166 protein-coding genes and 2 tRNA genes (1 of these 168 cut by a window edge) are annotated in these 178763 nt (G+C 68.0%); 66 read left to right on the plus strand and 102 right to left on the minus strand.

Annotation, left to right across the window (positions count from 1 at the left end):
- The 3 genes in view from AC1Q9M_RS01135 to scpA are tightly spaced (at most 26 nt apart) and all read right to left on the minus strand, a layout consistent with a single transcriptional unit that may run on beyond the window.
- Window positions 1-324, minus strand: the 5' end (the start) of a protein-coding gene (locus tag AC1Q9M_RS01135) for an acyl-CoA carboxylase subunit beta (protein WP_291116648.1). 1209 nt of this gene lie to the left of the window's left edge; 324 of the gene's 1533 nt are visible here — the first part of the coding sequence; it begins with the start codon at window positions 322-324; the stop codon falls past the left edge of the window.
- 26 nt (window positions 325-350) lie between these two features.
- Window positions 351-1355: a methylmalonyl Co-A mutase-associated GTPase MeaB gene (meaB, locus tag AC1Q9M_RS01140; protein ID WP_492432026.1), complete on the minus strand. Its 1005-nt coding sequence runs from the start codon at window positions 1353-1355 to the stop codon at window positions 351-353.
- On the minus strand, window positions 1352-3508 hold the full coding sequence (gene scpA / locus AC1Q9M_RS01145) for a methylmalonyl-CoA mutase (protein ID WP_492432028.1): 2157 nt from the start codon (window positions 3506-3508) through the stop codon (window positions 1352-1354). The genes meaB and scpA overlap by 4 nt, the downstream gene beginning before the upstream one ends.
- A gap of 131 nt (window positions 3509-3639) precedes the next feature.
- Here scpA and AC1Q9M_RS01150 point away from each other — a divergent pair, with 131 nt between their 5' ends.
- Together AC1Q9M_RS01150 and AC1Q9M_RS01155 are read left to right on the plus strand one after the other, a co-directional pair.
- Entirely contained in the window at window positions 3640-4275 is a 636-nt protein-coding gene (locus AC1Q9M_RS01150) for a GntR family transcriptional regulator (RefSeq protein WP_382324537.1), read from the plus strand.
- A gap of 103 nt (window positions 4276-4378) precedes the next feature.
- The gene (locus tag AC1Q9M_RS01155; protein WP_492432030.1) at window positions 4379-5263 is read left to right on the plus strand and encodes a Dyp-type peroxidase; all 885 of its coding nucleotides are present in this window, start codon (window positions 4379-4381) and stop codon (window positions 5261-5263) included.
- Between the two features lie 3 nt (window positions 5264-5266).
- On the opposite strand, the gene dusA is transcribed toward AC1Q9M_RS01155, so the two are convergent.
- Entirely contained in the window at window positions 5267-6274 is a 1008-nt protein-coding gene (dusA, locus tag AC1Q9M_RS01160; protein WP_492432680.1) for a tRNA dihydrouridine(20/20a) synthase DusA, read from the minus strand.
- A gap of 288 nt (window positions 6275-6562) precedes the next feature.
- Here dusA and AC1Q9M_RS01165 point away from each other — a divergent pair, with 288 nt between their 5' ends.
- Window positions 6563-7036: a hypothetical protein gene (locus AC1Q9M_RS01165; protein ID WP_382324531.1), complete on the plus strand. Its 474-nt coding sequence runs from the start codon at window positions 6563-6565 to the stop codon at window positions 7034-7036.
- A 140-nt stretch (window positions 7037-7176) separates the two neighbouring features.
- Here AC1Q9M_RS01165 and AC1Q9M_RS01170 read toward each other — a convergent pair whose 3' ends face one another.
- The 5 genes from AC1Q9M_RS01170 to AC1Q9M_RS01190 all read right to left on the minus strand — a co-directional run bounded on the left by AC1Q9M_RS01170 (window position 7177) and on the right by AC1Q9M_RS01190 (window position 13937).
- Window positions 7177-8106, minus strand: a complete 930-nt coding sequence (locus tag AC1Q9M_RS01170; RefSeq protein ID WP_444686454.1) for a hypothetical protein — start codon at window positions 8104-8106, stop codon at window positions 7177-7179.
- 108 nt (window positions 8107-8214) lie between these two features.
- Window positions 8215-9933, minus strand: a complete 1719-nt coding sequence (locus AC1Q9M_RS01175) for a cation:proton antiporter domain-containing protein (RefSeq protein WP_492432033.1) — start codon at window positions 9931-9933, stop codon at window positions 8215-8217.
- Window positions 9934-10059: 126 nt separating this feature from the next.
- Window positions 10060-10797, minus strand: coding sequence for an acetoacetyl-CoA reductase (phbB, locus tag AC1Q9M_RS01180; RefSeq protein WP_382158300.1), 738 nt, complete (start codon window positions 10795-10797; stop codon window positions 10060-10062).
- Between the two features lie 80 nt (window positions 10798-10877).
- The gene (locus AC1Q9M_RS01185; protein WP_382158302.1) at window positions 10878-12056 is read right to left on the minus strand and encodes an acetyl-CoA C-acetyltransferase; all 1179 of its coding nucleotides are present in this window, start codon (window positions 12054-12056) and stop codon (window positions 10878-10880) included.
- Between the two features lie 36 nt (window positions 12057-12092).
- The gene (locus tag AC1Q9M_RS01190; RefSeq protein ID WP_444686452.1) at window positions 12093-13937 is read right to left on the minus strand and encodes a PHA/PHB synthase family protein; all 1845 of its coding nucleotides are present in this window, start codon (window positions 13935-13937) and stop codon (window positions 12093-12095) included.
- A gap of 131 nt (window positions 13938-14068) precedes the next feature.
- On the opposite strand from AC1Q9M_RS01190, the gene AC1Q9M_RS01195 reads away from it, so the two are divergent.
- A complete protein-coding gene (locus AC1Q9M_RS01195) occupies window positions 14069-14383 on the plus strand; it encodes a hypothetical protein (RefSeq protein ID WP_382158306.1) in 315 nt (104 codons plus the stop codon).
- Here the strand turns inward: AC1Q9M_RS01195 and pgeF are convergent.
- The 4 genes from pgeF to AC1Q9M_RS01215 form a co-directional block, all read right to left on the minus strand.
- The gene (gene pgeF, locus AC1Q9M_RS01200) at window positions 14303-15076 is read right to left on the minus strand and encodes a peptidoglycan editing factor PgeF (protein ID WP_492432036.1); all 774 of its coding nucleotides are present in this window, start codon (window positions 15074-15076) and stop codon (window positions 14303-14305) included. The two genes, AC1Q9M_RS01195 and pgeF, sit on opposite strands and share 81 nt — an antisense overlap.
- Entirely contained in the window at window positions 15076-15717 is a 642-nt protein-coding gene (gene maiA / locus AC1Q9M_RS01205) for a maleylacetoacetate isomerase (protein WP_492432037.1), read from the minus strand. Before maiA ends, pgeF begins: the two co-directional genes overlap by 1 nt.
- Window positions 15718-15752: 35 nt before the next feature.
- A complete protein-coding gene (locus AC1Q9M_RS01210) occupies window positions 15753-16856 on the minus strand; it encodes an alkene reductase (protein ID WP_492432039.1) in 1104 nt (367 codons plus the stop codon).
- A gap of 140 nt (window positions 16857-16996) precedes the next feature.
- Complete coding sequence (locus tag AC1Q9M_RS01215; protein WP_291116596.1) at window positions 16997-17716, minus strand: GntR family transcriptional regulator; 720 nt, start codon at window positions 17714-17716, stop codon at window positions 16997-16999.
- Window positions 17717-17796: 80 nt separating this feature from the next.
- On the opposite strand from AC1Q9M_RS01215, the gene AC1Q9M_RS01220 reads away from it, so the two are divergent.
- The 7 genes from AC1Q9M_RS01220 to AC1Q9M_RS01250 all read left to right on the plus strand — a co-directional run bounded on the left by AC1Q9M_RS01220 (window position 17797) and on the right by AC1Q9M_RS01250 (window position 24724).
- Window positions 17797-19176: a Rieske 2Fe-2S domain-containing protein gene (locus AC1Q9M_RS01220; RefSeq protein WP_382324519.1), complete on the plus strand. Its 1380-nt coding sequence runs from the start codon at window positions 17797-17799 to the stop codon at window positions 19174-19176.
- Window positions 19173-20651 carry a glutamine synthetase family protein gene (locus AC1Q9M_RS01225; protein WP_444686448.1) on the plus strand — a complete coding sequence of 493 codons (1479 nt, stop codon included), beginning with the start codon at window positions 19173-19175 and terminating at the stop codon, window positions 20649-20651. The genes AC1Q9M_RS01220 and AC1Q9M_RS01225 overlap by 4 nt, the downstream gene beginning before the upstream one ends.
- A gap of 8 nt (window positions 20652-20659) precedes the next feature.
- A complete protein-coding gene (locus AC1Q9M_RS01230; protein ID WP_492432042.1) occupies window positions 20660-20983 on the plus strand; it encodes a 2Fe-2S iron-sulfur cluster-binding protein in 324 nt (107 codons plus the stop codon).
- A 69-nt stretch (window positions 20984-21052) separates the two neighbouring features.
- On the plus strand, window positions 21053-21757 hold the full coding sequence (locus AC1Q9M_RS01235) for a fumarylacetoacetate hydrolase family protein (RefSeq protein WP_444686447.1): 705 nt from the start codon (window positions 21053-21055) through the stop codon (window positions 21755-21757).
- Window positions 21758-21863: 106 nt separating this feature from the next.
- Complete coding sequence (locus tag AC1Q9M_RS01240) at window positions 21864-22910, plus strand: TRAP transporter substrate-binding protein (RefSeq protein ID WP_382324511.1); 1047 nt, start codon at window positions 21864-21866, stop codon at window positions 22908-22910.
- 72 nt (window positions 22911-22982) lie between these two features.
- Window positions 22983-23537: an NUDIX hydrolase gene (locus AC1Q9M_RS01245; RefSeq protein WP_291116575.1), complete on the plus strand. Its 555-nt coding sequence runs from the start codon at window positions 22983-22985 to the stop codon at window positions 23535-23537.
- Window positions 23538-23545: 8 nt separating this feature from the next.
- Entirely contained in the window at window positions 23546-24724 is a 1179-nt protein-coding gene (locus AC1Q9M_RS01250) for an MFS transporter (protein WP_492432045.1), read from the plus strand.
- A gap of 10 nt (window positions 24725-24734) precedes the next feature.
- Here the strand turns inward: AC1Q9M_RS01250 and AC1Q9M_RS01255 are convergent, their stop codons facing one another.
- The 3 genes from AC1Q9M_RS01255 to AC1Q9M_RS01265 are packed head-to-tail and all read right to left on the minus strand — an operon-like array spanning window position 24735 to window position 26056.
- Window positions 24735-25058, minus strand: a complete 324-nt coding sequence (locus AC1Q9M_RS01255) for an ATPase with chaperone activity (protein ID WP_100054371.1) — start codon at window positions 25056-25058, stop codon at window positions 24735-24737.
- Between the two features lie 12 nt (window positions 25059-25070).
- A complete protein-coding gene (locus tag AC1Q9M_RS01260) occupies window positions 25071-25709 on the minus strand; it encodes an ATPase (protein ID WP_382324509.1) in 639 nt (212 codons plus the stop codon).
- Window positions 25706-26056: a TA system antitoxin ParD family protein gene (locus AC1Q9M_RS01265; RefSeq protein WP_382158332.1), complete on the minus strand. Its 351-nt coding sequence runs from the start codon at window positions 26054-26056 to the stop codon at window positions 25706-25708. The genes AC1Q9M_RS01260 and AC1Q9M_RS01265 overlap by 4 nt, the downstream gene beginning before the upstream one ends.
- An 88-nt stretch (window positions 26057-26144) precedes the next feature.
- On the opposite strand from AC1Q9M_RS01265, the gene AC1Q9M_RS01270 reads away from it, so the two are divergent.
- Complete coding sequence (locus tag AC1Q9M_RS01270) at window positions 26145-26834, plus strand: DUF1294 domain-containing protein (RefSeq protein WP_382324507.1); 690 nt, start codon at window positions 26145-26147, stop codon at window positions 26832-26834.
- 3 nt (window positions 26835-26837) lie between these two features.
- On the opposite strand, the gene AC1Q9M_RS01275 is transcribed toward AC1Q9M_RS01270, so the two are convergent.
- The 5 genes from AC1Q9M_RS01275 to AC1Q9M_RS01295 form a co-directional block, all read right to left on the minus strand.
- Entirely contained in the window at window positions 26838-29180 is a 2343-nt protein-coding gene (locus AC1Q9M_RS01275; RefSeq protein ID WP_444686444.1) for a YgiQ family radical SAM protein, read from the minus strand.
- Between the two features lie 92 nt (window positions 29181-29272).
- Window positions 29273-29851 (minus strand): GAF domain-containing protein, encoded by a 579-nt coding sequence (locus AC1Q9M_RS01280; protein WP_382158338.1) that lies wholly within the window; start codon window positions 29849-29851, stop codon window positions 29273-29275.
- A gap of 24 nt (window positions 29852-29875) precedes the next feature.
- Window positions 29876-30328: a MarR family winged helix-turn-helix transcriptional regulator gene (locus tag AC1Q9M_RS01285; RefSeq protein ID WP_382158340.1), complete on the minus strand. Its 453-nt coding sequence runs from the start codon at window positions 30326-30328 to the stop codon at window positions 29876-29878.
- Complete coding sequence (locus tag AC1Q9M_RS01290) at window positions 30318-30515, minus strand: hypothetical protein (RefSeq protein WP_492432049.1); 198 nt, start codon at window positions 30513-30515, stop codon at window positions 30318-30320. Before AC1Q9M_RS01290 ends, AC1Q9M_RS01285 begins: the two co-directional genes overlap by 11 nt.
- Window positions 30512-32092: an FAD-dependent monooxygenase gene (locus AC1Q9M_RS01295; RefSeq protein WP_492432051.1), complete on the minus strand. Its 1581-nt coding sequence runs from the start codon at window positions 32090-32092 to the stop codon at window positions 30512-30514. Before AC1Q9M_RS01295 ends, AC1Q9M_RS01290 begins: the two co-directional genes overlap by 4 nt.
- 135 nt (window positions 32093-32227) lie before the next feature.
- Here AC1Q9M_RS01295 and AC1Q9M_RS01300 point away from each other — a divergent pair, with 135 nt between their 5' ends.
- The 5 genes from AC1Q9M_RS01300 (at window position 32228) to AC1Q9M_RS01320 (ending at window position 37052) form a co-directional block, all read left to right on the plus strand.
- The gene (locus tag AC1Q9M_RS01300) at window positions 32228-33142 is read left to right on the plus strand and encodes a crotonase/enoyl-CoA hydratase family protein (RefSeq protein ID WP_492432053.1); all 915 of its coding nucleotides are present in this window, start codon (window positions 32228-32230) and stop codon (window positions 33140-33142) included.
- A gap of 102 nt (window positions 33143-33244) precedes the next feature.
- Window positions 33245-33823, plus strand: a complete 579-nt coding sequence (locus tag AC1Q9M_RS01305) for a bactofilin family protein (RefSeq protein WP_382158344.1) — start codon at window positions 33245-33247, stop codon at window positions 33821-33823.
- An 86-nt stretch (window positions 33824-33909) separates the two neighbouring features.
- The gene (locus AC1Q9M_RS01310) at window positions 33910-35622 is read left to right on the plus strand and encodes an ExeA family protein (protein ID WP_492432056.1); all 1713 of its coding nucleotides are present in this window, start codon (window positions 33910-33912) and stop codon (window positions 35620-35622) included.
- Window positions 35623-35635: 13 nt separating this feature from the next.
- Window positions 35636-36418, plus strand: a complete 783-nt coding sequence (locus AC1Q9M_RS01315) for a general secretion pathway protein GspB (protein WP_382324491.1) — start codon at window positions 35636-35638, stop codon at window positions 36416-36418.
- 4 nt (window positions 36419-36422) lie between these two features.
- Complete coding sequence (locus tag AC1Q9M_RS01320; RefSeq protein ID WP_382324489.1) at window positions 36423-37052, plus strand: ABC transporter ATP-binding protein; 630 nt, start codon at window positions 36423-36425, stop codon at window positions 37050-37052.
- On the opposite strand, the gene AC1Q9M_RS01325 is transcribed toward AC1Q9M_RS01320, so the two are convergent.
- A complete protein-coding gene (locus tag AC1Q9M_RS01325) occupies window positions 37049-38212 on the minus strand; it encodes an acyl-CoA dehydrogenase family protein (RefSeq protein ID WP_492432059.1) in 1164 nt (387 codons plus the stop codon). The two genes, AC1Q9M_RS01320 and AC1Q9M_RS01325, sit on opposite strands and share 4 nt — an antisense overlap.
- Window positions 38213-38310: 98 nt before the next feature.
- On the opposite strand from AC1Q9M_RS01325, the gene AC1Q9M_RS01330 reads away from it, so the two are divergent.
- The 10 genes from AC1Q9M_RS01330 (at window position 38311) to AC1Q9M_RS01375 (ending at window position 48341) form a co-directional block, all read left to right on the plus strand.
- A complete protein-coding gene (locus AC1Q9M_RS01330; RefSeq protein ID WP_382324485.1) occupies window positions 38311-39516 on the plus strand; it encodes an acetyl-CoA C-acetyltransferase in 1206 nt (401 codons plus the stop codon).
- A 3-nt stretch (window positions 39517-39519) separates the two neighbouring features.
- Window positions 39520-41673: a 3-hydroxyacyl-CoA dehydrogenase NAD-binding domain-containing protein gene (locus tag AC1Q9M_RS01335; protein ID WP_492432061.1), complete on the plus strand. Its 2154-nt coding sequence runs from the start codon at window positions 39520-39522 to the stop codon at window positions 41671-41673.
- Window positions 41674-41743: 70 nt separating this feature from the next.
- On the plus strand, window positions 41744-42487 hold the full coding sequence (gene fabG / locus AC1Q9M_RS01340) for a 3-oxoacyl-ACP reductase FabG (RefSeq protein WP_382324481.1): 744 nt from the start codon (window positions 41744-41746) through the stop codon (window positions 42485-42487).
- A gap of 206 nt (window positions 42488-42693) precedes the next feature.
- On the plus strand, window positions 42694-44328 hold the full coding sequence (locus tag AC1Q9M_RS01345) for a GAF domain-containing sensor histidine kinase (protein WP_492432064.1): 1635 nt from the start codon (window positions 42694-42696) through the stop codon (window positions 44326-44328).
- Window positions 44325-44711, plus strand: a complete 387-nt coding sequence (locus AC1Q9M_RS01350; RefSeq protein ID WP_382324477.1) for a response regulator — start codon at window positions 44325-44327, stop codon at window positions 44709-44711. Before AC1Q9M_RS01345 ends, AC1Q9M_RS01350 begins: the two co-directional genes overlap by 4 nt.
- Window positions 44712-44770: 59 nt before the next feature.
- Window positions 44771-45700, plus strand: coding sequence for a bifunctional helix-turn-helix transcriptional regulator/GNAT family N-acetyltransferase (locus tag AC1Q9M_RS01355; RefSeq protein ID WP_492432066.1), 930 nt, complete (start codon window positions 44771-44773; stop codon window positions 45698-45700).
- 86 nt (window positions 45701-45786) lie between these two features.
- A complete protein-coding gene (locus AC1Q9M_RS01360) occupies window positions 45787-46248 on the plus strand; it encodes a GyrI-like domain-containing protein (RefSeq protein ID WP_492432068.1) in 462 nt (153 codons plus the stop codon).
- Entirely contained in the window at window positions 46245-47117 is an 873-nt protein-coding gene (locus AC1Q9M_RS01365; RefSeq protein WP_492432070.1) for an AraC family transcriptional regulator, read from the plus strand. The genes AC1Q9M_RS01360 and AC1Q9M_RS01365 overlap by 4 nt, the downstream gene beginning before the upstream one ends.
- Before the next feature lie 7 nt (window positions 47118-47124).
- Entirely contained in the window at window positions 47125-47745 is a 621-nt protein-coding gene (locus tag AC1Q9M_RS01370) for a chromate transporter (RefSeq protein ID WP_382324469.1), read from the plus strand.
- Between the two features lie 2 nt (window positions 47746-47747).
- On the plus strand, window positions 47748-48341 hold the full coding sequence (locus AC1Q9M_RS01375) for a chromate transporter (protein WP_382158369.1): 594 nt from the start codon (window positions 47748-47750) through the stop codon (window positions 48339-48341).
- Here AC1Q9M_RS01375 and AC1Q9M_RS01380 read toward each other — a convergent pair.
- Together AC1Q9M_RS01380 and AC1Q9M_RS01385 are read right to left on the minus strand one after the other, a co-directional pair.
- Window positions 48327-49175, minus strand: coding sequence for an alpha/beta fold hydrolase (locus tag AC1Q9M_RS01380; protein WP_492432681.1), 849 nt, complete (start codon window positions 49173-49175; stop codon window positions 48327-48329). The genes AC1Q9M_RS01375 and AC1Q9M_RS01380 overlap by 15 nt on opposite strands.
- Window positions 49175-50731: an acyl-CoA synthetase gene (locus tag AC1Q9M_RS01385; protein WP_382324467.1), complete on the minus strand. Its 1557-nt coding sequence runs from the start codon at window positions 50729-50731 to the stop codon at window positions 49175-49177. Before AC1Q9M_RS01385 ends, AC1Q9M_RS01380 begins: the two co-directional genes overlap by 1 nt.
- A 204-nt stretch (window positions 50732-50935) precedes the next feature.
- On the opposite strand from AC1Q9M_RS01385, the gene AC1Q9M_RS01390 reads away from it, so the two are divergent.
- Window positions 50936-51913 (plus strand): Bug family tripartite tricarboxylate transporter substrate binding protein, encoded by a 978-nt coding sequence (locus tag AC1Q9M_RS01390; RefSeq protein ID WP_382324465.1) that lies wholly within the window; start codon window positions 50936-50938, stop codon window positions 51911-51913.
- Window positions 51914-51921: 8 nt separating this feature from the next.
- On the opposite strand, the gene AC1Q9M_RS01395 is transcribed toward AC1Q9M_RS01390, so the two are convergent.
- Window positions 51922-52815, minus strand: a complete 894-nt coding sequence (locus tag AC1Q9M_RS01395) for a LysR family transcriptional regulator (RefSeq protein ID WP_382324463.1) — start codon at window positions 52813-52815, stop codon at window positions 51922-51924.
- A gap of 100 nt (window positions 52816-52915) precedes the next feature.
- On the opposite strand from AC1Q9M_RS01395, the gene AC1Q9M_RS01400 reads away from it, so the two are divergent.
- Window positions 52916-54076, plus strand: coding sequence for an acyl-CoA dehydrogenase family protein (locus AC1Q9M_RS01400; RefSeq protein ID WP_382324461.1), 1161 nt, complete (start codon window positions 52916-52918; stop codon window positions 54074-54076).
- Window positions 54073-55227: a CaiB/BaiF CoA transferase family protein gene (locus tag AC1Q9M_RS01405; RefSeq protein ID WP_382324459.1), complete on the plus strand. Its 1155-nt coding sequence runs from the start codon at window positions 54073-54075 to the stop codon at window positions 55225-55227. Before AC1Q9M_RS01400 ends, AC1Q9M_RS01405 begins: the two co-directional genes overlap by 4 nt.
- 8 nt (window positions 55228-55235) lie before the next feature.
- Here the strand turns inward: AC1Q9M_RS01405 and AC1Q9M_RS01410 are convergent, their stop codons facing one another.
- From AC1Q9M_RS01410 to AC1Q9M_RS01435, 6 genes are read right to left on the minus strand one after another with little or no spacing between them, the layout of a single operon-like run.
- Window positions 55236-55625 (minus strand): nuclear transport factor 2 family protein, encoded by a 390-nt coding sequence (locus AC1Q9M_RS01410; protein WP_382324457.1) that lies wholly within the window; start codon window positions 55623-55625, stop codon window positions 55236-55238.
- A gap of 54 nt (window positions 55626-55679) precedes the next feature.
- A complete protein-coding gene (locus tag AC1Q9M_RS01415; RefSeq protein ID WP_492432075.1) occupies window positions 55680-56402 on the minus strand; it encodes an SIR2 family NAD-dependent protein deacylase in 723 nt (240 codons plus the stop codon).
- A gap of 5 nt (window positions 56403-56407) precedes the next feature.
- On the minus strand, window positions 56408-57151 hold the full coding sequence (gene rlmB, locus AC1Q9M_RS01420) for a 23S rRNA (guanosine(2251)-2'-O)-methyltransferase RlmB (RefSeq protein WP_291113339.1): 744 nt from the start codon (window positions 57149-57151) through the stop codon (window positions 56408-56410).
- A 26-nt stretch (window positions 57152-57177) separates the two neighbouring features.
- The gene (locus AC1Q9M_RS01425) at window positions 57178-58602 is read right to left on the minus strand and encodes an aminotransferase-like domain-containing protein (protein WP_492432077.1); all 1425 of its coding nucleotides are present in this window, start codon (window positions 58600-58602) and stop codon (window positions 57178-57180) included.
- A 56-nt stretch (window positions 58603-58658) separates the two neighbouring features.
- Entirely contained in the window at window positions 58659-59339 is a 681-nt protein-coding gene (locus AC1Q9M_RS01430) for an LrgB family protein (RefSeq protein WP_444686428.1), read from the minus strand.
- Window positions 59336-59677, minus strand: a complete 342-nt coding sequence (locus tag AC1Q9M_RS01435) for a CidA/LrgA family protein (RefSeq protein ID WP_382324455.1) — start codon at window positions 59675-59677, stop codon at window positions 59336-59338. Before AC1Q9M_RS01435 ends, AC1Q9M_RS01430 begins: the two co-directional genes overlap by 4 nt.
- A gap of 210 nt (window positions 59678-59887) precedes the next feature.
- Between AC1Q9M_RS01435 and AC1Q9M_RS01440 the strand changes: the two genes are divergently transcribed.
- Genes AC1Q9M_RS01440 through AC1Q9M_RS01455 form a run of 4 tightly spaced genes read left to right on the plus strand, consistent with a single transcriptional unit; the run spans window position 59888 to window position 62952 of the window.
- Window positions 59888-60580, plus strand: coding sequence for an acyl-CoA dehydrogenase family protein (locus AC1Q9M_RS01440; RefSeq protein ID WP_492432080.1), 693 nt, complete (start codon window positions 59888-59890; stop codon window positions 60578-60580).
- Complete coding sequence (locus AC1Q9M_RS01445; protein WP_382324451.1) at window positions 60577-61320, plus strand: c-type cytochrome; 744 nt, start codon at window positions 60577-60579, stop codon at window positions 61318-61320. The genes AC1Q9M_RS01440 and AC1Q9M_RS01445 overlap by 4 nt, the downstream gene beginning before the upstream one ends.
- Entirely contained in the window at window positions 61317-62615 is a 1299-nt protein-coding gene (locus AC1Q9M_RS01450; protein WP_291113330.1) for a c-type cytochrome, read from the plus strand. The genes AC1Q9M_RS01445 and AC1Q9M_RS01450 overlap by 4 nt, the downstream gene beginning before the upstream one ends.
- Window positions 62605-62952: a thioredoxin family protein gene (locus AC1Q9M_RS01455; protein ID WP_291113328.1), complete on the plus strand. Its 348-nt coding sequence runs from the start codon at window positions 62605-62607 to the stop codon at window positions 62950-62952. Before AC1Q9M_RS01450 ends, AC1Q9M_RS01455 begins: the two co-directional genes overlap by 11 nt.
- A gap of 7 nt (window positions 62953-62959) precedes the next feature.
- On the opposite strand, the gene AC1Q9M_RS01460 is transcribed toward AC1Q9M_RS01455, so the two are convergent.
- Entirely contained in the window at window positions 62960-63646 is a 687-nt protein-coding gene (locus AC1Q9M_RS01460) for an ABC transporter ATP-binding protein (protein WP_291113326.1), read from the minus strand.
- On the opposite strand from AC1Q9M_RS01460, the gene AC1Q9M_RS01465 reads away from it, so the two are divergent.
- Both AC1Q9M_RS01465 and mnmH read left to right on the plus strand, forming a co-directional pair.
- Window positions 63645-64325, plus strand: coding sequence for an arylesterase (locus AC1Q9M_RS01465; RefSeq protein ID WP_382324445.1), 681 nt, complete (start codon window positions 63645-63647; stop codon window positions 64323-64325). The two genes, AC1Q9M_RS01460 and AC1Q9M_RS01465, sit on opposite strands and share 2 nt — an antisense overlap.
- A 6-nt stretch (window positions 64326-64331) precedes the next feature.
- A complete protein-coding gene (gene mnmH, locus AC1Q9M_RS01470) occupies window positions 64332-65411 on the plus strand; it encodes a tRNA 2-selenouridine(34) synthase MnmH (RefSeq protein WP_382324444.1) in 1080 nt (359 codons plus the stop codon).
- A 36-nt stretch (window positions 65412-65447) separates the two neighbouring features.
- Here mnmH and AC1Q9M_RS01475 read toward each other — a convergent pair whose 3' ends face one another.
- The 22 genes from AC1Q9M_RS01475 to AC1Q9M_RS01580 all read right to left on the minus strand — a co-directional run bounded on the left by AC1Q9M_RS01475 (window position 65448) and on the right by AC1Q9M_RS01580 (window position 87024).
- On the minus strand, window positions 65448-65639 hold the full coding sequence (locus AC1Q9M_RS01475) for a hypothetical protein (RefSeq protein WP_382158405.1): 192 nt from the start codon (window positions 65637-65639) through the stop codon (window positions 65448-65450).
- 34 nt (window positions 65640-65673) lie between these two features.
- On the minus strand, window positions 65674-66870 hold the full coding sequence (locus tag AC1Q9M_RS01480) for a PLP-dependent transferase (protein WP_492432084.1): 1197 nt from the start codon (window positions 66868-66870) through the stop codon (window positions 65674-65676).
- Between the two features lie 5 nt (window positions 66871-66875).
- Window positions 66876-67400, minus strand: coding sequence for a phosphoribosyltransferase (locus AC1Q9M_RS01485; protein ID WP_291113316.1), 525 nt, complete (start codon window positions 67398-67400; stop codon window positions 66876-66878).
- 66 nt (window positions 67401-67466) lie between these two features.
- Window positions 67467-68855, minus strand: coding sequence for an adenylosuccinate synthase (locus AC1Q9M_RS01490; protein WP_382158409.1), 1389 nt, complete (start codon window positions 68853-68855; stop codon window positions 67467-67469).
- Window positions 68852-70045, minus strand: coding sequence for an ATP phosphoribosyltransferase regulatory subunit (locus AC1Q9M_RS01495; protein WP_382324441.1), 1194 nt, complete (start codon window positions 70043-70045; stop codon window positions 68852-68854). The genes AC1Q9M_RS01490 and AC1Q9M_RS01495 overlap by 4 nt, the downstream gene beginning before the upstream one ends.
- Before the next feature lie 104 nt (window positions 70046-70149).
- Window positions 70150-70335: a DUF2065 domain-containing protein gene (locus AC1Q9M_RS01500; protein WP_382158413.1), complete on the minus strand. Its 186-nt coding sequence runs from the start codon at window positions 70333-70335 to the stop codon at window positions 70150-70152.
- A gap of 30 nt (window positions 70336-70365) precedes the next feature.
- Entirely contained in the window at window positions 70366-71259 is an 894-nt protein-coding gene (hflC, locus tag AC1Q9M_RS01505) for a protease modulator HflC (RefSeq protein WP_291113308.1), read from the minus strand.
- A 26-nt stretch (window positions 71260-71285) separates the two neighbouring features.
- Entirely contained in the window at window positions 71286-72599 is a 1314-nt protein-coding gene (gene hflK, locus AC1Q9M_RS01510; protein WP_492432088.1) for an FtsH protease activity modulator HflK, read from the minus strand.
- A gap of 134 nt (window positions 72600-72733) precedes the next feature.
- A complete protein-coding gene (gene hflX, locus AC1Q9M_RS01515; protein ID WP_492432090.1) occupies window positions 72734-73918 on the minus strand; it encodes a GTPase HflX in 1185 nt (394 codons plus the stop codon).
- 79 nt (window positions 73919-73997) lie between these two features.
- Window positions 73998-74267 (minus strand): RNA chaperone Hfq, encoded by a 270-nt coding sequence (gene hfq, locus AC1Q9M_RS01520; protein ID WP_084360358.1) that lies wholly within the window; start codon window positions 74265-74267, stop codon window positions 73998-74000.
- A 65-nt stretch (window positions 74268-74332) separates the two neighbouring features.
- Complete coding sequence (der, locus tag AC1Q9M_RS01525; protein ID WP_291113300.1) at window positions 74333-75667, minus strand: ribosome biogenesis GTPase Der; 1335 nt, start codon at window positions 75665-75667, stop codon at window positions 74333-74335.
- Window positions 75668-75717: 50 nt separating this feature from the next.
- Window positions 75718-76872 (minus strand): outer membrane protein assembly factor BamB, encoded by a 1155-nt coding sequence (gene bamB, locus AC1Q9M_RS01530; protein WP_444686425.1) that lies wholly within the window; start codon window positions 76870-76872, stop codon window positions 75718-75720.
- A 5-nt stretch (window positions 76873-76877) separates the two neighbouring features.
- Window positions 76878-77543, minus strand: a complete 666-nt coding sequence (locus AC1Q9M_RS01535; protein WP_291113297.1) for a YfgM family protein — start codon at window positions 77541-77543, stop codon at window positions 76878-76880.
- A gap of 91 nt (window positions 77544-77634) precedes the next feature.
- Window positions 77635-78939: a histidine--tRNA ligase gene (hisS, locus tag AC1Q9M_RS01540; protein WP_492432094.1), complete on the minus strand. Its 1305-nt coding sequence runs from the start codon at window positions 78937-78939 to the stop codon at window positions 77635-77637.
- A gap of 49 nt (window positions 78940-78988) precedes the next feature.
- Window positions 78989-80269 carry a flavodoxin-dependent (E)-4-hydroxy-3-methylbut-2-enyl-diphosphate synthase gene (ispG, locus tag AC1Q9M_RS01545; protein WP_492432683.1) on the minus strand — a complete coding sequence of 427 codons (1281 nt, stop codon included), beginning with the start codon at window positions 80267-80269 and terminating at the stop codon, window positions 78989-78991.
- Window positions 80270-80271: 2 nt separating this feature from the next.
- Complete coding sequence (locus AC1Q9M_RS01550; protein WP_382324433.1) at window positions 80272-81216, minus strand: helix-turn-helix domain-containing protein; 945 nt, start codon at window positions 81214-81216, stop codon at window positions 80272-80274.
- The gene (pilW, locus tag AC1Q9M_RS01555; protein WP_382324431.1) at window positions 81209-82069 is read right to left on the minus strand and encodes a type IV pilus biogenesis/stability protein PilW; all 861 of its coding nucleotides are present in this window, start codon (window positions 82067-82069) and stop codon (window positions 81209-81211) included. The genes AC1Q9M_RS01550 and pilW overlap by 8 nt, the downstream gene beginning before the upstream one ends.
- Window positions 82066-83214, minus strand: coding sequence for a dual-specificity RNA methyltransferase RlmN (gene rlmN / locus AC1Q9M_RS01560; RefSeq protein WP_382158427.1), 1149 nt, complete (start codon window positions 83212-83214; stop codon window positions 82066-82068). The genes pilW and rlmN overlap by 4 nt, the downstream gene beginning before the upstream one ends.
- A 7-nt stretch (window positions 83215-83221) precedes the next feature.
- Entirely contained in the window at window positions 83222-83647 is a 426-nt protein-coding gene (gene ndk, locus AC1Q9M_RS01565; RefSeq protein WP_086123506.1) for a nucleoside-diphosphate kinase, read from the minus strand.
- A gap of 114 nt (window positions 83648-83761) precedes the next feature.
- Entirely contained in the window at window positions 83762-85102 is a 1341-nt protein-coding gene (locus AC1Q9M_RS01570) for a pseudouridine synthase (RefSeq protein ID WP_444686423.1), read from the minus strand.
- Window positions 85068-85814: an SMC-Scp complex subunit ScpB gene (gene scpB, locus AC1Q9M_RS01575; RefSeq protein ID WP_492432098.1), complete on the minus strand. Its 747-nt coding sequence runs from the start codon at window positions 85812-85814 to the stop codon at window positions 85068-85070. The genes AC1Q9M_RS01570 and scpB overlap by 35 nt, the downstream gene beginning before the upstream one ends.
- 199 nt (window positions 85815-86013) lie before the next feature.
- Window positions 86014-87024, minus strand: a complete 1011-nt coding sequence (locus AC1Q9M_RS01580) for an RluA family pseudouridine synthase (protein WP_382324425.1) — start codon at window positions 87022-87024, stop codon at window positions 86014-86016.
- A gap of 116 nt (window positions 87025-87140) precedes the next feature.
- On the opposite strand from AC1Q9M_RS01580, the gene AC1Q9M_RS01585 reads away from it, so the two are divergent.
- Window positions 87141-87905, plus strand: a complete 765-nt coding sequence (locus tag AC1Q9M_RS01585; RefSeq protein WP_444687471.1) for an outer membrane protein assembly factor BamD — start codon at window positions 87141-87143, stop codon at window positions 87903-87905.
- On the opposite strand, the gene yoaA is transcribed toward AC1Q9M_RS01585, so the two are convergent.
- Entirely contained in the window at window positions 87868-89901 is a 2034-nt protein-coding gene (gene yoaA, locus AC1Q9M_RS01590) for a DNA repair helicase YoaA (RefSeq protein ID WP_492432100.1), read from the minus strand. The two genes, AC1Q9M_RS01585 and yoaA, sit on opposite strands and share 38 nt — an antisense overlap.
- A 164-nt stretch (window positions 89902-90065) precedes the next feature.
- On the opposite strand from yoaA, the gene AC1Q9M_RS01595 reads away from it, so the two are divergent.
- Entirely contained in the window at window positions 90066-90824 is a 759-nt protein-coding gene (locus AC1Q9M_RS01595) for a PP2C family protein-serine/threonine phosphatase (protein ID WP_291119577.1), read from the plus strand.
- A gap of 8 nt (window positions 90825-90832) precedes the next feature.
- On the opposite strand, the gene zapE is transcribed toward AC1Q9M_RS01595, so the two are convergent.
- The 8 genes from zapE to AC1Q9M_RS01635 form a co-directional block, all read right to left on the minus strand.
- Window positions 90833-91930 (minus strand): cell division protein ZapE, encoded by a 1098-nt coding sequence (zapE, locus tag AC1Q9M_RS01600; protein ID WP_291119574.1) that lies wholly within the window; start codon window positions 91928-91930, stop codon window positions 90833-90835.
- Window positions 91931-91939: 9 nt separating this feature from the next.
- A complete protein-coding gene (gene lpdA, locus AC1Q9M_RS01605; RefSeq protein ID WP_382326799.1) occupies window positions 91940-93367 on the minus strand; it encodes a dihydrolipoyl dehydrogenase in 1428 nt (475 codons plus the stop codon).
- 62 nt (window positions 93368-93429) lie between these two features.
- The gene (gene odhB, locus AC1Q9M_RS01610) at window positions 93430-94704 is read right to left on the minus strand and encodes a 2-oxoglutarate dehydrogenase complex dihydrolipoyllysine-residue succinyltransferase (RefSeq protein WP_492432103.1); all 1275 of its coding nucleotides are present in this window, start codon (window positions 94702-94704) and stop codon (window positions 93430-93432) included.
- Between the two features lie 89 nt (window positions 94705-94793).
- Window positions 94794-97685, minus strand: a complete 2892-nt coding sequence (locus AC1Q9M_RS01615; RefSeq protein ID WP_382158437.1) for a 2-oxoglutarate dehydrogenase E1 component — start codon at window positions 97683-97685, stop codon at window positions 94794-94796.
- A 178-nt stretch (window positions 97686-97863) separates the two neighbouring features.
- Complete coding sequence (locus AC1Q9M_RS01620; RefSeq protein WP_204731485.1) at window positions 97864-98238, minus strand: ArsR/SmtB family transcription factor; 375 nt, start codon at window positions 98236-98238, stop codon at window positions 97864-97866.
- A 107-nt stretch (window positions 98239-98345) separates the two neighbouring features.
- Window positions 98346-100241: a propionate--CoA ligase gene (locus AC1Q9M_RS01625; RefSeq protein ID WP_492432106.1), complete on the minus strand. Its 1896-nt coding sequence runs from the start codon at window positions 100239-100241 to the stop codon at window positions 98346-98348.
- Between the two features lie 126 nt (window positions 100242-100367).
- Window positions 100368-100976, minus strand: coding sequence for an isochorismatase family protein (locus tag AC1Q9M_RS01630; protein WP_382325588.1), 609 nt, complete (start codon window positions 100974-100976; stop codon window positions 100368-100370).
- A 78-nt stretch (window positions 100977-101054) separates the two neighbouring features.
- Complete coding sequence (locus AC1Q9M_RS01635) at window positions 101055-101789, minus strand: TetR/AcrR family transcriptional regulator (protein WP_382326805.1); 735 nt, start codon at window positions 101787-101789, stop codon at window positions 101055-101057.
- A 136-nt stretch (window positions 101790-101925) separates the two neighbouring features.
- Here AC1Q9M_RS01635 and AC1Q9M_RS01640 point away from each other — a divergent pair, with 136 nt between their 5' ends.
- Window positions 101926-103584 carry a 4-hydroxyphenylacetate 3-hydroxylase family protein gene (locus AC1Q9M_RS01640; protein WP_492432108.1) on the plus strand — a complete coding sequence of 553 codons (1659 nt, stop codon included), beginning with the start codon at window positions 101926-101928 and terminating at the stop codon, window positions 103582-103584.
- An 82-nt stretch (window positions 103585-103666) separates the two neighbouring features.
- Window positions 103667-104221 (plus strand): C40 family peptidase, encoded by a 555-nt coding sequence (locus AC1Q9M_RS01645; RefSeq protein ID WP_382158445.1) that lies wholly within the window; start codon window positions 103667-103669, stop codon window positions 104219-104221.
- A 33-nt stretch (window positions 104222-104254) separates the two neighbouring features.
- On the opposite strand, the gene AC1Q9M_RS01650 is transcribed toward AC1Q9M_RS01645, so the two are convergent.
- Together AC1Q9M_RS01650 and AC1Q9M_RS01655 are read right to left on the minus strand one after the other, a co-directional pair.
- Window positions 104255-105241: a Bug family tripartite tricarboxylate transporter substrate binding protein gene (locus tag AC1Q9M_RS01650; RefSeq protein WP_492432110.1), complete on the minus strand. Its 987-nt coding sequence runs from the start codon at window positions 105239-105241 to the stop codon at window positions 104255-104257.
- On the minus strand, window positions 105238-106173 hold the full coding sequence (locus tag AC1Q9M_RS01655) for a LysR family transcriptional regulator (RefSeq protein WP_382324411.1): 936 nt from the start codon (window positions 106171-106173) through the stop codon (window positions 105238-105240). The genes AC1Q9M_RS01650 and AC1Q9M_RS01655 overlap by 4 nt, the downstream gene beginning before the upstream one ends.
- Window positions 106174-106271: 98 nt before the next feature.
- Here AC1Q9M_RS01655 and AC1Q9M_RS01660 point away from each other — a divergent pair, with 98 nt between their 5' ends.
- Window positions 106272-107624 (plus strand): alpha/beta hydrolase, encoded by a 1353-nt coding sequence (locus AC1Q9M_RS01660; RefSeq protein WP_492432112.1) that lies wholly within the window; start codon window positions 106272-106274, stop codon window positions 107622-107624.
- A 70-nt stretch (window positions 107625-107694) separates the two neighbouring features.
- On the opposite strand, the gene lpdA (AC1Q9M_RS01665) is transcribed toward AC1Q9M_RS01660, so the two are convergent.
- Genes lpdA (AC1Q9M_RS01665) through aceE form a run of 3 tightly spaced genes read right to left on the minus strand, consistent with a single transcriptional unit; the run spans window position 107695 to window position 113946 of the window.
- Entirely contained in the window at window positions 107695-109536 is a 1842-nt protein-coding gene (gene lpdA / locus AC1Q9M_RS01665) for a dihydrolipoyl dehydrogenase (RefSeq protein ID WP_492432114.1), read from the minus strand.
- Between the two features lie 12 nt (window positions 109537-109548).
- Window positions 109549-111219: a dihydrolipoyllysine-residue acetyltransferase gene (gene aceF, locus AC1Q9M_RS01670; RefSeq protein ID WP_492432116.1), complete on the minus strand. Its 1671-nt coding sequence runs from the start codon at window positions 111217-111219 to the stop codon at window positions 109549-109551.
- A gap of 15 nt (window positions 111220-111234) precedes the next feature.
- Complete coding sequence (gene aceE / locus AC1Q9M_RS01675; protein ID WP_382324405.1) at window positions 111235-113946, minus strand: pyruvate dehydrogenase (acetyl-transferring), homodimeric type; 2712 nt, start codon at window positions 113944-113946, stop codon at window positions 111235-111237.
- 216 nt (window positions 113947-114162) lie between these two features.
- Here aceE and AC1Q9M_RS01680 point away from each other — a divergent pair, with 216 nt between their 5' ends.
- The 3 genes from AC1Q9M_RS01680 (at window position 114163) to folD (ending at window position 118280) form a co-directional block, all read left to right on the plus strand.
- Window positions 114163-116718 carry a PAS domain-containing sensor histidine kinase gene (locus tag AC1Q9M_RS01680; protein ID WP_444686414.1) on the plus strand — a complete coding sequence of 852 codons (2556 nt, stop codon included), beginning with the start codon at window positions 114163-114165 and terminating at the stop codon, window positions 116716-116718.
- Window positions 116715-117341, plus strand: coding sequence for a response regulator transcription factor (locus AC1Q9M_RS01685; protein ID WP_291119523.1), 627 nt, complete (start codon window positions 116715-116717; stop codon window positions 117339-117341). The genes AC1Q9M_RS01680 and AC1Q9M_RS01685 overlap by 4 nt, the downstream gene beginning before the upstream one ends.
- 87 nt (window positions 117342-117428) lie before the next feature.
- Entirely contained in the window at window positions 117429-118280 is an 852-nt protein-coding gene (gene folD, locus AC1Q9M_RS01690) for a bifunctional methylenetetrahydrofolate dehydrogenase/methenyltetrahydrofolate cyclohydrolase FolD (RefSeq protein WP_444686413.1), read from the plus strand.
- Between the two features lie 4 nt (window positions 118281-118284).
- On the opposite strand, the gene AC1Q9M_RS01695 is transcribed toward folD, so the two are convergent.
- From AC1Q9M_RS01695 to rpsB, 20 genes are all read right to left on the minus strand, one after another.
- On the minus strand, window positions 118285-118722 hold the full coding sequence (locus tag AC1Q9M_RS01695; RefSeq protein ID WP_382324403.1) for a DUF4149 domain-containing protein: 438 nt from the start codon (window positions 118720-118722) through the stop codon (window positions 118285-118287).
- Window positions 118723-118728: 6 nt separating this feature from the next.
- On the minus strand, window positions 118729-119205 hold the full coding sequence (gene greA, locus AC1Q9M_RS01700) for a transcription elongation factor GreA (RefSeq protein WP_382158465.1): 477 nt from the start codon (window positions 119203-119205) through the stop codon (window positions 118729-118731).
- Window positions 119206-119353: 148 nt separating this feature from the next.
- Entirely contained in the window at window positions 119354-122611 is a 3258-nt protein-coding gene (gene carB, locus AC1Q9M_RS01705; RefSeq protein ID WP_492432120.1) for a carbamoyl-phosphate synthase large subunit, read from the minus strand.
- Between the two features lie 24 nt (window positions 122612-122635).
- Window positions 122636-123802, minus strand: coding sequence for a glutamine-hydrolyzing carbamoyl-phosphate synthase small subunit (gene carA, locus AC1Q9M_RS01710; RefSeq protein ID WP_382324401.1), 1167 nt, complete (start codon window positions 123800-123802; stop codon window positions 122636-122638).
- A 197-nt stretch (window positions 123803-123999) separates the two neighbouring features.
- Entirely contained in the window at window positions 124000-124776 is a 777-nt protein-coding gene (locus tag AC1Q9M_RS01715; RefSeq protein ID WP_382324399.1) for a TrmH family RNA methyltransferase, read from the minus strand.
- Complete coding sequence (gene rnhB, locus AC1Q9M_RS01720) at window positions 124773-125420, minus strand: ribonuclease HII (protein ID WP_382158471.1); 648 nt, start codon at window positions 125418-125420, stop codon at window positions 124773-124775. Before rnhB ends, AC1Q9M_RS01715 begins: the two co-directional genes overlap by 4 nt.
- Window positions 125392-126537, minus strand: coding sequence for a lipid-A-disaccharide synthase (gene lpxB / locus AC1Q9M_RS01725; protein WP_382324397.1), 1146 nt, complete (start codon window positions 126535-126537; stop codon window positions 125392-125394). The genes rnhB and lpxB overlap by 29 nt, the downstream gene beginning before the upstream one ends.
- A 7-nt stretch (window positions 126538-126544) precedes the next feature.
- Entirely contained in the window at window positions 126545-127339 is a 795-nt protein-coding gene (gene lpxA / locus AC1Q9M_RS01730; RefSeq protein ID WP_382324395.1) for an acyl-ACP--UDP-N-acetylglucosamine O-acyltransferase, read from the minus strand.
- A gap of 19 nt (window positions 127340-127358) precedes the next feature.
- Window positions 127359-127799: a 3-hydroxyacyl-ACP dehydratase FabZ gene (gene fabZ, locus AC1Q9M_RS01735; RefSeq protein ID WP_291121647.1), complete on the minus strand. Its 441-nt coding sequence runs from the start codon at window positions 127797-127799 to the stop codon at window positions 127359-127361.
- On the minus strand, window positions 127796-128848 hold the full coding sequence (lpxD, locus tag AC1Q9M_RS01740; protein WP_382326811.1) for a UDP-3-O-(3-hydroxymyristoyl)glucosamine N-acyltransferase: 1053 nt from the start codon (window positions 128846-128848) through the stop codon (window positions 127796-127798). The genes fabZ and lpxD overlap by 4 nt, the downstream gene beginning before the upstream one ends.
- A 19-nt stretch (window positions 128849-128867) precedes the next feature.
- On the minus strand, window positions 128868-129386 hold the full coding sequence (locus tag AC1Q9M_RS01745; RefSeq protein WP_382158478.1) for an OmpH/Skp family outer membrane protein: 519 nt from the start codon (window positions 129384-129386) through the stop codon (window positions 128868-128870).
- Window positions 129386-131710, minus strand: coding sequence for an outer membrane protein assembly factor BamA (gene bamA / locus AC1Q9M_RS01750; protein WP_382158480.1), 2325 nt, complete (start codon window positions 131708-131710; stop codon window positions 129386-129388). Before bamA ends, AC1Q9M_RS01745 begins: the two co-directional genes overlap by 1 nt.
- A gap of 13 nt (window positions 131711-131723) precedes the next feature.
- Window positions 131724-133088 (minus strand): RIP metalloprotease RseP, encoded by a 1365-nt coding sequence (rseP, locus tag AC1Q9M_RS01755; RefSeq protein ID WP_444686411.1) that lies wholly within the window; start codon window positions 133086-133088, stop codon window positions 131724-131726.
- Between the two features lie 49 nt (window positions 133089-133137).
- Window positions 133138-134322 (minus strand): 1-deoxy-D-xylulose-5-phosphate reductoisomerase, encoded by a 1185-nt coding sequence (ispC, locus tag AC1Q9M_RS01760; RefSeq protein ID WP_492432125.1) that lies wholly within the window; start codon window positions 134320-134322, stop codon window positions 133138-133140.
- 5 nt (window positions 134323-134327) lie between these two features.
- On the minus strand, window positions 134328-135149 hold the full coding sequence (locus AC1Q9M_RS01765) for a phosphatidate cytidylyltransferase (RefSeq protein WP_382324389.1): 822 nt from the start codon (window positions 135147-135149) through the stop codon (window positions 134328-134330).
- Window positions 135142-135909, minus strand: coding sequence for a polyprenyl diphosphate synthase (gene uppS / locus AC1Q9M_RS01770; RefSeq protein WP_444686410.1), 768 nt, complete (start codon window positions 135907-135909; stop codon window positions 135142-135144). Before uppS ends, AC1Q9M_RS01765 begins: the two co-directional genes overlap by 8 nt.
- Window positions 135910-135934: 25 nt before the next feature.
- Window positions 135935-136495 carry a ribosome recycling factor gene (gene frr, locus AC1Q9M_RS01775; protein WP_382158489.1) on the minus strand — a complete coding sequence of 187 codons (561 nt, stop codon included), beginning with the start codon at window positions 136493-136495 and terminating at the stop codon, window positions 135935-135937.
- Between the two features lie 43 nt (window positions 136496-136538).
- Entirely contained in the window at window positions 136539-137249 is a 711-nt protein-coding gene (pyrH, locus tag AC1Q9M_RS01780; RefSeq protein WP_291121862.1) for a UMP kinase, read from the minus strand.
- A 147-nt stretch (window positions 137250-137396) separates the two neighbouring features.
- Window positions 137397-138290 (minus strand): translation elongation factor Ts, encoded by an 894-nt coding sequence (tsf, locus tag AC1Q9M_RS01785; protein ID WP_492432128.1) that lies wholly within the window; start codon window positions 138288-138290, stop codon window positions 137397-137399.
- Window positions 138291-138404: 114 nt separating this feature from the next.
- Window positions 138405-139160, minus strand: a complete 756-nt coding sequence (gene rpsB / locus AC1Q9M_RS01790; protein ID WP_291121864.1) for a 30S ribosomal protein S2 — start codon at window positions 139158-139160, stop codon at window positions 138405-138407.
- 226 nt (window positions 139161-139386) lie between these two features.
- Between rpsB and AC1Q9M_RS01795 the strand changes: the two genes are divergently transcribed.
- The gene (locus AC1Q9M_RS01795; RefSeq protein WP_492432130.1) at window positions 139387-140784 is read left to right on the plus strand and encodes an FAD-dependent oxidoreductase; all 1398 of its coding nucleotides are present in this window, start codon (window positions 139387-139389) and stop codon (window positions 140782-140784) included.
- Between the two features lie 106 nt (window positions 140785-140890).
- Window positions 140891-142441, plus strand: a complete 1551-nt coding sequence (locus tag AC1Q9M_RS01800; RefSeq protein ID WP_492432686.1) for an NAD(P)H-hydrate dehydratase — start codon at window positions 140891-140893, stop codon at window positions 142439-142441.
- Window positions 142442-142449: 8 nt separating this feature from the next.
- On the opposite strand, the gene AC1Q9M_RS01805 is transcribed toward AC1Q9M_RS01800, so the two are convergent.
- The 3 genes from AC1Q9M_RS01805 to rnr are packed head-to-tail and all read right to left on the minus strand — an operon-like array spanning window position 142450 to window position 146284.
- Window positions 142450-143001, minus strand: coding sequence for a YggT family protein (locus AC1Q9M_RS01805; RefSeq protein ID WP_382324381.1), 552 nt, complete (start codon window positions 142999-143001; stop codon window positions 142450-142452).
- 41 nt (window positions 143002-143042) lie between these two features.
- On the minus strand, window positions 143043-143978 hold the full coding sequence (locus tag AC1Q9M_RS01810; RefSeq protein WP_492432132.1) for a gamma-glutamyl-gamma-aminobutyrate hydrolase family protein: 936 nt from the start codon (window positions 143976-143978) through the stop codon (window positions 143043-143045).
- Between the two features lie 23 nt (window positions 143979-144001).
- Entirely contained in the window at window positions 144002-146284 is a 2283-nt protein-coding gene (gene rnr, locus AC1Q9M_RS01815) for a ribonuclease R (protein WP_444686408.1), read from the minus strand.
- Window positions 146285-146331: 47 nt separating this feature from the next.
- On the opposite strand from rnr, the gene AC1Q9M_RS01820 reads away from it, so the two are divergent.
- Window positions 146332-146416, plus strand: a tRNA-Leu gene (locus AC1Q9M_RS01820).
- 161 nt (window positions 146417-146577) lie between these two features.
- Here AC1Q9M_RS01820 and rimO read toward each other — a convergent pair.
- Window positions 146578-147969: a 30S ribosomal protein S12 methylthiotransferase RimO gene (gene rimO / locus AC1Q9M_RS01825; protein ID WP_492432134.1), complete on the minus strand. Its 1392-nt coding sequence runs from the start codon at window positions 147967-147969 to the stop codon at window positions 146578-146580.
- Between the two features lie 154 nt (window positions 147970-148123).
- Between rimO and AC1Q9M_RS01830 the strand changes: the two genes are divergently transcribed.
- Window positions 148124-148894: a DUF72 domain-containing protein gene (locus tag AC1Q9M_RS01830; protein ID WP_382324374.1), complete on the plus strand. Its 771-nt coding sequence runs from the start codon at window positions 148124-148126 to the stop codon at window positions 148892-148894.
- On the opposite strand, the gene phaR is transcribed toward AC1Q9M_RS01830, so the two are convergent.
- From phaR to AC1Q9M_RS01850, 4 genes are all read right to left on the minus strand, one after another.
- Window positions 148884-149426, minus strand: a complete 543-nt coding sequence (phaR, locus tag AC1Q9M_RS01835) for a polyhydroxyalkanoate synthesis repressor PhaR (protein WP_297401674.1) — start codon at window positions 149424-149426, stop codon at window positions 148884-148886. The genes AC1Q9M_RS01830 and phaR overlap by 11 nt on opposite strands.
- A gap of 222 nt (window positions 149427-149648) precedes the next feature.
- Window positions 149649-149725, minus strand: a tRNA-Val gene (locus AC1Q9M_RS01840).
- Window positions 149726-149788: 63 nt separating this feature from the next.
- Window positions 149789-152113, minus strand: coding sequence for a RelA/SpoT family protein (locus AC1Q9M_RS01845; RefSeq protein ID WP_492432137.1), 2325 nt, complete (start codon window positions 152111-152113; stop codon window positions 149789-149791).
- A 22-nt stretch (window positions 152114-152135) separates the two neighbouring features.
- Complete coding sequence (locus AC1Q9M_RS01850; RefSeq protein WP_492432139.1) at window positions 152136-153056, minus strand: alpha/beta fold hydrolase; 921 nt, start codon at window positions 153054-153056, stop codon at window positions 152136-152138.
- A gap of 91 nt (window positions 153057-153147) precedes the next feature.
- Between AC1Q9M_RS01850 and AC1Q9M_RS01855 the strand changes: the two genes are divergently transcribed.
- Window positions 153148-153918, plus strand: a complete 771-nt coding sequence (locus AC1Q9M_RS01855; protein ID WP_382324370.1) for a 3-hydroxybutyrate dehydrogenase — start codon at window positions 153148-153150, stop codon at window positions 153916-153918.
- Between the two features lie 113 nt (window positions 153919-154031).
- Here the strand turns inward: AC1Q9M_RS01855 and AC1Q9M_RS01860 are convergent, their stop codons facing one another.
- Window positions 154032-154787 (minus strand): SIMPL domain-containing protein, encoded by a 756-nt coding sequence (locus tag AC1Q9M_RS01860; protein ID WP_444686402.1) that lies wholly within the window; start codon window positions 154785-154787, stop codon window positions 154032-154034.
- Entirely contained in the window at window positions 154784-155077 is a 294-nt protein-coding gene (locus tag AC1Q9M_RS01865; protein WP_291121875.1) for a hypothetical protein, read from the minus strand. The genes AC1Q9M_RS01860 and AC1Q9M_RS01865 overlap by 4 nt, the downstream gene beginning before the upstream one ends.
- A gap of 169 nt (window positions 155078-155246) precedes the next feature.
- Between AC1Q9M_RS01865 and ompR the strand changes: the two genes are divergently transcribed.
- Together ompR and AC1Q9M_RS01875 are read left to right on the plus strand one after the other, a co-directional pair.
- Window positions 155247-155978 (plus strand): osmolarity response regulator transcription factor OmpR, encoded by a 732-nt coding sequence (gene ompR / locus AC1Q9M_RS01870; protein ID WP_291121876.1) that lies wholly within the window; start codon window positions 155247-155249, stop codon window positions 155976-155978.
- A complete protein-coding gene (locus AC1Q9M_RS01875) occupies window positions 155978-157381 on the plus strand; it encodes a sensor histidine kinase (protein WP_297401685.1) in 1404 nt (467 codons plus the stop codon). Before ompR ends, AC1Q9M_RS01875 begins: the two co-directional genes overlap by 1 nt.
- Here the strand turns inward: AC1Q9M_RS01875 and ispF are convergent.
- Window positions 157365-157868, minus strand: a complete 504-nt coding sequence (gene ispF / locus AC1Q9M_RS01880) for a 2-C-methyl-D-erythritol 2,4-cyclodiphosphate synthase (RefSeq protein ID WP_444686401.1) — start codon at window positions 157866-157868, stop codon at window positions 157365-157367. The genes AC1Q9M_RS01875 and ispF overlap by 17 nt on opposite strands.
- Window positions 157865-158587, minus strand: coding sequence for a 2-C-methyl-D-erythritol 4-phosphate cytidylyltransferase (gene ispD, locus AC1Q9M_RS01885; protein ID WP_444686400.1), 723 nt, complete (start codon window positions 158585-158587; stop codon window positions 157865-157867). The genes ispF and ispD overlap by 4 nt, the downstream gene beginning before the upstream one ends.
- Before the next feature lie 119 nt (window positions 158588-158706).
- Here ispD and mfd point away from each other — a divergent pair, with 119 nt between their 5' ends.
- The 4 genes from mfd (at window position 158707) to AC1Q9M_RS01905 (ending at window position 164635) form a co-directional block, all read left to right on the plus strand.
- A complete protein-coding gene (gene mfd / locus AC1Q9M_RS01890; RefSeq protein WP_492432143.1) occupies window positions 158707-162198 on the plus strand; it encodes a transcription-repair coupling factor in 3492 nt (1163 codons plus the stop codon).
- Window positions 162199-162322: 124 nt separating this feature from the next.
- Window positions 162323-163300: a Bug family tripartite tricarboxylate transporter substrate binding protein gene (locus tag AC1Q9M_RS01895; protein ID WP_492432145.1), complete on the plus strand. Its 978-nt coding sequence runs from the start codon at window positions 162323-162325 to the stop codon at window positions 163298-163300.
- Between the two features lie 31 nt (window positions 163301-163331).
- Window positions 163332-164069, plus strand: coding sequence for a phosphoserine phosphatase SerB (gene serB / locus AC1Q9M_RS01900; protein ID WP_382158516.1), 738 nt, complete (start codon window positions 163332-163334; stop codon window positions 164067-164069).
- Between the two features lie 14 nt (window positions 164070-164083).
- Window positions 164084-164635 carry a redoxin domain-containing protein gene (locus tag AC1Q9M_RS01905; protein WP_382158518.1) on the plus strand — a complete coding sequence of 184 codons (552 nt, stop codon included), beginning with the start codon at window positions 164084-164086 and terminating at the stop codon, window positions 164633-164635.
- A 9-nt stretch (window positions 164636-164644) separates the two neighbouring features.
- On the opposite strand, the gene AC1Q9M_RS01910 is transcribed toward AC1Q9M_RS01905, so the two are convergent.
- Window positions 164645-165010: a translation initiation factor Sui1 gene (locus AC1Q9M_RS01910; RefSeq protein WP_382324361.1), complete on the minus strand. Its 366-nt coding sequence runs from the start codon at window positions 165008-165010 to the stop codon at window positions 164645-164647.
- Between the two features lie 40 nt (window positions 165011-165050).
- Between AC1Q9M_RS01910 and AC1Q9M_RS01915 the strand changes: the two genes are divergently transcribed.
- On the plus strand, window positions 165051-166298 hold the full coding sequence (locus AC1Q9M_RS01915; RefSeq protein WP_492432148.1) for a DEAD/DEAH box helicase: 1248 nt from the start codon (window positions 165051-165053) through the stop codon (window positions 166296-166298).
- A 1-nt stretch (window position 166299) separates the two neighbouring features.
- On the opposite strand, the gene AC1Q9M_RS01920 is transcribed toward AC1Q9M_RS01915, so the two are convergent.
- The gene (locus AC1Q9M_RS01920; protein WP_382324357.1) at window positions 166300-167220 is read right to left on the minus strand and encodes a LysR family transcriptional regulator; all 921 of its coding nucleotides are present in this window, start codon (window positions 167218-167220) and stop codon (window positions 166300-166302) included.
- Window positions 167221-167386: 166 nt separating this feature from the next.
- On the opposite strand from AC1Q9M_RS01920, the gene AC1Q9M_RS01925 reads away from it, so the two are divergent.
- The 10 genes from AC1Q9M_RS01925 to AC1Q9M_RS01970 all read left to right on the plus strand — a co-directional run bounded on the left by AC1Q9M_RS01925 (window position 167387) and on the right by AC1Q9M_RS01970 (window position 178725).
- A complete protein-coding gene (locus AC1Q9M_RS01925) occupies window positions 167387-168625 on the plus strand; it encodes an NAD(P)/FAD-dependent oxidoreductase (RefSeq protein WP_382324355.1) in 1239 nt (412 codons plus the stop codon).
- A 9-nt stretch (window positions 168626-168634) separates the two neighbouring features.
- Window positions 168635-170590: a hydantoinase/oxoprolinase family protein gene (locus AC1Q9M_RS01930; protein ID WP_492432151.1), complete on the plus strand. Its 1956-nt coding sequence runs from the start codon at window positions 168635-168637 to the stop codon at window positions 170588-170590.
- On the plus strand, window positions 170587-172188 hold the full coding sequence (locus AC1Q9M_RS01935; protein ID WP_492432153.1) for a hydantoinase B/oxoprolinase family protein: 1602 nt from the start codon (window positions 170587-170589) through the stop codon (window positions 172186-172188). Before AC1Q9M_RS01930 ends, AC1Q9M_RS01935 begins: the two co-directional genes overlap by 4 nt.
- Before the next feature lie 13 nt (window positions 172189-172201).
- A complete protein-coding gene (locus AC1Q9M_RS01940) occupies window positions 172202-173182 on the plus strand; it encodes a Bug family tripartite tricarboxylate transporter substrate binding protein (protein WP_382158532.1) in 981 nt (326 codons plus the stop codon).
- A 7-nt stretch (window positions 173183-173189) separates the two neighbouring features.
- Window positions 173190-173591 (plus strand): RidA family protein, encoded by a 402-nt coding sequence (locus AC1Q9M_RS01945; protein ID WP_382324351.1) that lies wholly within the window; start codon window positions 173190-173192, stop codon window positions 173589-173591.
- A 107-nt stretch (window positions 173592-173698) separates the two neighbouring features.
- Window positions 173699-174364, plus strand: a complete 666-nt coding sequence (locus tag AC1Q9M_RS01950; RefSeq protein WP_291120293.1) for a TetR family transcriptional regulator C-terminal domain-containing protein — start codon at window positions 173699-173701, stop codon at window positions 174362-174364.
- A 122-nt stretch (window positions 174365-174486) separates the two neighbouring features.
- Window positions 174487-175506, plus strand: a complete 1020-nt coding sequence (locus AC1Q9M_RS01955; protein WP_382325580.1) for a PDR/VanB family oxidoreductase — start codon at window positions 174487-174489, stop codon at window positions 175504-175506.
- 11 nt (window positions 175507-175517) lie between these two features.
- Window positions 175518-176777: an amidohydrolase family protein gene (locus tag AC1Q9M_RS01960; RefSeq protein WP_382324349.1), complete on the plus strand. Its 1260-nt coding sequence runs from the start codon at window positions 175518-175520 to the stop codon at window positions 176775-176777.
- A 21-nt stretch (window positions 176778-176798) separates the two neighbouring features.
- The gene (locus tag AC1Q9M_RS01965) at window positions 176799-177656 is read left to right on the plus strand and encodes a creatininase family protein (protein WP_291120300.1); all 858 of its coding nucleotides are present in this window, start codon (window positions 176799-176801) and stop codon (window positions 177654-177656) included.
- A 70-nt stretch (window positions 177657-177726) separates the two neighbouring features.
- Window positions 177727-178725, plus strand: coding sequence for an ABC transporter substrate-binding protein (locus AC1Q9M_RS01970; RefSeq protein ID WP_382158540.1), 999 nt, complete (start codon window positions 177727-177729; stop codon window positions 178723-178725).
- Window positions 178726-178763: the final 38 nt, after the last annotated feature.

The raw sequence follows: 178763 nt of genomic DNA on the forward strand, positions 1-178763 counted from the left end.
GATCTTCTCCGCGTGCGCTTCGGACAGCGCGCCGCCGAAGACGGTGAAGTCCTGGCTGAACACGAACACCAGGCGGCCGTTGATCATGCCGTAGCCCGTCACCACGCCGTCGCCGGGGATCTTGTTGTCCTGCATGCCGAAGTCAGTGCAGCGGTGCTCGACGAACATGTCCCACTCTTCGAAAGTGCCCTCGTCGAGCAGCACCTCCAGCCGCTCGCGCGCGCTCAGCTTGCCCTTGGCGTGCTGCGCGGCGATGCGCTTCTCGCCACCGCCCAGCCGCGCCGCGGCGCGCTTGCGTTCGAGTTGTTCAAGGATGTCCTGCATGGTGGTTCTCCGGAGGAAACGGTCGGTCAGTCAAAGAGGTCGAGCAGCTGGCGCGCCGCGGTGGACGGCGGCAGTTCGCCCGCCAGCACCCGGCGGGTGGTCTCGTCGAGGTCGGCGCGCACCTGGGGGTGCGCGCGGAAGCGTTGTTTGAGGCCGGCGTCGATGCGTTCCCACATCCAGGCGCGGGCCTGTTGCTGGCGGCGCTGGGCGAGCTGGCCGTTGCCGGTCTGCAGCGCGCGAAAACGCGAGACTTCGGCCCAGAAGGCGTCCACGCCCCGGCCTTGCAGCGCGCTGAGCTGGATCACCTGCGGGTGCCAGAGGCCGTCGTTGTGGTGCGCGTGCTCGGGGTGGCCATGCAGGCCGAGCAGGCGCAGCGAGGAGGTGATCTGCGCGCGCGCGCGCGTGGCGGCGTCGGGGTCCAGGTCGGCCTTGTTGATGACCACCAGGTCGGCCAGCTCCATCACGCCCTTCTTGATCGCCTGCAGGTCGTCGCCCGCGTTGGGCAGCTGCATCAGCACGAACATGTCCGTCATGCCGCTCACCGCGGTCTCGCTCTGGCCCACGCCCACGGTCTCGACGATCACGATGTCGTGGCCGGCCGCTTCGCAGACCATCATGGCCTCGCGCGTCTTTTCGGCCACGCCGCCCAGCGTGCCGCTGCTCGGGCTGGGCCGGATGTAGGCCTGGTCGTGCACCGAGAGTTTTTCCATGCGCGTCTTGTCGCCCAGGATCGAGCCGCCCGAGACGGAAGAGGACGGGTCGATGGTCAGCACCGCCACGCGGTGCCCCTTCCCGATCAGGTACAGGCCCAGCGCCTCGATGAAGGTGCTCTTGCCCACGCCCGGCACGCCGCTGATGCCCAGGCGCAATGCGTTCCCGGTGTGCGGCAGCAAGGCGGTGAGCAGCTCGTCGCCCTGGGCACGGTGGTCCGCGCGGGTGGACTCCAGCAGCGTGATGGCCTTGGCCATGGCGCGGCGCTGCGTGGCAGGCGCGCCACGCACGATGCCTTCCAGCAATGCCTGAGGGGTCACCCCAAAGCCTTCCGGATCTGCTCCAGCACGTCTTTCGCGCTCGCCGGGATCGGCGTGCCCGGGCCGTAGATGCCCTTGACGCCCGACTCGTACAGGAAGTCGTAGTCCTGGCGCGGGATCACGCCGCCCACGAACACGATGATGTCGTCCGCGCCCTGCTTCTTCAGCTCGGCGATGATGGCCGGCACCAGGGTCTTGTGGCCGGCGGCCAGGGTGGACACGCCCACCGCGTGCACGTCGTTCTCGATCGCCTGGCGCGCGCATTCTTCGGGCGTCTGGAACAGCGGACCCATGTCGACGTCGAAGCCGAGGTCGGCGAACGCCGTGGCCACCACCTTGGCGCCCCGGTCGTGGCCGTCCTGCCCGAGCTTGCTGATCATCACGCGCGGCCGGCGGCCCTGCTCCTCGGCGAAGGTGTTGATCTCGGTCTTGAGGGCTTCCCAGCCCTCGGCGGAATCGTAGGCAGCTGCGTACACACCGGTCACCTTTTGCGTATCGGCGCGGTGGCGCCCGTAAATCTTCTCCAGCGCATCGCTCACCTCGCCCACCGTGGCGCGCAGGCGGATGGCCTGGATCGACAGGTCCAGCAGGTTGCCCTCGCCGCTGTCGGCCGCAGCGGTCAGCGCCTCCAGCGCGGCCTGCACCTTCGCCGCGTCGCGCGTGGCCTTGATCTGTTTCAGGCGGGCGATCTGCCCGTCGCGCACCGCCACGTTGTCGATGTCGCGCGCCTCGATCGGGTCTTCCTGCTTGAGCTTGTACTTGTTGACGCCGACGATCACGTCCTTGCCGGAGTCGATGCGCGCCTGCTTCTCGGCGGCGGCGGCTTCGATCTTGAGCTTGGCCCAGCCGCTGTCCACCGCCTTGGTCATGCCGCCCATGGCCTCGACCTCCTCGATGATGGCCCAGGCCTTGTCGGCCATCTCCTGCGTGAGGCTCTCCATCATGTAGCTGCCGGCCCAGGGATCCACCACGTTGGTGATGTGCGTCTCTTCCTGGATGATGAGCTGCGTGTTGCGCGCGATGCGCGCGCTGAACTCGGTGGGCAGCGCGATGGCTTCGTCGAACGAGTTGGTGTGCAGCGACTGCGTGCCGCCGAACACCGCGGCCATGGCCTCGATGGCGGTGCGCACCACGTTGTTGTAAGGGTCCTGTTCGGTGAGCGACCAGCCCGAGGTCTGGCAGTGCGTGCGCAGCATCAGGCTCTTGGGGTTCCTGGCGTTGAAGCCCTTCATGATGCGCGTCCACAGCAGGCGGGCGGCGCGCATCTTGGCGATCTCCAGGTAGAAGTTCATGCCGATCGCCCAGAAGAAAGACAGGCGCCCGGCGAAGTCGTCCACGTCCATGCCCTTGGCGATCGCGGTCTTCACATACTCCTTGCCATCGGCCAGCGTGAAGGCCAGCTCCAGCGCCTGGTTGGCGCCGGCTTCCTGCATGTGGTAGCCCGAGATCGAGATCGAGTTGAACTTCGGCATGTGCTGCGCCGTGTACTCGATGATGTCGCCGATGATCTTCATCGACGGCTCGGGCGGGAAGATGTAGGTGTTGCGGACCATGAACTCCTTGAGGATGTCGTTCTGGATGGTGCCGCTGAGCTGGTCCTGCCCAACCCCCTGCTCCTCCGCCGCCACCACATAACCCGCCAGCACGGGCAGCACCGCGCCGTTCATGGTCATGGACACGCTCACCTTGTCCAGCGGGATCTGGTCGAACAGAATCTTCATGTCCTCCACGCTGTCGATCGCCACGCCGGCCTTGCCCACGTCGCCGGTGACGCGCGGGTGGTCGCTGTCGTAGCCCCGGTGCGTGGCCAGGTCGAACGCGACCGAGACGCCCTGCCCGCCCGCGGCCAGGGCCTTGCGGTAGAAGGCGTTGCTCTCTTCGGCGGTGGAGAAGCCCGCGTATTGGCGGATCGTCCACGGCCGCACCGCGTACATGGTGGCCTGCGGGCCACGGATGAAGGGCTCGAAGCCCGGCAGGGTGTTGGTGTGCGGCAGCCCGGCCGTGTCTTCGGCGGTGTACAGCGGCTTGACGCGAATGCCGTCGGGCGTGACCCAGTCCAACGCCGAGACATCGCCACCGGGCGCGGATTTGCGGGCCGCCTGAGCCCAGGCTTCCAGGGTGGCTGCGTTGAATTCGGGCTGTTTCTGGCTCATGGCAAAACTCGGTTTGGACGGGATCAGGACCGCCGGGATTCTACATGATTCATAATTATTGATGCAAAATATTCCTATTGGCTTACAATGCCGGCCTGTGTCCCACACCCCCGATTGACCCCTCCCTGACCATGTCCGCTTTGTCGCTTTCGCCCCGCGCCCTGTACGAAGAAGTCGCCGAGCTGCTGCGCCAGCGCATCTTCCGCCGCGAGCTCGAGCCCGGCAGCTGGATCGACGAGCTCAAGCTCGCCGAGGAATACGGCATCAGCCGCACCCCGCTGCGCGAGGCGCTCAAGGTGCTGGCCGCCGAAGGCCTGGTCACGATGAAGGTGCGGCGCGGCGCCTACGTCACCGAAGTGTCCGAGAAAGACCTTGCGGATGTCTACCACCTGCTGGCCCTGCTGGAGTCGGACGCGGCCGGCGTGGTGGCCGCGCGCGCCAGCGACGAGGAGCTGGCCAGCCTGCAGGCCTTGCACCAGGAACTGGAAGCCGCCGTGGGCGAGCGCGACCGCTTCTTCGCGCTCAACGAGCAGTTCCACATGCGCGTGCTCGAACTCGCGCGCAACCGCTGGCGCGAGCAGATGGTGGCCGACCTGCGCAAGGTGATGAAGCTCAACCGCCACAACTCGCTGCTCAAGAGCGGGCGCATCGAGGAGTCGCTGGCCGAGCACCGCGCCATCGTGGCCGCGCTCACGCAGCGCGACGCCGCGTTGACGGTGCAGCGCATGCGCGAGCACTTCGAGAACGGCCTGGAAGCCGCGGCCTGACCGGTGCCGGCCCACGGGCCGCTGGTAAAGTCCCGCCTGCCTTTCTGCCGCGCGGCTTGCGCCCGCGCGGCGCGCCGCCATCGCCCCATTCCCAGAACAACCCATGTCCGTTCCACTCCCTGCCCAACCCGGCATCCTCCAGCCCATTCCCACCCAGGCCCGCTACCTCAGTTGCCAATTGCGCATCGGCGCCACCCCCCAGGCCGTGCTGCGCGAACTCGCTGCTTTCGCCGATGGCGAAGCGACCGTCGTTGGCCTGGGCGAGTCGCTGGTGCGTGCGCTCGGCACGCAGGTCCCTGGGCTCAAAAGCTTCCCTCAGATCGAGGGCGCGCTCGTCAAACTGCCGGCCACGCCCATCGACCTCCTAATCTGGTTGCGTGGCAGCGACCGCGGGGAACTGTTGCTGCGCAGCCGCCAGCTGGAGGCCTTGCTGGCGTCGGCCTTCGAGCTGCGCGCCATCACCGACGCCTTCAGCCACCGCACCAACCACGACCTCAGCGGCTACGAAGACGGCACGGAAAACCCGCAGGGCGAGGACGCGCTCGCCGCGGCCCTGGTGGCCCAGGGCCCGCTCGCGGGCAGCAGCTTCCTGGCGGTGCAGCGCTGGCGCCACCAGTTGAGCCATTTCGCCGCCATGCCCGAGCTGCAACGCGACCACGTCTTCGGCCGCGCCCACCACAACAACGAAGAACTCGACGACGCACCGGCCTCGGCGCACGTGAAGCGCACGGCCCAGGAAGACTTCGAGCCGCCGGCGTTCGTGCTGCGCCGTGCCATGCCCTGGGCGGAGGGCAACGAAGGCGGCTCCATGTTCACCGCCTTCGGCCACTCGTTCGATGCCTACGAAGCCCTGCTGCGCCGCATGTCGGGCGCGGAGGACGGCGTGGTCGACGCCCTCTTCTCCTTCACGGAACCGGAAACCGGGGCCTACTTCTGGTGCCCGCCCCTGCACCAGGGCCGCATCGACCTGCGCGCCGTGGGGCTCTGAGCCTCAGGCGCCCACCAGGCCGTCGGTTTCGGCTTCCTGGCCCACGTGGGCCTGGGCCATGGCCCACACCTCGCGCGGAGGCAGTGGTTTCAGGCGGTGGTCGCTCCAGACCTGGCGCCAGCGCCGCGCGCCGCGCAACCCGTGGCGCAGGCCCAGCATGTGGCGCGCGATCGCGTACCAGGGACAACCGTCTTCCAGGAAGGCGCGCTCCATGTAGGCCACCATCTGCTCTTCCACCGCTTCGCGCGTCACGGTGGACGGCGCGGCGCCGAAGAAGGCCTCGTCCCAGCCGGTGAGCACCCAGGGGTTGTGGTACGCCTCGCGGCCGACCATCACGCCATCGACCGCACTCAGGTGCTCGGCGATCTGCGCGTTGGTGGTGAAGCCGCCATTGATGGCAAAGGTGAGTTGCGGAAAGTCCTGCTTGAGGCGGTGCGCGAGTTCGTAGCGCAGCGGCGGAATCTCGCGGTTCTCTTTCGGCGAGAGGCCGTCCAGCCAGGCGTTGCGCGCGTGCACCAGGAACACGCCGCAGCCGGCCTCGCTCACGGTCCCGACGAAATCGCGCACGAAGTCGTAGCTCTCGACCCGGTCGATACCGATGCGGTGTTTGACGGTGACGGGAATCGAGACAGCGTCCACCATGGCCTTGACCCCGTCGGCCACGGTCTGCGGCTCGGCCATCAGGCAGGCGCCGAAGGCGCCGCGCTGCACGCGGTCGCTCGGGCAGCCGCAGTTGAGGTTGATCTCGTCGTAGCCCCATTGCTCGCCCAGGCGCGCGGCGCTCGCGAGCTCGGCGGCGTCGCTGCCCCCGAGCTGCAAGGCCACCGGGTGTTCCTCGGCGTTGAAACGCAGGTGGCGTTGCACGCTGCCGTGGGTGAGCGCGCCCGTGGTCACCATCTCGGTGTACAGCAGGGTGTGCTTCGAGAGCAGGCGATGCAGGTAGCGGCAGTGGCGGTCGGTCCAGTCCATCATGGGCGCGACGGACAGGCGCCAGGGACTCGGAACTTGCAGGGTGGGATGTGGTTGCACCCCGGTATTTTCTCACCCCGGCGAGCAGGCAAAAGAAAACCCGCCGAAGCGGGTTGAACCTCCTGGCGGAGGGAAGCTCGGGGGGAGGGAGCTTCGGAGACTTGGTGTGACAGTCACGCCAGTATTCCGGCGCTGCCGCAGGCCCCTTGTCGGAGAGTTGCCGACGCGCTTGTAGGACGGGAGGAGATTCGCCGCGCCAGGGGTGGAAGCGGCCGGGTTGCACCACCACAATGGGCCATGCATACACCCACACGACCCCATCTGAACCTCTTGGCTTGCGCCCTCGCCGCGCTGGCGCTGGCCGGCTGTGCCGCCGCAGAACAAAGGGTGGATCTGCAACCGCCTGTGGCCAGCGGTGCCGGTGTGCAGGTGCAGGACTCGCGGCATGACACCGATCTGAAACTCAAGACGGACACCGGCACCCTGCCCGTCGAGATCCGGCCCCCGGTCGCCGAGGCCCTGCGGAACTGGGTGGCCGCCAGCTACACCGGGCCTCAACCCTTTTACGTGGGCTTGCAGCGCCTGGAGCTGCAGCACCAGGGCGGCCTGGCCTCGGGAGACGAACTGTCCTGCACCGTGGAATCGCAGGTGCGCGTGGGTGGTGAGGTGGGGCGGCCCGTGCGCACCCGGGTGCACAACAACGCCCGGCTAACACCCGATGCCACCAGCGCGGTCCAGCTCATCGTCTCGCAATGCCTGGAAGCCCACGCCAGGGACATCAACGCGCCGACGGGCAGCCGCTAGGCTGCCCGCCTTCGTGATCGTCCGATCAGAACATCAGGGCGATCAGGATGATGATGGGGATGGGGACACCGAGGAAAAACAGCAGCAGGGATTGCATGGAAGGCTCCTTGGAAAGGTGAAGGGGTGTGCAGGGCGGGAACTCAGGCCCGATCGCGCTGGCGGCCACCGAAGGTTGCGGCCAGGCTGGCGAAGAAGGCGCCGATCAGCAAGGAGACGAACAGCCACAGCGCGCCATAGGCCGACGCCTTGCGCGCCTTGTCGGCCGCCTCGCGCGCGGCGGTTTCGGCTTCGCGGGCCTTGATCTGCATCCGCCCGAAGGTGTCGGTCACGCGCTTCTGTGCGTCCTGCGCGCTGACGCCGGTGCGCAAGGCCACCTGCTGGCCGAGGTAGCTGGCGTCCTCGGGCGGCAAGGCGCCGTTCTTCAGGGCCGTGAGGAAGATGCCCGAAGCATCGGCAGCGATCGCGGCAGGCGACGGGTTCACCATCAGCACGCCCGGGGCGCCGGCCGTCGACGCCGCCGCCGCGTCGGTCCGGAACAGCGTGCCGACAAAGTAGTCCAGGTCGGCCTCGCCGTCCTTTTCACCATCGGCCTTGTCCGCCACCTGGGCCACCGCCGCACCCGCGCCACCGGCCGCCACCGTGGCGCCGGCGTTCACACCGGTGCCCACGATCGCACCGATCACCGAGGTGAGCAGCGTTGCCGTGGCCAGGGTCGCCACCGCCCAGGCCAGGAAGCCGTGCGCGGTGTCGCGGAAGTAGACCTCGTCGGCCTGCGTGCCGGCCCAGCGCGTGCGCAGCCGACCGGCCAGATAGCCGCCCATGCCAGAGGCCACCAGTTGGGTGAAGGAAATCCAGAGGATGGTCGAGACGCCGAAGGTGGCGGCACCGATGCCCTGCTGCACCCAGGGCGAGACCGATGCCAGCCCCAGCCCTGTGCCCAGGATGAGCAGGATCAGCGAGAGCGCGGCCGCGCCGGCCGCGCCGGCGAACACCGCGGGCCAGGACACCGCGTGCTCGGATGCCGGCGCCACGGCGATGTCGTCGAATGTGGGCGAATGGGTCAATGCCATGATGGGCCTCCTGTTGGAATGTCAGGCCATCATGGGTGGCGCCCTCATGGGCGCCTGTCGGACGGGTGCGCGAAGGCGTGTAGGACCGGCCCTGGTGCCGATCCGAGGTCAGGCCGCGGCGCGCGCGCCCGGGTTCGCGAGCTGGGAATGCTCGATCACGTAGCGCGTCATCGACTGCGCCAGCTCTTCCTCACCCAGGAAGACCTTGCCGGCGACTTCTTTCTCGAGCAGGCCGGCCTCTTCCTCGCTGTGCGTGCGCACCACGGTCTGAATCTCGGGATTGAGGGCGCGGGCGGTGGCGATCATCTGCCGCACGTTGAGCGTGTCGGGCGTGGCGATCACCAGCATGCCGGCGCGCGCGATGTGGGCCTGGATCAGCACCGCCGGGTCCGCCGCGTCGCCGAACACGGCAGCAATGCCGCGCTCGCGCAGCCGCTCGACGATGTCGCGATTCTCTTCGGCCACCACATAGGGCAAATGCTGTTCATCCAGCGCGGCGGCGATGCGCCGCCCCACCCGGCCGTAACCCACCAGCACCACCTGGCGCGAAAGAAATTTCTCGTGCGTGGTCATGGGCAGTTCGGCCAACGGGTCGTCGCGCTGTTCCAGTTTGCGTGCGAACTCGGAGTTCTTGCGCAGCCATTCCTGCAGCGGGTTGATGGCCTTGAACCACAGCGGGTTGGTGGCGATGGAGATGAGCGCACCCGCCAGCACCAGGCTCTGCCCCTCGGGCGGCAGCAGGCCCAGCGATGCCCCCAGGCCGACCAGGATGAAGGAGAACTCGCCGATCTGCGCCAGGCTGGCGGAGACGGTGAGCGCGGTGTTGAGTGGGTAGCGCATGGCCACCACCAGGGCGGCGGCGGCCACCGACTTGCCCACGATGATGATCAGCACCACGCCGAGCACCTGCAGCGGGCGCTCGATCAGCACGGCGGGGTTGAACAGCATGCCCACCGAGACGAAGAACAGCACCGCGAAGGCATCGCGCAGCGGCAGCGACTCTTCGGCCGCGCGGTGGCTGAACTCCGATTCGCGCAGCACCATGCCGGCGAAGAAGGCACCCAGCGCGAACGACACGCCGAACAGCGCCGCCGAGGCGAACGCGATGCTCACCGCCGCCGCCACCACGCACAGCGTGAACAGCTCGCGCGAACCGGTGCGCGTGACCTGCCACAGCAGCCAGGGGAACACCCGGCGCCCCACCACCAGCATCAGCGCCACGAAGCCACCCACCTGCAGCAGGGTGAAGCCCAGCGTGCGCCAGATCGAATCGAGATCGCCGTCCGAGCCCTTGCCGCCCAGGAAGCCCGCCAGCGGCGGCAGCAGCACCAGCACCAGCACCATGGCCAGGTCTTCCACCACCAGCCAGCCCACCGCGATGCGGCCCGTGAAGGAATCGAGAATGCCCAGGCTCTCCAGCGCCCGCAGCAGCACCACAGTGCTGGCTACCGAGAGCGACACGCCGAACACCAGCGCCGAGCCGAAGCTCCAGTCCCACCACCACATGGCCATGCCGATGCCCATCAGCGTGGCGACCGCCATCTGCACCACCGCGCCGGGCAAGGCGATCTTGCGCACCGAGAGCAGGTCTTCCAGGGAAAAATGCAGGCCCACGCCGAACATCAGCAGCATCACACCGATCTCGGCGAGCTGGGCGGCGATGCCGGCGTCGGCCACGAAGCCCGGCGTGAACGGTCCGATGATCACACCCGCCAGCAGGTAGCCCACCAGCGCGGGCAGGCGCACCTTGGCCGCCAGGAAGCCGAGGATCAGTGCCAGACCCAGGCCCGCAGCAATGGTGTTGATCAGTGAAACGCTGTGCGGCATGGGCCGGAAACTCCTTGGCGGAAAGGGGGTGGGGGTGCGGTCGAATTTACACCACGCTTTCGCAGGAACCATGCCCGCAACAAAAAACCCGCCGAAGCGGGTTTCTCTTGGAGCGCGTGAGAGTGTTCAGCCCATGTGCAGGCCGCCGTTGACAGAGAAGTCCGCACCGGTGGCGTAGCCGCCCTCCTCGCTGGCCAGCCAGGCGATGATGGACGCGATCTCGCTCGGCTCACCCAGGCGCTTGACGGGCACGGTGGCCACGATCTTCTCCAGCACGTCGGGCCGGATGGCCTTGACCATGTCAGTGCCGATGTAGCCCGGGCTCACGGTGTTGACCGTGACACCCTTGGTCGCCAGCTCCTGCGCCAGCGCCATCGAGAAGCCGTGCATGCCGGCCTTGGCGGCCGAGTAGTTGGTCTGCCCAGCCTGGCCCTTCTCGCCGTTGACCGACGAGATGTTGATGATGCGGCCCCAGCCCTTTTCCACCATGTCGGCCACGACCTGCTTGGTCACGTTGAACATGGAGTTCAGGTTGGTCTCGATCACCGCATCCCAGTCGTCGCGCGACATTTTCAGGAACATGCGATCGCGCGTGATGCCGGCGTTGTTCACCAGCACGTCGATCGTGCCGTGCTCCGCCTTGGTCTTGGTGAAGGCTTCCACGGTGGAATCCCAGTCGCCGACATTGCCGACCGAGGCGTGGAAGGTGTAGCCCTGAGCCTTCTGCTCGTCGAGCCACTTCTTGAAGTCGCGCGTGGGGCCGCAGCCCGCAATGACCGTGAAACCTTCCTTGTGCAGGCGCTGGCAGATGGCCGTTCCGATGCCACCCATGCCGCCTGTGACGTACGCGACTTTCTTGCTCATTTCTTGTGCTCCTTGTGCCTTTGGCGATGGTGACCGGAAGGCCCTCCCTCCGGTCATCCGTTGTTGATTTAACCGTGAATTCAGCGTTCGACCGCGAGGGAAACCCCCATGCCGCCACCGATGCACAGGGCCGCGAGACCTTTCTTTGCATCGCGGCGCTGCATTTCATGCAGCAGCGTCACGAGGATGCGGCAGCCGGACGCACCGATGGGGTGGCCGATGGCGATCGCACCGCCGTTGACGTTCACGCGCGCCGGATCGATGTCCAGCGCCTTGTTGACGGCGCAAGCCTGGGCCGCGAAGGCTTCGTTGAGCTCGAACAGGTCCACGTCGCTGGCCTTCCAGCCAGCGCGCGCCAGGGCCTTCTTCGATGCCGGCACCGGGCCCATGCCCATGGTGGCCGGGTCCAGGCCACTGGTGCCGAAGGCGGCGATGCGCGCCAGCGGCTTGAGGCCCAGCGCCGCGGCCTTCTTGGCGGTCATCACCACCACCGCGGCGGCGCCGTCGTTGATGCCCGAGGCGTTGCCCGCCGTCACCGAGCCGGCCTTGTCGAACGCGGGGCGCAGGCCGGCCAGGGCTTCGGCGCTGGTCTTCTTGTTGATGAACTCGTCGGCATTGAAGAGGATGGGGTCACCCTTGCGCTGCGCAATGCTCACGCCCACGATCTCGTCCTTGAACTTGCCGGCGTCCTGCGCGGCGCTGGCCTTCTGCTGGCTGCCCAGCGCGAGCGCGTCCTGCGCGTCGCGGCTGATGCCGTGTTCCTTGGCCACGTTCTCGGCGGTGATGCCCATGTGGTATTGGTTGTATACGTCCCACAGGCCGTCGACGATCATGGTGTCGGTCATCTTCCAGTCGCCCATGCGCTGGCCGTCGCGGCTGCCGTTGAGCACATGCGGCGAGGCGCTCATGTTCTCCTGGCCACCAGCGATCACGATCTCGCTGTCGCCCCAGGCCACGGCCTGCGCGGCCAGCATCACGGCCTTGAGGCCGGAGCCGCACACGGCGTTGATGGTGAGCGCCGGCGTTTCCTTGGCCACGCCGGCCTTCATCATGGCCTGACGGGCCGGGTTCTGACCCACGCCAGCGGCCAGCACCTGGCCCATGATCACTTCACCGATGGCGTCGGCCGGCAGGCCGGTGCGCTCCAGCAGCGCCTTGATGACGATGCTGCCCAGCTCCGTGGCCGGTGTCTTGGCGAGCGTGCCGCCGAACTTGCCCACGGCGGTGCGGGCGGCTGAAACGATGACGATGTCTTCCATGCAATGTCTCCTGGGGGTGCGGATGAAAAAAAATGTTCAGGCTTTGGCTTTGACGTAACGGCCGGGTGCGGGCTCGATGGCGGTGTAGCGCTTGGCCTTGCCATACGCCTTGGGCGCAGCAATTTGCTTGCCAGCCAGCGGCTTGAGCCAGGCGGACCAGTCGGTCCACCAGCTGCCGGGGTGTTCGGTGGCGCTGGCGATCCAGTCCTTCACGTCGGCCGGGAACTTGCCCGCCGGGCCGATCCAGTGGCTGCGCTTGTTCTTCGACGCGGGGTTGATCACGCCCGCGATGTGACCCGAGGCGCCCATCACGAAGCGCTTCTTGCCCGGGAAGATCTGCGTGCTGCCGTAGGACCCGCCGATGGGCACGATGTGGTCTTCGCGCGAGCCGTAGATGTAGACGGGGAGCTTGACCTGGCGGAAGTCGATCTTCTCGCCGCACACCGTGGTCTTGCCCGGCTTGACCAGGTTGTTCTCCAGGTACATCTGGCGCAGGTACCAGGCGTAGTACGGGCCCGGCAGGTTGGTGCTGTCGGAGTTCCAGTACAGCAGATCGAATGGCGGCGGCGTCTCGCCCTTGAGGTAGTTGCCCACCACGTAGTTCCACACCAGGTCGTTCGGGCGCAGGAAGCTGAAGGTGGTGGCGAGGTCGCGCCCGGGCATGAGGCCGCCATCGGCGAACTGCATCTCGCGGAACTTCACGAAGTTCTCGTCGATGAACACGTCGAGGATGCCTGTGTCGGTGAAGTCGAGCAGCGTGGTGAGGAAGGTCGCGCTGTTCACCGGCGTCTCGCCCCGCGCGGCCAGCACGGCCAGCGCCGTGCCCAGCATGGTGCCGCCCACGCAGAAGCCCAAGGCGTTGATGGTCTCGGCGCCGGTGATGTCCTGCGTGACCGCGATGGCCTTGACGACCGCGTCTTCGATGTACTCGTCCCAGGTCTTCTTCGACAGCGATTCGTCGGGATTGCGCCAGCTCACCACGAAGGTGCGGTGGCCCTGCTCCACGCAGTAGCGGATCAGCGAGTTCTCGGGCTGCAGGTCGAGGATGTAGAACTTGTTGATGCAAGGCGGCACCAGCAGGAAAGGCCGCTCGTACACCTTGGCGGTCAAGGGCTTGTACTCGATGAGTTGGAACAGCTCGTTCTCGAACACCACGGCGCCTTCGGTGGTGGCGACGTTCTTGCCGACTTCGAACACGCTCTCGTCGGTCATGGACACGTGGCCCTGCTTCATGTCGTGCAGCAGGTTGGCCACGCCCTTGGCAATGCTCTCGCCCTGCGTCTCGATCGCCTTCTTCTGCGCTTCCGCATTGAACGCCAGGAAGTTGCTGGGCGCGCTGGCGTCGATCCACTGCTGCACGGCGAAACGGACGCGCGTTCGCGCCTTGGCGTCGCCCTGCACCGCCTCGGCCATGGCCATGAGGGTGCGGGCGTTGAGCAGGTAGGTCGCGGCCGCGAAGGCCGCCATGGGGTTGCTGGCCCAGGCGTCGGACGCGAAGCGCCGATCACCCGCAGGCTTCACGTTCGGCCCTTGGTTCCACAGCCCGGCCAATTCCTTGAGGTAGGTGTTCTGGATCTCCAGCAGCTGGGCCGGGTCGAAGCTGACCGCCTGGCCCTGGCTGGCCTGGCTGAAGATGTCGCCCACGGCCGGCATGCCGGGGAAGCCGGCGGCGCCCGTGGGCATGGCCATCCCGAAGGGGCTGGCCGCGCCCGCTTTCGGCATGAACGCCTTGAACGCGGCAAAGGGGTCGCTGGCGGCGGATGGGGGGGCAGAGGCGCCGGGGAAAGCCTGGGCCATCTGCGTCCACTGTTGAACGAGGTTCTGCTGGAACTGTTGCGCGGTTTCCAGCCAGTCTGAAGAAGGGTTTTTGCCCGATGTCATGCTGGTCTCCTAGGGTGTTGCCTGCGACTTATCATGGGCAGCCCTCGGGGGAGAGATTCCGGATCTTCCCCAGGTTTTTCGTATCAGCATCCAGCAGGCTGACACGGGTGGTCCGGGCTGCAAGGAATGTTGTGTATCTGGTGGTGATCGGTTGGATGTACGTGGTGCTCATGATGTCGGTGGCCGAAGCGACCAACACCACAGGCTCTGTGCTGGGAGCCATTGTGACCTTTTTTCTTTACGGTTTGCTGCCGGTCGCACTGGTGGTTTACCTGATGCTCACGCCACAAAGGCGCAAAGCGATCAAGGCACGCGAGGCCGCGGAGCTCGAAGCACAGCGGGCCGCGACGACCTCGACCACAGCCTCAGTCGATCCAGACGCAGGCGGCCATGCGCCCGGTGCTGCCGAGGCGGACGGCATCGCGCCGGTGCGAAAAGAACCGTGAGGCCTGCGTGACGGTGCACCACGCGGCGCTGCCGTCGTTGCCGTGCACCTGTGCCACGCCCGCGGCCTGAAGCCGGCGCCGCGCGAGCGCGGGCAGGTCCGCCAAAGATTTGCCGTCTCGCCCATGAGACCGAAAACAGGAAGCGGCTTCGACATCGGCCGACACGAAGGCGTCCTTCACTTCCGCGCCGACTTCGAATGCCGACGGACCGATGCAGGGGCCGAGCCAGGCCACCACCACACCCTCGCCCGCCGCTTCGCGCAAGGCGCGCAGCGTGGCCTCGAGCACACCGTTCGCCAGCCCGCGCCAGCCCGCGTGCGCGGCGGCCACCACCTGGCCCGAGGCATGGGCGAACAGCACCGGCAGGCAATCGGCCACCATGATGGTGGCGGCCAGGCCGGGCCCTTGCACCACACAGCCATCGGCCTCGGCGCCGTCCGGCGTCGCGCGGTCCAGCCGCACCACCCCGGTGCCATGCACCTGCTGAAGAAACACGGGACGTGCGGGCGCGGTCAGCGAGGCCAGGCGGGCGCGGTTGGCGGCCACCGCAAGCGGGTCGTCGCGCACGTGGTCGCCCAGGTTGAAGCGGTCGAACGGCGGGGCCGACACACCACCATCGCGCGTGGTAAACAGCGCCCGCACGCCCGGTGGTGCGGGCCAGTCGGGAACCAGGCTGTCCGGGGACTGGGGCATCAGGCCTCGGCGTCCGGGCAGGCCGATGGCTGGGCCTGCTGGAACGCGGGCAAGGCCATGCAGGCCTCGAACGCGGCCATGGTGCGCGGCAGGCCGCTGAAGTCGGTGTTGAAGCGCTGGCCGTTGAAGATCTGCGGCACCAGGCAGCAATCGGCCATGGTGGGCGTGTCGCCCGCGCAGTAGGTGGACGGGGGCTGCAGCGCGAGCTGGCGCTCGAAGGACTCCAGACCGCTGCGCACCCAGTGGCGGTACCAGACGTTCTTGGGCTCCTCTTCCACCTTCAGTTCCTTGGTCAGGTACTTGAGCACGCGCAGGTTGTTGATGGGGTGGATCTCGCAGGCCACGATCTGCGAGAGCGCGCGCACGCGCGCGCGGCCCAGTGCATCGGCCGGCAGCAGCGCGGGCGCGGGCTGCACCTCGTCCAGGTACTCGATGATCGCCATCGACTGCGTCAGGCGCGTGCCATCGTCGAGCTCGAGCAGGGGCACCAGGCCTTCGACCGCCTTGTCGGTGAAGGCCGGCAGCTTGTGGTCGCCGCGCGCGATGTGCACGGGCACGTAGTCGTAGGCAATGCCCTTGAGCGCGAGCGCGATGCGCACGCGGAACGAGGCCGAGGAGCGGAAGTAGTTGTAGAGCTTCATGGGCTCCAAGGATAAACCCGCAGCGGCCTGGCCCCTCAGGCCGTCAACGCCGGGTAGTCGGTGTAGCCCTTTTCGCCGCCGCCGTAGAAGGTGGTCTTGTCGGGCTGGTTGAACGGGCCACCCTGCTGGAGCCGGGCCACGAGGTCGGGGTTGGCGATGTAGCTCTTGCCAAAGGCCACGAGGTCGGCGCCGTCGTCCAGGGCGTTTTGCGCCAGCGAGAGGTCGTAGCCGTTGTTGACCATCCAGGCCGCACGGCCGCCGGCCTCGCGGTAGGCGGCGCGCAGCGCGGCGTAGTCGAACGGGCGATCGGGAATCTCGCGCGGGCCACCCGTGGCGCCTTCGATGACATGCACATAAGCCAGATCGAAACGCGCCAGCTCGCGCACCACGCAGGTGAAGAGCGGCTGCGGGTCGGCGTCGACCACGTCGTTGGCCGGCGTCACGGGCGAGAGGCGGATGCCAGTGCGCGCCGCGCCGATCGCATCGGTCACGGCCTGGACCACTTCCAGCAGCAGGCGCGCCCGGTTCTCGATACTGCCTCCGTAGGCGTCGGTGCGCTGGTTGCTGCCGGTCTTGAGGAACTGGTCGATCAGGTAGCCATTGGCCGCGTGGATTTCCACCCCGTCGAAGCCAGCCTCGATGGCGGCCAGCGCGGCCTTGCGGTAGTCCTCGACGATGCCAGGCAATTCGGCCGCGTCGAGCGCGCGCGGCACGGAGGTTTCCACGAAGGTGGGCACACCGTCCTTGATCAGCACCGTCTTGGTCTTGGCGGCAATGGCCGAGGGCGCCACGGGAGCACCACCGTTGGGTTGCAGCTCGGTGTGCGAAACGCGGCCCACGTGCCAGAGCTGGGTGACGATCTTGCCGCCGGCGGCGTGCACGGCCGCGGTCACGCGTTTCCAGCCTTCGATCTGTTCGGCCGCGTACAGGCCCGGCACATCGGCATAACCCTGGCCCTGGTGGCTGATGGCGGTTGCTTCGGTGATCAACAGGCCGGCGCTGGCGCGCTGCTGGTAATAGGTGGCCATGAGCGGCGTGGGCACGGCGTTGGGCGCGCGGTTGCGCGTGAGCGGTGCCATGACGATGCGGTTGGCCAGCGACAGCTGGCCGGCGGTGGCGGGTTCGAAAAGGCGGGTCATGCGGATGGGTCAGCGGGGTTGAACGATGGCCCATTGTGCGCAGCCACCCCCGTCGACTCCTCGGGATGGCGCAAATCCCCACGGCCGCAAGGTCGTTGCGGCCGTCCCTGCAAACCCGCCGCGCTTGTGCTGCTGAACGCTCAGCCCACCACCAGGCGGATGCCGGGCAGCACCTGCTCGGACTCGGCGCGCCGCTCCAGCGCCAGGCGCATGTTCATCTGCGCCACTTCGGTGTGTTCCACCGCGAGCGCCTGGGCGCGCGCGCTTTCGCCGCGCCGCAGGGCATCGAACAGCATGTGGTGCTGGCGGTGCGCGTACAGCATCCAGTCGCGGTCCATGGTCACCGTGCCCTGCATGGGCAGCATGGCCGAGGCCGGCGCGAACGGCAGCTTGTCGTTGAGTTCCACCGAGCGTTGCAGGGCCCGGTTGCCGCAGGCATCGAGGATCAGCGCGTGGAAGCGGTCGTTCATCAGGGCGTAGGCCGCGTAGCTTTCGATGGTCAGCGGGTTGTCCGCGAGCAGGCGGTCTCCCTCATCGAGCACGGTCTGCAACTGGCCCTGCAACTGGCGCGACACGCCGTGTTCGGCCACCAGCCGTGCGGCCATGCCTTCGAGGTGGCCGCGCACCGCGATGGCGTCGATCACTTCCTGCGCGGTGAACTGGCGCACCAGGTATTTGCCGGTCTCGTTGGCCTGCACGAGCCCCTCCTGCTCCAGCGTGACCAGCGCGGCGCGCACCGGCGTGCGCGAGGCGCCCAGGCGTTCGGCCAGCTGTTGCTCGGCCAGGCGCTGGCCGGGTTCGAACTGACCGCTCAGGATCAGGTCGCGCAATTGCATCAAAACGGTTTCTTGCAGGCTCATGGCACAAAATGTACACCGAAATCAAAAAACGGTATACCATTTCGACACCCCACCCCGTTTTATTGCCGGAGATTCCCCACATGAAAGCCGAACTCAATCAACGCATGACCCAGGTCGGACCGGGCACGCCCGGTGGCGAGCTGCTGCGCCGCTACTGGCAGCCGGTGGCGCTGATGGACGAATTCAACCCCGCGCTGGACCCCCAGATGGCCGTGCGCCCCGTGAAGGCGGTGCGCGTGCTGGGCCAGAACTTCGTGCTGTTCCGCGACGCCCTGGGCGAGTTCGGCCTGCTCGATCGCGACTGCCCGCACCGCGGCGCCGACCTCGCCTTCGGCCGCAACGAAGGCGATGGCATCCGCTGCCCCTTCCACGGCTGGAAGTTCGACACCACGGGCCAGTGCATCGACACCCCGGCCGAGCCCGCCGGCAGCAAGATGTGCACGCGCATCAAGCAGCGCAGCTACCCGCTGGTGCAGCGCAGCGGCGTGCTGTTCGGCTGGTTCGGTCCCGAGGACCAGACGCCCCCGCCCTTCCCCGAGCTGGACTGCTTCACCGCGCCCGAAAGCCACACCTTCGCCTTCAAGGGCCTGTGGCACTGCAACTGGCTGCAGTCGCTGGAAGTGGGCATCGATCCGGCGCACGCCTCCTACCTGCACCGCTTCTTCAACGACGGCTCGCTGGAAGACAGCTACGGCAAGCAGTTCCGCGGCGCCAGCGCCGGTGACGTGGGCGGCGAACGCTGGCCCATGACGCGCGTGATGCGCGAATTCGGCCAGCCGCTCATCAGCTTCGAGCCCAAGCCCTATGGCCTGCAGCTCACCGCGCTGCGCCCCATGACCGACGAGCTGACCCACGTGCGCGTGACCAATGCCGTGTTCCCGCAGACCTTCGTGATCCCGCTGTCGGAGACCATGACGATCACGCAGATGCACGTGCCGGTGGACGACACCCACAACTACTGGTACGCCTTCTTCACCAGCTTCACCGGCCCGGTGGACAAGGACGCCATGCGCACGCCTCGCCTGCAGGCGGTGACCCTGCCCGACTACATCCCGAAGTCGGGCCGCCACAACAACTGGGGCTTCAACGCCGAAGAGCAGCAGACCCGCACCTACCTCGGCATGGGCGAGGACGACATCAACGTGCACGACCAGTGGGCCTGCGAGAGCATGGGCCCGATCCAGGACCGCACGCGCGAACACCTGGGCACCACCGACAAGGTGGTGATGGCGAACCGCCGCATGCTGCTGCAGGCCATCGACGCCGTGGAGCAAGGCGGCACGGCCCCCGGCGTGGCCGACCCGGCCTTGCACGGCGCCATTGCAGGCCCCGACACGGTGGACGGCATCGCCCCCGCGCAGGGCTGGGAAACCTGGTGGCAGGACGCGGTGCGCGACAAGCGCGAAGGTGCGCCCTGGCACGCGAAAGCCTCCGCCGAGGAAACGGCGGGCGCCAAATGACATCGTTCGCCCAACGCTGCGGCCTCGAATCCCCCGAACGCGACGCCGAATGCCGGCGCGTGGCCCAACTCATCGAAGCCAGCGGCATCGAGCTGGTGCGCTTCGGCTGGTGCGACGCCCACGGCATGCTGCGCGGCAAAACGCTCACCGCCAAAGCAGCGCTGCGCGCGCTGAACGACGGCGTGGGCATGGTGGGCACGCTGATGCTCAAGGACACGGCCGACCGCACGGCCTGGAAGGTGTTCGAGCCCGGTGGCGCCGACGGCCTGCCCGGCTTCGCCGGCGCGGCCAACCTCATGCTCATGCCCGATCCGCAGAGCTTCACCGTGCTGCCCTGGCTGGAGCGCACCGGCTGGCTGCGCTGCCAGCCCTGGTTCGCCGACGGCACGCCCGTGCCGCTGGACGCGCGCGGCATGCTGCAGACCGCGCTGGCGAAACTGGGCCAGGCCGGCTACGGCCTCAAGACCGGGCTGGAGGTGGAGTTCCACATCTACCGCATCACCGACACGCGCCCTCAGCTCGACCCCGAACTCGCGGCCTGGCCCGGCCTGCCGCCCACGGTGGAGATGATCCACCCCGGCTACAACCTGCAGGCCGAGGCCATGGGCGACATGAGCGACGAGCCGCTGCGCATCGTGCAGCGCACCGCGCAGGCGTTGGGCCTGCCGCTGCAGTCGCTGGAAATCGAACTCGGCCCGAGCCAGGTGGAAGCGGTGTTCGACGCCACCGACGCCCTGACCGCTGCCGACCAGATGGTGCTGTTCCGCAACGGCGTGCGCCAGGCGCTGCGTCGCGCGGGCTACCACGCCACCTTCATGTGCCGCCCGCCGTTCCCCAACATCATGTCCAGCGGCTGGCACCTGCACCAGTCGCTGGTGGACCTGAAGACCGGCCGCAACGCCTGCGTGCGCGACACGCCCGCACCCGGCACCACCCGCACCGACGCCACGCACACGCTGTCCGAGGCGGGCGCGCACTGGCTCGCCGGCCTGCTGTCGCACGCGCGCGGCATGACGGTGCTGTGCACGCCCACCATCAACGGCTTTGCCCGCTTCCGGCCCAACGCGCTGGCACCGCAGGCCGCGCTGTGGGGGCAGGACAACCGGGGCGCCATGCTGCGCGTGGTGGGGGCGGCCGGCGACAACGCCACCCGCATCGAGAACCGCGTGGGTGAGCCCGCCGCCAACCCCTACCTCTACATGGCCGCGCAGATCCACGCCGGGCTCGACGGCCTGGCGCGCGCCACGCTGCCGCCGCCCGCGAGCGAATCGCCCTACGCGGCCGACAACCAGAAGCTGCCCTCTTCGCTGGGTGAAGGCCTGGATGCGCTGCGCGCCGACCGCGCGCTGTGCGCAGCGCTGGGTGAGGACTTCGTGCGCTACTTCTGCCGCATCAAGCAAAGCGAGATCGACCGCCACGCGCAAGCCGAGGACAAGACCGACTTCGAGCGCCGCGAGTACTTCGCCAGGACTTGAGCCCGCCCATGATCTCGATCCGATTCCTCAACGCCGATGGCACGGTGCAGGCCATCCAGACCGAGCCGGGCCAGAGCCTGATGAAGGCCGCGGTGGACGCGAACATCCAGGGCATCGAGGCCGACTGCGGCGGCAGCCTCACATGCGCCACCTGCCACGTGATGATCGGGGCGCCCTGGGCCGCGATGCTGAGCGCCCCGGTGCCCGACGAGATCGACATGCTGGACTTCGCGTCCAGCCCGGTGGAGGCCGACAGCCGCCTGAGTTGCCAGGTCAAGCTCACGCCGGAGATGGATGGCATGGAGGTCCGGCTGCCCGCGTCCCAGCAATGAGGACGCACCGAAAAGCGGTCTGCGCCCATGGCACACTGGTGATCTTCGATTCCAACGAAACCACCTGCCATGCCAGACACCACCTACCTCTTCGCCCCCCCGGCCACCGTGAGCGTGCCCGTGGTGGGGCGCGCCGAGCGCTTCCCCGTGCACCGCATCTACTGCGTGGGCCGCAACTACGAAGAGCACGCCAAGGAGATGGGCTTCACCGGCCGCGAGCCGCCCTTCTTCTTCCTCAAGCCGGCCGATGCCATCGTGGTCGCCGAGGCAGGCCAGACCGCTTCCATGCCCTACCCCAGCCTCACCGGCAACCTGCACCACGAGATCGAACTCGTGGTCGCCATCGGCGTGGGCGGCAAGAACATCCAGGCCGCCGACGCCGCGAAGCACATCTGGGGTTATGCCGTGGGCCTGGACATGACGCGCCGCGACCTGCAGAACGACATGAAGAAGCAGGGCCGCCCCTGGTGCATCGGCAAGGCCTACGACCAGTCCGCGCCCATCGGCCCCATCACCCCGGCCGCGCAGGCCGGCCACGTGAACGAGGCGCCGATCTGGCTGCAGGTCAATGGCGCGGACCGCCAGCGCAGCACCGTGGCCAAGCTGATCTGGAACGTGGCCGAGACCATCGAACACCTGTCGGCCGCCTGGGAACTGCAACCCGGCGACCTGATCTACACCGGCACGCCCGAAGGCGTGGCGGCCGTGGTGAAGGGCGACACCCTGCACGGCGGCGTGGACGGCCTCACACCCATTTCGGTGCGCGTGGCCTGAACGAGAACGTGACGCAGGTCGCATCCGAGGGTTAGACCTCTCACGAAAACGACCTGGCCTGACATATGCTTTTCCCGTTTTTCTTTGACCCCAGGAGACTTTCAACATGATTCAACGCAGAACCCTGCTCCAGTCCGGTGCGGCCGTGGCCCTCGGCGCACCCGCGCTCACAGGCTTCGCCCAACAAAGCGTCACGCTCAAGTTCCACACGTTCATGGCACCTCAGTCCAACGTGTACATCAACATGCACAAGGCATGGATGGACAAGGTCGAGAAGGACTCCGGCGGCCGGATCAAGTTCGAAGGTTATCCCGCCATGCAGCTGGGCGGCACGCCCGTGCAGCTGTTCGACCAGGCGCGCGACGGCGTGGTCGACATCGTCTGGACGCTGCCGGGCAACACCCCGGGCCGCTTCCCGCGCACCGAAGTGTTCGAGCTGCCGTTCATGATGAACAACGCCGAAGCCACCTCCAAGGCGTTCTGGGAGTACATCACCACGATGGCCCCCGACGAGTACAAGGAAGTGCAGCCCATCGCCCTGCAGGTGCACGGCCCGGGCATGTTCCACATGCGCAGCAAGCAGATCAAGACCGCGGAAGACCTGCGCGGCTCCAAGGTGCGCGGCCCGACCCGCCAGATCACCAAGATGCTGGGCTACCTCGGCGCCATCCCCGTGGGCATGCCGCTGCCGCAGATCCCCGATGCGCTCTCCAAGGGCGTGATCGACGGCTGCGTGATCCCCTGGGAAGTGGTGCCCTCGGTCAAGGTGCACGAGCTCACCAAGTTCCACAGCGAGTTCGACCCCGCTGGCGGCGCGCTCTACACCACCACCTTCGTGATGGGCATGAACCGCAACAAGTACGCCTCGCTGCCGCCCGACCTCAAGGCCGTCATCGACAAGAACTCGGGCATCGAGACCTCCGGCTGGCTGGGCAAGGTGCAGCAGGCCGGCGATGCGCCCGGCCGTGAAGCCGCCGTCAAGCAGGGCAACACCATCTACACCATCCCCTCGGCCGAAGCGCAGGAATTCAAGCGCAAGGCGCGCCTGGTGGAAGTGGAGTGGGTGCAGGACATGGACAAGCGCGGCTTCAAGGGCCAGGAGCTGTTGAACGCAGCCAAGGCCCTGATCGCCAAGCACGGCAAGAAGGCCTGAGTCTCCCCTCCTCGAAAAGCCGGGCCCAGCCCGGCTTTTTTTCGCCCTGTGACGGCCCGCTAAACTGCGCTGATGCTGCGCACACCCCCCAAACACTGCCGCAACTGCGGCACCGCCGTCGACATGCGCCTGCCCGACGACGGCGACACCAAGATCCGCGCCGTCTGCCCCACCTGCCACACGGTGCATTACGAGAACCCGCTCAACGTCGTCGGCACCGTGCCGGTGTGGGGCGAGACGGGCGAGTACGTGCTGCTCTGCAAGCGCAACATCGAACCGCGCTGGGGCAAATGGACGCTGCCGGCCGGCTTCATGGAGCTCGGTGAAACCACCGCCGAAGGCGCGGCCCGCGAGACCGATGAAGAAGCCGGCGCGCAGTTCGAACTCGGCGACATCTTCACGCTGATGAACGTGGCGCGCGTGGGCCAGGTGCACATCTACTACCGCGCCCGGCTGCTCAGCGACCGCTTCGACCCCGGCCACGAAACCATCGAGGCACGGCTGTTCACCGAAGACCAGATTCCCTGGGACGAGATCGCCTTTCGCACCGTCAAGGAAACCCTGGAACACTACTTCGCCGATCGCCGGCAAGGCCGCTTCGGCTTCCACGCCTTCGACATCGCCTGAGCAGCGGCATGGGCTCGGCACGCGACTGGCCCCTGGTGCTGCGCCTGGGCACGGCGCAGACGCTGGCCTGGGCCTCCACCTACTACCTGCCGGCCCTGCTGGCCGCGCCGATGGCCCGGGGCCTGGGCGTGCCGGCGTCCCACGTCTGGGGCGCGGTTACGGCCGCGATGCTGCTGGCGGCGGCACTGGGCCCCTGGGCCGGCCACGCCATCGACCGCTGGGGCGGTCGCCCGGTGCTCACGGGCACCAGCCTGCTCGCCGCCGCGGGCCTGGCGGTGCTGTCGCAAGCGCAGGGCACGGCGGGGCTGGTGCTGGGCTGGCTGCTGCTGGGCATCGTCATGGGCAGCGGCCTGTACGAAGCCGCCTTTGCCGCGCTGGTGCGGCTCAAGGGACATGACGCCCGCGCGTCCATCACCGGCATCACCCTGCTGGCCGGCTTCGCCAGCACCGTGGGTTGGCCACTCAGCGGCTGGATGGAAACGGCCTGGGGCTGGCGCGGTGCCTGCCTGGGCTGGGCCGGCCTGCACCTGTTGCTCGGCCTGCCGCTGAACGCCAGCCTGCCCCGCGCCTCCCCCTTGCCCGAGCCAGCCCGCAACGCGGCGCCACCCTCCCCCGATGCGCCCGCACCGCAGGCACCGCCGCACCGCTGGACGGCCGGTGTGCTGGCCTATGTGTTCGCCGCCACCTGGTTCGTGAGCACGGCCATGGCGGCGCACCTGCCGGCCCTGCTGATGGCCGGGGGTGCCACCCTGGCCGGCGCGGTTGCCATCGGCGCCCTGGTCGGGCCCGCGCAGGTGGCGGGCCGGCTGCTGGAGTTCGGCCTGCTGCGGCGGCTGCACCCGGTGTTCGCCGCGCGCGCCGCGGCCCTGGGCCATCCCCTGGGGGTCGCCTGCTGGATGCTGCTGGGCCCGGTGGCCGGGCCGCTGTTCGCCATCCTGCACGGCGCGGGCAACGGCATCATGACCATCGCCAAGGGCACGCTGCCACTGGTGTACTTCGGCCCCGCGGGCTATGGCCGGCGGCAAGGCCTCATCATGCTGCCCTCGCGCCTGGCGCAGGCTTTTGCGCCGCTGGTGTTCGGCGCCTGCCTCGAGCGCTGGGGCGAAGGCGCGCTGTGGATCTCCAGCGCACTGGGCCTGAGCGCCTTCGCCTGCCTGGTGTGGCTGCGCGCCACCAAGTCGCGCTGAGTCGCGGCCGTCAGGCCACGGGCGCACCGCCCTCGGGCGCTCGCCAATCCAGCAGTTCGGCCAGGCGGTGCACCACCCACACCGACTCGGCCTCGCTCACCACCGTGGGCTCCACCCGCAAACCCTGCAGGCAGCGCGCGAGCACGTCGGCCTCGGTGATGCCCAGGCCGAATTCCATGTTGCGCGCGGTCTCGGTGAGCATCTGCGCCATGTCCTCGCACAGCTCATAGCGCGCGGCCAGCTCGTCGCGCGGCAGGCTGGGTTTCTGGCGCCCGGGCGCCACATACAGCGCCAGGAAGGACGGGGGAATTTCGATCTGCGATTCGTCGGACATGCCGCACTGTAATCAATGGGCGGCGGCCGGCGGGCCTTCGGGCACCTCGGCCAGCAGTTGCTCGGCCCAGGCCGGCCAGCGCACCGGGTTCTTCCACAGCGCGCGCCCGGCACGGCAACGCGCCACCAGGCGCGGTGGCTGCACCACGCGGTTGCGCGGGCCGGAGGTGTCGTACAGCAAGGCCAGGTCGGCGAGCGCGACCGCCTTCGCCAGGTTCGCCAGCGTGCGCGGGTAACGCGCCAGGATGCGCTCGGGCGGCACGCTGTGGCCGCCTTCGCTTTCGCGCTGCTGCACACGCGCGAGCAGTTGCCGCGGTTCGTCTACGCAGACCACCAGCAGCACGACCGCGAAACCGGCCGCCTTCGCCGCCGCCAGCAGATCGAGCTTGGAGGGGTGCGAGAAGACGGTTTCGCTCACGAAGGACTCACCCGCCGCCAGGCAGGCCGCGCGCTGCTGGTCGGCCCATTGCCGCGCCATCTGCGAACGCTTCAACGGGTGGCTGATGTGCTGCAGGTGCGCGGCCTCGTGCAGGTCGGCGTTGACGAACTCGGCCTCGGGCGGGATCAGCCCGGTGGCCAGCGCGGCCCGGTACAGCGTGGACTTGCCGGCACCGTTGGGGCCGGCGAGCAGGTAGAAAACCGGCTGGGTCACGCGGCGCGGCGAGCGGCCGGTGCCTTGCTGCGGTTGTCGAGCACGGTCTGGCGCACGGCCTGGGCCAGGCGGCCGCTGGATTCGGCGGCCAGGAAGCGGGCCTCGATCGCATCGACCGGATCGGCCGCCGCCTCGGCGTGGCGGGCGGCGGCGTCGTACCGGGCGATGGCTTCGCGGGCTTCCTGCACCGTCAGGCCCGTTTCTTCGGCGATGCGGCCCAGCGTGGCCCAGTACTCGATCTGGCCCGCCACCGAGCGGCGCTGGGGCTGCGCGGCCTCACGCGCCTGCCGGACCAGGCCGGCGGGCAACTTGACCGAGGAAAATGCGCTGCTGCTGGAAGACGACATGGAAATCTCCTGGATGGCGCATTTTGCGCCATTTCGGATACCATGGCAACCGAGCGGATTTTCCACCCGACACCTTTCACACGCGATCATGAAAAAACAGGGAACCGTGGTGCGCTGGGACAGCGAGAAGGCCTTCGGCTTCATCCGCTGCCCACAGATCCCCGCCGACGTCTTCTTTCACCTGCGCGATTACAGCGGCCCGTCCAAGCCGCGCGAAGGCATGCAGGTGATGTTCGACGACATCCACGTGGGCGGCAAAGGCCCGCGCGCGCTGTCGGTGGAGCCGGCCCGCAACGCCATCGTCACCGAGGCGCCCGCGCCGCCTCCGCCGCCGGCCGGCGCCGAGCTGCTGCCACCCCGCCAGCCGGCGGCCCGCTCGCGCTCGCAATGGCAGAAGCGGCGCGAGGAACGCCCCTTGTGGATCGGCCTGGGCCTGATCGCCTTCTGGCTGCTGCTGTGGCTGGTCGGCATCGGCATGGGGCGCTTCCCCTGGGTGATCCTGACCGCCGTGGTGCTGATCAACCTGGTCACGTTCTACATGTACTGGCGCGACAAGCACGCGGCCATCAACGAAGTCCAGCGCACGCCCGAAGACTGGCTGCACGGCCTGGCCGTGGCCGGCGGCTGGCCGGGCGCGTGGTTCGCCCAGCAGATCCTGCGCCACAAGACGAGCAAGCGGCCGTTCCGCCTGATCTACTGGGGCACGGTGGCGGTCAACATGCTGGCCCTGCTGGCCTGGATCCTGTGGCCGGCGTTCCTCGGCGCGCCGGCCGCCTGAGTTTCAGCGCGGCTTGCGCTTGCCCGCACCGGCCGGCGCGGAACCGGTGACACGCGGCGGCAGGCCGGTGTGCTGCGTGAGCAGGCGGCCCTTGCCCGGCTGGGCGCCCGGCACCTTGTTGCCCACTGGCGTGCTGTTCTTGCGGCGCGCGCTCTGGTAGCTGCCGTCCGTCATCGGCTGGAAGGTGGGGATGAGGTGGTGCTTGCCGTTGCCGATGAGGTCGGCGCGGCCCATGGTCTTGAGCGCTTCGCGCAGCAGCGGCCAGTTGTTCGGGTCGTGGTAGCGCAGGAAGGCCTTGTGCAACCGGCGGCGCTTGTCGCCGCGCACGATGTCCACGCGCTCGGCGCGGTCGTCGCGGTGGATGCCCTTGAGCGGGTTCAGGTTGGTGTGGTACATGGCCGTCGCGGTGGCCATGGGGCTGGGGTAGAAGGTCTGCACCTGGTCGGCGCGGAACCCGTTCTTCTTGAGCCAGATCGCGAGGTTCATCATGTCCTCGTCGCTGGTGCCCGGGTGGGCCGCGATGAAATACGGGATGAGGAACTGCTTCTTGCCCGCCTCTTCGCTGAACTTCTCGAACAGCTGCTTGAAGCGGTCGTAGCTGCCGATGCCGGGCTTCATCATCTTCGACAGCGGCCCGCCCTCGGTGTGCTCGGGCGCGATCTTGAGGTAACCCCCCACGTGGTGCTGCACCAGCTCCTTCACGTACTCGGGGCTCTTGACCGCGAGGTCGTAGCGCAGGCCCGAGCCGATCAGGATCTTCTTGATGCCGCGCAACTCGCGCGCGCGGCGGTAGATCTTGATCAGCGGGCCGTGGTCGGTGTGCAGGTTGGAGCAGATGCCGGGGTAGACGCAGCTGGGCTTGCGGCAGGCGGCCTCGATCTCGGGCGACTTGCAGCCCAGGCGGTACATGTTGGCCGTGGGGCCGCCGAGATCGGACACCACGCCGGTGAAGCCTTCCACCTTGTCGCGGATGTCCTCCACCTCCTTGATGATGGACTCCTCGGAACGGCTCTGGATGATCCGGCCCTCGTGCTCGGTGATCGAGCAGAAGGTGCAGCCGCCGAAACAGCCGCGCATGATGTTCACGCTGAAGCGGATCATTTCCCAGGCCGGGATCTTGGTCGCGCCGTCGTGCCTGCCGTGTTCGTCGGCGTAGGCCGGGTGCGGGCTGCGTCCGTACGGCAGATCGAACACGTGATCCATCTCGGCCGTGGTCAGCGGGATCGGCGGCGGGTTGATCCACACGTCGCGCGCTGTCGTGCCTTCGCCGTGCGCCTGCACGAGCGCGCGCGCGTTGCCGGGGTTGGTCTCGAGGTGCAGCACGCGGTTGGCGTGGGCGTAGAGCACGGCGTCGCTCTTGACCTGCTCGTAGCTGGGCAGGCGGATCACCGAGCGCTCGCGCGGCGGCACCTTGAGCCGACCCTTGCCTTGCAGCGCGGGGTTGGGCACGAACTTCAGCGTCTGGATGGCCGGGTTGACCTCGGCCGGCGCGGCGGCGGCCTCGCCCTCTTCCTTGGCGCAGCTCTGCCCCTGGGCCTGGGCCTGTTCGCTGGTGGTCTGGTAGGGGTTGATGTGGCTTTCCACGCGCCCGGGCGTGTCGACCTCGCTCGAATCGATCTCGATCCAGCCGGCGGCCGTCGGGTCGCCGGGCCGGCGCACGAAGGCGGTGCCGCGCACGTCGGTGATCTGCTCGATCGGTTCGCGCGCCGCGATGCGGTGCGCCACCTCGACCAGCGCGCGCTCGGCGTTGCCGTATAGCAGCAGGTCGCACTTGCTGTCGACCACCACGCTGCGGCGCACCTTGTCGCTCCAGTAGTCGTAGTGGGCGATGCGGCGCAGGCTGCCTTCGATGCCGCCGAGCACGATGGGCACGTCCTTGAAGGCCTCGCGGCAGCGCTGGCTGTAGACGATGGCGGCACGATCGGGCCGCTTGCCGCCCACGTCGCCCGGCGTGTAGGCGTCGTCGCTGCGGATCTTGCGGTCCGCCGTGTAGCGGTTGATCATGGAATCCATGTTCCCGGCGGTCACGCCCCAGAACAGGTTGGGCTTGCCCAGGGCCTTGAAGGCCTCGGCGCTGGTCCAGTCGGGCTGGGCGATGATGCCCACGCGAAAGCCCTGCGCCTCCAGCACACGCCCCACCACGGCCATGCCGAAGCTGGGGTGGTCCACATAGGCGTCGCCCGTCACCAGGATGATGTCGCAGCTGTCCCAGCCCAGCTGCTCCATTTCGGCGCGGCTCATCGGCAGGAACGGCGCCACGCCGAACCGCTTGGCCCAGTAGGGGCGGTAGCTGGTGATCGGCTTGGCGGCGCGCGCGAAGAAGGAGACGTCGATGGGGGCGTTCATGGGGCTGGCACAGACCCGGAGCGCGGGCGGCTGGAAAACCCCTGATTTTACGGGCCCACCCCCTTTTCAGGGGCCTTCAACCCCATTCCCCTTCATTTGGGCCTGAGCTGCCATTCCGGCACCGACTCGGGCGCCTTGCGCACCACGCGCCGCTGATCGAGCTTCTGGGCCGCCAGCCGGGCCGTGAACTCCAGTTTCTTCAGGTCTTCCGTGTTGGGCTTGTCCTGGGGATGGAAGCTGAAGCAGCACAGCGTGCCGTAGATGTCGCCGTTCTCCAGCACGATGGGCGTGCTGATGTGCGTGCCGATGGGAAAAGGCACGCTCCTGAGCAATTCCGAGGCGAGCGGATGGGCCGAGGCGTCGGCGATGAACCTGGGCAGGCGGCCATCGACCACACGCTGGCACCAGGAGCGCTCCAGCGGCTCCGAGCCGCCTTCGCCGATCACGGGCGAGTCGGGCGCCTGGGACACATGGCGGAACACGCGCTGGCCATCGGTGAATTCGGAGACGAACACCACGTCCATCTTCATGCGTTCGCGCAGCAGGCGCAGCACGTCGGAGACGGCGTTGTCGATGAGTTCGTCGGAGCCGTCGGAGGTGGCCACCAGCAGTTCGGTGACCTGGACCAGAAGGTCGTCGGCCTTGTAGCCGAGATCGTTGAGCGGATTCATGCCGCTTTTATAAACCGCGTCAGGTCACTCGCTGGCGCAGTCCTTCCGGGAATGGGCAATCAGTCGGTCAAAAAATGTTTCCAACTGTCGCTGCTCGTGCGCGGACAAGCAACCAAAGATGTCGGCATTGCGTTGCGCGATCAGGCGCATCACCTTCTTCCACAGGGCCCGCCCGCTGCGCGTGGGCACCAGCACCACACCGCGCGCGTCCGCGTCGCTGGTGGACTTGAGCACCAGCTCGCGGTCCACCAGCATCTGCGCCGCCCGGCTGGCCTGGGCCTTGTTCAGGTTGGCGCGCGCCGCGAGGTCGTTCACCGACAACGGCGCGAATTCACCGATGGCGGCCAGGCAGCGCGCCTCGCTCACACCCAGGCCCATTGCGGCGTAGGCCTCGCTGCTGTGGCGGTCGGTGATCTTGTTGAGCTTGTGCAGGCGGTAGGTGAGGAAGTCCTGCAGCGAGGTGGTTTCAGCGCCCATGGTCCGTCCCCTCCCCGCTTTGCGCCAACACGTTCGCGATCAGCGGCAACACCTGCTCGGCGCGCTCGAAGCGGCTCATGAGCGAGAGGCTGAGCATGGCGAGGAACATCGGCGCGCGCGCCTCGCCGACTTGCGAGAGCGCCTCGCAGACGGCGCTGTAACTCTGGTCGAGATCGGTATCGGTCATGCGAACACTCCGGTGTCTTTCAGGGCGGCGCGCAGGGGCGCGGGGTCCAGGCCGTGCCAGCGGCCCATCACGTAGCCGTCGGGCCGCACGAGCACCAGCGCGGGTTCATCCGGACGGCGCAGGCCGTAGCGCCGCCAGGCCTGGCCGAGGGTGTCGATGTCGGGTGGTATCTCCAGCACCGTGACACCGGCGTCGCTCAGGCCAGGGCCAGCGCCCCCGAAAGCCAGGCACACGAAACCCTGGCCGAACCGGCCACTCAGATGCCAGGGTGCGGCCCCCTGGCCCTGCAGCAGGGCTTCGGGGGCGGGCGCGCCGGGCCGCGCGCGGTCGTCCGCCCATCCGCCGGCCTGCGCCGCGTTCAGCGGCGAGCCCACGTAGGTGATGGGAGAGGACTGGCGCGGGTTGATCAGCGAGCGCACCTGCTCGTCGCTCACCGCCAGGCGCAGCGTGGCCTCGCGCATGAGCTGGTAGGCGAAGTTCGGCGGTGCCATGAACTCGGTGCTCTTGGCGCCGTAGGCGATGTTCTCGCGCGTGGCGTGCACGCGCTCGGTGGAGTAGGAGTCGAGCAAGGCGTCGGGCGATTCGCCGCGCAGCACGCGGGCCAGCTTCCAGGCCAGGTTGGCCGCATCATCCAGGCCCGAATTGAGTCCTCGCACACCGAAGATGGGCACCAGGTGCGCGGCGTCACCGGCGAAGAACACGCGGCCCTGGCGGTAACTCGGCAGCGTCAGGCACTTGGCGTTGTAGATCGAGATCCACAACGGTTCCCAGGGCTCGTTCTCGCCGATCATGGCCAGGTGGCTGCGCACACGCGGCAACACGTTCTCGGGCTTGACCGCCTCCACCGGGTCTTCGTCGTCGCGGATCTGGTAGTCGATGCGCCAGACGTCGTCGGGCTGGCGGTGCATGAGGATGGTGGAGCCGGGGTTGGACGGCGGATCGAACCAGGCCAGGCGCTCCACCGGGCGCTGCGTCTTCTGCACCACGTCGACGATCACGTACTTGCCGTCGTACTGCGTGCCTTCGAGCTGCAGGCCGAGCTGCTCGCGCACCGTGCTGCGGCCGCCGTCGCAGGCGACGACATAGCCGGCCTGCACCGTCTGCCGCCCCTGCGGCGTGTCCACCTCCACCTGCACGCCATCGGTCTGCGGGCGCACCGCCACCACGCGGCTGGCCCAGAGCACGCGCGATGCCTCGCCTTGCGCCTGGGCGGCCTGGTGGGCGAACGCTTCCACATGGAACTGCTGGATGTTGACCATGGGCGCGAAGCGCTGGCTGGGTTCGGCGGGCATCTCGAAGTGCAGCACCTCGGTGTCGCGCCAGTGGCTGCGGCCGCCTGTCCAGCTCAGGCCCTTGGCCACCAGCGGCGCATCGGCACCCACCCAGCCCAGGATTTCCTGCGACCGCCGCGAGATGCAGATGGCGCGGCTGCCGGTGCAGTAGCCCTCGTCGGCTTCGATCACGAGGTGGGCGATGCCCTCTCGCGCGAGCAGGGCCGAAAGGGTCAGGCCCACGGGACCGCCGCCAGCGATCAGCACGGGAATGGAAGAAGGCAATTCTGGGTTCATGGCGTTCATATGGTTGCGTGCGCAACTTTATCCATTTTCGGTTGCGTGTGCAACCATATGGAATCGATACCACTGTCTCCGAGGCAACTGCGGCAGGCCCGGGTGCTGCCTATCATGGGAAAAACAACCCCAGGAGACATGACCATGCCCAGCTTCAACACCCTGCGCATCGAGAAGGATGCGAACCAGCCGCGCGTCGCGCGCCTGCTGCTCAACCGCCCCGAGCGCCTCAACGCCATCAACGACGAAACGCCGCGCGAGATCCGCGCGGCGGTGGAATGGGCCAATGCCGACGACGAGGTGCACGTGATCGTGGTCGAAGGCGCTGGCAAGGGTTTCTGCGGCGGCTACGACCTCTCGATGTTCGGCGAGGGCGAGATCGACCACCCCTGCCAGCAGGAACGCCACCCCTGGGACCCGATGGACGACTACGCCTTCATGAAGCGCAACACCGAAGACTTCATGGCGCTGTGGCGCAGCCCCAAGCCCACCATCGCCAAGGTGCACGGCGCGGCGGTGGCCGGCGGCAGCGACATCGCGCTGTGCTGCGACCTGCTGGTGATGGCCGATGACGCGCGCATCGGCTACATGCCCACGCGCGTCTGGGGTTGCCCCACCACCGCGATGTGGACCTACCGCCTCGGCGCCGCGCGCGCCAAGCAGATGATGTTCACCGGCAACGTGATCGACGGCCGCACCGCCGCGGCCTGGGGCCTGGCCAACGAGGCCGTGCCGGCCGACCAGCTGGAGGCCACCACCATGCAACTGGCCGAGCGCATCGCGGGCGTGCCGCGCTCGCACCTGGCCATGCACAAGATGGTGGTGAACCAGGTCATGCTCACCATGGGCCTGGAACAGACGCAGCAGATGGCCACGCTGTTCGACGGCATCACGCGCCACAACCCCGAGGGCCTGTGGTTCCGCCGTCATGCGCAGGAAGCGGGCTTCAAGGACGCGGTGCAATGGCGCGACAGCGGCCGGCCGATTCCCGAAGGCGATGAAGCGCGCGCCTTGATCCGCGAGATGGAAAACCGCAAGAGGTCATCCCCGAAAAAATGAAACCGCATGTACGGTTCATCTCGTTACCCCTCTTACGGAACGGCCGAGAATGTAATCGGCCTGCCGCTTAGCATGACCGCTTCATTTACAGAAGGAGCTGGCATGGCACTGCATTTTGGCAAACGAGACGATCAACCCAAGACCCTGAACACCGGCATGGCCACGCAACGTTACGGCCAGCCCGCGAGCAGCAGCACCAGCGCCTCGCAGGCCCAGCCGCAGACCCCGGCCCCCTCCACCCCCGACCTGGACCTGGCCACCCCCGCCGCCACGAGCAGCGCCAGCGCCTCGTCGTCCACCCCCGAAGGCGGCAGCAAGCTCACCGTCGGCCCGAACATCAAGCTCAAGGGCGTGGAGATCACCGACTGCGACACGCTCGTGGTGGAAGGCCTGGTCGAGGCGACCATGGATTCGCGCGTGATCCAGATCGCGGAACAGGGCGAATTCAAGGGCTCGGCCGAGATCGACATCGCCGAAATCCGCGGCGTGTTCGATGGCAACCTCACGGTGCGCCAGAAGCTGGTGATCTACGCCACGGGCAAGGTCACCGGCAAGATCCGTTACGGCAAGGTCGTGATCGAGGAAGGCGGCCAGCTCTCCGGCGACATCGAATGCTCGTCCTCGGCCAGCGCGAAGTACCCGGCCTCGTCGTCGCAGCGCTCCATGGCCCTGGCGGCCTGACCGTCCGCTAGCACCGCGGCACATGCCCGGCCCGGCTTGGCCGGGCGTCGTTGCCCGCCCTCGGCGGCCCCGTTATGCTCGGGGCCATGTACGCCGAATTCTTCGGGTTGAAGCAGGACCCCTTCTCCATCGCGCCCGACCCGCGCTACCTCTTCATGAGCGAGCGCCATCGGGAGGCCCTGGCGCACCTGCTCTATGGCATCCGCGGCGGCGGCGGCTTCGTGCTGCTCAGCGGCGAGATCGGTGCCGGCAAGACCACCATCTGCCGCTGCTTCCTGGAGCAGATCCCCGAGCAGTGCCGGGTGGCGTACATCTTCAACCCCAAGCTCACGGTCGGCGACCTGCTCAAGACGATCTGCCGCGAGTTCCACATCGAGGTCCAGCACGAAGGCATCGGCCCGGCCACGATCAAGGACTACCTGGACCCGCTCAACGAGTACCTGTTGCAGAGCCACGCCAAGGGCGAGCGCAACGTGCTCATCATCGACGAGGCGCAGAACCTCACGCCCCACGTGCTGGAGCAGCTTCGCCTGCTGACCAACCTGGAAACCAGCGAGCGCAAGCTGCTGCAGGTCATCCTGATCGGCCAGCCCGAGCTGCGCGAGGTGCTCGCGCGGCCCGAGCTGGAACAGCTGGCGCAGCGCGTGATCGCGCGCTTTCACCTGGGCACGCTCAACGAAGCCGAAACCCGCCAATACATCCAGCACCGCATGCAGGTGGCCGGTCTGCGCGGGCCACTGCCCTTCTCCAACCAGGCGATCCAGCGCATCCACGAGATCACGCGGGGCGTGCCCCGGCGCGTGAACCTGCTGTGCGACCGTGCCCTGCTCGGCGCCTACGCCACCCACCAGGCCCGTGTGGAGCGCGCCGTGGTCGAAAAGGCGGCGGGCGAGGTGTTCGAGACCGATGCGCCCATGCCCAAGCTCCGCCGTGGGCAGGCCGCCGCGCCGCTGGCCGCCTGGGCTTCGCCGCTGGGCACTCTGGGCATCGGCCTGGTGGTGGGCGCGCTGGTGACCGGCGCGCTGTTCTGGTTCTGGAGCCACAGTGCGCCCAGAACGGCCGCGGCGACACCGGCCCCCGCCGCCCCTCTGCCCGCCCCCGCCGCGGTGGCCGCCCCACCCGCGCCAACGCCCGGCGCAGCAGCCCCGGCCGACACGCCCGCACCGGCGCCTGTCGCGGCGCCCCGCCCCGACCCCTTGCCCGGCCCACCCGAGGCGTCGGCCCTGCTCAAGAACGAAACCGAGGCCTGGCGCGAACTGGGCCCGCTCTGGGGACAGCCACTGGCCTCGGGCGAGCCCTGCACCGCCGCACAACAAGCCCAGTTGCAGTGCTACCGCACCGACCGCATGACCCTCAACGGCCTGCGCCAGCTCGACCGGCCCGGCATCATCACCCTGCGCCAGGCAGGCCAAGGGTCGGGCCTGGCGCTGGTGACCGCGCTCACCAACGACACCGCCACGCTGCAGGCGGGCGACCAGCGCTGGCGCATGCCGCTCAGCGCCCTGGCCGAGAGCTGGCGCGGCGACTTCGCCACCCTGTGGCGCACGCCGCCGGGCCAGACCACCCGCCTGGTGGACGGCCGCACCGGCCCGGCCGCTGACTGGCTGGGTGAGCGCATCGCCGGCCTGCAGACGGCGGGCAAGGTGCCGCCTTCGGCCCACCAGCTCTCCGCCCGCATCCAGGCCTTCCAGCGCGCCAACGGCATCGACGCCGCCGGGCTGGCCGGCCCCATCACCTTCATGCAGGTCAACCTGGCCAGCGGCGTGGACGAGCCCCGGCTCTCGCGCCCCGGCTCCTGAGGGCCATTCCACGATGTCCTACATCCTCGATGCCCTTCAACGCGCCGAAGCGGAGCGCGAGCGCGGCCACGTGCCCGGCCTCAACAGCCAGATCGTGCCGCCCCCCAGCCGCAAGGCCAGACCCGTGCGCCGTCGCGGCGTCTCCCGCGCCGCCGTGGCGGGGGCGGTGCTGGCCGCGCTGCTGATCGCCGCCGGCCTGTGGTGGTGGCTGGGTCAGGCCGACGAAACGCCGGTCGCCGCACCAGCGCCGGCATCCGCCGTGCCACCGCCACCCGCCACGCCCCCGGTGGCCGCCGTGACCCCAGTCCCTGCGGCCCCCAGCCCCGCCATGCCCGCGCCCGAACCGGTGCAGCCCATCCTGGCGCCGCCCCGCGTGGAACCCGCACCCAAGCGGCCCCAGGCCAGCAACCCGCCGGCGCCCGCGCCGGCCGCCACCCCTGCCGCGTCATCACCGGCCAACGCGCCGCCTGTGGCGGCCACGCCAGCCCCCGCCGCGACGGCCAAGGCGCCCGCCGTGGCACCGCCTGCGGCCCCGGCCGCCGCCAGCCCCCCGGAGGCCAACGCCGCACCCGTGCGCAGCTTTGCCGAGCTCTCGCCCGAAGCCCGCGCGCAGTTGCCGGCCGTCAACGTGAGCGGCTCGACCTACTCCAAGAACCCGGCCCTGCGCATGCTGATCGTCAACGGCAAGGTGCTGCAGGAGGGCCAGGAAATCTCGCCCGGCTTCAAGCTGGAGACCATCGGCCAGCGCAGCGCGGTGCTCAACCACAACGGCTTGCGTTACTCCATCGGCTACTGACGACATGAACGCCGACCCGGAAGAACCCGTCCTGCAGGTCAAGGGCCTGCGCTTCGGCTGGGCCGAGCCGCCCCTGTTCGATCGGCTGTCGTTCGACATCCCGCCCGGCGTCAGCCTGGTGCGTGGCGACGACGGCAGCGGCAAGAGCACCCTGCTGCGGCTGCTGGCAGGTGCCCAGAACGCCGATGCCGGCTCGCTGGTGATCCACGGCATCCACCTCGATGAGCACCACGATGCCTACCGCCACCAGGTGTTCTGGATCGACCCGCAGACCGAGGCGCACGACGCACTGGCGGCCAAGGGCTACCTGGACAGCCTGAGCCACCACTACCCGAACTTCGACGCCGATTCCATGGCCGAACTGGTGCAGGGCTTCGGGCTGGGGCCGCACCTGGCCAAGCCGATGTACATGCTCTCCACCGGCAGCCGGCGCAAGGTCTGGCTCACCGCGGCGTTCGCGTCGGGCACACCGCTCACGCTGATCGACCAGCCCTTCGCCGCGCTCGACGCGCCCTCGATCCGCTTCCTGCGCGAGTTGCTGCAGGACGCCGCCGACCACCCCAGCCGGGCCTGGCTGCTGGCGGACCACGAGGCGCCCGAAGGCATCGCTCTGAAGAAGACGGTCTCGCTCTAGCGCCCGCCCAGCCCCATCCCGCGCGAGATCACCTCTTTCATGATCTCGTTCGTGCCGCCGTAGATGCGCTGCACGCGCGCGTCGGCATACGCGCGGGTGATGGGGTACTCCCACATGTAGCCGTAGCCGCCGTGCAGCTGCAGGCACTCGTCCATCACCTTGCACTGCAGGTCGGAGCACCAGTACTTGGCCATGCTCGCGGTGGCGGTGTCGAGCTTGCCGTCCACGATGAGCTCGCAGCACTTGTCGACGAACACGCGCGCCACCTGCACCTCGGTCTGCAGCTCGGCCAGGGTGTAGCGCGTGTTCTGGTACTGGGCCACGGCCTGGCCGAAGACCTTGCGGTCCTTGGTGTACTGCACCGTCCAGTCGATCGCGGCCTGCGCCGACGCCACCGCGCCGATGGCGATCTGCAGCCGCTCCCAGGGCAGTTGCTCCATGAGGCAGATGAAGCCCCGGCCTTCCATGGCCGGGCCACCCAGCAGGTTCTCGGCCGGCACCTTCACGTTGTCGAAGAACAGCTCGGAGGTGTCCTGCGCCTTCATGCCCAGCTTCTTCAGGCGCTTGCCTTTTTCGAAACCCGGCATGCCGCGCTCGACCAGCAGCAGGCTGGTGCCCTTGGCGCCCGCGCTCGGGTCGGTCTTGGCGACCACGATCACGAGGTCGGCGTGCCAGCCGTTGGTGATGAAGGTCTTGCTGCCGTTGAGCAGGTAGCTGCCGTCAGGCTGCTTGATGGCGGTGCTCTTGACCCCCTGCAGGTCGCTGCCGGCGGCGGGCTCGCTCATCGCGATCGCGCCGACCATCTCGCCCGTGGCGAGCCGGGGCAGGTATTTTTTCTTCTGTTCCTCGGTGCCGTAGTGCAGGATGTACGGCGCCACGATCTCGCTGTGCAGGCCGAAGCCGATCCCGCTGAAGCCGCTGCGCGCGATCTCCTCCATCTGCACCACCGAATAGAGCTTGTCGGCTTCCGAGCCACCATAGGCCTCGGGCAAGGTCATGCAGAGAAAACCGTTCTCGCCGGCCTTGCTCCAGACCGCGCGGTCCACGTAGCCCTGCTCCTCCCAGGCCTCGTGGTGTGGCGCGACCTCTTTCTCCACGAACTTGCGGAAACTGTCGCGAAAGGCCTCGTGGTCGGCGTTGAACAGGGTGCGTTCGATCATGGTGTCACCTATCAGACTGCGGCGAAGAATTACAGAAAGCAAATGCTTGGCAAAAGTCTATACTGATTCGCGGCATCCGCCTTCCCCCAGGAGACACCATGAGCGAAGCATTCGTATTCGATGCCGTGCGCACGCCGCGCGGCAAGGGCAAGAAAGACGGCAGCCTGCACGAGGTCAAGCCGATCGACCTGCTGGCCGGCGTGCTCACCCAGCTGCAGCAACGCAATGGCTTCGACACCGGCGCGGTGGACGACGTGGTCATGGGCGTGGTCTCGCCCATCGGTGAGCAGGGTTCGGTGATCGCCAAGGTGGCCGCGCTCAAGGCCGGCTGGGACTGGCGCTGCTCGGGCGTGCAACTCAACCGCTTCTGCGCTTCCGGCCTCGAGGCGGTGAACATGGCGGCGATGAAGGTGCGCAGCGGCTGGGAAGACCTGGTGGTGGCCGGCGGCGTGGAGAGCATGAGCCGCGTGCCCATCGGCTCCGACGGCGGCGCCTGGGCGCAAGACCCGCAGACCAACAGCGACACCCTGTTCGTGCCGCAGGGCGTCGGTGCCGACCTGATCGCCACGCTCGAAGGTTTCACGCGCGAGGACGTGGACGCCTTCGCCCTCGAATCGCAGAAGCGCGCGGCGGCGGCGCGCGCAGCCGGGTACTTCAAAGGCTCGGTGGTGCCCGTCACCGACTTCCTGGGCCAGACCATCCTGGACGAGGACGAGTTCATCAAGCCGCAGACCACGATGGACGGCCTGGCCTCGCTCAAGCCCGCGTTCGAACACCTCGGCGGCATGGGCTTCGACGCCGTGGCGCTGCAGCGCTACCCGCAGGTCGAGCGCATCCACCACGTGCATCACGCGGGCAACTCCTCGGGCATCGTCGACGGCGCGACCGCCGTGCTGATCGGCAGCGACAGCGCGGGCAAGGCGCACGGCCTCACGCCGCGCGCGCGCATCGTCTCGGTGGCGCTCTCGGGCGCCGACCCCACCATCATGCTGACCGGCCCCATGCCGGCGGCGCGCAAAGCCCTGGCGAAAGCCGGCCTGACCATCGAGCAGATCGACCTGTTCGAGGTCAACGAGGCCTTCGCGGCCGTGCCCATGAAGTTCATGAAGGAGATGGGCGTGCCCCACGAGAAGGTGAACGTGAACGGTGGCGCCATTGCCATGGGCCACCCGCTGGGCGCCACCGGCGCCATGATCCTGGGCACGCTGATCGACGAATTGCACCGCCGCCAGTTGCGCTACGGCCTGGCCACGCTGTGCGTGGGCGGCGGCATGGGCATCGCCACGATCGTCGAAAGGATCTGAGGCATGAAAACCATCCGCTACGAACTCGCCGACGGCATCGCCACCATCACCTTCGACGAGGAAGGCTCGCCCGTCAACACCATGTGCGCCGACTGGCAGCAGGACCTCACCGAGGTCACGGCGCAGGTGATGCGCGACTGCGCCGACATCAAGGGCATCATCCTGGCCTCGGCCAAGAGCACCTTCTTCGCCGGCGCCGACCTCAAGGGCACGATGCGCCTGCAGCCCAGCGACGCGCCGCGCGTGTTCGCCGAGATCGAGCAGACCAAGAAGAACTTCCGCACGCTGGAGACGCTGGGCGTGCCGGTGGTGAGCTGCATCAACGGCACGGCGCTGGGCGGTGGCTGGGAGGTGGCGCTCGTGGGCCACCACCGCATCGCGGTGAACGATCCCAAGATCCAGCTCGGCCTGCCCGAGATCACGCTGGGCCTCATCCCCGGCGCCAGCGGCATCACGAAGATGGTGCGCCTGCTCGGCCTGATGGGCGCGCAGCCCTACATCCTGGAGAGCAAGCTGTTCAACCCGCGCGAAGCGCAGGAGCTCGGCCTGGTGCACGAACTCGTCTCGCCCGAGGGCGACGTGGCCCATGCGCTGCGCAACGCCGCGCTGGACTGGATCGCGGCGCACCCGCAGTCGCGCCAGCCCTGGGACGACAAGAACCACAAGATTCCCGGTGGCACGCCAAGCAACCCCAAGGTCGCCGGCATGCTCACCGTGGCGCCGGCCATGCTCAAGCAGAAGACGCGCGGGCTCTACCCCGCGCCCGAGGCCGCGCTCGCCGCCATGGCCGAAGGCGCCATGGTGGACTTCGACACCGCGCTGCGCATCGAGAGCCGCTACCTCGCCAAGCTCATCGTGAGCCCGGTGGCGAAGAACATGATCAACACGTTCTTCTTCAACCTCAACGCCATCAAGAGCGGCCAGTCGCGCCCCAAGGGGATCTCGCGCTACAAGCCGAAGAAGGTGGGCGTGCTCGGCGCCGGCATGATGGGCGCGGGCATCGCCTACGTGCAGGCCAGCCGGGGCATCCGCACCGTGCTGGAGGACGTGAGCATCGAAACCGCCGAGCGCGGCAAGTCCTACAGCTTCAAGCTCACCCAGACCCGCGTGGACCAGGGCCGCATGAGCCCCTACGACCAGCGCGAGCTGCTCGACCACATCCTGCCCACCGACCACCCTAGCGACCTCAAGGGCTGCGACCTGATCATCGAGGCGGTGTTCGAGAACCGCGAGGTCAAGGCCGCCGTCACCAAGGAAACCGAGCCCATGCTGGCCGCCGGCGGCTTCTTCGCGAGCAACACCTCCACCCTGCCCATCTCCGGCCTGGCACAGGCCAGCAGCCGGCCGCAGCGCTTCGTCGGCATCCACTTCTTCAGCCCGGTGGACAAGATGAAGCTGGTGGAGATCATCCGCGGCAAGGAGACCGACGACGAGACCATCGCGCGCGCCTTCGACTACGTGCAGGCCCTGGGCAAGCTGCCCATCGTGGTGAACGACTCGCGCGGCTTCTACACCAGCCGCACCTTCGGCACCTTCGTGATGGAAGGCGCGGCCATGCTGGGCGAAGGCATTCCGGCGCCGGTGATCGAGAACGCCGCCATGCAGGCGGGCATGCCGGTGGGGCCGCTGGCCGTGCTGGATGAGACCGCGCTCTCGCTCTCGGTGCACGTGATGGACCAGACCCGCGCCGATTTCGAGAAGGAAGGCCGCCGCTACGCCGCCACGCCGGGCGAGCTGCTGGTCGAGCGCATGGTCAAGGAATTCAAGCGGCCGGGCCGCGCCGCCGGCGGCGGCTTCTACGACTACCCCGCGGGCCAGAAGAAGCAGCTCTGGCCCGAGCTCAAGGCGCGCTTCGAGAAGCCCGGCGCCGCCTGGGACCTGCAGGACGTCAAGGACCGCCTGATCTACCGCCAGTCGGTGGAGACCGCGCGCTGCCTCGCCGAAGGCGTGCTCACCACCGTGCACGACGGCAACATCGGCTCGATCTTCGGCATCGGCTTCCCGGCCTGGACGGGCGGTGCGCTGCAGTTCATCTACGGCATGGGCATCGAGGCCTTCGAACGGCGCTGCGCCGAGCTGGCGGCGCGCCACGGCGCGGGCTTCGCGCTCGACGAGGCGGCGAAGAACGCGATCCGCCAGCACCAGCCGGTGTACTGAACACGTCCGCTCCCACGCGCCGGCGGCCACCCCGCCGGCGTTTTTTTGAACCACCCTCCCCCTCTTCCCCATGAAACGACTCGAAGGAAAAGTCAGCCTCATCACCGGTGCGGCGCAAGGCATCGGCCTGGCCACCGCGCTCAAGTTCGCGCAGGAAGGCGCCACCGTCATCGTGTGCGACGTGAAGCAGGCCGCGGTGGACAGCGCCGTGCGGCAGTGCGAGGCGCTGGGCGCCACCGCCCTGGGCTTGGTGATGGACGTGACCCAGCGCGAGATGGTCGACGCGGTGGTGGCCCAGGTGAAGGCGCGCTTCGGCCGCATCGACGTGTTGGTGAACAACGCCGGCATCACGCAGGACGCGCGCCTGCAGAAGATGACGCTCGAGCAGTTCGACCGCGTGATCGACGTCAACCTGCGCGGCGTGTTCCATTGCGCGCAGGCCGTGGCCGACACCATGACCGCGCAAGGCAGTGGCGTGATCCTCAACGCCTCGTCGGTGGTCGGCATCTATGGCAACTTCGGGCAGACCAACTACGCCGCGAGCAAGTTCGGCGTGATCGGCTTCACCAAGACCTGGAGCCGCGAACTCGGCCCCAAGGGCGTGCGCGTGAACGCGGTGGCGCCCGGCTTCATCGCCACGCCCATCCTGGACACCATCCCGGCCAAGGTCATCGCCGAGATGGAGCACCGCGTGCCGCTGCACCGCCTGGGCCGGCCGGAGGAGATCGCCAACGTCTACGCCTTCCTGGCCAGCGACGAGGCCAGCTACATCAACGGCGCCGTGATCGAGGTCTCGGGCGGCATGTCGGTGTAGAGGAGCCGCCCTGCGCCGCCACGTGCTCTGGAGGCTGGCGCCGCTCGCCTGGTTTTTTTGGTCTGGCGGCGAATTGCGTCAGGAACGTGACGAAATCACGTGCGGGACTGCCCCAGTGCCGCCGCAGGCCGCCTGCCGGCGGCTCACATCCCTGGCGGGTATGCAATCATCGGGGCCTCGCTCCGTCCCGTTTCGTTCCGGCCCGCATGCAGACTGCTCCCCTTCCCTCCAACGAGGAACAACGCCTGGCCCGGTTGCGCGGCCTGGGCGTGCTCGACACCCTGCCCCAGAAAGCGTTTGACGACATCTCCGCGCTGGCGCAGGTGATCTGCGGCACGCCGGTGGCGCTGATCACCCTCATCGACCGCGACCGCCAGTGGTTCAAGTCCCGCGTCGGCGTGGACGTGAGCGAAACCCCGCGCGAGGTGGCGTTCTGCTCGCATGCCATCCTCGATCCGGAGCACGTCATGGTGGTCGAGGACATGAGCCAGGACACGCGCTTCCAATGCAACCCGCTGGTGACCGGCCCGACCAACGTGCGCTTCTACGCCGGTGCGCCCATCGTCACCAGCGACGGCTTCGCGCTGGGCACGGTGTGCGTCATCGACCAGATGGCGCGCACGCTGCATTCGGTGCAGCTGAGCGCCCTGAGCCGCCTCTCGGCCCTGGTTGCCACGCTGCTCGAACACGAGCGGGCGCGCCAGCTCGAGACCCGGCGCTCCGCCAACGAGGCCCAGCAGGCGCACGAGGAACTCACCGCCATGGCCGCCGCCGGGCTGGACCTGCAGGCCTACATCGACGCTGACGGCGTCTACCGCCACGTCAACCAGACCTACCTGAACTACATCGGCAGCACGCGCAGCGAAGTCATCGGCGTGGCCGTCAAGGACCGCCTGGGTGAAGCGACCTACAACAACATGGTCGGCTCCAAGATGGCGCGCGCCATGGCCGGCGAGACCGTGATCTACCAGCGCGTCTCGCATTTCAAGGTCGCCGGCAACCGCCACATGGAGATCGCCCTGCTGCCCGTGCGCGGCGCGGATGGGAAGGTCAGCGGCGTGGTCATGCGCGGGCGCGACATCCAGGAACTCAAGAACAAGGAACGCCAGCTCGGAGAAACCATCGTCCAGCTCGAGAAGAAGACGCTGGAGCAGGAGCGCTTCATCCACATCCTGTCGCACGACCTGCGCGAGCCCATCAACGCCATCAACAACTTCACCTCGCTGCTGGAGGCCGACCACCAGCACGAACTCTCGCCCGATGCGCGGCGCTACCTGGGCTTCGTGCGCACGGGCGGCCAGCACATGGCCTGCCTGCTGGACAGCCTGCTGAAGTACGTGCGCCTGGACCGCCACTCGCTCGACAGCGGGCCGGTGGACGTGACCGTGCTGGTCGGCCAGGTGGGCGACGACCTCGGCGACGCGCTGACGAAGACCCAGGGCCAACTGCAGTGCGATTCGTTGCCCACCGTGCAGGCCGATCCGTCCCTGCTTCGCATCGCGCTGCAGAACCTGGTGGCCAACGGCCTGGCCTTCGCGCGGCCCGGCGTGCCGCCGCACGTGCGCGTGAGCGCCACGCGCGAGCATGGCTTCGACCAGATCCACGTGCTCGACAACGGCCTGGGCATCGCCCCCGAGCATCAGGCCAGCATCTTCGACATGTTCAAGCGCCTGCACCCGCGCAAGACGCACGCCGGCTCGGGCCTGGGCCTGCCGATCTGCCGGCGCATCGCGGCGCTGCACGGCGGCCACCTCTCGGTGCAGTCGGTGCCGGGTGAAGGCAGCCGCTTCACGCTGCACCTGCCGGTGCCGCACGGCACGCCGTCCCGAGGCGCCCCATGACCATTCCACAACGTTTCATCCTGGTCGACGACAACGAGGCCGACAACGTCTACCACGAGATCATGATCCGCCGCGCCGGCTTCACCGGCGAGGTGCGGGTGTTCGAAAGCGGCGCCGAGGCGCTGGACTTCCTGCGCAGCGACCCGCTGGCCATGCCCACCTGCCTGTTTCTCGACATCAACATGCCGCAGATGGACGGCTTCGAGTTCGCGCGCCAGGCCCAGCCGCTGCTGCAGGACAAACCCACCATGCTGGTGATGATGCTCACCTCGTCCGACGCACCGCAGGACCGCCTGCGCGCCAGCGGCATGCCGGTGATCCAGGGCTTCGTCACCAAGCCGCTCACCCGGGAGCGCGTGCGGGAGATGCTGCAGCGGGGTTGATATTGCCTTTGTCAGATAGTTACTTGCCAAAGTCAAATAACTGAACCAGAATCGGGGGCATGACGTCCCCCGTTGATCCCGCCCAGGTGCGCGCGCTGCGCGCCTTCAACCGCTTCTACACCCAGCGCACCGGCCTGCTCGACCCCTACCTGGGCAGCGCGTTCTCGCTCACCGAGGTGCGCGTGCTCTACGAGCTGGCGCACCACGCGCCCTGCACCGCCAGCGAGCTCGGGCGCCGACTGGTGCTCGACGCCGGTTACCTCAGCCGCATCGTGCGCCGCTTCACCAGCGCCGGCTGGATCACGCGCACCCCGCTGCCCAACGACGCCCGGCAGCACGCGCTGAGCCTGACCGCCGAGGGCCGCACCGCCTTCGAGCCCCTGCAGCAACGTTCGCGCGACGAGGCCGCCCACCTGCTGGCCCCGCTGGCGCCCGATCAGCGCCAGGCGCTCATGGCCGCGCTCGCGCGCGCACAAGGCCTGCTCGACGCCGGCAGCGCCTCCGCCTCCCGCACCGCCGTGCTGCGCGACGTGCGCCCCGGCGACATGGGCTGGGTGGTGCAGCAGCACGGCGAGATCTACGCCCGCGAGTACGGCTGGAACAGCGAGTTCGAGGCCCTGGTCGCCGAGATCGCGGCGGGCATGATCCGCCGGCACGACCCGGCCTGGGAACGCGGCTGGATCGCCGAGCTCGACGGCGAGCGCGTGGGTTCGGTCTTCGTGGTGCGCAAGAGCGAGACCGAGGCCCAGCTGCGCCTGCTCATCCTGAGCCCCGCCGCGCGCGGCCTGGGCCTGGGCGGGCGCCTCACCGACGAATGCCTGGCCTTCGCGCGCGCCAAGGGCTACCGCAAAATGGTGCTGTGGACCAACAGCATCCTGAGCGCCGCGCGCGCCATCTATGCCAGGCGCGGCTTCACGCTGGTGCACAGCGAGGCGCACCACGGCTATGGCAAGGACCTGGTGGGCGAGACCTGGGAATTGACGCTGTGAGGGCCTGCGGCGCAACTCCGCAAGAAATGTCAGTCCGGCGCGGCTAGATTGAAGGCCTCGACCCCCATCCCTTTCAGGAGCCTTCCATGCACCTCGAACAGCAAGACCGCGCCGTGCGCATCATCGGCATCGAACTCAGGACCGACAACCACGAGGCCATGCGGACCATCCCGCCGCACTGGCAGCGCTTCACCGAGGAAGGCGTGCTCGCGCGCATCCCGGGCAAGCTCTCCGACGAGGTGTACGCGGTCTACACGCACTTCGAGAACGCGGGCGTGAACAACGAGGGCGTCTATTCGCTCATCATCGGCGCGCCGGTGAGCAGCACGCAGGCCGTGCCACCCGGCATGAGCCATGCCGTGCTGCCGGCCTCGCCGCGCGCGGTCTTCCCCGTGCCCCAGGGGCGCTTCGACCAGGTGGGGCCCGCGTGGCAGGCGGTCTGGCAGCGCGACGACCTGCCCAAGGCCTACGTGGCCGACTGCGAACGCTACCGCGCCGACGGGCAGATCGACATCCTCATCGGCCTGCGGCACGGCGCCAGCGCATGAACCCGGGCCACGGCTGGACCGACTACCAGCAGCGCCTGGGCCGCGTGATCGCCTACCTGCACGACCACCTGGACGAGCCGCTCGACCTGCACCGGCTGGCCGAGGTGGCGCACCTCTCGCCCTACCACTGGCACCGCGTCTACCACGCGCTGCACGGCGAGACCATCGCGGTCACCGTTCGGCGGCTGCGCCTGCACTGGGCCACGGGCTACCTGGCCAACACCAGCCTGCCGGTGGAACAGCTCGCGCGCCGCTGCGGCTACCCGAATGCCCAGTCCTTCGCGCGCGCCTTCCGAACGGCCTACGGCATGAGCCCGCTGCAGTACCGCCAGCAGGGCAACCACGTGGCCTTTCGCACGGCGCAGGCGGCGAGCGCCGCGCCCGCGGGCTACGAAGTGAGCGTGCGGGAGATCCCGCGCGTGCGCCTGGCCGGCCTGGACCACAAGGGTTCGTACATGGCCATCGGCAAGGCGTTCGAGCGCAGCTACGTGCAACTGGCCGCGCGCGGCCAGGTGGGGCCAGCCTCGCGCTGGATCGCCGAGTATTTCGACGACCCGTCCTCGGTGCCCGAGCGCCAGCTGTGCTCGCGCGCCGGCCTGTCCGTGCCCGACAGCGCCGAGGTGGTGCCACCCCTCGTGGCCTTCGAGGTGGGTGGCGGACCCTGCGCCGTGCTGCGCCACCGCGGGCCCTACGCCACCATGCGCGCGGCCTACCAGTGGCTGTACGGCCACTGGCTCGTGAACAGCGGCCACGAGGTGGGCGACGCGCCGGTGTTCGAGGAGTACCTCAACAACCCGCGCGACACCGCGCCGGCCGACCTGCTCACCGACATCTGCCTGCCCCTGGCCCGGGCCACCGCGGCCCGATAATCCGGGCATGCCGCCCGCCCAGACCGCCCCCGACACCCTCCCTCTCCAGCACCCGCAGTCGAAAACCGACCTGTTCGTCTCCTTCACCTGGTTGGCCCTGCAGGGTTTTGGCGGTGTGCTGGCGGTGGTGCAGCGCGAGCTGGTGGAGAAGAAGCGCTGGATGAGCCGCGAGCAGTTCGTGGAGGACTGGGCCGTCGCGCAGATCATGCCGGGCCCCAACGTGGTCAACCTCTCCATGATGATCGGCGGGCGCTATTTCGGCCTGCCAGGCGCCCTGGCGGCGCTGGCCGGCATGTTGACCGCGCCCATGGTGCTGGTGCTGCTGCTGGCCGCGCTCTACGGCAGCGTGGCCGACAGCGCCGTGGCGCAGAACGCGCTGCGCGGCATGGGCGCGGTGGCGGCCGGCCTGGTCGCCGCCACCGGCATCAAACTCATCGGGGCGCTGAACAAGAACGCCCTGGGCATGGGCATGTGCGTCTTCCTGGCGGTGCTCACCTTCATCGCCATCGGGCTGCTGCGCTGGCCCCTGCTGTGGGTGCTGCTCAGCATCGGCGGGGGGGCCTGCCTGTGGGCGTACCGGGTGTTGAGCGACGTCGACGCCGACCGCGCCAGGAAGGGAGACGCCTGAGCATGATGCTGCCCACCCCGGCCAACTGGCTCGACCTCTTCACCCACTTTGCCTCGCTCTCGCTGCTGGCCGTGGGCGGCGCGATCACCACCGCGCCCGACATGCACCGCTACCTCGTGCTGCAGAACGGCTGGCTGAGCGAGGCGCAGTTCACCTCGTCCATCGCCATCTCGCAGGCCGCGCCCGGCCCGAACGTGCTGTTCGTCGCCGTGCTGGGCTGGAACGTGGGCCTCAACGCGGGCGGTGGCCCGTCGGCCGGCTGGCTGGCCTGGGCCCTCGGCCTGTTCGGCGTGCTGGTCACCATGGTGGCCATCCTGCTGCCTTCGTCGGTGCTGACCTACACCGCCACGCGCTGGGCGCACCAGAACCGCGAGCTGCGCGCGGTGCGCGCCTTCAAGACCGGCATGGCCCCGATCGTGATCGCGCTGCTGATCGCCACCGGCTGGCTGCTCACCGGCTCGCACGAGCACCCCGCGCGCGACTGGCCGCTGTGGCTGCTCACCGCCGTCACCACCGTGCTGGTGTGGCGCACGAAGATGCACCTGCTGTGGATGATCGGCGCGGGCGGCTTGCTGGGCGCGCTAGGCCTGGTCTGAAGGCGCAAACCAGTTCAGCAGCAGGTCGTTGACCTCGTCGGGCCGCTGGTATTGCACCCAGTGGCCCGCCCCTTCCACCACGGCCCAGGGCCGTTCGGCCGTGCCCAGGCCCAGGGTCGATGCCACGCGCTCGGCCAGGCCGGTCGCGTCCTCCCGTCCCCAGACGCCGAGCACCGGCGCATCGAAGGCCGCCAGAGCGGTGGGCAGGTGCGCCGACTGCGAGAAGTGCCGGCTCTGAAAGCGCGCGGCCCTGCAGGCGCGCTCGTGGATGTCCAGGGCCATCGCGTCGATGTCGCTGGCCGGGGCGATCATGAGTTCGGCCAGATTGCGCCAAAGCAGGTCGCGGGTGCGCGCCGCGCCGTCCGCCTGGCGCCAGTCCACGAGCCTGATCTCGCGCTGGCGCCCGGACCCATGGCCCGCTGGCCCCACCAGCGCCAGGCGCCGGACCCGCCCGGTGCGCTCGGCCACGCCCATGGCCACCAGCGACCCGAACGAAAACCCCGCGAGACCGAACCGGGCATCCGGCCCGAGCAAGGCGTCCAGGGCGGCCGTCAGGTGCACCACCAGCGCCTCCAGCCGTGCGGCCCTCGGCACCTCGGGCGGCAAGGCGCCGGATTCGCCGAAGCCCGGCATGTCGGGCACCCACAGCTCGTGCGCCGCCGACAGCGCCTCCACATTGCGGATCCAGTGCATCCAGTTCCCATATCCGCCATGCAGCAGGACCAGCGGCGGGCCGCCGCGACCGAAGCGGCGCCAGCACACGCGCACGCCCAGGGCGTCCACCGTGTGGCGCTCGGCCAGCGCGGCCACGCGCTCGATCTGCGCGGCCGGCATCACGCGACGCGCCGGGCCTGCCCATCCCAGTAGCGCTCCTTCAGCTCCTTGCGCGAGAGCTTGCCGTTCGCGTTCTTGGGCAGCTCCGACACGAAGTCGACCGAACGGGGCTTCTTGAAGTCCGCCAGGAACTGGCGGCAGTGGTCCACCAGCTCGTCGGCGGTCACCTCGTGCCCCTCGCGCTTGACGACCACCGCCTTGATCGCTTCGCCCCAGGTGGCATCGGGCACCCCCACCACGCAGACTTCGTAGACCGCGGGGTGCCGGTACAAGGCCAGCTCCACTTCACTGGGGTACACGTTGAAGCCGCCGGAGATGATCATCTCCTTCTTGCGATCGACGATCGAGAGGTAGCCGAGTTCGTCCATGCGGGCCAGGTCCCCGGTGTGCAGCCACCCGTTCTTCAAGGTGTCGGCGGTGATCTCGGGCTCGCGCCAGTAGCCGGCGAACACATCGGGGCCCTGGATCACGATCTCGCCAACCTCGCCCAGCGGCACCTCCTGACCGGCGTCGTCCACCAGGCGCACACGGGATTCACCGAACGCGCGGCCACAGGAGAGCAGCAGTTCTTCGCGGCCTTCTTCGATCGCGATGCGGTGGTCCTCCGCCGTCAGGATCACCAGCCCGCCCGTGGTCTCGCCCGCGCCATAACCTTGCGACAGGACCGGCCCGAAGGCCTTCCACGCCTCCTTGATGCGCGAGGGCGCGATCGGGGCCGAGCCGTAGGTGACATCGCGCAGCGAGCTGAGGTCGAACGCCTTCAGGCGCGGGTGCGCGAGGATCATGTTGATCATGGTCGGCACCAGGAAGCAGGCGGTCACGCGGTGCTTTTGCACGGAGGCCATGAACACCTCGGCATCGAAGCGGTCGTGCAGCAGGATGGTGCCGCCCTGGAACAGGAAGGGCTGGATGAACATGCCGCTGGCGTGCGTGACGGGCCCGGCCAGCGCCAGCACGTCGCCGGGCTTGGCCCGCAGCCGGCCCATGACGACCTTGCGCAGCGACGCCAGGCGGTTGCCCACCGTCTGCATCGAGGCCTTGACCTTGCCGGTCGAGCCCGAGGTGAAATGCAGCACCGCGAGATCGGAGGCCTCCATCTCCACGTCGGGCGACACCGGCGAGGCTGCCGCCAGCAGCGCCTCGTAGTCCAGAAAGCCTTGCGGCCCGTTCTCCAGCGCCACCAGGGTGCGGATGTCCGTCAACCGGCCGGCCTGCTGCACCACCGAAGCCACGTGCTCGGGCCCGACGAGCATGATCTTCGCCTGCGAGCTGTTGGCGGACTCCACCATCTCTTCGGGCGAGAGGCGCGCATTGAGGGCAACCTTCACCAGACCGGCCTTGTACATGGCGCACTCGAACTCGATCAGCTCCGGGCGGTTGAACGACTGGACGAGCACCCGATCGCCCTTCTGCGCGCCCAGGGCGATCAGCGCGTTGGCGAGCCGGCTGGAGCGCTCGTCGAGTTCGCGGTAGGTGATCACCCGGTCGTGAAAAAGAATGGCGGGGCGCTGCGGCCAGTAGCGGGCGCTGCGGGTCAAAAATCGGCCTTGGTTCACGGGGATTCCTCGCAAAGAATGAAAGTGAACGGATCGTAGGATCGGCCACAGGCCCGACCGATAAGGCCCCGAGCGATCCCGATGCCCGCCGGGAATGGCCGCGCTCATGCCGCTGGGGCATCGATATCGCCCGCCGCGGAATCGCGCCATGGGCCCTGGCGCCAGAGAATCGAGCCAGATCAAAATTCTCTGGAGACCTCACGCATGCTGACCAAACGCACTCTTCTTCTGGGCGGCCTCGCCGGCGGACTGCTGGCCCTGGGACTGCCCGCGCACGCCCAGGGGCGCTACCCGGACCGCCCCATCAAACTCATCATCCCGTTCAGCGCGGGCGGCCAATTCGACATCGTCGCGCGCATGCTGGCGCAGTTCGCCAGCACGGAACTGCAGCAGCCGGTGGTGGTTGAAAACGTGGCGGGCAGCGGCGGCAACATCGGCGCGGCGCGGGTCGCCAACGCGGCGCCCGACGGCTACACCTTGCTCGTGCTGGGCGGCAACCACGCGATCGCGAAGTCCCTCTACGCCAAGCCGGGCTACGACGTGACCAAGGACTTTTCACCCATCTCCATGGTCAGCATCACGCCCCACGTGGTGCTGGTGAACGCCGCCATGCCGATCCACAGCATGGCCGAGCTGGTGGCCTATGCCAAGAAAAACCCCGGCAAGCTGAACTACGCGACGCCGGGCATGGGCACCTCGATGCACCTCACCTTCGAGATGATCAAGGCGCACTACGGCGTGGACATCACCCACATCCCCTACCGGGGCGGCGCCAACGCGCTGACCGACCTCTCCGGTGGGCAGGTCAACCTGGGCATCATCGGCATCGCCCCCGCCCAGGAATTCCTGAACGCGGGCCGCATCCGCGCCCTGGCGGTCACGAGCAAGGGCCGTTCACGCGCCCTGCCCAACGTGCCCGCGCTGTCCGAAGTGGGCTACCCGGAACTCAACGCCGGCAGCTGGCTGGGGATTGCGGGTCAGCGCCAGATGCCGGCCGAGATCGTGGCGCGCTGGCACGGCGTGGTGCGGGCCTTCCAGGACAGCCCGGCCAACCGGCAGCGGATGGAGGAAATGGGGTTCCGGATCGAATCCACCACCGCCGAACAGTTCCAGAAGTTCATCGCGTCCGAAGTCGAGGCCTACGGCAAGATCGTGCGCGACAACAAGATCACCGCCGACTGAGGCGCCACTCAGACGGGGCCGTGCGCCTTCAACAGCTCGACCAGGCGCTCGGCCAGCGGAGAAAGGTAGGCGGCCTTGCGCATCGAGATGCCGATCGTGCGGGGCCACACCGCCTGCGCCAAGGCCAGGGGCTTGAGGCCCGTCCCCTGGGGCCGTGACAGGACCGACGCCGGGATCACGCTCAACAGGTCGGTGGTGCGCACCACGCTGGCCAGCGCGGTGACCGACGAGTTGGACTCCACCACCACGTTGGGCTCCGGCAGGCCGTGCTCGGCGAAGCGCGCTTCCAGGGACCGCCGGGCCGCGACGTTGCGGCCGGGCAGGACCCACGAGGCGTCCGCCAGGTCCTTCAACCGGAGGGAGGTCGACTCCAGCATCGGGTGATCGGCGCGCGCGACCACGTGGATGTCGTCGCGGAACAGCGGCAGCTGCGTGAACTCCGGTGTCTCGTGCGCGGGCAGCGCGCTGATGGCCATGTCCAGGTCACCGAACTGCAGGGCCGCGAGCAGCTGATCGTTCAGGCCGATCATGACCTGCACCCGCGCCGCCGGCCGCTGCCGCAGCAGCTCGGCACAGGCCTGGCCGAAGAACATCTCCGAGTAGGTCGGTGCCACGCCCACGCGCACCAGGCCCTTCTTGCCCAGGTGGAGGTCGTTGGCCTCCTTGATGGCGTCGTCCAGGCTCACCCGCACATGGCGCGCGCGCTGGAAAAACGCCGTGCCCGCCGTGGTGAGCTCCATGCCGCGCGCGGTGCGCTCGAACAGCTGCAGCTTGAGTTCGCGCTCCAGCCGCTGGATGCCCTTGGTCAGCGCCGGCTGGCTCTGGCCCAGCCGCTGCGAAGCGCGCCCCACATGGCCGGTTTCCGCGACCGCAATGAAGTAGTTGAGATCTTCGATTCGCACGTTATTCCCGAAGGTTATCGAACCCAGGCACTTGCGGATCGCCGCGCCCGATCCGCGCGACATGATCCACCCGACACCCACTTTTCACGGGCACACCACCATGACGACAGCGACCTATCCCGACCTCGCCAGCCTTCGCGAACGGCTCAACGCCTACCTGAACGAAGAGCTGATCCCCTTCGAAAAATCGGCCGGCATCGCCTACGAGGACAAGCTCTCGAGAGACTTCGCCAAGACCATCTGGAAGCGCTCGCGCGAACTCGGATTTTATGGGCTGCAGTTGCCGCCGGAGCTGGGCGGCCTGGGTCTGAGCGTGCGCGATCTGGCCATCCTCAAGGCCGACGTGGCGGCCTCGGGCGCCGTGCTCTTCCCTCACGTCCTGGGTGACTGGGGCGGCCCCTCGCGCATCGGCAACCTCGTGAAGTACGCCTCGCCCTACCAGCTGGAGCACTACATGCTGCCGGTGGCGCGCGGCGAAAAAGGCGCCTGTTTCGCGATGACGGAAACCCAGTCCGGCTCCGACGCCGCCAGCATCCAGACCCGCGCCGTGCGCGACGGCGACGACTACATCATCACGGGGCACAAGCACTACATCACCGCGTCCGCGTTCGCCGACTTCGCCGTGGTGATGTGCGTGACCGACCCGGACGCCGGCGCCCAGGGCATCTCGGCCATCCTGGTCGACCTCGACGCACTCGGCGTCTCGCTCACCTACGACTACCTGCCGATGACGGGCCAGCATGTCGATGCCGACATCCATTTCGACCAGGTGCGGGTGCCGCGCGCCAACCTGATCGGTGAAGAAGGCGGTGGTTTCAAGATCGCGATGGCGCGCGTCAACGTCAACCGCCTGCTGCACTGCCCCAACATGATCGGCCTGGCGCGCCTGTGCCTGCGCCTCTCGCTCGAATACGCCCAGCAACGCCGCCAGTTCGGCGGCCCCATCAGCCGCTTCCAGGCCATCCAGCACATGCTCGCCGACATGGCGACCGGGCTGTACGCCTGCGAAGGCATGGTGCTGGCCGCGGCACAGAAGGCCGACGAAGGCGGCGACGTGCGCATGGAGGGCGCGATGTGCAAGCTCTTCGTGTCGGAGAAGTGTTTCGAGATCGCCGACAAGGCGGTGCAGATCCACGGCAACGTGGGCGTCACCAAGAACCACCCGGTGGAGTTCGCCTTTCGCCGGCTGCGGCTGTACCGCATCCTCACCGGCACCAGCGAGATCCAGCGCAACACCATCGCGAAAGCGATCCTGGCATGAACACCGCTGTCCCTCCCACCTGCCTGACGGGCCAGGTCGTGCTCGACCTCGGCCAGCTCCACCCGGGCCCTCACACCGCCATGTTGCTGCAGCAACTGGGCGCCACCGTCATCAAGGTCGAGCGCCCGCAGGGCGGCGATTCGGGCCGCGCGCTGGGTGCCGACACCTTCGCCAAGTACAACCGGGGCAAGCTCTCCATCGCGCTGGACCTGAAAAATGCGGATGACCAGGCCGTGCTCAAGGGCCTGGCGCGGCGCAGCCAAGCCTTGATCGAAGGGTTTCGCCCCGGCGTGATGGACCGCCTGGGCGTGGGCTATGAGGCCTTGCGCGAAATGAACCCGGCCCTGGTGCTGTGCTCGATCTCGGGCTTCGGCCAGACCGGCCCCTATGCGCAGCGCGCGGGGCACGACCTGAACTACCTGGCGCTGGCCGGCTACTGGGCCGTGCCCTCGCAGGTGGACAACCACACCGGGCGGCCCAACGTGCGCCTGTCGGACTACTGCGGTTCGATGTACGCGGCCTTGTCGCTGGTGGTGGCCATGATGACGGCGCGCCTGAGCGGCCAGGGCCAGCACCTGGACGTGTCGCTGCACGACGCCATGACCGCCTGGACCATCCCAGGCATCGACAGCATGGTGCGCAAAACCGGCAAGGACATCGAGAAGATGGGCCATGTGATGCCCGACAACGACCTCTTCGCCACCGCGGACGGCCGCTTCATCGCGCTCGGCATCCTGGAGGAGAAGTTCTGGGACAACCTGCGCGACGCCCTGGCGCCGGACTGCCCTGCCCTGGGCGCCGCGGACTTTGCCTCGAGGCCCGACAGGCTTCGCCACAAACGCCGACTCAACGGCCTGTTGAAAGCGCTCTTCGCCACGAAGACCCTGGGGCAGTGGGCGGAACAGTTCGGCACCCGCGACATCCCCTGGTCACCGGTGCTGGCATACGACGAGCTGCTGGACGATCCGCACGTCGTGGCGCGCGGCGTGTCGCGCCCCTGCGACGATGGTGGCAGCCGCGTCGTGGACTTCCCTGTGAAATTCTCCGGCGGCATTGCGCCGCACAGCGGCCCGGCACCGGTGCTCGACGGCCACAGAGATCAGGTGCTGCGCTGGCTGGCAACGGGAGACCTCGCCGAGCTCGCCCCTTGAGGCCCGGCCTACTGGTTCGCCTGCAGCATCGCCGCCATCTTCTGGTGGATCAGGTTGATGGCCTTGAGCGGGCGGATCATGACCTTGAAATCGGTGATGCGGCCCTCGTCGTTCCAGCGGATCATGTCCACGCCGTTGACGGTGATGCCGTCGATCTCCACCTGGAACTCCAGCACCGCGTCGCGCGGCCCGACGACCTCGCGCACGTAGCGGAACGAGGCATTGAAGAAAACCTGGAACGCCGCCGCGAGGTACTGCGTCGTCACCGCCTTGCCGGCCTGCGGCGTGTGCACGACCGGCGAATGGAACACCACCTCATCGGCCAGCAGCTCGCGCAGGCCTCTGGCGTTGCGGGTCTGCACCAGGTTGTGCCATGTGTCGAGGACGGGGTGGGTCATGGGTCGTCTCCTGTGCGGGTGAGGTGGGAGGGGTGAACGACAGCGTAACCCGGTTCAGGCCAGCAAGGCCGGCAGGCACGCCGCCGCCGTCTCCCGCAGACAGGTCTCGGCCACCACGTCCAGCGGGGTCGGCTCGGGGTTGACGATGACCACCCGCGCGCCGCTCTGGTGGGCCGTGAAGGCCAGGCCCGCCGCCGGGTAGACCTCGCCGGAGGTGCCCACGACCAGCATCAGGTCGCAGTGGCGCGCGGCGTGTTCGGCGGCTTCGAGCGCATCGGCCGGCAGGTTTTCACCGAACCAGACCACGGCCGGGCGCCGCAGGTTGCCGCACACCGGGCAGCGCGGCGGATGGCCGGCCTGGATGGCGTCGGGCTGGCAGCAGGCGCGCGGCGCATCGAGCCAGCGGTCTTCGGCGATGCTGCCGTGCAGGGCCAGGGCGTCGGTGTTCCCGGCGCGCTGGTGCAGTCCGTCCACGTTCTGGGTGATCAGGGTCAGGCGCCCCGGGTGCTGCCGCGCGAAAGCCGCCAGCGCCGCGTGGCCCGCGTTGGGCAACACGGCGCGGATCATCTCGCGGCGGTGCGCGTACCAGTCCCACACGCGCTGCGGGTGGGTCCGGAAGGCCGACTCGGTGGCGAGTTCCTGCGGATCGAAATGCGCCCACAGGCCGGTCTGCGCGTCGCGAAAGGTGGGCACACCGGATTCGGCGCTCATGCCCGCGCCGGTGAGCACGGCGATGTGGCGCGCGTCCCGAACCCAGCCGCGCACCGTGTCCCGCATGGTGTTCAGCTGCGCTGGCGCAGGGCTTCGTAGAGGCACACGCCGCTGGCCACCGAGACGTTCAGGCTCTCGACGGCGCCGGCCATGGGGATGCTCACCAGCTCGTCGCAGGTCTTGCGCGTGAGCTGGCGCATGCCCGCGCCTTCGGCGCCGAGCACGAGCGCCACCGGGCCCTTGAGGTCGACTTGGTAGAGCGTCTTGGGTGCGTCGTCGCTGGTGCCGATGACCCAGATGTTGCGTTCCTTGAGCTCACCCAGCGTGCGCGCGAGGTTGGTGACCATGAAGTACGGCATGGTCTCGGCCGCGCCGCTGGCCACCTTGGCCACGGTGGCGTTGATGCCGGCCGCGTGGTCCTTGGGCGCGATCACGGCGTGCGCGCCGGCCCCGTCGGCCACGCGAAGGCAGGCACCCAGGTTGTGCGGGTCGGTGATGCCGTCGAGCACCAGCAGCAGCGGCGGGATGCCGGTGGGCTCGAGCTGTTCGAGCAGGTCGTCGAGCGAACGCACCTGCGCCACGGCTTCCACACGCGCGGCCACGCCCTGGTGCCCATGGCTGCCGGCCAGCTTGGCGATGCGCAGGCCGTCGGCCTCGATCAGCCGGGCGTTGGCTTCGCGCGCCTTGTCCAGGAACTGGCGCATGCGCGCGTCGCGCCGGGTCGGCTCGTAGTAGATCTCGATGATGGATTGCGGCGCGGTTTTCAGGCGCACACCCACGGCGTGAAAGCCGAACAGCACTTTGGGGGAAGACATCCGGGGATTATCGACGCTGGCCGTCCTCAGGCGGTTTGCGCCAGCTCGCCCAGCAGGCGCAGCGCCGCATCGAAACGGGGATCGCCGGGGTGGCCGACGTTGAGCCGCAGGTGGTGCTTGAAGCGCCGGTCGGCTGAAAACAGCACACCCGGCGCGGTGCTGATGTTGCGTTCTCGCGCGCGGTGGTGCAGCGCGAGCGCGTCCACCGTGGGCGGCAGCTCCAGCCAGAGAAAGTAGCCGCCCAGCGGGCGCGTGACGCGCGTGCCGGCCGGAAAGTGGCGCTCCACCAGGCGCAGCGCGTGCTGCTGCTGGCCCGCGAGCGCCTCGCGCAAGCGGCGCAGGTGGCGGTCGTAGCCGCCCTGCGCGAGGTAGTCCACCAGCGCGAGCTGGGGCGGGATGGCGGTGGCCAGCGAGCTCGACATCTTCAGTCGCTCCACCGCCCCGGCGTAGCGCCCGGCCGCGGCCCAGCCCACGCGGTAGCCCGGCGCGAGGCACTTGGAAAACGACGAGCAATGCAGCACACCGCCTTCGCGGTCGAAGGCCTTGGCCGGCGGCGGGCGGCGCGCCCCGGCGTGCAGCTCGCCGTACACGTCGTCCTCGATCAGCGGCACGCGGTGGCGCGCCAGCAGGGCCACCAGCGCCTGCTTGCGCTCGGGGGGCATCAGCGCGCCCAGCGGATTCTGGAAGCTGGGCATGAACCAGCATGCCGCCACCGACTGGCGCTCCAGCAGCGCGGCCAGGGCGTCCAGGTCCACGCCTTCGCGCGGATCGGTGGCGACCTCCACCGCCTTGAGGTGCAGGCGCTCGAGCGCCTGCAGCGCGGCGTAGAAGGTGGGTGACTCCACCACCACCACGTCGCCGGGCTGGGTCACCGCCTGCAGGCACAGGTTGAGCGCTTCCATGGCGCCATTGGTGATGACCAGTTCGTCCTCGGCCAGCGGCACGCCGTGCAGCGCGTAGCGCCGCCGCACCGCCTGGCGCAGGCCCACGTCGCCCGCGGTCAGCGCGCCGGTGATGCGGGCCGCCGGCAGCCGGCGCATGGCGCGCGCGCCGCTGCGCGCCAGCGCGTCGAAGGGGAACAGGTGCGGCGCCGGAAAGGCCGAGCCCAGCGGCACCACGTCGGCGTCGCGCGTGGAGCCCAGCAGCTCGAACACCAGTTCGCTGATGGCCACCGGCGTGGCCTCGCCACTGGGCCGTGCGGCCTGCGGTGCGGAGCGCGCGGGGCGGCGCGTCGCGCGCACGAAGAAGCCCGACCGGGCCCGCGCCTCCACCAGCCCCTGCGACTCCAGCTGCCCATAGGCCTGGAACACGGTGGACGGGCTCACGCCGCGCTGCTCGCAGGTCTGGCGCACCGAGGGCAGGCGCTCGCCGGGGCGCAGCAGGCCGGCGCGGATGCCATCGGCGATTTCTTCGGCCAGTTGCTGGTAGCGGGTGAGGCGGGCGCCACTCATCGGATCGGCATCGTGAAGGGGGTCGGCCGATCTTAGCGGCCGCATCGTCGGGTCTGTCACAACCAGCGCGCCAGCAGCGCGATCACCAGTGCGGTGCACACGCCGTTCAGGCCCATCGCCAGCGCGGCGAAGGCCACGCTGCCGGGGTGCGTCTGCAGGGCGCGCGCGGTGCCGATGGCGTGCGCCACCAGGCCCAGCGCGAAGCTGCGCGTGGTCGCATCGTCCAGCCGCAGCAACCGCAGCACCGGGCCCGCGAACAGGGTGCCCAACACGCCGGTGGCCACCACGGCCAGGGCCGCGACCGCGGGCAGACCGCCGGCCCGCTCCGCCGCCTGCATGGCGATCGGCATGGTCGCGGCCTTGGGAGCGATCGACAGCGCAAAAGGCATCGGCGAGCCCAGGCCCTGGGCCAGCAGCAGCGTGCCCAGCACCGAGGCCAGGCACCCGGCCAGCAAGGCGCCCAGCAGCGGCAGCGCCATGCGCCGCAACAGCGCAGCCTGCTGGTACAGCGGCACGGCCAGCGCGATGATGGCCGGCCCGGTGAGCCAGCGCAGCAGGCGGGTGCCCTCGGCGTAAACGGGATAGCCCGTGCCCGCCAGCGCCAGCGCGCCCAGCACCAGGGCCGTGCCAGTGAGCACCGGCAGACACAGCAGGTGGTGGCCGCTGCGCCGGTACAGCCACAGCGCCGCCGCGTAGGCCGCGAGCGTCACCAGCGTCCAGAGCACGGCCGCGCTCACGGTTGCCGCCGGCGCATCAGCCGGTGCAGGGTCCAGCCGGTGACAGCAAGGGTGCACGCCGTCACCAGCGTGGCCGCCAGCGCGAACAGCGCCGCGTGCTGCCACAGCAGGTGGCCGTACAGCCCGACGGCCGCGACCGAGGGGATCAGGAACAGCATCAGGTGGCGCAGCAGCGGCGCGGTGACCTCGTCCAGGCCGCGCGGCACGCCACCGCGCAGCGCCAGCAGGCCCAGCAGCATCAGCAAGCCCAGCAACGAACCGGGCAAGGGCCAACCCAGCAAGGCCACCAGGGCGTCGCCCAGCCACTGCAGGCCGGCCAGCAGCGCAGCGGCGGCCACACACCCAGCCACGCGCCTGGCGCGCGGCCCAAGATCATCAGGGAATGGGAACATCATCGGGCCAGTATCGCCCGGTGCGCCGCATCTGCCACGGCTCAGATGCGGCGCAATGCAAGCGGATCAGAACAGATCAGCAGGCGCTTCTGATCTGGTATTTTTTCAATAAAACTGCATCTTGCGAATCAGATGAGCCTGGGCCACGATGGCGGCATGTCCCTGGAACCCACGAAACCACCACCGGCCCCACCCGGCCTCGACGCGCTGCGCGAGGTGGTGGACAGCGGCCTGCTGCGCTGCGGCGTGCCCGCCCACCTGGGCGGTGCGGGCGAAGGGCTGGCCGCGCTGGCGGCCGGCGCGGCCGAACTGGCGCGGCACGACCCGGCCGCGGCCTGGCTGCTGTGGGCCCAGCGCCTGGCCATCGAGGCGCTGCTCCAGTCACCCAACGTCGCCCTGCGCGAGCACTGGCTGGCCGACTTCCTGAGCGGCGAGCGGGCGGCCACCGTGGCCCCTTCGTTCGACGCGCTGTACGCGCACGACACCGGCCGGGGCTGGCTGCTGCGCGGTGAACTCCAACCGGTGCCCAACCTGCAGTGGGCCGGCTTCTCCCTGATCGCGCCGGTGCGCCTGAACGGCCCGGTGGACCACTGGGTGCTGCTGCGCAGCGAGGAAGACGGCCTGTCGGTCGTGCCCGATACTGGCGCAAACTGGCCCGGGAAAGCCCTCGCCGGCACGCTGCGCCTCGAACACGTGTTCTTCCGCGAAGACGAATGGCTGTTCGGCCCCGACCTGCCCCAGCGCCTGGCCCCCGTGGCGGCGGCGCTGGCCCCGGGCCTGCCCTGCCCGACCGACTGGAACCGAACCGCCCTGTCCACGCTCTCACCCTCAACGTTCCCCACGACATGACCCTGTTCTCCCGCTTGACCTTGCCACCGCACTGGCGCCCCTCCCTGCTGCTCGCCCTGGCCTGCGTGGGGCTCCCGGCCGCCGCGCAGCCACCCACCTTCGAAGACACCATGGCCCAGCGCATGGTGGCCTGCACCGCCTGCCACGGCAACCAGGGCCGCGCCGCGCCCGATGGCTACTACCCGCGCCTGGCGGGCAAGCCGGCGGGCTACCTCTACAACCAGTTGCTGCATTTCCGCGATGGCCGGCGCACCTACCGCCTCATGACACAGATGGTGGACCCGCTGAGCGACGCCTACCTGCTGGAGATCGCCGAGCACTTCGCCGCCATGGACGTGCCCTACCCCGCGCCGGCCAAGGCGGAAGCCACGCCGCAGGAACTGCAGCGCGGTGAACAGCTGGCCCTGCATGGCGATGCCGCGCGCCGCCTGCCCGCCTGCGTCGCCTGCCACGGTGCGGCCCTCACCGGCGTGCAGCCCGCCACGCCCGGCCTGCTGGGGCTACCGCGCGACTACCTCAACGCGCAGCTCGGCGCCTGGCGCACCGGCCAGCGCAAGGCCCACGCGCCCGACTGCATGGCCGACATCGCCCAGCGCCTGGACATCCGCGACATCGCGGCCGTGAGCGCCTGGCTCTCCACCCAGCGCCTGCCGGCGAACACCCACGCCGTGGCGCCCGGTGCTGCGCCCCTGCCCCTGCAATGCGGCAGTGCCATGCCGCCCAAGGGAGGCCGCCCATGAGCCGCATCGCCTTGCGCGCGTTCGCCGTGCTGCTGCTGATCGGCGTGGCCGTGGTGGCCTGGCTCGCCTGGCCTGCGCAGCCCATCGCCGTGCCGCCCGCCACCGTGGCCGCCGACCTGCGCGATCCGAACACCATCGAGCGGGGTCGCTACCTCTCGGTGCTGGGCAACTGCCAGGCCTGCCACACCCCCCGCGGCGGCGAGCCGTTCGCCGGCGGTTATGCCCTGCCCACGCCGTTCGGCACCGTGTACGGCAGCAACCTCACCCCCAGCGAGAGTGGCCTGGGCCCCTGGAGCGCCGACGACTTCTGGCGCGCCATGCACCACGGCCAGGGCCCGGACGGCCGCTGGCTCAACCCGGCCTTCCCGTACAACAACACCACCCAGGTCACGCGCGAAGACAGCGACGCGCTCTACGCCTACTTCCGCAGCCTGCCCCCGGTGGACGCGCCGGTGCCGCCGCACGACATCCGCTGGCCCTACAACACGCAGCTCGCGCTCAAGGCCTGGCGCACGCTGTACTTCAAGGCCGGCCCCGAGGAGCCGCCGACCTCGGCCGCGCGCGCACCCGAGATGCTGCGCGGCGCCTACCTCGTCAACGGCCTGGGCCATTGCAGCGCCTGCCATGTGCCGCGCGATGCGCTGGGCGGCCAGGGCGACATGCTCGGTCTCTCCGGCGGGCTGATCCCCATGCAACGCTGGTACGCCCCCTCGCTGCTCGATCCGGCGGAGGCCGGGTTGCAGGACTGGTCCGTCGACGAGATCGTCGCCCTGTTCAAGGACGGCCGCGCCCGCGACGCGCTGGTCTCCGGCCCCATGGCCGAGGTGGTGCAGCACAGCACACAGCATTGGGCACCGGCCGATCTGCGGGCCATGGCCAGCTACCTCCAGCAGTTGCCCAAGCCGCCCGCGTCGCGCAGCGAGAAGCCGCCCGCCGCCGACAGCCGCGCGCTCAGCGTGGGTGGCAAGCGCTACGAGCAGCATTGCGCCCAATGCCACGGCAACCAGGGCGAAGGCATCACCAGCCAGGGCACCACGGCCTACCCGGCCCTGGCCGGCAACCGCGCGGTGACCATGGCCTCCCCCGCCAACCTGGTGCAGATCGTCCTCAACGGCGGCTTCGGCCCGGCCACCGAGGGTCATCCGCGCCCCTTCGGCATGCCCCCGTTCGTGCTGCAGCTCAACGACCAGGAACTGGCCGACGTACTGACCTATGTGCGCACCCAATGGGGCAACCAGGCACCGCCGGTCAGCGCGCTGGACGTGCAGCAGCTCAGGGGACCGCTTGGCCGCTGAACCCCTCCATGTCGTCAGCCTGTGCGCCCAGTGGTGCGGCACCTGCCGCGACTGGAAACCGGTGATCGACGAGACGGCCAGCAGCCTCCCGCACCTGCGCTGGCGCTGGCTGGACATCGAAGACGAGGCCACGCTGCTCGGCGACCTCGACGTGGAAACCCTGCCCACGGTCCTGGTGGGCCGGGGCGATCGGGTGCTGTTCTTCGGGCCGGTGCTGCCCCGGGTGGAGCTGCTGACGCGCCTGCTGGAAACCCTGAGTGAGCCGGAACACCCGGCCGCACAGGTCGACGACGAAGTCGCCGAACTCTGGCAGCGGCTGCGCCCGGCCTCCCCCTGAAGGCGCCTCAGGCCGCTTCGGCCTCGGCGGCCACCTGGCCGGCTTCGATGGTGATGCGACGCTCGCAGCGCTGGGCGATGGCGCGGTCGTGCGTCACGAGCACCAGCGTGGTGCCCTGCTCGCGGTTGAGCTCGAACATGAGTTCCATGATCCGGGCGCCGGTGGCGAAATCCAGGCTGCCGGTGGGCTCGTCGGCCAGCAGCACCGAGGGCTGCACCACGAAGGCGCGCGCCAGGGCCACGCGCTGCTGTTCACCGCCCGAGAGCACCTTGGGGTAGCTCGACAGGCGCTCGCCCAGGCCCACCCGCTGCAGCATCTGGGTGGCGGTGGCACGCGCATCGCGCTGGCCGGCCAGTTCCAGCGGCAGCATCACGTTCTCCAGCGCGGTGAGGTTGCCCAGCAGCTGGAAGCTCTGGAACACGAAACCGACCTTCTGCGCGCGCAGCGCGGCACGCTGGTCTTCGTCCAGGGCGAACAAATCGACGCCGTCGATGTGAACTGTGCCGCTGCTGGGCGTGTCCAAACCCGCAACGATCGACAGCAGCGTGCTCTTGCCCGACCCGGACGCGCCCACGATGGCGGCGGTTTCCCCCTTGTTCAGGGTGAAATCGATATCGCGCAGAATCGTCAGGGAGCCGGTGGAGTCGGTCACGGACTTGAACACATGCTGGACCGCAATCATCACATCGGACATGGAAGGACTTCTCAAGTTGAAACGCCGTCACTTTAACGTGCTGGCCAGCGCGCTGTGCGCCCTGGCCGCCGCGGGGTCTTCTGGCTTCACCCATGCTCAGGCCACCGCTTCCGCCGATCCGCTCATCCTCGTGGTGGGAGATTCGCTCAGCGCCGAATACGGCCTCAAGCGCGGTACCGGCTGGGTGGCCCTGCTGGATGAGCGTCTGAAACAGGAAAAAGTTCGCGCCCGTGTGGTCAACGCCAGCATCAGCGGCGACACCACCTCGGGCGGGCGCTCGCGCATCGCCCCCCTGCTCAAGCAGCACCAGCCCGCCCTGGTGGTGATCGAACTGGGCGGCAACGACGCCTTGCGCGGCCTGCCGCTGAACATGACGCGCGACAACATCGCGACCATGGCCCGCCTCTCGCGCGAGGCCGGTGCCAAGGTGCTGCTGCTGGGCATGGAGATGCCGCCCAATTACGGCGCGAAGTACGGGCAGGAATTCCGGGAGGTGTTCACCACCGTCGCCAAGGCCGAAAAGACCGCGCTCGTGCCCTTCTTCCTCAAGGGCGTGGCCGACACCAAAGACCCCACCGCGCTGTTCCAGGCCGACCGCATCCACCCCAACGAATCTGCCCAGGCCACGATGCGCGACAACGTCTGGCCCGAACTGCGCAAGCTGCTCGCCGCCCGATAATCGGGCATGCCCGTCCACATCCTGAGCGCCGCCGAGGCGATGGCCCGCCTCGCCGATTTCGACACCCTCATCGACGCGCGCACCGAAGACGAGTACGCGCTCGACCACGTGCCCGGCGCGGTGAACTGGCCCACGCTGAACAACCAGCAGCGCATCGACATCGGCACGATGTACAAGCAGGTCAACCCCTTCGAGGCCAAGAAGCGCGGCGCGGCGCTGTCGGCGCGCAACATCGCGGCCCACATCGAACGCGAGGTGATCGACAAGCCCAAGGGCTGGAAGCCGCTGGCCTACTGCTGGCGCGGCGGCAACCGCAGCGGCGCGCTCGCAACCATCCTGGGCGCGATCGGCTTTCGCGTGACGTTGATCGAAGGCGGCTACAAGGCCTGGCGCGCCGCGCTGGTGGAAGCGCTGCCTGTCCTGGCCCAGGGCCTGTCGTACCGCGTGGTCTGCGGCCCCACCGGCAGCGGCAAGACGCGCCTGCTGCATGCCCTGGCCGCCCAGGGCGCTCAGGTGCTCGACCTCGAGGCCCTGGCCAGCCACCGCAGCTCGGTGCTGGGCCACATCCCCGGCCAGCCGCAACCCAGCCAGAAGCGCTTCGACTCCCTGGTCTGGGCGGCCCTGCGGGGCTTCGACCCGGGCCGGGTGGTGTACGTCGAGAGCGAGAGCAAAAAGGTGGGCAATGTGCGCGTGAACGAAGCGCTGATCGACGCCATGCGCGCCAGCCCCTGCATCGACCTGCGCCTGGGCGACGAGGAGCGGGTGGCCCTGCTGCTGGAGGACTACGACTTCTTCGTGAAGGACCCGGCGGCGTTCTGCGAACGCCTGGAGGCGCTCACGGAACTGCGGGGCAAGCAAGTGGTGTCGGGCTGGACGGGGAAGGTGCGTGCGGGCCACACACCGGAGGTGGTGCTGGAACTGCTCACCGGCCACTACGACCCGATGTACGCCCAGTCGATCGCGCGCAATTTCACGCGGTTTGCGCAGGCCCGGCCGCTGGTGCTGCGGGACCGGTCGCCCGACGCCCTGGCGCAGGCGGCGCGGACGCTGATGGCCGACGAGGCCACAGCCACCCACCCGGCCTGAGCGCCCAAGCGCCGGCCGACGTGGGAACCAGCGGGCTCAGTCGGCCGCGCTGTCGCCGCCCGCCGGTGCGTCACCGGGCGCGTCAGGCGATCCGGCACCCGGCTCTTCGGGCGCATCGGTGTCCTGGTGCTGGCGACCAGCGGCCTTGGCTTTGAGCTTTTCCTCTTTCTTTTTCTTCTTGGCGAGCTCGCGCTGGCGCTTTTCGTATCCGTAATTGGGAGTGGCCAAGTCAGTCTTTCAGGTCGGTGGAAAAGGGGGAGGGTCAGGGGTTCAATGCGGTCAAGGCCTGCGCCAGGTCGGCGCGGAGGTCGTGCACGGATTCCAGGCCCACGGCAAAGCGTACCAGACCGCCCGCGTGGGGCCAGCCCTGGCTGCGGCTGGAGCCGATCTCATAAGGCGCGCACAGGCTGATCGGGCCGGCCCAGCTCCAGCCCAGCTTGAACAGGCGCAGGCTGTCGCAGAACGCGTCGATGCGCGCCTGGGAAATGGAGGCGTCGAACACCGCGCTGAACAGACAGGCCGCGGCGGTCGCATCGCGTTGCCAGGTGGCGTGGCCGGGCGAGCCCGGCAGCGCCGGGTGCAGCACCTGCACCACGCCAGCCTGACCCTGCATCCAGGTGGCGAGTTCGCGAGTGCTGGCGTCCTGGGCGTGGTAACGCAGCGCCATGCTGGACAGGCCGCGCAAGACCAATTCGGCGTCGTTCACGCCAATGTTCAACCCCAGGCGCATGTGCGTGAGCAAGACCTGGCGGTGCAGCGCCAGATCGCGCGTGACGACCGAGCCCATGAGCACGTCGGCACCGCCGCTGGGGTACTTGGTGAGGGCCTGCACCGAGATGTCCACGCCCAGATCAAACGGCGCGAAGGCGATGCCGGCGCCCCAGGTGTTGTCGAGCGCGGTGACGACGGGGCGCTGGTCGGCGCCGCGCTGGGCGTTGACCTCGCGCACCCGGGCCACCAGGGCCGGCAGATCGGGAAATTCCAGCGTGACCGAACCGGGCGCCTCCAGCCAGACCAGGCGCGTGGCCGGGCCGATCTTGCGCGCGAGATCGGCCGGGTCCATGGCATCGAAATAGCGGTGCGTGATGCCCCAGGCCGCGAGCTCGACCGAAGCAAAGGACTTGCCCGGTCCGTAGGCGTTGTCGGGAATCAGCACCTCATCGCCCTGGCGCAGCAGGGCCATGTCCACCAGCGACACCGCCGCCAGGCCGCTGGGCGCGAGCACGCAATGCAGACCACCTTCGATGGTGGCGATGCGCTCTTCCAGCGTGAAGGTGGTCGGCGTGCCGTGCAGGCCGTAGGTGTAGCCGCTCTTGTCTTTCCAGTCGGTCGTGCGCAGGGCCTCGACGTTGGGAAAGAACACGGTGGACGCCTTGTACACCCCCGGGGCCACCCCCTCGAAGCCCTCGGGGGGTTTGTAGGGGTGGTGGATCAGGCGGGTGGACAGGTCGTCACGCATTCAGGTCAGAGCTTCCACTTTTCGAGGAGTTGCGCGGGACGCAGGCTGTCGTAGCCTTCGAAAGGCTGGTGGATCCACGGGTTCGTGGGCAGGAACTCCACCGAGTAGTCGGCCGTGAAGGTCGAGAGCTGCTTGGTCCAGATCACGGCGCTGCGCATCTCGGTGATCGGCTTGTAGTTGTTCTTGAGCAGGTCGATGACCGCCTTGAGCGTGTGGCCCGAGTCGGCGAGGTCGTCCACCAGCAGCACCTTGCCCGCGATCTCGCCCTTGGGCGTGGTGATGTAGCGCGCGATGTCCAGGTTACCCTGCTCGGTGCCGGCGGCGGCGCGGTAGGAGCTGGTGGACATGATTGCCAGCGGCTTGTCGAAGATGCGCGAGAGGATGTCGCCCGGTCGCATGCCGCCCCGTGCCAGGCACAGGATGGTGTCGAACTCCCAGCCCGACTGGTAGACCTTGAGCGCGAGCTTCTCGATCAGGTTGTGGTACTCGTCGTAGGAGACGTAGAGGTGTTTGCCGTCTTCGGTCAGCATGCGGGCTCCGGATGGGGATGTCGATGGGAATTTTGCACGAAGGGCCGCACCCGGCCCCCGGTGGTTTCACCCATGGTAGGGGTTGTGCACCAGGATGGTGTGGTCGCGGTCCGGGCTGGTGGAGACGATGTGGATCGGCACCCCGGTGGTCTGCGCGATGCGCGTGAGGTAGCGCTGGGCGTTGACCGGCAGGTCTTCATACCGCGTGGCACCCACCGACGATTCGCTCCATCCGGGCAGCGTTTCGTAGATGGGCTTGCAGCGCGCGATGTCTTCCGCGCTCATCGGCAGGATGTCGATGACCTGGCCATCCAGCTCGTAGCCGGTGCACAGCTGAAGCTCCTTGAGCCCGTCCAGCACGTCGAGCTTGGTGATGCACAGCCCCGAAAGGCCATTGACCTGGGCCGAGCGCTTGAGCAGCGCGGCATCGAACCAGCCACAGCGGCGGCTGCGGCCCGTGGTCACGCCCTTCTCGGCCCCCACGGTGGCCATGTGCCAGCCGGGTGTGCCTTCCTTTTCCCATTCCAGTTCGGTGGGGAACGGGCCACCGCCCACACGGGTGCAGTACGCCTTGGTGATGCCCAGCACGTAGTGCAACAGGCCCGGACCCACGCCCGAACCGGCGGCGGCGTTGCCGGCCACGCAGTTGCTGGAGGTGACGAAGGGATAGGTGCCGTGGTCGATGTCGAGCAGCGTGCCTTGCGCGCCTTCGAACAGCAGGTTGGCACCGGCCTGATGCGCCTCGTTGAGTTCGCGCGAGACGTCGGCGATCATGGGCTTGAGCAGTTCGGCCTGCTGCATGGCCTCGGTGTACACCGCGTCGAACTGGATCGCGCCGTCCTTCATGTACGAGGCGATCTTGTCGTCCCAGGCCATGTCGGCGGAATGCAGGTAGGTGGTGAGCACGTGGTTGTGCAGGTCCAGCAACTCGCGCAGCTTGGCTGCGAAACGATCGGGGTACTTCAGGTCCTGCACGCGCAGCGCACGGCGCGCGATCTTGTCTTCGTAGGCCGGCCCGATGCCACGGCCGGTGGTGCCGATCTTCTCGGTGCCGGCCTTCACCTTGGCGGCTTCGCGCGCGATGTCGATCGCGGCGTGGAACGGCAGGATCAGCGGACAGCCTTCGCTCACGCGCAGGCGCGAGCGCACCTCGACACCGGCTTTCTCCAGGCCGGCAATTTCCTCGAACAGCTTGCCCACCGAAAGCACCACGCCGTTGCCGATGTAGCACTTCACGCCGGCGCGCATGATGCCGCTGGGGATCAGGTGCAGCGCCGTCTTCACGCCGTTGATGACCAGCGTGTGGCCCGCGTTGTGCCCACCCTGGAAGCGCACCACGCCCGTGGCGGTCTCGGTCAGCCAGTCGACCAGCTTGCCCTTGCCTTCGTCACCCCACTGGGTGCCCACCACCACGACGTTGCGCCCGGGGGTCACGGCGCTGCTGCTGTTCTTCATTTGCTGGTTTCCGTTTGAAGGGTTTGTACTGTCCAGGCGCCGCGACGGGCCGCATCGGGCACCAGTTCGCGGTCGCAGTGAAATTCATCGACCTGGTGGTCGTGGCCTGGCAAGGCACACACCACGGTGTGGCCCTGCGCGCGCAGTTCGGCAATGGCCTGGCGCAGGCCGGCGTCCATGCCCCAGGGTGCGCGGATGGCCGCCACCAGAGGACGCGGCGCCACCGCCGCCACCAGTTCCTTGAGGTCCAGGCTGAAGCCCACCGCGGGGCGGTTGCGGCCGAACACGGCGCCCACCTCGTCGTAGCGGCCGCCCCGTGCCAGTTCGAGCGTCTGCCCTGCCCGGCCTTCCGGCGTGTGGGCAAAGAGCGCGAAACGCATGCCGGTGTAGTAGGCGTAACCGCGGAGGTCGGCCAGGTCGATCGACACGTCCATGCCCTGCGCGTGCGAGGCCAGCCAGCGCAGGCTGTCCAGCGCGGCGTGCAGGGCCGCAGATGGTTGCAGGATGCGCTGCGCCTCGTCGAGCACCGCCATACCACCGAACAGGCGCGGCAGCGCGACCAGATCGCGGCGCACGGCGGCCGGCAGGTCGCGCGCGAGCACCTCGAGTTCGGCCACGTCCTTGGCGTTGAGCGCGGCGTGGATGCGGGCTTCCTGCGCGGCAGTGAGCGACACCGGTGCGAGCACGGCATCGATCACGCGCACGTCGGCCATGTCCAGTTGCAGGCCTTTCACGCCAGCATTTCGCAGGCAGGCCTGCGCGAGTTCGATGATCTCCAGGTCGGCCTCCTGGCCGGCGTGGCCGTAGATCTCGGCCCCGAACTGCAGCGGCTCACGGCTGGCCAGCGGGCGGTCGATGCGGGTGTGCACCACCGGGCCGCAGTAGCTCAGGCGGGCCACGCCCTGGCGGTTGAGCAGGTGGGCGTCGATGCGGGCGACCTGCGGCGTGCTGTCCGCGCGCAAACCCAGGGTGCGGCCGGAGAGCTGATCGACCAGCTTGAAGGTCTGCAGACCGAGGGCTTCACCGGTGCCGGTGAGCAAGGACTCCAGGTGCTCCAGCAGCGGCGGCATGACCAGCTCGTAGCCGTAGCCCCGGGCCGTGTCCAACAAGCCCCTGCGAAGTTCTTCGATGTGACGGGCCTCGGAAGGCAGGACATCGGCAATGTGATCCGGGAGGACCCAGGCAGACATGGATATTTTCAGGCGCTGTTAAAAACGTGATTCTACCGGCCCCCCGGGAGCTACTCCGGCGGGTATCGCTCAGCGCGGGGAGGCGCTGGAAAAGAAGCGCGGGGTCAGGTCAGCGACCACCAGAGCAGCACGCCGCTGCCCAGGCAGATCAGGCCGAAGAAGCGCAACTGCCCGTCGCGCAGGCTCAGCATGTCGGTGAAGACGCGGCGCCACAGTTTGGGCGCCAGCAGGGGCAGCAGCCCCTCGAAGATCAGCACCAGGGCCAGCGCTGGCCAGATCGCGTCGGACATGTCGTGCCCCGGCCTGTCAGCGCTCTAGGCTCATCGAGCCGGCGCCACGTTGCTGCTGCGCATGCCCTTGAAGAAGTCGGACGAAGGGTCGACCACCAGCACATCGGACTTGCTGGCGAAGCTCGACTTGTACGCTTCCAGGCTGCGGTAGAACTGGGCGAATGCCGGATCGCGGCCGAAGGCATCGGAGAACGAGGCCGCGGCCTTGGCGTCGCCCGCGCCCTTGATCGCCTGCGCGTCGCGGTAGGCCTCGGAGACGATCACCTCGCGCTGGCGGTCGGCATCGGCACGGATCTTTTCGCCTTCGGCAAAGCCGGTGGAGCGCAGCTCGTTCGCAACACGCTTGCGTTCAGCTTCCATGCGCTGGTAGACCGAGGCGGTGATGCTCTCGGCGTAATCGACGCGCGTGATGCGCACGTCGACCACGTCCATGCCCCAGGGTTTGTCGGCGCCGCGCACGGCCGCCAGCACTTCACGCTTGACGTCGGCCATGAGCTGCTCGCGCCGGGTCGACAGCAGTTCGTTCACCGTGCGCTTGTTGACTTCCTGCTGGAAGGAGTTGCGCACCACGCGGTTGAGCTGCAGCGCGCCGGCGCGCTCGTTCACGCCGACGTTGCGGATGTACTCCTGCGGCTCGCTGATGCGCCAACGCACATACCAGTCGATCACCACACGCTGCTTCTCGGCGGTGAGCGTCGGCTCGGTGTCGGTGCTCTCCAGGGTGAGCAGGCGCTTGTCGATGTAGGACACGTTCTGGAACGGCGGCGGCAGCTTGAAGTTCAGGCCAGGTTCGGTGACGACCTGCTTGATCTGACCCAGCTGGAAGACCACGCCGAACTGGCGCTGGTCCACCACGAACAGCATGGAACTGGCGATCGCCAGAACCACGATGAAGGATGTGATGATGAAACCGAGTTTGTTCATGTTGTTTCTCTGGTCGCTGGCGCTGTTCAGCGGCTCTCGCGCTCGCGCGAACGCGCGGCGTTGTCCGTGCTGCGGCTGGTGGGCACCGGGATCGTGCTCTGCGTGGGCGCGCTGGGCTGGGTGCTGCTGCTGGGCGTGGACGCGGGCTGTCCCGTCATCTGCATGATCTTGTCCAGCGGCAGGTACAGCAGGTTGGAGCCCGACTTGGAATCCACCAGCACCTTGGTCACGTTGCTGTAGATCTCCTGCATGGCGTCGGTGTACATGCGTTCGCGGGTCACCTGCGGCGCCTTCTGGTACTCGGTCAACACCGCGCGGAAGCGCTGCGAATCACCCTCGGCCTGCGCCACGATGCGGGCGCGGTAGCCTTCGGCCTCTTCGGTCAGGCGCGAGGCCGCACCACGGGCACGCGGCACCACGTCGTTCGCGTAGGCCTGGGCCTCGTTCTTGGCGCGTTCGCGCTCCTGGCCGGCCTTGAGCACGTCGTCGAAGGATGCCTGTACCTGCTCGGGCGGGCGCACCCCGCCCTGCTGCAGGTTGATGCCCACGACCTCGATGCCGACCTTGTAGCGGTCGAGAATGCTCTGCATCAGCGTGCGCACGCGCGGGGCGATCTGATCGCGCTCCTCGGCGAGCGCGGCATCCATCTTCATCTTGCCGACCACCTCACGCACCGCGGTTTCCGCGACCTTCACGACGGCTGCGTCAGGGTCCCGGCTCTCGAACAGGAAGGCGCGGGCGTCGTTCAGGCGGTACTGCACCGCGAACTTGATCTCCACGATGTTTTCGTCTTCGGTGAGCATGGCCGATTCGCGCAGGCCGGTGGCGGGCACCACGTTGTCACGGCCCACGTCCACCGAGCGGATCTGCGTGACGAACACGGTTTCGTGGCGCTGGATCGGGTACGGCAGGCGCCAGTTGAAGCCGGCGCCCACGGAGCTGTGGTACTTGCCGAACTGGGTGATCACGGCCTGCTGACCTTCCTGCACGATGAAGAAGCCCGTGCCCATCCAGATGAGCAAGGCCACGCCGGCGATGAGGCCGAAGCCGATGCCGGTGGCCTTGGGGTTCGGGTTGAAGCCCTGCATGCCGCCGTTGCCGCCGGAACCATTGCCACCACCCTGGTTGCCGCCCCGGCCCTTGTTGCCGAGCAAGCCACCGAGCTTGCGGTTGAAATCGCGCCAGAGTTCGTCCAGGTCCGGCGGGCCCTGGTTCGGGCCTTGGCCGCGCGGGGGTTGGCGCTGCGGGTTGCGATCCTCGTCGCGGCCCGGCTCCTGGCCGCCGTCGTTGCGGGGCTCGTCGTCACCCCGGCCCCAACGGGGGTCGTTCAGATTGAACATGCCCCACAGCCCTTGCCAACCACGGCGGCGGACAGGGCGGGTCGCTCGATCAGCGCCGCGGGCAGGGGTTTGCAGATTCACATCCATGGGTTGCCAACTCTTTTGTCGATTCAAAACCATCACATTGTGCCCAATCAGGACACGGGTTCGCCGATTTCCGGGAGCGCCCCGGGAAGCAAGGGGTCAGACCCCGGCTTTTGCGCGATCACGTGTGCCGCCAACAAGGCCCGCAACTCGGGCAGGCCCACGCCGGTGCGCGCACTGACGAAGATTCGAGGGACCGACTGGCCTTCCAGTTCCATCGCATCGCTCAAAACATTCGGCACCGTGGCTGGGTCCATCGCATCGAGCTTGTTGAACAGCAGGATCTGAGGCACCTGATCGGCACCGATGTCCTTGAGCACGCCGAGCACCGAGGCGATCTGCTCAGGGTGGGACGGGTTGGAGGCATCGACGACGTGCAGCAGCAGGTCGGCGTCGGCGGCCTCCTGCAGCGTGGCGGCAAAGGCGTCGACCAGGCCGTGCGGCAGGTCGCGGATGAAACCCACGGTGTCCGAGAGCGAGACCGAGCGCCCTGCTTCGCCGAGGTAGAGCTGGCGCGTGGTGGTGTCCAGCGTGGCGAAGAGCTGGTCGGCCGCGTAGGCGCGCGCCTTGACCAGACCGTTGAACAGCGAGGACTTGCCGGCGTTGGTGTAGCCCACGAGCGAGATCGAGAAGGTGTCGCGGCGCTCGCGCTGACGGCGCTGCGTGGAGCGCTGCTTCTTCACCTTTTCGAGCCGCTCCTTGGTGCGCTTGATGGCCTCGCCGATCATGCGGCGGTCCAGTTCGATCTGCGTTTCACCCGGGCCACCGCGCATACCGATGCCCCCGCTTTGCCGCTCCAGGTGCGACCAGCGCCGCACCAGGCGCGTCGACAGGTACTGCAGTCGAGCCAGTTCGACCTGCAGCTTGCCTTCGTGGCTGCGCGCCCGCTGGGCAAAGATTTCCAGAATCAACAGGGTGCGGTCATTGACCGGCAGACCCAGGTGGCGCTCCAGGTTGCGCTGCTGCGCCGGGCTTAGCGACTGGTCGAACAGCACCTCGGAAGCACCGGTGGACTGCGCCAGCATCTTGATCTCGTCGGCCTTGCCCGAACCCACGAACAAGGCGGGGTCGGGCGCGCGGCGCTTGCAGCTGACGCGCTCGGCCACGGTGTACCCCGCGGTCTGGGCCAGCAGGCCCAGCTCCTCGAGTCCAGCGTCGAAATGAGGCACACCAAAGTCCACGCCAACCAGGATGACGGAGGGCGTGGAGGATGGGGTGGAAGCGGGTGAATTCAAGTCGGTAGAGCGACAACGCGCACGGCGTTGCGGGCCCGGCAGGTCGGCTGCACGGGCCGGATGCGATTCAGGCGCTGAATCAGGACGCTGCCGGCTCGTCCGTGCCGACGGCCGAGAACTGCACCGGACGACCCGGCACGATGGTGGAAATGGCGTGTTTGTAGACCATCTGCGTGACCGTGTTGCGCAGCAACACGACGTATTGGTCGAACGACTCGATCTGACCCTGCAATTTGATGCCGTTGACCAGATAGATCGACACGGGCACATGCTCCCGGCGAAGCTGGTTCAGGAAAGGGTCTTGCAAGAGCTGGCCTTTGTTATTGCTCACGATATGCTCCGTGTTCAATGAAAGTTAATGAGGAATGGACCATACCACAGCCGTGCGGCCGGACCGAGGTTGAGTCGAAATTCCTACTCCTTGAAGGGATTGGCCGAGGTCTTGAACTCGATTCGCAGGGGGGTGCCGACCAGATCGAAGGCCTTGCGGAAGCGCCCTTCGAGGAAGCGCTTGTACGCGTCCGGCACGTTTTCCAGGGAGTTGCCGTGGATCACGATCACCGGGGGGTTCATGCCGCCTTGGTGGGCGTAACGCATCTTGGGCCGGAACATGCCGCTGCGGGTCGGCGCCTGGAAGGCCACCGCCTCCATCAGCAGGCGGGTCAGCACCGGGGTTGACATTTTCCGCATGGCGGAAGCGTGGGCCTGGGTGATGGACTTCCAGACCGGGCCCAGGCCCTGGCGCTTCTGGGCGGAAATCAGGTGCAGCGAGGCGAACTTCAGGAAAGCAAGCCGGGTTTCAACCTGGCGCTCGATCTGCTCGCGCTGGTAGGCGTCCACCGCGTCCCACTTGTTGATCGCGAGCACCACGGCGCGGCCGCTCTCCAGGATGTAGCCGGCGATGTGGGCATCCTGGTCGGTCACGCCCTGCGTGGCGTCCAGCAGCAGCAGAACCACGTGGGCGTTTTCGATCGCCTGAAGGGTCTTGACCACCGAGAACTTCTCGATCGCCTCGAACACGCGGCCCTTGCGGCGGATCCCGGCGGTGTCGATCAGCTCGAACTTCTGGCCCGAGCGCTCGAACGGCACGGAAATGGCATCGCGCGTGGTGCCCGGCAGATCGAAGGCAACCAGGCGTTCCTCGCCCAGCCAGGCGTTGATGAGGGTGGACTTGCCCACATTGGGACGGCCCGCCACGGCCAGGCGGATCACCCCGGTCTCGACCTCGGGCTCCTCCTCGTCCTCCGGCGGCAGGCCGGGGATGAGCTCCAGGGCGCCGTCGAGCATGGAGCGAACGCCCTGCCCGTGCGCACCGGACACCGCCATCACCTCACCCAGCCCGAGTTCGTAGAACTCGACCAGTTGCAGGCCTTGCGTCATGCCTTCGGCCTTGTTGGCCACCAGCAGCGTGGGCTTGCCCAGGCGGCGCAGGTAGCCTGCGATCTCGTGGTCCTGGGCGCTGATGCCAGCGCGGGCATCGACCACGAAGATCACCACATCGGACTCGGCCACGGCCTGCCGCGTCTGCTTGGCCATCTCTTTGTAGATGCCTTCGCTGGCCTCGGGTTCGAAGCCGCCGGTATCGATGACGATGTACTCGCGCCGGCCCTGACGGCCGTTGCCGTAGTGGCGGTCCCGGGTGAGGCCGGCAAAGTCGGCCACGATGGCGTCGCGTGAACTCGTCAGGCGGTTGAACAGGGTGGACTTGCCCACATTGGGCCGGCCCACCAGGGCGATGACGGGTTTCACGGAAAGAGCTTTCGTTCAGGCGGTCACGAACACGGTGTTCGTGGCGGGCATTACTGGGGACGCCAGGCGAACACGCCGCCGTTGCGTGTCTGCACCACCAGCGCATCGCCAGCGAGCACCGGCGGGGCCAGGATGGGCGAGCCGTCGGTGGTCAGGCGGGTCATTTCGCTGCCGTCTTCGCGGGAGATCAGGTGCACGAGGCCACGGCTGTCGGCCACCGCCACCACACGGCCCAGGGCCAGCGGTGCGGTCAGGCCACGGTATTTCAGGCGGTCGATGCTCCAGGCGGGCTCGCCGGTGGCGCGCTGCCAGGCCTGGAAGCGGCCATCGCTCTCGCTGCCGAAAACCAGGCGGTCGTCGCCGTGCACACCCGTTGTGCCTTGCGCGGCGCGCGTCCACACCACGGTGCCTCGGCTCGCGTCCACGCAGCCCACGGCGGCCGAATAGGCCCGCGCGCAGACGCTGTTGCGGATGCGGCTGACCGGCCCCACGATGTCGACCAGGCGCTCGACTTCGTTGGTGCCTCGGGACGTGGCCACCGGTGCCTCCCAGCGCACGGATCCGTTGTCGGGGTTGAGACCCGTGAGGCGTCCCGCCAGGCCCACCACCAGGGTATCGCCCACCGCCAGCAGCGCGCCTGTCTGGCTCAGCACCAGAGGTTCTGCGGGACGGCTCTGGCTCCACAGCCGGGCGCCAGTCTTGCCATCGAAAGCCGTGACCACGCGATCGGCCGTGAGAACGAACACCCGCTCGCCCGCCACGAGGGGGGCGGTGAACGAGCGCGCGGGCAGGCGCACGCGCCAGCGCTCGGCCCCATCGGCGATGGCCACCAACTGGTTGTTGCGGGTCACGACGGCAGCGGTCTGGCCATCGGCACCCACCCCGGCGGCGATCGGCGTGCCCAGATTCAGGCGCCAGACATCCTTGCCGGTGGCGGCATCCAGTGCGGCCACGTTGCCCGCACCGCCGGCGACGAAAACGCGTCCGCCCGCCACGAGCGGCGCCAGCGAGGCATGGCCTTCGCCGACCTGGGCCGACCACACGAGCTGGGTGCCCATCAGGGCGGCCACAGCGGGCAGCTCGGCCGGCTGCGGCTTCTTCGAACTCGAGCCACAGGCCGACAGCAAGGCGACGGCGACCAGCCCGATGACGGGCAAGGCCCGGCGCCAGGGCGCCGTGGATGAACGGGGTGTGCAGGTGACCATGGATTTCAACGTGCGGTGGAAGACAGGCTGGCGGTGTCCACGCCCAGGGCGGCGAGCTTCACCTCGACCAGCCGGCGGTACTCGGTGCGCGCGCCCAGGGCCTGCCAGGCGCTCTGATATTGCGCCTTGGCTTCATCGGCCTTGCCCTGGGCCATGAAGACATCGCCACGGCGGTCGGCCACCAGGGGTTCGAAAGACTTGGGCACGGACGCTTCCAGCGTCTTGAGGGCCTGATCGAAGGCCTTGCCTTCCACGTCCAGCGCGGCCAGGCGCAAGCGCGCCACGGCCTGGTAGGAAGCGTCGCCGGATTTCTCGACCACCCAGGTCAGTGCGGCACGGGCCTTGTCGACCTGACCGGCTTCGAACAGGGTTTTGCCCGCCAGCAGCGCCGCCTGGCTGGCGAAGGTGGTGCCACCGAACTGGGCCTGCATGTCGGCCAGGGCGCGTTCCACGCGCTCGTTGTCGCGCGCCAGCACCGCGCGGTCGACTTCGTCGTACAGCGCGGCGGCTTTCACGCCCTGCGTGCGCTGCCAGTAGTTCCAGCCGTTCCAGGCCGCGAACGAACCGAAGACGACGATCAACACCCAGCTGATGAGGTTGCCGTACTGGGCCCAGAAGTGCTTGATCTGATCGATCTGTTCCTGTTCTTCGAGGTCGAGGTGTTTGGCCATGGTGGATGCAGGTCTGGAATTCGTGCGCCGGTTGCGCAACGGGGGATTGTAGGCGGGTGGCCCCAGGCCACCCCGTGCGGATGCGCGAACGTCAGTCGCCGCGCAGGCGGCCTGCCCAATCGGCGACGGCGTCGAGGGCCAGCAGGCTTTGCGCGGCTTCCGCGGGCGCGTCGGTGCGGGGGCCGCGCAGGGACTTGAGCGCCACCGTGCCTTGCTGCATTTCCTGTTCGCCAAAGATGAGCGCAAAGCGCGCGCCGCTGGCATCGGCCTTCTTGAACTGCGACTTCATGCTGCCCATGCCATCGGCACCGGCGGCATGCATCTGCACGTTCACGCCCTGCAGGCGCAGCGCCCGCAGCACCGGCATCACCTGGGGCACGCGGGCCGCGTCCGGCACGATCGCGTAGGCATCGGGCGCGGGCTGCTCGGGCAGGCGGCCCTGCTCTTTCAGCAATTCCAGGATGCGCTCCATGCCCATGGCCCAGCCGACCGCCGGAGCGGCCTTGCCACCGATCTGTTCGAACAGGCCGTCGTACCGGCCGCCCGCGCACACCGTGCCCTGCGAGCCCAGTTGGGTGGTGACGAACTCGAACACCGAAAGGTTGTAGTAGTCCATGCCGCGCACCAGGCGCGGGTTGATGCGGTAGGTGATGCCGTGCGCATCGAGCAGGCCGCGCAGGCGGTTGAAGTGGTCGAGCGACTCGGCACCCAGGTGGTCCATGAGGCGCGGTGCGGCGTTGACCAGGTCCTGCATGGCCGGGTTCTTGGTGTCCAGAATGCGCAAGGGGTTGCTGTGCAGGCGGCGCTTGGCTTCTTCGTCGAGCTGGTCGGCGTGCGCCTCCAGGTAGGCAATCAGGGCCTGGCGATGGGCCAAGCGCTCGGGCGGCTGGCCCAGGCTGTTGATCTCGAGTTCGATGCCCGTGAGGCCGAGCTCGGCCCAGAGGTCGCAGGCCAGCACGATGAGCTCGGCATCCACGTCCGGGCCCGCGAAGCCCAGGGCCTCGGCACCGAACTGATGGAACTGCCGGTAGCGCCCCCGCTGCGGCCGCTCGTGCCGGAACATCGGGCCCATGTAGTACAGGCGTTTGCCACCGTCGTACAGCAGCGAATGCTCCAGCGCGGCGCGCACCACACCGGCGGTGTTCTCGGGCCGCAGCGTGAGCTGCTCGCCGTTGAGCCGGTCTTCGAAGGAGTACATCTCCTTCTCGACGATGTCGGTCACTTCGCCCAGCCCCCGCACGAACAGCGCCGTGGGCTCGACGATGGGCGTGCGCAGGTTGCGATAGCCGTAGCGGCGCATCAGCGTGCGAAGGGTGTCTTCGAGCCACTCCCAGTGCGCGGACGCGGGAGGCGCGATGTCGTTCATGCCTTTGACGGCGCTCAGTTTGTCTGCCATGCAATCTCTCGTTCAGCCATGCGCCAGAGGCATCGGGTGGTCCCGATGCTCAGGACGTTGCGCCGAATTTCTTCTCGATGTAGTTTTCAACGACCTGCTGGAACTCGCGCGCGATGCCCTCGCCCCGCAGGGTCATGGCCTTCTGCCCGTCGATGAAGATCGGGGCAGCGGGCGCCTCGCCGGTGCCGGGCAGGCTGATGCCGATGTCGGCGTGCTTGCTTTCACCCGGGCCATTGACGATGCAGCCCATCACGGCCACCTTGAGGTTCTCCACCCCGGGATAGCGCGCGCGCCACAGTGGCATGGAGCTGCGCAGGTAGTCGTCGATCTGCTTGGCCAGTTCCTGAAAGGTGGTGCTGGTGGTGCGGCCACAGCCCGGGCAGGCGGTGACCGACGGCACGAAAGCGCGCATGCCCAGGGCCTGCAGGATCTCCAGCGCGATCACCACCTCCTGCGTGCGCGCTTCGCCGGGCTGCGGCGTGAGCGAGACGCGGATCGTGTCGCCAATGCCTTGCTGCAGCAGCACCGACAGCGCCGCCGCCGAGGCCACGGCGCCCTTGGTGCCCATGCCAGCCTCGGTCAGGCCCAGGTGCAGCGCGTAGTCGCAGCGCTGCGCCAAGGCCTGGTAGACCGCGATGAGGTCCTGCACGCCACTGACCTTGCAGGACAGCACGATGTTGTTGCCATTCAGGCCAATTTCTTCAGCCTTGCGGGCGGATTCGAGCGCCGAGGTGATCAGCGCCTCGTACATCACCTGCCGCGCTTCCCAGGGCACGCTGCGGTTCGCGTTTTCGTCCATCAGGCGCGCGAGCAGGTCCTGGTCCAGGCTGCCCCAGTTCACGCCGATGCGGATGGCCTTGTCGTGGCGCGCCGCGATTTCCACCATCTGCGCGAACTGGCGGCCGCCCTTGTCGCCTCGGCCCACGTTGCCGGGGTTGATGCGGTACTTGGACAGTGCCTCGGCACAGGCCGGGTGGTCGGTGAGCAGGCGGTGGCCGTTGTAGTGGAAGTCCCCGATCAGCGGCACGTTCACGCCCATGCGGTCGAGCTGCTCGCGGATGTAGGGCACGGCCTTGGCGGCCTCGTCGTTGTTGACCGTGATGCGCACCAGCTCGGAGCCGGCCAGCGCCAGTTCCTTGACCTGGATCGCCGTGCCCACGGCATCGGCGGTGTCGGTGTTGGTCATGGACTGCACGCGCACCGGCGCATCGCCGCCCACCGTGACGCGGTGGTCACCCCAGGCCACCACCCCCTGGCGGGTGCGGCGCGTTCGCGCCGCCGACAGCGGAATCGGTTCACACGACGCGGCGGGGCGCACCAGGGTGTCCATGTTCATTTCACCTCGAATCGGGCGACGTTGTTGCGCGCGTAGCGCGTCACGTCGAACGGCTTGCCACGCACAGTAACCTGAGCGACCTCGGCACGGCCAAGCACCACGGTGTAAGGCGGCGCGCTGGAAAAATCGACGGCGTCACCGGCTTGCAACACGCGCTGGATGACGACACTGCCCGAGCCATTGACGACCTCCACCCAGGATTCGCCGGTGGCGGCAATGGTGAGCAGGCTGCCCGATGCGGGTGCGGCAGGCGCCGCGGCAGCCGGGGCCACGGGCGGCACCGCAGCCACGGCCGGAGCAGCCGCAGGCGACGCGGACACCGGTGCGGGTGCCGCCACAGGCGCCGCGGGTGTCGCGCCTCCTGGCGCGGGCGCCACAGGCGCACCCGCCGCAGCGGGTTCCTGAACAGGCTCGGGCTCCACCGCCGCCACCGGTTCCGCCGGTTGCTCCAGCGGCGTGACCACGTTGCCCGCCTCGGCCTGCGCAGGCTCCTGCGCGGACTCTTCCGCGCGCGGCAGGAACACGATCACCAGCGCGCCCAGCAGCAGCACGATCGCGGCCAGCAGCGCGGGGCGCGAGAGCCAGCTCAAGGGGTTGATGGGGGCCGGGTCGTGCGCGGGCTGGAAGGGGGCGTTGATCGCATGGCGCGAACCACCCAGTTCAGGGATGCCTCCCTGCGGAATCTGTTCGAGGATCGGCGCCGGATCCACCTTGAGGTGGCGGCATGCGCTGGACGCCAGCGCGCGCGCGAAGGTCAGGTCGGGCAGTTCGCTGTAGCGCCCTGCTTCCAGGGCTTCGAGTTTTTTCACCGGCACCTTGAGGGCCGCGGCGAGCGCTGCAATGTGCAAGCCCGCCGCCTCGCGCGCCGCGCGCAGCAGCACCGGGCGCGAAGCACCCTCCCCGGCCGCCGTGGCGCCCTCGTTGGCATACACCTCATTCATCAAATGCTCTCCGCTGATACGACGCCCACTCACGCGAGTCCGGATAACGCCGGCTCAGTTGCTGGGCCAGTTGGGCCATGGCTTCGGCGTTGCCCATGCGGTGCTCCACCTTGATGCCCAGCCACAGGGTTTCGGCATTGGCCAGCTCGCTGTTGTTCAGCCGGCGAATGGTGAACTGCGCCTTCGCGTTCTCGCCGCGGCGGAACTGCAAGGCCGCCAGGTTGTAGGCCGTGATGGGGTTGCCAGGATCGAGCTCGTAGGAGCGCGCCAGACTGCCCTCTGCTTCTTCAAACTGCGCCGCCCGCACCTGGCAGATGCCCTTGACCATCAGGGTCTTGGCCTGGCCGCCGTACACCGGGCTGGCCAGCGCCTGCTGGAACAGCTCGATCGCCTGCGGGTAGCGGCCTTGCTGGCACGCGAACAGGCCGTAGTGGTGCAGCACGTCCGGATCGCGCGGGCTGAGCAGTTGCGCGCGCTTGAAGCTGTCTTCCGCGAGCCGCAGTTCGTTCAGCCGCGCGTACACCAGGCCGCGCAGCGTGTAGGCCGGCGCATAGTTCGGATCAGCGGCCAGCGCCAGCTTGATCTCGTCGAGCGCCACCGTGGTCTGGCCCTGCTCGAAGTAGCCCGAAGCCAGCTCCACCCGGATGCGCGCGCGCTTGCGCGCTTCGGGCTCGTCCGACTCGGTGACCGGTTCGGCACCGGCTGCCACGGCAGCGGCCGTGGTGGCGGGCAGGCCGCGCGTTTGCGCACAGCCGGCCAGCAACACCAGCAGCACACCCAGCCAGAAGCTGGCCACCATGCCACGCGAGCGCGTGCCATGCGCCCCAAAACCGGTGCGGGTCGGATGTGTCATGCCTGCCTTTCCTTTTGAACGAAACGAATGGGGCGCTCGCTGGCATTGCTGCGCCGTTGCGCCAGGCGCTTGGCCGCGTTGGTGCGGTCCAGCACATCGCCCGCGAGCTGACCGCAGGCGGCATCGATGTCGTCCCCACGCGTCTTGCGCACCGTGGTGACCACACCGGCTTCATTGAGCATCTGCCCGAAGCGCTGCACCACCGCGCGTGGAGAGCAGGTCAGCCCCGAGTCCGGGAAAGGGTTGAAAGGAATCAGGTTGATCTTGCACGGCACACCGCGCTCGCCATGCTGCTTGAGCAGGGCCAGCAATTCGCGGGCGTGCTCGGGCTGGTCGTTCACCCCGTCGAGCATGCAGTACTCGAAAGTGATGAAGTCGCGTGGCGCCGCCGGCAGGTAGCGCAGGCAGGCGTCCAGCAGTTCGGCGATGGGGTACTTGCGGTTCAAGGGCACGAGGTCGTCGCGCAGGGGGTCGTTGGGGGCGTGCAGCGACACCGCCAGGGCCACTGGGCAATCCTGCGCCAGGCGATCGATCATCGGCACCACGCCCGAGGTGGACACCGTCACGCGGCGGCGCGAGAGGCCGTAGCCATGGTCATCGAGCATGGCGCGCAGCGCCGGCACCAGCGCGTGGTAGTTCTGCAAGGGTTCGCCCATGCCCATCATGACCACGTTCGTGATCACGCGTTCCCCGCGTTTCAGATGACGGCGAAGAAAATGCTCGGCATGCCACAGCTGGGCCAGGATCTCACCGGTGGTGAGGTTGCGCGAAAAGCCCTGGTGGCCGGTGGAGCAGAAGCGGCAGCCCACGGCGCAACCGGCCTGGGAGGAAATGCACAGCGTGCCGCGGTCTTCCTCGGGGATGAACACGGTTTCCACCGCGTTGCCATCGCCCACATCGAAGAGCCATTTGATGGTGCCGTCGGCCGAATCCTGGCGCGAGAGCACGGGCAGGTCGGTGATGGTGCAGACGCCGGGCAGCTTGTCGCGCAGGCTGCGCGCCAGGTCCGTCATCTGGGCGAAGTCCGACGCCCCTTTTTGATGGATCCAGCGAAACAGCTGGACGGCGCGAAAGCGCTTCTCGCCCAGCTGCTCGCAAAAGGCGGCCAAACCCTCGAGATCGAAGTCGAGCAGATTGGCCGTCATACCATGATCAACGCGAGTAGACGTTGAGGCCGGCAAAGAAGAATGCCACTTCGGCGGCAGCCGTCTCGGGCGCGTCCGAGCCGTGCACGGCGTTGGCGTCGATGCTGTCGGCGAAGTCGGCGCGGATGGTGCCGGCAGCGGCCTTCTTGGGATCGGTGGCGCCCATCAGGTCGCGGTTCTTGGCAATGGCGCCTTCGCCTTCGAGCGCCTGGATCATCACGGGGCCGGAGATCATGAAGTCGACCAGGTCCTTGAAGAAGGGACGGGCCTTGTGCACGGCGTAAAAGGCTTCGGCTTCGCCGCGCGAGAGGTGAGCCATGCGAGCGGCCACGACCTTCAGGCCAGCAGCTTCAAAGCGGGCGTAAATCTGGCCGATGACGTTCTTGGCGACGGCGTCGGGCTTGATGATCGAGAGGGTGCGTTCGATGGCCATAGGAATCCTGAAGTTTCTTGGTTGAATTTGCCGAAGCCACAAGGCCTCACAAAGCCCACGATTCTACATTGCTCGGGTGTCCGTGCCGTGGAACGTGGGCGTGGGAAGCGCCATTCAGCGCCCGCCCGAACGTCCGCCACCCCGGCGCCGGCCACCGCCCGGCGGGCCTCCGCGGCCGGCGTCCTGCTCGCGCCGGCGCTGCAGGGCGTCCTGACCGATGTAACCGAAGGAGGTTTTCATCGGGTCCGGCTGCGAACCCGCACTCCCCTGCCCCTTGCCCGGGCCCTTGGCGCCGCGCGGCTTGGCGCCACCCGGCGCCCCGCCCATGCCGTAGCCGCTGTTGGTCCGGCGATCGCCGAAACCGGGGCCGTCCGCACGGCTGCCTGGCGGTTTGCCCTGGGTGCGGCCTCCCTTGCCGCCTTGTTTGCCCCGCTGGGCAGGGTGCCGGCCGCCGGGGCGCGGGCCACGCGGCTCGTCGGCCTCCACCAGCCCTGCCGCGGCGGTCAACCGGGCGATGTCGCGGTCGTCGAGTTCCAGCCACACGCCGCGCTTGAGCCCGCGCGGCAGCATCACCGCGCCATAACGGATGCGGATCAGCCGGCTGACCGCATGGCCAACGGCTTCGAACATGCGGCGCACCTCGCGGTTGCGGCCCTCGCCGATCGTCACGCGGTACCAGCAGTTGGCGCCCTCGCCGCCGCCATCCTCGATGGAGGCGAACTGGGCCACGCCGTCGTCCAGGCGCACGCCGTCCAGCAGCCGCTGTTTCTCTTCGTTGGACAAGGCGCCCAGCACGCGCACGGCGTATTCCCGCTGCAGACCGAAACGGGGGTGCATCAGCCGGTTGGCCAGCTCGCCCGAGTTGGTCAGCAACAGCAGGCCTTCGGTGTTGAGGTCGAGTCGACCCACCGACTGCCACTTGCCCTGCAGCAGCTTGGGCAGGCGTCGGAACACGGTCGGGCGGTTCTGCGGGTCGTCGTGAGAGACCACCTCCCCGGCGGGCTTGTGGTACGCCAGCACACGGGGCGGCGGCGGCATCATGCGCACGCGCACCGGCTTGCCGTTGACCTTGATGACGTCCCCGAACTGGATGCGCTGCCCGATGTGGGCTGGCTCGCCGTTGACCGAGATGCGGCCTTCCAGGATGAGTTGCTCCATCTCCAGCCGCGAGCCCATGCCGGCCTGCGCCAGCACCTTGTGCAGCTTGGGCGACTCGGCCTGCGGCGCGAGCACGCGCTTGGTCGGCAGCGGCAGGGCTTGCTCCTGTTCTGCATCGAAGGCCCCGCTGACCACGTCGTCGAAACGCAGGGCTTCTGCATCGGCGGCCTCTCGAGGGCCCGCGACAGGGGCCGGTTCCATGCCCGCGGCCTGAGGCGGCACCGTGTTCTCGGCGGGCGGCAACGTCGCGTCGGGGGTCGACTCAGGCGTCGCTGGGGGGGTGTTCGCCGGGTTCATGGTGTTCCTGGGTGGAGGGATCGGCTCTCTGCAGATCGGGGGTGGGGGTCTCGGCGTCGGCCGGCAAGTCGGCGGTCGCCGTTGCTTCGGGCGCATCCGCCACGGCAATCTCGGTATCGATCGCGACCTCTGCCACTTCGGGCGACAGGTTGGACGACAGTGCTTCGAAGTCCAGCCGGTCCAGGGCCGACTCCTGGATTTCATTGCCCTCGAGCGGGGGCAACTGATCGAGCGACGACAGGCCCAGGTCGTCGAGAAACTGGCGCGTGGTGGCGAACAGCGCGGGACGGCCCACGGTTTCGCGGTGGCCGATGACCTCGACCCAACCCCGGTCCTCCAACTGCTTGATGATGAGCGAGTTGATGGTCACGCCGCGGATGTCTTCCATGTCGCCCCGCGTCACCGGCTGGCGGTAGGCAATGATGGCCAGCGTCTCCATGGTGGCGCGGCTGTAACGAGGCGGCTTTTCGGGGTGCAAACGGTCCAGGTAGGGGCGCAGTTCGGGCCGGCTCTGGAAACGCCAGCCACTGGCCACTTGCACCAGTTCGACGCCGCGGCCGGTCCATTCCAGCTGAAGGTCGGCCAGCAAGGTCTTGAGCGTGTCCGCCGAGACTTCGGCGTCGAACAGCGTGCCCAGTTCCCGCACAGACAGGGGCTGGGGCGCGCAGATCAACGCCGTCTCGAGGACGCGCTTGGCATCCGTGGTGTTCATGGTGTCAGTCTGTCAAAAACCGGCATGGACCGGGACGGTACAGGGGTGGGCACGGGGCCCGTTGCTCAAACCGGCGAGGACGGCGGTGGCCGTCGGCTCGGAACGCCGGGGAAGAACCTGTTGCCTGGCAGGGCAAAAATTGGGGGATCGTGAGGTCAGGACCTCGACACGCCGCGCAGCGGGGGTCGCACGGTAGCGCTCACTCGAGGAATCCGCTGCCCAGACCCGGCTCATTGTACCGGAGGCCGCTGCCATCGATGGCGGCCAGCAGGTCCGGCGGCGGGGCCGATTGAAACGCCAGCGGCTCGCCGGTGATCGGATGCCGCAGCGACAGGCGCGCCGCATGCAGGGCCTGGCGGCCCATGCCCCAGAGCGGGCGACCACCGTAGAGCGCATCCCCGACCAGGGGATGACCCAACCAGGCCATGTGCACGCGAATCTGGTGCGTGCGCCCCGTGTGCAGCTTGCAGGCCACCAGGCAGGCCTGGTCAGACCCATCGAGCAGGCGAATGGTGGTCTGCGCCGTTTTCCCGATGCCGGTGTCGGCGCGCACGACGGCCATGCGCAGGCGGTTGTGCACGTCGCGCCCGATGGGCTGGTCCACGCCCTTCTCGGCCGTGCCCTGCCAGCGGCCATGGGCCAGGGCAAGGTACTGGCGATTCACCTCGCGCGCGGCGATGGCTCGCACCAGCGCCTCCACGGCCTGGCGCGATTTGCCCACGAGCATGAGGCCCGAGGTGTCCTTGTCCAGGCGGTGCACGATACCGGCGCGCGGCAACGCCGCGGCGCCGGCGTGGTGAGCCAGCAGACCGTTGAGCAACGTGCCGGTCCAGTGACCCGCCGCCGGGTGCACCACCAGGCCGGCGGGCTTCTGGATCACCAGCAGGTCGGCGTCCTCGAACACCACGTCCAGCGCCATGGCCTGCGCCACGAAGGCCTGCGCCTGCTGCGTGGGGCGCAGTTCCACCGCCAACCGGTCGCCCACGGCGATGCGGGCCGACGGCTTGCGCAGGGCTGTGCCGCGCATCACGACAGCGCCGTCGGCCATCAGTTGCTGCAGGTAGGAACGGGAGAATTCGGGAATCAGCTGCGCCAGCGCGCGATCGATGCGCCAGCCATGCATGGCAGCGGGTACTTCGCAGATCCGCGTTTCCATTTCCGCCGTGAGTTCGTCGAGCACGGCGCCCGCCTCCGATTCGAGACCCGGCATGGAACCTCCTGTCACATCCCCCGTCGATATAATTTGCGAAGCCAAGTCCATTGTTCCGTTGTAAAGGTGCACCCGTGAAGTTGACGTCCAGATTATCGGCTGTGCCCCTGTGCGCGATGGCCTCGGCGCTGGTGCTCAGCGCATGCAGCACCACGCCCGTGGATGAAACGGCCGGCTGGAGCCCGAACCGAATCTACAGCGAAGCGACCGAAGAGCGTGCCGCCGGCAACTACGAGAAGTCGGTGACGCTGTACGAAAAGCTCGAAGGCCGTGCCGCCGGCACCCCCCTGGCCCAGCAGGCCCAGCTCGACAAGGCTTACGCGCAGTACAAGGCCGGCGAACAAGCCCAGGCGCTGGCCACCCTCGACCGCTTTCAGAAGCTCCATCCCACCAGCCCGGCGATGGACTATGCCCTGTACCTCAAGGGGCTGGTGAATTTCAACGACAACCTCGGCCTCTTCGGCTCGCTGGCGCGTCAGGATCTGTCCGAACGCGATCAGAAAGCCGCCAAGGAATCGTTCGAAGCGTTCCGCGAGCTCGTCTCGCGGTTCCCGGATTCCCGCTACAGCCCCGATGCCCGGGACCGCATGACGTACATCGTCAACTCGCTGGCGCAGTACGAGGTCCATGTCGCGCGCTACTACCACAGCCGAGGCGCCTACGTGGCGGCCATCAACCGCGCCCAGACGGCCTTGACCGACTACGTCAACGCGCCGGCCCTCGAAGAAGCCCTCTTCATCATGCTGCAGTCCTATGAGGCGCTGGGCCTGACGCAGCTGCGCGACGACACCCGCCGCGTGATGCAGGCCAGCTACCCGAACAGCGAGTACCTGAGCCAGGGTTTCAAGTCCAAAGACGATCCCTGGTGGAAGATCTGGTAAGCACCAGCGCATCGAGGCGGGCGACCATGTCCGCCTCGTCCACCAGCCGGCTCATGGCTGGCAACGCCCCCAGTAGACGGTTGCCATAAGACCGGGTGACCAGGCGCCGGTCGCCGATCACCAGAATCCCCTGGTCGGTCTCGGAGCGGATCAAACGCCCTGCCCCCTGCTTGAGCGCCATGGCGGCTTCGGGCAGAAAGGCATCGTTGAAAGCGCTCAAGCCCCGCGCCTCGAGGCGCTGGCCGCGCGCCTGCATCAAGGGATCGTCCGGTGGTGGAAAAGGCAGCTTGTCGATGACCAACAGCTGCAGTGCGTCGCCGGGCAGATCCACGCCCTCCCAGAACGACGCCGACGCCACCAGCACGGACGGTTCGCTCGCTTGGCGAAACCGCGCCAACAGCGCGCGCTTGGACAAGCGCCCCTGCGCCAACACCTGAAGCGGCGCGCAACGCCCTTGCGCCACCAGGCCCTGCAGATGGTCGGCCATGCGCGATGCGGCGCGCAAGGTGGTGGTCAACACCAGGGTGCGGCCACCCAGTCGGGATGCCCAGCGCGCCACCGCGTCGGCGAGCGCCGGCGTGTGAGAGGCGTCGGCGGGCTCGGGCAGGTCGTGGGGCACATACAGCGCCGCCTGGGCCGCGTGATCGAACGGGCTGGGCACGCGCAGGGTGCGCAAACCCGGCAGCGCATCCAGGCCGAGGCCCCGGGTGAACCAGCTCAGCCCGTCGTCGCTGCCCAAGGTCGCCGACGAGAACACCCAGCTGCGCCGGCCCGCCGATTCGTCCAGCAAGGGCTGGAACAGACGGGCGCTGTCGGACGGCGCGCACACGGCGCGCCAATGCCGGGCCTCTCCCCACTCCACCCACCGAACCATGTCGGTCGCCGGCATGTCGGTGGCCATGCCTCGCCACACCGACAGCAAAGCCTGCACCCGCGCCTGCAGGCGCTCCAGTTCCGCCGAGGCTTGCGCGGTGGCGGTCAGCGCCTCCTGGCTGGCCGTCAACGCCTGGCTCAGTTCGATGGCGCAGCGCTGCCAGGCGGCCGCGTCAACACCTTCGGGCGCCATGCCTTGCCAACGGTAGCGGCCACCACTGCCACCGGCCTGGCGGGGCAAGGCGGCCATCGCGCGCGCGGCCTGTTCGATCGCCAGTGCCAGGTGGGCCCACGGCCGCTGGCCCCGCGCCCACTGCGGCCCCTGGGTGGCCAGATCGCGCGCCAGTTCCCGCAACTGCCCCGTCCCGAGCGTGTGCCCCAGAAACGGAATGCCGGTGTCGTTCAGCTGATGCGCTTCGTCGAACACCACCACCTCGGCGGCCGGCAGCAACGAGGCCACGCCCGACTCCAGCAACAGCTGATCCGAAAAGAACAGGTGGTGGTTGATCACCACCCACTCGGCCTGCAAGGCCTCGCCGCGCGCGCGGTTGACATGGCAATCGCCGTGGCGCGGGCAGCTCGCGCCCAGGCAGTTGTCCCGGGTGGATGTGACCATCGGGCGCAGCGGCGAGCGTTCGTCCAGGGCCTCCAGTTCGGCCAGGTCGCCGCTGCGCGAGCGGTTCGCCCAGCTCAGCACCTGGGCCAACACGGCCGTGATGGCAGGGTCGCGCAGGCCGACCGACGCCGGCCCATGCAAGGCCTGCTCCAGTCGATGCAGGCAGACGTAACTCGACCGCCCCTTGAGCAGGGCCACGCGCACCGGCAGACCGAGTGCGCGAACCACGGCGGGAATGTCGCGCGTGAACAGCTGGTCCTGCAAGGCCTGGGTGGCGGTGGACAGCAGAGCACGCCGGCCACTGAGCAGCAAGGGCACGAGGTAGGCGAAGGTCTTGCCCACCCCGGTGCCCGCTTCGACGGCCAGGCCATGGCCGTCTTCGATGGCGCGGGACACGGCGGCGGCCATGTCGAGCTGCCCCTGACGCGGGCGCAGACTGCCGTGCGCGCGCGCCAAGGGTCCGTCGGCGGCAAACGCGGCTGCCACGCCGTTTTCAAGCGCGCTCAAGCCGCCTCCAGGCCCTGCCAGGCACCGTTGAGCAGGCCCACGCCGCCGGACGGCGGACCGGCGCGCAAGGGTTCACGGTTTCGGCCTTTGCCGGGCTTCGCGCAGCGCATATGTGGATACCATTGCACCCATTTCCCCACCCGCACAGACCGATCAGCACCTTCATGTCCAAAGGCTACCGCATCCAGGCCTCCACCGGCATCCACCGGGGCGACCGCGATTACCAGCAAGACCAGGTCAGCCTGCTGCACCATCCGCGCCACGGCACCTGCCTGCTCGCGGTGCTGGCCGACGGGATGGGGGGTCGCAGCGGCGGACGCAAAGCCTCCGACCAGGTGATGCTCACGGCGCGGCAGCTGTTCGAGCGCTACGACCCCGAGACGGACGATGCCGCCGCGCTGCTGCGCCAGATCGTCGAAGAGTCGCACCTGGTGATCAAGCTCACGGCTGTCTCGGCCGAACAGGAGCCGCACAGCACCATCGCCGCCTTCCTCATCAACCCGGGTGGCGACAGCCACTGGGTGCACGCAGGCGACTCGCGCATCTACCACTTCCGCAATGGCCGGATGGTCTTTCGCACGATGGACCATTCCTACGTGCAGACCCTGGTCAACCAGGGCGAGATCAGCGAGGAAGAGGCGTTGGACCACCCGCATGCCAACATCCTGATGGGCTGCCTGGGCACGGAGAACGATCCGCCAGTGGACCTGCACGTGGTGCCCCAGCTGAGCGCGGGTGACGCGATCATGGCCTGCAGCGACGGCATCTGGCACTACTTCACCCCGGAAGAACTCTCCAGCACGATCGCCATGCTCTCGCCCCGCGAGGCTTGCGAGTTCCTGATCCAGAAGGCGCGCTCGCGCGCCAAGGGCATGGGCGACAACCTGTCGCTGACGATCGTCAAACTCGACCCGCTCGGCTGAAGCGGGGTTCAAGTCAGCCCGGTGTCCACCAACCGGTGCTCCAGCGACAGGAATTCCTGCGACTGCATCTCGGTCAGGCGCGAGACGGTGCGCGGGAATTCGTGCGACATCGGCCCTTCCACGTACAGATCCTCGGGAGGCACGGCGGCGGACATCACCAGCTTGACCCGCCGGTCGTAGAGCACATCCACCAGCCAGGTGAAGCGCCGCGCTTCCGACGCCTGGCGCACCGACATCTGCGGCACGTTCGACAGCATGAGCGTGTGGAACTGGGAAGCGATCTCGAGGTAGTCGTTCTGCGAACGGGGTCCACCGCACAGGGTGCGGAAGTCGAACCAGATCACGCCGCCTGAGCGCCGCAGCGCCTGGATCTGCCGCGCTTCGATGTGCATGACCGCATCGTGGTCGCCCATCTCGGCCAACTCATTGAAGGTGGCCTCCATCGCGGCATCGGCCTGCGGCCCCAGCGGGCAGTGGTAGAGCTGGATGTGGTTGAGCGTGCGCTGGCGGTAGTCGGTGCCGTTGTCCACGCTCAGCACCTCCAGCCGCTGCTTGAGCAATTCGATCGCGGGCAGGATGCGATCGCGGTGCAGCCCGTCGGGGTACAGGTCGTCCGGGCGGAAGTTGGACGTGGTGACGAACCCCACGCCCGCCTTGAACAGCGCGTCCAGCAAACGGTGCAGGATCATCGCGTCGGTCACGTCGGCCACGTGAAACTCATCGAAGCAGATGAGCTTGTAGCGCTTGGCGATGCGCGCGCCGAGCTCGTCCAGCGGATTGACCGTGCCCTGCAACTCGCGCAGTTCGCGGTGCACCTCGCGCATGAACTCGTGGAAATGCAGCCGCGTCTTGCGACGCAGCGGCACCGCCTCGAAAAAGCACTCCATGAGGAAACTCTTGCCCCGGCCCACGCCGCCGTACATGTAGACGCCGCGCGGGATCTCGGGATTGACGAAGAGCTTCTTCAGCGAGTTCGAGCGCTTCTGCTTGTAAACCGCCCACTCGGCCGCGCACCGCTCCAGCGCGTCGATGGCGCGCTGTTGGGCGGGGTCCGTCGTGTAGCCGCGCTCCTTGAGCGCGGCCTCGTACGTGCTGCGGACGCTCAAGATCGGCGCTTAGAAGTTCAGCGTGCGCTTGTCCACCGCCAGCGCGGCTTCCTTCGTCGCTTCCGACAGCGAAGGGTGGGCGTGGCAGATGCGCGCGATGTCCTCGGCACTGGCCTTGAACTCCATGGCCACCACGGCTTCGGCGATCAGTTCGCTGGCCATGGGGCCCACGATGTGCACGCCGAGGATCTCGTCGGTGGTCGCGTCGGCCAGGAACTTCACCATGCCGGTGGTGTCGCCCAGCGCCCGCGCACGGCCGTTGGCCAGGAACGGGAAGGTGCCGGCCTTGTACTTCACGCCGTCGGCCTTGAGCTGCTGCTCGGTGCGGCCCACCCAGGCGATCTCGGGGCTGGTGTAGATCACCCAGGGGATGGTGTTGAAGTTGACGTGTCCGTGCTGGCCGGCGATGCGCTCGGCCACGGCCACGCCCTCTTCTTCCGCCTTGTGCGCCAGCATGGGGCCACGCACCACGTCGCCCACGGCCCACACACCCTTGAGGCTGGTGCGGCATTCGCCGTCCACCACGATGGCGCCGCGCTCGTCGAGCTGCAGGCCCACGGCCTCGGCATTCAGGCCGATGGTGTTGGGCACACGGCCGATGGAGACGATCAGCTTGTCGGCGTCAATGCTCTGCGCTTCGCCCTTGGCGTTCGTGTAGGCCACGCTCACGCCCTTCTTGCCGGTCTTGACCTCGCCGACCTTCACGCCCAGTTCGATCTTCAGGCCTTGCTTGTCGAAGGCCTTCTTGGCTTCCTTGGCGATCTGCTCGTCCACCGCGCCCAGGAAGGTCGGCAGACCTTCGAGGATGATCACGTCCGAGCCCAGGCGGCGCCAGACCGAGCCCATTTCCAGGCCGATCACGCCGGAGCCGATCAGCACCAGCTTCTTGGGCACGGCGCCGAGGCGCAGCGCGCCGTCGTTGGACAGCACGCTCTCTTCGTCGAACGGCACACCCGGCAGCGCGCGGGCGTTGGAGCCCGTGGCCAGGATGATCTGCTGGCCCGTGATGAGCTCTTCCTTCGCGCCGGTCACCTGGATCTCGTAGCCGGCTTCGACGGCCTTCACGAACGAGCCGCGGCCATGGAAGAAGGTGACCTTGTTCTTCTTGAACAGGTACAGGATGCCGTCGTTGTTCTGCTTCACCACCGTGTCCTTGCGGCCGATCATCTTGGCGATGTCGATCTTCACGTTGGTGGCGCTGATGCCATGGTCGGCGAAGTGGTGGTTGGCGTGATCGAAGTGTTCGGACGACTGCAGCAGCGCCTTGCTGGGAATGCAGCCGACGTTGGTGCAGGTGCCACCCGGTGCCGGGCCGCCAGCGGCGTTCTTCCACTCGTCGATGCAGGCGACCTTGAAGCCGAGCTGCGCCGCACGGATGGCGGCGATGTAGCCACCGGGGCCGCCGCCGATCACGACGACGTCAAAGGATTGGGACATGTTGTTTTCCTGAAGTCAAAGGGCCAACGCCCCTGTCGGGGCGTTGGCGAGAGGAGGATCGATCAGATGTCGAACAGGATGCGGGCCGGGTCTTCCAGCGCTTCCTTCATCGCCACCAGCCCCAGCACGGCTTCGCGGCCGTCGATGATGCGGTGGTCGTACGACATGGCGAGGTAGTTGATCGGGCGGATCACGATCTGGCCGTTCTCCACCACCGCGCGGTCCTTGGTAGCGTGCACGCCCAGGATGGCCGACTGCGGCGGGTTGATGATGGGCGTGGACAGCATGGAGCCGAAGGTGCCGCCGTTGGAGATCGAGAACGTGCCACCGGTGAGGTCGTCCAGGCCCAGCTTGCCATCCTTGGCTTTCTGGCCGAACTCGGCGATCTTCTTCTCGATGTCGGCAAAGCTCATCTGGTCGGCGTTGCGCAGGATGGGCACCACCAGGCCGCGGGGCGAACCGACAGCGATGCCGATGTCGAAGTAGCCGTGGTAGACGATGTCGCTGCCGTCCACCGAGGCATTGATGATCGGGTACTTCTTGAGCGCATGCACCGCGGCCTTCACGAAGAAGCTCATGAAGCCCAGCTTGACACCGTGTTCCTTCTCGAACTTCTCCTGGAACTTCTTGCGCATCTCCATCACGGGCGCCATGTTCACTTCGTTGAACGTGGTCAGGATGGCGTTGGTGGATTGCGATTGCAGCAGACGCTCGGCCACGCGCGCGCGCAGGCGGGTCATGGCCACGCGCTCTTCGGGGCGGTCACCCAGGTCGGGGGCGACCACGGGCACCTGCGGCAGCACCTTGGAAGGCGCGCCGGTGGGGATCGCCACGGGGGCGGCCACGGCGGCCTTGGGCGCGGCCACGGCCGACAGCACGTCGCCCTTGGTCACGCGGCCGTCCTTGCCGGTGCCGGCCACCGAGCCAGCGGCCAGGTTGTTGTCGGCCATCAGCTTGGCGGCGGCGGGCATGGCCACACCGGCCTTGGATTGGGATGTTGCAGCAGCAGCAGCAGCAGCCGGTGCGGCGGCGGGAGCGGCAGCGGCAGCGGCAGGCGCCGCAGCAGCGGGTGCGGGCGCCGCGGCACCGGCGACGGCAGCGGTGTCGATGCGAGCGATCAGCTGGTCGGCGGCCACGGTGGCGCCGTCGCCCTGGACCAGCTCCACCAGCACGCCGGCGGCGGGCGCGGGCACTTCGAGCACGACCTTGTCGGTTTCGATCTCGATCAGGATTTCATCGGCCGCGACGGCTTCGCCGGCCTTCTTCTTCCATGCCAGCAAGGTGGCTTCGGCCACGGATTCGGACAGTTGCGGAACTTTGACTTCTACGATTGCCATGAGTGTTCTACCTGGGGGTTTTGTGGGGTGCGCCGGACGGGCCAGTCACAGGACGTCAACGTCGGGTGACCGGCTCGGGTCCGTTCAGTTCACTTGGTGAGGATGAAGCCTTTGAGCTTGCCGAAAGCGGCTTCGATCAACGTCTTCTGCTGCTCCTGGTGGAGGTGGGCATAACCCACGGCCGGCGATGCGGAGGCCGCACGCCCGGCGTAACCCAGCTTCTGGCCCTCGAGCATGTTCTCGTGGATGTAGTGCTGCACGAAGAACCAGGCGCCCTGGTTCTGCGGCTCGTCCTGGCACCACACGATGTCGGTCGCGTTGGGGTACTTGCGCAGCTCCGCGCCGAACACTTTGTGCGGGAACGGGTACAGCTGCTCCACGCGCACGATCGCCACGTCGTCCGAGCCGCGCTCTTCGCGCTTCTTGACGAGGTCGTAGTACACCTTGCCCGAGCAGCAGATGACGCGCTTGACCTTCTCGGCCTTCTTCACGACGTCGGCGTTCTGCTCCGGGATCACGGTCTGGAAACCGCCCTTGGTGAACTCGGACAGCGGCGAGGTCGCGTCCTTGTTGCGCAGCAGCGACTTGGGCGTGAAGATGATCAGCGGCTTGCGCAGGCCGCGAATCATCTGGCGGCGCAGCACGTGGAAGATCTGGCTCGCGGTGGTGGGCTGCACGACCTGCATGTTGGTGTCGGCGGCCAGCTGCATGAAGCGCTCCAGGCGCGCCGAGCTGTGCTCCGGACCCTGGCCTTCGTAGCCGTGCGGCAGCATCATCGTGATGCCGTTGACGCGGCCCCACTTCACTTCGCCGGAGGCGATGAACTGGTCGATCACGACCTGCGCGCCGTTGACGAAGTCGCCGAACTGGGCTTCCCAGATCACCAGCGTGTTCGGGTCGTTCGAGGCGTAGCCGTATTCGAAACCGAGCACGGCCTCTTCGGACAGGATCGAGTCGATCACCACGAACGGGGCCTGGTTGTCGGCCACGTTCTGCAGCGGCACGTAGATGCCTTCGTCGTACTTCTCGCGGTTCTGGTCGTGGATGACGGCGTGGCGGTGGGTGAACGTGCCGCGGCCGCAATCCTCACCCGAGAGGCGCACGGGGAAACCGCTGGCCACCAGCGAGGCAAAAGCCATGTGCTCGCCCATGCCCCAGTCCACCGGAATGTCGCCACGGCCCATGGCCGCGCGATCGGCGTACACCTTCTTCACCAGTTGGTGCGGGGTGACGTTGTCCGGAATCGTGGTCAGGCGATCCGACAGTCGCTTCCACTCGGCCATGGGGATGGCGGAGTCCGCGCTGTCGGTCCACTTCTTGCCCAGGTACGGGCTCCAGTCGACCGCGAACTTGCTCTTGAAGTTGGTCAGCACCGGGTCCACCGTGTGGCGACCGGCGTCCAGCGCGGCACGGTAGGCCTTGACCATGTCGTCGCCCAGCGTCTCGCCCAGGCCCTGCGCGGCCAGCTTGTCGGCGTACAGCTTGCGCGTGCCGGGGTGGGCCGCGATCTTCTTGTACATGAGCGGCTGCGTCAGGCTCGGGGTGTCCTGTTCGTTGTGGCCCAGCTTGCGGAAGCAAACAATGTCGACCACCACGTCCTTCTGGAAGGTCATGCGGAAATCGAGCGCCAGCTGGGTGGCGAACACCACCGCTTCGGGATCGTCGCCGTTCACGTGCAGCACCGGCGCCTCGATCATCTTCACGACGTCGGAGCAGTACAGCGTGGAGCGGCTGTCGCGCGGGTCGGAGGTGGTGAAGCCGATCTGGTTGTTGATCACCAGGTGCACCGTGCCGCCCGTGGAATAGCCACGGGTTTCGGCCAGCGCCAGGGTTTCCATCACCACGCCCTGGCCGGCAAAGGCGGCATCACCGTGCACCAGCACCGGCAGCACCTGCTTGCCCAGCGGGTCGCCACGGCGGTCCATGCGGGCGCGCACCGAACCTTCCACGACCGGGTTCACGATTTCCAGGTGCGAGGGGTTGAATGCCAGCGACAGGTGCACCGGGCCCCCGGGGGTGGTCACGTCGGAGCTGAAGCCCTGGTGGTACTTCACGTCACCGGCGGGCAGTTCTTCGGGCGCGGTGTGGTCGAACTCGGCAAACAGGTCCTTGGGCATCTTGCCCAGGGTGTTGACCAGCACGTTCAGGCGACCGCGGTGGGCCATGCCGATCACGATTTCCTGCACGCCGATCTGGCCGGCCTGGTTGATCAGCTCGTCCATCGAAGCGATGAAGCTCTCGCCACCTTCCAGCGAGAAGCGCTTCTGGCCCACGTACTTGGTGTGCAGGAAACGCTCCAGGCCTTCGGCGGCCGTCAGGCGGTCGAGGATGTGCTTTTTCTTCTCGGCGTTGAAGGCGGGCTTGGTGCGCGTGGCTTCCAGGCGCTCCTGCCACCAGCGCTTCTGGCTCTGGTCGGTGATGTACATGTACTCGGCACCGATGGAGCCGCAGTACGTCTCGCGCAAGGCGTTGAGCAACTCGCGCAAGGACATGGTTTCCTTGCCGAAGAACGTGTTGCTGGTGTTGAACACGGTCTCGAGGTCGGCGTCGGTGAAACCGTAGAACGAGAGTTCGAGTTCGGGAATGTGGTCGCGCTCGGCGCGCTTGAGCGGATCCAGATCGGCCCAGCGGGCACCGACGTTGCGGTAGGCGGCAATCAGCTGCTGGACGGCGGTGCGCTTGCGGGCGAGCTCGGAGTCGGCACCAGCGGCCACGACGACCTTGGTGCCACCCTGCTTGGCGCGCTCGGCGAAGGCGTTGATGACGGGCAGATGGGGTACGTCGCGGGCGTCGGTGCCATCACCGGCGGGGACGTTCTGCAGCGCGTCGAAGTAACCGCGCCAGTTGTCGGGGACGCTACCGGGATTGTCCAGGTAGTTTTCGTACATCTCTTCCACGTACGGCGCGTTGCCGCCGAAGAGGTACGAGTTGCCTTTGTAGGCAACATAGACGTTGCCCCCGTTCGATTGGGAATCGCTCATAAATCCGCTGACCTCCGTTTCCCTTCGGGAAACATAAGCTGGTTAAGACAACCTTCCGCGGCACGGCTGAACCGTTAGGCGGATGCGACAGTGACTGTGGAAGGACCTGACTGCAGCCCGCGATTGTGCCACCGCGGGAACAGCCCTGTGTAAAAAGATGCGATGCGGGGGCCGTTCGTCAGGACGCGACGCGGGGCGAGAGACGCTCGGAGGCCGGCACCGAGCTCGGTTCGTCCATCTCGATCGCGATCTGGGTGCACACCGTGCGGCACAGGGTAACGGCCTTTTCGCTCTGCACGCGGTAGATCACCTGCGTGCCGTCCTTGCGCTTGGCCAGCACGCCTGCGCGGTAGAGCAGGTTCAGGTGCTGCGACAGATTGGGCTGGGTGGTGTCGATTTCCTGCAACAGCTGGGAAACCGACTTCTCCTTGTCGCAAAGCGCACTGAGGATGCGCAGCCGCATGGGGGTGGCGAGCACGCCGAAGAGTTCGGCCGCGAGTTCAAACACGCGGACTTTTTCCACTTGGCCTTCGGACGCGATCATCTGTTCCATGGCGGTCGTTGCTCGTGTAAATATAAGCATGAATTGTACTTACAAACACCCCGAACCACCATGCCCTGCCAACGCGACCGGAACGCCGGCAGGGCCTCCCCTGCGTTTCAGGCCAGCAGATCCTTGATCTGCTGCAGCGCGGCGGGATCGTCCATGGTCGTGAGGTCGCCCGGATCGCGCCCTTCGCAGACCGCCTGGATGGCCCGGCGCAGCAGCTTGCCGCTGCGCGTCTTGGGCAGCACGGTCACGAAACGCACCCGGGCCGGGCGGGCCACGGCACCGAGCTGCTCGTCCACCCGCTTCATGATCTCGCCCTCCAGCTTGAGCTTCGAGGCCTCGTCACCGAGCGCCGAGGTGTCCTTGGCGACCACGAAGGCCATGGCCACCTGCCCCTTGAGCTGGTCGGCCACGCCCACCACCGCCACCTCCGCCACGTTGGCGTGGCTGGAGATGCTCTCCTCGATCTCCCGCGTGCCCAGCCGGTGGCCCGCCACGTTGATCACGTCGTCGGTGCGGCCCAGGATGTAGAAGTACCCGTCCTGGTCGCGGATGCCCCAGTCGAAGGTGCTGTAGACCAGCTTGCCCGGGATGCTCTTCCAGTAGGTGTTGACGAAGCGCGCGTCGTCCTTCCACACAGTCTGCATGAAGCCGGGCGGCGTCGGCCCCTCGATCACCACCACGCCCTTCTCATCGGCACCGGTGAGCTCTTCACCGGTGGACTCGTGCAGGAGCTTGACGCTGTAGCCGTACATCGGCACCCCCGGGCTGCCGAACTTGCTGGGCTTCTTCTCGACCCCGTTGGCGATGGTGAGAATGGGCCAGCCGCTCTCGGTCTGCCAGTAGTTGTCGATGATGGGCACGCCCAGACCGTCGCTGATCCAGCGCGCCGTGGGCTCGTCCAGCGGTTCGCCGGCGAGGAACAGCGCCTTGAGGCTGGAGAGGTCGTACTGCTTCAGGTAGGCCGGGTCCTGCTTCTTGAGCACGCGCACCGCGGTGGGCGCGCTGAACATCACCGTCACCTTGTACTTCTCGACCAGTCGCCACCAGATGCCGCCATCGGGCCGAATCGGCAGGCCTTCGTACAGGATGGTCGCCATGCCGGCGATCAGCGGGCCGTAGACGATGTAGCTGTGGCCCACCACCCAGCCAATGTCGCTGGTGGAGAAATAGGTCTCACCGGGTTCGCCCATGAAGATGTGCTTCATGCTCGCCGCCAGCGCCACCAGGTAGCCCCCGGTATCGCGCTGAACGCCCTTGGGCTTGCCTGTGGTGCCGCTGGTGTAGATCGTGTAGCTGATGGCGGTCGACTCCATCCATTCGCAGGGCACCTGGGTGTTCAGGTGCTGCTCGCGCAGAGCGGTGTAGTCGTGGTCGCGCCCGGGCACCAGGGACATCGGCGCCAGGCCCCGATTGACCAGGACCACCGACGCCGGCTTGTGGCTGGACAGGCGAAGGGCTTCGTCCAGCAGCGGCTTGTACTCGACCACCTTGCCACCGCGCGACCCTGCATCGGCGCTCACGATGGCCACGGGGGATGCATCGTCAATGCGGTTGGCCAGCGAATGGCTCGCGAAACCGCCGAACACCACCGAGTGAATGGCGCCGATGCGCGCGCAGGCCAGCATGGCGAAGGTGGCTTCGGGAATCATGGGCATGTAGATCAACACCCGATCGCCCTTCTTCACGCCCTGCCCCAGCAGCACCGCCGCCATGCGCTGCACCTCGGCGTGCAATTCGCGAAAGCTGTAGGTGCGCTCGGTGCCGGTCTCGGTCGACACGTAGATCAGCGCGTTCTGATCGGCGCGATCCCGAAGGTGGCGGTCCACCGCGTTGTGGCACAGGTTGGTCAGCCCGCCCTCGAACCAGTGCGCGAACGGCGGGTGGTCGTGGTTGCAGACCCGGTCGAAGGGCTTGTGCCAGTCCACCAGCGCGGCCTGTTCGGTCCAGAAGGCATCGCGGTCCTCAATGGAGCGGCGGTAGAACTCGGCGTAGCCCTGACTCATATGAATGTCTCCTGCAGCTGATGGACCTAAAGTCGCGCACTAAAGTGAATTCATAATTATGCTGAGCCCGCTTGCGCGAGGCTGACACGGCGCAAGGCCGCCGCCCTGCGCCGCTGCACGCTTCTCTTATTTGATCAAGGCCTGGATCTCGCGGAACGCGGGGTGCTCGGCCGTGCGCAGCCACTCGAAGGCCACCATCTCCGTGGTCACCAGCTCGGCGCCCGCGCCGGCCAGGCGGTCGAAGGCGGCGTCTCGGTTGCGCTCGGTGCGCGAGCTGCAGGCATCCGTCACCACCCAGACGTCGAACTCCTGCTCGATCAGCTCCAGCGCGGTCTGCAGCAGGCACACATGGGCCTCGCAGCCCGCCACGACGACAGTCTGGCGCTCCGAGGCTGGTGCCGCCGCCGGCTTCTGCAGGTGCTTGGGCAGGCTGCGCGCATTGCCGGACGCCTGCTGACGCGCGGGAGGGCGCAACCAGTCGGCCAGGCCATCGGAGACGGCGCCGAAGTGCATCTTGGACAGGGTCTTCTGGCACAGCTCGCGCAGCTCGGGCGGGTTGGGTCCCAGTTTTTCGGGGTTCTGCTCGGTGCCCCAGGTGGGCACCCGCAGGGCCTGGGCCATGCGCGCCAGGCGCAGGGCATTGGCCAGCACTTGAGGGCCTTCGAAGATGGCGGGCATCAGGCGGGCCTGGTAGTCCACCAGCACCAGTTGGGAATCGGAGGCGTCCAGCAGCATCGGTTTGTCTTTCACGTCTAAGGCTTCGGGGAGAAGCGGGGATTTTCGCAGGGCCGGTCGGGGTGGCCGCGAATGCCCTCAACCCCCGAACAGATCGGCCTGCCCCGGTTCACCCGCTGAAGCGCCATCGCCCGGGCTCAACCGGGCCACGAGCTGGTCCACATAGGCCTGGAACAGCGCATCAGGGGACTGCCCGAACATGCGGATGCGGCCGGTGTGCTGCAACAGCAGCAAACCCACCCCATGGGCGAAGAGCGCGGTGTTCTCGCGCAGCGCGGCTTCGGGCGAGAGCCCCATGGCCTGCAAGGCCTGTTCGCAAGGATGCAGGGCGTCGTGCAGGCGGCTGTTGAGCTGCTGGTTCAGTTCGCTGGTCAGGCCCCGTGGGGCCAGCCCCTGCACCAGGTAGAAGCCCAGATCCAGATCGCGAGGGTTGCGGGCGTAGAAGCCGAACCAGGCCTGCGCCTTGGCCGCGAGCACCGCCTGGGGTTGGGGTTTGGGCGGCTTGGCGGCAGCCACCTCCTGGTTCAGCCGCTCCAGCGATTCGGCCAGCAACGCGGCGTAGATCGCCTCCTTGCTCTCGAAGTAGCTGTAGATCGCCCCTGGTGTGTACGCCGCCCGCTTGGCGATTTCCCGGATGCTGGCGCCTTCCACGCCCTTTTCGGCGAAGACACTGCGCGCCGCTTCCAACACCAGGGCGCGGCGGGAATCCGACTGCGCCGCCTGGCGCAGCTGCCGTTGGCGTTGTTGTTCTCGCGCGGCCTCTGCCTCGGCCTCCGAGGGCACGGGGATCAGTTCATGCAAATGGACGTCCATGCGCGCAGTTTATCGCCCTGACGAACATGGATCGCCGAAATTAAACATTTGCACAAATTATTGAACATTGTTTAAATCAATGCTCGAGAGGCAAAAAATACGTCGACCGTCAATCTATCCACGAGGCATCCATCCCATGAACAACTCACTGGCTCACCCACCCACGCTCATGAGCGGCGAGGATTTCCGCGAATCCCTGCGCGAGCGCAAGCCGCGCGTGTTCGTGGACGGGCGCGCGGTGGACAGCGTGGCCGATGAACCGGGTTTGCAACCCGGGATCAACGCCATTGCCCTCACCTATGACTTGGCCCTCCAAGCCCGGTACGCGCCGCTGATGACGGCGGTCCAGCAGACCAGCGGCCGCCGGGTGAACCGCCTCAGCCACATCAACACCAGCAGCGGCGACCTGCTCAACAAGCTGGAAGCCGTGCGCCTGGTGTGCCAGGAGACCGGTTGCGCCCAGCGCTACCTCACCCACGACGCGCTCAACGCCATCGGCCAGGTCTCGGCCCGCATCGACGATGCCCGTGGGACCACCGAGCACACCCAGCGCTTCCTGAACTACCTGCACCGCGTGCAGGATCAGGACCTGACCCTGGGCGTGGCCATGACCGATGCCAAGGGCGACCGCAGCCGCCGTCCGCATGAGCAGGCCAACGTGGACAGCTACGTGCACGTGGTGGAGAGAAACGCACGCGGCATCGTCATCAGCGGCACCAAGGCCATCGTCACCGGCGCGCCCTATGTGCACGAGCTGCTGGTGATGCCGTGCCGCCACATGGGCCGCGAGGACGCCGACTTCGCCGTCTGCTGCGCCGTGCCCATCGACGCACCGGGCCTGACCATCGTCGCCCGACCCGCCGGCCGGCCCGGCGAAAAGGTCGAACATGGCGAGGCCCTGTTCAGCCGCAAGTACGGGCAGAGCACCGGCGTCTGCATCTTCGACCGGGTGTTCGTGCCCTGGGACAGCGTGTTCTACGCCGGCGAGTGGGAGCACTCCAGCCACCTCACCTACAGCTACGCCACCCACCACCGCCACACCTGCATCGGCGCGCGCGCCGGCTTTGGCGATCTGCTCATCGGCGCCGGGGCGCTCATGTGCGAAGCCAACGGCTTCGACCCGGGCCGGGAAACCCACCTGCGCGAACAAATGGTGGAACTGATCACCATCACCGAGGGCTTCTACGCCTGCGGTGTGGCGGCCAGCGTCTATGGCAAGGCCGACCCGCACAGCCAGACCTTCATGCCCGACCCCGTGTTCTCCAACATCGGCAAGCTGCTGCTGGCCACGCAGATCTACGACATGCACCGCATCGCCCACTACGTGAGCGGCGGCCTGATCGTCACCCTGCCCGGCCCGGACGAAGACCACAACCCCGAAACCGGCGCGAAACTCTCGGACGTGCTGCGCGCCAACCCCGACGTGCCTTACGAGCAGCGGATCCAGACGGCGCGTTTCCTGGAAGACCTGACCGCTGGCTACCAGGGTGGCTGGTACAGCGTGATCAGCCTGCACGGCGGCGGTTCGCCAGCCGCGATGAAGCAGGAAATCTGGCGCAACTACCCGGTGGGCAACAAGGTCGAGCTGGTCGAACGTCTGCTGGAACGCGGCGTGGCGGCCGACGGCAGCGCTGCCGCATCGCCTCACGACCCGGCACGCGCCATCACGAAAAACCGCCAACCCGGCAAGTGCTGCGACACCGGCTGCACCGCGCCCGGTCAGCCCGTGATGGTCGATCTTCCGTCGGTCACCAGCAGCCTTCCGTCGCGAGCCGCCCCGCTGGCCAGGAAGTGAATACGAAAGTGGTTGTAAATCAAGGGGTTGGCGCTCGATTCTCGCTTGACTTCCAGCAGCAGCGCCGATACCCTCACGCCCTATGTCGCGTTGGCTCCCCATTCTTCTGCTGTGCGGTTCGGCCGTGGCCCACGCCGCGCCGGGCACCACCAACGGCTATGAAGACATGGACTCGCTGCTCAACGACAAGGGCCTGATGGCCCGCATCGGTCAACAAGTGCAGCATGCCCGCGAGACGGTGAGCGACCAGGCCTCCAGCCTCGTGATCAACGCCATGGCCTTCCTCGACGTGCCGTACCGCTACGGCGGCAACAGCGCCGAAACGGGCTTCGATTGCAGCGGCTTCGTGCGCGCGGTGTACGAACAGTCGCTGGGCAAGATCCTGCCCCGCCGTTCCGACGAACAGGCCGCGGCCACACAGACCATCGACCGCAGCGAACTCAAGCCGGGCGACCTGGTGTTCTTCAACACCATGCGCCGGGCCTTCAGCCACGTCGGCATTTATGTGGGCGACGGCAAGTTCATCCACTCCCCGCGCAGCGGTGCCCAGGTGCGCATGGAAGACATGCGCATGGCCTACTGGAACAAGCGCTTCAATGGCGCGCGCCGCGTGCCGGTGGCCGACAAGGCTCCCTGAGCCATCACGGCCACCGCGTCGCCGCCCCGACGCTCACTCCATCTTGATGTTCGCGCCCTTGAGCTGGCGGTTGCTGCGCCATTCCTCGGCAATGCGGCGCGCGAAGGAAGGCCGGTCGCCGAGCGCGGGCAGGTTGTCCGACGCCAGCAGCCGCTCGCGGATGGGGGGCGTCTGCACCGCCGCGTTGATTTCCGCATTCAGCCGGTCCAGCACCTGCGGCGGCGTCCCACCCGGCGCGAACAGGCCGAACAACGAAGTGACATTGGCCTGGGGCAACCCCAGCTCGGCAAACGTGGGCACCTGCGGCAAGACCTCCAGGCGCTGCGGCGCGCCCACGGCCAGGGGCTTGAAACGACCGGCCTCGATGTGGGCCAGTTGCGCCGGAGCCACGTTGGTCGACAGCAACTCGAACTGCCCGCCCAGCGCGTCGGTGAGCTGCTGGCCACCGCCCTTGTACGGAATGTGCGTGACCACCACGCTGCTGCCCAGCTGCACCTGTTCCAGCACCAGATGGCCGGCGGTGGCCAGGCCGGAGGTGGCCCAGCGCAGCGCGCCTGGATGGGCTTTGGCTTGCGCGAGCAAGTCCGCAAAGCCCCGGCCCATGAAGGTCGGCGTGCCCACCAGCAGCACGGGTGTGTACATCACGCTGGCCACCGGCTCGATGTCTCGAAACGGGTCGTAGCCCACCGCACCGAGGTGCGGGCGCAGGGTCAAGGGGCTGACCGCCGAGAAGGCCAGCGTGTGTCCGTCGGCCGGCGCGCGCGCCAGCGCCTGCAGCCCCACGCTGCCGCCCCCACCACCCCGGTTTTCCACCCGCACCGCCACGCCGAGTTGCCACGACAGGCGCTCGGCCAGCGCACGCGCGACGCCATCGCTGAGCCCGCCCGGTGGGTACACGACGATGATGCGCAAGGGCTGAGAAGGCCACGCGGGCTGCGCATGGCTGGCCCGTGGACCGACGACGCCCGCCAGCGCCAGCAGCGCCGGGATCGCTTGCCGACGCGACAGCCCTTCTCTCATGCCACGGTGCGCCCCCGTCGCGCGCGCGCCTGGGCCTTGCGCGCCGTGTCCCGGGCGATCTTGAGGAAATGCGAGGCCGGGCCGGAGGCTTCGGCCGAGCGGTACACCAGGGTCAACGGCGCATCCAGCGGCGTGCCTTCGCGCAAGGGCAGATAGACCACCGCGTGGGGATGCAGCCCGCTCATGGAGGTCGGCACGACCGCGATGCCCGCGCCCGCGGCCACCAGGTTCAGGCTGGTCACCATGCGCTCGACCTCGGCGGCGATGCGCGGACGAAAACCATGGGCTTCGCACAGCGCCAGCAGGTTGGCGTACAGCCCCGGGGCACCGGGTTGCCGCACCAGGATGAAGCCCTCCTCGCGCAGGTCCGCCAACGCCAGCGCGCCCGACCGGCGTCGCGCCAAGGCGTGGTCGCCGGGCAGCGCCACCAGCACCGGCTCGCGCAGCAGCACCTCGAAGGTCAGGCTCTCGGGCTGCGACACCGGCACGCGGATCAGGCCGCAATGCAGCCGCCCCGCCTCCACCGCCTCGGTGATGCCGGCCGCGTGGTCTTCGCGGATCGACAGTGCGATGCCGGGCCAGGCCCGCCGGCAGGCGCGCAAGGCCTCGGGGGTGAAAGCATGCGCGGCGGCGGAGCTGGTGAAGCCGACATGGAGCACACCGAGTTCGCCGCGCGCCACGCGCGCCATGCGCTGCTCCATGGCCGCCATGTCGTCCACCAGCTGGCGCGCTTCCCGCTCGAACAGGCGCCCGGCGTCCGACAACGCCACGCCCTTGGGATGGCGGTGGAACAAGGCAACGCCCAGCTCCTTTTCCAGTGCCTTGATCTGCAGGCTCAGTGGCGGCTGCTGGATGCCCAGGCGCTCGGCCGCGCGGGTCATGTGGCCGGCCTCGGCGACGGCCAGGAAGTAGCGCAGGTGCCTGATTTCCATATCTGAAAGGTATTGAAATTCGGGTTTCAGTATATTTGACATGGGGTGGCGGCGCACCTATCGTCCGCGTGGATTCGAACAACCACAGGAGACCTTTCATGCCCCTTCGCCCCATCGCGCTGCTGGCGCTGGCGGCCCTCGCCGGCCACAGCGGCGGCGCCATCGCCCAGGTGCCCACCGACCCTCAGCCCCGCGCCTGCCCCGCCGAAGTGCCGGCCGGTGCCACCTGCCACACGGGCGAGGACGGGCTGGGCGGCTTCTACTGGATCGCCCTGCCCGCCGGGTGGAAACCTGAGACCGGCGTGCTCGTGGTGCATGCCCATGGCGGCCCCGCCGACACCGGCCCGGCCACGCTGGCGCGCGGCGAGGAAGACCTCAAACGCTGGGCCGTGACCGTCAAGGCCGGCCACGCCTGGGCGGGCGCCACCTACCGCCGGGGCGGCTTTGGCGTGAGCATGGCGGCCGAGGACACCGAGCGCGTGCGCCGCGTCTTCGTGAAGCATTTCGGCCCGCCCCGCCGCACCATCCTGCACGGGCAAAGCTACGGCGGCTCGGTCGCCGCCAAGGGCGCCGAGCTGTACGCCACGGTGGACGGCCCCAACGGACCGGTCAAAGGCCCTTACGACGGCATGCTGCTCACCAGCGGCATGCTGGGCGGCGGCACCCGCGCTTACGACTTCCGGATCGACTTGCGCGTGGTCTACCAGTACGTGTGCAAGAACCACCCGAAGGCAGACGAGCCCCCGTACCCGCTGTGGCAGGGCCTGCCCATGGACGCCAAGCTCACGCGCGCCGAACTGGCCAACCGCGTGGACGAATGCACCGGCGTGCGCAAGCCCGCCGCGCAACGCACCGAACAGCAGAAGACCAACCTCGCCAACATCGTCAACGTCATCAAGATCCCCGAGCGCTCGCTGATCGCCCACCTCAACTGGGCGACCTGGCTGTTCCGCGATCTGACGCAGCTGCGCCTAGGCAACCGCAACCCGTTCAACAACGCCAACGTGCGGTACACCGGCTCCACGGACGACGCGGCCCTGAACGCGGGCGTGCTGCGCTACACCGCCGACCCGGCGGCCGTGGCCGAGCTGGCGAAGGACAGCGACCCCGAAGGCCGGATCAACATGCCCGTGCTCTCGCTGCACGCCGTCAACGACCCGACCGCGTTCGTCGAACTCTCTTCCGCCTACCGCGAGACACTGGATCGCGCGGGCAAGGGCAACCTGCTGGTGCAGACCTTCAGCGACGAGTCCGAGCACAGCTACCTGAGCGATCCGCAGTACCCCGCGCTGTTCACCGCGCTGCTCAACTGGATCGACAAGAACGAGAAGCCCACGCCCCAGACGGTGGCCACACTCTGCAAGGGCTACGAGGCCGCGTATGGCGACACCTGCAAGCTGCTGCCCGACTACCGGAGCGCGCCGCTGGCCAGCCGCGTCCCGGCTCGCTGAACGCGGCCCATGAAAAAAGCCGCCGACCCGTGAGGGCTGGCGGCTTCTTCTTTGGCCGGCGTCCCGGCGCTTACTTGCGCTGCGGCGGCACGTCCGTGCAGGAGCCGTGGGCGATCTCGGCCGCCATGCCGATGCTCTCACCCAGCGTGGGGTGGGGGTGGATGGTCTTGCCGATGTCCACCGCGTCCGCGCCCATCTCGATGGCGAGGGCGATCTCGCCGATCATGTCGCCTGCATGCGTGCCCACCATGCCGCCGCCCAGGATCTTGCCGTGGCCATGGGCCTCGGGCGAGTCGTCGAACAACAGCTTGGTCACGCCTTCGTCGCGGCCATTGGCGATGGCGCGGCCCGAGGCCGTCCAGGGGAACAGGCCCTTCTTGACCTTGATGCCCTGCGCCTTGGCCTGGTCCTCGGTCAGGCCCACCCAGGCCACCTCGGGGTCGGTGTAGGCCACGCTCGGAATGACGCGCGCGTTGAACGCCGCGCTGGCCAGTTCCTTGTTGCCCTGCAGTTCACCCGCGATCACCTCGGCCGCCACGTGCGCCTCATGCACCGCCTTGTGCGCCAGCATGGGCTGGCCCACGATGTCGCCGATGGCGAAGATGTTGGGCACGTTGGTGCGCATCTGGATGTCGACGTTGATGAAGCCCCGGTCGGTCACCGCCACACCGGCCTTCTCGGCGCCGATCTTCTTGCCGTTGGGCGTGCGGCCCACGGCCTGCAGCACCAGGTCGTAGGTCTGCGGCGCGGGCGCCGTGCCACCCGGCTCGGCGCTCTCGAACGTCACCTCGATGCCGGCCGGCGTGGCCTTGGCCGACACCGTCTTGGTCTTGAGCATGATGTTGTCGAAGCGCGGCGCATTCATCTTCTGCCAGATCTTCACCAGGTCGCGGTCGGCGCCCTGCATCAGGCCGTCGAGCATCTCCACCACGTCCAGGCGAGCGCCCAGGGTGCTGTAGACCGTGCCCATTTCCAGGCCGATGATGCCGCCGCCCAGGATCAGCATGCGCTTGGGGACTTCCTTGAGCGCGAGCGCACCGGTGCTGTCCACCACGCGCGGATCGTCCGGCATGAAGGGCAGGCGCACGGCCTGCGAACCGGCGGCGATGATGGCCTTCTTGAAGCCGATCACCTGCTTCTTGCCCGTCTTCTCCTGGCCGGTGGTCCCCGTGGTCTCTTCCACTTCCAGGTGGTTGGCGCCCACGAAGGAACCGACACCGCGAACGGTCGTGACCTTGCGCATCTTGGCCATGGCGGCCAGGCCACCGGTGAGCTTGCCGATCACCTTTTCCTTGTGGCCGCGCAGCTTCTCGATGTTGACCACCGGGCGGCCGAACTCCACGCCCAGCGCCGCCATGTGGCTGACCTCGTCCATCACCGCCGCCACGTGCAGCAGCGCCTTGGAAGGAATGCAGCCCACGTTCAGGCACACGCCACCCAGGGTGGCGTAGCGCTCGACGATGACGACCTTCAGGCCCAGGTCGGCCGCGCGGAAGGCCGCGCTGTAGCCGCCAGGACCACCGCCGAGCACGACCACGTCGCACTCGAGATCGGCGCTGCCGCCGAAGCTGGCGGCGGTCGGCGCAGCCACCGGGGCCGCAGCCGGCGCCGCGGCGGGTGCCGCTTGTGGCGCGGGTGCCGGTGCGCTGGCGGCGGACGCGGCGGCGGCCTCACCCGCGGCTTCCAGCGTCAGCACCACGCTGCCCTGCTTGACCTTGTCGCCCAGCTTGACCTTGAGCTCCTTGACCACGCCCGCCTGGGAAGACGGAATCTCCATCGAGGCCTTGTCGGACTCGACCGTGATCAGGCTTTGTTCGGCCTTGACCGTGTCGCCGGGCTTGACCAGCAACTCGATCACCGCCACTTCGTCGAAGTCGCCGATGTCGGGGACTTGAATATCGATGAGTGCCATCTGCGTGGTCCTTTACAGCAACACGCGACGGAAGTCGCTGAGGATCTGGCCGAGGTACACGTTGAAGCGGGCGGCGGCGGCGCCGTCGATCACGCGGTGGTCCCAGGTCAGCGAGAGCGGCAGCATCAGGCGCGGCTGGAAGGCCTTGCCGTCCCACACCGGCTCCATGGTGCTCTTGCACACGCCGAGGATGGCCACTTCGGGCGCGTTGATGATGGGCGTGAAATAACGCCCGCCAATGCCACCCAGGCTGGAGATGGTGAAGGTCGCCCCGCTCATCTCGGCCGGGCTCAGCTTGCCCTCGCGCGCCTTCTTGGCGAGTTCGCCCATTTCCTGGCTGATCTGCAGCACGCCCTTCTTGTCGGCGTCCTTGATCACCGGGACCATCAGGCCGTTGGGCGTGTCGGCCGCGAAGCCGATGTGCCAGAACTGCTTGTAGATCAGGGCATCGCCGTCGATCGAGCTGTTGAACTCGGGGAATTTCTTGAGCGCGGCCACGCAGGCCTTGATCAGGAAGGCGAGCATGGTGACTTTCACGCCGCTCTTCTCGTTTTCCTTGTTGGTGGACACGCGGAAGGCTTCGAGGTCGGTGATGTCGGCGTCGTCGTGGTTGGTGACCGCCGGGATCATGACCGCGTTGCGCAGCAGGTTGGCACCACTGATCTTCTTGATGCGGCCCATCTCCTTGCGCTCGATCGGGCCGAACTTGGCGAAGTCGACCTTGGGCCAGGGGATCAGGCCCAGGCCCGCGCCGTCGCCACCACCGCCGGCCGGGGCCTTGGCCGCCTGCGCCTTGGTCTGCATGGCGCCGGCCATCACGGCCTTGGTGAAGCCTTGCACGTCGTCCAGCACGATGCGGCCCTTGGGACCGCTGCCCTTGACCTCTTCCAGCGGCACACCGAGTTCACGGGCGAACTTGCGCACCGAGGGCGAGGCGTGGGGCAGGCCCAGCGGGGCCGTGGCGGTGGGGTTGTGGGCCGGTGCGGCGGCGGCGGGCGCCGATGCCGTGGCGGCCTGGGGTGCTGCCGCTGCGGCAGCAGGTGCCGCGGGCGCGGCCGTCGGTGCGGCGGCGGGCGCCGGCGCTGCGGCGGCAGCGGCGCCTTCCAGAATCGCCAGCAGGTCACCGATGTTCACGGTGTCGCCGATCTTGACCTTGAGCTCCTTGAGCACGCCAGCGGCCGAGGACGGGATTTCCATCGAGGCCTTGTCGGACTCGACCGTGATCAGGCTCTGCTCCACCGAGATCTTGTCGCCGGGCTTGACCAGCACCTCGATCACCGCGACGTCCTTGAAGTCGCCGATGTCGGGCACACGCACCTCCACCGGGCCGGCGGCCGCAGCGGGCGCCGCCGCAGGCGCGGCAGCCGGTGCCGCAGGGGCCGAGGCCGGTGCAGCGGCTGCCGCCGGTGCGGCCGCCGCCGGGGCCGAAGCGGCTGCGGCCTCTCCCGCCGCCTCCAGCACCAGCACCACCGAACCCTGCTTGACCTTGTCGCCCAGCGCGACCTTGAGTTCCTTGACCACGCCGGCCGTGCTGGAAGGGATCTCCATCGAGGCCTTGTCGGACTCGACCGTGATCAGCGACTGCTCGGCCTTGACCGTGTCACCCACCTTTACCAGCAGTTCGATGACCGCCACTTCATCAAAATCCCCGATGTCCGGGACCTTCACATCAATCAGTGCCATGTTCTTGTCTCCGGATTACGCGTACAGCGGGTTCACTTTGTCGGCGTTGATGCCGTACTTCTTGATCGCCTCGGCCACCTTGGCCACCGGCAGCTTGCCCTCTTCGCTCAAGGCTTTGAGCGCGGCGACCACGATGTAGTGGCGGTTGATCTCGAAGTGCTCGCGCAGCTTGCTGCGGAAATCGCTGCGGCCGAAACCGTCCGTGCCCAGCACCTTGTACGTGCGCTCCTTGGGAATGAAGGGGCGGATCTGCTCCGCGTAGTTCTTCATGTAGTCGGTGGACGCGATCACCGGGCCGGTGGTGGCGCTCAGCTGCTGCGCCACGAAGGGCACGCGCGGCGTTTCGGCCGGGTGCAGCAGGTTCCAGCGGTCGGCGTCCTGGCCGTCGCGGGCCAGTTCGTTGAAGCTCGGGCAGCTCCACACACCAGCGCTCACGCCCCAGTCCTTCTCCAGCAGTTCCTGCGCGGCGATGCTTTCGCGCAGGATGGTGCCGCTGCCCAGCAGTTGCACGCTGGGCGCGTCCTTCTTGAGGGCCGGCGCCTGCTTGCAGTAGTACATGCCCTTGATGATCTGCTCCTCCGTGCCGGGCTGCAGGCCGGGCATGGGGTAGTTCTCGTTGAGCAGCGTCAGGTAGTAGAAGACGTTGTCCTGCTTCTCCACCATGCGCTTCAAGCCGTGGTGCAGGATCACCGCCACTTCGTGCGCGAAGGTCGGGTCGTAGCTGATGCAGTTCGGGATCGTGCCGGCCAGGATGTGGCTGTGGCCGTCTTCGTGCTGCAGGCCTTCGCCGTTGAGCGTGGTGCGGCCCGAGGTGCCGCCCAGCAGGAAGCCGCGCGCCTGCATGTCGCCCGCCGCCCAGGCGAGGTCGCCGATGCGCTGGAAGCCGAACATGGAGTAGTACACGTAGAACGGCACCATGATGCGGTTGCTCGTGCTGTAGCTCGTGGCCGCCGCGATCCAGCTGCTCATGCCGCCGGCTTCGTTGATGCCTTCCTGCAGGATCTGGCCGGCCTTGTCTTCCTTGTAGTACATCACCTGGTCCTTGTCGACCGGGGTGTACTGCTGACCGTGCGGGTTGTAGATGCCGACCTGGCGGAACAGGCCTTCCATGCCGAAGGTGCGGGCTTCATCCACCAGGATGGGCACGACGCGCGGGCCCAGGGCCTGGTCGCGCAGCAGCTGGGTGAGGAAACGCACATAGGCCTGCGTGGTCGAGATCTCGCGGCCTTCGGCCGTCGGGTCGAGCACGGCCTTGAAGGTGTCGAGCGAAGGCACGGTGAAGCTTTCGTCGGCCTTCACGCGGCGCTTGGGCAGGTAGCCGCCCAGGGCCTGGCGGCGCTCGTGCAGGTACTTCATTTCCGGCGTGTCTTCGGCCGGCTTGTAGAACGGGATCTTGGAGAGTTCGCTGTCCGGGATCGGCAGGTTGAAGCGGTCGCGGAAGATCTTGATGTCCTCGTCCGTGAGCTTCTTGGTCTGGTGGACCGTGTTCTTGCCCTCGCCCGCCTTGCCCATGCCAAAACCCTTGACGGTCTTGATCAGCAGCACGGTGGGCTGGCCCTTGTGGTTGACCGCCTTGTGATAAGCCGCATAGACCTTCTGGGGGTCGTGGCCGCCACGCTTGAGGTTCCAGATGTCGTTGTCGCTCAGGTGGGCGACCATCTCCAGCGTCTTGGGATCGCGGCCGAAGAAGTGCTTGCGCACATAGGCGCCGTCGTTGGCCTTGAACGACTGGTAGTCGCCGTCGACCGTGTCCATCATGATCTTGCGCAGCGCGCCGTCCTTGTCGCGCGCCAGCAGCGAGTCCCACTCGCTGCCCCACAGCAGCTTGATCACGTTCCAGCCGGAGCCGCGGAACTCGCCTTCGAGTTCCTGGATGATCTTGCCGTTGCCGCGCACCGGGCCGTCCAGGCGCTGCAGGTTGCAGTTCACCACGAAGATCAGGTTGTCCAGGTTTTCACGGGCGGCCAGGCTGATGGCGCCAAGCGACTCGACTTCGTCCATCTCGCCGTCGCCGCAGAACACCCAGACCTTCCGGTTCTCGGTGTTGGCGATGCCACGGGCATGCAGGTACTTCAGGAAACGCGCCTGGTAGATCGCCATCAGCGGGCCCAGGCCCATGGACACCGTGGGGAACTGCCAGAACTCGGGCATGAGCTTGGGGTGCGGGTAGCTGGAGAGCCCCTTGCCGTTGACTTCCTGGCGGAAGTTGAGCAACTGCTCTTCGGTCAGGCGGCCTTCCAGGTAGGCGCGGGCGTACACACCGGGGGACACGTGGCCCTGGATGTAGAGGCAATCGCCGCCGTGGTTCTCGCTCTCGGCATGCCAGAAGTGGTTGAAGCCGGCGCCGAACATGTGGGCCAGCGAGGCGAACGAACCAATGTGACCGCCCAGGTCGCCCCCGTCCTCGGGGTTGTGGCGGTTGGCCTTGACCACCATGGCCATGGCGTTCCAGCGCATGTAGGCGCGCAGGCGTTCTTCGATCTCGATGTTGCCCGGGCAGCGCTCTTCCTGGTTGGGCTCGATGGTGTTGACGTAACCGGTGGTGGCCGAGAACGGCAGGTCGATGCTGTGCTGGCGGGCTTCTTCCAGCAGCTGTTCGAGCAGGAAGTGCGCGCGCTCGGGGCCCTCACGCTCGATGACGGCGGCCAGCGCCTCCATCCACTCACGGGTTTCCTGGGAATCCGCATCGGCGGCACCACGGGCATTGAGAGCGTCATTCGCTGACATTGTTGTCTCCTGTTGGTTTGAATCGAGCTTACGGAGGTCCATCCGCACTGTCACTGATTTTTCCACAAAAGCTTTTCATTTTCAACATATGCTTTATGTTTTTATATTGTGAAAATTTAAACGGTTGACGAGACGGGCCTTGGGCGCGACAAAACACGCGTTTCTCCAGCCCCTCCGAAGGGCGTGGAGCACCCACTCACGTAGACTCTCGGGTTCATGATTCCCCTGCCCCAAACCACGCCACCCAACAGCCCGCCTGCCCAGGCCGTCTGGTGGAAGCGCTGGTGGCGCCGCCTGCCGCCGTCCCGCCAGGATCGCTTCGCCACCCTCGGCCCCTTGCTGGCCGTGCTCCTGTTCCTCTCGGCCATCGTGGTCGCCATCACCTACCTGCGTTACGAGGAACTCGAACGCGAACAGGAGGCCGTCACGCGCGACGTGGAGTACGCCCAGCAGCGCCTGCGCCTGCGCCTGCTCGAACGGCAGGAGCAGCTCATGCGACTGGCCCGTGAAGTAGGCAACAAGGAGATCGAGAGCGAGGAGTTCGAGTTCCAGGTCGAATCCCTGGTGAGCCAGTTCCCCGAGATGCTGGCCATCAGCTGGATCGATGGCCGTCGCAACGTGCTGGCCACCTACGCCTCGCCCAGCGCGCCTGCGGCGCTGGTGCGCCCCGTGGGCACGGTGCTCTCGGCCGGCGAAACCGACGGCTCCTTCGACCTGGCCCGGGACCTGCGCCAACCCATCTACTCGCGCCCGCTGGGCGAGGACGCGCGCAATTCCACGCTGATGCTGCACGTGCCGCTGAGCGAGCAAGGCCGCTTCTCCGGCACCATCATGGGCGAGTACTCGGTCGACGGGCTGATGCGTTTCGGCATCCCGCCGGAAATCATGGCCCGCTATGCCGTGGCCTTGGTGGACGACCGCGGCCGCGTGCTGGCCGGCAGCCTGCAGACACCCACCAGCGTGCTGCGCCTGCTGCCGTGGTCCAACCCGCCGCTGGAGCACGAGGTGCCCGTCTCGCCGGTGGGCAACGGCCTGATCCTGAAAGCCCAGGGCTACCGCACCTCGCAGGACATCGTGGGCAGTGGTTTCTTCTGGGTCATCGGCGCACTCTCCGCGCTCACGGTCTGGATGCTGCTCGGCACCTGGCGCCACACCCGCCGCCGCGTGCAGGCGCAGCAGGCGCTGGTGGCCGAGACCAACTTCCGCCGCGCGATGGAAAACTCCATGCTCACCGGCATGCGCGCCCTCGATATGCAGGGGCGCATCACCTACGTCAACCCGGCCTTCTGCTCGATGACCGGCTGGACCGAAGGCGAGCTTGTCGGCCGCACCGCGCCCTTCCCCTACTGGCCGGAAGAGGAACATGATCAACTCGCCGCGCGCCTGGAAGACGAGCTGCGTGGCCGCTCCACGCCCGGTGGCTTCGAGGTGCATGTGAAGCGCCGCGACGGCAGCATCTTCGACGCGCGCATGTACGTCTCGCCCCTGATCGACCCCAAGGGTCACCAGACCGGCTGGATGACGTCCATGACCGACATCACCGAGCCCAAGCGCATCCGGGAGGAGCTTTCGGCCTCCTACGAACGCTTCACCACGGTGCTGGAGTCTTTGGACTCCGCGGTCTCGGTCGCGCCCCTGGGCAGCGACGAGATGCTGTTCGCCAACAAGATGTACCGCCTGTGGTTCGGTACCCGCGGCCAGGGGCACCGCCACCTGGTTGATCTGGCCGGCAACCAGCCCTCCCCCAGCCCCGACGACGGGGATGCCGTGGACGCCTTCGCCGGCATGCCCACCGAAACGCTGACCGACGCTGGCGCGGAGAACGCGGAAGTGTTCGTGGAAGAACTGGACCGCTGGCTGGAGGTGCGCACGCGTTACCTCACTTGGGTCGACGGCCGGCTCGCCCAGATGGTGATCGCCAGCGACATCACGCCCCGCCGCTACGCGGAAGAACAAGCCTCTCGCCAGGCCGAGCGCGCGCAGACCGCGAGCCGCTTGATCACCATGGGAGAGATGGCATCGAGCGTGGCGCACGAACTCAACCAGCCGCTGACCGCGATCACCAACTATTGCAACGGCATGATCTCGCGCGTGACCGAGCAGCGCATCACCACCGACGAGTTGCTGGGCGCGCTGGAGAAGACCTCGCGCCAGGCCCAGCGCGCGGGGCAGATCATCCAGCGCATCCGGGCCTTCGTGAAGCGCAGCGAACCCAATCCCACGCTGTCCGACGTGGCACAGATGGTGAGCAACGCGATCGAACTCGCCGACATCGAGTTGCGCCGGCATCAGGTGCGCCTCTCACCCTACGTGGCCGCGCGCTTGCCGAATCTCATGGTCGATCCCATCCTGATTGAGCAGGTGTTGATCAATCTCCTCAAGAACGCGGGCGAAGCCATCGCCCAAGCGGGGCGCGCACCGGGCGAACGCTATGTGGAGCTGCGCGTCGGGCCACGCCGCCTGGACGACGTGGACGTGGTGGAGTTCTCGGTGCGCGACTCGGGCAATGGCGTGCCCGACGAAATGATCGAGCGCATCTACGAAGCCTTCTACAGCACCAAGAGCGAAGGCATGGGCATCGGCCTCAAACTGTGCCGCAGCATCGTCGAATCGCACCACGGCCGGATGCAGGTTCAGAACATCTACAATGGTGAAGAGGTGGTGGGCTGCTGCTTCAGCTTCTGGATCCCCGTGATCTCTCGGCTGCAGAATCTCAGCGCCGCGGCCGGGCCCGCCACAGAGCCGCTGACGGACACTGAAAGAGCGAGATGAGTTTGATCCCCAAAAAAGGCAGCGTCTACGTGGTCGATGACGACGAGGCGGTGCGCGACTCTCTGCAATGGCTGCTCGAAGGCAAGGACTTCCGGGTCCGATGTTTCGAATCGGCCGAAGCCTTTCTGAGCCGCTACGACGCACGCGAAGTGGCCTGCCTGATCGCCGACATCCGCATGGGCGGCATGACCGGCATGGAACTGCAGGAACGCCTGATCGAGCGCCAGTCGCCCCTGCCCATCGTCTTCATCACCGGCCACGGCGATGTGCCCATGGCGGTGGAATCGATGAAGCGCGGCGCGCTCGACTTCATCCAGAAACCCTTCAAGGAAGACCAGCTCGTGGCCCTGGTCGAGCGCATGCTCGAACACGCGCGCGAAGCCTTCGCCACCCACCAGCAGGCGGTCAGCCGCGATGCCCTGCTCTCCAAGCTCACCAGCCGCGAGGCGCAGGTGCTCGAACGCATCGTCGCCGGCCGGCTGAACAAGCAGATCGCCGACGACCTGGGCATCAGCATCAAGACGGTGGAGGCGCACCGCGCCAACATCATGGAAAAGCTCGGCGCCAACACCGTGGCCGACCTGCTCAAGATCGCGCTGGGGCAGACCCCGGCCAAGGCCTGAACCCCTTCATCAGCCACACCCATTCCCCCTAACGCCCGCCGCTCTCCCGGCGGGCGTTTGCATTTCAACCGTAGACACTCTCCAGCCATGACCGCCCAACTCATCGACGGCAATGCCCTCTCCCGCCAACTGCGCGCCGACGTCAGCGCCCGCGTCACCGCCCTCAAGGCCAAAGGCATCACGCCGGGCCTGGCCGTGATCCTGGTCGGCGAGAACCCGGCCTCGCAGGTCTATGTGCGCAACAAGGTCAAGGCCTGCGAAGACACCGGCATGCACTCGGTGCTGGAGCGCTGGCCCGCCACCCTCAGCGAAGCGGAGTTGCTGGCGCGGGTCGATGCGCTCAACCACGACGCGACGGTTCACGGCATCCTGGTCCAGCTGCCCCTGCCCGCCCACATCGACGCCCAGAAGGTGATTGAAGCGATCTCTCCGGCCAAGGACGTGGACGGCTTCCACATCGCCAGCGCGGGCGCTCTGATGACCGGCATGCCCGGCTTCTGGCCCTGCACGCCCTATGGCTGCATGAAGATGCTGGAGAGCATCAGCTGCGAGCTCAAGGGCAAGCACGCGGTGGTGATCGGGCGCAGCAACATCGTGGGCAAACCGATGGCCCTGATGCTGCTGCAACAGAACGCCACCGTGACCATCTGCCACAGCGGCACCAAGGACCTGAAAGCCCTGACCCTGCAGGCCGACGTGATCGTGGCGGCCGTGGGCAAGCGCAATGTGCTCACGGCCGACATGGTCAAACCCGGCGCCGTCGTGCTCGACGTGGGCATGAACCGCAACGACGAAGGCAAGCTCTGCGGTGACGTGGATTTCGACGGCGTGAAGGAAGTGGCCAGCTGGATCACGCCCGTGCCCGGCGGGGTGGGCCCCATGACCATCACCATGCTGATGGTCAATACGCTGGAGTCGGCCGAGCGTCTGGCGGCCTGAGGCCTCAGCGAGCCGGTGCCGTGCTCAAGCGCCAGAGCACGGCACCGGCACACAGCCACTGGCCCAGCACCATGGCGGTGCCCACGCCATGCCACAGGCGCAGGTTGCCGCCGCTGGCGCGCGCGGTGACGATGTTCTGCGCCACACCGAATTCCTGCAGCAGCGCCAGCAACATGCCCAACACCACGATGCCCAGCGTGGTCATGGTGGCACCATTGGGCGGGCCACCCTGCTCATTGCCGCGCCGCAACATCACCAGCAGCGCCAGGCCCAGCAACAGGCCTGCGTAACACTGCAGGGAAAAGAGCTTGGCGGCGACCGGCCCCGCCACGGCGGGATTGCCCAATTGGGCGAACAGCGTCGGCACCGCGAGAAAACTCAGCGCCGTGATGCCACCCCACCACAGCGCGGCGATGAAGATGGAAACACGGTGCAGTGGCATGGCCTATCAGGCGTAACGCACCGCGACGATTTCGAAGCGCTTGGTGCCACCCGGCGCCTGCACTTCGGCCACATCGCCCTCTTCCTTGCCGATCAGCGCGCGCGCGATCGGGCTGCTGATGTTCACCAGGCCCAGCTTGAGATCGGCCTCGTCCTCGCCCACGATCTGGTAGGTCACGGCCGCGCCGCTGTCTTCGTCTTCCAGCTCCACCGTGGCGCCGAACACCACACGGCCGCCCGCATCGAGTGCGGCCGGGTCGATGATCTGCGCGGCCGAGAGCTTGCCTTCGATTTCGGCGATGCGGCCTTCGATGAAGCCTTGGCGGTCTTTCGCGGCGTCGTACTCGGCGTTCTCGCTCAGGTCCCCCTGCGCGCGCGCCTCGGCGATCGCGTTGATCACCCAGGGGCGATCCACGGTTTTCAAGCGCTGCAACTCTTCCTTGAGTTTTTCGGCGCCGCGTTTGGTGATCGGAATGGTGGCCACTGTGATGTTCTCCTACTGCTTCCGGCTCTGCGCCGGCACAAAAGCAAACCGCCGGGCGTTGCCGCTCGGCGGTGTTCATGAAAGGGCATTATGCCGCGAAAGAAAGCGGTGTCCACACGCATCGGCCGAGCCGATGCGCGGGCCAGCCTCAGAGTTGCGCGTGCATCTCCTGCACCGAGATCACACCCAGCTTGTCCAGGTACTGCACGCCCTCCACCGCGGCTTCAGCGCCAGCGATGGTGGTGAACGTGGTCACGCGCGCCAGCAAGGCCGAGGTGCGGATGGCCCGTGAGTCGGCGATGGCGTTGCGGCGCTCTTCCACGGTGTTGATGACGAGCACGATGTCGCCGTTCTTGATCGCGTCGACGATGTGAGGGCGGCCCTCGGTGACCTTGTTCACCGTCTGCACCGCGACCCCAGCGGCGGCGATGGCCGCCGCCGTGCCGCGCGTGGCGACCAGCGAGAAGCCCATCTCGACGAGCTGGCGCGCGATCTCCACCGCGCGCGGCTTGTCGCTGTTCTTCACGGTCAGGAAGACCTTGCCCGAGGTCGGCAGCTTGGTGCCGGCGCCGAGCTGGCTCTTCACGAAGGCCTCGCCAAAGGTCTTGCCCACGCCCATCACCTCGCCGGTGGACTTCATCTCGGGGCCGAGGATGGTGTCCACACCGGGGAACTTCACGAACGGGAACACCGCTTCCTTGACGCTGAAGTACGGCGGCGTCACTTCGGCGCCGATGCCCTGCTGGTCGAGCGACTGGCCGGCCATGCAACGCGCCGCCACCTTGGCCAGCTGGATGCCCGTGGCCTTGGACACGAAGGGTACGGTGCGCGAGGCACGCGGGTTCACTTCGAGCACGAAGATCACGTCCTTCTTCACGCCGTTCTCTTCCACCTCCTGGATCGCGAACTGCACGTTCATCAGGCCGACCACGTTCAGGCCTTCGGCCATGGCGGCGGTCTGGCGCTTGAGCTCATCGACCGTCGCCTTGCTCAGGTAGTACGGCGGCAGCGAGCAGGCGGAGTCACCGCTGTGCACGCCGGCCTGTTCGATGTGTTCCATGACGCCGCCGATGAAGACGCGGCCGGTGGCATCGCGCACCGCGTCCACGTCGCACTCGATGGCATCGTTCAGGAAGCGGTCTAGCAGCACGGGCGAGTCGTTGCTGACCTTGACGGCCTCGCGCATGTAGCGCTCGAGGTCGCGCTGCTCGTGCACGATCTCCATGGCGCGGCCACCGAGCACATAGCTCGGGCGCACCACCAGCGGGTAGCCCAGGGCAGCCGCCTTCTCCAGCGCCTCCGGTTCGGCGCGGGCGGTGGCGTTGGGCGGCTGGCGCAGGCCCAGGGTGTGCAGCAGCTGCTGGAAGCGCTCGCGGTCTTCGGCCGCGTCGATCATGTCCGGGCTGGTGCCGATGATGGGCACACCTGCGGCCTCCAGGCCCAGCGCGAGCTTGAGCGGCGTCTGGCCACCGTACTGCACGATCACGCCCACCGGCTTCTCCTTGTCCACGATCTCCAGCACGTCTTCCAGCGTGAGGGGTTCGAAGTACAGGCGGTCGCTGGTGTCGTAGTCGGTCGACACGGTCTCGGGGTTGCAGTTGACCATGATGGTCTCGTAGCCGTCCTCGCGCATGGCGAGCGCGGCGTGCACGCAGCAGTAGTCGAACTCGATGCCCTGGCCGATGCGGTTGGGACCACCACCCAGCACCATGATCTTCTTCTTGTTGGTCGGCTCGGCCTCGCACTCACCGTCGCCATGGCCTTCGTAGGTGGAATACAGGTAGGCGGTGTCGGTCGCGAATTCGGCCGCGCAGGTGTCCACGCGCTTGTAGACCGGGCGGATGTTCTCGGCGATGCGGCGCTCGCGCACGGCCTGGTCGTTGGTCTTGAGCAGCTTGGCCAGGCGGCGGTCGGAGAAGCCCTTCTTCTTCAGGCCACGCAGCGTGTCGGCGTCGATCGCGTCGAGGCTGGTCTTTTCCAGCGCGAGTTCGATCTTCACGATCTCTTCGATCTGCACCAGGAACCAGGGATCGATCTTGGTGAACTGGTGCACTTCTTCGAGCGTCCAGCCGGCGGCGAACGCGTCGCCCACGTACCAGATGCGGTCCGGGCCGGGTTCGCCGAGTTCGCGCTCCAGCGTCTCGCGGTCCTGCGTCTTCTCGTTCATGCCGTCCACGCCCACTTCCAGGCCACGCAGGGCTTTCTGGAACGACTCCTGGAAGGTGCGGCCCATGGCCATGACCTCGCCCACGCTCTTCATCTGCGTGGTCAGGCGGCTGTCGGCGGTGGGGAATTTCTCGAACGCGAAACGTGGGATCTTGGTGACCACGTAGTCGATGCTGGGCTCGAAGCTCGCGGGCGTGGCGCCGCCCGTGATCTCGTTGCGCAGTTCGTCCAGCGTGTAGCCGATGGCCAGCTTGGCGGCCACCTTGGCGATCGGGAAGCCGGTGGCCTTGGACGCCAGCGCCGAAGACCGCGAGACGCGCGGGTTCATCTCGATGACGACCATACGGCCGTCCTTCGGGTTGATGGAGAACTGCACATTGGAGCCACCGGTGTCCACGCCGATCTCGCGCAGCACGGCCAGCGAAGCGTTGCGCAGGATCTGGTATTCCTTGTCGGTCAGCGTCTGGGCAGGCGCCACGGTGATCGAATCACCGGTGTGCACACCCATGGGGTCCAGGTTCTCGATCGAGCAGACGATGATGCAGTTGTCCGCCTTGTCGCGCACCACTTCCATCTCGTACTCTTTCCAGCCGAGCAGCGACTCTTCGATCAGCAGCTCGTTGGTGGGCGAGGCTTCCAGGCCGCGCTTGCAGATGGTCTCGAACTCTTCCGGGTTGTAGGCAATGCCGCCGCCCGTGCCGCCCAGCGTGAAGCTGGGGCGGATCACCACCGGGAAGCCGACGGTCTTCTGCACGCCCCAGGCCTCTTCCATGCTGTGCGCGATGCCCGAGCGCGCCGACCCCAGACCGATCTTGGTCATGGCGTCCTTGAACTTCAGGCGGTCTTCGGCCTTGTCGATGGCCTCGGGCGTGGCGCCGATCAGCTCCACGTCGTATTTGGCGAGCACGCCGTTGCGCCAGAGGTCGAGCGCGCAGTTCAGCGCGGTCTGACCGCCCATGGTCGGCAAGATGGCGAAGCCACCCTGGGCCAGCGGGCGTTCCTTGGCGATGATCTTCTCGACCGTCTGCCAGGTGATGGGCTCGATGTAGGTGACGTCGGCCGTGGCCGGGTCGGTCATGATGGTCGCGGGGTTGCTGTTGATCAGCACGACCCGGTAGCCCTCTTCGCGCAGGGCCTTGCAGGCCTGCACGCCAGAGTAGTCGAACTCACAGGCCTGGCCGATGATGATCGGGCCGGCGCCGATGATGAGGACGGTTTGAATGTCGGTTCTTTTGGGCATGGTTCGCTGGGGATGTGCGCCGGCTCAGGCGGTGGCGGGCACGCGGGCCTGCATCAGGTCGATGAAACGGTCGAACAGGTAACCGATGTCGTGCGGGCCGGGCGATGCCTCGGGGTGGCCCTGAAAGCAGAAGGCCGGCTGGTCGGTGCGTGCCAGGCCTTGCAGCGTGCCGTCGAACAGGCTCACGTGCGTGGCGCGCAGCGTGGCGGGCAAGGTCTTTTCGTCGACCGCGAAGCCGTGGTTCTGGCTGGTGATGCTCACGCGGCCGTTGTCGAGGTCCTTCACCGGGTGGTTGGCACCGTGGTGGCCGAACTTCATCTTGAAGGTCTTGGCCCCACTGGCCAGCGCCAGGATCTGGTGGCCCAGGCAGATGCCGAAGGTCGGCACGCCCGCTTCGATGATCTCGCGCGTGGCGGCGACGGCGTAGTCGCAAGGCTCCGGGTCGCCAGGGCCGTTGGACAGGAACACGCCGTTGGGCTTGAGCTTGAACACGTCGGAGGCTGGCGTCTGCGCCGGCACCACGGTGATCTTGCAGCCCCGCTCGCTGAGCATGCGCAGGATGTTGTACTTCACGCCGAAGTCGTAGGCCACCACGTGGAAGCGCGGCGCGATCTGCTCGCCATAGCCGAAGCCGAGTTGCCACTCGGTCTGCGTCCAGGCGTAAGGCGCCGTGGCCGAGACCACCTTGGCAAGGTCGGTGCCGGCCATGTTCGGCGCAGCCTTGGCCGCAGCCAGGGCCTGGGCGCGGTGCGCCTCGGTGATGGCTTCGCCGGCCGGCAGGGCCAGGATGCAGCCGTTCTGCGCGCCATGCGTGCGCAGGCGGCGCGTGAGCGCCCGGGTGTCGAGGTCGGCGATGGCCACGGTGCCTTCGCGCTGAAGGTACTGCGAGAGCGTTTCGTTGCTGCGGAAGTTGGAGGCCAGCAGAGGCAGGTCTTTGATGATCAGGCCAGCGGCGTGGACGCGGCTGGCTTCCACGTCTTCGGCATTGACGCCGGTATTGCCAATGTGCGGATACGTCAGCGTGACGATCTGCTGGCAGTAGCTGGGATCGGTGAGGATTTCCTGGTAGCCGGTGAGCGAGGTGTTGAACACCACCTCGCCCGTGGTCTGACCGGTGGCGCCAATGGAAACGCCTGTAAAGACCGTGCCGTCGGCGAGCGCGAGAAGGGCTTTCGGGTGGACGGGAAGCACGGAATTCTCCAGAGTGGGGCGGCAACGTCTTCGCGCCGGCGGCAGGTGCCGCGCAGGCCTCGCACCCGCCTCGCGCCGGCCGGAGCCGGGGCAGAAACGGAGCAAAAACCTGGGGTGGTGAGCCGGGGCGCGCAGGGTTGCGCTGATTGCGGGTAAACCGTGGAATTATAGCCCGGGTCGGTCAATCGACCGACGGGTCACGAAGCCAATCCGGCTGCGCTGGCGTGCAGGCAAATGGCGGCGGCGGCGGCCACGTTGAGCGACTCTTCTCCGCCGGGCTGGGCAATGCGCACGAAAGCCCCGGCACGGGCCATCAGGGCCTCGCCCACGCCCTGCCCTTCGTGACCCAGGACCCAGGCGCAGGGCCACGGCAGCCGGGCCTGATGCAGCCAGTCGCCCTGGTGGGAACTGGTCACCAGCATCGGCACGTCCAGCGCCGCGAGATCGTCCGCTGCCAGGCCTTCGATCAAGCGCAGCCCGAAATGCGCCCCCATGCCGGCACGCACCACTTTGGGCGACCACAGCGCGGCAGTGCCCTTGAGGGCCAGCACCTGACCAAAACCGAAAGCCGAGGCGCTGCGCAGGATGGAGCCCACATTGCCCGCGTCCTGCAGGCGGTCCAGCACCACGGTGGCCGTGCCGCCCTGCACCGCCAAGCCGGGCGGCAAGGACCAGACAAAGCCCACGCCGGCGGGCGACTCCAGCCCGCTGATGCCTGCCATCAGGGCGTCGGGCAGGGTGACCACGTGATCGGTGGCATCGCGCAGGTCGTGCGGGGCCTGCGGCCAGAAGGATTCGGTGAACACCGCGGTGAGCGGACGCTGCCCGCGCGCCAGCAAGGCCCGGCAAAGGTGATCCCCCTCCAGCCAGACCTGGCCTTGCTTTCGGTAGGCGGTGCCATCCTGCACCAGCAGGCGCAGGCGTTTGAGCAGAGGGTTGTCGCGCGAAGTGATGGCCAGGGGCGATGCCGTCATGGCTCACCGCCCTCGTCCGCTGCGGGCACCACCAAGGCACGCGCGACCGGCGCGAACGAGCGCCGATGCACAGCCAGGGCGCCATGCACCCGCAAGGCCTGCATGTGTTGCGCCGTTCCGTAGCCCTTGTGCTGGTCGAATCCGTACTCGGGGTGCTGCAGGTGCAGCTCGCACAACAGGCGGTCACGCGTGACCTTGGCCAGGATGGACGCGGCCGAAATCGACGGCACCAGCGCATCGCCCGACACGATGGCCTCGGCCAGCACGTCCAGTGTCGGCAGCCGGTTGCCGTCCACCAGCACCTTGGCCGGCTTCAGGCGCAGGCCCATGACCGCCCGGCGCATGGCCAGCATGGTGGCCTGGAGAATGTTGAGCTGGTCGATCTCCTCCACCGAGGCCTGCGCCACACTGCAGCACAGCGCCTTGGCGCGGATTTCGTCATACAGTTTTTCGCGGCGCAATGCGGTCAGTTGCTTGGAGTCCGCCAGACCCTTGATGGGCGAGCGGTCGTCCAGGATCACGGCGGCGGCCACCACCGGCCCGGCCAGGGGGCCGCGCCCGGCCTCGTCCACGCCCGCGAGCAGTCCGGGCACGTCCCAGATCAGCGGGGCCTGTTCAGCCTTCAAGAACTTGTTCGATCGCATCGGTGGCCAGTTGGGCGGTGTCTCGTCTCAGTGTGTGGTGCAGGTCGGTGAATCGCTGCTGGAGTGATGCGATTTTCGCAGGTGCGTCGAGCCAGTCCAGCACCGCCCGCGACAGCGCCTGGGGTGTGGCCGCGTCCTGCAGCAGCTCGGGCACCACGAATTCGCCACACAGGATGTTGGGCAGGCCCACCCAGGGCTGCAGCTGCTTGCGCCGCATGATCTGCCACGAGAGCCAGTTCATGTTGTAGGCGATCACCATGGGCCGCTTGAACAGCGCGGCCTCCAGCGTGGCGGTGCCGCTGGCGATCAGCGTCACATCGCAGGCGGCCAGCGCGGTGTGCGACTGACCTGGGATCACCGTCAACGCGCCATCCAGCCCGGCGGCACGGGCCGCGGCCTCGATGCGCTCGCGCAGCGCTGGCACCGCCGGCACCACGAATCGAATCCCCGGGCGCTCGCGCCGAAGCCGCACGGCCGCTTCAAAAAAACGGGCGACCAGGTACTGCACCTCCGACGCGCGACTGCCCGGCAGGATGGCGACCACCGCGTCCTCCTCGCGCAGGCCCAACTGGGCGCGCGCTGCCGCGCGGTCTGGCTCCATGGGGATCACATTGGCCAGCGGATGGCCGACGTAGGTCGCCGCAATGCCATGCCGCGCCAGCAGCTCGGGCTCGAACGGAAAAATACAGAGCACGTGGTCGGCGCTGCGCCGGATCTTGTCGACCCGGTCCGCGCGCCAGGCCCAGATGGACGGGCAGACGAAGTGCACGGTGCGAATGCCCCCCGACTTCAGGTTGGCTTCCAGATCCAGATTGAAATCGGGTGCGTCCACGCCGATGAACACATCGGGGCGCGTCGATGTCAGCAAGCGCTGCTGCAACTCGGCACGGATGCCCACGATCTCGCGGTAATGGCGCAGCACCTCGACATACCCACGCACCGCGAGCTTCTCGCTGGGCCACCAGGGGTCGAAGCCCTGCGCCACCATCTGCGGGCCACCGATGCCGAACGAGTGAAGATCGGGCCAGCGCTGCCGGACACCACCCAGCAACAGACCGGCGAGCAGGTCGCCCGACGTCTCACCCGCCACGAGGGCAAAACGCTTGGACGGATTCATCAAGGCCTCAGCGGACGATGCCGCGCTGGGGCGACACCTGCCCGAGGAAGTCCAGCATCATCGCCACATCGGGCGCCGCCTCGGGCGTCTTGTCGGTCAGCCCGTGAATGCGCGCCACGGCCTCTTCCAGCTTGAGATCGTCCCGGTACAACGCCTTGTGCATGGCCTTCACGGCCGAAATGCGCTCGGGCGAAAAGCCCCGGCGGCGCAGGCCTTCGAAATTCATCGAACGCGCCTGGGCGGGCTGGCCCTGGCACATCACAAACGGGGGCAAGTCGGCAAACAGCAGCGAGCACATGGCGGTCATGGCATGCGCACCGATGCGCACGAACTGATGCGCCACGGTGAAACCGCCGAGGATCACCCAGTCATCCACCACCACGTGGCCGGCGAGCTGCGAGTTGTTGGCAAAGATGGTGTGATTGCCTACCACGCAGTCGTGCGCCAAATGCACATAGGCCATGATCCAGTTGTCGTTGCCGACCTGGGTCACCGCACGGTCGCCCGGCGAGCCGATGTTGAAGGTGCAGAACTCGCGGATCGTGTTGCGGTCACCGATGACCAGTTCGCAGGGCTCGCCCGCGTACTTCTTGTCCTGTGGAATCGCCCCCAGCGAGTTGAACTGGAAGATGCGGTTGTCGCGGCCGATGGTGGTGTGACCTTCGATCACGCAGTGGGCGCCGACCGTGGTGCCGGCACCGATCTTCACGTGTGGCCCGATCACGGTGTACGGCCCCACGCTCACCGAGCTGTCGAGTTCGGCGGCAGGGTCGACCAGCGCAGTGGGATGAATCAGAGACACGAGGCGCGCTCTCCCACGTTCAGGCGATGGTGCGCATGGTGCACATCAGTTCGGCTTCACACGCAATCTGATCGCCCACGCGCGTCACACCCTTGAACTTGAAGATGCCGGCCTTGGCGCGCTCCAGGGTCACGTCCATGATGAGCTGGTCGCCGGGTTCAACGGGGCGCTTGAAACGCGCGCCATCGATGCCCGCAAAGTAGTACACCGTCTTGTCGTCGGGCGTGACGCCCATGGTGTCGAAGGACAGCAGCGCCGCGGCCTGGGCCATGGCTTCGAGCATCAGCACCCCCGGCATGACCGGGCGATGCGGAAAGTGGCCCACGAAAAACGGCTCGTTGATGGTCACGTTCTTCAGTGCCTTGATGCTCTTGCCCTTGTCCAGCTCCAGCACGCGATCCACCAGCAAAATGGGGTATCGGTGCGGCAACTGCTTGAGAATCTGGTGGATGTCCATCATGGCTTTGAATTGTTTTGAAGGGCTTGTTCGATCGCCTGCTCCGCGGCCTTGAGGCGCTCGCGCAGGCGGTTGAGCTGCTTGAGGGAGGCAGCGTTCTTTTCCCAGCTGGCATTGTCGTCGATGGGGAACATGCCGGTGTAATGTCCTGGCTTGAGCAGGGAGCGCGTGACCACCGAGGCCGCCGAGACGTGCACACCATCAGCCAGCCGGAGGTGCCCCAGCACCACCGCGCCCCCGCCAATGGTGCAATGCGCTCCGATGGTCGCACTGCCCGCCACGCCGACACAACCGGCCATGGCGGTGTGCGCTCCCACATGCACGTTGTGGCCGATCTGGATCAGGTTGTCCAGCTTCACGCCGTCCTCGATCACGGTATCGTCCAGCGCGCCACGGTCGATGCAGGTGTTCGCACCGATCTCCACGTCGTTGCCGATGCGCACCGCACCCAGTTGCTCGATCTTGATCCATTCGCCCTGATGAGGCGCGAAACCGAAACCATCGGCCCCGATCACCGCACCGGAATGCACCACACCACGCGCGCCGATGGTGCACCGCTCACCCAGGGTGACCCGCGGATGCAACCAGGTGCCTTCGCCCACGCGTGCGCCGTCACCCAGCACGGCATGGGCGCCCACCCGGACACCGCGCGACAAATGAACATCGCGCCCCACGACTGCAAACGGCCCCACGCTCACCCCCTCGTCCACACGGGCCGAAGGATGGATGCTGGCCAGTGGATCAATGCCCTGCGCAGGCGCAGCATCGTGCTGCTGCTTCCACCACTGGGTCAGCCTGGCGAAATAGAGGTAGGGGTCGTCCGTGACGATGCAGGCGCCACGGGCCATGGCCTGGTCCTGCAAGGCCGGAGGAACGATGAGCACCTCGGCCGCCGTGCTGGCAATCTGGCCTGCGTAGCGTGCCTGTGCCACGAAGGCCAGCTCGCCCGGGCCGGCCGTGGCCACGGGGGCCAGGCGGTGAATCAGCAGGTCGGGTGAGCCGTGCCGCGCGCCGCCCAGGGCTTCAACGATGTCGCCCAGTGGCCTCGACACGGGTCGCCCTGGCGTGAACTTACTTGCCGCCGTTCAAGCCGCTCAGCACCTTGTCGGTGATGTCGTGCTTGGGGTTGATGTAGACGGCTTCCTGGATCACCAGGTCGTATTTCTCGGCCTCGGCCACCTGCTTGATCACGCGGTTGGCGCGTTCGAGCACGCTTTGCAGCTCCTCGTTCTTGCGCAGGTTGAGGTCTTCCTGGAACTCGCGCTGCTTGCGCTGGAAGTCGCGGTCCTGCTCGACGAGCTGGCGCTGGCGCGCCGCGCGCTGGGCATCCGGCAACGTGGGGGACTCACGTTCGAATTTCTCCGAAGCGGTCTTGAGCTGGGCTGCCAGACCCTGGACTTCCTTCTCGCGCCGCGAGAACTCCTGCTCCAGCTTGGTCTGTGCCGCCTTGGCCAGGTTGGCCTCGCGGAAGATGCGGTCGGTGTTCACGAAGCCGATGCGGAAGTCCTGCGCCGTGGCGGCAAAGGCCAGCAGGCCCAGCCCAGCGGCCAGCAGGAGGCGTCGGTTGAAAAGTCGGGAGAAAGTCTTCATCAAAAGGAGGTTCCGATCTGAAACTGGAATTTCTGGATTCTATCGCCAGGGAATTTCCGGATGGGGTTGGCGATGGCGAAGCGCAAGGGGCCGACGGGCGAGATCCAGCTCAGGCCCACACCCACGGAAGCGCGCAAATCGGTGGCATTTGCTCGGGTGTCATTTTCGCCGTACACGTTGCCGACGTCGATGAACCCGAACATGCGCAGGGTACGGTCATTGCCCGCGCCTGGGAAAGGCGTGATGAACTCGGCGCTGAAAGCCATGCTGCGATTGCCACCGATGTTGACCAGCTCGCCGGCCTGAACGCCCGACATGATGGGCGAGGTCGGACCCAGGGTGCCTTGGTCGAAGCCGCGCACCGAACCCAGGCCCCCCCCGTAGAAGTTCTTGAACAGCGGGAACGGACGGCCGCCCAGGCCCTTGCCATAGCCCAACTCACCGTTGAACGCGAGGGTGTACTGCTTGGTCAGCGGAATGTACTGCTGGATCTGGTAGTTGGCCTTGAGGTAGCGGGTGTCGCCGCCCACCCCGATCTCGGTGTTGAAGCGCTGCAACCGGCCCTGGGTCGGCACCAGCGCGCTGTCGCGACCGTCCCGTGACCAACCGATGGTCAGGGGCACCGAGGAGCTGGTTTCCCCGAACGTGTTCGAGTACTGCTGGTAGGCCTGTGGCAGACCCGTACCGGGTTCGATCTTGGTCTGCTCGATGCCAATGCCGAAGAACACCGTGTCCTGCTCGGTGAAGGGCACGCCGAACTTCACGCTCACACCCGGCGTGATGAGGCGGTAGTCACCACCCTGCTCGGTGTACGGCTGGGTCGTGCGGTAGTAGACGTCGAAGCTGCGCGACACGCCGTCCGGCGTGAAATACGGGTCCACCGTGCTGATCACGACCTGGCGGTTGTAGTCGCTGGTGTTGACGTCCACCCCCAGGTAGTTGCCCGAGCCGAACACGTTTTCCTGGCGGATGCCGGCAATGATCGAGAGCTTGTCGGCCTGTGAGTAGCCCGCACCCAGCGTCAGGTTGCCGGTGGGTTTTTCGGCCACGGTGATGGTCATGTCCACCTGGTCGGGCGTGCCCGGCACCGGCTGGGTATCGACCTCCACGGACGTGAAGAAGCCCAACCGGTCGACCCGGTCGCGCGACAGGCGGATGCGATCGCTGTCGTACCAGGCCGATTCCAGCTGGCGGAACTCGCGGCGGATGACTTCGTCGCGGGTGCGGTTGTTGCCTTCCACGTTGATGCGGCGCACGTACACACGGCGCGCGGGCTGCGCCCGCAGCACGAAGGCCACCTGTTTGTTCACCCGATCGATGTCGCGGCTGGCCTCGACCTGGGCGAAGGCATAACCGAAGGCGCCGAAGTAGTCGGTGAAGGCCTTCACCGTGCTGGTTTCGTCTTCCGCGTTGTAGGCCTCGCCAGCGCGCAGCGTCACGAGCGACTTGAACTCCTCTTCCCGCCCCAGGTACTCGCCCTCGAGCGCCACCGACTTGACCACGTAGCGGTCGCCTTCGGTGATGTTCAGGGTGATGGACATGCTCTCCTTGTCCGGCGCGATCGCGACCTGGGTGGAGTCGATGCGGAATTCGAGGTAGCCGCGCGTGAGGTAGTAGGAACGCAGGGTTTCGATGTCGGCGTTGAGCTTGGCACGCGAATAGCGGTCGGACTTGGTGTACCAGCTCAGCCAGCCACCGGTGTCGAGGTCGAACAGGTTGCGCAGCGTCGACTCCGAGAACGCGCGGTTGCCGACGATGCGAATCTCCCGGATCTTGGCCACGTCGCCTTCGACCACGCTGAAATTGAGGTTGACGCGGTTGCGCTCGCTCGGGGTCACGGTGGTGACGATCTGCGCGGCGTACATGCTGCGGTTGATGTACTGGCGCTTGAGCTCCTGCTCGGCGCGATCCGCCAGCGCCTTGTCGAACGGCCGGCCATCGGTCAGGCCGATGTCTCGCAGGGCCTTCTTCAGCACGGTGTCGTCAAACTCCTTGATGCCAGAGAAGCTGATGTCCGCGACCGTCGGCCGCTCTTCGACGATCACCACCAGCACGTCGCCATTGACCTGCAGGCGCACGTCGCTGAACAGGCCCAGGCCGAACAGCGAACGGATGGCGGTCGAACCCTTGTCGTCGTTGTACTGGTCACCGATGCGGAACGGCAAGGAAGCGAACACCGTACCGGGCTCGACACGCTGCAGGCCTTCGACACGGATGTCGCGCAAGGTGAAGGGGTCGACAGCCCAGGCAGGCAGGGCCGCAAGAAGGGTCGTCGCGAGCGCCGAAAGGGTCAGGCCGCGAAGTCCGAAGGATTTTATTTTCATGGAAAAGAAGCGTTCAGCCAGCCAGGCGGGCCACATCATTGAACAAGGCGACGGACATTAGCGCCATGAGAACCACGACACCCCCTCGCTGCAGGCGCTCCATCCAGACATCAGACACGCTGCGCCCAGTGACACCCTCCCAAAGATAATACATCAGGTGCCCCCCATCGAGGACCGGCAGCGGCAGCAGGTTGAGCACGCCCAGACTCACGCTGATCAGAGCGAGAAACAGCAGGTAAGAGGTGATACCGAGGCTGGCCGATTTGCCGGCGTAGTCGGCAATCGTGAGCGGGCCGCTGAGGTTCTTCACAGACGCTTCGCCGATGAGCATCCGCCCCATCATCTTGAGCGTCAGCCAGGACACCTCCCAGGTCCGGACAACCCCGTTGACCAGGCCATCGACCGCGCCGTGGCGCACGGTCGTCATCTCCGGCATGGCGCCGATGTACGCCCCGACACGCCCCACCCAGATGCCGGCCTGCTGCTCGGGCATGGGTTTGACCACCAGATGCACGACCTGCCCTGCGCGCAGCACCTCCCAGCGCTGCTCGACGGGCTGCCCGGCCGGGCCGACGGCTGCCCGGATCAGGGCCCGCAGGCTTTGCCCGTCACCCAGGGCCTGGTCGTTGACCTTGCGCACGGTGTCGCCTTCCCTCAGTCCGGCAGCGGCCGCCGCCCCACCCTCCATGACCTCGCCCACCACCGGCGCGCTCCACGGGCTGGTGATGCCGATGCGCTGGAACAGCGCAGCGTCGGCTTCCCGCACGTCCAGCTCGCTCAAGGGAAGCGTCACGGGGCGCGTCGCATCGCCTTCGCGCGACGACACCCACAGGGTCAAGTCCTCGCTCGACAGAGCGGCCTGCGTCAGGCGCCAGCGCAGGTCCTCGAAAGACGCCACCGCACTGGCTTCGGCGTCGGCCACGGCGGTCTGCGCCACCCACTCACCGCCGCGCAGGCCCGCACGCTCGGCGATCGAACCCGCCACCGGACTGGCCAGCACCGGCTTGGGCTCTTCCACACCGGTCCAGTTGACGACGGCATAAATCGCGATCGCCAGCAGCAGGTTCGCCGCGGGGCCGGCCGCGACGATGGCGGCACGCGAGCGCAGCGGCTGGGTGTTGAAGGCCAGATGGCGCTCGGCCGGGTCGACCGGTGCCTCGCGCTCATCGAGCATGCGCACATAGCCGCCCAGGGGCAACGCGCAGAGCACGAACTCGGTGGGACTGCCCTTTTTGCGCCAGGTCAGCAGCGGTTTGCCAAAACCGACCGAAAAACGCAGCACCTTCACGCCGCAGGCCACGGCCACCCGATAGTGGCCGTACTCGTGCACGGCGATCAGCAGACCGAGGGCCACGACGAAGGCAACGAGTGTGAGCATGGCGAATTCGGTTGAGAGGTGAACGGACGGGGTGGCGGCCGTCGGGCCGTCAAGCCGCCAACCGGTCGATCTGGACTTGCGCGATGGCGCGCGTTTCCGCGTCGATCGCCAGCAGGTCGTCCAGGCCCTGGGGCTTCGAGGGGGTCAGGGCCTGCAAAGTTGCATGGTTGACGACGTGGATCTGGTCGAACCGCAGCCGATGGTTCAGAAAGGCCGCCACGGCGACCTCGTTGGCGGCATTGAGCACCGCCGTCGTGCCCGCCGGGCCGCCCAGGGCATCCCAGGCGAGGCGCAGACCGGGAAAACGCCGGTCGTCCGGCTTTTCGAAACTCAGAGCCCCCAGTGAAGCGAAGTCCAGTGCGGCCGCACCGGAGACGATGCGCTCCGGCCAGGACAGGCCATAGGCGATGGGCCCCCGCATGTCGGGGGTACCCAGCTGGGCCACCACGGATCTGTCGGCGTACTGCACCATCGAATGGATCACGCTTTGCGGATGGATCACCACTTCGATCTGCGAAGCGGGCAATCCAAACAGATAGCAGGCCTCGATGACTTCCAGCGCCTTGTTCATCATGGTCGCCGAGTCCACCGAGATCTTGCGGCCCATCACCCAATTGGGATGCGCACAGGCCTGCTCCGGCGTCACCTCGTGCAAGGTCTGCGGATCGCGCGTGCGGAAAGGACCACCGGAAGCCGTGAGCACGATCTTGTCGACCCGGCGCGACCAGGTCGTGGGGTCTTCGGGCAGCGACTGAAAGACCGCCGAATGTTCGCTGTCGATGGGCAGCAGCGTCGCACCGCCTTCGCGCACCGCCCGCATGAACAGCTCGCCGCCGACCACCAGCGCCTCCTTGTTCGCCAGCAGCAGCTTCTTGCCCGCCTGCGCGGCCGCCAGGCTGGGCGAAAGACCGGCGGCTCCGACGATGGCGGCCATCACGGCATCCACCTCGGGATCGCGGCTGACGTCGCACAAGGCCTGCGCGCCCGACAGCACCTCGACCGACAGGCCGAGCTCGCGCACGCGGCCGGCCAGTTGCTGCGCATGCGCCGGGCTGGCCATGACGGCGTAGCGGGGAGCAAAGCGCTGGCATTGCGCCAGGATGGCCTCCACCTGCGTGGCGGCAGTCAGCGCAAACACGGTGTAGCGCTCAGGGTGGCGGGCGATCACGTCCAGCGTGCTGACCCCGATCGAGCCTGTGGAGCCCAGAATGGTGATGGCTTGGGGGCGGGTCATGGCAATCAGACGGTGATGAGCATCATGGCCAGCGGCAACACGGGCAGCAAGGCGTCGACGCGATCGAGCACGCCGCCATGGCCGGGGAGCAGCTGGCTGGAATCCTTGGCTCCGGCACTGCGCTTGACCAGCGACTCCACCAGATCACCGACCACGCTCATGGTGACGAGAAACACCAGCGACAGCACCGCCAGCGCCGGCCCCAGAGCCCAGAGCCGCGCATACAGGCTGGTGCCTTGCGCATCGGCCCAGAGCCAGCAGGCCGCCAACACAAAGACCCCCAGCAATCCACTGATGGCGCCCTCCCAGCTCTTGCCCGGGCTGATGGTGGGAGCGAGCTTGCGCCGCCCCAGGGCCTTGCCACCAAAATAGGCGGCGATGTCGGCCGTCCAGACCAGCAGCAGCACGGAGAGCAGAAAGCCCAGACCTTCCAGGCGCGCGTGCACCATGGCCAGCCAGGCACAGGCGATGAGTGCCAGCCCCACCCAGAGGCGCAGGCCGACCGGCCATGCGCTCCAGCCTTTCACGCCACGGCCCAGCATCACGACAGCGAGCAACACCCAGGCGGCCCCCACGGCCAGCCAGAGCGGGCGCAGCGACAGGTTCAGGCCACCGGCCCACCAGACCACCGCCATCAGGACACCCAGACCCAGGCCCAGACCCAGCGAGAGCGAAGAGCCGCAGCCATTGAGGCGAGCCCATTCCCAGCCGCCCGCCACGATCAGCAGCAGGGTCAGGGCGGCAAAAGGCTCGATCGAGGGGTTAAACAGCGCGGGCAGCAGAACGGCCAGCAACAGCACAGCCGTGATGATGCGCTGCTTAAGCATGTCGCTGGCCCACCGCGACCACCTCGGGCTCGACCTCGGCCCGTTGCTCGGCGGTCTGGCCGAAGCGGCGCTCGCGCCGGGCGAATTCGGCCAATGCGCGGTCCAGTTCGGCCGCATCGAAATCGGGCCAGAGGCAGTCGGTGAACAGCAGCTCCGTGTAGGCCGACTGCCAGAGAAGGAAGTTGCTGATGCGCAGCTCACCACCGGTGCGGATCAACAGATCCGGGTCGTCCACGTGGGCCAGCGCCATCGCACCTGACAAGCTTTGCTCGGTGATCTCCACGCCTTGCTGGGCGAGGCGCCGGGCGGCCTGGGCGATGTCCCAGCGCCCGCCATAGTTGAAGCACACGTTCAAGACCAGGGTGTGGTTGTGCGCGGTCTCGCGCTCGGCCGCCTCCAGGCCTTGCACCACCCGCGTCGACAGGCCTTCCCGGTTGCCTGGGAAATGCAGTTGCACGCCACTCTTTTTCAGGCTGGGAACCTCGCGCGACAACGCCATGGCGAGCAAATCCATGAGGCCCGAGACCTCTTCCACCGGGCGGTTCCAGTTTTCGGACGAGAACGCGAAGACGGAGAGCACGGGCACGCCTCGCTCGATGCACGCCTTGACCACCCCGCGCAGCGCGTCCACGCCCTGCTTGTGCCCGGCCGCGCGCGGCAGCCAGCGCTTCTGCGCCCAGCGGCCATTGCCGTCCATGACGATGGCCACATGGCCAGGCAGTTTCGCCGGCACGGAGGGGTGAGTTGCAGCAGATGCCATGGCCAGGGTCGATAGAAGGGGCGGATCAGACCGCCATGATGTCCTGCTCTTTGGAGGCCACCAGCCGGTCCACCTCGGCAATCATGCGGTCGGTGAGCTTCTGGATGTCTTCCTGCGAGCGGCGGTCGTCGTCTTCGGACGCCAGCTTTTCCTTGACCAGCTTCTTCACCGATTCGTTGGCGTCGCGCCGGAGGTTGCGCACCGCGATCTTGGCGGCTTCGCCCTCACCCCGGACCACCTTGGTGAGCTCCTTGCGGCGCTCCTCGGTCATGGGAGGCATGGGAACGCGGATCAGGTCGCCCTGGCTGGAAGGATTCAGGCCCAGATCCGACTCGCGAATGGCCTTCTCGATCTTGGCGCCCATGCCTTTTTCCCACGGCGACACGCCGATGGTGCGCGCGTCGAGCAACGTCAGGTTGGCGACCTGGGACAGCGGCAGCATGGAGCCGTAATACTCCACGTGCACGGTGTCCAGCAGGGCGGGGTTGGGCCGGCCGGTGCGGACCTTGGTCAAACTGTTCTTGAGCGCTTCCACCGATTGAAGCATCTTGTGCTCAGCGGTTTTGCGGATGTCGTCGGTGCTCATGAAAACTCCTCAATGCAGCAGAAAATGGAATGCCGTGTGGGCATCAGACGTGAACCAGCGTGCCCTCATCGCCTCCCAGCACCACCTTGCGCAGCGCGCCGGGCTTGAAGATCGAGAACACCTTCACGGGCAGTTTCTGGTCGCGGCACAGGGCAAAGGCGGTGGCGTCCATCACCTGCAGGTTCTTGCTCATGGCCTCGTCGAAGGAAATGGTGGTGTAGCGCGTGGCGCTGGGGTCCTTGTTCGGATCGGCGGTATAGACGCCATCGACCTTGGTGGCCTTGAGCACGATCTCGGCGCCGATCTCGGCTCCGCGCAGCGCCGCGGCGGTGTCGGTGGTGAAGAAGGGGTTGCCGGTGCCGGCGGCGAAGACCACGACCTTGCCCTCTTCGAGGTATTGCAAGGCCTTGGGGCGAACGTAGGGCTCGACCACCTGCTCGATGGCAATGGCCGACATCACGCGGGCGACCAGGCCGGCCTTGTCCATGGTGTCGGCGAGGGCCAGCGAATTCATCACGGTGGCAAGCATGCCCATGTAATCGGCGGTGGCGCGGTCCATGCCGACCGAGCCCCCGGCCACGCCGCGGAAGATGTTGCCGCCACCGATGACGATGGCCACCTGGACGCCCAGGCGGGTGACTTCGGCGATTTCTTCCACCATGCGCACGATGGTGGCTCGGTTGATGCCGAAAGCGTCATCGCCCATGAGGGCCTCTCCCGACAGTTTCAACAGAATCCGTTTGTAGGCTGGCATGAGGCAACTTTCAGGAAATCGATAAACAAAGATTCAACCGGCAAGTGTAGCGAGGAGCCCGCATTCACCTGCCGCTTCGGGGCGTAAATAAGCCCCATACGGCACAACGGGCCTTGCGGCCCGTTGTCTCGTCCAGTCTCGGCAGGATCAGGCGCCCTTGGCGGCAGCCACTTGCGCGGCCACTTCCGCCGCGAAGTCGTCGACCTTCTTCTCGATGCCTTCGCCCACCACGAACAGGGTGAAGCCCTTCACGTTGGTGCCAGCGGTCTTGAGCATCGCGCCCACGGTCTGCTTGCCATCGGCGGCCTTCACGAAAACCTGGTCGAACAGCGACACTTCCTTGAGGTACTTCTGCACCGAGCCTTCCACCATCTTGGCGACGATGTCGGCAGGCTTGCCCGATTCGGCGGCCTTGGCGGCGGCCACCGAGCGCTCGCGCTCGATCAGCTCCGCAGGCACGTCGGCCGAGGTCAGCGACACCGGCTTCATCGCGGCCACGTGCATGGCGACGTCCTTGGCCGCCACGGCATCGCCTTCGAACTCCACCACCACGCCGATGCGGGTGCCGTGCAGGTAACCAGCGAGCTGGCCGCCGTTGGCCCAGTGCTTGAAGCGGCGGAACGACATGTTTTCGCCGATCTTGCCGATCAGGCCCTTGCGCACGTCTTCCAGCGTGGGGCCGAAGCCGTCCTGGCTGTAGGGCAGCGCGCCCAGGGCTTCCAGGTCGGCGGGGTTGTGTGCCGCCACCAGCTGGGCGGCCGCGTTGGCCAGCGCCAGGAAGCTGTCGTTCTTGGTGACGAAGTCGGTTTCGCAGTTGACTTCGATCAGCGCGCCGGTGGTGCCGTTGATGGAACTGGCCACGACGCCTTCGGCGGTGACGCGGCTGGCGGCCTTGCCGGCCTTGGTGCCGAGCTTGACGCGCAGCAGCTCTTCCGCCTTGGCCATGTCGCCGTCGGCTTCGGTCAGGGCTTTCTTGCACTCCATCATGGGTGCGTCGGTCTTGGCGCGCAGTTCGGCGACCATGCTTGCGGTAATTGCCATTTCAGTTTCTCCGTTCGCCGTTGTGCCCCGGCGGGCAGAACGGTCTGTTTCAATGATCGGGTGGCCTTATGAAAAAGGGGCTACAGGAGCCCCTCTTTCACGCAAGAGTCAGGCTCAGGCGGAAGCGTCTTCCTTGACTTCCACGAATTCGTCAGCGCCTTCGGCGGCCACGGCCTTGACGACATCGTTCACCGCGTTGCTGCGGCCTTCGATGATGGCATCGGCGATGCCACGGGCGTACAGGGCCACGGCACGGGCCGAGTCGTCGTTGCCGGGGATGACGTAGTCAATGCCCACGGGCGAGTGGTTGGTGTCGACCACGCCCACCAGCGGGATGCCCAGCTTCTGGGCTTCGAGCACGGCGATCTTGTGGAAGCCCACGTCGATGACGAAGATGGCATCGGGCAGCGCATTCATGTCCTGAATGCCGCCGATGTCCTTCTCGAGCTTTTCCATTTCGCGAGCAAACATCAGCTGCTCTTTCTTGGTCATGCTGTCCAGACCGGCTTCCTTCTGGGCTTGCATGTCCTTCAGGCGCTTGATGGAGGTCTTGACCGTCTTGAAATTGGTCAGCATGCCGCCCAGCCAGCGCTGGTCCACGAAAGGCACGCCGGCGCGGCGGGCTTCCTGGGCCACGATGTCGCGCGACTGGCGCTTGGTACCCACCATCAGGATGGTGCCGCGGTTGGCGGAGAGCTGGCGCACGAACTTGGCGGCCTCTTCGAACAGGGGCAGCGTCTTTTCGAGGTTGACGATGTGGATTTTGTTGCGATGGCCGAAGATGTACGGTGCCATCTTGGGGTTCCAGAAGCGGGTCTGGTGTCCAAAGTGGACACCGGCTTCCAGCATTTCGCGCATGGAGATAGACATGAGTTAACTTTCCAGAGGTTGAGTCTAAAATCCAGCCCCGATCACCTGTGCATTGAACGGACCGCTGACGGTCCTGGTGCTTCAGGCAACACCCGGTTGGGCTGGTTTGCGATTTCGCCCTGCAAATGCGGCAAGAACGGTGTTCGAGCCAGCCATCTGCAAAGCCCGTCGATTATAGCAGCCCGACCGATCCCGTCCTACTTTCGCTCTCTGGACCGCGCTCCGAATGGAATCGCGTCCGGGGTGTTTCTGCGCCACAACCCATGCCCGATGTCCCGTTGACCGTCGATTGCCCACCCCCTTCCCACCCAGGGGCGCCCTCTGCACCCGTCGGGGGCGCATCTTGAGGGTCGCGGTGGTGGGCGCGGGTGTGATCGGCACCACAACCGCGTTCGAACTGACGCGCGACGGCCATGAAGTCACGGTGTTCGAGCGCCGCAGCACCGTGGCCGAAGAAGCCAGCTTTGCCAGCGGCGCGCTCGTCGCCGCAGGTTGGACGGCCGCCTGGAACCGGCCGGAACGCAGCCTGCGCATGCCCTGGGCCTCGCGCCCGGGAGGACTGAAGCTGGCCCGGTTGCCACGCGGCGGAGAGTGGCGCTGGATCTGGCGCTGGCTGCAGGCGGGCCAAGGCCCACGCCAGGCCGAACACCACCGGCAGATGCACCAATGGGTGCAGTACAGCCAGCAGCGCCTGCTGGAAATCACCGAGGAACGGGACCTCGACCATGACCGCAGCCAGGGCATGCTGGTGCTCTGGCGCCATCCGCGGGAGGCGGAGCAAGCCCAGCCCGCCTTGCAACAGATGAAGGACCTCGGGATCGCCTGCCGTGAACTCTCGGCCGATCAGGCCCGCGCGCTCGAACCCGCCCTGAATCCTGAAACGCCGTTGCACGGTGCGGTCGAACTGGGCGGGGAAGCCGCGGCCAATTGCCGGGAATTCGCGCTGTCGATCCGCGTCGAGGCCCAGCAACTCGGTTGCCGCTTCGTGTTCAGCACGTCGGTGGACGCCATCGAAACCCTGGGCCCCACGGGTGGTGTGAACCTGCGGCTCTCGAGCGCGGGCACCCCGGATGCCAACGACGTGCAACGCTTCGACGCGGTGGTGGTGTGCGCGGGGGTGCACAGCGCGCGCCTGCTGCACCCACTTGGGCTGCGCCTGCCTTTGCAGCCCGTCTACAGCCACTCGCTCAGTGCTGCGGTGCGTGAGCCGCTGGACGCCCCGCAGTCGGCGGTGCTGGACGCCGGCCATGGCATCTCGATCGCCCGACTGGGCCAGCGCATTCGCGTGGCCGGCGGCAGTGAGTTCGGCGCCACGCCCGGCCAGCCTTCCAAAGCCACGCTGAAACGGCTTTACGGCGTGCTGGCGGACTGGTTTCCCGGTGCCGTGCGTCTGGGTGGCCCCCGGGGCAGCGTGCAGGAATGGCAAGGCGCCCAGGCCACACTGCCCGATGGCCCTCCAGTGCTGGGTGCCACGCGCCAACCCGGCGTGTGGCTGAACCTGGGCCACGGCGGCGCCGGCTGGGCGATGGCCTGCGGCACCGCCCGGGCGCTGGCCGATCAGCTGTCAGGGCGTTCAGCCGAGATCGACATCACCGGCAGCTCGCCCCAGCGCTTCGGTCTCTGAAACCATCCGCGGGCGGTCAGCGCCCGCGCGCAAACATGTTGAAATGCGCCCATTCCTTGAGAGGAGCGAGACCTTGGACACGCGCAGCTTCAACACAGGCACCCGCCTGCACCCGGTGTCCGGCACCGGCCGCGCTGCCTTGTACGGCAGCGCCGCCACGCGGCAGATCGAGCAGCAGGCCGCTTCCACCCTCCCCCACCACACCTTGATGTCGCGCGCCGGCCTGGCGGTGGCGCGGCTCGCACGCGCGCTGCAACCGCACGCGCGGTGCATCTGGGTCGCCTGCGGGCCCGGCAACAACGGGGGCGACGGCCTGGTCGCGGCCACCCACCTGCACCAGTGGGCGCAGGAACGGGGTGGCTTTCCCGAAGTGGTCGTGACACATGCGGTGCGGGATGAGACCCGGATGCCGGCCGACGCCCGTCAGGCCCTGCAGGCCGCGCGCGCCGCCGGCGTGCCGTTCAGCGACGGGCCGCCGACGCGCTTCGATCTCGCCATCGATGCCCTGTTCGGCATCGGCCCGCAAAGGGCGTTGGAGGGAGCTCTCGCCCCATGGCTGGACCTGCTTCGCTCCTGCGCCCAGCCCGTGCTCTGCGTCGATGTCCCCAGTGGGCTGGACGCCGACACAGGCGTCCTGGCGGCCCTGAACGCCCCGTCCCTGGCACCGCCGGGGCCGCGCCACACGCTGTCGCTGCTCACCCTGAAACCCGGTTTGTTCACCGGCACCGGACGCGATGCCGCCGGCAGCGTCTGGTTCGACGACCTGGAGGTCCCGCCAGCGACCGCCGTGCCTGTGACCGCCTGGCTGGCCGGGCAGCCCCAGACCACGGGCACACGGCCGCATGCCAGTCACAAGGGCAGCTTCGGCGACGTGCTGGTGCTCGGTGGCCAAGGCATCGCCGTGCAGGGCGCGGGCATGACCGGTGCCGCCGTGCTCGCCGCCCGGGCCGCGCTGCACGCCGGCGCGGGCCGCGTGTTCGTCGGTCTGCTCGAAGGTGATGCAAGCAGCCCGACGCCTTGGGACCCCGCCTGCCCCGAACTCATGTTCCGCCGTCCGCAGCGGCTGCTGGAGCCCGGCGTCCTCGAAACCGCGAGTGTCGTCTGCGGTTGCGGCGGCGGTGCCTCGGTGGCTGCTCTGCTGCCGCGCGTGCTCTCGGGCGCCCGAACGCTGGTGCTCGACGCCGACGCGCTCAATGCCATCGCCACCGACACCGCGCTGCAAACCCTGCTCGGCCACCGCCACGGCCGGGGCAGGACAACGGTGCTCACCCCGCATCCCCTGGAAGCCGCGCGCCTGCTGGGCACCACGACCCCCGAGGTCATGGCCCATCGATTGAAGGCTGCACAGGCGCTGGCCGATCGCTTCGGCGCGTTGTGCGTGCTCAAGGGCTCGGGCTCGGTGTTGGCCTCGCCCGGCGACGTGCCGCTCATCAACGCCAGCGGAAACGCCGCCCTGGCCACCGCCGGCACGGGCGATGTGCTCGCCGGCATGATCGGCAGCGCGATCGCGCCAGCCGGGCTCTCGGGCGAAGGGGTGCGGGACAGGGTCGCTGCGGCCGTGCATCAGCACGGCTGGCTGGCCGACCACTGGGACGATGGCGCTGCCCCTGGGCTCACGGCCGGGCGCCTGGCGGCGCGGGTGCGGCCACCGGGCTGAAAGCCCGATCAGCCCAGCAGCATCAGGCCGACCTGCAGCAGGATGATCACCACCAGCACCGACAGGTCCACCCCGCCGATCAAGGGCACGACCCGGCGCACCGGGCGCAGGATGGGCGCGCACAGGCGGTCGAGCGTGCCCATCACCGGCGATTGCGGCTGCACCCACGACAGGATGGCGTAGCCGATCAGCAGGATCATCAAGCCCTGCAGCAAGGTGCGCACCAGCAGGCGCACCGCCATGGTGAAGACGATCGTCACCACTCCGGCGGCCGAGCCGGGGGCCGCAGACACGCTCGCCGCCAGCAACCACCACAAGACGCCGAACGCCAACGAAAGCAGCACGGCCGCACCGAGGCTGCCCCAGTCGATGCGGCTCTGCGCCAGCGAGCGTGGCAGCACCCGGCGCAGGGGTGCCACCAGCCAGTCGGTCACCGCGATCGCGAAGCGCCCCGGCTGGCCCGACATGTTGATCCGCAGGTGATTCATCCACGCCCTCAACAGCGCCGCCGCCACGAGGAAGAAGAAGAAGGTTTCGAGCAGGAAGAAAACGATGCGCATGGCGTGAGAGCAGCGGAGGACGGAGGGGACAGAGTGTAGGCTCAGGAGCCCAATCGCAAGGGTGCCCGCGGCGTGCGCGGATCGGGTTCGTGCCCGCTGGCCAGCCGCTCCAACGCGGCGGCCCGCGAGGCCTCCAGAAAGTCCAACATGATGGGCGAGCTGTCGGCCAGCGCATCGCGCCCATGGTGGAACTCGGGATGCCATTGCACGCCGCGCGCATAGGTCCCGCCGGTCCAGCGAATGGCCTCGACCATGCCGTCCAGCGTGGACACGGCCTCCACCACCACGCCCTTGCCCAGTTCCGCCACCGCCTGGTGATGGATGCTGGTCACCCGCAGCTGCGAGGCATTCGGGTACAGCTTGGTCAGTGCCGTGCCCTGGAGAAAGGTCACGTCGTGCTCCAGTTGGTCGTACAGATCGGTGTCCACGTGGGCATGGGCCGCCGGGCATTGCGTCGGGATGTCCTGGTACAGGGTTCCGCCGAAGGCCACGTTGAGCAGTTGCGCGCCCCGGCAGACGCCCAGCACCGGCTTCTTCTGAGCGAGAAAGGTGCGCAGCAAGGCCAGCTCATAGCGGTCACGCACCACGTCGCCCTGCCAGCGTGGGTCCATCGGGGTCTGCCCGTAACTCTGAGGCGCCACGTCGGCGCCGCCTTGCAGCACCAGGGCATCCAGCTCCTGCACCACCTGCTCCACCTTGAGGTGGCGCGCCGCGTGTTTGCTGTCGTGCGCCACGGCCGGCACCATGAAGGCCACCGCCCCGTGCTCCATGATCCAGTGGGCCAGCGACTGTTCGATGTACTGCAGGATCTTGTTTCGAAACCCCAGTTCCTGCGGCGCCTGGTGCAGCAGGCGCGCCGAGACGCCGATGCGCAAGGCCCGGTCGGTGGGCACGGCCGCAGGCTCGCGCCGGCGCACCACGGTGGCCTTGGCTGGCTTGGCCGCGGGGCTTTTGGTCAGGGCGGCGGAGTTGGGCATGGCGAAGTCGGGTAACGACCGGTTCAGCGCCGGCTCTTGCGAGACTGGCTCGCGGTGCTGCGGGCACCGCCCCGCTCGCCCTTCTTGCCCGCCGCCTTGCGCACGGCGGCCTTGACGTCCATGGCGGGCGCCTGGCGCCCCTGCGGCGCGCCCTCGCTCCGGTTGCGGCGCGACTTGCCCCCCCGGGCAGGCGGCGCCTGATGGTCGGGAGAGGAAGGCAAACCGGTCTTGTCGCGCATGGCCCGCAACACGAGGTCGTCGTCACCGCTGACCAGCCGGAAGTCGATGCGCCGGCCATCCAGGTCCACCCGGCTCACCTGCACCTGCACCCGGGTGCCCAATGCATAGCGAATGCCGGTGCGCTCGCCACGCAGCTCCTGGCGCGCCTCGTCGAACCGGAAGTACTCCCCGCCGAGTTCGGTGATGTGCACCAGCCCCTCGACGTACATCGCATCGAGCGTGACAAAGAGGCCGAAGCTCGTGACCGCGGTCACCACACCGCTGAACTCTTCGCCCAGGTGTTCGCGCATGTACTTGCACTTGAGCCAGGCCTCCACATCGCGGCTGGCCTCGTCGGCGCGGCGCTCGTTGGCGCTGCAGTGCAAGCCTGCGGCTTGCCAGGCCAGCGTGTCGGCCGACGGTTTCTTCACCACCTCGCCCGCCACCGGCGGCTTCACACGGCTCGCCAGCCGCTTGCTCAACTTGGCGTGCGCCTCGCCCGGCGTGGGCAGGTTCGGCAGCTCATAGCGCTTGCGCGCCAAGATGGCCTTGATCACGCGGTGCACCAGCAGGTCGGGGTAGCGCCGGATCGGGCTCGTGAAGTGCGTATAGGCCTCGAACGCCAGACCAAAGTGCCCGCTGTTGATGGGCGTGTAGATCGCCTGCTGCATGGAGCGCAGCAGCATGGTGTGGATCTGCTGGGCCTCGGGGCGGTCTTTGGTGGCGTTGGCGATCGCTTGGAAATCGCCCGGTTTGGGGTTGTCGCCGATCGTCTGCGACACACCCATGGCCTTGAGGTAGTTGCGCAGGATTTCCTGCTTCTCCGGTGTGGGACCTTCGTGCACGCGGAACAGACCGGTGTGCTTGCCCTCCTGGATGAAATCGGCCGAGCACACGTTGGCCGCGAGCATGGCTTCCTCGATCAGCTTGTGCGCGTCGTTGCGCGTGCGCGGCACGATCTTCTCGATGCGGCCCGACTCGTCGCAGACGATCTGCGTCTCGGTGGTTTCGAAATCCACCGCACCGCGCTCGCCGCGCGCCATCAGCAGGGCGCGGTACACATCGTGCAGATTGAGCAGGTAAGGCACCAGCGCCTTGCGTTGCGCGGCCTCCGGCCCCCGGGTGTTCTGCAGGATCGCGGCCACCTCGGTGTAGGTGAAGCGCGCGTGGCTGAACATCACCGCCGGGTAGAACTGGTAGGCGTGCACCTCGCCCTTGGCATTGACCAGCATGTCGCACACCATGCACAGGCGTTCGACACCGGGGTTCAGCGAGCACAGGCCGTTGGAGAGCTTCTCCGGCAGCATGGGAATCACGCGGCGCGGGAAATAGACCGAGGTGGCGCGGTCATACGCATCGACGTCGATCGGTGAACCGGTCTCCACGTAGTGGCTCACGTCGGCAATCGCCACCAGCAGGCGCCAGCCCTTGCCCTTGCCGACCTTCGCCGGCTCGCAATACACGGCGTCGTCGAAGTCGCGCGCGTCTTCGCCGTCGATCGTCACCAGCGGCACGTCGCGCAAGTCGACGCGGTGCTTGTGGTCGGCGGCCCGCACGTGGTCCGGCAGCGCGCGCGCCTGGGCGAGTGCGGCATCGGAAAACTCGTGCGGCACGCCGTACTTGCGCACCGCGATCTCGATCTCCATGCCGGGGTCGTCGATCTCACCCAGCACTTCCTTCACGCGGCCCACCGGTTGACCGTACAGCGCGGGCGGCTCGGTCAATTGCACCACCACCACCTGGCCGGGCTTGGCCGATCCGGTGGCGCCCTTGGGGATCAGCACGTCCTGCCCGTAGCGCTTGTCCTCGGGGGCGACGAGCCACACACCGCTTTCCTGCAACAGGCGCCCGATGATGGGGGAGTCGGAGCGTTCGACGATTTCGGTCACGCGCCCTTCGGGGCGCCCCTTGCGGTCCAGCCGCACGATGCGGGCCTTGACCCGGTCCTTGTGCAACACCGCGCGCATCTCGTTGGAGGGCAGGTAAATGTCGGCCTGGCCATCGTCGCGGATCACAAAACCGTGTCCATCGCGATGTCCGGAAACGACACCTTCATATTCGGCCAACAGGCTGTTTTTTTCGTTCACTTTTTGGATCGCTTTTTTTCTCTGCTATACTTCTGGTTTTCCTGAAAGCCCAGGTGGCGGAATTGGTAGACGCACTAGTTTCAGGTACTAGCGAGTAACATCGTGGAGGTTCGAGTCCTCTCCTGGGCACCAATCATAAAGGGCTTGCAAACGTGATGTTTGCAAGCCCTTTTCTTTTGCCTTATCAAGATGCAAAGCCTGCAAGCAGGCTTTGCGCATACGGTTGAGTTGCTTCACATTCTGAAGCACCCGATGTGGCCGGCGAGTGTGCAGTCCGGCCATCGCAGTCACCGTCAAACCGGGACCGCCAACAGGTCGTGTCCCTGTGCCGCGACCACACGCGCCTTGGTGAATTCGCCGACCTTCATGGTCTTGCTGATCTTCTCTGGCGGCAGCAGCCGCACCACACCATCGATCTCCGGCGCATCGGCGTAACTGCGTCCGATGCCGCCCTTCTTGCCCAGGCTCGGCGCGGAATCCACCAGCACCTGCATGGTCGCGCCCACGCGCTGCTGCAGCTTCTCGGCCGACACGGCCTCGGCCACCGCCATGAAGCGCGCCCGGCGTTCTTCCCGCACGGCATCGGGCACGGCGTCCGGCAGCTCGTTGGCCGTGGCACCCGGCACCGGCGAATAGGCGAAGCAGCCGGCGCGGTCGATGCGCGCCTCGCGCACGAACTCCAGCAAGTGGTCGAACTCGGCCTCGGTCTCGCCAGGGAAGCCGGCAATGAAGGTGCTGCGCACCACGATCTGCGGGCAGAGCTCGCGCCAGCGCGCGATGCGCTCCAGGTTCTTCTCACCACTGGCGGGCCGCTTCATGCGGCGCAGCACGTCCGGATGGCTGTGCTGCAACGGCACGTCCAGGTAAGGCAGGCACAGGCCGTCGGCCATCAGCGGAATGATCTCGTCCACGTGCGGATACGGGTACACATAGTGCAGCCGCACCCAGGCGCCATAGCCCTGGGCCAGTTCACCCAGCGAGCGCACGAGATCGAACATGCGCGTCTTCACCGGCTTGCCATCCCAGAAGCCGGTGCGGTACTTCACATCGACGCCATAGGCCGAGGTGTCCTGGCTCACCACCAACAGCTCCTTCACGCCAGACTCGAACAGCTTGCGCGCTTCGGTCAGCACGTCGCCGATCGGTCGGCTCACCAGATCGCCGCGCATGGACGGGATGATGCAGAACGTGCAGCGGTGGTTGCAGCCCTCACTGATCTTCAGGTAAGCGTAATGGCGCGGCGTGAGCTTGATGCCCTGCGGCGGCACCAGGTCCACGAAGGGGTCGTGCGGCTTGGGCAGGTGCTCGTGCACCGCCGTCATCACCTCGTGCGTGGCATGCGGGCCGGTCACGGCGAGCACGCTGGGGTGCATCTGCCGCACCAGGTTGCCGCCGCCCTCGCCTTCGCGCGCGCCCAGGCACCCGGTCACGATCACCTTGCCGTTCTCGGCCAGGGCTTCGCCAATGGTGTCCAGGCTCTCGCGAACGGCGTCGTCGATGAAGCCGCAGGTGTTGACGATCACCAGATCGGCACCGGCAAAGGTTTTGGAGGTTTGGTAACCCTCGGCGCTGAGTTGCGTGAGGATCAGTTCGGAGTCGGTCAGCGCCTTGGGGCAACCCAGGCTGACGAACCCGACTTTGGGTGTTTTGGCGGCGGAGGCGGTGTCGTAAGTCATTGTTTCCATTTGAATTCCGCCGGGCTACCTGGCTGAAGAGCGTGGTCCGTTATTGTAAGGCGGCGCGTCGATTTGGCCGGCAGCACATTCCTTGGCCCCTCGCCGGCAGCGGTCGGCCAGACAGGCACGGGCACCGGCACGCGGATTGCCACACACCAGCGGCATGACACGGACCACACCTTCCCTCCACATCGGCACCGCAGGCTGGGGCCTACCGCGAGCGGTGGCCGAGGCATTTCCGGGCGACGGAGCGCTGCTGGAGCGCTATGCACGGGTGCTGGGCTGCACGGAAATCAACACCACCTTCAGCCGCACCCACCGCGCGGACACCTTCGAGCGCTGGGCGATGCAGACACCGACCGGTTTCCGCTTCTCGGTGAAGCTGCCCAAGGCTTTCACGCACGTGGCGCGGCTGAAGGTTCCACCCCGGGAGGTGGGCGCCTTCGTTTCGTCGCTGGCGGGACTCGGCGAGCGCCTGGCGGTGTTGCTGGTGCAACTGCCGCCATCGTTGGGATTCGATCCCGAGGTGGCACGCGACTTCTTTCGCTCGGTGCGCGCGGAATACCCGGGTGCGGTCGTCTGCGAACCGAGGCATCCCACCTGGTTCACGGCGGTGGCCGAGCGCTTGCTGGTGGAGCAGGGCATCGGTCGCGTGGTCGCGGATCCGCCCAAACCTGCCGGCGCCGGGGAGCCAGGCGGCTGGCTCGGCGAGCGCGGAGACGGCCAGGGTGCCGTCGTCTACTGCCGTTGGCACGGCTCGCCACGCATGTATTGGTCGGCTTACGACGACGACTGGCTTGAGGCCAGGGCGCGGGAGTTGTTGAACTGGCCAGCGACCACCCAAGTCTGGTGCATCTTCGACAACACGGCGGCGGGCGCAGCAGCCGACGACGCGCTGCGGCTGGCAGCGAGAATGGCGAGACTCAGCGCTTGAGCCCCAGCGCCGCCAGCATCTGCTCACTGTTCTTCTGCATCTGCTCCTGCATCTGCGTGAAGGCGGTGCGCGACTGCTCCAGGTAGGTGCCCATCATGCCCTGCATCATGGGCGACTGCACGTTCATGAACTGCTTCCAGGCTTCCGGGTTGACGCCCGTGGACTGCTCGGCCATCTTGTGCTGCAGGTCCATGAAGATCTGGACGTTCTTTTCGAGGTAGGCGCCCATGAAATCCTGCATGGCATGGCCATAGAACCGGATGATGTTGGCCAGCACCTGCTCGGTGAAGATCGGAACGCCCGCCGTCTCTTCTTCCAGGATGATCTGCAGCAGGATGCTGCGCGTGAGGTCGTCGTTGGTCTTGGCGTCCCGAACCACGAAGGGCTCGTTGTCCATGACCAGCGACTTCACTTCGGCCAGCGTGATGTACGACGAGGTGTCGGTGTCGTAGAGACGCCGGTTCGGGTACTTCTTGATCACACGCACGGCGGGCGCACGTTCGCTGCCGCTACCGGCCTTGGTTTTTTGCACTGCGGGACTTTCTGGAAGGAACGGGCGAACAAGGCCCGTCGTCTGCGGGAAGGATACGGCACATTCTAAAAACCCACCCCTGGGCCGCAAGCATGGGTTTTCCCTGTGCGGGGAGCCTTGCGAGACAGCGTCCGGCGATGCCCTGGCGCCGGACAGACGAAAAAAAAGCAGACTGCGGGGTCTGCTTTCTGTTTCCGGGGCCTGGTTGACCCCGAAGAAGTTTGGTAGGCGCGATTGGACTCGAACCAACGACCCCCACCATGTCAAGGTGGTGCTCTAACCAGCTGAGCTACGCGCCTACAAACGATTCGAAGCCTCGCAGTATAGCAGTGTTCCGGGGGACTTCTGGCCGACCCATCACATCATTTGCGGCGCACCACCCGCACACCCGGCACATCGCCCACCACGGACATGGCCCGCAGCACCTGTCGGGCGTCCGACACCTCGATGGTGAAAGTCATCCAGGCCACGTCCTTGACCGACTGGGTCTGCACCCCGATCACATTCATCTTCTCGCGGGCGAACACGTCCGAAATGTCACGCAGCAGGCCCTGGCGGTCCTGCGCCTCGATGGCCACGTCCACCGGGTACACGGCCGCGCGGCCATCCCGATCCGGAGCGACCTGACCACTCCACTGCACCTCGATCACGCGGTCCGGGTTCTTGCGCTGCAGGTGGGCGAAATCGCTGCAATCGGCGCGGTGGATGCTCACGCCCTTGCCGCGCGTCACGAAACCGCCGATGTCGTCCGGTGGCGCCGGCTTGCAGCACTTGGCCAGTTGCGTCATGAGCGAATCCACCCCGACCACCAGCACCCCGCCGCTGGGCTGGCTGGAGGACTTGCGCGGCTTCTTGAGCCACACGGGAATTTCGGACGGAACCTCGGGCTCGGGCGGGCGCAGGTGCGTCTCGATGGCCCGCAGCGACAGTTCGTCCTTGCCCACCTGCTCGAAGAGCTCCTGCGCGGAAGCCAGGCCCATGGACACGGCAAGGTCGTCGAACTTCAGCGCGGTCTTTCCCTCGCGCTGCAGCAGTTTTTCCACCGCCTCGCGCCCGCGCGCCATGGTCTCCTCCATGGCCTGCGCGTTGAACCATGCGCGCACCTTGCTCTTGGCCCGGTGGCTGACGAGGTAGCCCAGTTCGGCATTGAGCCAGTCGCGCGACGGCCCGCCCTCTTTCGCGGCGGTGATTTCCACCGTCTGCCCGTTCTGCAGGGGCGTGTTGAGCGTGACCATGGCGCCATCGACGCGCGCCCCCCGGCAGCGGTGGCCGAGGTCGGTGTGCACGCTGTAGGCGAAGTCCACCGCCGTGGCGCCCTGGGGCAGTTCGACGATGGCCGCATCGGGCGTGAGCACGTAGATGCGATCGTCGAACAGCCCCTGCGCGGTGCCGCTCAGGTCGCGCTCCCAGGCCAGCAGCTGGCGCAGCACCGCGATCTTGGCGTCGTACTCCGAGCTGGCCGAGACGCCGGCATAACCCTTGGCTCCCGCCTCCTTGTACGCCCAATGCGCGGCCACGCCGTGTTCGGCATGGTCGTGCATGGCCTGGGTGCGGATCTGGATCTCGAAGGCCCGGCCCTGCTCATCGCGCACCACCGTGTGCAGCGACTGGTAGCCGTTCGGTTTGGGTTTGGCGATGTAGTCGTCGAATTCGTCGGCCACCGGCACATAGTTCGCATGCACATGGGCCAGCGCGGTGTAGCAATCATCGCGGCCGGGCACGATCACGCGCAGCGCGCGGATGTCGAACACCTGGTCGAAGTCCAGCGACTTGCCGCGCATCTTCTTGACGATGCTGTAGATGTGCTTGGGCCGTCCCTGCACGGAAGCGGCCACGCCCTGGCGTTGCAGCTCGGCCTCGAGCTGCTGGCGCACCTGCTCCACATGGGCTTCGCGTTCGGCGCGTTTCTCGTCCAGCAGCCGGGCCACGTGCTTGTAGGTCTGCGGCTCCAGGAAACGGAAGGCCAGGTCCTCCATTTCCCACTTGATCTGCCAGATGCCCAGGCGGTTGGCCAGCGGCGCGAAGACGTGCAGCGACTCGCTGGCGAGCGCGTCACCAGGCTCTCCCTTGCAGGCGGCGAAGTAGCGCAGGGTCTGCAGCCGGGACGCCAGGCGCAGCATGACCACGCGCAGGTCGCGCGAGAAGGCCAGCAGCATCTTGCGCACGTTCTCGGTCTGGCTCGCGGCCAGCTCGGACACCGGCGCCTTGCCGGGCGTGGCCACGGGCAGGGCCTGTTCCTGCGCCGCCTGGCGTTCCTCTTCCTTCTTGGCCAGCACCTCGGCCGACTTGATCCGGGCCTGGCGCTGCAACTGCACCAGCTTGGTGGTCTCCAGCGCCAGCGCCGCGAAGTTGTCGCCAAACGCCTTGGCGATCACCTCTTGCGGGCGGTTCAGGTGCTGGCAGGCGTACACCAGATACGCCGCCGCCTGCATCGCCTCGGAGCCGCCGATGTCGTGCAGCACGCCGGCCACGGCATCGGCGTGCGCCAGGGTGTTCTCGCCGGTGTCGAGCTGTTCGCTGCCCAGCAAGGGTTCCGCGAACGCGCGCGCGCGGGCCAGTGCGTTGGCCTGCTTGGGCAGGCTGTCGGAAGTGGCCGCCACGATCGCCGAGGGCACGGCCGGCGCGCGCTCGATGAGGGTGGCCGCATGGGAGGCCTCGGACGAGGTCGGGGAAATCACACGTTTCATGAATCGCTCAACAACCAACCGCTCAGTTGGACCAGAGGAAGTCCCGGACGGCGGCCACCTGATCATCGGCCACCAGCGTCGGCGCGTGGCCCACGCCCTCAAAAACCACACAGCGCGCCCTGGGACCGCGCCGCCCCATCTCGGCGGCGGTGGCTTCGGAGAGCAGGTCCGACTGCCCGCCGCGCAGCAGCAGGGTGGGCGCGGTGATGGTGTCGTACAGCTGCCAGAGGGTGGCCTCGCCGTCGCGGGCGATCTGCCGGGCCTGTGCCTCGTCGGCCATGCCGGTCAGGGCCTTGACGGGCATGGCGATGGCCGGGTCGTAGTGCAGCCACCAGCGCCCGTCGCGCTCGCGCAGCAGCGGCAGGGACAGCGCCCGCCATTGCGCCGGCGTGTGGGGGCCGAAGCCGGTGGAAATCGAGGCCAGGTAATCCAGGGCCGCCTGCTCGCTGTCGAACGAGGGGTTCTGCCCCAGGTAGGTGCTGATGCGCTGCAGTGCCTCCCACTGGATGGCCGGCCCCACATCGTTGAGCACCAGGCGGCGTGGTGCCAGGGCGGGCTGGGCCGCGATCGCCATGCCGATCAGACCGCCCATGCTGGTGCCGACCCAGTCGATCACGGCCTTCGGGTTCGCTGCGCGCACATGCATCAGCAGCGCCGCCAGGTCGGCCGCGTAGGTGGGCACCTGGTAGGCCATGGGATCGGCCAACCAGTCGCTGTGGCCGCGCCCGGTCACGTCGACCGCGATCACGCGGCAGCGGTCGACCAGGGCGCGCGCCAGGGTGTCGAAGTCGCGCCCCTGGCGCGAGAGACCGTGCACGCAAACCACCACATGGCGGTGGTCGCCCGAGGCGCTGGCCCAGTCCCAATAGGCCATGCGGCGCGGCTCGCCGGTGCGGGCCACGGGCCCGGTGACGGGAAGGTATTGGAGGTTCGGTTCTTGCATGGTGTGACAGTGCGAAGCGGGCGCCTGGAGGCGTCCGTGATAATGCCTTGAGCGCTTTTCAACCCATCGTACTGGAACTGGAGTTCACTTCATGCTTGCCAACAAGACCGCCCTCGTCACCGGCTCCACCAGCGGCATCGGCCTGGGCATTGCCAAGGCCCTGGCGCGCCAGGGTGCCAACATCGTGCTCAACGGTTTCGGCGATGCCGAAGGCCCCAAGGCGGAGATCGCTGCGCTGGGGGCCAAGGTCGCCTACCACGGCGCCGACATGAGCAAACCGGCGGAGATCGAGGCCATGATGGCCTTCGCGGCCAGCACCTTCGGCCAGGTGGACATCCTGGTGAACAACGCGGGCATCCAGCACGTCGCGCGCGTGGAAGACTTTCCCGTCGAGCGCTGGGACGCGGTCATCGCCATCAACCTCAGCAGCGCCTTCCACGCCAGCCGCCTGGCCCTGCCCGCGATGCTCAAGTCCAACTGGGGCCGCATCATCAACGTGGCGTCGGTGCATGGGCTGGTGGGTTCGGCCGAGAAGTCGGCCTACGTCGCGGCCAAGCACGGCATCGTGGGCCTGACCAAGGTCACGGCGCTGGAGAACGCCACCACCGGCGTCACCTGCAACGCGATCTGCCCGGGCTGGGTGCTCACCCCGCTGGTGCAGAAACAGGTGGACGCCAAGGCTGCGGCGCAAGGCATTTCCAACGCGGACGCCACCAAACAGCTGCTGGGCGAAAAAGAGCCGTCCATGCAGTTCACCACCCCGGAAGAACTGGGCGAGCTGGCGGTGTTCTTCTGCTCGGCGGCCGGCAACAACGTGCGGGGCGTGGCCTGGAACATGGACGGCGGCTGGGCCGCCCAGTAACAGCAGCCCCCCCGCCGCGCTTCGCGCGTCCCACTCCAGGGGGGGCGCCAGCGGCCCGGCAAAGCCGGTTCCGCGGCACCTCTGGACCGCGCCGTCTCAGGCGCAGAAGTTGTCTATTTCAGCTGGATCGAGCCCGACACGGTGACGTTGACCGTGGACTTGCCGGCTTCCACCGGCACTGCTGCGTCCGACATCGCGGCCTTGGCTTCCATGGCCATGGCGCGCGGCTGGAACGGGCGCACTTCCTGGTCGGCCGAACTCACATTGATTTCGCGCAGGCTGTAGCCGGAGAAACCGAAGCCCTTGCTGACTTCATCGGCCCGGGCCTTGAAGCGCTCGATGGCCAGCGCCTGCACATCGGACTCGAGCTTGCGGCGTGCGTCGCGCGAGAGCGAGAAGCTGGTGCCCGACATGGTCAGGGTCTGGATCTTGCCGGCCGTGGCGCTGATGAGGGCGAAGTCGCGCCCTTCGAGCACCAGTTCGGTGCTGCCCTGCCAGCCGTTGATCTTGCCGTTGCTGCTGTAGCGCGGATACAGGCTGAACTGGCCGGTGCGGACCTCCAGCTGCTGCGGCTTGGCGTTGGCGCGGGCCACGGCCAGCGCGGCGTCGAGTGCCTGCTTGAGCTGGTTCTGCACCGTCACGGCGTCGCTGCCCTCGCGCGTGGTGTTCAGGCTCATGCTCAGCCAGTCCTGGGGCACCTCCAGGAAACCGCTGGCGGCGATGTTCACCACGTTGGCGGGCACGGGCACCGTGACCTGGGCCATCGCCGAAGCGCTCAAGCCCAGCCCGAGGGCCAGCACGGAGGAGAGAAGAAAGCGGGAAGAAGAGGAAGAGGAACCGGAGAAACGACGCGAGGAAAACAGGGTCATGGTTTGAACTTGAAGTCGTGATGCGGCTGGTCGCGAAGCTGTTCGCGCAGACGCTGGCGCTCTTCCACCGAAAGTCGGTAGGGTTTGCGGCTGTCGTCCATGTCATCGAAGGGCTGTCGCAGCGCATCGCGCAAGCGCATCGTGCTGCGTGGGTCGCTTTCGTCGGCCGAGATCGGCATGACGGCCACCGGCGCATCCGAGGGCATCGGATGCACGCGCTGGTCGCCCGGCGCGGCATAGGCCGAACCCAGGGTGACTAGCAACAAACCACTCGACAGATACGATTTCATGGTGCACTCAAGTATGGTCAATTCGCCGATTGTGTGATGTGGGCGAGGTGAAGCGGCGGAGTATGCGGGCAACATCTGTAACAGCGTGTCATAAAAATAAAAAATGAGTGCTGACAAGCACTTGGCGCTGCCACAATCGAGTTTGTTACATTTAACGGAAGTTGCTCCCATGCCACAAACCACTGTCCGTCCCAACAAAGTGCTGGTCGTCGACGACGACGTCCGCATCCGCGACCTGCTGCGCCGCTACCTCATGCAGGAAGGCTTCGAGGTCATGCTGGCCGAAGACGGCAAGGCCCTCAACCGGGTTCTGCAACGCGACTCGGTCGACATCATCGTGCTCGACCTGATGATGCCCGGCGAAGACGGCCTGTCGATCTGCCGCCGCCTGCGCGCCAATGGCGACCGCACGCCCATCATCATGCTCACCGCCAAGAGCGAGGATGTGGACCGCATCGTGGGCCTGGAAGTCGGCGCCGACGATTACCTGGGCAAACCCTTCAACCCGCGCGAGCTGCTGGCCCGCATCCACGCCGTGCTGCGCCGCCGCCCGCCCACCGAGGTGCCGGGTGCACCGTCGCAGGACCAGGAAGTGGTGAAGTTCGGCCCGTTCGAGTTCGACCTGAGCCTGCGCACCCTGCGCAAGGAAGGCGCCGACCTGCCGCTGACCACCGGCGAATTCGCCATGCTCAAGGCCCTGGTGCGCCACCCGCGCCAGCCCCTGTCGCGCGAAAAACTGGCCCAGCTGGCGCGCGGCCGCGAGTTCGAGCCCTTTGACCGCAGCCTGGACGTGCAGGTCTCCCGCCTGCGCAAGCTGATCGAAGAGGACGCCGCGTCGCCGCGTTACCTGCAGACCGTCTGGGGCGTGGGTTATGTCTTCGTGCCCGATGGCAATGCCTGATGTCCGACGAGTCACGCGTTCCGTTCGAGACCCAGCCAGCCTCGCTGGAGACAGCGCCCGCCCCGCTGGACATGCGTCCTTCGCGGGGCGTGAGCCTGTTCTGGCGCACGTTCTTCTTTCTTGCCCTGCTGCTGGTCGGCTGCACCGTCGCCTGGCTGCAGACCTTCCGCGCGCTGGAGTACGAGCCGCGGGCGCTGCAGAGCGCGAACCAGCTGGCCTCGCTGGTCAACCTCAGCCGGGCCGCCCTGGTGCACTCGGACGCCATCGCCCGGGTCTCGCTGATCAAGACCTTGGCCAGCGAGGAAGGCCTGCGCATCGCACCGCGTGAGCCCACCGACACCTTCCGCCTCTACAACACCGATGCACTGAGCCGCAACGTGGCCGAGCGCCTGCGGGGCCGCCTCGGGCCCGACACCCTGGTGGCGCGCGAAGTCAATGGCGCGCCAGGCCTGTGGATCGGCTTCACCATCGACGGCGATCCCTACTGGCTGCTCACCGACCCCTCGCGCATCGGCCCGGTGGCGGGCACCACCTGGCTGATCTGGCTGGGCACCGCCGCCCTGCTCTCGCTCACGGGCGCGGCGCTGATCGCGCGCCTGATCAACCGGCCACTGAAGAAGCTCTCGTTCGCGGCCAGCCGCGTGCGCGAAGGCGATTTCAACGCGAGCCAGCTCAACGAAGCCGTGGCCACCAGCGAGATCCGCGAGGTCAACATCGGCTTCAACCGCATGGCCCAGCGGCTCTCCAAGATCGAGCAGGACCGGGCCCTGATGCTCGCCGGCATCTCGCACGACCTGCGCACGCCGCTGGCCCGCCTGCGCCTGGAAACCGAGATGAGCGTGGACGACGCGCAGGCGCGCGAGCACATGGCGGCCGACATCGACCAGGTCAACGCCATCATCGACAAGTTCCTCGACTACGCCCGCCCCGACCACCTCAAGCCCGAGCGCGTGAGCCTCAACCAGGTGGTGGACGCCGCGATCTTCTCGGTCGGCCAGGACCCGAACACCTACATCACCACCAACATCCCGCGCGACACCGCCGTGATGGGCGACGCGGTGGAACTGCAGCGCGTGTTCTCCAACCTGATCGAGAACGCCATGCGTTACGGGCGCGACCCGGAAACCGGCATCGCCAAGATCGACATCGCGGCCAAGGCCAAGGACGACGACGTGCTGGTCAAGCTGCGCGACCACGGGCAAGGCGTCAACCCGGAGCAGCTCGAACAGCTGACCCAGCCGTTCTACCGGGGCGACGTCTCGCGCAGCGCGGCCACCGGCACCGGCCTGGGCCTGGCCATCGTGGACCGCGCCATCGCGCGCATGGGCGGCCGTTTCGCGCTGGCCAACAGCAGCACCGGGGGCCTCGCGGCCCACATGAAACTGGTCAAGGCGCCGTCTTGACGAGCAGCGCCACCGCGCGCGCCTCGATCGACAGGCCCTGCCCCACGGGGCCGATCTTCTCGGCCGTCTTGGCCTTCACGTTGACCTGACCGGTCGCCAGCCCCAGCGTGCGGGCGATGCCTTCGCACATGGCGGCGATGTGGGGCGCGAGCTTGGGCGCCTGCGCGATCACGGTGCTGTCGATGTTGCCGATCTCGAAACCCGCCTCGCGCACCCGGCGCGCCGCTTCGGCCAGCAACACGCTGGAGTCGGCGCCTTTGAAACGTTCGTCGGTGTCGGGGAAATGGTGGCCGATGTCACCCAGCGCCGCCGCACCCAGCAGCGCGTCGGTGATGGCGTGCAGCAGCACGTCGGCATCGGAATGGCCGAGCAGCCCCTGGCTGTGGGGAATGCGCACGCCGCCGATGATGAGCGGCCGCCCGGGCACCAGCGCGTGCACGTCCCAGCCCTCGCCGATGCGGAACGAAGGAACGGTGTTGGGATTCATGAACGGCTCCTGAGCACGGCTTCGGCGAGCGCGAAGTCTTCGGGGTAAGTGACTTTGAAGTTCTGCGCGCTGCCGCGCACCAGCAGCGGCCGGTGGCCCGCCATCTCCATGGCGCTGGCCTCGTCGGTCACACCGGCGAAGCCGCCGGGCGCCGTGGCCGCCAGCGCGGCCTGCAAGGCACCCAGGCGAAACATCTGCGGCGTCTGCGCCAGCCACTTGTCGGCGCGCTCCACCGTGGCCGCCACGCGCCCACCCGTTTCGGCCTTGAGCGTGTCCGGCAAGGGCAGCGCCAGCAGGCCGCCCACGGCATCGTTCCAGCAGGCGTCGATCAGGGCATCCACCTGAGCCGGCGTGACGAGGCAGCGCGCGGCGTCGTGCACCAGCACCCAGTCGTCCGTCCGGGCGCCCTGCTCGCTCAAGGCCTGCAGGCCGTTGAACACGCTCTCGGCGCGCGTGGCCCCGCCGCGGCGCGCCAGCGTGGTGCCCACGGGCTGCGAGGTCCAGAAGCCATCGTCGGGCGCGATGACGACCACGCAGCCTTGCAGGCGCGCCACGGCGCGCAAGGCCGCCAGGGTGTGCATCACCATGGGCTGGCCGGCGATCGGCTGGTACTGCTTGGGGATGTCGGTGCCGGCCCGGGTGCCGGTGCCCGCACAGGGCAGCAGCGCATGGCATCGGGGAGCGCTCGGGCGGGTCAATTCGGTGTCGGCATGGGGCATGGTGTGCCTGCATTCTAAAATCAGCCCTCACACCCCCGCCCTCCCGGTCGGGGGTGTTCGTCATGGCCGCATTGGCCCACCACGCACTCAAGTCCACCCCGCACGCCCCTCCATCTCCCATGGACTTGCCCAAACTCACCCCCGGCAAACGCCACACCGTGCCGCATCCCGGCGGCTCGGCCGATGCCCTGATGCTGGCCCAGCTGGGCGAGCGCGAAAAAGCCGCCGGCCGACTCACCGCCATCGTCACCGCCGACGCCAACGACGCGCAGCGGCTGATCGACGAGATGGCGTTCTTCGCGCCCGGCCTGCGCTGCGCCCTCTTCCCCGACTGGGAAACGCTGCCCTACGACACCTTCTCGCCGCACCAGGACCTGATCAGCGAACGCTTGGCCACGCTCTGGCGCATCTCGCAGCGCGACAAGGACACCGGCGCCGACGTGGTGCTCGTCCCCGCCACCACCGCGCTGTACCGGCTCGCGCCGCCGTCCTTTCTGGCCGGCTACACCTTCCACTTCAAGGTCAAGCAGAAGCTCGACGAAGCCAGGCTCAAGGGCCAGCTGACCCTGGCGGGTTACCAGCACGTGACGCAGGTCGTGAGCCCCGGCGAGTACGCGGTGCGCGGCGGCCTGATCGACCTCTTCCCCATGGGCAGCTTGGTGCCCTACCGGGTGGACCTGTTCGACGACGAGATCGACAGCATCCGCACCTTCGACCCCGACAGCCAGCGCAGCCTGTACCCGGTGAACGAGGTGCGGCTGCTGCCCGGGCGCGAGTTCCCGATGGACGACGCGGCGCGCGCCAAATTCCGCAGCCGCTGGCGCGAGCTGCTCGAAGGCGACCCGACCAAGAGCCGCATCTACAAGGACATCGGCAACGGCGTGGCCACCGCCGGCATCGAGTACTACCTGCCGCTGTTCTTCGACGACACCGCCACCGTGTTCGACTACCTCGGCGCGGACACGACCGTGGTGCTGCATGGCGACCTGGAGCCCGCCTTCCAGCGCTTCTGGCAGGACACCAAGGACCGCCACCGCCTGCTGCGCGGCGACACCGAGCGGCCGGTGCTGCCGCCCGAAGCCCTGTTCCTGGGCACCGAGCAGTTCTACACCCGCGCCAACCAGCACGCGCAGTACGTGGTGCGCCCGGCGAAGCAGGAGATCGAACACGGCGCGCACGTGCAGAAGCTGGGCGACCTGTCCGTGGTGCGCGGCGCCGAAGACCCGCTCTCGCGCCTGCAGGCCCACATCCGCAACACCGCGCACCGCGTGCTGCTGCTGGCCGAAAGCGATGGCCGGCGCGAGAGCCTGCTGGACTTCCTGCGCGCCAGCGGCGTCCACCCGCCGGCCTTCGACTCGCTCGCCGAGTTCCAGGCCAGCGAAGAAAAGACCGGCATCGCCACCGCCGCGCTCGCGGTCGGCTTCTCCTGGCTGGACGACGGCATCGACTTCGTCACCGAGACCGAGCTCTTCGCCGCCGGCCCCACCACGCGCCGGCGCAAGAAGCAGGAACAGGTCAGCGACGTCGACGCGCTGATCAAGGACCTGTCCGAGCTCAACCTGGGCGACCCCGTGGTGCACAACGCGCACGGCATCGGCCGCTACCGCGGCCTGGTGAACATGGACATGGGGGAGAAAAACCCCGACGGCAGCCCCGCGCTGCAGGAATTCCTGCACCTGGAGTACGCCGACAAGGCCGTGCTCTATGTGCCGGTGAGCCAGTTGCAGCTGATCGGCCGCTACACCGGCGTGAGCGCCGACGAGGCGCCGCTGCACAAGCTGGGCAGCGGCCAGTGGGAAAAGGCCAAGCGCAAGGCGGCCGAGCAGGTGCGCGACGCCGCCGCCGAGCTGCTCAACATCTACGCCCGCCGCGCCGCGCGCCAGGGCCATGCGTTCCGCTACTCGGCGCAGGACTACGAGGTGTTCGCCAACGACTTCGGCTTCGAGGAGACCGCCGACCAGCGTGGCGCCATCCACGCCGTGATCCAGGACATGATCAGCCCGCGCCCCATGGACCGCCTGGTCTGCGGCGACGTGGGCTTCGGCAAGACCGAGGTCGCCCTGCGCGCCGCCTTCGTGGCCGTCACCGGTGGGCGCCAGGTGGCCTTCCTCGCGCCCACCACGCTGCTGGCCGAACAGCACTTCCAGACCCTGTCCGACCGCTTCTCCAAGTGGCCGGTGAAGGTGGCCGAGATGAGCCGCTTCCGCTCGGCCAAGGAAATCACCGCCGCCGCCAAGGGCCTGGCCGACGGCTCGGTGGACATCGTGGTCGGCACGCACAAGCTGCTCAGCGAAAGCGTGAAGTTCAAGGACCTGGGCCTGCTCATCATCGACGAGGAACACCGCTTCGGCGTGCGCCACAAGGAGGCGATGAAGGCCTTGCGCGCCGAGGTCGACGTGCTCACGCTCACCGCCACGCCGATCCCGCGCACGCTGGGCATGGCGCTCGAAGGCCTGCGCGATCTCTCCGTGATCGCCACCGCGCCGCAGCGCCGCCTGGCCATCAAGACCTTCGTGCGCAACGAGGGCAACGGCGTGATCCGCGAGGCCGTGCTGCGCGAACTCAAGCGCGGCGGGCAGGTCTACTTCCTGCACAACGAGGTCGAGACCATCGAGAACCGGCGCCAGAAGCTGGAGGAGATATTGCCCGAGGCGCGCATCGCCATCGCGCACGGCCAGATGCCCGAACGCGACCTGGAGCGCGTGATGCGCGACTTCGTGGCGCAGCGCTTCAACGTGCTGCTGTGCTCCACCATCATCGAGACCGGCATCGACGTGCCCACGGCCAACACCATCGTGATGAGCCGCGCCGACAAGTTCGGCCTGGCACAGCTGCACCAGCTGCGCGGCCGCGTGGGCCGCAGCCACCACCAGGCCTACGCCTACCTCATGGTCCCCGACATCGAAGGCCTGACCAAGCAGGCGGCGCAGCGACTGGACGCGATCCAGCAGATGGAGGAACTTGGCAGCGGCTTCTACCTGGCGATGCACGACCTGGAGATCCGCGGCGCGGGCGAGGTGCTGGGCGAGAACCAGAGCGGCAACATGCTGGAGGTGGGCTTCCAGCTCTACAACGAGATGCTGTCCGAAGCGGTGAGTTCGCTCAAGGCCGGTCGCGAGCCCGACCTGCTCTCGCCGCTGTCGGTCACCACCGACATCAACCTGCACGCCCCGGCCTTGCTGCCCAACGACTACTGCGGCGACGTGCACCTGCGCCTGTCGTTCTACAAGAAGCTGGCCACCGCGAAGAACACCGACCAGGTCGATGCACTGCTCGAGGAAATCGTGGACCGCTTCGGCAAGCTGCCACCCCAGGCGCAGACGCTGATCGACGTGCACCGCCTGCGCTGCATCAGCACGCCCTACGGTGTCGTCAAGGTCGATGCGGCACCGGGCGTGACGAACATCACCTTCCGCGCCAACCCGCCGTTCGAGCCGATGCGCATCATCGAACTGATCCAGAAGAACCGCCACATCAAGCTCGCCGGCAACGACAAGCTGCGCATCGAGCGCCCCCTGCCCGAGGTGAAGGACCGCGTGCAGCTGGTGCGCGACGTGCTGCGCAGCCTGGGCCAGCCGCTGCAGGCGAAGGCCCCCGCGCCGGCCCCGTAGGTCCCCACCGAGGGTGGGCCGGGCCCGATACCCAACGGCATGGTTTTTGCGTAAAACGGCATGGCCACCTTCCCTGGTGGCCCTGTCCCTTTCACCGCACAAACACACCGATACGGAGCCCACCATGCCGACCCGACGCACCGCGCTGCACATCGCCAGCGCCCTTCTTGCGCTCGCCCTCTCTGGCCCCACGCTGGCGCAGGGCAGCTACCCGGACCACGTGGTGAAGGTCATCGTCGGCCTGCCGGCGGGCGGCAGCGCCGACATGATCGCGCGCATGCTGGGCCAGAAGCTCAACGCCCAGTTCGGCCAGCCCTTCGTGATCGAGAACCGCGCGGGCGGCTCGGGCCAGATCGGCATGCCGGCGGTTGCCAGGGCCGCGGCCGACGGCTACACCCTCACCGTGTCGCCCGCCTCCTTCCTGACCACGAACAAGAGCATCTTCAAGACCCTGCCCTACGACCCCGAGGCCGACTTCATGCCGATCTCGCGGCTGGTGAACCAGCCCATGGTGCTGGTGGTCAAGGACAGGCAGAAGTACCCGACCGCCGCCGCCTTCCTCGCCGCCGCCAAGGCCGCGCCGGGCAAGATCAGCTACGCCTCGTCGGGCGACGGCAGCCCGCAGCACCTGGGTGGGCTGATGTTCGAGACCCGCAGCCAGGCCCGCATGCTGCATGTGCCCTACAAGGGCGGCGCGCTCGCGGTCAACGACACCCTCGCCGGCAACGTGGACGCGATGTTCGCCGTGCTGCCCGAGGCCCTGCCGCACATCCAGGCCGGCAAGCTCCATGCGCTGGGCCTGATGAGCCTCCAACGCTCGCCCGTCCTGCCGGACGTGCCCACCATGGCCGAAGGCGGTCTGGCCAACCTCAACCTCTCGGCCTGGGTCGCCATCCTGGCGCCAGCCAAGACCCCGCGCCCCATCATCGACCAGCTCAACCGCGCGGTGAACACCGCCATGGACGCCGAATTCAAGGCCAAGCTGGCAGCCAGCGGCATCGAGGTGGCCCCCAGCACGCCGGAAGAATTGCAGCGCATCATCTCGGCCGACATCAAGCTGCACGCCGAACTGGTCAAGGCCGCCGGCCTCACGCCACAGTAAGGGCTTGTGCATGGCTGGGATAATCCCGGCCATGACACAAGCTCCCGCCACCGCCACCGAATTCGCCCCCGGCCTCACCGTCCAGGGCTTCACCCCGCCGCTCAAACTCAGCGACTTCAAGCTCATCGCCTTCGACATGGACTCCACGCTCATCAGCATCGAGTGCGTGGACGAGATCGCCGACGCCGTGGGCAAGAAGGCCGAGGTGGCCGCCATCACCGAGGCCGCCATGCGCGGCGAGATCACCGACTACAAGGACAGCCTGCGCAAGCGCGTGGCGCTGCTGCGCGGCGTGACCATCGCCGACATGGAGCAGATCTACACCGAGCGCCTGCGCATCAACCCCGGCGCGGCCGAGCTGGTGCGCGCCTGCAAGGCCGCCGGCTTGAAGGTGCTGCTGGTCTCGGGCGGTTTCACCTTCTTCAGCGAGCGCGTGCGCCAGACGCTGGGCATCGACTTCACGCGCGCCAACGTGCTCGAAGTGGAAAGCGGCCCGAACTGCGGCCAGCTCACGGGTTACATGGTGGACCAGCCCTGGGGCGACATCTGCGACGGTGCCGAGAAACGCCGCACGCTGCTCGAAGTGGCGTCGCTGCTGGGCATCGAGCCCTCGCAGTGCATCGCCATGGGCGACGGCGCCAACGACCTGCCCATGATGGGCGTGGCCGGCCTCTCGGTGGCGTACCACGCCAAACCCGCCGTGCGCGCGCAGGCCATGGTGGCCATCAACGAAGGCGGGCTCGACCGCCTGCTCGAAGTCCTGCGCTGAACACGCTGATGCCCATGACGTCACGCCTTGCCCGCTTCGCGCAGTCGCTGCGCCGGCGGTGGAAAAGCCACCTCGTCACCCTGGGCCTGGTGCTCGCGGTGCTGCTGGGCGTGCAGGCCTGGCAGACGCGCGATGTGCCGCGCGGCCCCGCGCCCGATCTGGCCCTCACCCTGGTTCAGCCCGACGGCAGCGAGCGCCGCACGACCCTGGCGCAATGGCGCGCTGACCACCCCGGCCAGCCCGTGGCCCTGCACGTGTGGGCAGAGTGGTGCCCCATCTGCCGCACGGAAGAACACAGCGTGACCCGGCTCTCGGCGGACTGGCCGGTGCTCACCATCGCCATGCAATCCGGTCAGGCCGGCCCCGTGGCCCGCGTGCTGGCGCAGCGGCAGTTGCCCTGGGCCACGGCGATCGATCCGCGCGGCGAGATCGCCCGCCAGCTCGGCTTCAAGGCCGTGCCGGCCTTCGTGGTGGTGGATGCCCAGGGCCGGCTGCGCACGCCCACGGCCGGCTACACCAGCGAGATCGGCATGCGGCTTCGGCTGTGGTGGGCGCGGCTGTTCTGAGCCCGGGCCTCAGCCGCCCACGCGTTTGACGGCGTGACCCTGGGATTTCAGCGCGGCCATCACCTTCTCGATGTGATCGCCCTGGATCTCGATCACGCCGTCCTTCACCGTGCCACCGGTTCCGCAGGCCGCCTTGAGCTGCTTGCCCAGCGCGGCCAAAGCCACCGCGTCCAGCGCCAGACCCTTGACCAGCGTGACCCCCTTGCCACCCCGGCCCTTGGTCTCGCGCGAGACGCGCACCACGCCATCGCCCGCCGGCACGGCGCTGGCCCGTTGCTTGCACACGCATTGCGCCACCGGCTGGCGGCAGTCGGGGCACATGCGGCCCGCATCGGTGGAGTAGACCAGGCCACCGGTCGAAAGCTTGTTCTTCATGGGGCCGCATCCTACCCGGGCCGGTACACTGCCCCGATCCATGCCATTCACCGCCCTGGGCCTCGCGCCCGCCCTCGCCCAAGCCGCCGCCGAACTCGGTTTCACCACGCCCACCCCGATCCAGCGTGAAGCCATTCCGGCCGTGCTGGCCGGCCATGACCTGCTCGCCACCGCGCAGACCGGCTCCGGCAAGACCGCGGCCTACGCCCTGCCCCTGCTGCAACGGCTCACCCAGGCCGCCACCCATTCGCCGCGCCGCGTGCGCGCGCTGGTGGTCGTGCCCACGCGCGAACTCGCGGCGCAGGCCGGCGAGGTGGTGCGCGCGCTGGCGCAGCATCTGCCGCGCCCGCCCAAGGTGGCCGTGGTGTTCGGCGGCGTGTCGATCAACCCGCAGATGATGGCGCTGCGCGGCGGCGCCGACGTGGTGGTCGCCACGCCCGGGCGCCTGCTCGACCTGGTGGAACACAACGCGCTGCGCCTGTCGGCCGTGGAGCTGCTGGTGCTCGACGAAGCCGACCGCCTGCTGGACCTGGGCTTCGCCGACGAACTCGCGCGCGTGCTCGCCTTGCTGCCCGTCCAGCGGCAGAACCTCTTCTTCTCGGCCACCTTCCCCTCGCCGGTGCAGGCACTGGCCGACGCGCTGCTGCACGACCCCTTGCGCATCGACGTGCCCGCCGCGCCGGCCGAGGCCGCGGTGATCCTGCAGCAGGCCTTTCTGGTCGACAGCACGCGCCGCACGCAGTTGCTGCGCCAGCTCATCAAGGACCAGGGCTGGCAGCGCGTGCTGGTGTTCGTGGCCACGCAGTACGCGGCCGAGCGCGTGGCCGCCAAGCTGCACCACGGTGACCTGTACGCCACCTCCTTCCACGGCGGCCTGAGCCAGGGCGCGCGCCAGCAGGCGCTGGGCGAGTTCAAGGAAAAACGCTGGGACGTGGTGGTCACCACCGACCTGGCCGCGCGCGGCATCGACATCGAGCAACTGCCGGTGGTGGTGAACTACGACCTGCCGCGCTCGGCGGTGGACTACGTGCACCGCATCGGCCGCACCGGCCGCGCCGGTGCGAGCGGCCTGGCGGTGAGCTTCGTGAGCCCGACCACCGAAGCCCACTGGCGCCTGATCGAGAAACGCCAGGGCCTCTCCCTGCCGCTCGAGGTCCTGCCCGGTTTCGAGCCCACCGAAACCGCGCCACCGCCTTCGCCGGGCGACGGTGGCATCAAGGGCAAACGGCCGAGCAAGAAGGACAAGCTGCGCGCAGCCGCTGCTGCCGCCGCCCGCAAGCCGGACTGATTCAGCCCTGAGCCCCCTTGCCCGCGCGCCGGGCGCCCCCACCGCGCTGCCGCAACAGATCGAGAAAAGTGGCCGCCGCCGGCGACAGCGACTGCCCCTTGCGCTGGTACACGAAGTACTCGCGCTGGATCGCCGGCGCGCGCAGCGGCACGAAGCGCACGCCGAAGTTGTCGGCGAACGAGCGCGCGTACTCCGGTGCGAGCAGCACGCCCATGCCGTGGCCGGCCAGCGCCATCGCCGTGGTGAGAAAGCCCACGTCGCTCGCCGTGTCCAGCGAGAAGTCGTGGCCGTGCGTGTGCAGCGCGCGCTCCACGTGGCGGCCGAACTCGTGGGAGTAACTGATCCAGCGCTCGTCGCGCAGCTCTTTCCACGACACGCTGGCGCGCTCGTAGGCCGGGTGCCCCTTCGGGCACACCAGGCGGATCGGTACGTTCATGAGGAAGCTGCGCGTCACGTCCTCGCCCGTCAGGCGCTCGGGGCCGATGCCCAGCTCCACCGCCCCGTGGCGCACGGTGTCCACCACGTCGTCGGCCACCGCGTCCTTCAGGCGCAGGCTGATGCCGGGGTGCTGCTGGCCGAACTCGGTGAGCACCGAGGCCACCCAGGTGCAGGCCATCATCTGCGAGGTGGACACGCGCAGGAAGCCCCGGCGCAAGGCGCGGATTTCGGAAGCGCCCTCGACCACCTGGCGCACGTCCTCCAGGATGCGCTGCGCCAGCGGCAGCAGGTTCTTGCCGGCCTCGGTGAGCGTGATGGCCGTGCGGCTGCGGTCGAACAGCTGCAGGTGCAGCTCCTGCTCCAGCTGCTGGACCAGCATGCTCACCGCCGACTGCGTGAGGCTGAGCTGGCGCGCCGCGCCGGTGAAGCTGCCGCTTTGCGTCACGGCCGCGAAGGCCCGCATCTGTCTCAAGCTGATGTTCATCGCGTGCACCCATCTGGTTCAGAAGCGGTGCCCGCGGGCGTGCATGCACCATCATCAGATTTCATGATGAATGTATCAAAAGAATTCGCTTGTTTGATGCATCGCACGGTTCATAGAATGCCGCGAGACACCCCACCCCTCCCCCTCACAAGAATCCGTTGATCCCATGCATATCGCCGTTGTAGGCACAGGCATCGTCGGCGCCTGCACAGCCGCCTGGCTGCAGCGCGACGGCCACCAGATCACCTTCGTCGATCCGCTGGAACCGGGCGAAGCCTGTTCGTTCGGCAACGCCGGCTCCCTCTCGCCCAGCGCCTGCCTGCCGGTGGGCATGCCCAACATGTGGAAGAAAGTGCCCAGCTGGCTGCTCGACCCGCTGGGCCCGCTGACCATCCGCACCACCTACCTGCCGCGCGTGATGCCCTGGCTGCTGCGCATGCTGCAGCACTCCACGCCGCAGGAGGTCACGCGCATCGCCACCGCGCTGCAGACCCTGCTGCGCCCGATCTTCGACTGCTACGGCCCCCTGCTCGACCACGCCGACGCGAACGCCCTGGTGCGCCGCAGCGGTTGCCTGTACGTCTACTCCTCGCGCGAGGCCGCCGACCAGTGGAAGTGGGGCATGGCCCTGCGCAAGTCCCTCGGCGTGAACCTCGTCAACGTCGAGCGCGATGAGCTGGAAGAACTCGAACCCGACCTGAAGGGGCGCTTCCGCTTCGGCATCCTCGCGCCCGACAACGGCTCCACGCTGGACCCCTCGCAACTGGTCAAGGCCCTGGTCGCGCAAAGCGTGCGCGACGGCGCCCGCCACGACCACCGCTCGGTCACCGGCTTCGAACGCGAAGGCCGGCGCGTCTCCGGCCTGCGCATGGACCGCGGCGAACCGCTCGCGGTCGATGGCGTGGTGGTGGCCGCCGGCGCCTGGTCCGGCCAGCTCGCGAAACAGCTCGGCGACCGCGTGCCACTCGAAACCCAGCGCGGCTACCACGTGACCGTGCGCAGCTCCAATCTGAAGCTGCGCCACACCGTGATGGCCTCGGAGAACAACATCATGGTCAACCCCATGGCCATGGGCCTGCGGCTGGCCGGCACGGTGGAATTCGCCGGCCTCAAGCGCGCGCCCAACTACGAGCGCGCTCAGGCGCTGCTGCGCCAGGGCCAGCTGCTGTTCCCGCACCTGGACACCTCGGAAGTGACGCAGTGGATGGGCCACCGCCCCTGCATGCCCGACAGCCTGCCGGTGATCGACCGCAGCCGCGACGCCGACAACGCCTGGCTCGCCTTCGGCCACGGCCACATGGGCATGTGCATGGGCGCCAGCACCGGCCGCGAGGTGGCCCACCTGGTGGCGGGCCGCGCCACGCAGGTGGACCTGTCGCCGTTCAGCGCGCGGCGCTTCCGCTGAAAGGCCGGCATGAGCACACCGAGCTGGGCCATCGGCATCGACATGGGTGGCACCTTCATCGACGTGGTGGCCTGCGCCTCGGACGGCACACTGCGCAGCCTCAAGCACCCGCGCGAAGCGGGCCAGCTGGTGCAGCCGATCCTGCAGGCCGTGCAGCGCATGCTCGATGAAAACGGCATCGCGCCCACCCAGGTCGCGCGCATCGTGCACGGCTCCACCGTGGTCACCAACCTGCTGCTGGAGCAGAACGACGGCCCGGTGGCCGTGATCACCAACACCGGCATGCGCGACATCCTCGCGCTGGCGCGCCAGGACCGGCGCGACCTGTACACCGCCGCCGTGCTGCCGCCCACGCCCGAGCGCCGCCTGTTTCCCGCCGCGCACCGCGTCGAGATCGCCGGGCGCGTGGACGCGCACGGCGACGAGATCGAGCCGCTGGACCGCGAACAGCTCACCGCCCTGGCCCACCGCATCGCCGCCTCGGGCCTGCGCTCGGTCGCGGTCTGCCTGCTGTTCTCGCACCTGCGACCGGCGCACGAGCAGCAGGTGCGCGCCTGGCTGCTCGAAGCGCAACCTGAACTGATGGTCTCGCTCTCCAGCGAGGTCGACCCCAAGCCGCGCGAGTTCGAGCGTTTCCTCGCCACCGCCTTCGACGCCTACAGCAAGCCCATGGTGCAGCAGTACCTGCGGTCGCTGGGCGGCGCGCTGGCCGAACGCGGCCTGCCCGCGCCCGCGCTGATGCGCTCCGAAGGCGGCATCGCGCCCTGGCAGGATGCCGTGGCGCGCCCCATCGGCCTGGCCATGTCCGGCCCCTGCGCCGCGCTGCAGGGCGTGGCCGCGAGCCTGCCCGACAGCGATGCCGCCCAGGTGGTGATGTCCATCGACGTCGGCGGCACCAGCACCGACATCGGCATCCTCGAAACCGGACGCCCCCTGTTCACCGACACCCTGCTCTGCGGCGACCTCACACTGCGGCTGCGCTGCGCCGACGTGGAATCGCTCTCCATCGGCGGCGGCAGCCTGGCCAGCGTGAACGCCGGTGGCGGTCTGCGCCTGGGCCCGCGCTCGCAAGGCGCCTGGCCCGGCCCCGCGGCCTACGGCCTGGGCGGCACGAACGCCACGCTGACCGACGCCCTGCTGCTGCTCGGCCGCCTGCCGCGCCAGCTCTCCGGCGGCGTGGCGCTGGACGTGGCGCTGGCCGAAGCGGCCGTGGCGCGCGACGTCGCGTTGCCCCTGGGCATCGCCACCATCGACGCGGCGAAAGCCATCGTCGCCACCGCCGCCACGGCCATGGCCGAGAGCGTGAAGATGCGCGCCTTCCAGCGCGACATCCACCCCGCCGACTGCCTGCTCGTCGCGGCGGGTGGCGGTGGCGCCCAGCACGTGGCCGAGGTGGCCGAGCTCGCGGGCGTGTCACAGGTGCGCGTGATCGCGCACGCCGGCGTGGTCGCCGCGCTGGGCCTGCTGGCCTCGCCGCCCACGCAGACGGTGGAGAAGGCCTGTTCGCTGCCGCTGAATGCCGATGGCCTGGCCGCGCTCACCGCCTTGCGCGGTGACTTGCATCCCTCCATCGAATGCGCGTCCATCCGCTGGAGCCTGGAGATCCTGCACCGGGGGCAAGGCAGCCCGGTGGAAGTGGCCTGGCTGCCCGAAGACAACCTGCCCGCGCTGCAGGCGCGCTTCGCCGCGCGCTACGAAGCCCTGCGTGGCCAGATGCCCGCGCGCAGCGACGCGCTGGTGGGCCTGCTGCGCGGTGTGTTCGAACAGGCCGTGCCCCAGCCCGGCGTCAACGCCCACCACCTGCGGCCCGACCCCGCGCTGTGGGCCGGCTGCGCCGCCACGGGCCAGGGCCCGCAGGCCCTGTTCGCGGCCACCACCACCGTGTGGGTGCCGGCGGGCTGGCAATGGGCGCAGGAGGCCGACGGCTCCCTGCTGCTGACGCAGGCCGAGGAGGCGCGCGCATGAACGAACACCTGATCCTGATGGAGCCCGTGCGGCTGGCGCTGCAGGGCATCGTCGACCGCATGCAAAGCCGCATGATGCGCGCGGCCTACTCGTCGATCGCGCGCGAGGGCGGCGACTGCGCCGCCGCCGTCTTCCTGCCCGACGGCCGCCTGCTCGCGCAGGCGCGCTCGCTGCCGCTGCTGCTGGGTTCGCTGATCCCCGCCGTGGCCGGCGTCCTGAAGCGTTTTCCCGCGCCGCAGATGGCCGAGGGCGACGCCTACCTCATGAACGATCCCTGGTCGGGCGGCACGCACCTGCCCGACCTGATCGTGGTGCGGCCCATCGTCCGCGAGGGCGTCACCATCGCGCTGGCCGCCGCCATCCTGCACCACCAGGACGTGGGCGGCATGGCGGCCGGCTCGATCCCGCCGAACGCCACCGACATCCACCAGGAAGGCCTGCGCATTCCGCCGGTGCGCTGGCGCGCGGCCGGCGTGGTGGACAGCAACGTCGAGACCCTGCTCACCGCCAACAGCCGCACACCGGGCAACCTGGTCGGCGACCTGAACGCGCAGTGGTCCGCCGTGAGCCTGGGCGCGCGCGAAACCGCCGCGCTGCAGGCGCGCACCGGCCCCGCCTTCAACGCCGTGTGCGATGCCCTGCTCGCGCAGTCCGAGCGCATGACGCGCGACGCCCTGCGCCAGGTGCCCGACGGCGCCTGGCAGTGGGAAGACCAGCTCGACGGCGACGGCATCGACGACGCCCCGGTGCGCATCGCGGTGAGCCTGCGCAAGCACGGCGACGCGCTCACGATCGACTTCACGGGTTCGTCGCCGCAGACGCGCGGGCCGGTGAACGCATCGCCCTCGAGCATGATGTCCGCCATCCTGTTCTTCATGCGCTCGCTCGCGCCGCAGGCGCCGAACAACGCGGGCTGCCTCGCGCCCGCCACCTGGGTGCTGCCCGAAGGCAGCGTGGTCAACCCGCGCCTGCCCGCCGCGGTGAACGCGCGCACCGCCACGCTCAAGCTGGCCTGCAATGCCATGCTCAGCGCCTGGTCGCTCGGCGCCTCGCGCGAGCCGCTGGCCTCGAACGCGGGCGTGGCCACGGTGCTTTCGCTCGGCGGCACCGGGGCCGGCGGCCAGCGCTGGCTGCTCACCGAGATCATCGCCAGCGGCGCGGGCGCGAGCGCGCAGGCCGATGGCACCAGCGGCATTTCCACCGACGTGGGCAATGCGCGCAACACGCCGGTGGAGGTGATCGAATCCGAAGCGCCGCTGCGCGTGAGCACCTACGCGATCCGCGAAGGCTCGGGCGGCGTGGGCCGCTTCGTGGGCGGCCATGGCGTGCGGCGGGTATACCAATTGCTAGAAGGACAGGGCAGCGTCTCCTACCGGGGCGAACGCCATGTCAGCCGCGCGCGCGGCAGCCAGGGCGGTGGCGATGGTTCACCGTCGGCCGCCCGCATCGAAAGAGCCGATGGACGCATCGACGTGTTGCCCGCCCGGGCGCGCGTCGAGTGGTCGGCGGGGGACAGGCTCGTCATAGAAACGGCCGGAGGAGGCGCTTGGGGTGCACCAGACCACACACTGGTGGCACCGAAAGACCAACCCACATGAAAGTGATCTCGCCATGAACCGCATCACCACCACCTTCGCGCTCGCGGCCACGCTCGCCGTGACCGCGCTCGCGCCCTCGCTCGCTTCGGCGCAGGCCTACCCCAGCAAACTGGTGCGCATCGTCGTGCCCTTCCCGCCCGGCGGCAGCACCGACCTGCTCGCGCGCAAGCTCGGCGAGAAACTCACCGTCACCTGGAAACAGACCGTGGTGGTGGACAACCGCGCGGGCGCCGGCGGCACCGTGGGCGCGGACCACGTCTCCAAGTCCGAGCCGGACGGCCACACGCTGCTGCTGGGCGTGACCGGCAGCAACGGCATCGCCGGCGCGCTCTACCCCAACCTGCCCTACGACATGGTCAAGGGCTTCACGCCCGTCACGGCCGTGGTGAGCGCGCCGCTGCTGATCGTGAAGAACCCCAACCTGCCGGCGAAGAACCTGCAGGAGCTGATCGCGGCCGCGCGCGCCAAGCCCGCCTCGATCACCTACGGCTCGCCCGGCAGCGGCACCTCGATGCACCTGACCGGCGAGATGTTCAAGCTCGCCACCAAGGCGTCGTTCCTGCACATCCCGTACCGCGGCAGCGCCGGCGCGCTCACCGACCTCATGGGCGGCCAGATCGACCTGATGTTCGGCGACGTGCTGGTCGTCATGCCGCAGATCCAGGCCGGCAAACTGGTGCCGCTGGCCGTCACATCCAAAGAACGCCACCCGCTGTTCCCCAACGTGCCCACCGTCGCCGAGAGCGGCTACCCGGGCTTCGAGGCGCTGTCGTGGCAAGGCCTGTTCGCGCCGCCCGGCACGCCGGCGGCCATCGTCGAAAAGATCAACAAGGACGTGAACGCCGCGCTGACCAGCCCCGACATCCAGGAGTACTTCGTCTCGCGCGGCTTCAAGCTCGGCGGCAGCAGCGCCACCGAGTACAAGGCCTTCATCGAATCGGAAACGAAGAAGTGGGCCTCCATCGTCAAGGCCTCCGGTGCCAAACCCGACTGATCCCCGCATGAGCCCCAACCCCGGCATTGAACACATCGGGCCGCCCGTGGAACGGGCCGGCAAGGTCCAGCCCATCTCGCCCGCGGTGGTGGTCGAGGACCGGCTGGTCTTCGTCGCCGGCCAGGTGCCCATGTGCAACGGCCAGGCGGCCGGCGAGGACATCGCGAGCCAGACCCACTACACCCTGGACCTGATCGAGGCCATCCTGCAGCGCGCCGGCTGCACGCTGGCCGACGTGGTCAAGACCACGGTGTGGCTGGTCAACGCCAAGGACTACCCCGGCTTCAACGAGGCCTACGCCGAGCGTTTCCCCGCGGCCACGGCGCCCGCGCGTTCGACCGTCATTTCCGGCCTGATTGCCCCCGTGCTGGTGGAGATCGAGGCGGTGGCCCTGCGCCGCCCCGGCTGAGCCCGTGGCGAGGGGCTGGCCGCGCGCACCAGAATGGCGCGCCTGCTATCATGAAATCCCACTTTTCAGCGCGTCGTGGCCGGCTCCGGCCCACGCGACTCCGGACCATGACAGCTGCAGATTCCCCGGCACGGCGCGAGCCCCGCGCCGCCACCCCCACGCTTGCGCGCCCCGCACGTGCGGTGCGGGAAAGCCGACAGCGCATCCTCGCCGCCATCCGGGAAGCGGCCACCCAGGAGTTCAGCCTGCATGGCCTCAAGGGCACCTCCACCCAGGCCATCGCCGAGCGCGCCGGCCTGACCAAGCCCCAGCTGCACTACTACATCACCGGCAAGGAGGAGCTCTACAACGAGCTGCTGGACTCGGTGATGATGGCCTGGAAGATCGAGTTCGCACCGCCCGGCCTGACCGAGCCGGCCGACATCCTGAGCCACTACATCCGCCAGAAGCTGGACCATGCCTTCGACCAGCCCACGGTCTCGCGCATCTTCACGCGCGAGATCCTGGACGGTGGCCACAACCTGGGGCGCTACTGGCCCAACGCCCGCACCTGGGTCCAGAAGGAAGTCGGCATCATCAACGGCTGGATCGCGCGCGGTCTGATGAAGCCCATGAACGCGCACCTGCTGCTCATGCACATCTGGGCCATGACGCAGCACCACGCCGATTTCGCGCTGCAGGTGCGCCACATCTGCGGGCCCCTGGACCGCGAGGCCGTGGCCAACGAGCTCATCCCGTTCATCCTGCGCGGCTGCGGCCTGCTGCGCGACTGAGCGCGCTGTGGCGCCAACGACACGCGGCGCCACCTTCCTTCCCTGAATCTGCGGGTTTTCACGGTTTCCCCGGGGATGATTCTTCTTATACTGACCAAATAGTCAAATTAAATGGTCAGAAATTGAGTTCGATCAACACGCCAGCGGGCCAACCGGTCCATGCCAGCCCCCCGAACGGCCCCGCGCCACGCGGTGACCTGACCATCCGCGTCGCCCGCGTCGTGCGCCACACCGACGAGGTCAACAGCTATGTGCTGCAGCGCATCGACGGCCTGCCCCTGCCGGCCTGCGAGGCCGGCGCGCACGTGGACGTGTACCTGCCCGGCGGCCTGGTGCGCAGCTATTCGCTCTGCGGCGATCCGACGCGCACCACGGAGTCGTACGAGATCGCGGTCAAGCGCGAAGACACCGGCCGCGGCGGCTCGCGCGCCCTGCACATGTGGGTGCGCGAAGGCGAGATCCTGCGCATCGGCCTGCCGCGCAACCAGTTCCGCCTGGCGCCGAACGCGGCCCACCACCTGCTGCTGGGCGGTGGCATCGGCGTGACGCCCCTGGTCTCCATGGCGCATGCGCTGCACGCGCTGGGCGCGCCGTTCACGCTCGCGGTGTTCGCGCGCAGTTCCAAGCACCTGGCCTTGTGCAGCACGCTCGACCACGCACCCTGGCGGCGCAACGTGCAGGTGCACTTCGACAGCGTGCCGTCGCCCACCCGCCCCTCTTCCGTGATCGCCCAGGCGCCGGCCGGTTCCCACGTCTACTTCTGTGGGCCCGAGGGTTTCATGACCCACGTGCGCGAGGCCTGCCAGAGCTGGCCGGCCGAGCGCGTGCACTTCGAGTACTTCAGCGCCCCGACCCAGCCCCAGGCCGCCCCGGCCCAGACGTCGGGTTTCGAGGTGCTGCTCGCGCGCCGCCAGCTGCGCCTGCCCGTGGCGCCGGGCAAAAGCATCGCCCACGTGCTGCAAGGCGCGGGCGTGGCGGTGGACACCGTGTGCGAACAAGGCATCTGCGGCTCCTGCCTCACGCCCTACCTCGATGGCACGCCGGACCACCAGGACGCGTGCATGACCGAGGCCGAGCGCGCCACGCACGTGGCGATCTGCTGCGCGCGCAGCCACTCGCCCACCCTGACCCTCGACCTCTGAACCCCACCCCCATGCCGCAGCCGCCCGCCGCCCCCGACTTCATCGCCAACGCGCGGCTGCCGCGCTGGCTGCTGCCGACCGACTGGCCCACCGACCGCGCCGGCCCGGCCCTGGCGCTGCTGGAACTGGCCCAGGGCCGTGTGACCCGCACCTCGCCCATCACCGGCACCGTCAGGGTCACCGGCCAAGGCTGGGACGTGCAGGGCGCGCCGGTGCTGCCCGGGATGGTCGATGCGCACACGCACCTGGACAAGGCCTTCATCCTGCCGCGCATGGGCGCCGTGAAGCCCGGCCTGCTCGGCGCGATCGACGCGGTGATCGGCGACCGCGCCCACTGGACCCACGCCGACCTGCGCGAGCGCGCCGAGCGCGGCCTGCAATGGGCCTGGGAGGCCGGAACCACGCACCTGCGCACCCACATCGACTGGTGGGACCCCAGCACCCCGCCCCTGGCGTGGGAGGTGACCGCCGAACTCGCCGCCGAATGGCGCGGCCGCGTGCGGCTCGAACAGGTCGCCCTGATCAAGCTCGGCCTGTTCCAGGACCGCGACGAGGCGCGGGCCCTGGCGCGCCGCGTCGCCGCCACCGGCCCGCACGCGCTGCTCGGCGGTTTCGTGCACTCCAGCAACTGGGACGCCAACGCCCTGCGCCACCTCGTGCACGCCGCGCAGGCGGTCGATCTGGACCTGGACCTGCACGTGGACGAGGAACTCAATCCCGGCGCGCAAGGCCTGGCCTTCATCGCGCTGCTGCTGCGCGACATCGGCTTCACCGGCCGCGTGGTCTGCGGCCACAACTGCGCGCTCGCGGCCCAGCCCGAGGACCAGGCGCTGGCCACGCTGGACGCCGTGGCGCGCGCGCCGATCACACTGGTGTCGCTGCCCATCACCAACCTGCTGCTGCAGGACGCCGTCACCGGCCGCACGCCGCGCCTGCGCGGCCTCATGCTGGTGAAGGAAGCGCGCGAGCGCGGCATCCCGCTGCTGTTCGCCAGCGACAACGTGCAGGACCCGTTCTGCCGCGTCGGCAGCCTGGACCCGCTCGAAGCCATGCAGGCCGCCACGCTGGCCGGCCAGCTCGACACCCCTTTCGACACCTGGTCCGACGCGCTGTGCCGCGCCGACTGGCTGCAGCGCCAGCCGCTGGCCCGCGCCACGCTGGACGGCGCGAATGCCGACCTCGTGGTGTTCACCGCCTCGGACGCCCATGCCTGGCCCTCGCGCACCACGCCCCGCGTGGTGCTGCGCAACGGCCGCCCCCTCATTCCCTGACTCCCCACAAGGACCCGCCCCATGATGCACGGCTACTTCCCCCCGCACCGTTTCCTGCCCTACCTGGCCTGGACGGAAATCACCGCGCTGCCCGACCGCGAGAACACGGTCATCGTGCTGCCGGTGGGGGCCACCGAACAGCACGGGCCGCACCTGCCCTGCTCGGTCGACACCGTGATCGCCGCGGGCGTCATCGGCAAGGCCTTCGAGCGCCTGCCCGCCGAGATCCGCGCCTTCGGCCTGCCCCCCATCACCTACGGCAAGTCCGAAGAGCACCTGCACTTCGCGGGCACCATGACGCTCACCGGCACCACCCTGCTCTCGACCATGATCGAGCTGGGCGAGTCGGTCTACCGCTCGGGTTTCCGCAAGCTGGTGTTCGCCAACGGCCATGGTGGCCAGCCGCAGGTGCTGGAGATGGCCGCTCGCGAGCTGCGCCTGCGCCATGGCGATTTCGTCGTCGTGCCCTACGGCGTCTCGCGCGTGCCCAACGTCTCGGGCAAGTTCATCAGCGACGAAGAACGCAAGCTCTCCATGCACGCTGGCCATTCGGAAACCGCGCTGATGCTCGCGCTGGCGCCCGACACGGTGCACATGGAGCGCGCGGCCGCGTACTTCCCGCCGCCCTTCCCGTCCAAGACGCTCTCGGCCGATGGCCGACCGGCCTGCGCCTGGGTGGCGCGCGACTTCGGCCCCAGCGGCGTCATCGGCGACCCCACCACCGCCACGCGCGAACAGGGCGAAGCCATCCTCGACAGCCTGGCCAACAGCTGGGTCCAGGCCATCACCGAACTCTTCACCATGCGCTGGGTCGTTCGCGATGAACCGACCTGGGAGCGTGGCCACTTCACCGGTCACATCCAGCAGACGCTGGGCTGATCGATCCACCGTTCCGTTTCCCTCCCGCGCTCCTCCGTCCCACCCCCACCCTTCGACAGAAAGGCCTGCCATGTCCTCCTCCGCATCCCTGACCCGACTGTGCCGAGCCCTCGGCGCCACCGCCCTGGGCGTCCTGAGCCTGAGCGCCGCCCAGGCGCAGGAAAAGTTCACCTTCATGACCAACTGGTACGCGCAGGCCGAGCACGGCGGCTACTACCAGGCCATCGCGAACGGCATCTACAAGAAGCACGGGCTGGACGTGACCATCAAGATGGGCGGCCCGCAGATCAACATCATCCAGATCATGGCCGCCGGCCAGGCCGACTGCATCATGGGCGCGACCGACACGCAGATGATGGTGGCGCGCGGCAACGGCCTGCCCATCGTCAACGTGGCCGCCATCTTCCAGAAGGACCCACAGGTGCTGATCGCCCACGAGGACGTGAAGTCCTTCGAGGACATGAAGGGCAAGACCATCCTGATCGCGCCCACGGCGATGCGTGGCATGTGGTCCTGGCTCAAGGGCAAGTACGGCTACACCGACGCGCAGGCGCGGCCCTACACCTACAACATCCAGCCCTTCGTGGCCGACAAGAACGTCGTGCAGATGGGCTTCCTCTCGTCCGAGCCGTTCGCGATCCAGAAGGCCGGCGTGAAGGCCAACACCTTCCTGCTGGCCGACCAGGGCTACCCGCCCTACGCCAACCTGATCTCCTGCATGGACAAGACCGTGAAGGAACGCGAGAAGACCGTGGCCGCCTTCGTGAAAGCCACCGCCGAAGGCTACAAGAGCTACCTGGCCGACCCGGCACCCGCCAACGCGCTGATCAAGAAGGACAACCCCAACATGACCGACGACCAGCTCAACTACGGCATCGGCAAGCTCAAGGAGATGGGCATCATCACCAGCGGCGACGCCGCCAAGCAGGGCATCGGCATCATCACGCGCGAGCGCCTGCTCAAGACGCACGCCTTCCTGGTCGAGAACGAGATGATCGACCCGGCCAAGGTCAACATCGACCAGGCCTACCGCTTCGACATCTCCCGCGACGCCAAGGTCCTGCCCTGACGACCGCTGTGGGGGGGGGGGGGGGGGGGGGGAGGGGG

The sequence above is a fragment of the Hydrogenophaga sp. GW823-FHT04C09 genome (assembly GCF_058796355.1).

What these genes read in the sequence shown, in the direction of transcription:
- scpA (WP_492432028.1), bottom strand. Translation starts at nt 3,508, where the DNA reads ATGAGCCAGAAACAGCCCGAATTCAACGCAGCCACCCTGGAAGCCTGG.
- AC1Q9M_RS01150 (WP_382324537.1), top strand. Translation starts at nt 3,640, where the DNA reads ATGTCCGCTTTGTCGCTTTCGCCCCGCGCCCTGTACGAAGAAGTCGCC.
- AC1Q9M_RS01155 (WP_492432030.1), top strand. Translation starts at nt 4,379, where the DNA reads ATGTCCGTTCCACTCCCTGCCCAACCCGGCATCCTCCAGCCCATTCCC.
- AC1Q9M_RS01170 (WP_444686454.1), bottom strand. Translation starts at nt 8,106, where the DNA reads ATGGCATTGACCCATTCGCCCACATTCGACGACATCGCCGTGGCGCCG.
- AC1Q9M_RS01175 (WP_492432033.1), bottom strand. Translation starts at nt 9,933, where the DNA reads ATGCCGCACAGCGTTTCACTGATCAACACCATTGCTGCGGGCCTGGGT.
- phbB (WP_382158300.1), bottom strand. Translation starts at nt 10,797, where the DNA reads ATGAGCAAGAAAGTCGCGTACGTCACAGGCGGCATGGGTGGCATCGGA.
- AC1Q9M_RS01185 (WP_382158302.1), bottom strand. Translation starts at nt 12,056, where the DNA reads ATGGAAGACATCGTCATCGTTTCAGCCGCCCGCACCGCCGTGGGCAAG.
- AC1Q9M_RS01190 (WP_444686452.1), bottom strand. Translation starts at nt 13,937, where the DNA reads ATGACATCGGGCAAAAACCCTTCTTCAGACTGGCTGGAAACCGCGCAA.
- pgeF (WP_492432036.1), bottom strand. Translation starts at nt 15,076, where the DNA reads ATGCCCCAGTCCCCGGACAGCCTGGTTCCCGACTGGCCCGCACCACCG.
- maiA (WP_492432037.1), bottom strand. Translation starts at nt 15,717, where the DNA reads ATGAAGCTCTACAACTACTTCCGCTCCTCGGCCTCGTTCCGCGTGCGC.
- AC1Q9M_RS01210 (WP_492432039.1), bottom strand. Translation starts at nt 16,856, where the DNA reads ATGACCCGCCTTTTCGAACCCGCCACCGCCGGCCAGCTGTCGCTGGCC.
- AC1Q9M_RS01215 (WP_291116596.1), bottom strand. Translation starts at nt 17,716, where the DNA reads ATGAGCCTGCAAGAAACCGTTTTGATGCAATTGCGCGACCTGATCCTG.
- AC1Q9M_RS01220 (WP_382324519.1), top strand. Translation starts at nt 17,797, where the DNA reads ATGAAAGCCGAACTCAATCAACGCATGACCCAGGTCGGACCGGGCACG.
- AC1Q9M_RS01225 (WP_444686448.1), top strand. Translation starts at nt 19,173, where the DNA reads ATGACATCGTTCGCCCAACGCTGCGGCCTCGAATCCCCCGAACGCGAC.
- AC1Q9M_RS01230 (WP_492432042.1), top strand. Translation starts at nt 20,660, where the DNA reads ATGATCTCGATCCGATTCCTCAACGCCGATGGCACGGTGCAGGCCATC.
- AC1Q9M_RS01235 (WP_444686447.1), top strand. Translation starts at nt 21,053, where the DNA reads ATGCCAGACACCACCTACCTCTTCGCCCCCCCGGCCACCGTGAGCGTG.
- AC1Q9M_RS01240 (WP_382324511.1), top strand. Translation starts at nt 21,864, where the DNA reads ATGATTCAACGCAGAACCCTGCTCCAGTCCGGTGCGGCCGTGGCCCTC.
- AC1Q9M_RS01245 (WP_291116575.1), top strand. Translation starts at nt 22,983, where the DNA reads ATGCTGCGCACACCCCCCAAACACTGCCGCAACTGCGGCACCGCCGTC.
- AC1Q9M_RS01250 (WP_492432045.1), top strand. Translation starts at nt 23,546, where the DNA reads ATGGGCTCGGCACGCGACTGGCCCCTGGTGCTGCGCCTGGGCACGGCG.
- AC1Q9M_RS01255 (WP_100054371.1), bottom strand. Translation starts at nt 25,058, where the DNA reads ATGTCCGACGAATCGCAGATCGAAATTCCCCCGTCCTTCCTGGCGCTG.
- AC1Q9M_RS01265 (WP_382158332.1), bottom strand. Translation starts at nt 26,056, where the DNA reads ATGTCGTCTTCCAGCAGCAGCGCATTTTCCTCGGTCAAGTTGCCCGCC.
- AC1Q9M_RS01270 (WP_382324507.1), top strand. Translation starts at nt 26,145, where the DNA reads ATGAAAAAACAGGGAACCGTGGTGCGCTGGGACAGCGAGAAGGCCTTC.
- AC1Q9M_RS01275 (WP_444686444.1), bottom strand. Translation starts at nt 29,180, where the DNA reads ATGAACGCCCCCATCGACGTCTCCTTCTTCGCGCGCGCCGCCAAGCCG.
- AC1Q9M_RS01280 (WP_382158338.1), bottom strand. Translation starts at nt 29,851, where the DNA reads ATGAATCCGCTCAACGATCTCGGCTACAAGGCCGACGACCTTCTGGTC.
- AC1Q9M_RS01285 (WP_382158340.1), bottom strand. Translation starts at nt 30,328, where the DNA reads ATGGGCGCTGAAACCACCTCGCTGCAGGACTTCCTCACCTACCGCCTG.
- AC1Q9M_RS01290 (WP_492432049.1), bottom strand. Translation starts at nt 30,515, where the DNA reads ATGACCGATACCGATCTCGACCAGAGTTACAGCGCCGTCTGCGAGGCG.
- AC1Q9M_RS01295 (WP_492432051.1), bottom strand. Translation starts at nt 32,092, where the DNA reads ATGAACGCCATGAACCCAGAATTGCCTTCTTCCATTCCCGTGCTGATC.
- AC1Q9M_RS01300 (WP_492432053.1), top strand. Translation starts at nt 32,228, where the DNA reads ATGCCCAGCTTCAACACCCTGCGCATCGAGAAGGATGCGAACCAGCCG.
- AC1Q9M_RS01305 (WP_382158344.1), top strand. Translation starts at nt 33,245, where the DNA reads ATGGCACTGCATTTTGGCAAACGAGACGATCAACCCAAGACCCTGAAC.
- AC1Q9M_RS01310 (WP_492432056.1), top strand. Translation starts at nt 33,910, where the DNA reads ATGTACGCCGAATTCTTCGGGTTGAAGCAGGACCCCTTCTCCATCGCG.
- AC1Q9M_RS01315 (WP_382324491.1), top strand. Translation starts at nt 35,636, where the DNA reads ATGTCCTACATCCTCGATGCCCTTCAACGCGCCGAAGCGGAGCGCGAG.
- AC1Q9M_RS01320 (WP_382324489.1), top strand. Translation starts at nt 36,423, where the DNA reads ATGAACGCCGACCCGGAAGAACCCGTCCTGCAGGTCAAGGGCCTGCGC.
- AC1Q9M_RS01325 (WP_492432059.1), bottom strand. Translation starts at nt 38,212, where the DNA reads ATGATCGAACGCACCCTGTTCAACGCCGACCACGAGGCCTTTCGCGAC.
- AC1Q9M_RS01330 (WP_382324485.1), top strand. Translation starts at nt 38,311, where the DNA reads ATGAGCGAAGCATTCGTATTCGATGCCGTGCGCACGCCGCGCGGCAAG.
- AC1Q9M_RS01335 (WP_492432061.1), top strand. Translation starts at nt 39,520, where the DNA reads ATGAAAACCATCCGCTACGAACTCGCCGACGGCATCGCCACCATCACC.
- fabG (WP_382324481.1), top strand. Translation starts at nt 41,744, where the DNA reads ATGAAACGACTCGAAGGAAAAGTCAGCCTCATCACCGGTGCGGCGCAA.
- AC1Q9M_RS01345 (WP_492432064.1), top strand. Translation starts at nt 42,694, where the DNA reads ATGCAGACTGCTCCCCTTCCCTCCAACGAGGAACAACGCCTGGCCCGG.
- AC1Q9M_RS01350 (WP_382324477.1), top strand. Translation starts at nt 44,325, where the DNA reads ATGACCATTCCACAACGTTTCATCCTGGTCGACGACAACGAGGCCGAC.
- AC1Q9M_RS01355 (WP_492432066.1), top strand. Translation starts at nt 44,771, where the DNA reads ATGACGTCCCCCGTTGATCCCGCCCAGGTGCGCGCGCTGCGCGCCTTC.
- AC1Q9M_RS01360 (WP_492432068.1), top strand. Translation starts at nt 45,787, where the DNA reads ATGCACCTCGAACAGCAAGACCGCGCCGTGCGCATCATCGGCATCGAA.
- AC1Q9M_RS01365 (WP_492432070.1), top strand. Translation starts at nt 46,245, where the DNA reads ATGAACCCGGGCCACGGCTGGACCGACTACCAGCAGCGCCTGGGCCGC.
- AC1Q9M_RS01370 (WP_382324469.1), top strand. Translation starts at nt 47,125, where the DNA reads ATGCCGCCCGCCCAGACCGCCCCCGACACCCTCCCTCTCCAGCACCCG.
- AC1Q9M_RS01375 (WP_382158369.1), top strand. Translation starts at nt 47,748, where the DNA reads ATGATGCTGCCCACCCCGGCCAACTGGCTCGACCTCTTCACCCACTTT.
- AC1Q9M_RS01380 (WP_492432681.1), bottom strand. Translation starts at nt 49,175, where the DNA reads ATGCCGGCCGCGCAGATCGAGCGCGTGGCCGCGCTGGCCGAGCGCCAC.
- AC1Q9M_RS01390 (WP_382324465.1), top strand. Translation starts at nt 50,936, where the DNA reads ATGCTGACCAAACGCACTCTTCTTCTGGGCGGCCTCGCCGGCGGACTG.
- AC1Q9M_RS01400 (WP_382324461.1), top strand. Translation starts at nt 52,916, where the DNA reads ATGACGACAGCGACCTATCCCGACCTCGCCAGCCTTCGCGAACGGCTC.
- AC1Q9M_RS01405 (WP_382324459.1), top strand. Translation starts at nt 54,073, where the DNA reads ATGAACACCGCTGTCCCTCCCACCTGCCTGACGGGCCAGGTCGTGCTC.
- AC1Q9M_RS01410 (WP_382324457.1), bottom strand. Translation starts at nt 55,625, where the DNA reads ATGACCCACCCCGTCCTCGACACATGGCACAACCTGGTGCAGACCCGC.
- AC1Q9M_RS01415 (WP_492432075.1), bottom strand. Translation starts at nt 56,402, where the DNA reads ATGCGGGACACGGTGCGCGGCTGGGTTCGGGACGCGCGCCACATCGCC.
- rlmB (WP_291113339.1), bottom strand. Translation starts at nt 57,151, where the DNA reads ATGTCTTCCCCCAAAGTGCTGTTCGGCTTTCACGCCGTGGGTGTGCGC.
- AC1Q9M_RS01425 (WP_492432077.1), bottom strand. Translation starts at nt 58,602, where the DNA reads ATGAGTGGCGCCCGCCTCACCCGCTACCAGCAACTGGCCGAAGAAATC.
- AC1Q9M_RS01440 (WP_492432080.1), top strand. Translation starts at nt 59,888, where the DNA reads ATGTCCCTGGAACCCACGAAACCACCACCGGCCCCACCCGGCCTCGAC.
- AC1Q9M_RS01445 (WP_382324451.1), top strand. Translation starts at nt 60,577, where the DNA reads ATGACCCTGTTCTCCCGCTTGACCTTGCCACCGCACTGGCGCCCCTCC.
- AC1Q9M_RS01450 (WP_291113330.1), top strand. Translation starts at nt 61,317, where the DNA reads ATGAGCCGCATCGCCTTGCGCGCGTTCGCCGTGCTGCTGCTGATCGGC.
- AC1Q9M_RS01465 (WP_382324445.1), top strand. Translation starts at nt 63,645, where the DNA reads ATGGAAGGACTTCTCAAGTTGAAACGCCGTCACTTTAACGTGCTGGCC.
- AC1Q9M_RS01460 (WP_291113326.1), bottom strand. Translation starts at nt 63,646, where the DNA reads ATGTCCGATGTGATGATTGCGGTCCAGCATGTGTTCAAGTCCGTGACC.
- mnmH (WP_382324444.1), top strand. Translation starts at nt 64,332, where the DNA reads ATGCCCGTCCACATCCTGAGCGCCGCCGAGGCGATGGCCCGCCTCGCC.
- AC1Q9M_RS01480 (WP_492432084.1), bottom strand. Translation starts at nt 66,870, where the DNA reads ATGCGTGACGACCTGTCCACCCGCCTGATCCACCACCCCTACAAACCC.
- AC1Q9M_RS01485 (WP_291113316.1), bottom strand. Translation starts at nt 67,400, where the DNA reads ATGCTGACCGAAGACGGCAAACACCTCTACGTCTCCTACGACGAGTAC.
- AC1Q9M_RS01490 (WP_382158409.1), bottom strand. Translation starts at nt 68,855, where the DNA reads ATGAAGAACAGCAGCAGCGCCGTGACCCCCGGGCGCAACGTCGTGGTG.
- AC1Q9M_RS01495 (WP_382324441.1), bottom strand. Translation starts at nt 70,045, where the DNA reads ATGTCTGCCTGGGTCCTCCCGGATCACATTGCCGATGTCCTGCCTTCC.
- AC1Q9M_RS01500 (WP_382158413.1), bottom strand. Translation starts at nt 70,335, where the DNA reads ATGTCCGACGCGATCTGGCCAGCGCTGGCCCTGGTGCTGATCTTCGAG.
- hflC (WP_291113308.1), bottom strand. Translation starts at nt 71,259, where the DNA reads ATGAACAAACTCGGTTTCATCATCACATCCTTCATCGTGGTTCTGGCG.
- hflK (WP_492432088.1), bottom strand. Translation starts at nt 72,599, where the DNA reads ATGTTCAATCTGAACGACCCCCGTTGGGGCCGGGGTGACGACGAGCCC.
- bamB (WP_444686425.1), bottom strand. Translation starts at nt 76,872, where the DNA reads ATGGTCACCTGCACACCCCGTTCATCCACGGCGCCCTGGCGCCGGGCC.
- AC1Q9M_RS01535 (WP_291113297.1), bottom strand. Translation starts at nt 77,543, where the DNA reads ATGGCCAAACACCTCGACCTCGAAGAACAGGAACAGATCGATCAGATC.
- hisS (WP_492432094.1), bottom strand. Translation starts at nt 78,939, where the DNA reads ATGGCAGACAAACTGAGCGCCGTCAAAGGCATGAACGACATCGCGCCT.
- ispG (WP_492432683.1), bottom strand. Translation starts at nt 80,269, where the DNA reads ATGGACACCCTGGTGCGCCCCGCCGCGTCGTGTGAACCGATTCCGCTG.
- AC1Q9M_RS01550 (WP_382324433.1), bottom strand. Translation starts at nt 81,216, where the DNA reads ATGAATGAGGTGTATGCCAACGAGGGCGCCACGGCGGCCGGGGAGGGT.
- pilW (WP_382324431.1), bottom strand. Translation starts at nt 82,069, where the DNA reads ATGACACATCCGACCCGCACCGGTTTTGGGGCGCATGGCACGCGCTCG.
- rlmN (WP_382158427.1), bottom strand. Translation starts at nt 83,214, where the DNA reads ATGACGGCCAATCTGCTCGACTTCGATCTCGAGGGTTTGGCCGCCTTT.
- ndk (WP_086123506.1), bottom strand. Translation starts at nt 83,647, where the DNA reads ATGGCCATCGAACGCACCCTCTCGATCATCAAGCCCGACGCCGTCGCC.
- AC1Q9M_RS01570 (WP_444686423.1), bottom strand. Translation starts at nt 85,102, where the DNA reads ATGAACCCGGCGAACACCCCCCCAGCGACGCCTGAGTCGACCCCCGAC.
- scpB (WP_492432098.1), bottom strand. Translation starts at nt 85,814, where the DNA reads ATGAACACCACGGATGCCAAGCGCGTCCTCGAGACGGCGTTGATCTGC.
- AC1Q9M_RS01580 (WP_382324425.1), bottom strand. Translation starts at nt 87,024, where the DNA reads ATGCCGGGTCTCGAATCGGAGGCGGGCGCCGTGCTCGACGAACTCACG.
- AC1Q9M_RS01585 (WP_444687471.1), top strand. Translation starts at nt 87,141, where the DNA reads ATGGCCTCGGCGCTGGTGCTCAGCGCATGCAGCACCACGCCCGTGGAT.
- AC1Q9M_RS01595 (WP_291119577.1), top strand. Translation starts at nt 90,066, where the DNA reads ATGTCCAAAGGCTACCGCATCCAGGCCTCCACCGGCATCCACCGGGGC.
- lpdA (WP_382326799.1), bottom strand. Translation starts at nt 93,367, where the DNA reads ATGTCCCAATCCTTTGACGTCGTCGTGATCGGCGGCGGCCCCGGTGGC.
- odhB (WP_492432103.1), bottom strand. Translation starts at nt 94,704, where the DNA reads ATGGCAATCGTAGAAGTCAAAGTTCCGCAACTGTCCGAATCCGTGGCC.
- AC1Q9M_RS01615 (WP_382158437.1), bottom strand. Translation starts at nt 97,685, where the DNA reads ATGAGCGATTCCCAATCGAACGGGGGCAACGTCTATGTTGCCTACAAA.
- AC1Q9M_RS01620 (WP_204731485.1), bottom strand. Translation starts at nt 98,238, where the DNA reads ATGGAACAGATGATCGCGTCCGAAGGCCAAGTGGAAAAAGTCCGCGTG.
- AC1Q9M_RS01625 (WP_492432106.1), bottom strand. Translation starts at nt 100,241, where the DNA reads ATGAGTCAGGGCTACGCCGAGTTCTACCGCCGCTCCATTGAGGACCGC.
- AC1Q9M_RS01630 (WP_382325588.1), bottom strand. Translation starts at nt 100,976, where the DNA reads ATGCTGCTGGACGCCTCCGATTCCCAACTGGTGCTGGTGGACTACCAG.
- AC1Q9M_RS01635 (WP_382326805.1), bottom strand. Translation starts at nt 101,789, where the DNA reads ATGGACGTCCATTTGCATGAACTGATCCCCGTGCCCTCGGAGGCCGAG.
- AC1Q9M_RS01640 (WP_492432108.1), top strand. Translation starts at nt 101,926, where the DNA reads ATGAACAACTCACTGGCTCACCCACCCACGCTCATGAGCGGCGAGGAT.
- AC1Q9M_RS01645 (WP_382158445.1), top strand. Translation starts at nt 103,667, where the DNA reads ATGTCGCGTTGGCTCCCCATTCTTCTGCTGTGCGGTTCGGCCGTGGCC.
- AC1Q9M_RS01650 (WP_492432110.1), bottom strand. Translation starts at nt 105,241, where the DNA reads ATGAGAGAAGGGCTGTCGCGTCGGCAAGCGATCCCGGCGCTGCTGGCG.
- AC1Q9M_RS01655 (WP_382324411.1), bottom strand. Translation starts at nt 106,173, where the DNA reads ATGGAAATCAGGCACCTGCGCTACTTCCTGGCCGTCGCCGAGGCCGGC.
- AC1Q9M_RS01660 (WP_492432112.1), top strand. Translation starts at nt 106,272, where the DNA reads ATGCCCCTTCGCCCCATCGCGCTGCTGGCGCTGGCGGCCCTCGCCGGC.
- lpdA (WP_492432114.1), bottom strand. Translation starts at nt 109,536, where the DNA reads ATGGCACTCATCGATATTCAAGTCCCCGACATCGGCGACTTCGACGAA.
- aceF (WP_492432116.1), bottom strand. Translation starts at nt 111,219, where the DNA reads ATGGCACTGATTGATGTGAAGGTCCCGGACATCGGGGATTTTGATGAA.
- aceE (WP_382324405.1), bottom strand. Translation starts at nt 113,946, where the DNA reads ATGTCAGCGAATGACGCTCTCAATGCCCGTGGTGCCGCCGATGCGGAT.
- AC1Q9M_RS01680 (WP_444686414.1), top strand. Translation starts at nt 114,163, where the DNA reads ATGATTCCCCTGCCCCAAACCACGCCACCCAACAGCCCGCCTGCCCAG.
- AC1Q9M_RS01685 (WP_291119523.1), top strand. Translation starts at nt 116,715, where the DNA reads ATGAGTTTGATCCCCAAAAAAGGCAGCGTCTACGTGGTCGATGACGAC.
- folD (WP_444686413.1), top strand. Translation starts at nt 117,429, where the DNA reads ATGACCGCCCAACTCATCGACGGCAATGCCCTCTCCCGCCAACTGCGC.
- AC1Q9M_RS01695 (WP_382324403.1), bottom strand. Translation starts at nt 118,722, where the DNA reads ATGCCACTGCACCGTGTTTCCATCTTCATCGCCGCGCTGTGGTGGGGT.
- carB (WP_492432120.1), bottom strand. Translation starts at nt 122,611, where the DNA reads ATGCCCAAAAGAACCGACATTCAAACCGTCCTCATCATCGGCGCCGGC.
- AC1Q9M_RS01715 (WP_382324399.1), bottom strand. Translation starts at nt 124,776, where the DNA reads ATGACGGCATCGCCCCTGGCCATCACTTCGCGCGACAACCCTCTGCTC.
- rnhB (WP_382158471.1), bottom strand. Translation starts at nt 125,420, where the DNA reads ATGCGATCGAACAAGTTCTTGAAGGCTGAACAGGCCCCGCTGATCTGG.
- lpxB (WP_382324397.1), bottom strand. Translation starts at nt 126,537, where the DNA reads ATGAATCCGTCCAAGCGTTTTGCCCTCGTGGCGGGTGAGACGTCGGGC.
- fabZ (WP_291121647.1), bottom strand. Translation starts at nt 127,799, where the DNA reads ATGATGGACATCCACCAGATTCTCAAGCAGTTGCCGCACCGATACCCC.
- AC1Q9M_RS01745 (WP_382158478.1), bottom strand. Translation starts at nt 129,386, where the DNA reads ATGAAGACTTTCTCCCGACTTTTCAACCGACGCCTCCTGCTGGCCGCT.
- bamA (WP_382158480.1), bottom strand. Translation starts at nt 131,710, where the DNA reads ATGAAAATAAAATCCTTCGGACTTCGCGGCCTGACCCTTTCGGCGCTC.
- rseP (WP_444686411.1), bottom strand. Translation starts at nt 133,088, where the DNA reads ATGCTCACACTCGTTGCCTTCGTCGTGGCCCTCGGTCTGCTGATCGCC.
- ispC (WP_492432125.1), bottom strand. Translation starts at nt 134,322, where the DNA reads ATGACCCGCCCCCAAGCCATCACCATTCTGGGCTCCACAGGCTCGATC.
- AC1Q9M_RS01765 (WP_382324389.1), bottom strand. Translation starts at nt 135,149, where the DNA reads ATGCTTAAGCAGCGCATCATCACGGCTGTGCTGTTGCTGGCCGTTCTG.
- uppS (WP_444686410.1), bottom strand. Translation starts at nt 135,909, where the DNA reads ATGGCATCTGCTGCAACTCACCCCTCCGTGCCGGCGAAACTGCCTGGC.
- frr (WP_382158489.1), bottom strand. Translation starts at nt 136,495, where the DNA reads ATGAGCACCGACGACATCCGCAAAACCGCTGAGCACAAGATGCTTCAA.
- pyrH (WP_291121862.1), bottom strand. Translation starts at nt 137,249, where the DNA reads ATGCCAGCCTACAAACGGATTCTGTTGAAACTGTCGGGAGAGGCCCTC.
- tsf (WP_492432128.1), bottom strand. Translation starts at nt 138,290, where the DNA reads ATGGCAATTACCGCAAGCATGGTCGCCGAACTGCGCGCCAAGACCGAC.
- rpsB (WP_291121864.1), bottom strand. Translation starts at nt 139,160, where the DNA reads ATGTCTATCTCCATGCGCGAAATGCTGGAAGCCGGTGTCCACTTTGGA.
- AC1Q9M_RS01795 (WP_492432130.1), top strand. Translation starts at nt 139,387, where the DNA reads ATGGAATCGCGTCCGGGGTGTTTCTGCGCCACAACCCATGCCCGATGT.
- AC1Q9M_RS01805 (WP_382324381.1), bottom strand. Translation starts at nt 143,001, where the DNA reads ATGCGCATCGTTTTCTTCCTGCTCGAAACCTTCTTCTTCTTCCTCGTG.
- AC1Q9M_RS01810 (WP_492432132.1), bottom strand. Translation starts at nt 143,978, where the DNA reads ATGCCCAACTCCGCCGCCCTGACCAAAAGCCCCGCGGCCAAGCCAGCC.
- rimO (WP_492432134.1), bottom strand. Translation starts at nt 147,969, where the DNA reads ATGGAAACAATGACTTACGACACCGCCTCCGCCGCCAAAACACCCAAA.
- AC1Q9M_RS01830 (WP_382324374.1), top strand. Translation starts at nt 148,124, where the DNA reads ATGACACGGACCACACCTTCCCTCCACATCGGCACCGCAGGCTGGGGC.
- AC1Q9M_RS01845 (WP_492432137.1), bottom strand. Translation starts at nt 152,113, where the DNA reads ATGAAACGTGTGATTTCCCCGACCTCGTCCGAGGCCTCCCATGCGGCC.
- AC1Q9M_RS01850 (WP_492432139.1), bottom strand. Translation starts at nt 153,056, where the DNA reads ATGCAAGAACCGAACCTCCAATACCTTCCCGTCACCGGGCCCGTGGCC.
- AC1Q9M_RS01855 (WP_382324370.1), top strand. Translation starts at nt 153,148, where the DNA reads ATGCTTGCCAACAAGACCGCCCTCGTCACCGGCTCCACCAGCGGCATC.
- AC1Q9M_RS01860 (WP_444686402.1), bottom strand. Translation starts at nt 154,787, where the DNA reads ATGACCCTGTTTTCCTCGCGTCGTTTCTCCGGTTCCTCTTCCTCTTCT.
- AC1Q9M_RS01865 (WP_291121875.1), bottom strand. Translation starts at nt 155,077, where the DNA reads ATGAAATCGTATCTGTCGAGTGGTTTGTTGCTAGTCACCCTGGGTTCG.
- ompR (WP_291121876.1), top strand. Translation starts at nt 155,247, where the DNA reads ATGCCACAAACCACTGTCCGTCCCAACAAAGTGCTGGTCGTCGACGAC.
- AC1Q9M_RS01875 (WP_297401685.1), top strand. Translation starts at nt 155,978, where the DNA reads ATGTCCGACGAGTCACGCGTTCCGTTCGAGACCCAGCCAGCCTCGCTG.
- ispF (WP_444686401.1), bottom strand. Translation starts at nt 157,868, where the DNA reads ATGAATCCCAACACCGTTCCTTCGTTCCGCATCGGCGAGGGCTGGGAC.
- ispD (WP_444686400.1), bottom strand. Translation starts at nt 158,587, where the DNA reads ATGCCCCATGCCGACACCGAATTGACCCGCCCGAGCGCTCCCCGATGC.
- mfd (WP_492432143.1), top strand. Translation starts at nt 158,707, where the DNA reads ATGGACTTGCCCAAACTCACCCCCGGCAAACGCCACACCGTGCCGCAT.
- AC1Q9M_RS01895 (WP_492432145.1), top strand. Translation starts at nt 162,323, where the DNA reads ATGCCGACCCGACGCACCGCGCTGCACATCGCCAGCGCCCTTCTTGCG.
- serB (WP_382158516.1), top strand. Translation starts at nt 163,332, where the DNA reads ATGACACAAGCTCCCGCCACCGCCACCGAATTCGCCCCCGGCCTCACC.
- AC1Q9M_RS01905 (WP_382158518.1), top strand. Translation starts at nt 164,084, where the DNA reads ATGACGTCACGCCTTGCCCGCTTCGCGCAGTCGCTGCGCCGGCGGTGG.
- AC1Q9M_RS01910 (WP_382324361.1), bottom strand. Translation starts at nt 165,010, where the DNA reads ATGAAGAACAAGCTTTCGACCGGTGGCCTGGTCTACTCCACCGATGCG.
- AC1Q9M_RS01915 (WP_492432148.1), top strand. Translation starts at nt 165,051, where the DNA reads ATGCCATTCACCGCCCTGGGCCTCGCGCCCGCCCTCGCCCAAGCCGCC.
- AC1Q9M_RS01920 (WP_382324357.1), bottom strand. Translation starts at nt 167,220, where the DNA reads ATGAACATCAGCTTGAGACAGATGCGGGCCTTCGCGGCCGTGACGCAA.
- AC1Q9M_RS01925 (WP_382324355.1), top strand. Translation starts at nt 167,387, where the DNA reads ATGCATATCGCCGTTGTAGGCACAGGCATCGTCGGCGCCTGCACAGCC.
- AC1Q9M_RS01930 (WP_492432151.1), top strand. Translation starts at nt 168,635, where the DNA reads ATGAGCACACCGAGCTGGGCCATCGGCATCGACATGGGTGGCACCTTC.
- AC1Q9M_RS01935 (WP_492432153.1), top strand. Translation starts at nt 170,587, where the DNA reads ATGAACGAACACCTGATCCTGATGGAGCCCGTGCGGCTGGCGCTGCAG.
- AC1Q9M_RS01940 (WP_382158532.1), top strand. Translation starts at nt 172,202, where the DNA reads ATGAACCGCATCACCACCACCTTCGCGCTCGCGGCCACGCTCGCCGTG.
- AC1Q9M_RS01945 (WP_382324351.1), top strand. Translation starts at nt 173,190, where the DNA reads ATGAGCCCCAACCCCGGCATTGAACACATCGGGCCGCCCGTGGAACGG.
- AC1Q9M_RS01950 (WP_291120293.1), top strand. Translation starts at nt 173,699, where the DNA reads ATGACAGCTGCAGATTCCCCGGCACGGCGCGAGCCCCGCGCCGCCACC.
- AC1Q9M_RS01960 (WP_382324349.1), top strand. Translation starts at nt 175,518, where the DNA reads ATGCCGCAGCCGCCCGCCGCCCCCGACTTCATCGCCAACGCGCGGCTG.
- AC1Q9M_RS01965 (WP_291120300.1), top strand. Translation starts at nt 176,799, where the DNA reads ATGATGCACGGCTACTTCCCCCCGCACCGTTTCCTGCCCTACCTGGCC.
- AC1Q9M_RS01970 (WP_382158540.1), top strand. Translation starts at nt 177,727, where the DNA reads ATGTCCTCCTCCGCATCCCTGACCCGACTGTGCCGAGCCCTCGGCGCC.